We start from the raw sequence: 186,415 nt of genomic DNA, 5'->3' as shown, positions 1-186,415 counted from the left end.
TTTGCAGGCTTTGGCAAGCTGCGCATCCGGTTCGAGCGACGCCTTCAGACTCATGAAGCGCTACTGAAACTAGCTGCAGCGATTATCTGCGCGAGGTTTGTTGATCGGTTGTGTTAGCCGCTCTTAGGCGAGGGTAAATAGCCAATTTCTTGCGCTCACTCACCTCGTTTCCACATGACGAATTTCCTTCGCCATCTGATCATAAGCAAGATCGCGCCCAACCCAACGCCAAACCACCAAATGCCGTAGATCCCATATCTAAGTGCGATTTTGGAAAAAACCTTGAACATTGAGTCGTATGGAAAAAAAGGCAGCGCAACCAGAGAGATGACATTGAGTGCAAGCCATATCCACATAACAAACTGAACCCAGCGCGGGCTTAGATAGAGGAAAAGTCCAACAATGATCAGAGCACCAAGAATAAAACTCACACCCTCCCCCTGCCCCAGTAAAAATTGCGCGAATTATGAACGCGCCCCAACCACCAGCCCGCACCACGCGGGCTTTTTATTTGGAGAGATGAATGAGCACGATCCTTCCTGAAGAAGAAATCGACCGGCTCACGAAGCCGCGCACTCAGCGGGCGGCACAGACCCGGTATCTTGAAAAGCTGCTGGGGTGTAAATTGGCACGGCGCCCAGACGGTTTGCCGCTGGTCACGCCGGAGATGCTGGCACGCCTCAATGGCGGCGCCGAACCTGTGCCAGACGCCAACAATGGTTTGAACTGGGGGGCCTGATGCCAAGACCAAAAGACCGCGCTTCTGCGCACGGCCTGCTGCCCATGATGGAGGCAAGGCCATGGAAGGATGGCAAGACCGTCACTTATCGATACCACGTACTCGGCGGCGCCCCCATCCATCTTGGCTACGACAGGGACAAGGCCATCCGCAAGGTCTTGGATATGAATCTCAAGCCTGACGACAAGGGTACTGTGGCGCAACTCTGGCGTCTCTATTCCGAGTCCAATGACTACCTCGCCCTCGCGGACATCACGCGCACGCAGTACGCTGAATACTGGGGGCGTCTACAGAAGGTCTGGGCAAATGGCATCGTCAAGAAAGTGAAGCCTGCCGACATAAATAGATACTTGCGCGTCTATCGGAAAGGGGCGAGCACGCTGGCGAATCGAGAGGTGGCGCTGCTGTCGAATCTATTCAATCTGGCCGTGGAGCTGGGCGACATCGATCGCAACCCCTGCAAAGAGGTTCGCCGAAACAAGGAGCGGCCACGCACGCGACTGGTCGAGGCGCATGAGTTGGATGCCTTCGCTGGGTGGGCAATTCGACAAGGTCCGTCTGCCCAGGTGCTTTTGGGGATGGCTCAGTTTGCCGCGCTTGCCGGGAGCCGCCGCATTGAGTTCCGCACACTTCACTGGCCGCAGGTTGACGACGAGATCATTCGACTGACTCGAGCGAAGCAGCGCGGCACAGAAAAGCGCGAGCTGGTTTCCGTGGGTGACGCGCTCAGAGAGGTGCTCGAGCGCATGAGAGCCCTGCCGGGGTACAGCCCGTTGGGGGCGGTGTTCCGTGCGCCGAAGACTGGCAACCCATATTCCGAATCTGGCTTCAAAACAATGTGGGGGCGGCTGATGGATGCCGCGCTGGAGAGCCGGGTGATTGAGCAGCGGTTCACCTTCCACGACCTACGCGCGCACTACACGACGTACTACAAGCGCCGGTTCGACGCGCTGCCAGAACTGCATGCCGACCCCGCAACCACCGCCCGCGTCTACGAGCGCAGCCGGGAGGCAAAACGCCGGTCACTTTGACCAAAATAATGGGAAGCGAAATTCTGCGACCCGCATGAAATCAGAATTCAAAAACCATGAGAATTTCCCACGACTCAGGCTGCAGGCCGCGCCGGTATTGGATCGGCTACGGTGATTGTGATTCCTGTTGTCGTGGGTTCGAGCCCCATCAGCCACCCCAAATACCCAAAGCCTCTTGAGAAATCAAGAGGCTTTGTCGTTTCTGGCTCCCCTCGCATCTTCATCGCAGGACGCGCGCGAAAAATCCAAAGAAAATGGCCTCGGGCTTTCGCTCGAGGCCATTTTTTCTTCAGCGCAGCACGGTTGCATGCGCGCGCAAGGCGGGCGATCAGTCCGCTTCGATCTTCGCGCTCTTCACCACGGTGGCCCAGTTCGCATAGTCGGCCTTCACGCGCTCACCGAATTGCTGCGGGTTCTGGTAATCAGCCGTGGCGCCCTGCTCTTCCGCCTTCTTGCGGAATGCGGGGTCTTCGACGACCTTCTTCAGATCGGCAGTGAGTTTGTCGACCACCGCTTTGGGAACTGCGGCCGGGGCGAACAGACCGAACCACGAGGTGGCGTTCACGCCCGCAAAGCCGGCTTCCGCCGTGGTCGGGACATTCGGCAGGCTGGGCAGGCGCTCCTTGCCGGTCACGGCGAGCACGCGCAGCTTGCCGGATTGGATGTGCGGCATGAACGGTGGCGCGGTTCCAAAGGTCAGATCGACCTGTCCGCCGAGCAGATCCTGCAGCGCGGGGCCGGTGCCCTTGTAGGGCACGTGGACCATCTTGATGCCAGCCTGCTGCTCCAGCATCGCGCCAGTCACATGCTGCAGCGAGCCGTTGCCGGACGATGCGTAGTTGAGCTTGCCGGGATTGGCCTTGGCATAGGCGACCAGCTCCTGCAGCGTCTTGGCGGGCACGCTGTCACGCACCACGATGATCTGCGGCGCGGACATGATGTTGCCGACCGGCTGAAAGTCCTTCTGCTCCCACTGCGGTGCCTTGGTGATGTGCGGCGTGATCACGTGGTAGCCGGAGTACTGCATCAGCAGGTTGTAGCCATCGGGCTCCGCGCGCTTGACGAAGGTGGCCGCGATGGCGCCGTTGCCGCCGCCCTTGTTGTCCACCACCACCGATTGGCCGATGACCGGGCCGAGCGCCTGCGCCGCCATGCGGCCCGCGAGGTCTGTCGTGCCGCCTGCGGCGGCGGGAACGACGAAGGTGATCGTGCGATTCGGATAGTTGCCCTGGGCGCTGGCGCTGCCCGCAGCGAACACACTCAGCGAGCCCAGTGCCAGTGCGGCGACGAGTGAACGACGTTGGAAAACCATGGTTTGTCTCCTGTTGATTATCGGAACGGAAAAGGTGAAGTGAAAAGGTAAAAGGTAAAAAGCGCGTGCCCAGTTCAGACGTTGCGCGGCTGCTGATCCCGCGCCAGCGCGCGTTCGCGGATGGCATCGAAATCGGCGGGCACCGGATGCGTATCCAACCGCTTGCCCGCCTTGACGATCTGGCTCGGCACGTCGTGACCGATCAACGCGGGCAGACTCTGCGACGCGGCGATCAGCCGGTCCAGTTCCACACCGGTGTCATAGCCCATGCATTGCAGCGCATGCACGATCTCCTCGCTGCAGACGTTGCCGGACGCACCGGGCGCGTAGGGGCATCCGCCAAGGCCGCCCAGAGACGCATCGAACTGGCGCGCACCGGCATCGATGGCCGCGAGCACGTTGGACAGGCCCATGCCGCGCGTGTTGTGGAAATGCAGGGTGAACACAGTCCTCGGCCAGCACTTGATCGCATGGGATGTGATGCGTGCGACCTGCGAGGGAAAGGCCATGCCCGTGGTGTCGCACAGCGTGATGCCCTGCACGCCCAGATCGGCAAAGCGCTGCACGAAGCCGAACACCTGCTCCTCGAGCACATCGCCCTCCATCGGGCAGCCGAACACGCAGGACAGCGACACGTTGACCGGTACCCCGGCCTGCTGCGCCAGCGAGATCACCTGCGACAGCGCGGCGAAGGACTGCTCGCGCGTCATGCGCAAATTGGCGATGTTGTGCGTTTCACTCACGGACATGACGAGATTGAGCTCGTCGGTGCGCGCGTCGATGGCGCGCTCCGCACCGCGCATGTTGGGCACGAGCGCGGTGTAGATCACGCCCGGCACGCGCTCGATTTCACGCATGACGATCTCGGCATCGCGCAGCGCAGGGATGGCCGTCGGCGAAGTGAACGAAGACACTTCGATCTTCGCCAGCCCCGTGTGCGACAGCGCATTCACCAGCGCGATCTTGTCCTCGGTCGGCACGAACTGAGGCTCCATCTGCAGCCCGTCGCGCGTTCCCACTTCGCACATGCGGATGCGTGTGCCGTTGCCATTCCAGACGGTGCTCATTATTGAATCACTCCCTTGCTGCGCAGCAGCGTGATCTGCTCGTTGGTAAGCCCCGCTTCGGCGAGCACCGCATCGGTATCGTCACCCAGACCCGGAGCCGACGAACGCACGCCGCCCGGCGTGCCCGACATCTTGGGAATGACGCCTGGCACCGTCACCGAATAGCCGTCGCGCGTCTCCTGCGTGAGCAGCATGCCGCGCGCCTTGTAGTGCGGATCTTCCGCGATGTCTTTTGCGGTGTAGACCTTGCCCGCAGGCACGCGTGCCGCGCCCAGCGCGTCCATGACGTCCTGCACGTTGCGCTCGATGGTCCATTGACCGATCGCCGCATCGATTTCAGCGATGCGCGCCACGCGGCCCGCGTTGCTCGCCAGGTCAGGCGCATCGGCCAGATCCTGCCTGCCGATGGTCGCCATCAGGCGCTTGAAGATGCTGTCGCCATTGCCGGCCACCAGCACCCAGCCGTCCTTGCAGGGATAGGCGTTGGACGGAGCAATGCCTGGCAGCGCGCTGCCAGCGGCCTCGCGCACCGCGCCGAAAGCGCTGTACTCGGGGATCAGGCTTTCCATGCAGTTGAACACCGCCTCGTGCAGCGCCACGTCGATCACCTGCCCTTTGCCGCCATGCGCCTTGCGATGGTAGAGCGCCATCAGCACGCCGATGGCGCCATGCAGCGCGGCCAGCGTGTCGCCGATGGACACTCCAACGCGCACCGGCACGCGGCCCGGCTCGGCCGTGAGATGGCGCAGACCGCCCATGGCCTCGCCGATCACGCCAAAGCCCGGCAGGTCGCGATACGGGCCGGTCTGGCCGTAACCCGAGATGCGCAGAATGATCAGCGCGGGGTTGAGGGCATGCAGCTCGTCGGGCGACATGCCCCAGCCCTCCAGCGTGCCGGGGCGGAAGTTCTCGATCAGCACATCTGCCTCGGCGATCAGCTTGCGCGCGATGTCCTGCGCCTCCTGCTGGCGCAAGTCGAGCGCCACCGATTTCTTGTTGCGCGACTGCACTTGCCACCAGACGGAGGTGCCGTTCTTCAGCAGTCGCCAATTGCGCAGCGGATCGCCGGTGCCCGTCGCCTCGATCTTGATGATTTCGGCGCCGAAGTCACCCAGCGTCTTGCCGCAGAACGGGCCCGCGATGAGCTGCCCCATCTCCACCACGCGCACCCCCGCCAGCGCGGAGGGCGTCAGCTGCGGCGCCGCCACTGGTTTGGCTTGTTCGGTCATTGTTTGTCTCCATTCACAACATCACTCGTGCGGATAATGTCGCCATTCACCACGCGTGCAAAACGCTCATGCGCGAGGCTGCCATCGCGTTTCGGCATGGCAGATCGCTTGCGAGGCGATAATCGGCCCTTCATGAACCTCGATCCCGTATCCCTGCGCCTGTTCGTCGCGGTGATGGAAGAAAGCGCCATCGCCCGCGCCGCCGCACGCGAGCACATCGCCGCATCGGCCGCGAGCCGCCGTCTCGCCGAGCTTGAAGACACACTGCAGGTGGAACTCTTCAACCGCAGCAACCGCGGCACAGAGCCCACGCCGGCCGCCTTCGCCCTGCTCAATCTCGCGCGCGGCGTGCTCAATGATCTGGACGGCATCGCCGCGCAGATGCGCGACTACGGCGCGGGCGTGCGTGGCCAGGTGCGCGTGGTGGCCAACATCTCCGCGATCACGCAATTCCTGCCTGGCGAACTGCAAAGCTTCATGGCCGCGCACCCGCAGGTGCAGGTCCAGCTGCAGGAGCAGATCAGCACGAGCGTGGCGCATTCCGTGGCCGAAAACGCGGCCGACGTGGGCATCCTCAACCATGGCAGTTACGGCGAGCAGGTCACGCTTTTGCCGTACCACGAGGACGAACTGGTCGTCGTCGTGCCCGCCAGCCATGCTCTGGCGCGACGGCGCAGCTTGCGCTTCGCGGAAATCCTCGCGTTCGACATCGTCGGCATGCACCCCGGCAGCGCCATCAACAACCTGCTGATGCGCAACGCCGCCGAGCACGAAATCCCCCTCAAGCTGCGCATTCAGGTCACCAGTTACGATGCGCAGTGCCTGATGGTTTCAGCGGGTCTGGGCGTGGGCGTGCTGCCGCTGGGCAGCGCGCAGATCTACCGCGGTGCGCTGGCGCTGCGCACCATTCCCCTTGCCGAGCCCTGGGCCAAACGCAGGCTCTCGCTGTGCGTGCGTTCGCTTGAATCCCTGTCCGGCGTGGCGCGCCTGCTGGTCGATCATCTGCGTGCAGGTGCGGGCAACACGGCCCTTGCCCCTGACGCGTCCCAAACATGAATTCAACACAACCACATCCCAAGCGCTGGGACCTCTTCTGTCAGGTCATCGACAACTTCGGCGACGTCGGCGTGTGCTGGCGCCTCGCTGCCGACCTGGGCGCGCGCGGACATCAGGTGCGCCTGTTCATCGACGACGCGAGCGCGCTCGCCTGGATGGCGCCGCACGGCAGCGCGGGCGTGAGCGTGCACCCGTGGCCACGGAACGAGGCTCCTGCCGACGGCCCCGGCGATGTCGTGATCGAGGCCTTCGGCTGCGAGATACCGACGATCTTTGTCGAAGCCATCGCACGCAAAGCGCAAGGCAAGCCGCGCAGCATGGTTTGGATCAATCTCGAATACCTGTCCGCCGAAAGCTATGTCGAGCGCTGCCATGGCCTGCCTTCGCTGATCATGAGCGGCCCGGCGGCCGGGTTGACGCGCTGGTTCTTCTACCCCGGCTTCACCGGACAGACCGGCGGCCTGCTGCGCGAGCCCCACCTGAGCGCTCGACAGGCCGCGTTCGATCGCCGCGCATGGCGGGCGCGCCACGGCCTCGCGGATGAGGACACCGCCTTCTCGCTGTTCTGCTACGAGCCCCCCGCGTTCAAGCAGGTGTTCATCGAGCACCGCTTCACCGCCCAGTGGCTGGTCACCCCGGGCCGCGCCGCCGCCATGGTGCGCGCCGCGCTGCTGCCCGCGCACCCCGACAACCTGCGATTTCTCGCGCCCGTGACCCAACCCGCATTCGACGAGATGCTGTGGGCCTGCGACCTCAACTTCGTGCGTGGCGAGGACTCGCTCGTGCGCGCGCTCTGGGCCGGTCAGCCCTTCGTGTGGCAGATTTATCCGCAGCATGACAACGCCCATCACGAAAAGCTCGACGCCTTTCTCGACTGGATGCAGGCGCCGCCCTCGCTGCGCGCGATGCATGCGCTCTGGAACGAACTGCCGGAAGCCCGCAGCACGCCCGCCGTCACCAAAACCATGCTGGCCGAATGGCAGGCCTGCGTGCAGGACGCCCGGGCCAGGTTGTGGGCGCAAAACGACCTTCTGACGCAATTGTTGGGGTTCGTCGCAGAAAAAAGCTAAAATAGCGTTCTTTGCGCCATTCGAAGGCTGCACAACATTTGTATGTGCCCAGCCGGCGCGTCCCGCCGCGGACCATGCGTCGGGGTGTCAGGCAGTCAGTCCCCCACGACTTCGCCCTACCGCCCCGCCTGTGGAGCGGCCCAACTCGCAGTCAAGCAAGCTATGAAAATCGCTCAAGAAATCCGCGCCGGCAATGTGATCATGCACGGGAAGGACCCCATGGTCGTTCTGAAGACAGAATACGCACGCGGCGGCCGCGGCGCTGCCACCGTGCGCATGAAGCTCAAGAGCCTGATCGGCAACTTCGGCACGGAAAACGTGTTCAAGGCCGACGACAAGATCGACAACGTGATCCTCGACAAGAAGGATTGCACGTACTCCTACTTCGCTGACCCGATGTACGTGTGGATGGACCCCGAGTTCAACCAGTACGAAGTCGAAGCCGAAAACATGGGCGACGCCATCAACTACCTCGAAGACGGCATGACCGCTGAAGTGGTGTTCTACGACGGCAAGGCCATCTCCGTGGAACTGCCCACCTCCGTGGTGCGCGAAATCACCTGGACCGAGCCAGCCGTCAAGGGCGACACATCGGGCAAGGTGCTCAAGCCTGCCAAGATCGCCACGGGCTTCGAAGTGGCTGTGCCGCTGTTCGTGGCTCAGGAAGACAAGATTGAAATCGATACGCGTACTGGCGAGTACCGCAAGCGCGTGTAATGCTTGCTTTGGAACGGGTTTGATTCCGTTCCTTGCTTGTTGAAGAAAGGCTTCCTTGATGGAGGCCTTTTTTGCTTCTGCGCGGGAGGTTGAGGGTGGAGGCCGGGAGTTCCGCCCGGCGGCGGAGTCACCTTTTGCTTGCGCGCAAAAGGTAACCCAAAACGCGCTTTGAAGTCATGCGGCAAAACTCTCTGCGAGTCCTTCGGACTCTCCGTTCAGACAGCTTGCCGCAAAAGTGACCTGAAGAGGTGTGGTCGGCACTTCGCTTCGCTCGTGCCGGTGCGCCTGCTGGCACACCTTACTTCACGCCGACATGTCCAGCACCACGCGTCCCTCAATGGTGTTGGCGCGCATGCGCTGGAAGATGTCGTTGATGTTTTCGAGCTTGTCGGTGCTGACCGTCGCAGCGACCTTGCCGAGTGCCGCGAAGTCGAGTGACTCCTGGAGGTCGAGGCGCGATCCCACGATGGAGCCTCGCACGGTCACGCCGTTGAGCACCATGTTGAAGATCGACAGCTCGAAGCCGCCCGGTGGCAGGCCCACGAGCGATACCGTGCCGCCCCGGCGCACCATGCCGAGCGACTGCTCGAATGCCTTCGGCGAGACGGCCGTGACCAAAGCGCCGTGCGCACCGCCGATTTCCTTTTTGATGAAGGCGGCTGGGTCCTGCTTGAGGGCATTGACCACCACCGTCGCGCCCAGACGAGTGGCCAGGCTGAGCTTGGCGTCATCCACGTCGACCGCTGCCACGTTCATGCCCATGGCCTTGGCGTATTGCACGGCCATGTGACCGAGGCCGCCGATGCCGGAGATCACCACCCAGTTGCCGGGTTTGGCATCGGTCATCTTGAGGCCCTTGTAGACCGTCACGCCCGCGCAGAGGATGGGCGCGATCTGGATGAAGTCGGCGCTGGCGGGCAGCAGGCCGACATAGTTGGCGTCGGCCAGTGCGTACTCGGCAAAGCCGCCGTTGACCGAGTAGCCCGTGTTCTTCTGCTGCTCGCAAAGCGTCTCCCAACCGCCCAGGCAATGCTCGCAATGACCGCAGGCGCTGTAGAGCCAGGGAACGCCGACGCGGTCGCCCTCCTTCACGTGGGTGACGCCCGCACCCACCGCAGCCACGTAGCCAACGCCTTCGTGGCCGGGGATGAACGGTGGATTGGGCTTGACGGGCCAGTCGCCGTCAGCCGCATGCAGATCGGTGTGGCAGACGCCGCAGGCCGCGATCTTGACGAGCACATGGCCCGGATCGGGGCGCGGGACTTGCACTTCCTCAATCGACAGCGGCTTGCCGAATTCGCGGACGACCGCCGCCTTCATGGTGCTTTGCATGCGTAGACTCCTTCTCTGAAAGAGTCAGGATGGCACTGATCTGGCTATCGGTCGTTGATTCGAGTCAATATCAGATCGTCAGATCGGCACGCCGACCAAGTCGTGGCCTTGAGTGCCCACGATGCGCACCTTGGTGAACTCGCCTACCTTGTAGGTCTTGCTGATCTTCTCGGGCGGCAGCAGGTGCACGACGGCATCGATCTCCGGCGCGTCGGCATAGCTGCGGCCCACGCCGCCCTTTTTGCCGAGAGCGATGGACTTGTCCACCAGCACCTGCATGGTCTGGCCGATGCGGCGCTGCAGGCGCGCAATCGATACCTCTTCGGCCACGGCCATGAAGCGCGAACGGCGCTCCTCGCGCACTTCCAGCGGCAGCATGCCGGGCAACTCGTTGGCGGCCGCGCCTTCCACGTCGCTGTAGGCAAAGCAACCGGCGCGGTCGATCTGCGCTTCACGGATGAAGTCGAGCAGATGCTGGAACTCCTCTTCCGTCTCGCCAGGGAAACCGGCGATGAAGGTGCTGCGGATCACGATTTCCGGGCAGATCTCGCGCCAGCGCTGGATGCGCTCCAGATTGCGCTCGCCGCTGGCGGGACGCTTCATGCGCTTGAGCACGTCGGGGTGGCTGTGCTGCAGCGGCACGTCCAGATACGGCAATACCGCGCCCGTCGCCATCAGCGGGATCACATCGTCCACGCTGGGGTACGGATACACATAGTGCAGGCGCACCCACGCGCCGTAAGGCTTGGCGATCTCGCCGAGCGTCTGCACCAGCTCGAGCATGCGCGTCTTGACGGGCTTGCCATCCCAGAAACCGGTGCGGTATTTCACATCAACGCCAAAGGCCGAAGTGTCCTGGCTGATCACCAGCAACTCCTTCACGCCACCTTCGAACAGCGCCTTGGCTTCCTTGAGCACGTCGCCGATCGGGCGCGACACCAGATCGCCGCGCATCGACGGAATGATGCAGAACGTGCAGCGGTGGTTGCAGCCTTCGCTGATCTTGAGATAGGCGTAGTGCTTGGGCGTGAGCTTGATGCCCGCCTCGCCAAACGCGCCCGGCACCAGATCGAGAAAGGGATCATGCGGCTTGGGCAGGTACTGATGCACCGCGTTCATCACCTCGTCGGTGGCGTGCGGGCCGGTCACGGCCAGCACGCTCGGGTGCACTTCGCGGATCAGGTTGTCGCCACCGGCCTTGCCGGCCTTCGCGCCAAGACAGCCGGTGACGATCACCTTGCCGTTCTCTGCCAGCGCCTCGCCGATGGTGTCGAGACTTTCCTTGACCGCATCATCGATGAAGCCACAGGTGTTGACGATCACAAGGTCCGCGCCCTGGAAAGTCTTGGAGGTTTCATAGCCTTCCGCACTCAGCTGAGTGAGGATCAATTCGCTGTCGGTCAGGGCCTTGGGGCAGCCAAGGCTGACAAAGCCGACTTTGGGGGTTTTCGTGGGGGAAGCTGTTTCGCTCATCCCCCTATTGTCCCAGTTCTCGCGCTCGCGTGCCTTTCGGTGGAATTTTTCCGGCGAATACGGGAGCCGGCCGCCTCAAGCAGGCATCCCGCCTCGAAGGCGTCGCCCGCTCAGCGCTTGATGCCGAAGGCTCCGAACATCTGCTCGGTCTGCTTTTGCATCTGTTCCTGCATCTGCTGGAACATGTTCTGCGACTGTTCCATGTAGTTGCCCATCATGCCCTTGTACATGGGCGACTGGGGGCTCATGAACTGGGTCCACATCTCGGGTGTGAAGCCCTTGGCCTGGTCAGCCATCTTGGTTTGCAGGTCGGTGAAGGCCTGGATGTTCTTTTCCAGATACGAGCCCATGAAGCCCTGCATCGCGTTGCCGTAGAAACGGATGATGTTGGCGAGCACGGCTTCGCTGAACATGGGCGCGCCGCCCGCCTCTTCTTCCAGAATGATCTGCAGCAGAATGCTGCGGGTCAGGTCCTCGCCGCTCTTGGCGTCGCGCACGACGACGGTTTCTCCGCCCATGACCAGCTCCTTCACCTCGATGAGCGTGATGTAGGTGGAGGTGGACGTGTCGTACAGACGGCGGTTGGGATACTTCTTGATCACGCGCTGCGCTGCTGGGGTTTCGGGATTCTGATTCTCTTCTGGCACAGGCGGCTCCTCGAACTGTTCTACGTTTCGTCAATCAATCAACCAAGGCCATCCGGGCGATGGCGCTGTTTGATTCTAGGCAGTGGTCACAAATACGCCTCACTGGGTTTCCCTGATGCGCTTTGCCGATCCATTGTCCCGCAGCAAACGCCCTCCTATCGAGGACTGCCTCCAAAATCCCGCAATCCCCTGCACCGCCACGGCATTTGCAATGAACCGCATCCAGCGCCACCCGAAATCCTGGATTTCGCCAATGCTCGAAATGAAATGTGAACTTAATTGAATTTATCTATTGAATTCACCATTCAAGGCCCATGCGCGGCAAGCAGCATGTCAGACGCTCCCCGCAAGGCCCGCCTGCCGAGGCGGTCTGCGCAGCAGATAGATGTCCATGATCCAGCCGTGTCGAGCACGTGCATCACGCCGCTGCTGCACGATGTGGGCCGCCTGCTCGGTAAGCGGCCCGCTGATCAGCATCTGCTGCGACATGCCGAGGTACGCGCCCCAGTAGATGTGGGCCCCGGGCTCGCTGACCTGCTCGAACGAGCATTGGCCATCAAGCATCACGACCAGCGTGTCCACGCCCTCGGGCCAGCCGTTGTCGCGCAACTGGCGCCCCGTCGTGACGAGAAACGGAGCACCGATGTCGTTGAGCGCAATCCCATGCGCACTGCACAGCACCTGCATCGACGTGATTCCCGGCACCACATGCACCTGATGCTGCGCCAGCCCCAGGCGCGACGAGATGCGCAGCGTGCTGTCATAAAGCGCGGGATCGCCCCACACCAGCAGAGCGACGCGCCCGCCCCCCGACACAAGCCGCTCCTCCAGACTGTCGGACCAGCGCCGAGCAATGGCATCGTGCCATTCATCCACCTGCCGGTCGTAGTCATCGCCCTGCTGCCGGCGCAGCGGCATGTCGAAATGCGCGATGCGCTCGGGCGGCACATCAAGCTGCTCCAGCAGTTGCAGACGGACCTGCGCCAGCTCGGCCTTGTTGTCTTCCTTGTGCGGAAGCAGCACCAGATCGGCCGCGCGGATGGCCCGCTCGGCCTCGCGGGTCAGATGGTCGGGATTGCCGGTGCCGATGCCGATCAGCCAGATCTCCAGCATTTCAGACGCTCTCATCTTCGCGACCTTCCGGAAAACGTGGCTCGTCACCGCGCGGGCGATAACGGCGGTCGTAATCATTCGCGTAGAGACGACTCAATCCAAAATCCTGCTGACTCAGCGTCGCGCCCACGAGAATCAGCGCGCTGCGCTGCAGCGCGTTGGACTGAGCGGCCGCCGCGATCTCGCCGACGCGGGTGCGCACCACGGTCTCATCGGGCCACGATGCGCGCCACACGATGGCTGCGGGACAATCCGGACCGTAGTGCGTGGTGAGTTCCGCCTGCACCTGCTCGGCCACATGGACCGAAAGATGGATCGCCAGCACCGCACCCGTTGCGGCGAATGCGGCCAGCGATTCTCCGCCGGGCATGCTGGACGCGCGGCCGGAGGTGCGGGTGAGCACCACGGACTGGCACGAGCCAGGCAACGTCAGCTCGGCCCCGAGCGCCGCCGCCGCCGCACTGAACGAGGGCACACCGGGCGTCACGGTGTAGGGTACATGGCGCTCGCGCAAGCTGCGCAACTGCTCGCCCATTGCGGACCAGATGCTGAGGTCGCCCGAGTGCAGACGCGCGACGTCCTCGCCGCGCGCATGGGCCGCGCACATCTCGCTCACGATGTCTTCAAGCGACATCGGCGCGGTGTTCACCAGACGCGCGCCCGGCGGGCAATGCGCGAGCAGTTCGGTGGGCACCAGCGATCCCGCATACAGACAGACCGGCGACGCGGCGAGCAGATCACGGCCGCGCAAGGTGATGAGATCGGCGGCTCCGGGGCCCGCTCCGATGAAGTGAACTGTCACGTCAAGAAACTCCTGATCAAATCGAAAATGAAGACAACTGGAACGTCGCGATGGCCAACGTCGCGCGGCGATCCCGCGACACCACGCGCGGCAGCAGCAGCCGAGCGTCTGTGGATGAGCTCATGCGCGCCGCACCGTGCAAGGCCAGCGCCTCGGCCACGCTTCCGGTCCCGAAACGCTGCGCCACGCGCGTGGATTGCAGCGCCGTGTCGATGCCGCGAATGTCGGCCTCCGCACCGTGCAGCTCCGTGGCTTGCGGCAGGTGCGCGAGCTTCCAGGCGCAGAAGGCGCCCCACGCCGGGGTCTGCCGCCGCGCGTCCAGAACCACCATCGTCCAGCGCTCGGACACTACCTCGTCCACCGCGATCAGGCGCGCTGCCTGCGCCCAGCAGTCGGCGAACGACTGCGCATCGGCATTGGCCCTGAACCCCCAGCCCGCAACATGATGGACGGCGGACATCACGCCGCATTCCAATTCCATTGCACGACAGGTCGCGCGGCCTGCCAGGTCTGCATGCCGCCCAGCGGCACCGCCTCGCTCCATTGCAGCTGCAGAAGCTGTCCACCGTGAACGCGATGCAGCTCCATGAGCAGCGCCTGCGTCTCGAGCGCCACGGCGTTGACGACCAAGCGCCATGGCCCTTGCAAACGCTCCCGCAATGCGCCGAACAGTTCGCGGTTGAACCCTCCGCCGACGAACACCGCATGCGGCTCAGGCTGCAACTGCGCCAGCAAGGCCAGTGAATCGCCCTGAACCACCTGCAGCGCCGCTGCATAGCGCAGCGCGTTCTGTTCGATGTTGGCGACGCGCGCCGTGTTGCGTTCCACGCAGACCGCCTGCCCGCCCGCGAGACACCATTCGATGGCGACCGAACCCGAACCCGCGCCCAGATCCCACAGACATTCGCCGCGGCGCGGCGCGAGCGCGGCCAGCGTCATCGCCCGGACAGGGCTCTTGGTGATCTGCCCGTCGTGCGCGAACGCGTCGATGCCGCGCCCCGGCACACGGGTGAACCCATTGCCGCCGCGCGCCTCCCATGCGACGGCCAGCGGCGCCTCCCGCGCAGTCTCGGTCATCGCAATCTCTCGCGCTGTGCCGCTGGAAATGCGCTGCAGATCGCTGCCCGCGTGCGAGACCAGCCACATGGGGCTCTTGCCCCAGCCTTGCGCATTCAACCAATCGGCCAAGCGCTGCCCCGCAGCACCATCGCGCACGAGACAGACAAAGCGCTGCCCTTCCGAGAGCAAGGGAGTCAGCGTCGCGAAGGGTCGTGCGTGCAGGCCAAGGCACTGCGTATCTTCAAGCGACCAGCCCAGCTCGCCCGCGATCCACGAAAACGTCGAAGGCTGCGGGTGATTGCGCCACTCGCCCACGTCGAGACATCTCGCCAGCGACGCACCCCCGCCGAAGTGAAACGGATCGCCAGACACCAGCACCGCCACGCGCGTCTGGCCGCGCAAGGCCAGCACGGGAGCCACATCGAACGGCACGGGCCAGGCCCGTCCACGTTCACCTTCGCCCGACGCCACATCGGCCAATGCGAGATGACGCGGACTTCCAAAGACAATGCTGGCATCATCCAGATCCCGCCGAGCGGCCGCGCTCAAACCGTCCAAGCCGGACGGGTGTATTCCAATGATGAAAAGCCACGGATTGGCCATGACCCAAGTACTCCTGTTAGGCGGCACCTTCGATGCCCATGTTCTGTCGAATCGCTTGCATGCCGCCGGCATCTCCGGCATCTATTCGTTTGCCGGCGCGACGCAGAGCCGCCGCGAGCAGGCCCTGCCCACGCGCGTGGGCGGTTTCGGCGGCATCGACGGGCTGACGAAATATCTGCAGGCCCACCGCATCAGCCACGTGATCGACGCCACCCACCCCTTTGCAGCGCAGATGAGCCGCCACGCCATCGAGGCCTGCAAGGCGCTTGGAATTCCTCTGCTGTCGATGGAGCGTCCCGCATGGCAGGCGATGGCCGACGACCAATGGACGCATGTCCCGGACATGGAGGCCGCAGCGAAGGCCTTGCAAAGTCAGCATCGCCACGTTTTTCTCGCCATCGGCCGCAAGCAGCTGCCGGTGTTTGTGCCGCTCAGCGAACTCCACCATTTCGTGCTGCGCGTGGTCGATGAGCCGCAGGCGCCGCTGCTGCCCGCGCCGCATGAACTCATCGTCGCACGCGGGCCGTTTCAGCTGCAGGACGAACTCGCACTGCTGCGCACGCACGCCATCGACTGCATCGTCAGCAAGAATGCGGGGGGGCAGGACACCTACGCCAAGATCGAGGCCGCACGGCAACTGCGTCTGCCCGTCATCATGGTGAATCGCCCAAGCCTTCCTGAGCGCACTCAATGCGCAACGCCCGAGGAAGCCATGCAATGGTTGCGCGGCCGTCTCTGAACGCGCCCCGCCGCTCGCACCCCCAACGTCAACCACGCGTCTGCATCCCGTAGCTGCGCGGCGTGTAGACATGCCGTCCCACGCGTCGCGTCGTGCTGCTGCCGACGATGACCAGCGTGCGCATGTCAGCCATGGATGCATCCACGGCCTCAAGCGCATGCACCTGCAGACGCTCGTCCGCACGGCTCACGTTGCGCGCGAAGCAGATCAGCCGCCCGGGTTCGCACTCTTCCTTCAACACCCGCAGCACCCGCGCAAACCCTTCGGGCCGCGAAGCCGATGACGGGTTGTAGAACGCCATCGCGAAATCGGCCTGTACGGCCAGACGGACACGTCGCTCGATCACGGCCGCTGGTTTCAAGTTGTCCGAAAGATTGATCGCGCAGAAGTCATGCCCGAGCGGCGCACCAAGGCGTGCCGCGGCCGCCAGCATCGCGGTGATGCCGGGCAGCACCTGAACGTCCACGCCGGCCCATCGCTCACGCTCTTCGGCGCTCGCCAGATCGAGCACCTCAAACACCGCGCTCGCCATCGCGAACACACCCGGATCGCCCGATGACAGCATCAGCACCTGCCGCCCCTCGGATGCGCAATCGAGCGCCGCGCGCGCGCGCTCCAGCTCTTCGCGGTTGTCGCTGGCATGCAGCCGCAGATGCTCGAGCCCCGAAAGGCGCTCGACATACGGAAAATAGCCGAACGCATCGGTCGCGTTCGCCAACGCGTCGCGCACCTGATCGGTCATCAGCGCATCGTCGCCCGGCCCCAGGCCCACGACCGACAGACGCGCCTTCGACAGGGGGTTCAATTGCTCCGTCCTCATGCGCCGCCTCACATGTCGCTGTCGGGGCGCCGGCCCTGACCGTGAACGATGACGATGGCGAAATACGGACAGCGCTCCGGCGCATCGCGCAGCGGCATCACCTGCTGATCGGCCATGGTGCCGTTGATCACCAGCCAGCCCTGTTCGAGCTTTCCGAGCTCCGTGAGCAACGCGCGGATGCGGCCCAGATGCCGTCCCACTTTCATGATGACCAGCGCATCTGAACGCGTCATGTGTGTTCGCAGCTGATCATCGGGCAGCGTCGCGGGCAGCACGCTCATGATGTCGTCGCCCCAGGTCATGGGAATGCCCGTCGCGTGCCAGCAGCCCACCATGCCCGGAATGCCGGGCAGCACATTCACGGGCACTTCACCCGCCTGACGCAGCCGCACATACAGATGCATGAACGAGCCGTAGAAGAACGGATCCCCTTCGCAAAGCACCACCACGTCCTGTTCGCGCGCCAGTTCGGTCAATCGCGTCTGCCAGTCCTTGTAGAACTCCGACAGCTGCGCGACGTAACGCGGATCGCTGGCGGGGATTTCAGTGGTGAGCGGATACTCCATCGGGTACTCCGTCACCTCGGCATGCAGCATGCCGTTGACGAGTTGCCGCGCCTTGCCAGGATGTCCGCGCTTGCGGAAAAACGCGACATGCCGCGCGGTGCGCAGCGTGCGGTCCGCCTTCACGCTCATGAGCTCGGGATCGCCCGGACCGAGTCCCACGCAGATGATCTGTCCTTTGCTGCCGTTGCTGCTGCTCATTTTCGTCACCCTCATTCCACCGCGCTGGCCAGCGCATTCACGGCGGCCACGGCAATTGCCGACCCTCCCAGACGTCCCTGCACGATGGCATGGGGAATCTGGCCCCATGCACGCAGCGCGTCCTTGGACTCCGCCGCCCCGACAAACCCCACCGGGCAGCCGATGATGGCAGCAGGACGTGGACAGTCCGGGGCGTCCAGCATGTTGAGCAGATGAAAGAGCGCCGTCGGCGCATTGCCGATCACCACGATCGCGCCATGCAGATAGGGCCGCCAGAGCTCGAGCGCCGCTGCGCTGCGCGTGTTGCCCATGGTCTTGGCGAGAGCGGGAACGCGCTCGTCCTGCAGCGTGCAGATGACGGGGTTGTCGGTGGGAAGACGCTTGCGCGTGATGCCTTCGCTCACCATGCGCGCATCGCACAGAATCGGCGCGCCGCGTTGAATGGCGGCCTCGGCGGTCGAAGCAAAGTCGGTCGAGAAATGGATATGCGGCGCAAGTTCCACCATGCCGGCGGCATGGATCATCCGGCAGGCCACGCGCTCTTCCAGCGGCGTGAACCGCGCGAGATCGGCCTCGCTGCGGATGATGGCGAAGGACTGGCGGTAAATTTCTTCACCGCGCATTTCATAGGTGTGGGTCATGAATCAGTTTCTGTATTTGCTGCGGCCGTGCCCGCAGTTCGCGATATGGAACAAGTGGGCCCGCGTGCTCCCGTGGGCCGCGACGAACGACGCGAAGCAGCGTCTGCCCCGCGTCATCCACGCCCTCCGCACCAACGACGAACGTCGCGTCGGCAGACAGCGCGCAACGCTTGGCGCACCCGGTCACATGCACATGGATTCCGTGGGGCACATGGGCGGCTATTTCGAGGGACAGTTCCTGTGCTGCAAAGCGCGCCTGTTCGCAGCGCGGAGCACCAATGCAGGATGACGCGCGCAGCCTGACATCGTCGTCGCGCGTGATCCAGTGCACCGCATCCGAAAAAGGATTGCCGCCCGCAAGGGCCGCTTCGCTCACCCACAACGAACGCCACGGCGTTACGCGGATCTCCGCATGCTCCGGCATGGCCGCCGTCGTAGCGAGCATCGCAGCCGCATCAATACGCCCCAGCGGCACGCCGACCATCCACGCGCCCTGATCCAGCGGACCAGGAGGGACAGGTGCACCAACTTCATTGAGTTTGGTACCCGCGGATTTCGCATGAACCAGCGAACGCATGCGCACCAGCGCCGGAGCATGCAGCATGCGCTCGCGCGCAAACCACAGCGCCTTTTCGATGGCAGCATCAACGGCCCGCTCCGCAGATTCCCAAAGCACAGGCTCCGCACAATCCGCAGCGAACAGCGCGACCTGGCCATGAGCGGCCACCCACAGTTCGATGTCCGCGTTCATGCAGCGCAGTCGATGAGCGGCGTCATCCACGACAAAACCAAACTTGCTGGGAAGCGCCTCAAGTCCCTTGCGCGCCAACGCCGCCGGACTGAGCCGCTCGATAACGGCCCGCGACAACAGACTCGCCAGCGCATGCGTGGCGTCTCCGCGCCGATACAGCGGCGTGCAATGCACGGGCGGTGCCAGATCCGCATCGGCATCCGCAGGCACCAGCCGCGCATCGATCAGTACCGATCGCACGCGCTCCAGATTCGCCTCATCGACACCGCGCAACTGCACGTTGCCAAGCCGGGTCAATTCGATCAGAGGCTCCGCATGCGCGAGCGCGAGCTCCGCGAGCACACGCCACTGCCCAACGGCGACGGACGCGCCATGCGGCCGCACGCGCACGATCCAGCCATCCTGCGACCGCATGGGCTGCCATGCGGTGGGACACCAGCCCTGAACCTTGAATGCCTCCGCCGACGGAATGCGAGACTCTCGCGCCATGCAAAACCCACAGTCGATCCAGCCACAACCCGTGGCCGCATCACAATGAAATGTGCAGGGGAATCAAAAGACAAAGACCGACTCGCGCGCGGCGCGCACGAATCCATCAGGCCACATGCATTCCCGCTGCGCCTTGAATCAGTCAGGCCGGTCTCCGGACTTGCAAAGTACGACCGATGAGGTCGAAGAGGAATCGCGCCTTCCCGCTTTCGCAGTGGCCGCCATTGCCGTCAGCAATGGTCTTGCGTTCCAACGTCTTTGCTTACCGTTGCGGGTGCAGTGCAGGAATCGCGGATTGAACGACAGTCGATCAACCCACTCACCTGCTTCCCGTTTCACTTCCGGGCGCAGAACGCGCCATGAAGCACCTGATGTTTGCGCGGATTCTACGCCAAGTTTTCGCATGGACGCGGCATGCGATAGGCCTGCCTGTTCGTCGCCGAGCGCGGAAAGGCGCAGGCCAAGGAGTCCGTCAAACCCCTTCGGAGAAGGTCACAAAATACAAGTGTGGCAGCGCTGGAGAGCAGCTTTCGCGACGTGCGCGCAAATGCCGCATCAGACTCTGATACGGATGGTGCCGCTCAGAGCGATGCGACAAAACCGGTTTTGTCGGCCACCGTAATCGGGCGCACCACCTTGCACGGGACACCCGCCGCAATGACGCCCGCAGGTATGTCTTTGGTCACGACACTGCCAGATCCAATGATGGAGTCGTCTCCAATCGACACGCCCGGATTGATGTGAGCCCCCGCCCCGATCCAGACTCTATTCCCGATTCTGACCGGCCTCGCGTAACAGCCTCCGGCAGCCCGCTCAGCCGCGTCAATGGCGTGGTTGGATGTGTAGATGCCGACACGCGGCCCCAAAAGCACGTTGTTGCCAATGTAGATGCCTCCGCCATCCAGCATCACGCAATCGAAATTGGCATAAAAGTCATTGCCGATATGAATGTGACGACCAAACTCGCATCGAAAAGCGGGCTCAAAGTGAACGCGCTCACCAACAGAGCCGAGCATCCGACGCAGTATCTCCTCGCGCTGCGCCGCCGGTTGCGAGAAAGACGCGTTGTATTCGTTGGTCAGCAGAACGGCTTGGACACGCGTCGCGACAAGCGCTTCCGTCAAGTCGTTATACATTCGGCCACTGAGAACTTCCTCGAGCTGTGCATCTACTGTATTCATCGTCAGATTGGATCATGGAACGACAGCAGTGAGCCGCCAACCGCCAGATCGATCGCTCCATCGGCCCATCGGCCCGCAGAGGAGCCTGTGAAATGCATTCATGGCAGCACTTCCAATCACGCAAATCAATCAGAGTCCAAAGAAAAACGGGCTACATCTTTTGGATGTAACCCGTTGATTTCTTTGAGAATGAATGGTCGGCGTGGCGGGATTCGAACTCGCGACCCCTTGCACCCCATGCAAGTGCGCTACCAGGCTGCGCTACACGCCGAAGCCTGCAAGTATACAGTGGTTTCGAGCGCCTTTTCATGCTGCCCGCAGGAAAGACATGGAGGCCCTCAAGCGCCCGACTCCACAAAAACAAAAAGCTCGACTCTTCTCAGAACCAGGTTTTGGAAAAATGGTCTGCGTGGAGGGAGATTCGAACTCACACCCCTTGCACCCCATGTGCGTGGCGGCATCAACGCAATGCGCGCCGTACGTGCGCGAGGCCGATCGCCGCGAGCAGGCCGCCGAGCAGACCGAGCAACCACGTCGAAGTAGCTGCCATCGCCCGCACAGTACGCGCCGAGGTGGTGCGCGCCTACAGCGGCGAAGCTGTGTGTGCGGACGACCGTCGAATTCGTTGCGCCCGACACGGGCGTCGCCGCGCTGTCGCAGAACGTCACCGTGCCGCCCGGTGGATAGCCATCCAAGATCTACACTGATGCGCTGTGCTACACCAACCTTGAATACTGCTACGACGCCAACTGCAACCGCACGAGCGGCGTGCTCTGCACAGAGATGGGTGTAGACCCCTCTTGCAGCTCACACGTACCTGCACTACTGGAAACAATCGCCTGGCCAGCGTCACCACGACCTGCACTACGGCCCCAATGGCCGGGTCGCAAAGCTGACCAGCACCTCCAGCAGTACCGACCCGCAGGCTGTGAGCTACATCTAAACAGCTCCAGCCAGCGCGTGCTCATGCAAAACCTGCGGCTGTGGCGCAACACAGCGAACCTACAGGTGAAAATCGCCCGTGGCTTCTGGCTGGTAAAGCACTTTCTCAATACAAATACGGCGGGTACGGTCCGAAATGCGCCAGTCGATGGTATCGCCCTCCTTGTAGCCCAGGATTGCCGTGCCGATGTCGGAGCAAACCGACAGCTTCCCGGCACTGTCGCTCGCGTCTTCGGGGTAGACCAAGGCCACTTCCACCTCTTCGTCGTCCAGTTGCAGCAAGGCCCTGGAGTTCATCGTGACTACATCCCCCGCCACTTGCCGCGGATCGACGACGATGGCGCGCTCGATCTCGTGCTCCAACTCGACAACTGCTGGACCGTGTTCGAGGGCGATCAGGTCCAGGAGCCGAGCCTTGTCGAGTTCGGTGATGTAGATTTGGGCGGGTTCAGCCTCAGGGTTTTCGCGCAGGAGCCAGCGATAGCGTTCCGAGGACAGGGCGTATGACGCCAACGTAGGCGTTTCGCTTTCAAGCTGGAAGCCGCAGCGCAGGAAGGCCTTCAGCGACCGCACGTTGTCTGGATGAATCTTGGCGATGAGCTTGTCGGCTCGCATCTCGAAGAAGGCGAGCTTCATGCCTTCGCGGAGGGTGCTGGCGCCGAGTTTGCGTCCCCAGTTGTCACGGTCGCCGATGACCAGGACTATCTCGCAGTCAACGCCCGTCTTGACGAGTCGAACGAAGCCCACAGGCATGTCATGGCGGTCATAGGCCATGAAGAAGCGGCCGCCCTGGTTGAACACATGGGTCAGGATCGGCATCTGGACACGATCAATGACTTGCTCGATGAAGCGGGATACGTGGCGCGAATCGCTCAGGTGGCAGGTGACACTCTCGTCTTCCAACCAGTTCATCAGCGTCAGTGCGTGGGACCGAGTGATCTCCGGACACAGCGAAACAAAAGGCTTGCTCATCTTCACCCCCTTAGGTTGCAAGAATGAAAGCCTTTCACGAGCACGGACATGGCCGTGACGGTTCTTTCTACAGAGCACTCATTTTAATGCAATGCGCAAACGAGGTGGTTCCATACTCTGCTCAAACGTATGTTGAGCGCCGTAGCCAGTCCTAAGTTCTGGCAGGATCCGGCCATCCATTGGCGAGTGCCAACTCACTGCCAAGCGGCCGCATGGGTCATTTGACAGGGCGGCAGCAACTGCTGCCGTGAACTGTCAGATGGCCAGGATTGCAAACGCTACTCGGAAGTCGGCGCAACGCGCCCAAGAGCACACGAATTTGTCAAAAACCAAAGAAAAACGGGCTACATCTTTTGGATGTAACCCGTTGATTTCTTTGAAAATAAATGGTCGGCGTGGCGGGATTCGAACTCGCGACCCCTTGCACCCCATGCAAGTGCGCTACCAGGCTGCGCTACACGCCGACAAGCCTTAGATTATATAACGCTTTTCACACCCAAGAAAGAAGCGCGCGAATTTCTTGAAGTTCTTTGCGCACGGCCTGGATGCTGAGTGGCGCGACAGCTTCCGGAGCGGATGCCGCTGCGGCCTGACCAAGTGCATTGACGGAAGCGTCCGCTGCGGACTGCGCTGTGCTCCCGTCTTCATCATGCAGCGCCTCCAATGCTTCGGCGTCTCCGGCAGCGAACTGCTCGGCCCCGGCCTTGCCCGAATGCGCAAGCTCCTGCAGGCGATTGCGGGCACCGCTGATGGTGAAGCCCTGATCGTAGAGCAGGTCGCGGATGCGGCGCACCATCAGCACTTCATGGTGCTGGTAGTAGCGGCGATTTCCGCGACGCTTCATGGGGCGCAGTTGCGTGAACTCCTGCTCCCAATAGCGGAGCACGTGCGGTTTGACACCGCACAGCTCGGCCACCTCACCAATGGTGAAGTAACGTTTGGCCGGAATGGGTGGCAGCACTGTGCTCATGGAAATTTGTTGAAAACTTGAGAAAAGCTCTCAAGCCTACTCCAGTCGAAACACCCCTAACCCAAATGGGGCGGCATCCGCACCATCTTGGTCAAGCTTTATCAATCGCTTTTGACCTCGCCCTGGATCTGGTCCTTGAGCTTGGAGCTGGCATGGAAGGTCACCACGCGGCGCGCTTCGATCGGGATCGATTCGCCGGTACGCGGATTGCGGCCGGGGCGCGGCGCCTTGGTGCGGATCTGGAAGTTGCCGAAGCTCGAGAGCTTGACGTCTTCCCCATTGACCAGGCTCTGGACGATCAGATCGAAGAAGGCGTCGATCATGTCCTTGGACTCACGCTTGTTCAGTCCGATATGCTCGAACAGCAGATCGGCCAGCTGGGCCTTGGTCAGCGCCGGCGATTCCAGGCTTTCGACCGTGAACTCCCCCATCCCGATGTCGTCATTGAGCGTCATCATCGCAACCTTGCTCCGGTTTTGTCTGCCAACGTTTGAACGATGCCCTGCACGGCGGAATCGATGTCCGCATCGGCCAGCGCCGCGCTGTCGGAACCCAGCGTGAGCCGGATCGCCAAGCTCTTTTCGCCGTCCGCCAGACCACCTGCCGAACCCGCCTTGGGACGGAAGACGTCGAACAGAACGGCGGAGCGCAGCAGGCCCTTCGGTGCGCCGGCATGAATGGCGTTCATGACAGCGGCGTGGGTCACATTCTCGGTGACGACCACTGCAATGTCACGCTCCACGGCCTGCTGCTTTGACACAGACTGGAACACCGGCACCTTGCGGACCAGCACCGCGTCGAGATCCAGCTCGAACAGGATGGGCGCATGCGCCAGGTCGCGGCTCTGGCGCCACTTGGGATGCAGTTCGCCGACGAAGCCGATCTCGCGGCCATCCAGCATCACGCGGGCGCAGCGGCCAGGGTGCATGGCGGGGTGCTCGGCGGGCTCGAAGGTCGCCTGCAGCGGCGCGAGCAGCGCCTCCACGTCGCCCTTCACGTCGAAGAAATCAGCCTTGGCGTCGGTACGACCCCATTGGAGTTGATCTGCAGGACCGAAGACCAGACCCGCCACGCGCATGGGCTGACGGAAGCCCTTCACGGTGGTGTCGCTCTCCACCACGCTGTCATCACGCAGAAACACGCGGCCCAGCTCGAACACGCGCACGCGATGGGCCTTGCGGTCGACGTTGAATTTGAGCACTTGCAACAGCGAGCCGATCAGCGACGAGCGCATGACGCTCAAATGGCTGGCGATGGGGTTGAGCAGCTTGATCGGGTTCGGATTGCCCGCAAGTTCATGCTCCCACTTCTCTTCGACAAAGCTGAAGTTGATGGTTTCCTGATAACCCAGACCAGCGAGCGCATGGCGCACGTCGAACTGACCACGGCGGTTCTCGGCGCGCAGCTTGGGGCTGATCGGCGCAAGCGGCTTGGAGGTCGGCAGATTCTCGTAGCCGATCATGCGCGCAACTTCTTCGATCAGGTCCTCTTCGAGGTTGATGTCGAAGCGGAACGAAGGCGCCGTGACGGTGAGCGTGCCGTCGCCCTGCTCCGTCGGCAGACCGAGGCCGGTCAGCGCTTCGAAGCATTGCTGCTGCGTGAGCGGCATGCCGATCACCTTGGCCGCGCGCGCCACGCGCAGCGTGACCTGCTTCGCCTCGGGCATGTTGGGCTTCTGATCGTCCATCGCGCCGCAGACGGTGTCCGGCGTTCCGCAGATTTCCTGCACCAGCTGCGTAATGCGCTCGATGTGCTCGACGGTGTTTTCCGGATCCACGCCGCGCTCGAAACGATGACCCGCATCGGTCGAAAAGTTGAAGTGGCGCGAACGACCCGCCACTGCCTTGGGCCACCAGAAAGCGGCCTCGATGTAGATGTTCTTCGTGTCGTCGGAAACGGCCGTGGCATCGCCGCCCATGATGCCGGCGAGCGATTCGATTTCCTTGTCGTCGGCGATCACGCCCACCTTCAGGAAGTCGTCGATGGAAATGGTGTTGCCGTTCAGCAGCTTGAGCTGCTCGCCCACCTTGCCCCAACGCACGTTGAGGCCACCGTGGATCTTGTCCAGATCGAAGATGTGCGACGGACGGCCCAGCTCGAACATCACGTAGTTCGAAATGTCGACCAGCGGCGAGACGCTGCGCTGGCCGCAGCGCGCGAGGCGGTCGACCATCCACTGGGGCGTCTTGGCCTGGGTGTTCACGTTGCGCATGATGCGGCCCGAGAAACGGCCACACAGGTCGGTCGCCTCGATCTTCACGGGGAGCTTGTCCTGTGTGCCGACCTTGGCCTCGGGGAACGCCAGGGCTTTCAGCGGCGCGCCGGTCAGCGCCGACACCTCACGCGCGATGCCGTAGACCGACAGGTTGTGCGCGAGGTTGGGCGTGAGTTTGAGCGTGAACAGCGTGTCGTCCAGGTTCAGATACTCGCGGATGTTCTGGCCGAGTGGCGCATCGAGAGGCAGCTCGAGCAGACCGCCATGGTCGTCGGCCAGCTTCAGCTCTTTGGCCGAGCACAGCATGCCGTAACTTTCCACGCCACGCAGCTTGCCGATCTTGATCTTGAAGGGCTTGCCATCGTCACCCGGAGGCAGCTCCGCGCCAACGGTGGCGCAAGGGATCTTGATGCCCACACGGGCGTTCGGGGCGCCGCAGACGATGTTCAGCAACTCAGGGCCGCCCACATCCACCTTGCACACGCGCAGACGATCCGCATCGGGATGCTGCACGGCCTCCTTGATTTCGCCGACGACGATGCCGGTGAAAGGAGGCGCCACGGGCTCGAGCTCTTCCACTTCGAGACCGGCCATGGTCAGCGTGTCGGCGAGCTGTTGCGTGGTGAGGGCTGGGTTGCAGAATTCGCGCAACCAGGATTCAGGAAATTGCATTTTTCAAATCTCTTTGGCGTTGATCGGCCTGCACACTTTGTGTTTGTTGCTTTGAACAGGCCTTGAGGACCTCACGGCAATCGCTTGCCTGCGGGCTCCCGATTACTGGAACTGCGACAGGAAACGGATGTCGCCGTCGAAGAACAGACGCAGATCGTTCACGCCGTAACGCAGCATGGTCAAGCGGTCCGGCCCCATGCCGAAGGCGAAGCCAATGTACTTCTCAGGATCGAGGCCCATGTTGCGCACGACGTTCGGGTGCACCTGGCCTGCGCCCGACACTTCGAGCCAGCGGCCTGCGAGCGGGCCGTGCTGGAACTGGATGTCGATCTCGGCGCTGGGCTCGGTGAACGGGAAGAAGCTGGGTCGGAACCGCAGCACCAGATCATCCTGCTCGAAGAAGGTCTTGCAGAAATCGGTGAACACCACCTTCAGATCCTTGAAGCTCACGTTCTCGCCGATCCACAGGCCTTCGCACTGGTGGAACATGGGCGAGTGGGTGGCATCGGAGTCCACGCGGTAGGTGCGGCCCGGCGCGATCACGCGGATCTCGGGCATGGTCTGACCGGCGTCGATCAGGCCACGGTATTTCTTGACGTGCTGCACGGCATGGCGCACCTGCATCGGGCTGGTGTGCGTACGCAGCAGGTTGGGCGCGTGGGCCGTGCCGCCTTCGACGTAGAAGGTGTCGTGCATGGAACGCGCGGGATGGTCTTCCGGCGTGTTGAGCGCGGTGAAGTTGAACCAGTCGGATTCGATCTCGGGGCCTTCGGCCACATCAAAGCCCATCGAGCCGAAGATGCCTTCGATGCGCTCCATGGTGACCGACACGGGATGCAGCCCGCCCGTGCCACAGCGACGGCCCGGCAGCGTCACGTCCAGCACCTCTGCCTTCAGATGCGCCTCCAGCTCGGCATCGGCCAGCGCCTGACGGCGTGTGGTCAAGGCGGCTTCGATGGCCTGCTTGGCCAGGTTGATGGCCGCGCCACGGGACTTTTTCTCCTCCACGGAAAGCTGCGCCATGCCCTTCATGAGCTCAGTCACCTTGCCCGACTTGCCCAGAAACTGCGCCTTGGCGTTTTCCAGATCATTGGGGGTTTGTGCCTGCGCGAACAGTTGCTGCGCGCTTTCGACCAGAGAATCCAACTCGTTCATATCGACTTCTTTTATCACCTAGTGTTCTGACCCATGAGCACTCCATTCGACGAGGAGCGAGTGACGCAAGGGTCAGCACACTGAGCGCTTTTCGATTTTCAAAATAAACAAGGGCTAGTGCCTTTTCAAGCCCTAGCCCTTGCTGTCTGTGCGGGAGGCAACCGCTGCCCGAAAGCAGCCGTCGCCCATCGCGGAAATCAAGCAGCAGCCAGCTTGGCCTTGACTTGTTCCACGATGCTGCCGAAGGCAGCCTTGTCGTGCACCGCGATATCGGCCAGCATCTTGCGGTCGATTTCGATGGAAGCCTTCTTCAGGCCGTTGGCGAATTGGCTGTATGTCAGACCCAGTTCGCGTGCAGCGGCGTTGATACGGGCGATCCACAGCTGGCGGAACACGCGCTTCTTGGTACGACGGTCACGGTAGGCATATTGCCCAGCCTTCATCACCGCCTGCTTGGCGACGCGGAAGACGTTACCGCGACGGCCGCGGAAGCCCTTGGAGAGGGCGAGAACTTTCTTATGGCGGGCGCGAGCCGTTACACCACGTTTGACGCGAGGCATGTGTTTTCTCCTAGTTCGTCAGTGAATTAAAGGCCCATGCCGGGCAGCATTTGCGCGATCGAGCCCATGTTGGTCTCGTGCACAGCAACCGCACCACGCAGGTGACGCTTGTTCTTGGTGGTCTTCTTGGTCAAGATGTGACGCTTGAAGGCTTGACCGCGCTTGACGGTACCACCTGGACGAACGCGAAAACGCTTCTTCGCGCTGCTCTTGGTCTTCATTTTGGGCATGTGAATGCTCCTGTTCGTTGTGCTCGTGAGGCGTTTGCGCACCATTGCGCAACCTTGTAGGCCCCGAGACACTTCTTGAACGGGCGGACCGTGGTCCACCCGGCGACAGTGCTCGCGCACCATCTATTGCCGACAAGCTCCGGTTGCCCGAAGCTCACCCGCAAATTGCTTGCATCACCGCACTCAGGCAGCCTGCCCCGTCGCCGGAGCGCCGCTTTCGGCCTTGCCGCCCGCAGCTGGTTTCTTGCGGGCCGGAGCGATCATCATGATCATCTGACGGCCTTCCAGCTTGGGGAACTGCTCTACGAGGATGCTGTCCGCCAGCTCGTCGCGCAGACGGTTCAGCAGCGCCAGACCGAGGTCCTGGTGGGTGATTTCACGACCGCGGAATCGCAGCGTGACCTTCACCTTGTCACCATCCGCCAGGAATCGGCGGATGTTGCGCAGCTTGATGTTGTAGTCACCGTCATCGGTACCGGGGCGGAATTTTACTTCCTTGATCTCGATGACCGTCTGCTTGGCCTTCGCTTCAGCAGCCTTCTTCTGTTCCTGGTACTTGAACTTGCCGTAGTCCATCAGGCGGCAGACCGGCGGGTTGGCCGTGGCGGCGATTTCCACCAGGTCAACGTCCATGTCACCAGCCATGGCCAAGGCCTGCTGGATCGACACGATGCCAATGGGTTCATTGTCAGGACCAGACAGACGTACTTCTGGCGCTGTGATTTCACGGTTCAGGCGGTGCTTGCGCTCCTCGCGCTGACGACGATCACGAAATTCGGTAGCGATGGTTCTCACCTTCAAATAAAACGCCACAACAACGTGGCACAGATGCACATAGTGCGCACCAAAGCGTTTTCAAGAGAAAAATCAGACCTTGGAGGCGATGTCCTGTGCAATCAGGTCAACAAACGCGTCAACCGACATCACACCGAGGTCTTTGTTACCTCGGGCGCGGACTGCCACAGCTCCAGCCGCCTTCTCCTTGTCGCCCGCGACAAGGATGTAAGGCAGCTTCTGCATGGCGTGTTCACGTATTTTATACGTAATCTTCTCGTTGCGCAGATCAGTCACCACCCTAAGGTCTTGATTCGGCAATGCTTTTTGGAGCTTTGCGGCAATTTCACGACAATAGTCGCCCTGAGAGTCGGTAATATTGAGCACGGCGACCTGCACCGGGGCCAGCCAGACAGGCAGCGCGCCCGCGTGTTGCTCGATCAAAATGCCGATGAAACGCTCAAGACTGCCCACGATGGCACGGTGCAGCATGATGGGGCGGTGGCGGTTGCCGTCCTCACCCACGAACTCGGCATCCAGACGCTCCGGCAGGTTCGGATCGACCTGGATCGTGCCGCATTGCCACTCACGGCCCAGCGCGTCCTTCAACGTGTACTCGATCTTGGGACCGTAAAAGGCCCCTTCGCCCGGCAGGTATTCGAACTCGCAGCCCGAAGCGCGCAGACCGTCGGCCAGCGCCTTTTCGGCCTTGTCCCAGCTTTCTTCGGTGCCGATGCGCTTTTCCGGGCGTGTCGACAGACGGTACAGGATGTTGGTGAAACCAAAGTCCTTGTAGACCTTTTGCAGCAGTGCGGTGAAGGCCGTCACTTCATTCTGGATCTGGTCGGGCATGCAGAAGATGTGACCATCGTCCTGCGTGAAGCCGCGCACGCGCATGATGCCGTGCAGACTGCCGGTGGGTTCGTTGCGGTGGCAGTTGCCGAACTCGCCGTAGCGCAGCGGCAGATCGCGGTAGCTCTTGATGCCCTGATTGAAGATCAGGATGTGGCCGGGGCAGTTCATCGGCTTGAGCGCGAAGTCCCGCTTTTCCGACTCGGTCGTGAACATGTTTTCGCGGTACTTGTCCCAGTGACCTGTTTTTTCCCAAAGGGACTTGTCCAGCAGCTGCGGCGCCTTGACTTCCTGATAGCCGTTGTCGACATACACCTTGCGCATGTACTGCTCGACCTGCTGCCAGACCGTCCAGCCCTTGGGGTGCCAGAACACCATGCCCGGCGAGTGTTCGTCGATGTGGAACAGGTCGAGCTCGCGACCCAGCTTGCGGTGGTCGCGCTTTTCCGCCTCTTCCAGCATGTGCAGGTAGGAAGCCAGATCGTCCTTGGTCGTCCATGCCGTGCCGTAAATGCGCTGCAGCATCTCGTTGCGATGGTCGCCGCGCCAGTAGGCACCGGCCACCTTCATGAGCTTGAAGAACTTGAGCTTGCCGGTGCTCGGCACGTGCGGGCCGCGGCACAGATCCTCGAAGTTGCCTTCGCGGTACAGGCTCACGTCTTCATTCGTGGGAATGCTGGCGATGATCTCCGCCTTGTAGTCCTCACCCAGGCTCTTGAAGTACGCCACGGCCTCGTCGCGCGGAAGCACGCGGCGGGTGACCTGCTCGTCCTTGTTGGCGAGCTCGGTCATCTTCTTTTCGATGGCGGTCAGGTCTTCTGGCGTGAAAGGACGCTTGTAGCTGAAGTCGTAGTAGAAACCGTTTTCGATCACTGGACCGATGGTGACCTGCGCATCGGGAAACAGCTCCTTGACGGCATAGGCCAGCAAGTGCGCCGTGGAGTGACGGATCAGATCGAGGCCATCGGCATCCTTGGCCGTGATGATCGAGAGCGCCGCATCCTTGTCGATGGTGAAGCTGGTATCCACCGCCTTGCCATCCACCTTGCCGCCGAGCGCGGCCTTGGCCAGACCCGAGCCGATCGACTGCGCCACCTCAGCCACGGTCACCGGACCGGGGTACTGACGCTGGGAACCATCTGGAAGAGTGATTTGAACCATGTTGTTGTGCATTCTCGCGAGTGGGTCGCGACGCTGAAAAACAAATGCGCGGACTGGCCGCGCAAACTTGAAAAACCGGATTGTCGACAAACAGACCTGCACACGAAGGTGCGCGGTCATGCACCTTCAGGCAAGCGGGGTGATCCCCATGGAGCTCTGCGTTCGCGGTGTCATAACCAAAGGTGCCTTTCTGCCCGTCAAAGAGGGCCATCCCATCAGGAAGGCCCCGAAAATTCCACCTCCGAAGAGGCAATGCCCGCCATTTTAGCGCGGAGTGCACAGAGCAGTCCCGCGCAAGCTCCAATCCCGCAACAAAAGCAACGCATTGAACCGCTTCAACATCTGTAACTTCAACGTAAAGCTTCGCAAAGCAAGCCCCGACTGACAACCGTTGCCCGCCCTCCGTCGTTGAATCAACACTGCTCCCTGTCTCGATCGGGAGCTTGAGAGGATCTCGCAATGTTTCCATCCCGCCGCCTCTGGCTTGCCGGTGCCGCACTCTCTGCCGTCACATTGACCGGCTGCATCGTCACGCCCGTCGGCCAGCCCTACTACAGCGACCCGTACAGCAACATTCCGGACACACAGGCCTACGCACCGGTGTATGCGCCCATCGCGCCACCCACACCCTATGTGGAGACGATTCCAGTCGCCCCCTATGCAGGAGCCGTATGGATCGGCGGATTCTGGAACTGGTCCGGCGGACGCCACAACTGGGTGCCCGGTCGCTATGAACGCGGCCGCCCCGGCTATCACTGGCAACCCCAGCGCTGGGACCGAGGTCCGCGCGGCGGCTGGTATTCGCATCGCGGCGGCTGGCGCCGTTGAGATCGCAATCCGACAGAAGGACGGCGCATTTCTGAAGGCCCGGGCGTGACATCCACCCCGGCCATCGGCAAACGCACGAATGCAACCAGATCATCTGTTCCCCCACCCAAGAGCGCCACCAGACAACCCGCCTGCGATGGAGCGACGGCAAGATCACCGTCACGATTACGTGAGTTTCTGGCGCAACAATGGTGAACGCGCCACGCCCCATCCAGCCAAGGCGCCCGGAAGCGATTCCGGGCGCCTTTTTCGTTGAAAGCTCCCGAAAACCAGCTCACCACTCCGTTGGCCCGCAATCCATCCAACAGCGAGCCCCGAAGCACGCGAGCCCCACGATCAACCGCCCCATATCGACGTCCCAAAACGCCCCACCATCGCCGCCGAAGGTGGCGTGAAAAAACAAAAAACAGAAAAGCCCACGGCGGTTGGCCGTGGGCTTTCTTTTCTCCCTGGAACCTCACTGTCCGGCCGATGCCGCTCCGCGCCCTTGCGGGCCACCCTTGCGGTGCGACATCAACCCTTCAGAGATCAGTGGAACTGCTCTTCTTCGGTCGAACCGGTCAGCGCCTTCACGCTGGAGGAGCCGCCCTGGATCACGGTGGTCACGTCGTCGAAGTAACCCGCGCCCACTTCCTGCTGGTGCGACACGAAGGTGTAGCCTTGTTCGCGGGCTGCGAATTCGGGTTCCTGCACCATTTCGACGTAGTGCTTCATGCCTTCGCCGCGAGCATATGCATGTGCGAACTTGAAGGTGTTGTACCAGTTGCTGTGGATACCGGCCAGCGTGATGAACTGGAACTTGTAGCCCAGAGCGGACAGATCTTCCTGAAACGAAGCGATCTGGCTGTCGTTGAGGTTCTTCTTCCAGTTGAACGATGGCGAGCAGTTGTACGACAGCAGCTTGCCTGGGCATGCGGCGTGCACAGCCTGTGCGAATTCACGGGCGAAGCCGATGTCAGGCACGCCGGTCTCGCACCACACCAGATCGGCGTAGGGAGCGTAGGCGACACCGCGGCTGATGGCCTGCTCCAGACCGTTCTTGACGCGGTAGAAGCCTTCTTGCGTGCGCTCACCTGTCAGGAAAGGCTTGTCGTTGGCGTCGTAGTCGCTGGTGATCAGGTTGGCCGCTTCAGCGTCGGTACGAGCCAGAACGATGGTGGGCACGCCCATCACGTCGGCAGCGAAGCGCGCCGCATTCAGCTTTTCGCAGGCTTCCTGGGTAGGAACCAGCACCTTGCCGCCCATGTGGCCGCACTTCTTCACGGCAGCCAGTTGGTCTTCGAAGTGAACGCCAGCAGCGCCTGCAGCGATCATGTTCTTCATCAGTTCGAACGCGTTCAGCACGCCGCCGAAACCGGCTTCAGCGTCAGCCACGATCGGCAGGAAGTAGTCGATGAATTCCTTGTCACCGGGGTTGATGCCACGGCCCCACTGGATTTCGTCAGCGCGCTTGAAGGTGTTGTTGATGCGGCGAACCATGGTGGGCACCGAGTCGTAGGCGTACAGCGACTGGTCGGGGTACATGGTTTCGCTGGTGTTGCCGTCGGCGGCGACTTGCCAGCCCGACAGGTACACGGCTTCCAGACCGGCCTTGGCCTGCTGCATGGCCTGACCAGCGGAGATCGCGCCGAACGCATTCACGTAGCCCTTCTTGGAGCTGCCGTTGATCTTGTCCCACAGCACTTCAGCGCCGCGCTGTGCCAGCGTGTTCTCTGGCTGCAGGCTGCCGCGCAGACGCACCACGTCGGCGGCGGTGTAGTTGCGCTTCACACCCTTCCAACGGGGGTTCTGCGCCCAGTCCTTTTCGAGGGCGGCAATCTGCTGTTCGCGGCTCAATTGATTGTTCAGCTTGGACATGAAAATTCTCCTGAAAGGAAAGAAGGGTTTGCTAAATCGGTGGCATCGCTGCGTGGGAAATTTGCTTTGCCGTTGGAGATAACTTTAAGTCTTGTATAAGAGTTGAATCCAATCTTATGTCTTATATAAGAGATATTTTTTTATGTTTAAAATCAATAGCTTGCAAACACAATTTCTGAATGCAAAATCACATTTCTTGTATTGAGAAAAAATGCGGCAGCGCAGCATTTTTGATTCCCATATTATGAAAACAACACTTCACACTGCGAAAAACATGAGCGATCTGAAGCCCCATTCCGAGGCCAAATCCGCCCCGCGGCTTGAGGCATGATGCGCAGGCCCTTCGCCGCGCACCCATCCCCTTCTTTCTCCCGAGCACCTGAACCACCATGATCAGCCGCCCCGTCGCCTACTCGTGTCTGGCCTTGAGCATGGTGCTCGTCGGCAGTTATGTGGCCCTGTCCAAGCCTCTGGCAGCGACCTTCCCCATCTTTCTGCTGGCCTGGATGCGCTTCGGGATCGGCGTGCTGGCCATGCCGCATTGGCTGCGTCGAGGCGCCGACGAGCCACCGATGACCCGGCAGACACGCGGATTGCTGTTTCTGCAGTCATTCTTCGGCAATTTCCTGTTCACCATCTGCATGATTTCGGGCGTGAGCCTGACCAGCGCCACCTCGGCCGGTGTGATCATGGCCTCCATCCCCGCATGCGTGGCGGTGATGAGCTGGCTGTTTCTGCGCGAGCACATCGCCGCCCGCACCTGGGTCGCTGTGGCGTGCGCGGTGCTCGGCATTGCGCTGTTTTCCTTCGCCAAGCCCGCACATCCCGAGCTGGACGCCGCCGCCTCAGGCAAGCAGAGTCTGGAATGGCTCGGCTACACCCTGCTGGTGGCCGCCTCGATCTGCGAGGCCGCCTATTCAGTGATCGGCAAAAAACTCACGGGCGCGCTCGGCCCCAAGCGCATCACCTCGCTGATCAATTTATGGGGATTCGCACTGGCGACGCCGTTCGGCCTTTATTTCGCGTGGCATTTTGACTTCACCGCCGTGCCGGGCAAGATCTGGCTGCTGCTGCTGTTCTATGCCCTCGCCGCCTGCGTGTGGACGGTATGGCTGTGGATGACCGGGCTCAAGGTAGTGCCCGCCGCACAGGGCGGGGTCTTCACGGTGTTGCTGCCGGTGAGTGCTGCGCTTTTCGGCGTGCTGGTGCTGGGCGAACATTTCACCCAACTGCAACTGATCGCTTTCGGCATCGCGCTGGCCAGCGTGGTGCTGGCCACATTGCCATCCCGAAACGGAACAGTGGCGTCGCACCACTGACTCCTCGGACCAGGTCCACGAATCAGAGTTGCTTTGCGCCAATCACGATTCCGTCCGCATCGGCATAAAGCCATTCGCCCGGGTGCACCCAGACCCCGGAAATCAAAACCGTCACATCGGATTGACCTTCTCCGCGCTTTTCGGTCGGCAGCGGAATGAGCGCGAGCGCGCGGATGCCGATGGGCGTCTCGCGCAGTTCCGCGATGTCGCGCACCGCGCCATAGACCACGATGCCCGCCCAGCCGTTCTTCGCGGCGGCAGCGGCCACATTGCCGCCGACCAGCGCGCGGCGCACCGAGCCGCCGCCGTCCACCACCAGCACGCGGCCGTTGCCCGGTGTCTCGACCGCCGCCTTCACGCCCGAGTTGTCCTCGAAGCACTTGACCGTGGCAATGGGCCCCGCGAAGGATGCCTTGCCACCGAAGTCCTGAAACACGGGAGGCAGCACGCGGAACGCGCCGGTGTCGTCCTTGAGGTGGGCGTCACACAGATCGCAGGTGCTGATCGTCTGGACTGGGGTGGATGTCATAGTCTTGTCTTCCTTGGTGATGGGTTGATTTTTCAGCGCAATCAGCCGCTGTTCCTTCACGCGTCACTTTGCCATGAAACCCTGCCTGTTCGGCTCGCGTGCCGCAGCAAGCATGCCTGTCTGAACTTGCATCAAGCCTTCGGAAATGGGCGCTTGGCATCGCCTTCGCCTCCGCCCTCGCTGCCGACCTCGCACGCATCCATCAAAGGGAAATCCCGAGTCAAATGGCCCCACTGCTCTCTCGTGAGCCCTCACTGTTGTCGCCGTACGCCAAACACGTTTGTAACTAATGGTTAATTAGAGGCATTCATCAGGTCCCGCGCACAGAGTGACGCCCCCGAATTCGCCGCCCCAGCTTCCTCTGTCACAAGGCGGGCACAAAAGAGGAGGCCCACCCAGCCCGCCACTGACGCACTCGATGGCACGGTGCAGCATGAAAACGCATAATTGCCTATAAATCAGCAGCTTGCAACTCGATCTGCCAGTGATACGTTCAGAGAATTGCACACTCCTGCATGGACGCCTCCACGGGCCCCGCAGCGTCATTGCCAGCGTTCCAATGCCCCTCCTTCCTCGTCTCAATGGAGGAGGCAAGCAGAGAAAAGTATCCGACTATCAAAACCGGCGGAAACAAATGAAGGCAAAAAATCGTTTCCCCGCCTTGGAAACCCGTTTTTTTCCCATTAGCATCACCCTCAGCCAGTGGAGCCGCAGGTGTTCGCTGGTGAGTCTTTTCACTATTTCTCGAACAAGGGATATCCAACATGGCAACTGCATCCAAGTCCACCGACAAGGCAGCACCCGCAAAGAAGCGCACACCCAACGCGGCATTCATGAAGCCCCTGACTCCCAGCCCCGCTCTGGCTGCAGTCGTCGGCTCGGCCCCGCTGCCCCGTACGGAGATCATCAGCAAGCTGTGGACATACATCAAGGCCCACAACCTGCAAGATGCTGCCAACAAGCGCATGATCAACGCCGACGCCAAGCTCAAGGAAGTCTTCGGCAAGCCCCAAGTCTCGATGTTCGAGATGGCAGGCCTGATCGGCAAGCACGTCAAGTAAGCACCAAGGAGCGCAGCCACCGCAAGGTTGCCGCTGTCTCGAAAGAAACCGACCGGCATGGGCCCGTCGGTTTTTTTTCACCCGTACGCCACCGCCAGCCCTTGAATCCTGAGGCTTCTGCGCAATAGTTACACGGCATGGAGGTGATAAATATTGCGAATGCGAGAAATTCGCATTTATAATCAGCTTCAACACGTTTCTTCAACAAGCCAGCTAGGCCTCTTTGCATCATGATCGTCTGTGTTTGCCGCCGAGTCTCCGACCGCGAAATCGCACGCCATGCGCACGCAGGCATGAGCTTCGACGAAATTCAATTCGAACTGGGAATCGCCACCCAATGCGGCCGCTGCGAGCAGTGCGCCCGTGATGTGGTGTCCCAGTGTTGCGCGTCCGGCCCCGTGGCTGCCCTGCACAACGAGACTGCGCCGAAGACGATCCAGCTTGCCAACTCCATTACAGAGAGCAAAGCATGGAATTCATCTCGACACTCGCAGGCAGTTTGATTCTGGTCGTAGGCTCGGTTTGGTGGGTTCTGCGCAAATAATCAACATTCTTTCGAATCTCCGGCCGCCGACAGCGCTTGAGGGTTTTCAAAGCGCCGCTCGGTCGCCTTTTCTATGTCCCAGATTGATCAAATAGACGCCACAACGCAGGTTGGTCGCAATACCGTCGTGGCTGGTTCCGTTCTGGCGCTTCATATCGCAGCGCTGTGGGCCATTCAAGCAGGCATGGGCAAGCACACATTGCCGGAGGTCATCACTCCCGTGCAGTTGATCAGCGAGTTCATCACTTCTGCTCCTCCCGCCGCACCGCCCACGCCTCCCGCACCGCCGGTACCCAAGCCACCTCCACCAAAGCCCGCACCGACCCCGCCCAAGCCTGCGCCCACGCCGCCCAAGCCCAAGGCACCGCTGCCCGCCGCGATCAAGGATCCGACACCCTCGCCCAACGCGCCTACAGGTGCGCAGGAAGTGGTTTCACCCACGCCTCCGGCACCGCCAGCCCCACCGGCGCCCCCGGCTCCCGCACCCAGCCCGGCTCCCGCCGCGCCAGTGGCACCGGCCGCGCCCAAGATCGAGTTGCCTTCGAGCAACGCAGCCTATCTGAACAATCCATCGCCCACCTTCCCCGCCGTCAGCCGACGTCTGGGTGAGCAGGGCAAGGTCATGCTGCGCGTGCTGATCAGCGCGCAAGGTCTGCCCGAACGCGTCGAGCTTGCCAAGTCGAGCGGCTTCGAGCGTCTGGACAACGCCGCCATCGACACCGTCAAACGCTGGAAATTCGTGCCGGGCAAACGCAATGGCGTTGCCGAGGCCATGGAATATCTGGTGCCCGTCAATTTCGTTCTTCAACAATAAATTTCGTTTCGCAGGAGCTGTTCCTCATGAATTCCCAATTTGGCATCGCCAATGTCTGGATACAAGGTGACTTCGTTACCCGGTTCGTCGCCGTTCTGCTGCTGGCCATGTCGCTGGCGTCGTGGATCGTCATCATCATCAAGGCGCTCGACATCTGGCGCTTCAAGAAGGACGCCAAGGTGGCGCGCGATTTCTGGCACAGCGAGGACTTCGCCGCCGGCATGACCAAGCTGGGCAGCGATCCGAGCAACCCCTTCCGCATCCTGGCCCTCGAAGGCCGCGAAGCCACCGCCCACCACCGCAACACACAGGCGCATCTGCATGATTCGCTGGACGTGAGCGACTGGGTCACGCGCTGCCTGCGCAACTGCATCGACGAATTCACCGCCCGCCTGCAATCGGGCCTGGCGATTCTGGCCTCGGTCGGCTCGACAGCCCCGTTCATCGGTCTGTTCGGCACGGTCTGGGGCATCTACCACGCGCTCGTGGCGATCGGCACATCGGGTCAATCGACCATCGACAAGGTGGCTGGCCCCATCGGCGAAGCGCTGATCATGACCGCTCTGGGTCTGGCCGTGGCCATTCCCGCCGTGCTGGGCTACAACGCCCTGGTGCGCGGCAACAAGTCCATCCTGAACGGCCTCAACAGCTTCGCGCACGACCTGCACGCCTACTTCGTGACCGGCGCACGCGTGTCCACACACGGCGAAACCGGCAAGGTCCTGCCAATCAAGAAGGGGTAATCCGCCATGGCTTTTGGCACACAGGATGAATCCGATGAGGTGATGAACGAGATCAACATGACGCCACTCGTGGACGTCATGCTGGTGCTGCTCATCATCTTCATCATCACCGTGCCGGTGATCAAGCACGCCGTGCCGGTCGACCTGCCGCGCGCCTCCAATACGGAGGAAGTCCTCAAGCCGGAAACCATCCGGCTGTCGGTCACCGAAGACGGCAAGTACCACTGGAACGAGCTCGACATCACCGACGAGGAACTCGAGCCCCGCCTGGCCGTGGAAGCCGCCAAGGAACCGCAGCCCGATCTGCACATCCGTGGCGACAAGAACGTGCGCTACGAACGCGTGGCGCAGGCCATGTCGGCCGCGCAGCGCGCAGGCGTCAAGAAGATCGGCTTCGTGACCGACCCGGCCAAGTAGGCCGCCATCCGGATCGCCCCCCACCCGGGGCGCCACCGACATCCCCAACGCCCGGCCTGCGCGCCGGGCGTTGCCGTTTCCAGGTACGAGAATTCAGCCCGTCCGCCCGCTGTCAACACCGAAAAACAAACGACACAAAATTTCTCAGATTAATTGTGGATTTTCGCTTGACTCATAAATGAGAACAGTTATCATTCACTCATCGCAAACACAACGGAGAACCACCCGATGTCCGCCACCCTCACCGCCTCCTCTGCCAACGCCATGCTCGGCTCTGTCAATGCAGCTTTCGGCGGACAGCGTGCATCGCGCAACTCCGCCTCGGCGCAAGGGGCAGCCCATGTTGCCGAAGCATCGGTGGACAGCCGAAACCTGCTGCAGGGCCAAAAGGTCGTGACCATTGCCCACAACGGCGTGCTCTACCGCCTGCAGGCCACCAAGCTGGGCAAGCTGATTCTCACCAAGTAAGCGGCCTCCGCAGCGACAAGCCCGTACTCAGCACGTACCGAATTTTCGAAGTTTCATCGTGGGGCGACTCCAGGACCCAACTCCGGTCCGAAGGTCGTATTTGCCAGCCACCGAGTCCGCTCCATTAGCCAGGCGCTTTTTTCCCGCAAAAAAGCAATTGCCCCACGATCAGCAGGCAGTCCCGATGGGCTGCTTTGTTCTCCCCCTCTATCTCTTCCTCATGAAAAAACCGGCCACGAATCGCTTCGTGGCCGGTTTTTTCTTGCCGTGCGCAGGCATGGCACAAGGGCCGAAGCCCGAGCGCCTCGAGACGGATTACAGACCGATGGCGGCGATGCCGGCCTTGGCGATCTGTGCGTCTTCGGTGGACTTCACGCCGCTCACGCCCACGGCGCCGAGGCACTGACCGTCCTTCATGATCGGCACGCCGCCTTCGAGCATGCCTTCGATGGTCGGAGCGCTCAGGAACGAGGCGCGGCCGCCGTTGATCATCTCTTCATACAGGCGGCTTTCGCGGCAGCCCAGAGCGGCGGTGCGGGCCTTGGAAGGAGCGATGTGGGCCGACACGGGCGCCGAGCCGTCCAGACGCTGCAGCCACAGCAGGTGACCGCCGTTGTCCACGATGGCGATGCACACGTTCCAGTTGTTCTTGAGGGCTTCAGCCTCGGCTGCGGCGGCGATCTTCTTGATGTCGGAGAGTTCGAGAACGGAGCTGGTCTTCATGATGGATTGGGGGTTCTGTAGGACTGCATGCCGAAATGGCACTTGGTCAGGAAGAAAAAAGTACCCGGATCGAACGCCAGCGAAGTGGCATTGCTCCCGAGCACGCGGGTGAAAGAAAGACAGACTTACTCGGTGAGCATACCCCGCACCCCGGATTCGGGATACCCACGCAGGGGTAAAAGAATCCAAACCAAAAAGTACGGGATCATGCGTGGGTATTGCATTCGGCTATGGTAGTCGCCACCTAGAATTTACTTGCCTGCGTCTTGCAGGCTCCAATGGAGAAAACCACAAATGAATCCAGAAGTCACCAACTGGGGCTCTGCCTCCCAGGTGCTTTCGCAAGAAGAGCGCAACAAGGTGTTGCGCAACACCTACTGGCTGCTTGCGTTGAGCATGGTTCCCACGGTGTTGGGTGCCTGGATCGGCGTGTCCACCGGAATCACCGCATCGCTGCGTGGCGGCGTGGGCCTGGTCGTGTTCCTCGTGGGCGCGTTCGGCTTCATGTACGCCATTGAAAAGACCAAGAACTCCGCAGCCGGCGTGCCCGTGCTGCTGGCCTTCACGTTCTTCATGGGCCTGATGCTCTCCCGCCTCATCGGCATGGTGCTCGGCTTCAAGAACGGCTCCGAACTCGTCATGACCGCGTTTGCGGGCACCGCAGGCGTGTTCTTCGTGATGGCCTCGCTCGCCACGGTGATCAAGCGCGACCTCTCGGGCATGGGCAAGTTCCTGTTCGTCGGCGTGCTGGTGCTGTTCGTGGGCTCGATCATCAACGTGTTCGTCGGCTCCACCGCAGGCATGATGGCCATCTCGGTCGCGGCCATCGCGATCTTCAGCGCCTACATGCTGTACGACCTCAAGCAGATCATGGACGGCGGCGAGACCAACTACATCAGCGCCACTCTGGCTCTGTACCTCGACATCTACAACGTCTTTCAAAGTCTCCTGTCCTTGCTTGGCATTTTCGGCGGCGAGCGGGACTGATTCTTTTGTTCGATGATGGCTGGGCTCGTCAATCGTGCGGAGGCGGCAATACGGCCCCTCGTGCGTCGTTGTCGAAGCCTTGCCGTACGAGAGTACTGTCTGCGGCTTCACGCCTCGCCTGAGGGGCCGTCTTGCCGTTGGAGTGGGTGATTCGAAGGCCCCTTCGGGCTTCGAAAGCCCGCTGTCTAAAGACAAGGGCAAGACAGGCCAAAACAAAAATGGCATCCGAATGGATGCCATTTTTTTCGCCCGCACGAGCGCAGCGATGTGCCGCAAACACCTCTTATGAAACTCCTGACTCGCGGCGGTTGCCCGAACGAAGCGACGCAGTCGCGCAGTGAGTTCTGCCGCGTGCCCCCGCATTCAAAAGCGCATTTTTGGTGACTTTTTGGGCAAGACCAAAAAGTTACTGCCCCGCCGGGGGCAGTCCCGGCCTCTGTCCCAGGCAAGCCATTGCTGTTGAACCAGCAAGCGCCCCGCCCAAGCCAAAGATCCAATGCCTGATCAACAAAGATCAGGCCAGTTCAAACACCGCCATGCTCTCCACATGCGCAGTGTGCGGAAACATGTTCACCACTCCCGCCGCCACACACCGATACCCCGCCAGATGCACGAGCAAGCCAGCATCGCGCGCCAAGCTCGCCGGATTGCAGCTCACGTAGACGATGCGCTTGGGAGGCTGCCAGTCCTTGCCCGACTCGGGCAGCGCCACCGCGTCCTCCGCACCGATGCGCGCCTGGTGAATGTCCGCCAGCGCCTTGGCCAGCGCGAATGCGCCCTCGCGTGGTGGGTCGACCAGCCACTTGTCGGCGTTGCCGTCGGCGAACAGCATTTCGGGCGTCATCTCGAACAGGTTGCGGGCGACGAAGCTGGTCGGCGCGAGCGCCGATCCTTCAGCGCGCGTGGCCTCGTTCTTGGCCAGATTCTCGCGCGAGCGGGCGACCAGCGCCTCGCTGCCCTCGATGCCCACGACCTCCCTCGCCTGCGTGGCGATCGGCAGCGTGAAGTTGCCGAGGCCGCAGAACCAGTCGATCACGCGCTCGGTCTTTTGGGCATCCAGCAGGCGCAGCGCCCGCGTGACCAGCACGCGGTTGATGTGCGGGTTCACCTGCGTGAAATCGGTGGGCTTGAACGGCATGTGGATGCCGAAGTCCGGCAGCGCGTAGGCGAGCTGGGGACCGCCCTCGTCGAGCAGATGCACGGTGTCCGGGCCCTTGGGCTGCAGCCACCACTGAACGTCATATTGCTTGGCGAACGCGCGCAGCTTGGCGAGGTCTCCATCGGAGAGCGGGTTCAGATGACGCAGCACCAGCGCGGTCACCTCGTCGCCGCAGGCCAGCTCGATCTGCGGATTGGTATCCCGCGAGTCCATCGAGGCGATCAGCGCGCGCATGGGCATCAGCATCGCGTCCACATGCGGCAGCAGGATCTTGCAGGTTTCCATGTCGGCGATGTAGCGGCTCTTGCGCTCGTGGAAGCCGACCAGCACCTTGTCCTTCTTGGGCACGTAGCGCACCGACATGCGCGCACGGAAACGGTATCCCCAAGCCGGACCTTCGATGGGGCGGTAAATGGTCTCGGCCTTGACCTTGCCGAGGTGCCAGAGGTTGTCCTCGAGCACGCGCTGCTTGCTCGCCACCTGCGCGGCCACATGCAGATGCTGCATCTTGCAGCCGCCGCAGGCGCCCGCGTGCAGGCCGAAATTGGGGCAACCCGGACGCACGCGCTGCGAGGATTCGTGGTGAATCTCGGTGAGGCTCGCGGCTTCCCAGTTGTTCTTCTTGCGATGCACGTTCGCAGTGACGATCTCGCCGGTCAGCGCGCCGTCGATGAAGACCACCTTGCCGTCAGGTCGACGCGCAATGCCTTGCGCATCCATGTCCATGGAGGTCACTTCGAGCCAGCCCGGAGGCAGATCGGTGCGACCTGCCGGGATGTCGGCTTCGTTTTCTATCGTTTCTTGATGTTTCTTGGGGGCACTCATAACCCTCGATTGTCTCAGAGCGCGTGATCGACCTCCCACAAGGGCCCATATTGATGGCAATATCGAGGGTTTTGTGGGGCCGCGCAAGGGCAAACCCCAAGTCGTAAAATCCGCAACATGAGCAACCCTCACTCCAACAAAGACAGCAACGCAGCAGAACCGGTCAAGCCGACCAATTTCCTGCGCAACATCATCGAGTCCGACCTGGACAAGGGCACCTACGCCCAGCGCCACTGGGGCGGCAACCCAGGCGATGCGGCCCACCACCAGCAGGGCATCGTCGATCCCGCCAAGATCCGCACCCGCTTCCCGCCCGAGCCCAACGGCTATCTGCACGTGGGCCACGCCAAGTCGATCTGCCTGAACTTCGGTCTGGCCAAGGACTACAGCGGCGTCTGTCACCTGCGCTTTGACGACACCAATCCCGAAAAGGAAGATCAGGAATACGTCGACAGCATCATCGAATCGGTGAAATGGCTGGGCTTTGACTGGAAGGATCCGGACGGCCACGAGAACCTGTATTTCGCGAGCGACTACTTCGATTTCATGTACCGCTGCGCCGAGTACCTGATCGAGCAAGGCGTCGCCTACGTCGATGAACAGTCCGCCGAGGACATGAAGGCCAACCGTGGCGACTTCGGCCGTCCCGGCGTGAACAGCCCGTTCCGCGACCGCAGCGTGGCCGAGAACCTCGCGCGCTTTCGCGACATGCGCGATGACAAGCTGCCCGACGGCGCCGCCGTGCTGCGCGCCAAGATCGACATGGCATCGCCCAACATCAACCTGCGCGATCCGGCCATCTACCGCGTGCGCCATGCCGAGCACCACAACACCGGCAACAAGTGGTGCATCTATCCGATGTACACCTTCGCGCACCCCATCGAGGACGCGCTGGAGCACATCACCCATTCGATCTGCACGCTCGAATTCGAAGACCAGCGCCCCTTCTACGACTGGCTGCTCGATCACCTGCGCGAAGGCGGCCTGATCGCCGCGCCGCAGCCGCGCCAGTACGAGTTCTCGCGCCTGAACCTGACCTACGTGGTCACCAGCAAGCGCAAGCTCAAGCACTTGGTGGACAGCGGTCTGCTCAGCGGCTGGGACGATCCGCGCATGCCCACCATCGTCGGCTTGCGCCGCCGCGGCTACACGCCCGAGTCGATCCGCAATTTCTGCGAACGCATCGGCGTGACCAAGGACTACGCCTGGATCGACTACTCCACGCTCGAAGGCTGCCTGCGTGAGGATCTCGAGAACAAGGCCCACCGCGCGATGGTGGTGCTCGATCCGGTCAAGCTCGAACTCACCAACTGGGCCGAAGTCTTTGGCTCGGCGGAACACCTCGAAAACGGCACCCTGCCCGCCCTGCCCCATGCAGCGGAAGGCGAAGTCGTTCCCGAGCGCCGCTTCACCCTCGGCCGCGAAGTGTGGATCGAGCGTGAGGACTTCGCCGAAGTGCCCCCCAAGGGCTACAAGCGCCTGTTCCCCGGCAACAAGGTTCGCCTCAAGGGTGGCTACGTGATCGAGTGCACCGGCTGTGAGAAGGATGCTTCCGGCAACGTCACCAAGGTGCTCGCCACCGTCGTGCCCGACACCAAGAGCGGCACCCCCGGCGCCGACAGCGTCAAGGTCAAGGCGGCCATCACCTGGGTGGGCGTGCAGGACGGCATCGAGGCCGAAGTGCGCCTCTACGACCGCCTGTTCACCGACGCGCAGCCCGACACGGGCGGCAAGGACTACCTCGCGCTGATGAACCCGGACAGCCTCAAGATCGTCAAGGCCTATGTCGAGCCCTCGCTCGCCACGGCCCAGCCCGATGACAAGTTCCAGTTCGAGCGCTTTGGCTACTTCGTGGCCGACCGCAAGGACCATGCCGCGGGCAAGCCGGTGTTCAACCGGATCACCGGGCTCAAGGACAGCTGGGGCAAGTAAGCCGGCCTGACGCCGCGCTGCACCGCCGCCATGGCAGGCTGACCGAAAGGCAGCCTGCCATTCTCTTTGGTGCCACCACTTCACCAGCCGTTCACTGCGGCAACATCCGGTCGCAACAAGCGCGTGTTGGAAACCGATGAGCCGCACCGCATCGGGTTCCTCCTGCACGCCCCGGTCAACATACCTGAGCCAACCGCGTTATTCTGGTAGGCCCATCACGGATCGCCGCTACCACCGTGATGCCGACAGAACACCACCGTGCTCGACAAGGAGCGCCATTTGATGCAGTCCGCACTTTCCAAGCCGCCCGCCCACCACTGCGGGCCGACCCGCGACCCTTGGGGCCGCAAGGTGCCGCTGAGCGTTCTGGGGATGGCCCTGGCCTTGGCGCTGATCCTCACCGGCTGCAATGACGACGTCCAGGCTCCGCCAGCCGCAGCCCCCGCGTCCACTCCCGTCGCGGTCGACAGCATGCCGGCACAGCCTGCCTCAAGCGCCACGCAAACGGTCACCGAGGCCACGCCGATCACCTACCGATTGCCTGCCGCCGACGTGCTCTACCAGATGGTCGCGCCCATCGCCCTCTATCCCGACAAGCTGGTCGCCCAGGTGCTCGCGGGGGCGACCTATCCCGAACAGATTTCCGCCGCCGAGGCCTGGCTCGCCGAGAATCCGCAGCTCATCAGGAACGACGCGCGCAACAGCGCTGCCAGCGAAAAGCCGTGGGATCCGTCGGTCAAGGGGCTGACCGAGTTTCCCAACGTGCTCGCACAGCTGGCCTCGAACCTGCCCTGGACCACCGCGCTGGGCAAGGCGTACTACCATCGCCCGACCGACGTGCTCAACGCCATCCAGGTGATGCGCGAGCGCGCCAACAAGGCAGGCACGCTCCAGAACTCGGCCCAGCTCAAGGTGACCACGAGCCCGCAGCCGACGCCCGTCGCCAACTACACGCCGTCAGCCGACATGGAGGTCAACGATTATCCAGAGCCGGTGATTCCACAGTCCGGTGAATACATCGAGATCGCCGAGAGCCAGCCCGACCTGGTTTTCGTTCCACGCTACGACCCCGCGCTTGTGTACGGCGAGCCCATGCCGGTCTACTCCGGATATCACCATTCCGCGCCCACTCCAGCAGCCGACGGGCTCATTGGCTTCGGATCGGGCGTCGTGCTCGTGCAGACCGTGGAGCACCGAGCGTGGGGCTGGCACCACTGGAACATGCATTGGGGTCAGCGCGACACCAGCGCACGCGGCTGGCATCCAGGCGAGCCGCCGCCACCGCCCGCCGCGCGCCCGGCGGTGGTCTTCAACAACACGACCTACGTCTCGCGCTCGTCGAGCGTGATGGACCCGAACCGCAGCGCCACCGAGGCCGCCGCGATGTCCATCACCCAAGACCAAACGCAGTCACCACCCGGGGCTTCGGCTCCGCCACCTCCCACGCGCCATGAGGTGAAGGAAGGTGCACGCACATCCCATTCGCATGGAAGCGATCACCAGCGCCGACCTCCTCCCCAAGCCTCGGGCCATCGCAACCACGACAGTGAACGGGAAAGAAGCCGCTGAATCCACCGCTCCGTCGCCCTCCATGGAGAGCACCCGCAAGGCCATGTGCAGCCCACCCCGCATTCAAACCCGGCATACTGAAGCGATCCATTTCTGCTGAACTTCCATTCACCGATGAACGAAACATTCCACCCCGATACCCTTGCGCGCCGCCGATGGATGCAGGCGCTCGGAGGCGCCTGTCTGCTGTCCGCCCTGCCGCCCGCTCTGGCGGCGAGAACCCGTGCCCCGGAGCATGATGGTGCGGCCCTGTCGCTTTGGCCGCGTGACGGCCGCGTGCCCGGCGGTGTAGCGCGCCTCTCGCTCGGCCCCGCGCCCCAGCGCCCCAAGGTGACCACCGGGGACTCGCAGGTGCTCGTGCTGGGAGACATGATCGAATGGACCGCCGTCGTCGGAGTCCCGCTTGCCGCCACTGTGGGCGAGCAGCATGTCAACGTGCAGACGGACAAGGGCACACGCGCGCTCGAGTATCAGGTCCGCGCCAAAAAATACACTGAACAGCGCCTCAAGGTATCGCCCAAGACGGTGGACCTCTCGCCCGAGGACAACGCCCGTTACGAACGCGAACGCGACCACCAGCAGAAGATCATGGCCACGTTCAGCGAACCGTTCGCGCGCGCGGCCGATCTGCACATGCGGGTGCCGGTGCCGGGGCGGCGTTCGAGCTCGTTCGGCCTGCGCCGCATCTTCAATGGCCAGCCGCGCAATCCCCACAGCGGCATGGACATCGCCGCCGCCACCGGCACGCCGGTGACCGCGCCGCTGCCCGGACGGGTAATCGACGTCGGCGACTATTTCTTCAACGGCGGCACGGTGTGGCTGGACCATGGCGGCGGCCTGCTCACCATGTACTGCCATCTGAGCACGACGGACTGCAAGGTCGGCGACGAACTCAAGACCGGCGACGCCTTCTGCAAGGTGGGTGCCACCGGACGCGTGACCGGCCCGCACCTGCACTGGGGCGTGATGCTCAATCGAACGATGGTCGATCCCGCACTGTTCATCGACTGATCCGGCCGCGGACCACATGACATCCCTGCCGTTCCAAGGAACCATTCCAGCGGAGTCCGGTCTTTCATGCCGCAAGCGCTGCCGCCGCATCGCACCCGCGACGCGAGCGGTGGCATCATGCCATCCGACAAGCTTGGCTGACACAGCCGACGACGAAATGCCGTTATGGTTCACCACATCCAACCGAACATCCAATCGAACAGGGAGTCTTCGTTCATGAGCCCAACATTCACCCGCCTGAATACCCCCATGGCCCGCATTGCGCGTCTGGCCGGGATCGCCGCAGCAGCGGCCGTCGTCGCCGCCTGCGCCACTTCGCAGAGCAATTCCACTGCTGCAGCGCCAGCGCCGGCCGCTGCCAACGCACCGGCAACTGCAACCGTCGCTCCCGCCATCATCCCCCTCAAGCCCATGGAACCCAACTCCAACGCCGCGCAACTGCTGCCCCAATACTTCTGGAGCCTCTCGCAGGTCATGGGACCGGACGGCAAGCTGCTCAACGACTGGCTGATCGCCGACAAGGCCGCACCGACGCTGAGCTTCCAGAACAACCAGGTCAGCGTGCAGAACCTCTGCAACCTGGTGAACGCGAGCTACACCACCAGCCTCGACAAGCTGGAACTGCAGCGCCCCATCTCCACCATGCGCGCCTGTGTCGACAACGCGCAGATGCTGCAGGAGCGCAAGGTCGTGCAGCAGTTGCCGCTCGCGCAGAAGTTCCAGATCGTTCCCGCAGGCACCAACCAGCCGATCCGCCTGTACCTGACGTTCGCCGACGGCGTGCGCTGGGAGCTGATCGGCCAGCCCACGCCCGCCACGCGCTACGGCTCGGCCGGCGAGCGCATCTTTCTCGAAGTGGCTCCCGAGAAGGTCGACTGCAACAACCCGCTGATGCCCAAAGCCAAATGCCTGCGCGTGCGCGAACTCAGCTACGACAACAAGGGCATCAAGCGCACGACCGGCGACTGGCGCATCATGCAGGGCAGCATCGAAGGCTACAACTTCGAGCCAGGAATTCGCAATGTCGTGCGCGTGAATCGCTACTCGCTGGCCAAGAACGGCGTGCAGCCCGCCGATGCCCCCACCCACGCCTACGTTCTCGACATGATCGTCGAATCCGAACGCATGCGTTGATCCACACATACTGATTGTCTGAACGAGCCAGTCACCGCATTTGCGGGGCTGGCTTTTTTGTTGCCTGCGCCACCTCTGGCGGCGGTTGTCCGGTCACGCGTGGGTGCGATTGCGAGGCCTCAATGCATAAGACTTTCTTATGAAATATCGGGGAAGTTCTTGTTGGATGCCGCATGGCGTCTCTGTCATCATTGCCTTCATCGCTCGTTGGATTGCATTTTTCTAATGAATCACGTGATCCACAGCGAAATCCGGTCGAAGCGAACCAAGCAACGGGAGACAACCCATGGATGCGAAGGTGGGCGGAATGAACAGCAGCAGGATCAACGGCGCGGAACGCAATCGCGAGCACATGTTGGCGCGCATTGCCGAGGTTCAGGCGCTGGAGGAACGTACCCGTGCGCGTTCGGCGCGTGCGGCGAAGACATTTCATGCGCAGGGCAAGCTGCTGCCGCGCGAGCGGCTGGCGCACCTGCTCGATGCCGATCAGCCGTTCTTTGAGCTGATGGCGCTCGCGGGCTATTGCAGCCTGGAGGATCCAGATCCCGCGACCAGCGTTCCGGGCAGCGCCCTGATCGTCGGCATTGGCCATATCAGCGGCGTGCGCTGCATGATCGCCGTGAACGATTCGGGCATCAGCGCGGGTGCGATGCAGTCGCTCACCGGCCAGAAGCTCATCCGCGCGCAGGAGATCGCACTCGCGCAGAAGCTGCCGCTGGTGCAGCTGGTGGAGAGCGCGGGCGGCAATCTGCGCAAGTACCGCGTCGAGCGCTTCATGGTCGGCGGCGGCATGTTCTACAACCTCGCGCGCCTGTCGGCCGCCGGGCTGCCGGTGGTGTCGCTGATCCATGGCTCGTCCGCCGCCGGCGGTGCCTATCTGCCGGGGCTCTCGGACTATGTGGTGATGGTCCGCGAGCAGGCCCATGCCTATCTCGCCGGGCCGTCGCTGCTCAAGTCCGCGACCGGCGAGGACGCAAGCGACGAAGAGCTCGGCGGCGCGGACATGCACGCCGCCACCTCGGGCCTTGCGGACTATGTGGCGGACAACGATCTCGAGGGCATCCAGCGCGTGCGCGGCATCCTGAAGCAGATCGCCTGGCGCAACGCCGCACCGGCACCGTTCGAGCCTCCGGCCCACGATGCCGACGACCTTCTGCAGATCATGCCCGTTGAAGGCCGCACGCCGGTGGACATGCGCGAGGTGATCGCGCGGCTGGTCGATGGCTCCTTGTTCCACGCGTTCAAGGAAGCGTTCGGCGCGGCCACGGTCTGCGGCTACGCGGACATCGAGGGCCACTCGGTCGGCATCCTCACCAACAACGGCCCGCTCGACAGCGACGGCGCGAACAAGGCCGCGCAGTTCATCCAGCTCTGCGTGCAGCTCGGTCGCCCGCTCGTTTTCCTGCAGAACATCACGGGCTTCATGGTCGGCACCGCGCACGAGCAGGCCGGCATCATCAAGCATGGCGCCAAGCTCATCCAGGCGCTCTCCAACGCCAGCGTGCCGCGCTTCACCGTAATGTGCGGCGCCTCTTACGGCGCGGGCAACTACGGCATGTGCGGGCGCGCGTTCAAGCCCGATCTGCTGCTCTCCTGGCCCAATTCCAAGACGGCCGTCATGGGCGGCGAACAGGCCGCGATGACCATGCGGCTCGTCGCCGAGGCATCGGCCAGACGCAGCGGCAAGGCGCTCGACGAGGCCAAGGCCGACGAGGAAAGCGCGGCCATCGTGCGCACCTTCGAATCACAGTCCGGCGCCATCCACACCAGCAGCCTGCTGCTCGACGACGGCGTGATCGACCCGCGCGAAACCCGCGCCTGGCTGGGCATGGCGCTCGCCACGGCGGCCGATGCGCGCGAGCGCGCACTGCATCCGGTGCAGTTCAGCGTCGCGCGTTTTTGAGCTTCCGAGTTTCTGACTCGCCCGTCCGCCTTCCGAGCATTTCCGAGTCACCGGGCCGCCACGACCCCGTCGGTCCGCACCTGCCCCTTCACCCCATTCAACGGAGACACCATCATGATGACACCCGAACACATTGCCCTGCAGGACAGCGTGCGCAAGCTGATCGAGCGCGAGATCGAACCGCATGTCGACGAGTGGGAGGCTGCGGAAATATTCCCCGCGCACGAGGTCTTCAAGAAACTCGGCTCGGCCGGCTTTCTCGGCGTGAACAAACCGGTGGAGTTTGGCGGCATGGGCCTCGACTACACCTACGAGATCGCCTTCTGCGAGGCCATCGGCGGCATCAGCTCCGGCGGCGTGGGCATGGCGATCGCCGTGCAGACCGATATGGCGACGCCAGCCCTCACGCACTTCGGCTCCGACGCGCTGCGCGAGGAATTTCTCAAGCCCTCGATCGCGGGCGATCTGGTGGTCTGCCTCGGCGTGTCGGAATCGGGCGCGGGCTCAGATGTCGCCTCGCTCAAGACCACCGCACGCCGCGACGGTGACGACTACGTCATCAACGGCTCCAAGATGTGGATCACCAATGCCACGCAGGCCGACTGGATGTGCCTGCTCGCCAACACCAGCGACGGAGACGTCCACCGCAACAAGTCGCTGATCTGCGTGCCGCTGCGCGAGAACGGCAAGCTGCGCAAGGGCATCACGATGAACAAGATCAAGAAGGTCGGCATGTGGGCGTCCGACACCGCGCAGGTGTTCTTCGACGACGTGCGCGTGCCGGTGCGCAACCGCATCGGCGAGGAAGGCAAGGGCTTCACCTACCAGATGCGCCAGTTCCAGGAAGAGCGCCTGAGCGGCGCGACACGGCGCGTGACGGCGCTCAGCAACGTGATCAACGACACCATCGAATACACCCGCGAGCGCAAGGCGTTCGGTCGCTCGATCCTCGACAACCAGGCCGTGCACTTTCGCCTCGCCGAGCTCAAGACCGACGTCGAGATGCTGCGCTCCACCGTCTACCGCGCAGCGCAGGTCCACATGGCGGGCGGCGACATGACCGAGCTCGCATCGATGTGCAAGCTCAAGGCCGGACGCCTGTGCCGCGAAGTCACCGATTCCTGCCTGCAGTACTGGGGAGGCATGGGTTTCACCTGGGAGAACAAGGTCTCCCGCGCCTGGCGCGATCTGCGGCTGATCTCGATCGGCGGCGGCGCCGACGAAATCATGCTGACCATCATCTGCAAGCACATGGGCACCCTGCCCAAGCGCGCCGCCTGAGTCGCCACGGGCACCAGAACACCAAGCACAAGGAAAGGCAGGCACCATGCGCTTCGACACCTTGCTGATCGCCAACCGAGGGGAGATCGCGCTGCGCGTGATCCGCACCGCGCGGCGCATGGGGCTGCGCACCGTCGCGGTCTACTCCGATGCCGACGCGCAAAGCCCGCATGTGCAGGCCGCGCATCTCGCGGTGCACATCGGACCGTCGGCGGCCGACCAGAGCTACCGCAACGTGGCGGCCATCATCGACGCCTGCAGACGCTCGGGAGCGCAGGCCATTCATCCGGGCTACGGCTTTCTGTCGGAGAACGCCGAGTTCGCCCAGGCCGTGGTGGATGCGGGTCTGGTGTTCGTCGGCCCCACGTCCAAGGTCATCACTCTCATGGGCAACAAGGCGCAGGCCAAGCTCACCATGCAGGCGGCTGGCGTGCCCACGGTGCCGGGCGAGCAGGGCTGCACCAGCGTCGCGCAGATCCTTGCGGCGGCCGAGAAGATCGGCTTTCCGGTGATCCTCAAAGCCGCAGCGGGCGGTGGCGGTCGCGGCATGCGCGTGGTGCGCGAGCCCGCCGGGCTGCCCGAGATGTTCCGTCAGGCGCATTCCGAAGCGGCGAGCGCCTTTGGCTCGGACGAGATCATCATCGAGCGCGCCATCGAACAGGGCCGCCACATCGAGGTGCAGGTGCTGTGCGACGAGCACGGCAACTGCCTGCATCTCGGCGAGCGCGATTGCTCCACCCAGCGCCGCTTCCAGAAGCTCATCGAAGAAGCGCCCTCGCCCGCCGTGAACGCGGAGTTGCGCGCGGCCATGGGCGACGTGGCGCGCAACGCCTGCCGCGCGATCGGCTACACCGGAGTGGGCACGCTGGAATTCTTGCTCGACGCCGACAAGCGGCACTTCTACTTCATGGAAATGAACACGCGCCTGCAGGTCGAGCACGGCGTGACCGAACTGGTGACCGGCCTCGATCTCGTCGAGCAGCAGTTGCGCGTGGCGCAGGGAGAGGCGCTCGCCTTCGGTCAGGACGACGTGGCCATGCGCGGTCACGCCATTGAAGTGCGCGTCTGCGCGGAAGATCCGTGGCAAGGCTATCTTCCGCAGGTGGGCACGCTGGGCCTGTGGCAGCCGCCAGAGGGCATACGCATCGACGCCGCGCTGCACAGCGGCAGCGCCATCACGCCGTTCTACGACTCCATGGTCGCCAAGCTGCTGGCCCACGCCGACACGCGCGAAGCCTGCGCGCTCAAGCTGCAACGCGCCTGCGAAGACACGACGGCACTCGGCGTGCGGACCAATCTCGGTTTTCTGCAGCGCTGTCTCGCGCATCCGCGCTTCATCGCGGGCGAGGTCACCACCGACTTTCTCGGCAAACAGGACTTGGCGAGTGCCGAATGGGCGCACGCGCCATCGCCGCATGCACAGGCCGCCGCGGCGCTGCTGCTCGGCGGCGCCGCAGGCTCGCTCAAGACCCCTGCGCTTGCCAGTGATCGCCGCGAGGGGCGCAGCTTCTGGATGCGCGATGTGACCAGTCACACGGCAGCCACTTTGCATGAATGCACCGCCACGCGCGGCGATGCGCCGGATCAGCTGCACCTGCAATGTCGCGAGGGCCACCCACCCTCCAGACAAAAGCCACAGGCACACCAGACGCATCAGGCGCCAGATGCGACCGATGCGACCACCCCATCCTGGCGCGTGGACAACCTGCTGGGCGGAGCGGACATGGGCGCCAACGGCGGCACGCTGAGCTTCGCGCTCGACGGACTGTGGCGCAGACTGCACTGGCATCGCGACCATGATGGGCGCATCTGGATACAGGATCACGCCAACAGCCATGTATTCGAACGCGTGGTCGACTTTTCCTCGGCCGGTGACGCGGATGGCAAGGGCGGCGTGCTCAAGGCGCCGATGAGCGCGCGCGTCATCGCGGTGTTCGTCGAGGCCGGACAGATGGTGGCCAAGGACGATCCACTGGTCGTGCTCGAGTCGATGAAGATGGAAATGCCCATGCTCGCGCCCTGCGCCGGCAAGGTGGAAAAGCTCAGCGTCGCCACCGGCGCGCAGCTCAATGCGGGCCAGTTGATTCTCGAAGTCGCCGAGCATGGCGACGCAAACGACACGAAGGCCACAGCATGAACCCAACCAACGCCTCCCCCTCCTCCCGCAGCGTGCTGATCGGCGGCGCATCGGGCTTCTGGGGCGACTCGCAGATCGCCGTGCCGCAGCTGCTCGAACAGCCCGGCCTGCAATACCTCGTGTTCGACTATCTGGCCGAGACCACCATGTCCATCCTGCAGCGCGCCCGCCTGCGCGCGCCGGAGATGGGCTATGCGGTGGACTTCGTCACCGCCGCCGTCGCGCCGCATCTCAGGGCCATCACCGAGCGCGGCGTGCGCCTGGTGAGCAACGCCGGCGGTCTCAACCCCGCAGGCTGCCGCGACGCGATTATCAAGATCGCGGCCGAACAAGGCATCGCGCTCAAGGTCGCCATCGTCACCGGCGACGATGTGCTTGAACAGCAATCGCAATTCGAGGTCTGGCCCGGCGAAGCCGGCGGGCAGGCTCTGCCCAAGCTGCTCTCGGCCAATGCCTATCTCGGCGCGGCCCCCATCGCCCGTGCGCTGGCCGCTGGTGCGGACATCGTGATCACCGGCCGCTGCGTGGACTGCGCGCCGCTCGTGGGCATTGCGATGCACGAGTTCGGCTGGACCGAAAGCCAGCACGACCAGCTCGCGCAGGCCTGTCTCGCGGGCCATCTGATCGAATGCGGCGCGCAGGGCTCGGGCGGCCTGTTCACCGACTGGGAGCAGGTGCCCGACTGGTCCGACATCGGCTATCCGCTGGTGCAACTGCAGGCTGACGGCACGTTCGATTTGTTCCAGCCCAGCGGCCATGGCGGTCTCGTCACGCGGCAGACCGTCGGCGAACAGCTGCTCTACGAAATCGGCGATCCCGCCCGCTACGAGCTGCCCGACGTGGTCTGCGATTTCACCGAAGTGCGCATCGACAACGTGCCGGGCCACGAGTCCAGTGGCGGCCGGGTGCGCGTGAGCGGTGCGCGCGGCACGGCACCGAGCGACAGCTACAAGGTCACGGCCACCTATCTGCAGGGCTCGCACATCGCGATCATGATGGCGATTCGCGGCCAGCGCGCCATCGCCAAGGCCAAGCGCACGGCCGATGCGCTGCTCACCCGTACCCGCGCGCAGATGTTGAAGGCAGGCTTTGCAGACTACGGCGAGACGCTGGTCGAGCTGCTGGGCGCCGAATCCATGTACGGCCCGCACCGGCGCGTGAGCGACAGCCGCGAGATCGTGCTGCGCATCGCCGCGCGGCATGACGACAAGCGCGCCCTCGCCTTTCTGCAGAAAGAGGCTTCGTCCGCGGGCACCTCCATGGGACCGGGAACACGCAGCCATTTCGGTGGCCGCTCCGACGTGCAGAGCGTGATCCGCACCACCTCATTCCTCATCCCCAAGCAGGCGGTGGCCGTGCAATGGAACATCGACGGCGATGCCGCCACGCACAGCGTGCCCACCGCCGCCCATGCGGCGCGTGCCGCGCCATCGGCACAGCACGCGCAGACCCACGCCACGGAGCCACCGACGACATCGATGACATCGCATGCCACCTCAACATCTCCGACCCGGCGCATCACCGTCGGCGACATCGCCCACGGCCGCAGCGGCGACAAGGGCGACGACGCCAACATCGGGCTGATGGCGCGCGCGCCGCAGTGGCTCGCACTACTGCGCGAGCAAGTGACAGCAACGCGCGTGCAGGACTACTTTGCGCATCTGATCGCGGGTCCGGTCACGCGCTACGACCTGCCGGGCATCGGCGCGGTGAACTTCGTGCTGCGCCTGGCGCTCGGCGGCGGGGGCTCATGCAGCCTGCGCTCCGATCCGCTCGGCAAGTGCTACGCGCAGATGCTGCTCGACATGGAAATCGACTGCCCCGAGGCGCTGCTGCCCGGCGCGAGCCATTGACGCCAACACCGACACCGACGTCCACACAGATTCTCAACCCGCGTTTCACCCAAAGGAGACTGGTCATGAAGCTGCCCCCCTACGCTAGCCAGAGCCCCCACGAGGCCGTCCGCCGATCGCGCCGCGACTGGCTGCAATGCGCGGCCGGCGCTGGCCTCATGTCGCTGCTGCTGCCGCATTCGCTGCATGCATTCGCAAGCGACGCAGCGGCCCCGGTGACGCGGCTCGACAAGACCGTGCGCATCACCGTGGCCTATGGCGCGGGCGGCGCGTCGGACGCGATCGCGCGCTATGTCGGAGACGCCATCGCCCAGCGCGGCGGCAAGGCCGTGGTGGTGGAGAACAAGCCCGGGGCGGACGGCAACATCGCCGCCGAGTTCGTCGCCCGCGCTCCCGCCGATGCCTACAACCTGCTGGTCTCCGGTTCGTCCACGCATGCGGCCAACGCCACCATCTACAAGAAGCTCGGCTACCACCCGATGACCGATTTCACGCCGCTCGCCAACATGGCGTCGACGCCCTACGCGATGATCGTGAATCCCAAGCGCATCACCCAGAACAACGCGGCCGAGTTCCTCGCATGGGCGAAGAAGGAAGACAAGCCGCTGTCCTTCGCGAGCGCCAACGTCGGCGGCCGCATCGCGGGCGAACGCTTCAAGCAGCTCACGAAAATCAATGCGGTCAACGTGCCCTACAAAAGCAGCGCGCAGGCCATGACCGATCTGATCGGCGGGCAGTTCGACTTCTATTTCTGCGACATGGTCACCGCGCTTCCGCAGATCAAGGCGGGCAACGTGCGTGCGCTCGCGCTCTCCGGCGCAGACCGCGTGCCCAGCCTGCCCGACGTGCCCACGGTCGCCGAACTCGGCTTCGCGGGCTTCGACGTGAGTTCGTGGATCGCCATCTGGAGCGCCAAGGCGTCGACGCCGCCCGCCGTGTCCGCCGCACTCTCGCAATGGATCGGCGAGGCGCTTTCAGCCCCGGCGGGCAAGGAGTTCCTGATGTCCAAGGGGCTCGTGCCGACGCCGGTCACGCCCGACTACCTGACCATGCTGCAGGAGCGCGACACCAAGCTCTGGGGCAAGATCATCATCGACGCGGGCATGCAGCAGCCATGACGCCAGGTGCCGCTCCATCAACGCGAGGCCACGAGCTGCAGCACTTTCTTGGCGCTGTCGCTCTGCGCGTCGTCGCGCCAGTAGAGGTGGAACTGCATCGCGGGCAACGCGGGCAGGCGCACCTGCGAATCGAGCACGCGCACATCGGGCGCAAGCATCTCCAGGGTGCGCGCCGTGATGCCGAGCCCCGCCCGCAGCGCGGCGCGAATACCCGCGAGCGTGGAAGTCTGGAACGCGCAATGCCACGGCATGTCGGCATCGGTCAGCGCCTGCACCATGCTGCTGCGGAACGGGCAGCTGTTCTCCATGAGGATCAGCGGCACCGAGCTGCCCGCCTGATGGCGGTAACGCAGCCCCGCGATCCACGCCACGGGCGAGGAGCGCAGCAGCAGATGCTCGAATCCCGCGTGCGGCACGATGTCCAGCATCAGGTCGATGTCGCCCTTGCGCAGCGCCGTAGCCAGCCAGCGGCTCTGCGCGACCTTGATGTCGATGCTCAGCGTCGGAAAGTTCTCGGCGCAGATCTCCAGATAGGTCGGCACCAGCGTGTCCACCGCATCGGCGCACGCGCCGATCTTCACCGACTGGTGGCTTTCCTGACTGCTGATCACGCGGTAGGCCTCATCGTTGAGCGTGACCATGCGCCGGGCGTACTCGAGCAGCCGCACGCCCTCGGCCGTCAGGCGCTTGCTGCGTCCCACGCGTTCGAACAGCGCGCAGCCCACCAGCTCCTCGAGCTTCTGCATCTGCTGCGACACCGCCGCCTGCGTGCGGAACACCTTTTCCGCCGCGTTGGTGAAGCTCTCGCGCTCCGCCACGGCCACGAAGGTACGCAGCTGGCCGATGTCCAGATTGCGGACGCTCATGCCGCCGCTCGCATTGCCGAGAGGTCATCGGCAACGCATCCGCATCGGCACCGGATTCGGTGCTGCTCAGGCTTGCGCACGGTGTCTCCTTTGGTCGGTGATGCGCCCCGCAGACCACGCTCGGGCGCGATGCATTGTAGTGCGCAGCGGCGCAATCCTCCCGCCTTCATCGGCCGTTGACTCCGGAGAAATCACATGTCCACCACCCCATCGAACGACTGCAACGATCTGGTGCTCGCCACGCGCGAAGGCCCCGTCTGCACCCTGCGGCTCAATCGCGGCGAGTCGCGCAATCCGCTGGGCGGCGGCATGGTGCAGGCCCTGTCCGCCGCGCTGCGCGAGGCGGCCCAATCACCCGAGGTGCGGGTGATCCTGTTCACGGCTGCGGGCCCAGCATTCAGCGCGGGCGGCAATCTCGGCAACATCCAGGACCGGCTGAGCGAACCCGTCGGAGCCGATGGCCGCGACCCGCTGGCCGCCGGCAACCGGCAGTACGGCGAATTCCTCACCCAGCTCGCCAACACGCCCAAGATCACGGTGGCGAGCGTGCATGGTGCGGCCATGGGCGGCGGCGCGGGACTGGCCTGTGCGGTCGACATCTGCATCGGATCGCCCGCCGCGAAGTTCGGCTTTCCCGAGGTCGCCATCGGTCTCGTTCCGGGGCAGATTCTGCCCTTCGTCGCGGCGCGTCTCGGCCTGCAGACAGCGCGCCGCCTGATGCTCACCGGCCAGCGCATCGATGCCGCCGAGGCCCACCGCATCGGCCTGCTCGACTATCTGAGCGACACGCCCGAATCACTGGCCGACAAAACGCAGGAAGTGCTGCGCCAACTGCTCTGCGCCGCCCCGCAGGCGAGCGTCACCACCAAGCGCATGCTGTCCTGCTCGCCCACGGCCCCTCTTGCGGGCAACTCCGCGCTGCCCACCTATCTCGACGCCGCATCGCACTGGTTCGCCACGCAGATGCGCACCGAGGCCGTCGAGGGCGTGAGCGCATCGCGCGACAAGCGCGCCGCGCGCTGGGCGCCGCAACAGGCTTGAGGCTGGCAAAAGAATCAAAGGAGACACATCACATGGCATCACTCGATGGACTCAAGGTCGTCGACCTCTCGCGCGTGCTCGGCGGCCCGTTGTGCGCGCAGATTCTCGGTGACCACGGCGCGAACGTGATCAAGATCGAAGGCCCCGAGGGCGACGAAACCCGTACCTGGGGCCCGCCGTTTGACGACGCCGGCATGGCGTCCTACTTCGCGGGCATCAACCGCAACAAGCGCACCGTGTGCGTGGACGTGGCTGACCCTGCCGGGCGCGAGCTGGTGTTCCGGCTGCTCGAGGACGCCGACGTGCTGATCGAGAACTTCAAGGTCGGCACGCTGGAGCGCTGGGGCATGGGCTACGAGGAGGTTCTGCGCGCGCGTTTTCCGCGGCTCATCCATTGCCGCGTCACCGGCTTCGGAGCAAGCGGCCCGCTCGGCGGTCTGCCGGGGTATGACGCTGCGGTTCAGGCGCTCAGCGGGCTCATGAGCATCAACGGCGACCCCGATGGCGTGGCCACGCGCATCGGCGTGCCCATCGTCGACGTGACCACCGGCCTCAACGCGGTGATCGGCATCCTCATGGCGCTGCACGAACGCGAAAAGAGCGGGCTCGGCCAGTCCGTGGAGTCGGCACTGTTTGACAGCGCGCTGTTCTCGCTCTATCCGCATTCGATCAACACGCTGTTCACCGGCAAGCCGCCCAAGCGCTCAGGCAACGGCCACCCCAACATCGCCCCCTACGACACCTACGCCACGGCCACCGAGCCCATTTTTCTGGCGGTGGGCAACAACGGCCAGTTCCAGCGCCTGTGCGAGGCCGTGGGCCATGACGATCTCGCGCGTGACGAGCGCTACGTGACCAACGCCACGCGCGCGGTGAACCGCTTCGCGCTCAAGCAGGATCTGCAGGCCGCGTTCAGCGCGTTCGACGCACAGACGCTGTTCGAAAAGCTCGTGGCGGTCGGCGTGCCCTGTGGCGTGATCCAGAACGTGGTCGAAGCGCTCAATCACCCGCACACCGCGCATCGCGGCATGATCGCGGAGGTCGATGGCTTCCGCTCGGTCGCCTCCCCGATCAGGTTCAGCCGCACTCCGGCAAGCTACCGGCTGAAGCCACAGGAGATCGGGCAGAGCACGCTCGATGTGCTGCGCGAGGCTGGGCTCACCGAGGCACAGATGACGCATCTGCAGGAGCGCGGCGTGATCCGCCAGTCCCCCGCTGCCGACTGAACGCCGCCCGGGCTAAGCTCGGGCGGATTGCCGTATGCGCCAGACGCTGTCCGCCACCAGACAGGCCACGGCCACGAAGATCGGGCCGTAGGTGAACCACTGCTGCGGCTGGATGCTCTCGCCGAGCAGCAGCGCGACCAGCGCGAGCAGGACCGGCTCCACATAGCTGAGCAGCCCGAAGAGGCCGAGCGGCAGCAAGCGGCTCGCCATCATGTAAAGCGCCAATGCCACGGCGCTGAGCACGCCGAGCACGGGGATCAGCAGCCACAGGTGTGCATGGTCGGCGATCAGCGACAGTGACGACGGCGTGCGGGTGACGAACCACAGCGCGGGCGGTGCGAGCAGCGCCATGTCCAGCCAGTGGCCACCGATGTGGGCCGTGCCGATACGCCGGCGGAACGCGAAATACACGGTGTAGCCGATGGCGACGAACCAGGTTTCCCACGCGAGCCCACCCGCAGTCAGCAGCTCATGCAGCACGCCCAGCGTGGCAAGGCCTGCCGCCGCCATCTGCCCGTGCGAGAGACGCTCGCCGAACAGCACGCGCCCCGCAAGCACCATGACGAGCGGCAGCAGAAAGTAGCCGAGCGACACCGCCATCGCACGCCCGTGGATCGGCGCCCAGAGAAACAGCCAGAGCTGCCCGCCGAACAGCGCCGCGCTGAACAGCAGCGCGAGCGCAAACGGCGGATGGCGCAGCACGCGCTGGACCAGCTGCGTCACCTTCATCGTCTCGCCGCGCCACAGCAGCAGCAAGGTGGTGAACGGCAACGTGCTCAGCACCCGCCAGCCGAAGATCTGCTCGCCGTCCAGCGGCACGAGCGCGGGCGCGATGTAGTAGAGAACACCGAACAGGAACGACGCCGACACGGACGCAATCAGACCTTTGAACACGACGGAACCTGAGGAGTGGAATGGGCTTGAATGGAAACGGGGGAGGCAATGTCTTGTTTGCCTGGAATTCCGGCGGCGGCGCAGGGGGCGCGGCGGCGGCATACCGACTGATCGGGCAAGTGGATATGGGAATTTCTGCGCGCATTGTCCCCCAAGCGCGCAGTTTCTGCTTTTGCTCAGGCCATTGCCCTTCCGCCCCACTACAGTGATCCGATCGTCACCCGCAGCAATGTGTGCGCCCACACCATGCCCCAAACCATGCCCTACACCGCCGCCCTCCTCCTCTGTCTGGTCGTCCATGTGAGCGACGGCGACAGCCTGTTCGCGCGCTGCCATGAGCCGGGCGCGTCCGCCTTCTGGCCCGTCAAGGTGCGCATCGCCGACATCGACGCACCCGAGCTCGCCCAGCGCTTCGGGCGCGCGTCGAGAGCGAACCTCGAGGCGCTGTGTCTCGGCAAGGAGGCGGAAATCGCCACCGTCACCCGCGACCCGTACGAACGCCTCGTCGCCCACGTGCGCTGCGGCGGCGTCGATGCGGCCGGCGCACAGGTGCAGTCCGGCCTGGCGTGGCTGTACACATGGCGACGCAGGTCCATCCCCACACTACAGGCTTTGCAGGACCGGGCGCAGGCCCGGCACCTTGGCCTGTGGTCCGAAGCCAGCCCGCAGGCGCCGTGGAACTACCGCAGGCAACACCCACCGTACGGCCACGAATGACCCGCACGGCGCTGGGCGCGCTTGTCCAAGCGCCAGCGCAAACTCTGCCAACTTGGTAGCATTCCCCGTGCAGCGCGCCGTGGCTGCCGCTCACAACAACGTACAACATCGATCGCAAGCCGCCTCCTCCCGTGCAGCAGCCCGCCCCCACTCCTCCGCCGCAGAGCATCTACCGACACTCCGCGTTTCTCTCCTTCATGGCCTCTCGCCTGCTGGCCGTGTTCGCCACGCAGGTGCAGGCCGTGGTCGTCGCCTGGCAGGTCTACGACCTCACCCGCTCGCCGATGGCGCTGGCCTACGTGGGCCTCGCGCAGTTTCTGCCGATGCTGGTGCTGCTGCTGCCCGCCGGTGACCTGATCGACCGCTTTGCGCGCAAGCCGATTCTGGCGACGAGCTGGGCGGTCGGCGCGGTCTGCAGCGCGCTGCTGTGGTGGCTGTCGGGGCATGGCGCGGCGGGCGTGAGCGGCATCTACGCGGTGCTGGTGCTGTTCGGCTGCTCGCGCGCGTTTTCGGGCCCGGCGCTGCAGAGCCTGCTGCCGCAGATCGTCGCGCGCGAACAGCTTGCGCAGGCCATCGCGGCCAACAGCATGATCATGCGCTCGGCCTCCATCGGCGGCCCCTTCCTTGGCGGCGTGCTCTACGCCATCGGTGGCGGCGAGCTGACCTACGCCGTCTGCTGCGCCTGCCTGCTCGTGGGCACCGCGCTGCTCGTGTGGCTCGTGCCCGTGAAATACGCCTCCCCGCCCTCGCCCGTGCAAGGCACCATGCTGGACCGCTTCGGGGCCGGCATCCGCTTCATCCGCACCCGCCCCATCATTCTGGGCACCATTTCGCTCGACCTGTTCGCCGTGCTGCTCGGCGGCGTGATCGCGCTGCTGCCGATCTACGCGCACGAGGTGCTGCACGTCGGCCCGCAAGGCCTCGGCGCGCTGCGCAGCGCCATGGCCATCGGCGAAGTGAGCGCGGGTCTCTACCTGAGTCTGCGCCCCTTCAACCGCAAGGTGGGCCGCACCATGTTCATCGCCGTCGCCATCTTCGGCGTGGCCAACCTGGTGTTCTCGCTGTCCACGGTGTTCGTGGTCTCGTTCATCGCGCTGATGGTCGCGGGGGCCGCCGACATGGTCAGCGTCTACATCCGCGGCGCACTCGTGCAGTTCTCCACGCCCGACCACATGCGCGGGCGCGTCAATGCGGTCAACATGCTGTTCATCGGATCATCCAACGAACTCGGTGAATTCCGCGCGGGCACCAGCGCCGCATGGGTGGGCGCGGTGCCTGCCGCCGTTCTGGGCGGCGTCTGCACGCTGGCGGTGGTGGGCCTGTGGTCGCGCATCTTCCCGACGCTGCGCGACGTGGACAAGTTCGAGGAAGCGGCGCGGCCTGAAGACCAGTGAGTCGACACGACCTTATGCCGCAGGCCCCGGCACCGTGTGCAGCAGCACCGGCATCTCGCCGTCCGCGCTCACGCTCTCCAACTGCACGCCAAAGCCCCACAGCCGCGCCGCGTGGCGCAGCACCTCGGGCGCATCGTCCGACAGCGGGTGCCCCTTGTGCTGTGTGTGGCGCAGCGTGAGGCAGCGGTCGCCGCGCAGGTTCACGTTCCAGACTTGAATGTTGGGCTCGCGCGCGCCCAGGTCATATTGCTGCGACAGCGTCTGGCGCAACGTGCGGTAGCCGTCCTCGTCATGGATCGCGCTCACCAGCAGATCGCTTTCCTCGGCATCGTCATGGATCGCGAACAAGCGCATTTCGCGCATCAGGCGCGGGCTCAGAAACTGGCCGACGAAGCTCTCGTCCTTGAAATTCTGCATCGCGTAGTGCAGCGTCGGCAGCCAGGGCGAGCCCGCGATGTCGGGGAACCAGCGGCGGTCCTCCTCCGTCGGTTCGCGGCAGATGCGCTGGATGTCGCGGTACATCGAAAAGCCCAGCGCATACGGGTTGATGCCGCTGTAGGCGCGGTGCCCTGCCGGTGGCTGGTAGATCACGTTGGTGTGCGAGGACAGCCATTCGATCATCACGCCATCGGTCAACCAGCCCTCGTCATACATGGTGTTGAGCAGGGTGTAGTGCCAGAACGTGGCCCAGCCCTCGTTCATCACCTGGGTCTGGCGCTGCGGGTAGAAATACTGCGCGATCTTGCGCACGATGCGGATGATCTCGCGCTGCCATGGCTCGAGCAGCGGCGCGTTCTTTTCGATGAAGTACAGCAGATTCTCTTCCGGCTCCTTCGGAAAGCGCTCGTTCTGCCGCGCTGCGCTGTCCTTGTCGGGCCGCGCGGGCAAGGTGCGCCAGAGCTCGTTGACCTGCTGCTGCGCGTAGGCCTCGCGCTGTTCGCGCTCGGCAAGTTCGCGCGCGAGGCTCTTCTTGGAAGGCCGCTGGTAACGGTCCACCCCGAGGTTGGACAGCGCATGGCAGGAATCGAGCCACTGCTCGACTACGGCCAGCCCATGGCGCTCCTCGCACTGCGCGATGAAGTCACGCGCGAACACGAGGTAGTCGATGATGCTGCCCGCATCGGTCCACATGCCGAACAGGTAGTTGTTCTTGAAGAAGCTGTTGTGCCCGTAGGCCGCGTGCGCGATCACCAGCGCCTGCATGGCGGTGGTGTTCTCCTCCATCAGATAGCTGATGCAGGGGTTGGAGTTGATGACGATCTCGTAGGCGAGCCCCATGTGGCCGCGCCGGTAGCGCCGCTCGGTCGCGAGGTACTCCTTGCCGTAGCTCCAGTGGCGGTAGCCCACGGGCATGCCGATGCTGGAGTACGCGTCCATCATCTGCTCGGCGGAGATCACCTCGAGCTGGTTGGGATAGGTGTCGAGCCCGAAGCGCTCAGCCGTGGCCGCGATGGCCGCGTGGTAGCGCTCGATGAGCTCGAAGGTCCAGTCCGTGGGATCGGGCAGCGGCCCCTCCGGGCGCTTGCCTGCGGGCAGCAGATCGGACGGCACCGTGCCGCGCTGCGGGCGGTCGGACGCGAACGGAGGCCTGCGCTGACCGGGTGGAAGGCGCCGCGCGAGCGCCGGGTATTGAGAGAGGTTCATACGCTCACCCCCTCTTTCTTGAACAGATCACGGAACACCGGATAGATGTCGCTCGGCTCGGACACCTTGCGCATCGCGAAGTGCGGGAATCGCCCGACGAGCGTGCTGTACTCCTCCCAGAGATTCTGCTCTTCCTGCACCACCTGCACGTAAGCGAAATAACGCACCAGCGGCAGGATCTTCTCGGCCAGCATGTTGTGGCAGGTGACGCCATCGTCACCGTAGTTGTCGCCGTCGCTCGCCTGCGCGACGTAGATGTTCCAGTCCTCCACCGGGTAGCGCGTGCGGATGATCTGGTCGAGCAGCACCAGCGCGCTGCTCACCACCGTGCCGCCGCTCTCCTGCGAATGAAAGAACTCGTCCTCGCCGACTTCGGAGGCCTGCGTGTGATGGCGGATGAAGACGATGTCGATCTTCTCGTAGTGCCGCGTGAGGAACAGGTAGAGCAGGATGAAGAAGCGCTTGGAGAGCTCCTTGCGGTGCTGGTCCATCGAGCCCGACACGTCCATCACGCAGAACATCACGGCCTGGCTGCTCGGCGACGGCACGCGGGTGCGGTTGCGAAAGCGCAGGTCCAGCGGATCAAGAAACGCCACCCGGCCGATGCGCTCGCGCAGCGTGTCGATGCGCCGCTGCAGCTCTGCGATGGCTTCGCTCGTGCCATCGTCCTGCGCGAGCAGCGAATCGAGCTGCTCCTGCAGCTCGGTCAGCTCGCGATGCGGTGCCTTGGTCAGCGCGATGCGCCGCCCGAGCGCGCCGCGCATGGTGCGCACCACCGCCAGATTGTGCGGCGTGCCGTCATGGCTGTAGCCCGCGCGACGCAGCTTGTACTGCGGCGTGTTGCCGATGTGGGTGCGCAGCAGCCGGGGCAGCGCCAGGTCCTCGAAGAACAGTTCCATGAACTCTTCCTTGCTCAGCGTGAAGGTGAAGTCGTCCTCCCCCTCCCCGCTGTCGCTGGCCTGCGATCCGCCACCGCCCGCGCCGCCCTGCGGCTTGGCGATGCGGTCACCGCGCACATGCTCGCTGTTGCCCGGATGCACGGTGTCGCGCACGCCGCCCTGACCATGGTGAAACGACGGCTCGCGGATGTCCTTCTTCGGGATGGTGATGCTCTCCGCCTGTTCGATATGGCGGATGTCGCGCTTTCCCACGGCGCGGCGCACCGCCTCGGCAATCTGCTCCTTGTAGCGGCGCACGAAGCGCTCGCGGTTGCCCACCGACTTGTTCTTGCCAGCGAGCCTGCGGTCGATGATTTGCAATGCCATCCATGCCTCCGAGCGTGGCCCGACGCGGTCTTGCGTCCTTCCGTTCCCCACCACCCACCAGTCAGCTGCTCTTGCGCACCCGCAGATACCATTCGCAGAGCAGGCGCACCTGCTTGGGCGTGTAGCCCTTGGACTCCATGCGCGTGACGAAATCCTCGTGCTTGCGCGCGTCTTCCGCGCTGGCCTTGGCGTTGAAGCTGATCACCGGCAGCAGCTCCTCGGTGTTCGAGAACATCTTCTTCTCGATCACGAGGCGCAGCTTCTCGTAGCTCGTCCAGCTTGGATTCTTGCCTTGATTGTTGGCGCGCGCGCGCAGCACGAAGTTCACGATCTCGTTGCGGAAATCCTTGGAATTCGCGATGCCCGCGGGCTTCTCGACCTTCTCGAGTTCGGCATTCAGCGCGTTGCGATCGAACACCTCGCCGGTGTCGGTGTCGCGGTACTCGCTGTCCTGGATCCAGTAGTCGGCATAAGTGACGTAGCGATCAAAGATGTTCTGGCCATACTCGCTGTAGCTCTCGAGATAGGCAGTCTGGATCTCCTTGCCGATGAATTCCGCGTAGCGCGGCGACAGGTACTCCTTGATGTAGCTGGTGTACTTGCTCTCGAGCTCGGCGGGGAACTGCTCGCGCTCGATCTGCTGCTCCAGCACGTACATGAGGTGCACCGGATTGGCCGCCACCTCGGTGCTGTCGTAGTTGAACACTTTGGACAGGATCTTGAACGCGAAGCGGGTGGAGATGCCCGACATGCCCTCGTCCACGCCCGCGTAGTCGCGGTACTCCTGATAGCTCTTGGCTCGCGGATCGGTGTCCTTGAGGCTCTCGCCGTCGTAGACCTGCATCTTGCTGAAGATGCTCGAATTCTCGGGCTCCTTCAGGCGCGTGAGCACCGAGAACTGCGCCATCATCTTGAGCGTGCCGGGCGCGCAGACCGCATGGGCGAGCGAGGACTCGCGGATCAGCTTTTCGTAGATCCGCACCTCCTCGGACACCCGCAGGCAATAAGGCACCTTGACGATGTAGATGCGGTCGAGAAACGCCTCGTTGTTGCGGTTGTTGCGGAAGGCCTTCCATTCGCTCTCGTTGCTGTGCGCCAGCACCAGCCCCTCGAAGGGAATCGCGCCGAAGCCCTCCGTTCCCTTGTAGTTGCCCTCCTGCGTGGCGGTGAGCAGCGGGTGCAGCACCTTGATGGGCGCTTTGAACATTTCGACGAATTCGAGCAGGCCCTGGTTGGCGAGGCTCAGTCCTCCCGAATAGCTGTAGGCGTCGGTGTCGTCCTGCGCGAAGCTCTCGAGCTTGCGGATGTCCACCTTGCCGACGAGGCTGGAGATGTCCTGATTGTTCTCGTCCCCCGGCTCGGTCTTGGCGATGCCGATCTGCTTGAGGATGCTGGGATAGCGCTTGACCACGCGGAACTGCCGGATGTCGCCGCCGAGTTCGTCGAGCCGCTTCACGGCCCAGGGCGAGAGCACGCGCTTCAGGCAGCGCTGCGGAATGCCGAACTGCTCTTCGAGCAGCGGCCCGTCCTCCACCGGATCGAACAGTCCCAGCGGCGATTCGTTGACCGGAGAGCCCTTGAGCGAATAGAACGGCACCTTCTGCATCAGGTATTTGAGACGCTCGGCGATCGAGCTCTTGCCGCCGCCGACGGGGCCGAGCAGGTAGAGGATCTGCTTGCGCTCTTCCAGGCCCTGCGCGGCGTGGCGGAAGAAGCTCACCACCTGTTCGATGGAGTCCTCCATGCCGTAGAACTCAGCGAACGCGGGGTAGCGCCGGATCACCTTGTTGGCGAACAGCCGCGAGAGCTGCGGGTCGCTTCGCGTGTCCACCATCTCCGGCTCGCCGATGGCTGCAAGCATGCGCCGCGCGGCACTCTCGTAGACCATGGGATCGCGCTGGCACAGAGCGAGGTATTCGTCGATCGACATTTCCTCTTCACGCAGGCGAACGTAGCGGGCTGCAGAGTTGCTGATGACATCCATACGACTTCCTCCATCGCGGCACCCGAGAGCGAAAAGTGCCGCAAAAAAGTTGCGAGACATTCGTTACCGAATGGAGTCGTTGTAGCACCTCGCAAGCAATTTGGATAGGTCGTCTGTCCTACGTGTGCAAAGGCGTCCACAGGTGCAAGATAACCAGTTCCGCCGCATTGGAATTCGCATGGGATTCAAGCCCTGCCGCGCGCCCGGCGCGAGCAAGGGCCAACACCATCGGCATCGCGTCGAGATGATTTCGACGCGATGGCGCGATGGCCTGCAATGCAAAGAATCGTCAAGCCTTGAAAGTGCCGCTCAGAAGCTCGGGCAGACGTTGGGCAGCCATGCGGAATCCACAGGCCTGCGCGTGTCCGCCGCCGCCCATGCTCACGGCCAGCACCGAGCAGTCGTAGCCGCGCTGCGATCGCAGTCCAGCCTTGATCTGGCCTTCCGAGCCGACCTGCCACATCAGCGCGAAGGTGCCGCTTTCAGCCGACAGAAGATCGCCGACGAGACTGTGGAACGCGCCCGGCGCATTCACCATCAGACCCTGCTCGCCGTTGAAGTTGACAGGCTGCGCATCGCGCGCGATGTCGGCCGCGAGGTTGCGGAACTTCTCGTCCATGGCATCGCCGCGCGCGACGAAGGCGGCCAGCTGCTCGGGCGTGAAATCGGCGATCTCCTGCCAGCGCTGCAATTCGAACGGTTCGAGGTCGAGCGCCGAGACGAAACCACGCGTCTGCGGATACTGCCAGCGCCACAGGTCGCGGTCTTCGACGAAGCGGATGAGTTCGGGAACGGGCGCATCGCCGTGAAAGAACTCCCAGGACAGGCGCGCGCCGGACTTGTTCATGTCGAAATGCACCACCCCGCAGCGGCAGCGGTAGTTGCCTATCTCGCGCTGCGCGCTGATGTGGTGGTCGAGCAGCACGAGCTGGGCCGCGCGTTCGTCGATCTGCGCGAGAATTTCCGCGTTGAACGAGAAGTCGAGAATGTAGACCGCGCGACCTTCGAGCGGCGGCAGATCGTCCATGGTCTTCACCTGACCGTGCGTGAGCCCCACGCACTCCACCTCGCCCTCGTAGAACGTCCAGGCGGCCCATGCCGCCGAGAAGCCGTCCGCACATCGACCGTGGTACAGAATGAGCGGCGAAGGATCATCGCGCCTGGCCTGCACGAGCAGGGACAGCGGCAGAATGGAGGGGGTCTTGTGCGTTGCGCTGGCGGTGATGTTCATGCTCATCATTGTGATGCCAATCACCAGCTATGCTTACCGCTTATTGACCAATTTTTCCTATCGCCATCGTGTCACCCGAGAGTCCATCCGCCCCGCTTCCACAGCTTTCACCGCTTCCGCCGCTCGAACTGCTCTGGCACGATGAACATATGGTGGCCGTCTACAAGCCTGCGGGCTGGCTGGTGCATCGAACGGGACTGGACGCGGGCGAAACGCGCTTCGTGATGCAGGCCCTGCGCAACCAGCTCGGCCAGCATGTCTATCCGGTGCATCGGCTGGACAAAGGCACCTGCGGCGTACTGGTCATGGGCCTGCACCCGGATGCCACGCGCGAACTGGCGCAGGCGTTTCAGCGCCACGATGTGACCAAGGAATATCTCGCCCTGGTGCGCGGCTGGGCACCACCGATCAGCGACGTGGACCACGCGCTGCGCCCCGACGATGCACCGCCCGACGCACCGGTGCAGGACGCGCGCACGCTGCTGCGCTGCATCGCGAAGCTGGAACTGCCCATCGCGAGCGATCCGCGGTTCGAGCACACGCGCGCCTCGCTGGTGCACGCAACGCCGTTCACCGGCCGCCGCCATCAGATCCGCAGGCATCTGAAGCACATCGCCCACCCGATTCTGGGCGACGCCACGCACGGCAAAGGCCCGCTCAACCGCTGGTGGGCCGCTCAGCTCGGGCTGCAGCGGCTGTGGTTGCACGCGTGGAAGCTGTCGATTCCACATCCGGTGACGGGCGCGAGACTGCATCTGCACAGCGGGCTGTCGTTGAATCCTCAGGACGTGAAGCCTGCAAATGCCGATTTGCAGGATTGGAATGACCGCGTGCTCAACATGCCATGGGTGCATGCGGAAGGGCCCACGGATCTCCCACTTTCCAGCAAAGCGTAACAAGCCTCCAACCATCCGACGCCAGTTGGAATCCTGTGGTCGGTAACGGTTTGGTTTCGCGCTCTGGTCTGACACGCAATCTCCATCCGGCCAGCCTCTAATGAAGGCTCTCGCACTCGCGTCATTGCCCGGATCGTCCGGTGCCTGATCTTGGCCCCACCACCAGGAGACACACCATGTCAGCAACTGCCACCATTCACGGCCTCGTCACCTACCGAGAGGGTGAAGGCGTCCCGATGACCATTCCGGAAGGCCCGGTCGAACTGGACTACGCGCCCGACAGCGTCACGATCAGCTGGATGGATGATTCCAGAACCGCCGGTCTCGCAGCGATTCCGCGTGACGAATACGACCGCTACGTCCGTGAAGGCAAGCTCAGGCTGCATCCCAAGAAGAGCTGAGATCGTCAACACGCTCTGAGTGCCTTTGCGGCGCTTTCACTCCGGCGTGCGGGGCCGCTCACGACTCGGGGCCTTGCGCTTCTTGCGCTTGTCCATCTCGGCCTTCTTGAGCGCTCTGGCCTCTTCCTTGATCGCCGCTTCGGCCAGCCAGCCTTCGTACTCTGCGGGGGTCTCGAGTGAGATGCGGCCCAGCACGCCGCTGCGGAAATCCGTCAGCACGATCTCGGAAGCCTTCTGCAGGTTGAGCTTGCCGCCCGGCATCACCGCGCCGCGCTTGCGGGCGATCTTCTCGAGCACTTCATCGTCGTGCAGCGCGCCGATCTCGGCCGCCTCGAGCCCGAGCTTGTAGCGCTCGCTCAACTGCGCTCCGTAGTGCAGCTTCAGGTAGGCCAGCAGATCGAGCACCACGCTTTCCTCATCGTAGGCATTGCGGCCCACCGCGCCGGAAGCGGCCAGCCGGTCCCCGCTCTGGTCCACGACGATGCGTGGCCACAGCATGCCGGGGGTGTCCCAGAGATAGAAATCGTCGGCCAGCACGATGCGCTGCTCGACCTTGGTGACCCCTGCCTCGTCGCCGGTCTTGGCCTGGCGCTTGTCCGAGAGCGTGTTGATCAGCGTGGACTTGCCCACGTTGGGAATGCCGCAGATCAGCACCCGCATCGGCTTCGCGAGGCCCGTGCGCGTGGGCGCGAGCTTGCGGCAGCCCTCGATCAGCTTGCGCGCGGGGGCCGCGTCGGAGGCGTCCAGCGCGATCGCGTGCGTCTCGAGCTTGGCGTTGTACCAGTCGAGCCAGAGCGGCGTGCGCGTCGGGTCGGCCAGATCCTGCTTATTGATCACCTTGAGCGCCGGCTTGTGGCCGGTGAGCTCGGCCAGCAGCGGATTGGCGCTGGAGCCCGGCAGGCGCGCGTCCAGCATCTCGATGACCACATCGATGTCCTTGATGCGCTCCTCGATCGCCTTGCGCGTCAGGTGCATGTGACCGGGAAACCATTGAATGGCCATGGAACTGTACTTTCACGAATAGAGACTGAATCGGGAGACAAGGATAATCAGGCTTTTGCCTCAGCAGCGTGGCCGCGTGCCGCGCCCCGCCTTCACATGTCTGCCCCCACTACACCGTCGCGCAAACTCGACAACGATGTGCTTTTCAAAGGCGTCATCTGCGCCCTCATCGGAGCGATCATTCTTCTGGCGCCGTATTTCTCCCGCTCGCCTGACGTGCAGGATCTGATGCGCCAAGCCTATATTGTCGGCTGGTTTGCACTGGCGCTCGGAATTGCCTTTCTCGTGCAGTACGCCGTGCGCCTCAAAAAGCGCCGCGTGCTCGACGCCGAAACCGCCAGCTATCTTGAGCAGAACGCGCCCAAATCCAAGTCGAAGCGCCGCGACAGGTGAGCCCGGATCCCGCTGAATTCACGCTGCAGCAGCTCGCCACCGTGCGCATCACGGGCGAGCTGGAACAGGCGCGCCAGTTGTTTTGCGCGCTGCAAAGGCAAGCACAGGGGCTCGGCGTACAACTGCGCCGCACGCCACCCGAGCCCGACACCTGCTGCGGGCGCGGCTGCAACGGCTGCGTGTGGGAAGGTTTCTACGCCGCCACCGAGTTCTGGCGGCAGGACGCCGTCGAAGCCTGCCAGCACGCGCTTGCATCCTCGGGCATGATCGGCACAGAATCCGGCAGCGGTCCCTGACTGAACGAGCCCAAAGCTCACCGGGGGCCAGCGCCAACCAGCCAACTTTTTGAAAGCACGAAAAGCACGCCATGGAGACAACCCCCAAAGCCCCCACGACATCGAACGCCCCACGCACCGGCGGACAGGTCCTCGTCGATCAGCTCGTGCTGCATGGCGTGAAGCAGCTCTTCTGCGTGCCCGGCGAAAGCTATCTGGCCGCGCTCGACGCGCTGCATGACGCCAAGGTCGAGGTCACCATCTGCCGCCAGGAAGGCGGCGCCACGATGATGGCCGAGGCCCAGGGCAAGCTCACCGGCCAGCCCGGCATCTGCTTCGTCACGCGCGGTCCGGGCGCGACCAATGCCTCGGCCGGCATCCACATCGCACATCAGGATTCGACGCCGCTGATCGTCTTCGTCGGCCAGGTCGCGCGCGGCATGATGGAGCGCGAAGCGTTTCAGGAGCTCGACTACGGCGCGGTCTTCGGCACCATGACCAAATGGACCGTGCAGATCGACGACGCCGCCCGCATCCCCGAACTGGTCTCGCGCGCCTTCCACGTCGCCACCTCCGGCCGTCCGGGCCCGGTCGTCATCGCTCTGCCCGAAGACATGCTGACCGACATGGTCACCGTGCCCGACGCGCGCCCCTACACGGTCAACGAGATCCACCCCGGCGCGGACGCCATCGCCGAACTGAAGCAGCGCCTTGAAAAGGCCGAGCGCCCCGTCGTCATCGTCGGCGGCACGCGCTGGGACGAGGCCGCCGTGCAGAATCTCGTCAGCTTCGCGAGCCACTGGCAGCTTCCGGTCTACTGCTCTTTCCGCCGCCAGATGCTGTTCCCCGCGAACCATGCAAGCTACGGCGGCGACCTCGGTCTGGGCGTCAACCCCAAGCTGCTCGCGCGCATCCGCGCCAGCGATCTGGTGATCGTGCTCGGCGGTCGCCTGTCGGAAATCGCATCGCAGAGCTACGAACTTTTCAGCATCCCCGAGCCGCAGCAGGCCATGGTCCACATCCATGCCGACGCCAACGAACTCGGCCGCCTCTACCACGCGGCCCAGTCCATCAACGCCACGCCCCAGCCCATGGCCGCCGCGCTCGCAGGTCTGGGTCAACCCGCCACTGCGCCCCGCTGGGCGCAGCACACGCAGGACGCCCACGCCGAATACCTCGCCTGGAGCGATCCCGCCAAGATCCAGATCCCCGGCGACCTGCAGATGGGCGCCGTGATGGGCCACCTGCGCGAGGTGCTTCCGGCCGACACCATCTTCTGCAACGGCGCGGGCAACTTCGCCACCTGGGTGCACCGCTTCTGGCCCTTCACCACCTTCGCCAGCCAGCTCGCGCCCACCAGCGGCTCCATGGGCTACGGGCCACCGGCAGGCGTCGGCGCCAAGCGCCTGTGGCCTGAACGCGAGGTCGTGATCTTCGCGGGCGATGGCGACTTTCTCATGCACGGACAGGAGTTCGCGACCGCGATCCAGTACAGCCTGCCCATCATCGTCGTACTGCTGGACAACGCGATGTACGGCACCATCCGCATGCACCAGGAACGCGAATACCCAGGCCGCGTGAGCGGCACCGAACTGAAGAACCCCGACTTCGCCGCCTACGCCAAGGCCTTCGGGGGCCACGGCGAAACCGTGCGCACGACCCAAGAGTTCGCCCCCGCTCTGGCCCGCGCACGCGCCAGCGGACTGCCGAGCATTCTTCACTGCTTCATCGACCCCGAGGCGATCACGCCGACGGGAACACTGAGCGGGATTCGCAAGGCGGCCGAGGACAAGCAGCGCAAGTAAACGCCGCACACGGACACCGCCAAGCGCGGGCCGGATCGATATCCGGCCCGCGCTTTTTCCTGGAGTGCGCGAAAGCACCGCGCCCAGTTCGCAGTAGCAACACCCCCAGCACAGCCAAGCACCACCCGATATACTTTTGGCCGCTTTTCAGCCCTGCCCGTGCCCGGTTTCTTCGCATGCATCCAACCACAGTCCACCCCCTTCGCCCCAAGTCCTCCGTCCCGCTCTGCGCCTGCGCTCTCGCGCTGCTCACGTTGACCGCCTGCGGCAGCAATCCGCCCGAGAAGTCCACCTCCGCCGCTGCGGTGACAAACACGACGGGCGCCGCCCAGCCGCCCATCAAGATCGGCCTCGCGCTCGGCGGTGGGGCCGCCAAGGGGTTTGCGCACATCGGCGTGATCAAGATGCTGGAGGCCAACGGCTTCACGCCCGCCGTGGTGTCAGGCACCAGCGCGGGCAGCGTGGTGGGCGCGATGTATGCGAGCGGCATGTCGTCCTTCGAGCTGCAGGAGAAGGCCGTGGCGCTCGACGAAGCGAAGATCCGCGATCTGCAGCTGTCCACCGGTGGGCTGGTGCAGGGGCAGAAGCTTGAAGACTATGTGAACGAGCAGGTGCGCAACAAGCCGCTGGACAAGCTCGGCAAGCCGTTCGTGGCCGTGGCGACGCGGCTGGAGGATGGCGAGCGCACCGTGTTCGCCGTTGGCAACACCGGTCAGGCGGTGCGCGCCTCGAGCAGCGTGCCGGGAGTGTTCCAGCCGGTCAGCATCGGCAAGTACCACTACGTTGATGGCGGCATCACCAGCCCCGTGCCGGTGGATGCCGCGCGCAAGCTGGGTGCCGACATCGTGATCGCGGTCGACATCTCGAACAAGGCGCGAGGCGCCGCACCGGGCAACATGCTCGGTGCGCTGAACCAGTCGATCGCGATCATGGGGCAGAAGCTGGGCGCGGCCGAGCTGGAGCGCGCGGATGTCACCATCCGCCCCAAGGTGCTGGACATCGGCCCCGCCGATTTCAGCCAGCGTGCGACCGCCATCGTCGAAGGCGAAAAGGCCGCCGTGGCCGCCATGCCCGAGATCCGCAAGCGCGTGGCCGAACTGCAGGCGCAGCGGGCGCAGGCGATGAAGCTCGCCCAGCAGCAGGCCGACGAGGCACGCCTTCAGAAGTGCATGAACGAGCGCTCGCGCATGCAGAAACTCTCCGGCATGGTGGGGCTCGACAGCAGCTGCGAGAAGCCCTGAGAGCGGACGAGCATCGTCGTCCGCAAGCAACTTTGCATTGGTTTTCCACCCTGCAGAATGGCCGTTCGACTTCGCGCGAGATCCATGCACGCCATGGACACGCCATAGGCACGCCGTGGTTTTGCGCCCGGCGAGCACGCCCTTTCTCTCGTGAACTGGTTGGCCCGCACCGTTCCGGCTGCCTCATTCCCGTGTCCTATGAATGACACCCGACCAACTGCCCGAGCAAATCAGTGAGGGTTCGAGTTACGTCCTCAAAAATGCGTACATTTGCGAAAAATGTATTAATTTTTATCACGGATGTGACCTTGAAAAACGCAATCCACAAGCCTTTGAGCCTGAGCCTTCAGACGCTGGGCATCATCGCTCTGTCCGCTGGCCACTTGAGCGCCACCGCAGCCCCCGGGACCCCTGGCACGCCGCAGATTCCGACCGTCCTGTATCAGGAAGACTTCGACAATCCGGCGCAGACCGTTCCCGCCACCGACCGGGCGCTGATGATCGACGAATACAGCAGCGCATCGATGAGTGCGGGCGGCACCGCCATGACATACCGGGCCGCCGGGATGTACCAGACGCAGAACGGCGTCACCGTGACCAATGCGCAGGCCGTGGACGCCAATGTGCCGCTCTGGAGCAATGCCCAGTGGTGCAATGGCATCATCACGAACTACGACAAGGCGACGTATCCGAACGGCAACCTCAACACCTACTACCCGGCGCTGTACCCCGCGTCCGACACGAACGCCTCCGGCGAGACGGGTGGCGTTCCGCTGATCTGCTCGGCCAAGAATGCCGGCTCCTCATCCAGCGCCTGGTCCGCACTGCGCTTGCTTGCCTATGCGCTCGGCAAGGTGTCCAAGCCAGCAGGCACTGAAGCTGACTGGAGGGCCAATCATGTCGTCGCGGCCTATACCCAGCTTCCGTCCAATCGAGCCGCTCCCAGCGGCTTCCCCAAGCTCGCACAGCTGGAGACGGCGAGCCCCATCGAGATGCCCGCGGGTGGCCGGTTCATCACTTTCTCGGTGGCCACGGCCGCGCTCAACTGCCAGATCAGAGGACCCGAGCTGTATTTCGAGCTGCTCACGAGCAACCCGAGCACCACCGTGCCACTCAACACGACCGCCATCAACCCATGTACCGATGCGGACAAGGTCGCGTTCAGCAACAGCTCCTTCCCCGCAGGATCTCCGACGATTCCGAACAATTCCACGATCTACGCCGCGCAGGTTCCCGGCACGGTGGCGTATCAGGTGAACGGTTCGTCGATCAGCATGCGGCTGCTCAACGGCAACTCCAACGGCAACGGCAATGACGCGGCCGTAGACAATCTGCAGGTGCTGGACATCACTCCGCAGTTGGACAAGACCTTCTCGGTGTCATCGATGAATGCGTCCGCCACGGCCACGCTGACCTTCACCGCCACCAACACCGATGATCTGCTCGCCAAGAAGGGCTGGTCGTTCACCGACACCCTGCCCGCAGGCTTCGAATTCGTGCCCGTCCCAGCAGCCGCCGATGCCTGTGCGGGCACCACGGCGGTCACCATCTCCAGCCCCAATACATTGAGCGTCACCGCCGGTGAGCTGCTCGCAGGACAAGGCGCGTGCACCATCCAGGTCGGCGTCAAGGCGACACAGCACGTGCCGCCCGCCGGGCTCACACTGGTCAACGGCCCGACGGTCAATCCCGCGCAAGGTCAGGTGACAACGAACTACATCAACCCGCCCAACGATGCCACGCTGACCATCGTGCCCGACGAGGCCGACGTGGTGGCGACACCGGATCAGCCCGTCTCGGGAGAGCGCGGCAAGCCGCTCACCGTGACCACCCAGTGCACCAACGCCGGCCCCGATGTGGCCACCGCAGCGACCTGCACCGTCACCGGCGTGCCTACGGACGCGCTCAATGCCAACACCATCTGCCACAGCACCTCGGGCTCGAATGATCTGGCGGTCGGGGAAAGCATCGTCTGCGAAACCACGTTCACGCCAACGACGGCGGGCATCTTCACGCTGACCACGACCGGCGCATCGCCGGTGAAGGACCCCAAGCCCGCCAACAACACGGCCACGACGCCCGTGGACATTGGCCCGCCCTTCGCCGACATGAAGGCCAGCGCCCCCACCACGCTGAACGCCAACGTGGGCGAGCAGGTCAGCATCACCAGCACCTGCACCAACGGAGGCCCCGACCCCGCGCTGATCGCCAACTGCGTCGTCACCGGAGCGCCAGCCGGTGCGGTGACCCGTTGCGACCCCGGCACTCCCGCAGGCAGCCTCGCGCTCGGTGCCTCCATCACCTGCACGACGACGTTCACGCCCACCAGCGCGGACCCGACCACGATCACGCTCACGACCACCGCCAGCAGCACCTCGGCCGACCCGGACCGCAGCAACAACACCGCGCCCACCGTCGTCACACTCCAGGCAGCACCGGCTAATGCAGCCGCCGTTCCTGTGGATTCACGCTGGATGCTGGCGCTGCTCTCCGTGCTGCTCGCCATGCCGTTGATTCGTCGCCAGATGGCGAAGACCAAGAAGAATTGATGACCCGAAAGGACCTGCGCCCCACGGCAAACTCTTTGGGCTCAAGCGCGGGCTGAGGTCTCAGGACCCTAAAAGGCGGATCGCAGGATCCGCCTTTTTTCTTGGGGGAAGCGTGCCCGGCTCAGCGGGCCAGCAACTGATCCGCGTCCTTGCGGATCTGCGCGGCGAGCAGGATGGCCTGCTCCAGACGCCGTTCGAACCACGGCATCAGATCGGCGTCCCAGCCCTGCGGCACATGCTCGGGGCCAGGAGCCAGCGTGGGCTCGCGGATTGGCTCGGCGGGCTCATCGGCATCGATGGTGTCGACGATGACCTCCTTGCCGCTCAGGAGATTGGTGATGCGCTCCATCGCCCGGGTCAGCGGCAGCTCGAGTCGCTCGCGGTTCAGGTTGCCACGGCGCATCAGCAGCAGCGTCTTCACGGCCGTGAGCTGCGCGAGCATCTGGTAGGCGTGGGCCTGCAGCAGCTCCAGCGGCTGCAGTGGCGGTCGCACGGCGCGCGGCTCCTTGAGCGAGCGCTCGGCGGCCAGCACCAGCGCGGTCAGGCTGTCGTAGGCATCCTTGCGGGCGAGCCGCCACTTGAGTTCCGGTGCGTTGTCCACTGCATCGAGCTGAATCAGGTCGAGCGCGGTGCGCGCATGGTCGATCTGCGACTTGACGACGCGGCGCACGAGGTTCGGAATCTGCGAGCGCTCCCAGGACGGCAGCACGTACGAGAACAGCCAGGCGATGCCCGCGCCGAGCAGCGTGTCCACCGTGCGCTCGAACAGCGCGAACACAGTGCTCGACGACGCGCTGATCATGTGCGACTGGATCAGGCCGAGCACCGTCGCCGCCACCGCCGTATAGAGATACATGCGCAGCGCGAGCCCGTGCGCGACCGACTGCGCGACAGTGAGGCACAGGATCATCGCGAGATAGCCGGGATGCAGCGACAGAATGGACAGCGCGAGCACGCAGCCGAGCAGCGTGCCGCCCACGCGCAGGTTGCGCCGCTCCAGCGTCTGCGCGAGCGAGCCGCGCAGCACCACGACGATGGTGAGAAAAATCCAGTACTCGTGCGTGCCCCAGGGCAGCAGCAGCGAGATCACGTAGGCCGAACCGATGGCGAGCGCCGCACGCACCGCGTGCCTGAGCGCCGGCGCGCCCCAGCTCCACAGCGTGTAGAACGGCTTGAACGACCACGCGACCGGACTCACGAACAGATGCCAGCTGGTGCGCACCGCGGCGAGATTGGGCTTGCCCTCGCCGCGCGCCAGGGCGAACAGGCGCTGCACCTCGTCGTTGAGATTGGCCATGCGCTCGGCCAGCGAATGCACCAGCGCATCGGGGCTTGGCTCGCGCGAGGTGACGAGACGGTTCGGATCGCTCCGCATCGCGTCCTCGTCAACAGCCCAGCGCAGACTCTCCAACTGCACGCGATGGTCCATCGGGCGCTCGGGCTTGCGGCCGAACAGCATGGCGTCGGCCAGCATGTCGGTCTCCTTGGCCAGCAGGATCAGCATGTCATGCATCTGCGCGAGCACGCCATGGTGGCCCGCATGCTGCTTGAGCGCATCAAGATCGAGCGCACCGGCGATCATGTGGTCGCGCATGTCGAGCACATGCAGCAGCATCGCGGCCAGACGCTGGCGCGGCAGCGAATCGGGCGCCTCGAACACCACGTCGCGCGTGGACTGTATCTGGTCGGCCAGCGCCGCCTGCCGCGCGAGCAGACGGCTGATGAGCCCGCCCGAGGCCTCGCTGCGCGTCTCGGGCGTGTCTTCGCCGAACTGCCGCGCCTGCAGACGCATCAGATCGGCCAGCGACAGCAGCGTGTCCGCCAGCAGCAGCACGCGATAGCGCGGATTGAGCCAGCGGTGGACGACGCAGGAATACAGCACGTACAGGAACGCGCCGAGCGCGAAAAAACCCGTCACATTGAGCGCCGCCGAGAGGCGCTTGACCTCTTCGTTGGGTGGCACCGCCAACGAGAAGATCATCGCGAACATCAGCGCGATCGCGATCGGCGCGCCCTTCTTGCCCCAGGCCATGCCAAGGAACACGACGAAGGTGCAGCTCACGATGAGAACGCCCAGCTCCAGCGGCGAGCTGTGCAGCATCTGAACGGCGAAAAACAGCGGCACGCCGAGAATCGGCGTGGGAATCATCTGGCGGAACTTGCCCTTGCGCGGCCCGGCGACGTCAGGCGGAATGGCGACCACGGCGCCCAGCGCCGCAGCCGCACCGGCCGCAGTGCCGAGCGCGAGGCCCACGCCTGCCGAAATCAGCAGATAGCCCAGCGCCACGGCATAGCCGTTGGTCATGTAGTAGCTCAGCAGCACACGCGCCATCGCGCGTGCGTGCGCTTCAAAGGCAACGCGTGGAATGCGCGCTGCCGGCAGCCTCATCCAAGCTGCTCCACGGACATGTAGCGCTCGCGCCAGGCCTCGAACGGCATGTCGTCAGCGTCTTCGATGGCGCGTTGCGCGGCCACGGACTTGTCGCTCATCGCCACATAGCGTTGCTGTTGCTCCTGCGTCCACGGACGGTTCATGAGCTGGTCGCGCGCGGCCTGTGAATGGGCTGCCGTGAAGGCGATGAAATTGCCGTCGTACTGAGCGGTAAGCTCGCGCAGCACATGGGCGGACGGCGTGCTGTCGGGCGCATCGAAGAGCCCAAGCGCGGCCTGCAGCGCCTTGGCATGCGCATCACCGCCTTCAGCCGCATCGAGCGCTGCGGCAATCGGCAGGCACTCCTGCAGCACTTGGCGGCCCCAGTCGGTCAGCGCGATGTTCTGGCCGTTCTTGACCAGTTGCAGACCGGGCTCGCGGCCGCGCTCGGCGGTCATGTGCTGGTTGTTCTTGAGCTGTGCGATTTCCTCGGGCGTGTCGGGCGGGCTGTCGGAATACAGACAGTGCAGCAGAAACACGTCGAGCACGCGCATGGTGTCGGCGTTGATGCCCACGGATTCGAACGGATCGAGATCCATGAGGCGCACCTCGACATACTCCACGCCCCGCTCGCGCAGCGCATGCAGCGGACGCTCGCCGCTTTGGGTGGTGCGCTTGGGGCGGATGGTGCCGTAGAACTCGTTCTCGATCTGCAGCAGGCTGGTGCCGAGCTGGTTGTATTCGCCACCGGGATTGCGGATGCCGATCTGCTCATACGCCGGGTAGGGACGCGTGAGCGCCTCGTGCAGCGAGTCCGCATAGCCCTCGAGCCCGTTGTAGCTCACGGCCAGCGTGGCCTGCGCGTCGCTCTGATAACCAAGTCGGCCCATGCGCAGCGACGTGGCATGCGGCAGATAGAGCGCGCGCTTGCCATCGCCCAACGGCTTGAGCGCATGTTCGCGACCTTCGACGAAACTCGGACACAGCGCGGGCGATGCGCCGAACAGATACAGCAGCACGAACGCATGGCGGCGGAAATTGCGGATCAGACCGAAGTACTCCTCGCTCGTCACGCCGGGCAGCGACCAGTTGTAGTGGATGCCCGAGATCGTCTGCATGCGGCGGCCATAGCGGTGGCCAAGCCCCATGCGGTAGACGCTCTTGGAGCGACCTGAGTTCGACAGGCCGTAGCGGCCAAGCGGAATCGTCTCGTCCGTGGGCAGCACGCAGGGCATGCTCGACACCCACAGCGTCTCGTCGTTGCAGCGCGACGTCAGTTCGCGATGCACGAACTGGTGCACCTCGACCAGCTCGTCGAGGCAGGCCTGCACCGTCGGCTGAACGCCGGTGATGAGCTCGAGCTGCGACTCGCTGTAGTCGGTGGTGATATGTGGATGTGTCAGGGCAGACCCCAATCCCATGGGATGTGGTGTCAATGCCAGAGCGCCGGTGGGCAGTGCCCTCAACCCCTCTTTTTCAATGCCACGACGCATGCCCGCCAGGCGCTCTTTCGAGAGCGCGGCGATGTGCTGTTGCAAGGTATTTGTCATTCTGTGTGCGCTTCCATCACTGATGTGAGGGGGTGGAACTTAGCACGGAGTGCCACAGGGCTGCCGAAACCCGACTCAAGCGCCTGTCGGAATCGGGGAAACCATTCCGGCTCCGCAATGATTCCTCAAATTGAGGTAAACGGACTGCCGGATGATTTCCCCAAGCACGCTGGACGCCTTCCGGTCAGCGCGCCATCCTCGCGGCAGCCATGGCCTTTTCGAACTCGTGAGCCCCCTGCTCCATGCCGCCCGAGGGCACCTTCTCGCCGCTGCGCTCCGTCACCGCCACCAGTCGCTCGGCCAGTTTCTCAGGAACATCGGCACCGACGCCCAAGTGGATTCCCTCGGTCATGGTGATGTGCGCGGCCTCGAACGAGCCCGCCCCCGCCAGCAGGATGGTGCGCGTGGGCGCGCTCTCGTGGGCCAGCACCAGCATCGCGGGCACCACCGATTCGGGCGTGAGCGCATCCAGCACCTGCTCGGGCATCAGCCCCTCGGTCATGCGCGTGTGGGCCGTGGGCGCCAGCGCATTCACATGGATGCCGTACTTGGCGCCCTCGATGGCCAGCGTCTGCATCAGGCCGACCTGCGCCAGCTTGGCCGCGCCGTAGTTGGCCTGACCGAAGTTGCCATAGAGCCCCGTGGACGAGGTCGTCATCACGATGCGGCCGTATTTCTGCTCGATCATGTGCGGCCACACGGCCTTGCAGCAGTTGGCCGCACCCATCAGGTGCACGTCGACGACCAGACGGAAGTCCGCCATGTCCATCTTGGCGAACGACTTGTCGCGCAGAATGCCCGCATTGTTCACGAGGATGTCCACCCGCCCCCAGACATCGATGGCCTGCTGCACCATGGCCTGCACGGCGGCAAGATCGGTCACCGATGCGCCGTTGGCCATCGCCTCGCCACCGGCCGCGCGGATCTCGGCCACCACGGCCTCGGCGGCGCTCACCGAGCCGCCGCTGCCATCCACCGCCCCGCCCAGATCGTTGACCAGCACCTTGGCGCCACGCGCGGCCAGCGCCAGCGCATGCTGCTTGCCCAGACCGCCACCCGCACCGGTCACGATTGCCACCTTGCCATCAAAGCGAATTGTCATACTTACTGCTCCTGATCAAATAATGCGCGGGTTTCGTCCGACCGCTCGGTTGGGGGTCCAAGGCCTGCCCGCATGGAATCGCATGCATGTTAGTACGCCAATCGCGGCAACTGCCACGATTTGCAGTCGCGTTCGCTACAGGTTTGCGCCACTACGCTGCCTCGTTTGAATCCTAGGGTTATCCCTTGAATCGATGGACAACCATGTGGATAACTGTGGACATATCGGGTATTTGATGCGTAAGTCATTGATTTACAACAAGTCACATTCCGACGCACATTTTTTAGGCATGCCGCGCGAATTCATTTTCCTGTCACGACATCCTGTCACGGCGTCGCTCGCGGGTTGTTCAGACAATCGTTGCACAATCCTGTGGATAACCGTGAACAAGACCTGTATTGGAATCCCAAGCCTTTGATTTCAAAGGACTCCAATCCCGCTGCTCAATGTTTGGGCACTACAAAAATTGTTATCCCTCGTCCCACTGGACAATCATGGGGATAACTCTGGATAAACGCCCAAAAAACGCGCCAAGTTGTTGATTTACAAGGGACGCGCTTGCAACGCTCAAAATTTGGGCAGCGTGGACCCGAGCGCCGATGATCCCTTTAGTTTGTGTTAGTCATTTTCAACGCGCTAAGATGATCGGTTCCGCGCACCGCTTTCAGCCTCTTTCCCGTCCGCTCTCCGTTCGCCATGAGTTCCACACCCAACGCCGTCCCGTTTTTCATCGCCAAAGTGGGGGACGACGGCACGCAGGTGGATGCCTGGCCCGAACAGCCCTTGCTTACCTCACTCGAACAAGGGGGTGTGGACTGGCCCAGTTCCTGCCGCAACGGCACCTGCCGCACCTGCATCGGCTTTCTCGCCAAGGGCGAGGTGCGCTACGAGATCGAATGGCCCGGACTCTCGCCTGAAGAGAAAGCCGAAGGATGGGTGCTGCCCTGCTGCGCCTATCCGCTCTCCGATCTGCAGATCGAAAACAGCTCGATCTGAGAAGAAACACCCCCTGAGTCGCTTCGCGCCTTCCCCCTCTCTCGCTTCGCGGGAGGGGGACGCAGCCAGCGCGGCGGGGCGGCCCTTGCGCGGCTGCCCTCGCTTGGGGCGCGCCAGTTTCTGCGCGGTGGAAATTGCAAAGCACCATGGATGACTGAGAAGCCCCCCTGAGGCGCTTCGCGCCTTCCCCCCTCTCTCGCTGCGCGGGAGGGGAAGCAGCCAGCGCGGCGGGGCAGCCCCAGGCAAGCCTGCTCTTGCATGGTAAGCGCCAGTTTCACGCAACGTGCCATGGGCAACTGACTGCTGACTTCCGGGCAATCCGGGGCGCTCTCTGATTTCATTCGCCGCACTGCCAGCGGGGAGCATCGGCAGTGGACTAAAATCGCGGGCTTCGGGATTTGCAATCCCTCAACCGGGTGGCCTGCTGGCCGCATCGCATGTTCTTTAGGGGCTGCCCGCCACGGGCCTTTTTGCTGCACACGCGCGGACGACGCATCGTTTCGCGGGCAAGAAGCACACAGCCGACCGCTGGGAACCTGCCGTGCCCAGCAGGACGCACGGCCTTCATCGAAAGCCCCGCATGAATTCCCCCATCAAGCCCGTGCCGGTTTCCTCCGTCGAAGAAATCGTCGCCGAAATGCGCGCTGGCCGCATCGTCATCCTGGTGGATGAAGAAGACCGCGAAAACGAAGGCGATCTGGTGCTCGCCTCCGACCATGTGACGCCCGAGGCCATCAACTTCATGGCCAAGTTCGGCCGAGGCCTGATCTGCCTGACCCTCTCGCGCGAACGCTGCGAGCTGCTGAACCTGCCTCCGATGGTCGCCCGCAACGGAACCAAGATGGGCACGGCCTTCACCGTCTCCATCGAAGCCGCCGAAGGCGTGACCACCGGCATCTCCGCCGCCGACCGCGCGCGCACCGTGCAGGCCGCCGTCGCGAAGAACGCAAAGGCCGCCGACCTGGTGCAGCCCGGTCACATCTTCCCGCTGCAGGCCGTCGATGGCGGCGTGCTCATGCGCGCCGGTCACACCGAAGCCGGTTGCGATCTGGCGGCGATGGCAGGCTGCTCGCCATCGGCCGTGATCTGCGAGGTCATGAAGGACGACGGCACCATGGCCCGCCTGCCCGATCTGCAGCTCTTCGCCGCCGAGCACGGTCTCAAGATCGGCACGATTGCCGACCTCATCCAGTACCGCAGCCGCCACGAATCGCTGGTGCAGAAGGTCAGCTCGCGCGAGCTGCAAACCGCCTTCGGCACCTTCACCGCGCACGCCTTCCACGAAGACACCAGCAACGCCGTGCACCTCGCGCTCGTGATGGGCTCGTGGGGCGACGACGACTCCGTGGCCGTGCGCGTGCACGAGCCGCTGTCGGTGCTCGACGCGCTCGAGATCAACCGCTCCATGCACTCGTGGGGTCTGCAGCCCAGTCTCGAATACATCGCCAAACAGGGCAAGGGCGTGGCCGTGCTGCTGAACTGCGGCGAAAGCGGCGAACAGCTGCTGGAGCAGTTCGACGGCAAGGCGCGCTCCGCGCACGCCCCCGAACGCGGTCGCATGGACCTGCGCACCTACGGCGTGGGCGCGCAGATCCTGCGCGAAGTGGGCGTCAAGAAGATGCAGCTGCTCGGCCAACCGCGCCGCATGCCCAGCATGGCGGGCTACGACCTCGAAATCACCGGATACATCCCCAAGGACTGAACACTATGCAAGGCGCAAACAAAGGCTCCGAGATCAACCTGGACGGAGAAGGCCTGACGATCGGCATCGTTCAGGCCCGCTTCAATGAAGACATCACGAACGCGCTGTTCGACGCTTGCCACGCGCAGCTCATCCAGCTCGGCGTGGACGCCGACAGCATCGACCACATCACCGTGCCCGGCGCGCTCGAAGTGCCGCTGGCGCTGCAGACGCTCGCCAATCGCGGCGAGTACGACGCGTTGATCGCGCTCGGCTGCATCATCCGCGGCGAGACCTACCACTTCGAGCTGGTGGCCAACGAATCCGGCGCGGGCGTGACCCGTATCGGCCTCGACTACGACCTGCCGATCGCCAACGCCATTCTCACCACCGAGAACATGGAGCAGGCCATCGCCCGCCAGACCGAAAAGGGTGCCGACGCCGCGCGCGTGGCCGTAGAGATGGCGCTGCTGGTCAACCAGCTGGCCATTCCCGAAGACGAACTCATCGACCTCCTAGACAGCGGAGAGCAAGCACAATGAGCGCCCTGAACGCACCCCGCCCTCCCCGCCAGCCGCGCAAGGGCACCACCAGCACCGGCGCACGCAAGGCCGCCTCCAAGTCGGGCCGCAGCCGCGCGCGTGAATTCGCGCTGCAGGCGCTCTACCAGCACATCGTGAGCGGCAACGACGCCAGCGACATCGACCTGTTCACCCGCGATCTCTCGGGCTTCAACAAGGCCGACGTGGCGCACTACGATGCCGTGCTGCATGGCTGCATCACCACCGCGGAAGACCTGGACAAGCTCATCGAGCCCAAGCTCGACCGCAAGCTCTCGGAAATCTCGCCCATCGAACACGGCGTGATGTGGATCGGCGTCTACGAGTTCCAGCACTGCATGGACGTGCCATGGCGCGTCATCATCAACGAATGCATCGAACTCGCCAAGGAATTCGGCGGCACCGACGGCCACAAGTACGTGAACGGCGTGCTCAACGGTCTGGCACCACAACTGCGCGCAGTTGAAGTAGCAGCAGACAAGCAAAAGGCAACGCCGGAAGCATCCGGCGAATAAAAGCATGCCCCGCTCCCGCCAGCCAGAGCGGGCCTGCGAAGCGCAGCGGGCGCATGAACCACCCGTCCCAACGCCAAGACAGCCCCTCAGGCCAGGCGTCGAAGCCGCAGACAGTACTCTGGTACGGCAAGGCTTCGCAACACCGCATGAGGGGCTGTATTGGCGCCCCCAAACGACCGACCATCAAAAGACAAAGCAAGTCCGAAGTAAAGCAATGAAATTCTCACAGCGCGCGGAACGTATTGAACCCTTTTACGTGATGGAAGTCGCCAAGGCCGCGCAGCAACTCGCGCGCGAGGTCGCCGGAACCAACAACCCGATGATCTTCCTGAACATCGGCGAGCCCGACTTCACCGCCCCGCCTCTGGTTCAGGAAGCCGCCGACCGCGCGGTGCGCGCCGGCATCACCCAGTACACGAACGCCCTGGGCCTCGAGGCGCTGCGCGAGAAGATCAGCCAGTGGTACCTCACCCGCTTCGGCGTGAACGTTCCAGCGCGCCGCATCGTGGTGACCGCAGGCGCGTCCGCCGCGCTGCAGCTGGCCTGCCTTGCGCTCATCGAAAAGGGCGACGAGATCCTCATGCCCGACCCGAGCTATCCCTGCAACCGCCACTTCGTGAGCGCGGCCGATGGCAACGCGGTGCTGATCCCCACCACCGCCGAGGAGCGCTACCAGCTGAGCGCCGCCAAGGTCGAAGCCGCATGGGGCGCCAAGACGCGCGGCGTGCTGCTCGCCTCGCCGTCGAACCCGACCGGCACCTCCATCGCCCCGGACGAACTGCGCAAGATCCACAAGGTGGTGAAGGAGCGCGGCGGCATCACCATCATCGACGAGATCTACCTCGGCCTGTCCTACGACGACGCCTTCGGCCAGACGGCGCTCGCCATCGATGACGACATCATCAGCATCAACAGCTTCAGCAAGTACTTCAACATGACCGGCTGGCGCCTCGGCTGGATGGTCGTGCCCGATGCCATGGTGCCGGTGATCGAGCGCATGGCGCAGAACCTGTTCATCTGCGCGAGCACCATCTCGCAGCATGCCGCGCTGGCCTGCTTCGAGCCCGACAGCATCGCCGAATACGAACAGCGCCGCGCACAGTTCAAGGCCCGCCGCGACTACTTCATCCCTGCGCTCAACGCACTCGGCCTGTCGGTGCCGGTCATGCCGGATGGCGCGTTCTACGCCTGGGCCGACTGCACCGAGGCCGCAAAGAAGATCGGCGTGGACGGCAGCTGGGACTTCGCGCTCGAAGTGATGAAGCGCTCACATCTGGCGATCACGCCGGGCCGCGATTTCGGCACTGCCGACACCCATCGCTTCGTGCGCTTTTCGACCGCCAATTCAATGGCGCAGCTGCAGGAGGCGATTGCCCGGCTCCAACAGCTCATCGGCTGAAAACGACGACTTTCAACGAGCAGCCAAGGCCATTACGAATGAACACGACAAACCGCAGCATGGGTGAAACGAAGGCATTCGAATGGCCCGTCAGAATCTACTGGGAGGACACGGATGCGGGCGGCATCGTGTTCTACGCCAACTACCTCAAGTTCTTCGAGCGCGCCCGCACCGAATGGCTGCGCTCCATCGGTTTCGGCCAGCACGGGATGCGGGAACAAACCGGCGGAATGTTTGTCGTAACGGGAGCCGATCTGCGCTACCACCGCCCCGCGCGGCTCGACGATGAACTGATTGTTACTGCCGCTGTCAGCGAAACGGGCAGAGCTTCGTTAACAATAGAACAGAAGGCGCTTCTCAAGTCAGCGCAGATGAACCAGGCAACCTCTCCCGTACTTTTGTGTGAAGCGTCCATCCGCATCGGCTGGGTGGATGCAGCCACCATGCGTCCTTCGCGAATTCCTGGCCCTCTTTTGGAACAACTCTCATCATGAATCAAGACATGTCCATCGCGAGCCTGGTGCTCAATGCCAGCTGGGTGGTTCAACTCGTCATGCTCCTGCTGCTCGGCGTCTCCGTCGCCAGCTGGGCCGCCATTTTCAGAAAACTCTTCGCCCTCAAGCGCGTGAAGGAACTCAACGAAGAGTTCGAGCGCGAGTTCTGGTCGGGCAACAGCCTCAACGACCTCTACGCCAGCGCCGCGCAGAACGCCAAGCAGGCAGGCCCGATGGAACGCATCTTCGCCAGCGGCATGCGCGAATACCAGAAGCTGCGCGAGCGCCGCATCAGCGACCCCGGCACCCTGCTTGACGGTGCACGCCGCGCCATGCGCGCCAGCTTCCAGCGCGAGATGGACGTGATTGAATCGAGCCTGTCCTTCCTCGGCTCAGTCGCATCGGTCAGCCCCTACGTCGGTCTCTTCGGCACGGTCTGGGGGATCATGCACGCCTTCACCGGCTTTGCGGGCATGGAGCAGGTCACGCTCGCCACCGTGGCGCCCGGCATCGCCGAAGCGCTGGTGGCCACCGCCATCGGCCTGTTCGCCGCCATTCCCGCAGTGATCGCCTACAACCGTTTCGCGCGCGACATCGACCGCGTCGCCACCCACCAGGAAACCTTCATAGAAGAGTTCTCCAACATCCTGCAGCGCAACCTGGGCGGCCAGCCCGGCACGTCCGCAGGTCACTGAACCGAAGGGAGCACGCAATGCCCGCAATGGCCTCCCGCAGCGGCTCGCGCCGCCGCTCTATGAACGAGATCAACATGGTTCCGTTCATCGACGTGATGCTCGTGCTGCTCATCATCTTCATGGTCACCGCGCCGATGATGACGCCCAGCTCGGTCAACGTGCCCTCGGTCGGCAAGGGAGCGACGCCGCCCAAGACCTTCGGCCAGGTCATCGTCCAGAAGGACGGCAGCATCACGCTCAAGACCGACGGCAACGAACGCAACCTCTCGCTGCAGGCGCTTGGCAATGCCGCACGCACCTGGCAGAAAGAGCAGGTTGAAGGCACGCCCGTGCTGATCACGGCCGAGAAGACCGTCAACTATGAATCCGTGATGAAGGCCATGGATGCGCTGCAACGCGCAGGCGTCGAACGCGTCGGCCTCACCGTGAAATCGTCTGGCAACTGACCGATCAAGCAAGGTCCAGCCGCCCAATCCCTGAATGCCATCCATCAAAGAACGCGACCAGTTTTCCCCGCCTCGTCCACCCGGACGCATGCGTGCAGTGGCACTCGCCGTACTCGCCCATGCCGTGCTGATCGGCGCGCTGACATGGGGCATCAACTGGAAAAAGAGCTCGGACGCTCCTGCTGCCGAAGCCGAACTCTGGGCCGCTCTGCCGCAGCAGGCCGCACCGCGCGCCGTGGAGCCCACCCCTCCTCCGCCGCCCGAGCCCCGAGAGGAGCCCCGCAGGCCCACACCGCCACCACCGCCTCCCCCCCCTCCTCCGCCGCCGCCCAAGCAGCAGGTGCAGCCGGACACGCACGATGCCGACATCGCCATCGAGCGCAAGAAAAAGCGCGAGGAAGAGGAAAAGGAAAAGAAGAAACAGCAGCAATTGCAGCTCGAGAAAGAGCGCAAGGAAAAGGCGCGCAAGGAAGAAGCCGAACAGGAGCGCAAGGAGCGCCTTGAGGAGCAAAAGCGCGAAAAGCTCGAGCAGCAGAAAAAGGACAAACTGGAGCAGCAAAAGAAGGACAAGGCCGAAAAGGAAAAGGCCGAGCGCGAGAAAGACCGCAAGGAACAGCTCGAACGCGAAAAGGAAAAGAAGGAACAGGCCGAGAAGGACAAGAAGGAGAAAGCCGAAAAGGCCGCCAAAGCGGAGGCCGACAAGAAGAAGGCCGCCGAGGAAAAACGCAAGTCCGACGCAGCAGCCACCAAAGCCGCCGAAGCCCAGCGCGAAGCCAATCTGCGCCGCATGGCCGGCATGGCCGGAGCGACCGGCGGTGCCAGCGCCACCGGCAATGCCACCCACAGCGCCGGCCCCGGCGGAAGCAGCAGCGGCTCGGGCTCGGGCGGCCCCTCCGCAGGCTACGCGGGCAAGGTCGCGGCCAAGGTGCGTCCGAACATCACGTTCCCCGATTCGATCACCGGCAACCCGCGCGCCGAGGTGGAAGTGCGTGCATCACCGGACGGGACCATCGTCGGTACTCGCCTTGTCAAGTCGAGCGGCAATCCCGCGTGGGATCAGGCTGTGATCCGGGCGTTGGAAAAGACCGATACGTTGCCCAAGGACACGGATGGGCGGGTGCCGTCGTCTTTGAGCATTGGGTTCAGGCCGAACGACTGATCGATCGCACCGCTGATCTGCTGATCTGCTGATCTGCTGATCAAAGTATGAGTTGAAGCAGGCGGGTTCTTTCTGCGGCTGCCGGGGCTTGGCTTTTCGAGGCCGGGACTGCCCCCGGCGGGGCAATCACTTTTTGCTTGCGCGCAAAAAGTAATCAAAAACGCGCTTTTGAATTCGGGGTCACGCGGCAGAACTCACTGCGCGACTGCGTCGCTTCGTTCGGGCAACCGCCGCGAGTCAGATGTTTCATAAGAGGTGTTTGCGGCACGTCGCTGCGCTCATGCCGGTGCGCCTCATGGCGCACCTTCGCTTTGGCCGCTTTCGGTTGAAGTTTGAATTTGGATTTGAATTCAGCCTCAGAACCAAGAAGCGCACTGGGCGCTGGAGTCACCCACTCCAACGGCAAGACAGCCCCTCAGGCGAGGCGTGAAGCCGCAGACAGTACTCTCGTACGGCAAGGCTTCGCAACGACGCATGAGGGGCTGTATTGCCGTCCGCAAACGACCAGCCCATCGAAGCCAGAGGCTTCGCTAAACTAAACCACCAAGTAAAGCGAGAAAACATGAGACAAAGAATCGAACAGAGTTTTGCGCAGCAGGGGCTGATGTCTACTTTGGGGGCTAGAGTGATACGGGTGGAGGACGGCCTGGTCCACATCGAACTCCCCTTCTCCAAGGCCGTGACGCAGCAGTTGGGCTACGTGCATGCGGGCGCAATCACCAGTGTGCTCGACAGTGCCTGCGGCTATGCGGCGCTGACCAAGGCGCCTGCGGACCACGAAGTGGTCACGGCCGAGTTCAAGATCAACCTGATGCGCCCGGCCATCGGTGAGCGTTTCGTCGCGATCGGCAAGGTGCAGAACGCGGGCAAGATGCTGACGGTCTGCACGGGCGAGGTGCGAGCCATCGCGCGGGACGGCACCGAAAAAGTGGTGGCGCTGATGCAAGCCACGGTGGTGAACGTGAAAAAGCCGGGCTGACCACTGCAATGGGTTCGCGCCCATAAAAAAGAGCGCCACGTGGGCGCTCTCCGGGTTCATCGACAGTGAACAATTCAGGCAGGCGTCAGGCCTCGCGCTGCTCCAGCACGCGGTTGATCTTCAGCGCCAGCAGCGTGCAGACCACGGCGGACAGCAGGTACAGCGTCACGGCCATCAGACCGAATTTCGCCGACAGGCCAAGCGCGACCAACGGTGCGAAAGCCGCGCCGATCAGCCATGCCAGATCGTTGGACAGTGCCGCGCCGGTGTAGCGGAAGTGCGAGGTGAAGTTGTTGGTCACCGTGCCCGAGGACTGGCCATACGACAGACCCAGCAGGATGAAGCCCGCCAGAATGAAGATGTTGTTGCCGGTGGGGCCCGCCTTGAGCAGGAACGGTGCGGCCAGACTGAACACGCCGATCAGCACGGCCATGGTGCCCAGCAGGTTGCGGCGGCCCACCTTGTCGGCCAGCGTGCCGGAAATCACGATGGCACCGGCGGCGAACACCGCGCCCACCATCTGCACATTCAGCACATCGACCATGGATTGCTCGGAGTACATCGAGATCCACGACAGCGGGAACACCGTCACCAGATGGAACAGCGCGAGGCTGGCCAGCGCGGCGAAGGCGCCCAGAAACACGCTGGTGCCCTGATTGCTCATCACCTCGGTCACGCTCACGGGCTCGAGTTCGCGGGCCTGCAGGGCGTCGGCATACGATTGGCCGACCACCAGGCGCAGACGGGCAAACAATGCCACCACGTTGATCGCGAAGGCGACGAAGAAGGGGAAGCGCCAGCCCCAGTCAAGGAACTCGCCCACCGGCAGGCTGCTGTACAGATAGGCGAACAGCGCGGCGGCGATGATGAAGCCGAGCGGCGCGCCGAGCTGGCCGATCATGGCATACCAGCCGCGCTTGTCCTTGGGCACGCCCATGGCCAGCAGCGATGGCAGGCCGTCCCACGAACCGCCGAGCGCAAGGCCCTGGCCGATGCGCAGCACGATCAGCACGACGATGGCGGTGGAGCCCACCGATTCATAGGTAGGCAAGAAGGCCATGCCCACCGTGCACACGCCCAGCGCGAGCATGGCCAGCGAGAGCTTGGTGCCCCGCCCCCAGCGCCGCTGGATCGCCATGCCGATGGCGGTGCCCACCGGGCGCGCCACGAACGCGAGCGCGAAGATGGCAAAGGCCATCAGCGTGCCGTCCAGCCGCGACATGAACGGGAACAACGTGAACGGGAAAACCAGAACGCAGGCGATACCGAAAACGAAAAAATCGAAATATTCGGACGAACGCCCGATGATCACGCCGACGGCGATCTCATTGGGAGTGACGTCCTCGTCCGTGTGGGCACGCGACAGAGAGTTGGCGTCTTCAACGCGTGGCACGGAATAGGCTACGGAACCGCTGCTCATCGAAATGCTCCTTGCTCCAGATCTGACATTTTTGTCAGGCCACACTGCGATGCTCGTGCTCACCGCTAATAATGTGCGGCCTGACGCAGTTCTACACCTGCGGTATTGCCGCCACAAGTCCGCAAACACTGACATTTTCGAAGGGAAAACCCTAGATCTTTGTCAGCCTTTCTCTTATTTGTGACGACAAAACGCCTGTAAGTCCTTGTCCCACTTGATATTGGACAAATTGTCCAATCGACATATTTGGTAACGGGTTTACAGTCTCGGATGTCCAGTAATCCGCGTTAACACTCAGGGGACTAACCCTGAGCCGCGCGACTCAGTCCATTACAAACATGTCCAAAACCAAGGAAACCCGCAGTCCCGCATGGCTGGGCGCGGCAGCTTTGACAGCCCTTCTCACGGGTTGCAGCAAGGCCGTCGTGCTCAATCCCGCCGGGGATGTCGCTGCCCAGCAGGGGCAACTGGTGATCACGGCCACGCTGCTGATGCTCATCATCATTGTTCCAGTGATCATCTTGACGCTGTTGTTCGCCTGGAAGTACCGCCAGTCCAACACCGAAGCGCGCTACGAACCCGAATGGCACCACTCCACCAGCCTCGAGCTGGTGATCTGGACCGTTCCGCTGCTGATCATCATTGCGCTCGGCGCTCTGACCTGGATCAGCACGCACAAGCTCGACCCCTATCGTCCGCTGGACCGCGTGTCGGCCACCAAGGCGCTCGATCCCAACGTCAAGCCGCTGGAAATCCAAGTCGTGTCGCTGGACTGGAAGTGGCTGTTCTTCTACCCCGAGCAAGGCATTGCGACGGTCAATGAAGTGGCTGCGCCGGTGGACCGCCCCATTCTCTTCAAGCTGACCTCGGCGAACACGATGAACGCGTTCTACGTGCCCGATCTGGCCGGCATGATCTACACCATGCCCGGCATGCAGACCGAGCTGAACGCCGTGATCAACAAGGCGGGTGAATACAAGGGCATGTCCTCGCACTACAGCGGCGCTGGCTTTGCGGGCATGACCTTCAAGTTCAAGGGCATGGCCGACGAGGACTTCGCCAAGTGGATTGCCGCGGCCAAGACCGAAGGCAAGCCGCTCGACGCGGCCACCTACCTGAACCTGGCCAAGCCCAGCGAGCGCAACCCCGTGGAGCGCTTCAGCACCGTGGACGACGGCCTGTACAACAAGGTTCTGAACCGCTGCGTCGAAGAAGGCAAGATGTGCATGCACCACATGATGGCCATCGACGAAATGGGTGGCGAGGCCTACATCAAGGCCGCGGGTCTGAACCTGCCTCAGGACGTATGCACCGTCCAGAACGCTGACAGCGTTGTCGCCCTGCTGGACTCGCAGCGTGCGCAAGCCGCAGCTGTCGTGCAGTAACGAAGATTGGAAGAGACTCAACAAATGGTGTCTGAACAAACAACCCCGGCAGCTCACTGGCTGCTCGGACGAATCACATGGGATCAGATTCCCATGACGCATGAGCCGATCGTGCTCTTGACCTTCATCGCCGTGGTGCTCGGTGGCCTCGTGGTCGTCGGCGGCATCACCAAGTTCCGCCTGTGGGGTCCGCTGTGGCGCGACTGGATCACCTCGATCGACCACAAGAAGATCGGCATCATGTACATGATCCTCGGTCTCGTCATGTTCCTGCGCGGCTTTGCCGACGCGGTCATGATGCGTCTGCAGCAGTCCATGGCCTTCGGCGAGAACATGGGCTACCTGCCCCCACATCACTACGACCAGATCTTCACGGCCCACGGCGTGATCATGATCTTCTTCGTGGCGATGCCGTTCGTGACCGGTCTGATGAACTATCTGGTTCCTCTGCAGATCGGTGCACGCGACGTGTCGTTCCCGTTCCTCAACAACTTCAGCTTCTGGATGACCACCGGCGGTGCCATTCTGGTGATGATCTCGCTGTTCCTCGGCGAGTTCTCCACCAGCGGCTGGCTGGCGCTCTCCAATCTGGGACACCAGAGCGGAAGCACGGGTCTTGACTACTACATATGGGGCCTGCAGGTGGCCGGGGTGGGGACGACCTTATCGGGCATCAACCTGATCGTCACCATCATCAAGATGCGCGCACCCGGCATGAACCTGATGAAGATGCCCGTCTTCACATGGACCGCCCTGTGCACCAACGCGCTGATCGTCGCCTCCTTCCCGGTCCTGACCGCAGCCCTCGTGCTGATGTCGCTGGACCGTTATGTCGGCACGCACTTCTTCTCGAACGACTTCGGCGGCAACCCGATGCTGTACGTGAACCTGATCTGGATCTGGGGCCACCCTGAGGTCTACATCCTGATCCTGCCTTGCTTCGGCGTGTTCTCGGAAATCGTGTCCACGTTCTCGCGCAAGCGTCTGTTCGGCTACACCTCCATGGTCTACGCCACGGTCTGTATCACGATCCTGTCCTACCTCGTGTGGCTGCACCACTTCTTCACGATGGGCTCCGGCGCTTCGGTGAACACCTTCTTCGGCATCACCACGATGATCATCTCGATCCCGACGGGCGCGAAGATCTTCAACTGGCTGTTCACAATGTACCGTGGCCGCATCCGCTTCACGGTGCCCATGCTGTGGACCATCGGCTTCATGGTCACGTTCGCCATCGGCGGCATGACCGGCGTGCTGCTGGCCGTTCCTCCAGCCGACTTCGTGCTGCACAACTCGCTGTTCCTGATCGCCCACTTCCACAACGTGATCATCGGCGGCGTGGTGTTCGCCGTGTTCGCCGGCATCAACTACTGGTACCCCAAGGCTTTCGGCTACCGCCTGGTGGAATCGTGGGGCAAGGCTTCGTTCTGGTTCTGGCTGGTCGGCTTCTGGGTCGCCTTCACACCGCTGTACATCCTCGGCCTGATGGGCGTGACGCGTCGCGCCAACCACTTCGAAGATCCATCCCTGCAGATCTGGTTCATCATCGCCGCCTGCGGCGCAGCCCTGATCGCCTGCGGCATCGCCTGCTTCTTCATCCAGATCGGCGTGTCCTTCTGGAAGCGCAAGGAGCTGGCCGACGAGACCGGCGACCCATGGGATGGCCGCACGCTGGAATGGGCCACTTCGTCGCCTCCTCCCCAGTACAACTTCGCGTTCACGCCGGTCGTCTATGAAATCGACGCCTGGACCGACATGAAGAAGCACGGCTACAAGCGTCCGCTGACCGGCTTCCAGCCCATCCACATGCCCGCCAACACCGGCGCCGGCGTGGTGATCGGCGGCCTGTCCACGATTCTGGGCTTTGCACTGATCTGGCACATGTGGCCGCTGGTGATCGCATCGTTCGCCGCGACCGTGCTGGCCTCGATCATTCATACGTTCAACTACAAGCGTGACTACTACATCCCCGCAGCCGAAGTGGCTCAGACGGAGGAACTTCGCACGCAACAGCTTGCCCGCGCAAGCCACGCATAAGGCGGAGATGCAAACAATGTCCAATACACATACCGCCGCACTGGGCCAGCGCGAATACCACCTCGCGCACGAGCCCCATCCCGAAAACGGCACCGCTCTGGGCTTCTGGCTCTATCTGATGAGCGACTGCCTGATCTTTGCAGCCCTGTTCGCCACCTTCGGCGTGCTGGGCCGCAGCTATGCCGCCGGACCCACGGGCAAGGAACTGTTCGATCTGTCGCTCGTCGCGATCAACACGGCCTTCCTGCTGCTGTCGTCAATCACCTTCGGCTTCGCCATGCTGCAAAAGCAGCAGAACAAGCTGGGCGGCACGCTGTTCTGGCTGGCCATCACCGGCCTGTTCGGTCTGGCGTTCCTGTGCGTTGAACTCTATGAGTTCCACCACATGATCCACGCTGGCGCAGGCCCGACCCGCAGCGCGTTCACCTCGTCGTTCTTCACGCTGGTGGGCACCCACGGTATCCACGTGACCTTCGGCCTGATCTGGCTGGTGACGCTGATGATCCAGATCTCCAAGCACGGTCTCAACCCCGCCAACAACCGCCGTCTGATGTGCCTGTCGATGTTCTGGCACTTTCTGGACGTGGTCTGGATCGGCGTTTTCACTTTCGTTTATCTGATGGGAGTGCTTTGATGAGTGCAGCACACAACCACGCAGGCCACGATCACCACGACGATCACGGCCATCACGATGAAGGTCCGCACAGCACGTTCTCGGGCTACATGACGGGCTTCATCCTCTCGATCATCCTGACGGCGATCCCGTTCTGGCTGGTCATGGCCGACATCATCACCGACAAGAAGACCGCGGTGCTGGTGCTGGGCGGCTTCGCCGTCGTGCAGATCGTGATCCACATGATCTTCTTCCTGCACATGAACGGCAAGGTCGAAGGCGGCTGGACCATGCTGTCCACCATCTTCACGATCATCTTCGTGGCCATCGGCATCGCCGGTACGCTGTGGGTGATGTTCCACATGAACACCAACATGATGCCTCAGCACGTCATGCCGGACGCACCACCGGCACAGACCGCTCCGGCACACCACACCCCTTGACCCATCCGGTCACCCCGCAGGGCGCCAGCAGGCGCTCTGCCATCAGCAAGGCGATTCTCACGATTGTGGGCATCGCCTTGTTTTTTGGCTTCGTCACGCTCGGCACTTGGCAGGTGCAACGCCGCGCGTGGAAGCTCGATCTGATGGAACGCGTGGAAACCCGGCTGCATCAGCCGCCGGTTTCCGTCGCGCAGTTGCTGGCGGCCGAGCCCGCCGCCGAACTCGGTGAAAAGCACGCCTACCAGCCGGTCTTCGCCGAAGGCCGCTGGCTTGCGGACAAGACCGTCTTCACGCAGGCGCTGACCGAGCTCGGCGCGGGCTTCTGGACCCTCACGCCGCTGGAGACCGCGAGCGGTCAGGTCGTGCTCGTCAATCGCGGCTTCGTGCCCGAAGGCCAGCGCGCGTCAGCGCAGCCGCCCGAGCCCACACAGGGCACCGTCCGCGTGGAAGGCCTGCTGCGCTCGGCCGAGCCCGATGGCGGATTCCTGCGCAAGAACGACGCGGCCAACGGCAAGTGGTATTCGCGCGACGTGGCCGCCATCGGCCAGGCGCAGGGTCTTGCCAACGTGCAGCCCTTCTTCATCGACCAGGGCATTCCACAGGGCGCCCACGTGAACGCGGACACCCCCACTCCGGCCAACGCCATGCAGGGCCCCTGGCCACGCAGCGGCATGACGGTGGTGAAGTTCCACAACAGCCACACCGTCTACATCCTCACCTGGTACGGCCTCGCGCTCATGGTGCTGGGGGCGGCATGGCTGGTGGTGCGCCACGAGCGCAAGCGGGTCTGAGAACAGTCGAAGGCCCCGGCTCGGCAGCCGACGCTTGATTTGGCGACAATCCTGCCTCATGAACACCAGCAGCGGCAGCAACGTGGACACGACCGGCATTCCCGCGCGGGCCTTGCGCTCGCCGGCGACGCACGCCGGTCTCAAGAACCTGCACCTGCTGATCCAGCTGCGCTGGATCGCGGTGGTCGGGCAGATCTTCACCATCGAGGTGGCCCACTACACGATGAACCTGCAGCTGCCGGTGCGGGAAATGCTGATGGTCGTGGGCTGCCTCGCCATCTTCAACGTGGTCACCATGCTGCGCTGGCGCACCGGGCGCGGCGTGCGCAACGTGGAGCTGTTTCTCGCGCTGCTAGTCGACGTGGCGGTGCTCACGGTGCAGCTCTATCTGAGCGGCGGCACCAGCAACCCCTTCGTGTTCCTGTACCTGCTGCAGATCGCCGTGGGCGCGATGCTGCTGCGCGGCGGCTACATCTGGACCATCGTGCTCATCACCGCGCTGTGCTTCTTCGTGCTGAGCATCCATCACATGGAATTGCCCATCGCGCACGACCCGATACGCGGTCTGGCGAGCCCCTATGTCATCGGCCTGCTGGTGTGCTTTGTGCTCAACGCGACGCTGATCGTGGTGTTCATCACCCGCATCGCCCGCACCCTGCGCCAGCGCGATGCGCGCCTGGCCGCCGCCCGCCAGCGCGCGACCGAGGAAGAACACGTCGTGCGCATGGGTCTGCTGGCCTCCGGCGCGGCGCATGAGCTGGGCACGCCGCTCTCGACCATGGCCGTGATTCTGGGCGACTGGAAGCGCGACCCGGCGCTCTCCAAGAACCCCATGCTGCTCGAAGAGATCGCCGAGATGCAGGTGCAGGTGCAGCGCTGCAAGAAAATCGTGAGCGGCATTCTCATGTCCGCGGGCGAGGCACGCGGCGAGGCATCGACCGAGACCACCGTCCGCCGCTTTCTCGACTCGCTCGCCGCCGAGTGGAAGCGCACCCGCTACGTGAACACCTTCGTCTACGACAACCAGTTCGGCGACGACCGCCCGATGGTCGCGGATGCCACATTGGAGCAGATGGTATTCAACGTGCTCGACAATGCCAGAGACGCTTCGCCGCACTGGGTGGCGCTGATCGCCGAGCGCACCGAAACCGCGCTGGTGATCACCGTCTGCGATGATGGTCCGGGCTTTTCCAAGGACATTCTTGCCCAGTACGGCAAGCCCTACGTATCGAGCAAGGGCCGCCCGGGCGGTGGTCTGGGCCTGTTCCTTTCGATGAACGTGGCCCGCACGCTGGGCGGCAGCGTGCACGCACGCAATCGCGCGGACAGCGGCGCGGTGGTGACGATCACATTGCCGCTCGCGTCCATCGTCCTGCCGGAGACGGGCAACGGCAAAGAGACAACGACGACAACAGAGACAAAGACAGAGACGATTTCCGAGATTGGTCAGTCCCATGCAGAACATTGATGATGCCCAGATTCCGGACCCCGCAGACGACGCGCAGGACGAAGAGCAGCGCCTGCTCCTGATCGTCGAGGACGACGAGGCCTTCGGCCGCACCCTCGCCCGCTCGTTCGAACGCCGTGGCTACAAGGTGCTGCACACCGACAGCCTGGAGCACATGGAAAAGCTGCTCGAGACCCACGATCCGGGCTACGCCGTCGTCGACCTGAAGCTCAAAGGCGAGGCCACCGGCCTCACCTGCGTGCGCAAGCTGCACGCACATGACGAAGACATGCTGATCGTCGTGCTCACCGGCTACGCGAGCATCACCACCGCCGTCGAGGCAGTGAAGCTCGGCGCCTGCCACTACCTCGCCAAACCCTCGAACACCGACGACATCGAGGCCGCCTTCGGCCTCACCGAAGGCAACGAAGAGGTCGAGCTGACCAACCGCTCCAGCTCCATCAAGACGCTCGAATGGGAACGCATCCACGAGGTGCTGGCCGAAACCGGCTTCAACATCTCCGAGGCCGCACGCCGCCTGGGCATGCACCGCAGAACGCTTACGCGCAAGCTGGAAAAACGCAGGGTTTAAACCGGAATCCTGCGACTGACCGCCAGCTCCGAATTCCGATAACGCGGATCGTGGCTCACATCATCGCCAAGCCAGGCCAGCTGCGGCACGGGGTGGTCTTCCGATGGCAGTTCCACCTCCGCAATGACGAGGCCGGACAACTCCTGCTCGAACACGTCGATCTCGAACGTCAGCCCGTTCACTGGCAGGTAGTAGCGCACCTTCTCGATGCGCCCGAGGCTCGCAAAATCGGCCAGCAGCGCCTGTGCGTCGGCAAGCGGAATTCCGTATTCGAACTCGGCGCGCGAGAGGCCGACGGTCTTGCCCTTGAGCGTGAGAAACCCCTTGTCGCCCGCGACGCGCACCCGCACGACCATGCCGTTGTCCGCCAGATAGCCTTGGGCCATGCGGACGCCCGCCAGTCCCGTCACGATGGAGCGGTCGCGGACGAGGAATTTGCGTTCGATTTCAGTGGGCATGGTGGTTTCGGCAAAGGACACGATGAAAGACGCCACTGTACCCACGAATCGGCCGCTTTCAGCGGACCACCATCGACACGCCGAGCAGCAGCAGTCCCACCATCAGGCAGCGCTTGAACCACAACGGCGACAGCCGCGCACGCAGCCATGTGCCCAACTGCATGCCGATCAGCGCAGGCGCCAGCAGCAAGGCTGACCGGCCCACGTCACCAGTAGTGAAGCTGCCGTTCCAGGCCAGCCCCGCCGCGAGAGCGAGCGTCGATACCGTGAAGCACAGGCCCATCGCCTGGATCAGCTCGTCGCGCTGCATCGACAGCGCCTGCAGATAGGGCACGGCAGGCACGACGAACACGCCGGTGGCCGAGGTGACCAGCCCCGTCACCGAGCCCACCACGGGTCCCAGCCATCGCTCCTGCGCCACCGCGATGCGCCACTGCGCCCCAAGCAGCGCCCAGCCAGCATAGACGATCAGCGCCACGCCCAAAGCCACCGTGGCCCACGCGCCGGCTGGAGCGCCGATCATCAGGGCTCCAACGACCGTGCCCGCACAGATGCCGATCTGCATCGGCCCCATGCGCCGAAGCAGCGCGGGCAACGATGTCATCGGCAGCATCTGCCAGATATTGGTGACCAGCGACGGCACCACAAGCAGCGCCGCCGCTTCAGCCGGCGGCATGCGCAGCGCAAGCAGCCCCATAGCGACGGTCGGCAGACCCAACCCCACGACACCCTTGACCAACCCGGCCAGCATGAAAACGCCCATGGCCATCCACAGCCACGACGGCAACGCCGCGCTCCATTCCGATACACCCATACCGCATTCTTCCTTTTTCTGGCCAACAAGCCTGTTCAGTGGATGCGATTGTGTCCAGCGGGCGCGCCGTTGCCAATTCGGTATTTTCGGCCCGCCCTACGGATCAACCGAAGGCTCATCACGTTGCAGGTGCATACTGCGCAAAAACACTCCGCAGGAAAGCTGCTTGCGGTATCTGAGAAAATGGCGGCTATGACTCTCAAAGCCCCCGAACTGCTGCTGCCTGCCGGCTCGCTCGACAAGATGCGCGCCGCCTACGACTTTGGCGCCGACGCGATCTATGCCGGCCAACCGCGCTACAGCCTGCGCGCGCGCAACAATGAATTCCGCCTTGAGCAGATCGCCCAGGGCATTCAGGAGGCGCATGCCCGGGGCAAGAAATTCTTCGTCACGAGCAATCTGATTGCGCACAACGACAAGGTGCGCACCTACATCCGCGACATCACCCCCGTGATGGAGCTGAAGCCCGACGCCTTCATCATGGCCGACCCCGGCCTGATGATGATGGTGAAGGAAAAGTGGCCCGAGGCCGAGATTCACCTCTCCGTGCAGGCCAACACCACCAACTACGCCACCGTGAAGTTCTGGCAGAAGGCGGGCGTCTCGCGCATCATCCTGTCGCGCGAATTGAGCCTCGACGAGATCGAGAAGATCCGCCAGGAATGCCCGGACATGGAGCTTGAAGTCTTCGTGCACGGCGCGCTGTGCATCGCCTACTCGGGCCGCTGCCTGCTGTCGGGTTACTTCAACCGCCGCGACCCCAACCAGGGCACTTGCACCAACGCCTGCCGCTGGGAATACAAGACGCACGACGCGGCGGTCGATCCCAACACCGGCGAAGCGCTTGCGCAGACCATGGAAAACGGTTTCAGCTTCGACAAGGCGCGCGAAGAAGCCGATTCGCAATTCAGCACCTGCGGCAACGGCGAGCGCCACCCCAAGGCCGATCAGGTCTATCTGATCGAGGAAATGGGCCGCCCCGGCGAGCACATGCCGATCATGGAAGACGAGCACGGCACCTACATCATGAACTCCAAGGACCTGCGCGCCGTGGAGCACGTGGAGCGCCTTGTGAAGATCGGCGTGGATTCGCTCAAGATCGAAGGCCGCACCAAGAGCCTGTACTACGTGGCTCGCACCGCACAGGTGTACCGCCGCGCGATCGATGATGCGGTGGCCGGTCGCCCGTTCAACCCCGAACTGATCACCGAACTCGAAGGCCTCGCCAACCGCGGCTACACCGGTGGCCTGATGGAGCGCCGCCCTTCGCAGGATTATCAGAACTACGAAACCGGCCACTCGGTGCTGCAGCGCAGCCACTTTGTGGGCGAGGTGCGTGGTTACGCCGATGGTCTGGCCGAAGTGGAAACCAAGAACCGCTTCCAGGTGGGCGACACGCTGGAGATCATCCACCCTCAGGGCAATCGCCAGATCAAGCTCGAGAAGATGTTCAACCTCGAAGGCGAGCCCGTCGAAGTCGCACAGGGCAACCCGGTGCGCGTGCGCATTCCGCTCGAAGGCCCGGTGGAAGGCGCATTGATTTCACGTCTGCTGAACGCCTGACGCGTCCGCTGTTTTTGATTTGACAAAGGCCCTGATGTCAGGGCCTTTGTCCTTTGTTCCGCTTGCTGCAATGACCTACGAACTTCCCGCCAACGCCAACCCCGACAACAAACTCGAGAATCCGACGGCCGACGACATCGTCGTGCTCCCCGAACTCAAGGCCTACATCGACCCGCTCACGCCCGACGAGCACGAATCGCTCGAGCGCTCCATCCTTGATGAAGGCTGCCGCGATTCGCTGGTGCTGTGGGGCAACATCCTCATCGACGGGCACAACCGTTTCGGCATCTGCCAGAAGAACGGACTGCCGTTCAACACGGTGCAGAACACGCGCTTCAAAAGCATGGAGGACGTGCACCTGTGGATGATCGACCAGCATCTGGGCCGCCGCAGCGTCTCTGAATTCCAGCGCGGCGTGCTCGCCCTGCGCAAGCGCGAGATCATCGCCGAGCGCCGCGCAGCCGCAGCTGCTGCCGTCGTTGCTGCGAAGGCCGAGGCCAAGGAAGCCAACGGCGGCGAGCAGGCACCGTGGGAAGGCGACACCGACCCGGTGGTCGCCAAGGCGCTCGCCAGCGTCGCCAAGGTGCCGGACGACGCGCTCGACACGCGCGAATCCCTCGCCCGCGCCGCACGCCTGACCGCCAGCCAGGTGAAGATGATCGAGACGATCCAGGAGCACGCCGCCCCCGAGGTGGTTGCCGCCGTGAAGTCCGGCGAACTCTCGCTGAACGCCGCCGCCGTCGTGTCGTCCCTGCCCCAGTCCGAACAGGCCGCAGCAGCCCAGGGCGGCGCCCAGGAGCTCAAGGCCGCCGCCAAGCGCGTGCGCGACTCCAAGAAGAAGCCCAAGGCCGACGCCATGGAGTCTTCGGCGGATGACGCGGACACCTCCGCCGAAGCCGCTGCACCGTCCGTCGATGAGCTGCGCAAGCGCGTGACCGAGCTGGAGTCGGAAAACGAACGCCTGCGCCAGCAGGTGAAGGCGCTGCAGGATCTGTTGGCCGAGCAGGCTTGATGCCGCTCGACGCCTGCGGCGGGAAGTCCGCCACCGGCTGAACTGTCCGAGAGACCGCCGTCAGGACTTCCCCGCGTCCTTCTGAAACTCCGTCCCCTCCGCCAGCGGCGCGAAGCGATACGTCGCGGGCGTCCTGCTGAGCTTCACCGGCGCGCCCAGTCCCCGGTACTCGCCCATCTGGACGACCATTTCGCTGTGCTTCGTGTGTGGAGCCTCCAGCGCCTGCTCGACGTCGAGCACCGGAGCGGCGGGCACGCCGATGGACATGAGTTCCTCGGCAAGCTGCACGCAGTCGCGGGTGGCGAGCGCTTCTTCGAGCAGCGCCTTCAGCGCCACGCGGTTCACTGATCGCTGGCCCGCGGTGGCAAAGCGTTCGTCGGTGCCGAGTGCGGGTTGACCGAGGTGCTCGCACATCAGCTTGAACTGGCGGTCGTTGCCCACGGCGAGAAAGATCGGCGATGTGCCGGTGGCCACCACGTCATAGGGATAGATGTTGGGGTGCGCGTTGCCGGTGCGCTGCGGGATCTTGCCGTTCATGAACCAGTTGGCCGCATGCGGGTGCAGCAGCGACATGCCGGAATCGTAGAGCGACGCGTTGATGAGCTGGCCCTTGCCGCTGCGCGCGCGCTCATGCAGCGCGAGCAGCACGCCGATGACGGCGTTCATGCCGGTCACCATGTCAACCACCGGAAGGCCCACGCGCATCGGGTCGCCGCTGGCCTCGCCGTTCACGCTCATGATGCCGGACATGGCCTGAATCGCCGCGTCGTAGCCGGGCAGCGCGCCGAGCGGGCCATCCTCGCCAAAGCCCGAGACGCGGCACCAGATGAGCGCAGGAAACGCATGCTGCATCTGCTCCCAGCCTATGCCCCATTTCTCCATGGTGCCAATCTTGAAGTTCTCGACCACCACGTCGGCCTCGGCCATGAGTTCGCGCACGCGGTGCTGGCCTTCCGGCTTGGCGAGATCGAGAAACTGGATGCGCTTGTTGCGGTTGAGACCGTAGTAATAGGAGGCCACGCCGTCGCGAAATGGAGGGCCCCACGTACGGGTGTCGTCGCCTTGCGGCGGCTCCACCTTGAGCACATCGGCACCGTGATCGCCGAGAATCTGGCCGCACAGCGGTCCACCGAGAATGCGCGAGAGATCGAGTACGCGCAGGCCCTGCAACGCTCCCGCGACTGGCAACTGGGTCATTTGGGATCTCCTGTTTTCTTGAGCATCGGCCATTCAGTTTGCCACCGTCCGGCGCCGATCGCACGTGCAGCGTCACGCGCCCTCTCACAGCATGTTTGCGATCTCAGAACCACGCGGCGGGAATGATGCCCTCATCACCGAGCGGGTCGCGCGGCAGCAGTCGATTCACCACCACCAGCTGCGACAGTCGCATGCGCGCCTTGGAGCCGGTCTTCGATGCCTCCCACGCCATGGCGATGGCCGTGGTGCAGCAGTACAGCGCCGTCGCCGTCTGGCGCGCAAGCTGGTCGAGCCCCTGCTCCACCACCTTCTCGGCGAGCGCGCTGGCACGCGAGAGCGACTCGCGCAAAGCCTTCTCATAGGCCGGACTGAGCGAGGCATCGGACAGCAGTCCCGAGAGGTATTTCTGCAGCACCGGCAACGAGCCCTCGCGCCTGATCGCGCGGATCACATCGAGCGCGACGATGTTGCTCGTGCCTTCCCAGATCGAACCCAGATGCGCATCCCTCACGAGACGCGGATCGCTCCACTCCTCGATGTAGCCGCAGCCGCCGCGCACCTCCATCGCATCGCCGGTCACCTTGCGCGCATCGCGGCAGGCGCGGAACTTGATCATCGGCGTGAGGATGCGCAGCAGCGCGTAGGCCTCCTGGTCGCCCGCATCAGCGCGCGCCAGCACTTGCGCGGTCTGGAACACCATGGTGCGCGCCTGCTCCGCCGGAACGCGCAGCTTGTCGAGCTGGCGGCGCATCAGCGGCATGTCTTCAAGGCGCTTGCCGAAGGCGACACGCGCGTGCGCCACATACTCGGCCTCGGCGACCGCGCGGCGCATCATGCCTGCGGAGCGCACGCCGTTGGACAGGCGCGAGTTGTTGACCATGTCCGCCATCTGCACGAAACCGCGACCGCGCTCGCCGACGAGATACGCCTTCGCGCCTTCGAGCGTGATCTCTCCGCTGGCCATCGAGCGCGTGCCGAGTTTTTCCTTGAGGCGAATGATGCGGTAGCGATTCGTGCCGCCATCGTCCAGATAGCGCGGCAGCAGAAACAGCGAGATGCCCTTCATGCCCTCGGGATCGCCGTCGACGCGCGCCAGCACCATCGCGAATTCGGCGTCCGGATTCGAGCAGAACCACTTGTCGCCCACCAGCCGCCACGAACCGTCGGCGTTCGGGTAGGCCATGGTCGCCGTGTTCGAAATGTCGGAGCCCGCAGCCTGTTCGGTCATGAACATGGCGCCCTGCGCCTGCTCATCCCAGTCGAGCGACAACAACTGCGGAAGATACTTCTCGAGCAGCTCCGGCCTGCCGAATTTCTTGAGGGTGCGGGTCAGCGAGTCGGTCATCGACAGCGGGCAACACAGCCCGAACTCGGCCTGCACGAACAGATAGGTCAGCGCGTACTTGACGATGGGCGGCAGCTTGCCCTTCCAGCCCAGCATGTCCTCGCGATGCGACATCGCCTGCAGACCGAACTCTCCATAGGCGACGCGCTCCATCTCTTCGTAGGCCGGGTGCTTGATGATGCGCTGGATGTTCTCGCCCGAACGGGTGCGATGCTCGAGCGCAGGCGGATTCTTGTCGGCAATGCCCGCCAGATCGTCGAGCCGTCCGCCCGCCAGTTCACCCATGCGCGTGAAGTGCGGCAGCAGATGCAGGAACAGATCCTCGGGCAGATAGAGCTTGAGCAGCGACTCCATCTGGCCGTCGGTCACGTAGAGGTTCGCGCCGCGCCGATCCGGCACCGGATGCGCCTTGCTTGTGGCGGGCTTGCTGTCGCGCAGGTTCGCGGCATCCTGCGCGCGCTGAATGGTGGCGGAAGCCACGCGGTGGGCCGATTCGTTCTTGACGCTCGCCTGCATGCTTGTCTCCTTCGGTTTGGCGGGTCCGGGGACTCTTGCGACCAATTCCCCAACACGCTCAACTGCACATACTCCTATTTCAGCGCGCTCAATGATTCGCGTCAAATATTATTAAAATCTTGTTCAATATTTATTAGATATTATCAAGTCTGCGCTCACACCGCATGATCGACGCCCTGATGATCGAAACACGACTGCTTCGCTATTTCGTCGCACTGGCCGAAGAACTGCACTTCGGGCGCGCAGCGATGCGCCTGTCCATCTCGCAACCGCCGCTGAGCGTGGCGATCCGGCAGCTCGAGGATCAGGTGCAGGCCCAGCTGTTCGAGCGCAACAGCAAGGAAGTGCGCCTCACCGCCGCCGGGGATCATCTGCTGCCGCGCGCGCGGCAGATCCTGTCGCTGACCAGCCAGGCCGTGCGGGAAACCACCGACGTCGCGCGCGGCGTGCGCGGACATCTGCATGTGGGATTCGTGGGCTCCAGTCTCTATCGCGGCGTGCCGCAGGCGCTGGAAGCGTTCCAAGCGCAGCACCCGCAAGTGCGGGTCGACATGCTCGAGCTCAACAGCGGCGAGCAACTGCAGGAGCTGCAGCAGGCGCGGCTTCATCTGGGGCTGGTTCATTCGGTGCAGACGCCCGACGAGATCGCCAGCCAGTTGCTGATGGAGGAACCCTTCATGGTCGCGTTGCCGCAGGGCCATCCGCTCGAGTCCTGCGCGCGCATCGATCTGGCGGAACTCAAGAACGAACGACTGATCCTGTTCTCCGCGCAGGTCTCACCGCTCTACCACCAGCGCATCTACCAGATTTGCCAGACGCATGGTTTCGCACCCGAGATCCGGCACGAGGTGCGGCACTGGCTGTCGGTGCTTTCATTGGTGTCATTGGGCCAGGGCGTGGCCATCGTGCCCGCCTCGCTGCAGCGCGTGGGCATGCCGCGCGTGACGTTCAAGCCATTCATCGGCGATCACGTCGTGTCGGAGCTGCTGGCCATCTGGCGCAAGTCACCGGCCAATCCACTGGTCACGGCGCTCGTGGGGCATCTGCAGAGAGCCATTGCGGACCTGAGTGCCTGACGGGTTCGCCCCACTCCGCAGTGCTGGTGGCGTTCCCCAGCCCGAAACGCCAGGCGTATCTGTGGGAATGCGCTCTACGTCAGAGCCACTGGACGAAGTGATCCCAAGCGGAAACCAGCAGCGCCTTGCATTTGTTCAACGAGTTCATGGTGGAAGTCCGCGACAAGCTCGCGGTGTTCATCTGATGACGCAATTGTATCCAAAGGCTTCTTAAAAGTGAACGATTGTTACAAAGTAAACTGATCAGTGATCTTCAGCTTGACGTCACCAGCCAGATGGCAATGAATCCCAGCAGCATGGCAGCAAGAGCGATGGCAGTGAACTTCAAGGAAAGGCCCGAAACCCGCGCAGTTGCGGGAGCCGGAACGTCAGCAGGCGCATCGGCATGTACACCGGCATCCATATGAGTCTGCGCAACCGCCGGCTGCCCCAGCTCCGCCATGAGCAGGCGCACGGCGATCTGGCGGGATTGCTCGCGGGCCTCGGCCATCATGTCGGTGATGGAGTGGCGCCTGCCAAGACGCTCCTGCCCCGCGCTCAGCCAGTCCTCCCTGAATTCAGCCGACCATGCCTGATGCGGCAACAGCTTGGCGTGGCGGCTGACTTCGGGCGCAATCACCAGTGGAACGCCTTTGTACGACAGCATGCCATCCGGCAGATGCTCCTGATCGACCCAGATGCTGCAGATCCGAAGCGGATAACCGAAGAGTGCCAGCGGCAGTTCTTCGGAGAGCATGCGCGAGGTGCCCGAACGCAGATGGGCCCGAACGGCCAGCGCCTCCGGCGGCACCCCCTCCGCGTTCTTCGCTTCGCCCCACTGCCGCAGCACCTTGGCGATGGCCTGCACATCGTCATAGCGCAGCAGGTTCGCCGGGTCATACACGACCTCGGCGACGCGCAAGCCCACATATTCCGGTTTGAACAGGTCGGCGTGCGCCTGGATCACGCCACCGCAGGTGAAATTGCCGCGCTCGAAAAGCTCGCGCTGAGCGGCGAAGTAGTCCGACAGCGGATCGCCAGGCTCCAGCATCGGCAGCCGCGCGCTCCACATGGCGGAGCGCGTGACGGGATCGAGCGCATGTGCACGTTCGTGGAAAGCGGTGTCGCGATCCGCGCGCAGCGGTTTCAGCGGCTGCGCGGAACGGTCAAGCGCCCGCAGGTCGATGGGCGCAATGAGCTGGGTCAGCGACGCAGCAAGATCGGCACCCTCGGTCGTCCAGACATGGGCAACGATGCCCGGCAGCTTGATCATGCCAAGGCCGCTCGCATGGTCCTCGGGAAAGTGGACGACGCAGGTCCGTGATCCAGACTCCAGCGCCAAGAGGGACCATGACGGCGGCGATCCCACGCAGCGGCCCATCCACTCGGCCAGATAGAAGCTCAGCAGCATCAACGTGTCACCGTCCTGCGCGTGCTCGTAGAGCGCCCGCCCGGCCTGCACGCGCAGGGTGCGCTGCCTGTCCAGCCAATGCTGGATGCGCGACACGCTCGCGGCCGAAAAGTCCAGCGTGAGCAGCGCCCTCAGTCTGCGCGAGGCATGCTTGAGGAACACCGGGTCGGCATCATGGTCCAGAGCCCAGATGCTCTGCCGGGCAACGAAATTCAGGGGAAGCTGCATGAACGGGAAACGGCCGCGCGCCGCGAAGCGGACTGGGTCACGGCGAGGCGAAGGCAAAAACGCGAGCGACACGTCAGCGCACAAGCCGCTTCGCGTCCACTTGCGGGCGAAGCAGCATGGGCCTTTTCACGCTCGAAAATCAGCGGGACATGTCGCAACTCGTTGCAAAGTGTACCCAACCTGATGGTCAGGTCGGAATTGAGTCTGCATCAGAATACAGAATTTACTGTACAAAACAACAGTAACCATGGATACTGAATACTGTTTATTCAACCAGTGTTTCAAAACCATGGAAGTAGCCATCGTCATCGAAGTCACCCTGCAGGACTGCACCGGTATCGACCTTTCCCTGAAAGAGCGCGCAGAGGCCCGGTTCCAGCGCGAAATCGAGAAATTCTTTCCAGACGAGCAGAGCATGCTGGATTCATGGCGTGCATATGCCGACGCGGCCGAAGGCGGAGAGATCAATCAGGAGCAGGAACGACTGGCCCGCACCTGGCTCAAGGCCTTCGACAAGGCCAGGCAGGCGGGGTTTCAGGGAATTTCGGTGGAGGAAGCGTATTTCGATGTGCGCATGAGTTGAGTCTGCGGCACCTCTCCGCCCGCCCCTCAGCGCACCGCTTCTTCCGCGAAGCGGGCAACAAAAAACCCGCCTTGGCGGGTTTTTTGCTTTGCGCCTGAGGGCCCACGCAGGGGCCTCAGCAGGCTCAGACCTTGGCGGCCACTTCCGCGTACTCTTCGATCTGGTCGAAGTTCATGTAGCGGTAGACGCTGGCCTTGTCGGCGTCGATCACGCCCATTTCAGCCAGGTATTCTTCCTTGCTTGGCAGCTTGCCCAGACGCGATGCGATCGCGGCCAGTTCGGCGGAGCCAAGGTACACATTGGTGTTCTTGCCCAGACGGTTCGGGAAGTTGCGGGTCGACGTGGAGATGACCGTTGCGCCTTCACGCACTTGCGCCTGGTTGCCCATGCACAGCGAGCAGCCGGGCATTTCGGTACGCGCGCCGGCGGTGCCGAATGCAGCGTAGTGGCCTTCCTTGATCAGCTCGTTCTGGTCCATCTTGGTGGGCGGTGCCACCCACAGCTTGACCGGAATGTCGCGCTTGCCGCCCAGCAGCTTGGCTGCAGCGCGGAAGTGGCCGATGTTGGTCATGCACGAACCGATGAAAGCTTCGTCGATCTTGGTGCCGGCGACTTCGGACAGGTACTTGGCGTCGTCAGGATCGTTCGGGCAGCAGACGATCGGTTCCTTGATGTCGGCCAGATCGATCTCGATGATGTGCGCGTACTCGGCGTCCTTGTCAGCCGACAGCAGGTCGGGCTTGGCCAGCCAGGCTTCGACCTTCTCGATGCGACGCTGCAGCGTCTTGGCGTCTTCGTAGCCGTCGGCGATCATGTTCTTCATCAGAACGATGTTCGAGCGCAGGTACTCGGCGATGGTGTCGGGGTTGAGCTTGATCGTGCAACCGGCGGCGGAACGCTCGGCCGATGCGTCGGAGAGCTCGAACGCCTGTTCGACCTTCAGGTCCGGCAGGCCTTCGATTTCCAGGATGCGACCCGAGAATTCGTTGATCTTGCCAGCCTTGGCAACGGTCAGCAGACCTTGCTTGATGCCGTACAGCGGGATTGCGTGCACCAGATCGCGCAGGGTCACGCCGGGCTGCATTTCGCCCTTGAAGCGCACCAGCACGGATTCAGGCATGTCCAGAGGCATCACGCCGGTCGCGGCACCGAACGCCACGAGGCCGGAGCCAGCGGGGAACGAGATGCCGATCGGGAAACGGGTGTGCGAGTCACCACCGGTGCCGACGGTGTCGGGCAGCAGCAGGCGGTTGAGCCAGCTGTGGATCACGCCGTCGCCCGGACGCAGGGCCACGCCGCCGCGGTTGGAGATGAACTGGGGCAGTTCGCGGTGGGTCTTCACGTCCACCGGCTTGGGGTAGGCAGCGGTGTGGCAGAACGATTGCATCACGAGGTCGGCAGAGAAGCCCAGGCAAGCCAGGTCCTTCAGCTCGTCGCGGGTCATCGGGCCAGTCGTGTCTTGCGAACCGACCGTGGTCATGCGTGGCTCGCAGTACGTGCCGGGGCGAACGCCCTGACCTTCCGGCAGACCGACGGCGCGGCCGACCATCTTCTGTGCCAGCGTGAAGCCAGCCTTGGAAGCGGCGGGCGCCTGTGGCAGGCGGAACGCGTTCGATGCAGGCAGACCCAGCGCTTCGCGGGCCTTGGCGGTCAGCGAGCGGCCAATGATCAGGTTGATGCGGCCACCCGCCTGCACTTCGTCGAGCAGCACGTCGGACTTCAGCGAGAAGTCAGCGACCTTGGCGCCGCTCTTCTCGATCTTGCCTTCGTAGGGGTAGATGTCGATCACGTCGCCCATGTCGAGCTTGGAGACGTCCACTTCGATGGGCAGCGCGCCCGAGTCTTCCTGCGTGTTGAAGAAGATCGGAGCGATCTTGCCGCCGAGCGTCACGCCGCCGAAGCGCTTGTTGGGCACGAACGGAATGTCCATGCCGGTTGCCCAGATGATGGAGTTGGTGGCGGACTTGCGCGAAGAACCGGTGCCGACCACGTCGCCCACGTAGGCCACGAGGTGGCCCTTCTTCTTCAGGTCGTCGATGAACTGCATCGGGCCGCGCTTGCCGTCTTCCTCGGGCTTGAACGCCGCGTCAGGACGCGTGTTCTTGAGCATCGCCAGGTAGTGCAGCGGAATGTCGGGACGGCTCCATGCGTCGGGAGCGGGCGACAGATCGTCGGTGTTGGTTTCGCCGGGCACCTTGAAGACGGTGACGGTGATCGTCTTTTCGACTTCAGGACGCGAAGTGAACCACTCGGCGTCGGCCCAGCTCTGCATCACTTCCTTGGCCTTGGCGTTGCCGCCCTTGGCCTTGGCAGCCACGTCGTTGAAGAAGTCGAACATCAGCAGCGTCTTCTTGAGCGCGTCAGCGGCCACGCCGGCGACTTCTGCGTCGTCCAGCAGCTCGATCAGGGGGTGCACGTTGTAGCCGCCCACCATGGTGCCCAGCAGCTCGGTGGCCTTGGACTTGGAGATCAGCGCAACCTTGACCTCACCATGCGCCACAGCGGCCAGAAACGATGCCTTGACCTTGGCCGCATCATCCACGCCCGGTGGAACGCGGTGGGTCAGCAGGTCCAGCAGGAACGCGTCTTCGCCAGCGGGCGGGTTCTTGATCAGCTCGATCAGTTCGGCGGTCTGCTTGGCGTCCAATGGCAGTGGGGGAATGCCCAATGCGGCGCGCTCGGCCACATGGTCACGGTAGGCTTTCAACATGGTCTACTTCTCCGAAGGTTTTGGTTTTCAATCAATCTGGTGGGGCAACAACGGGCAAGCCTCTGGCTGACCATCCCTCGGATGGCCTCCGGAAACCCGCCCGGGTATTCAGTCCTGAGCTATGGGCTCAGGCTCACTTGGTGTTCAGGCCGTCCAGCAGTCCGGGCTGAGGGTTCTTCTTCATCGACTCGGCCACGGCCACCTGATTGGGGCTCATGCATTCGTCGGCCAGACGCTGGCCCTGCTTCTGGTTCAGCAGCATGGACTTGTTGGCGATCTGCACCCAGACGGCGCCGGCCTTCTGGTCTTCAAGACGCACGGCACCCGTGGATGTCGCCACGGGCTGCATGTGGTACTTGAAGTTCTTGCCGGTCACATGGAAGTGCCCTGGAGACGTCGCATCCTTCTGGATATCGACATAGGCACCCAGTTCGCAAGGCATGTGGCCAGTCACCACGGTGTCGGCCAGCGCCAGCTCGGCGGGCGAGAGTGCGGCACCGGCCGCAGCGAAGCCGGTTGCCACCTGCGTGGCGGCGCTCTTGAGCTGCGTGCGGCTGCTGTTGGCGGCAGTGGTCTTCTTGGGTGCTGCAGTCGTCTTCTTGGCGGTCGTGGTGGTCTTCTTGGCCGCAGGAGCTTTCGCAGCAGTCTTGGGAGCCGCCTTTTGAGCGGGCTTGGTGCCGGTTTGCGCCATGGCGATGGCTGGAGCGATGGCGATCAGTGCGGCAGCGACGAGGGTCTTCATGGGGACTCCTGCAAGGGGAAATTGAGTTGATGGGAGCAAAACATTAAAAATAACCGATTTATGCCTTGTCGGTCCCAACACCCGTAACAAACCATTGGCGCACATCCAACGGAATGGCGCGGCCGGTCTGGTGTGCACGCTCGAGGACCTGCCAGAAATAGCGGTAGCTCGCACGGTCGTGCAGAACGCCGTCTTCGCTGATGGGAGCCCAGTCAGCGGCCACGGCGGCAGAAATGATGCGCCCTGCGCGTTCGATCTCGACCTCGTCAGGCGCCAGCGCCGCGAGAATCGGACGGATCTGCGCGGGGTGGATGCTCCACATGCGCGTATAGCCGAATTCGCGGCTGGCCTTGCGGGCCGCGGCCTGCATGGCGTCGGCATTGCTGAATTCGGTGACCACGCAGTGCGACGGCACCTTGCCGTGCGCGTGGCAGGCGGATGCGATCTCGAGCTTGGCGCGCACCACCAGCGGGTGCTCGAACTGCCCTGCCGAGGTCATTCCGGACGAGGGAATCGCACCGCCATGCGCGGAGACGAAATCCATCAGACCGAAGCTCAGGCTCTGGATGCGCGGGTGCGAGGCGATGTCGAAGGCGCGGTGCACGGCGGCGGGCGATTCGATCAGCGCATGCAGGGGCAGATGCTTCGCACCGGCGGCGTCGAGCGCGCGGGCGGCGATCTCGACGTCTTCGAACGATTCCACCTTGGGAATCATGATGTGGCAGAGCCTGTCGCCCGCCTCGCCCGCAATCGTGGCGATGTCATTGGCGAACGCGGCATGGTCGACGGTGTGCACGCGCGCGGCGACACGGGCGCCGGGCTGGGCTTCACGGGCCAGCTGGGCCACGAGCTTCGCGTGTTCGCGCTCGAGCCCCACGGGCGCACCATCCTCGCAGTCGAGCGTCACGTCGAACACCACATGACCGAACTCGGCGCGCATTTCCTCCTGCAGCTGCAGGCTCTTGCGCATGCGGACTTCGACGCCGCTGTAGTGATCGCAAACGGGAATGTGATGCCGGCCTGCCTGCGCTCCGAGCAGGACAGTGGCGGGGTGGGCTTGGGCGGCGGGCGTCGTCATGCGGGTCGCTGGGCAACAATGAACATGCGCGGGAAAGCAAGCAGTCGCCTGCCGTCGCTGCGCACGGGATATTCGGCATCGACGCGCTTTTCGTAACTCGCAAGAAACTCGGCTCGCAGGTCGTCGGAAAGCGGATCGACAAAAGGCTTGAGTCCGGTGCTGCGCACCCATTCCACGATGGCCGCTGCGGACTCCATCGGATGCTGGTACACGGTGTGCCAGACATCCACCTGCGCGGCATCTTTGGCCAGCAGGTCGTAATACGCTTGAATGCCGAGCAGCTCGGTGCGCAGCTTGCTCACGTCGCCGATCGGCTCCTTGAAAGGCGCTTCGGCGGCCAGCTCGCGCATGTTGCGATGCGTGGGCTCCGCGCGGTTGTCGGGCATCTGGATGGCCAGAACGCCACCGGGTGCAAGCGCGCGGAACAGGCGCGGGATCAGCGTTTCGTGATCGCCCACCCACTGCAGTGACGCGTTGGCATAAATGAGATTGGGTGCAGGACCTGTTACGGCATCCGGCACCCAATCGGTAATGTCTGCGGCCACAAAGTCCACGCCGGGCAGACGCTTTGCGGCGCTCTCCAGCATGGCTTTGGAGTTGTCCACGCCAATCGCACGGGCCTTTGGAAAGCGTGCGATCAGCAGCTCGGTGGAGTTCCCCGGCCCGCAGCCCAGATCCACCACGAGGGAGGGATCTCCGAGCGGCACGCGCGCCAGCAGCTCACGGGCCGGGCGCGTGCGCTCGTCCTCGTAGCGGCTGTAGAGCTGGGGGTTCCAGTCTTGCATGGGTGGACCTTGGTTACCTGCGGATTACAGCAGGTGCTTCACGCCGTCTTGCTCGCCTTGCAGCTCAGCCAGCGTCTTGTTGATGCACTCTTGCGAGAACGCGTCGATTTCCAGACCTTCGACGATCTTGTACTCGCCGTTGGCTGTGGTGACGGGGAAGCCGAACACGATGCCGGCGGGAATGCCGTATTCGCCGTTCGAAGGCACGCCCATGGTGACCCATTCGCCGCCCGAGCCCAGAGCCCAGTCACGCATGTGGTCGATGGCGGCGTTGGCAGCCGAAGCGGCCGACGACAGGCCACGTGCAGCGATGATCGCGGCGCCGCGCTTGCCCACTGTAGGCAGGAACACGTCCTTGTTCCAGACTTGATCGTTGATCATGTCCTTCACCGACTTGCCGTCGACGGTGGCGAAACGGTAGTCGGCGTACATGGTTGGCGAGTGGTTGCCCCACACGGTCAGCTTCTTGATGTCGCCCACGGCGAAGTTGGCCTTGGCGGCCAGTTGCGAAGCGGCGCGGTTGTGGTCCAGACGCAGCATGGCGGTGAAGTTCTTCGCTGGCAGGTCAGGAGCCGACTTCATGGCGATGTAGGCGTTGGTGTTGGCGGGGTTGCCGACGACCAGAACCTTCACGTTGCGCGAAGCCACGGCGTTCAGAGCCTTGCCCTGTGCAGTGAAAATCTGTGCGTTGGCAGCCAGCAGGTCGGCGCGTTCCATGCCTGGGCCGCGAGGACGGGCACCCACGAGCAGCGCGTAGTCGGTGTCCTTGAAGGCTTGCAGCGGGTCGCTGTGGGCTTCGATGCCGGCCAGCAGAGGGAAGGCGCAGTCTTCCAGCTCCATGATCACGCCCTTGAGCGCATTCTGAGCCTTTTCGTCAGGAATTTCGAGCAGCTGGAGGATGACTGGCTGGTCCTTGCCCAGCATTTCGCCGGAAGCGATGCGGAACAACAGGGCGTAACCGATTTGACCTGCGGCGCCGGTGACGGCAACACGAACGGGCTTCTTGCTCATGTGAAAAACTCCAAAAAAATGAGGACAGTGTTGGTACCAGGGTTCACTCGACTCCGCTCGAAACAACAGCAGCCCGTGACCCGCAATCACAGACCAAGAGTGTACCGCTGATTTCTGAACAGGGTCAATTTGTCTTATGTCTTATATAAGATATGATGACAGGTGAAAGTTTCAACCTGATTACCCCATCGATCCCTCGATCCGGCCCTGCGGCAATGTCCTCCAACCCCACCTCCCCCCCTCTTTCCCCCGCAACCCAGGCGGGCGGCGGTGGTGCGACTCCCGCATTCAGCCCGCTGTACCAGCAGATCAAGGGACTGATCCTGCACAGCCTGCAGCACGGCGAATGGAAGCCCGGCGAGGTCATCCCCAGCGAAATGGACCTCGCGGCGCGCTTTCGCGTGAGCCAGGGCACCGTGCGCAAGGCCATTGACGAGCTGGCCGCCGAGAACCTGCTGATGCGCCGCCAGGGCAAGGGCACATTCGTGGCCACGCACGCCGAGCGCCAGGTGCAGTACCGTTTTCTCAAGCTCATGCCCGACGTGGGCGATGCCCGCGAGGAAGGCCCCGCCCAGCGCACGATTCTCGAATGCAAGCGCAGCCGCGCGCCCGTCGAGATCGCGCGGGCGCTGCAACTGCGCACCGGAGACCCCGTGATCCAGGCGCGCCGCATTCTCTCGTTCGCGGGCGTGCCCACCATTCTCGAGGACATCTGGCTGCCGGGACAGGCGTTCAAGGGCCTGACCGCCGAGCAGATGGCCGAGTACCAAGGCCCCACTTACGCGATGTTCGAGCTCGATTACGGCGTGCGCATGGTGCGCGCCGAAGAAAAAATCCGTGCGATTGTCCCTGATGACGAGCAGGCCAATCTGCTGCTGGTGTCGCAGCAGACGCCGCTGCTTTCCGTAGAGCGGCTCGCCTACACCTACAACGATGTTCCAATGGAGTTACGACGCGCGCTCTACCGAACTGACACACATCACTATCACAATTCGTTAAGCTGACAACGGGGTTTACAGCAACGCCCGACTATGGAATAAGCATTCCCCACAACCCGGTGACATTGGGTTGCAATAGAATTTTGGGTTGTCCGCATCCGCGATTACAACGCAGTTACATCCACGAAAGCAAATCCAGACATGACTGAGCAAGCTAAAAAGCGGCCTGAGTTCCGCAATATCAACGTATTCACGGACCTCCCGTCTTACCGCCTGCCGCCTGCCGGCATCCTGTCGATCCTGCACCGCGTGAGCGGCATGATCCTGTTCTTTCTGCTGCCGTTCATCATCTGGATGTTCGACAAGTCCCTGTCGTCCGAAATTTCGTACGGTGATTTCACCTCGGTCTTCCAGGGTTCCTGGGGCTGGCTGGCCAAGCTGGTCTGCCTTGGGCTCATCTGGGGTTACCTGCACCACTTCTGCGCCGGCGTTCGCCACCTGCTGATGGACATGAACCATCACATCGTGAACAAGGAATTCGGCAAGTCTTCCGCTCTGGTCTGCTTCGCCATCAGCCTCGTGCTGACCGTGGCTCTGGGCGCCAAGCTGTTCGGCCTGTACTGATCGGCCATCTCTCTTCACCTCTCCTCACGATAAGGAAAAAGAACCATGTCCGTGAATTACGGCTCCAAGCGCATCGTGGTCGGTGCGCACTACGGCATCCGCGACTGGCTGGTCCAGCGTGGCACCGCTGTGCTGATGGCACTGTTCACCGTCGTGCTGCTCGCACGCGTTCTGATGATCTCCGGCCCCATCGGCTACGAAGCCTGGGCTGGCGTGTTCGCCCCTCAGTGGATGAAGTTCCTGACTTTCGGCGTGATCGTGTCGCTCGTGTGGCACGCATGGGTCGGCGTTCGCGACGTGTGGATGGACTACGTTCCAGCCACCGGCCTGCGTCTGGTCCTGAATGTTTTCACCATTGTCTGGTTGGTGGGCTGCGCAGGCTGGGGTTTCCAGGTCCTGTGGCGTCTGTAATCGAGACACGTCTCCGCGATTGAAAGAAAAGAATGAGCTATTCCAAAGCAAATATCACCAAGCGCAAGTTTGACGTCGTGATCGTCGGCGCTGGCGGTTCCGGCCTGCGCGCGGCGCTGGAGCTGTCTCGTGCGGGTCTGTCCGTGGCTTCGCTGTCCAAGGTCTTCCCGACCCGTTCGCACACCGTGGCGGCCCAGGGCGGCGTGTCCGCATCGCTCGGCAACATGTCCGACGACAACTGGCACTACCACTTCTACGACACCATCAAGGGCTCCGACTGGCTGGGCGACCAAGACGCCATCGAGTTCATGTGCCGCGAAGCGCCGAACGTCGTGATCGAGCTCGAACACTTCGGCATGCCGTTCGACCGCAACCCTGACGGCACGATCTACCAGCGTCCGTTCGGTGGCCACACCGCCAACTACGGCGAAAAGCCCGTGCAGCGCGCCTGCGCTGCCGCTGACCGCACCGGCCACGCCATGCTGCACACGCTGTACCAGCAGAACGTAAAGTCCAAGACCAACTTCTTCGTGGAGTGGATGGCTCTGGACCTGCTGCGCAACACCCAGGGCGACGTGGTCGGCGTGACCGCCATCGAACTCGAAACCGGCGACCTGTATGAGCTGCACGCCAAGGCTGTGCTGCTGGCGACCGGCGGTGCTGGTCGCATCTTCCAGGCATCGACCAACGCGTTCATCAACACCGGCGACGGTCTGGGCATGGCTGCACGCGCAGGCATCCCGCTGCAGGACATGGAGTTCTGGCAGTTCCACCCCACCGGCGTGGCTGGCGCGGGCGTGCTGCTGACCGAAGGCTGCCGCGGCGAAGGCGCCATCTTGCTGAACAGCGAAGGCGAGCGTTTCATGGAGCGTTACGCTCCAACGCTGAAGGATCTGGCACCACGTGACTTCGTGTCGCGCTCGATGGACCAGGAAATCAAGGAAGGTCGCGGCTGCGGTCCCAACAAGGACTACATCCTGATGAAGCTCGACCACTTGGGCGCGGACACCATCCGCAAGCGCCTGCCTTCCGTGGAAGAAATCGGCCACAACTTCGCCAACGTCGACATCACCAAGGAACCGATTCCCGTGGTGCCGACCATTCACTACCAGATGGGCGGCATTCCGACCAACATCAACGGCCAGGTCGTGGTGTGGGACGGACAGCAGAACCAGGTGGTCAACGGTCTGTACGCCGTGGGCGAATGCTCCTGCGTGTCGGTGCACGGCGCCAACCGTCTGGGCACCAACTCGCTGCTCGACCTGCTGGTGTTCGGCAAGTCCGCAGGCAAGCACATCGTACAGTTCGTCAATGGCTTCGGTGACCACCACCAAGTGCCCGGCGACGCCGCCGACCGCACTCTGGCGCGCCTCAACCAGCTCGACGAATCCAAGGAAGGCACCTACGCCCAGGACATCGCCGGCGACATCCGCACCGCGATGCAGACGCACGCCGGCGTGTTCCGCACCCAGGCATCGATGGACGAAGGCGTCCAGAAGATCAACGCCATCCGCGAACGCGTGGGCAACGTGACCCTCAAGGACAAGTCCAAGGTCTGGAACACGGCCCGCATGGAAGCGCTGGAAGTCGACAACCTGATCGAAGTCGCCCAGGCCACCATGACCTCCGCCGCCGCCCGTCACGAATGCCGTGGCGCGCACACCGTGTACGACTACGAGCACCCTGCCGACGATCCGAAGTACCCTCTGGGCCGCAACGACATCGACTGGCTCAAGCACACCCTGTGGAACAGCAGCGACAACAGCCTGTACTACAAGCCAGTGAACCTGAAGCCCCTGACAGTGGAGAGCGTGCCTCCCAAGGTCCGCACGTTCTAATCCAGCAGCCCACGAGAAGAGATTCAAAAAATGAAGCGTACTTTCAAAATCTACCGCTACGATCCCGATAAGGATTCCAAGCCCTACATGCAGACCGTGGAGTTGGAGCTCGACGGCCATGAGCGCATGCTGCTGGACGCGCTGGTCAAGCTCAAGCAGCTCGACCCATCGATCTCGTTCCGCCGTTCGTGCCGCGAAGGCGTGTGCGGTTCCGACGCGATGAACATCAACGGCAAGAACGGCCTCGCCTGCCTGACGAACATGAAGACCCTCAAGGGCGACATCGTTCTGAAGCCGCTGCCGGGCCTGCCCGTGATCCGCGACCTGATCGTGGACATGACGCAGTTCTTCAAGCAGTACCACTCGATCAAGCCGTACCTGCAAAGCGACGTCTACACGTCCGCCAGCAAGGAACGCCTGCAGTCCCCCGAAGAGCGCGAAGAGCTCAACGGCCTGTACGAGTGCATCCTGTGCGCAAGCTGCTCGACGAGCTGCCCATCGTTCTGGTGGAACCCCGACAAGTTCGTGGGCCCCGCTGGTCTGCTGCAGGCTTACCGCTTCATCGCCGACAGCCGCGACACGGCCACCGAATCGCGTCTGGACAATCTGGAGGATCCGTACCGCCTCTTCCGTTGCCACACCATCATGAACTGCGTCGACGTGTGCCCCAAGCACCTGAACCCGACCGTCGCGATCGGCAAGATCAAGGAACTGATGGTTCGCCGAGCCATCTGATGACCATGGCACAAGAAGACTCATTGCTCGACGAGCGCGAAGTTTCCCTGCTGCGCTGGCGCTCGCGCCGCGGACTGGTGGAGAACGATCTGTTCATCGAACGCTTCTTTGCCACCTACGGGTCGCGCCTGACCACAAGTCAGGCGCGTGGAATTTCGGCGCTGATGGATCTCTCCGACAACGATCTTCTGGACCTCTTGCTTCGCCGCAAGGAGCCCGAAGGAGAACTCGCCACGGACGAGATCCGCTCGGTGCTCGAGCAACTACGCCCGCGTGCCTGACGCGGAGTGCAGATCCTGCACACAGATGTAGGTTAATTATTGAAGGAACTGGAAATGAAACTGGCAGACAACAAAGCGACGCTATCGTTCAGCAACGGCAGCCCGAGCGTCGAGCTCCCCGTGTACCAAGGCACCATCGGCCCGGACGTGATCGACATCCGCAAGCTGTACGCCCAGACCGACATGTTCACGTATGACCCGGGCTTCCTGTCCACGGCGTCCTGCCAGTCGGCCATCACCTACATCGACGGCGACAAGGGCGAGCTGCTGTACCGCGGCTACCCCATCGAGCAGCTGGCCACCAACTGCAACTACCTCGAAACCTGCTACCTGCTGCTGAACGGCGAACTGCCCGACGCCGCACAGAAGGCCGACTTCGAGAAGCTCGTGACCAACCACACCATGGTCAACGAGCAGATGCAGTTCTTCCTGCGCGGCTTCCGTCGTGACGCTCACCCCATGGCCGTGCTGACCGGTCTGGTGGGTGGTCTGTCGGCCTTCTATCACGACAGCACCGACATCAACAATCCAGAGCACCGTCAGATCTCGGCCATCCGCCTGATCGCCAAGATGCCGACTCTCGTGTCGATGGCATACAAGTACGGTGTCGGCCAGCCTTACCAGTACCCGCAGAACAACCTGTCCTACGCAGGCAACTTCCTGCGCATGATGTTCGGCAACCCTTGCGAAGAGTACAAGGTGAACCCGGTCATCGAACGCGCCATGGACCGCATCTTCATCCTGCACGCTGACCACGAACAGAACGCGTCGACATCGACCGTGCGTCTGTGCGGCTCGTCGGGCACCAACCCGTTCGCTGCCATCGCAGCCGGTGTGGCCTGCCTGTGGGGCCCCGCTCACGGCGGCGCGAACGAAGCCTGCCTGAACATGCTGGAAGACATCCAACGCATGGGCGGCGTCGCCAAGGTCGGCGAGTTCATGGAAAAGGTCAAGGACAAGACGTCTGGCGTGAAGCTGATGGGCTTCGGTCACCGCGTCTACAAGAACTATGACCCACGCGCCAAGCTGATGCAGGAAACCTGCAACGAAGTTCTGGCCGCCCTGGGCCTGGAAAACGATCCCCTGTTCAAGCTCGCCAAGGAACTGGAAAAGATCGCTCTGGAAGACGAATACTTCGTGTCGCGCAAGCTGTACCCGAACGTCGACTTCTACTCCGGCATCGTGCAGCGCGCCATCGGCATTCCAGTGAACCTGTTCACCGGCATCTTCGCTCTGGCACGCACCGTCGGCTGGATCGCCCAGCTGAACGAAATGATCAGCGACCCAGAGTACAAGATCGGCCGTCCACGCCAGCTGTACACCGGCTCCGTCCGCCGCGACGTTCCAACAAAGCGTTGATCCGCACTCCGGATCTTCAGATCTCCGGACCCACAAAAGCCCAGCGGCCCATGCCGCTGGGCTTTTTTCTTTTCCCGACTGCCTTTCCCGTCTCCACATCCAGCTCTGCACCAGCCTCCGCATCAGCCACTGCAGTGATTCGACTGCATGTTTCACAAGTGACAATTTATTGTATTAATTAACAATTTGGCATAAATGGTGCTTGCCTTGATGGATGCAGCCAGTTTTGGGCTCAGATCAAGGTAACCATTAGATGAACAGTTCGCGTATGCAACGCCTCTCGGTGTTGCTTCTCAGCGTCGCCGCGCTTTGCGCCTGCGGCGGTGGCTCCTCCAGCAACGGCAACAACGCCTGGACCGATCCAACCACCCCTGCCCCCTCCCCCAACCCGGACATCGGCGAAGGCGGCACCGGTGGCGTCTGGCCCGGAACGGGCAATGGCTCAGATTCCGGCAGTGACGGCGGATCCGACAACGGAGGCGGCTCCGGTTCGGACAACGGTAACGGCAACGGCACGGACAATGGAAGCGGCAACGGCTCCAATCCGGGTGACGGCAATGGATCTGGAACAGGCTCCGGTGACGGGACGGACACCGGCACGGGCACGACACCAGCCCCTTCGCCCAGTCCTTCGCCATCGCCCTCCCCGGCACCATCCCCCGCGCCCACGCCGGCACCAGCTCCATCGCCAGAACCCGCTCCCGAGCCGTCTCCATCACCATCCCCCGCGCCTGCGCCCACCCCTGCCCCGGCTCCGTACGCCGAGCCCACGGGCGCGCTGATTCCGCCCCTGTCCGCCAAGGCCTTCTACGACACCGACAGCACGGGCAAGACCCGCACGGTGCGCAATGACCTCGGCGGCTCGCTGCCGGGCATGGTGCAGTTCGCGCAGAGCCACACGGTCGATCCATCGGGCAACGAAGCCAAGGAAATGCCGCGCCTGACGATGTCTCGCGAGGCGATGGTGCTCATCACACCCGATCCTTCGCTGGCCGGCATCACGTCGATGCAGGTGACCGTCTCGCTCAACGGCGCCACCATGGGCACGCTGACGCTGCGCCATCCGGACGCGATCTTCCGCTCCGACTACGCGGGCTCCGACAACCGGCCCGACTATGTGTACTCGCGCCGCGCATGGACCGGCGTGCTGCCATGGCAATGGGTGCAGCCCGGCATGGAGCTGCGCGTGGCGGACAACCAGAGCCGCACCGGCAGCCTGCTCGCGAACGCCATCGACTTCGGTGGCGCGGGCGAACTCGTCGTGCAGAGCGTCCGCCTCGGCATGCTGACGACGCCACCTGTCAGTGATTCTGATCACTGGTTCCGCACGCACCCGCAGGACGCCGCCACCGACTATTTCCAGACCGCCCCGCTGTCCAAGCTGACAGCCGCGTATTACGAAGATGTCACTTTGCCAAAAGTGATGGTGGCCACGGGCGTCATCTACGACAACAAGAGCGCCGGCACCGGCGGCTGGTACGAGGGCGACATGCGCGAGAACACCGCCAAGTCGACCTTCAGCGTGGGCATCAACATGTCCAACTATGGCGTGACCAGCTCCAGCATGGTCTCGCAGAACCAGCCGCAGGCGATCCAGACGGTGACGATCCACCATGCGCGCGGCGTCTACACCAACGGCACCATGCCGCATGGCTACAGCGGCGGCAACAGCATCCTCACGCTGGCGAGCAGTCAGGGCAACGAGTTCAGCCACGAGATCGGTCACCACTACGGCCTCGGTCACTATCCGGGCCAGAGCGGCGACAACTACTTCTGGTCCGCCCACCACCACGACAGCGGCTGGGGCTTCATCGGCCACCGCAAGCGCATGCGCACCGGCATCCAGTGGCGCGAGAGCGTGAGCTGGGGCCTGAGCGGCACACCCAAGCTCGACGCGACCTACCCCTTCGCACCCGACGCGATGGCGGGCGGCTCGTTCTCGAGCTCGCTCTCCAGATACACCCACTACACCGGCTACAGCACCAAGCGCGCAATCCAGCCCGCGCTGTCGACCAAGGCCGTTCCCGACAAGGACGCCGCGAGCGGCTACCGCATGTGGAACGCCTCCACGCGCACGATGGAGGACAAGGCCCCGACGGTTCCAACCAACCAGCCGCAGGTCTGGTACAACGCGGCCAAGACCTTCTCCAAGCCGCGCCTGTATGGCGTGCCGGTGATCACCATCCTCGGCGGCTACGACCCACAGACCAACAACGCGCTGCTCTACGCGCCACTGCGCGGCAACTGGGGCAACGTGTTCCATCTGCCGAGCACGTCGAACATGACCGCCGAGCCGCGCAACTGCTGGCTCGACGTGAGCTTTGCCGCAGGCAACACGCAGCGCATCGCGGTGGCCGGCAAGCGCATGAACACCGAACGCGTCTTCAACGCCAACAAGCTGCACGTGAATCTGGCGCAGGCCGACAAGCCTTCCAAGGCCGTGCTGCAATGCCAGACGCCGGGCTCGGTCATCGACACGCTCTACACGCTCGACATTCCGCAGTACACGACCACCATGCCCGCGCCCGCCATCGTCGGCAAGGAGTACGGCTACTCGGCGCTGCGCGCGATCGAGCTGCCGACGCTGGACGCCGCGCTGCAGGCGCTCTCGGGCAAGAACGTGCTCACGCTGAGCGCAAACGACCGGGTGCTGCTCGACAGCTACCGCGACAACGCGGGTGAGCTCTCCGCCATCGCACGCACGCAACTGCAGCGCTACGACGATCAGCAGACCGTCGGCCAGCGCCTGAACCGCTGGATCAACACCTACTCCAAGGACCTGAACAATGGCGTGCCCGAGGCGCAGACCGCCCTCGTGAGCTTCGTGCGTCAGTTGGGCTTTGCCGAGTCGCCGCTGATCCCCGCCGCGCAAAGCATGAAGATGGCCAAGGGCTACTGCATCCAGAAGTTTGGCGACGGCGTGCGCGTCGCGGGCACGGCGCTGTGCACGGGCAGCACCGATGACCAATGGGTGCTCGACGCGCGAGGCGCCATCCACAGCCGCTCCGATCTGGGTCTGTGTCTGACCGATCAGGGCGGCAACGGCAGCCAGGTCGCGCTCACCGCATGCGATGCCACCAAGGACAGCCAGGCATGGACCGTCAAGGACAACCGCTACTCGCGCGGCGGCCGCTGCCTGGATCTGAACCAGGGCTTCCTCACATCGGACAACACCAACAAGCTGATCACCTACAACTGCTCCGGCGGTGCGAACCAGTTCTGGGGCGGCCTGCTCGCCAGCAACAGCCTGCTGCTGACCCTGCTCAGCAACGAGAACATCGCTTTGCTCGAAGCGGCTGAACTCGCGACCAAGCGCGCCACCGTCAAGCGCTACTGATCCCGCTACGACAAGGGAAAACGAAAGGCCCGGTGATGTTGAATCGCCGGGCCTTTTTCATCGGCTCATCGCTTCATCGTTTCATTGCTTGATCATCTACACGCGGCTGCCAAAGCGCTCACGGTAGGTGTTCGGCGTGATGCCCAGCTGCCTCGAGAACAAATGCCTGAGCGCCTGCTCCGAGCCCAGCCCCGATCGCGCCGCGATGGTCTTGAGCGGCAGGCTCTGGTGCTCTTCCAGCAATTGCTTGGCCCGCTCAAGCCGCGCCGATTCGACGAACGCGACCGGCGTGACTCCGCACTCCTGCACGAACAAGCGGCTCATGTGGCGCTCGCTCATCGCCGCCTGCTCGGCCAGTCGCGACATCGGCAGCGGCTCTTCGAGATGCTGAAGAATCCACTGCTGCAGGCTCTGCACGCTGCGGTGCGTGGTCGACTGGCTTGCCAGCCTCACGCTGAACTGCGACTGCCCGCCCGGGCGCTTGAGGTACATGACCAGATCGCGCGCCACCTCGAGCGCGAGCGCGTGGCCGAAGTCTTCCTCCACCACCGCGAGCGCGAGATCGATGCCGGCGGTCACGCCCGCCGAAGTCCAGAGCGCCCCGTCGCGCACGTAGATCGCGTCGGCATCGACATCAATGCGCGGAAACTTCTGCTGCAGCGCATCGGCCACGCTCCAGTGCGTTGCCGCACGGCGGCCATCCAGCAAACCCGCTTTCGCCAGAAAGAAGCTGCCCGAGCACAGCGATATCAGGCGCTGCACCTGCGGCCCCACGCGCTCGAGCCATTGCACCAGACCTGCGGATTCGTCCAGTACCCGCTCGATATGGCGCGAGCCGACAATGACCACCGTGCAGCCCAGATCGGCGCTGCGCTCCACGTCATCGAGCGAATGCGTGGCCTCGAGCGACATCAGCGTGTCCGAGCGCACCATGCCGCGCTCGGCCGCGACGATGCGCACGGCATAGCCATCGGGCCGCCCCCGCTCGCGCAGGTGCACGTTGGCATAGTCGAAGACCGACATCGGGCCGATGGCCTCGAGCGCCTTGAAACCGGGGTAGACGACCAGATCGACGCGATGCGCGCCTGCGTGACGATGCTCCATGAAACCGCTGCCAGAAATCCAAAGGCGCCAATATAGCGGCGCTTCCACGCCCCGTGTCCTGAAGTGCTTTTGCCATTCAAATCCGGACATATCACACTGGCATACGGACATTGCGAGCCATCGCGCGCGCACGATGTTCTAAAGTAGGCCAATCCATTCCGCTTTCCATTTCGAACATTCATCCGGAGAACCCATCATGAAATCCCGCGCCGCAGTTGCCTTCAAAGCCGGAGAACCCCTGCAGATCGTCGAGATCGACGTCGCCCCGCCAAAGAAGGGCGAAGTGCTCATCAAGATCACCGACACCGGCGTCTGCCACACCGACGCGTTCACGCTGAGCGGTGATGACCCGGAAGGCCTGTTCCCCGTCGTGCTCGGCCACGAGGGTGCGGGCATCGTCGTAGAAGTCGGCGAAGGCGTGACCAGCGTGAAGCCGGGCGATCACGTCATTCCGCTGTACACCGCCGAATGCGGCGAGTGCCTGTTCTGCAAGAGCGGCAAGACCAACCTGTGCGTGTCCGTGCGTGCCACGCAGGGCAAGGGCGTGATGCCCGACGGCACGACGCGCTTCTCGTACAACGGCGAGCCGATCTACCACTACATGGGCTGCTCGACCTTCAGCGAATACACGGTCGTTGCCGAAGTCTCGCTCGCCAAGATCAACCCCGACGCCAACCCCGAGCAGGTCTGCCTGCTGGGCTGCGGCGTGACCACCGGCCTCGGCGCGGTGAAGAACACGGCCAAGGTGCAGGAAGGCGACACGGTCGCCGTGTTCGGTCTGGGCGGCATCGGCCTCGCGGTCATCCAGGGTGCCAAGCTGGCCAAGGCCGGCCGCATCATCGCCATCGACACCAACCCCTCCAAGTTCGACCTGGCCAAGACCTTCGGCGCGACTGACTGCATCAACCCCAAGGACTTCGACAAGCCGATCCAGCAGGTGATCGTCGAGATGACCACCTGGGGCGTGGACCACAGCTTCGAGTGCATCGGCAATGTGAACGTGATGCGCGCCGCACTCGAATGCGCGCACCGCGGCTGGGGCCAGAGCGTGATCATCGGCGTGGCCGGCGCGGGTCAGGAAATCTCGACCCGTCCGTTCCAGTTGGTGACCGGCCGCAAGTGGCTCGGCACGGCCTTCGGCGGTGTCAAGGGACGCAGCCAGTTGCCGGGCATGGTGGAAGACGCGATGGCTGGCAAGATCCAGTTGGCGCCGTTCGTCACTCACACCATGGAACTCGACAAGATCAACGAAGCCTTCGACCTGATGCATGAAGGCAAGTCGATCCGCTCGGTGGTGAAGTTCGAGGCCTGATCACGCCATGACCGCATTGACGCTCGAACTGAAAAACGCGCATGCCTGCTTCGGCGGCGCACAGCGTTTCTACGAACACGCCTCGCGTGAAATCGGCCTGCCGATGAAGTTCTCGGTCTATCTGCCGCCCAAGGCGTTGATGGGCGAGAAGGTGCCCGCGCTGCTGTACCTCGCGGGGCTCACCTGCACTGAAGAGACCTTCATGATCAAGGCGGGCGCGCAGCGTCTGGCTGCGGAGCTGGGCATGGCGCTGATCGCGCCGGACACCAGCCCGCGCGGCGCGAATGTGGCCGGCGAGTCAGATGCCTGGGACTTCGGCGTCGGTGCCGGGTTCTATCTTGACGCGACGCGCGAGCCATGGGCCAAGCACTGGCGCATGGAAAGCTACCTGATGAGCGAGCTGCTGCCGCTGGTCTGCGACAAGCTGCCGATCGATGCCACGCGCATCGGCATCTTCGGACACTCCATGGGCGGGCACGGTGCGCTCACGCTCGCGCTGCGCCATCCCGGCGTGTTCAAGAGCGTGTCGGCGTTTGCGCCGATCAGCAATCCAGTGAACTGCCCCTGGGGCCAGAAGGCCTTCACAGGCTATCTGGGCGACGACACCGCCGCCTGGGCCGCGCATGACGCCAGCGCGCTGATGGGCACGCAAAAGCAGGCGCCCTACCCCGCAGGCATCCTCATCGATCAGGGCATGGCGGACAAATTCCTCATGGAAAAACAGCTCCTGCCCGAGGCCTTCGAGACCGCCTGCGCCAACGTCGGCCAGCCGCTCACACTGCGCCATCAGCCGGGTTACGACCACGGCTACTACTTCATCCAGACCTTCATCGAAGACCATCTCAAGCACCACGCTGAACAGTTGAAGTGAGGTCGCAGGAAGGGGGAAGGCGCGCAGCGACTCAGGGGTGTGCCCCTTCTCAATTCAGAACAGCACACCCTGCCCTCTGGCCAGCGCGGGCCGGTACTGCGAGAGATCGAGTTCCGTGCGCTCGCGGTTCAGGCCCAGCTTTGCGCAGGTCTTGTTGAAACGCTGGCGCAGCAGGTCCGCCCAGATGCCCGAACCCTTCATGCGCGAGACGAAATCACTGTCGTAGCTGCGCCCCGCCATGCGCGCGGCCTCGTCCACGCCATGCAGGTCCTGCACACGGGCCAGCACGCGCGCGGCGCGGTCCGGGTAGTGCTGCTGCAGCCATTCGCGCATGATGTCGTTGAGCTCCCATGGCAGGCGCAGCACGGTGTAGAAGGCAGACTTCGCGCCCGCCTCGCTCGCCGCCGCCAGCACCTGCTCCATGTCCTCGTTGATGAATGGAATCTGCGGTGCCACGCTCACGCCCACCGGCACGCCCGCCTCGGCCAGTGCGCGGATGGTGCGAAGTCGACGATAGGGCGCTGCCGCGCGCGGCTCCAGAATTCGCGCGAGCCGCGCATCGAGCGTGGTGATGGTCACGTAGGCCGCCACCAACTTGCCATGCGCCAGTTCGGCAAGCAGATCGAGATCGCGCTCCACGCCGCTCGACTTGGTGATCAGCGAGAACGGATGGCGCGCCTCGCGCATCACTTCCATCACGCCGCGCGTGAGTTTCAGTTCACGCTCCACGGGCTGATAACAGTCCGTCGCCGAGCCGACGTTCACGATCGTCGGCCGGTGCGTGGGCGATGACAGCTCCTTGCGCAGCACCTCCGCGATATTGCGCTTTGCGATGATCCGGGTCTCGAAGTCCAGCCCCGGTGACAGGTTCAGATAGCTGTGCGTGGGCCTTGCATAGCAGTACACGCAGCCATGCTCGCAACCGCGATAGGGATTGATCGACTGCTCGAAAAAGATGTCGGGCGAATCATTGCCCGAGAGCGCGCTGCGCGCCTCTTCCAGAATCACCTGCGTGGCAGGGGCCGAACCGGCAACCGCCGCATCGCCCTCTTCGCCACCGCCCCACCAGACGTCGTCCTCCAGCTCCCGCGTACTCGTTCTGGCAAAGCGATGAACTACCTGCGTGGCAATGCCTCGGCCCTTGATGGGCGGCTCGGGTTTGCGTGAGGGGATGTTCATGGCGATTGGATGACTGTTTATTTATACAGTAATTTATCCGCCATCGATGGCATATTCAAGCCTTTGAGCCCTTGAACCTGCTTGCAGCAGGGTCAGCCCAAACCGGTCCTGAAATTGCGCAATGGTGCAACGGTCAACCGGTTGACCATCCGCCGCCGTGCGACATTGCACGTTTTGCGCCAATAGCGGATAGAGTGGGAACCTTTTTCGTCTTCAAACTGCTGACTCAAGGAGGTGCAGACATGGTCACCCACAAACCACCCATCACGCTGTCCTCGCTCGACGTGGATCGCATCGAAGCACTGCTGGCCGCCATTCCCGCCAGCGCTCTGCCTGGCAAGGCCGAACTGCAGGCGGAACTGGACCGTGCGGACATTGTCGCGCCCGAAGAAATGCCGCCCAACGTGGTCACGATGAACTCGACCGTTCAATTCGAAATCATGGAAACCGGCAAGGAATTCGTGCTGAGCCTCGTGTATCCACGCGACATGGACGGCAGCGCCGACAAGATCTCGATCTTCGCGCCCGTGGGCTGCGCCCTGCTCGGTCTGTCGATCGGCGATGAGCTCGCCTGGCCCGGCCCCGGCGGCAAACCGATGACGGTGCGCGTCAAGCAGATCATGTTCCAGCCCGAAAGCGCGGGCGAGCTGCATCGCTGATCGCCGCACGGACGACTCCAAAGCAAAAAACCGCAGTTCACGACTGCGGTTTTTTTCATGGTGACGATGAATGTGAACGTGCCAGCGGATCAGCCGATCCAGTGACTGGCCAGGGCCACGCCGCCGCCCGCCCCAATCAAGCCGAGTTGCCAGCGCAACGCTGTGGACCAGGTCGGCACATGCTGCTCCACCTTGAGGTACAGAACGCGTCCCGCGAGCACCGACAGCGCAAACGCCGCCACCATCCCAAGCAGATGCAGGATGGGGTAGTCCGGCACCCACTGCGACACCACTGCGTTGACCAGCAGGCAGATCGAAAAGTGGATCAGAAACACCGAGTACGAAATGCGGCCCAGACTCTGCAGACGCGCAGTGATGGGCTCAAAGGGCTTGGCAAGATCGCCGAGCAGCAGTTGCGCGTGCGTCGTGCCGTCTTCGCGCGCGGGACGCATCACCACCATCAGCACCAATGCGGCGGTCATCGCCACGGCGATGCGGCCACGGAATTCAAGCCACAGCGCCGCGCATCCGACCACGCCGATCAACATGAACCACATCGTCCAGCGCGTGGAGCGCGTGCCCCAGAACGCCATCATGCCGAGCCCATATGCGCCCCAGAAGTAGACACCCCACATGTCCCAGTCGGACACGCGATTCGCATACAGCAGCGATGCGCAGACTCCGGCCACCACAAATGCCTTGGTGACGCGCGCGCGCATCGGCTCGGAGAGCTTGAGCGTACGCATCGCCGCGAACAGCAGCACGGACATCACGAAAAGCTGAAAGTCGATGGCCACATACCAGACGCCCGCCGACAAGGCTTCTTCGCCCACGACGTCCTGCAGCAGGAATGCATTGGCGATGAGCTGAGGAATCGTCGGCTCGCCCGGGACTGAAGGGTGATCCATGATCGAGCGCACCAGATCCGACAGCAGCACCGCCACGATCAACGCAACGGCATAGGGAACCACGAGTCGGATGAAGCGCTTGCTGACCTGTTCGGGCGCATTGTCAAAGCGCGCAAGCCCCTTGGGCGCGAGGCTCGCGGCGGCCAGGTAACCGCCAAGCACCAGAAAGATCTGAACAGCCATGCGAGCGTATTCGCTCAGCCATTCGATGGTGCCAGGCAGCAGAGGCTGGGCCACATCGGACATGGGGCCGTAGAACGCCAGGTGATGCCAGACGATGGCAGCACAAGCCAGCCCCTTGATGCAATCAATGGATGCGTTTCGCTTTGCGGAAGACATTGGTGTGTTTTCTTGTAGTTCCGGCCGGACAGGAGCACTGGGCAACCCGGCAAAGGAGCGATTGTCCGCCTTTTGCAGGAAAGCTGCTGATGGCAACGACACCCAAAGTTTCGCTGCCGCCCCACGCCATCGGCCTTGTCCGGTCTGAAAACACCGAGGCATGGGGTGCCGGCCTGATTGCTGGCCGATACCTTGTACAACGCGAGAAAGCGCAATTTGGTTTACTTGGGGTGCTGCCTGGCACATAGCAGCCGGTTGAATCCCAAAGTGCGTTTTTCGCCCATGCAGAGCTCGACCGCCGGCTGAAATCCGAAAGGGTTTCATCGACAAGCCTTCGTGATATGGTCGAGGTCGAGCCGATTTGCAAGGTGCTTCAGATCGCCCCGTCGGCGAATCGTTGACATCTACATCCCGTCTGGCAAGGCTGGTTGAATCTGGCCTTCGTCACCAACATGTTCCAACGCCGCATCGAGGGATTGCGGATGATCCGTTCAACGATACGGACTTTGTGTTCGATGAGTTAAAACAGGCCTTGCCTGCCCAACAGCCCGAATGCGATGCCGACCAGTCCTGTCAATCATCGTGAGTTAACCACCAATCGAGGCCATCGGGCATATCCCGCCAGCAGAAGCTGAGGCAAACTTCTATCTGCAACTCCCCAATCAGACCACTGCAGTGGTGGCCTGACGTAAACCAAACAGCCTCCTTGAAACTCGGGGCGATTCAATCAGGAGTCTAGCCCCCTTCGTAACGTTGCACGTCTCATGCGCATCTGACGAACTTTTCGCTGCCGGTGGACTCTTCTGGTTCTAAGAACCCTAACCTGTGTCAAGGGGAGCGCTCGAGTGTTACGATGTGTATCGCAAAACGCTATACATGGAATGCCTTGAGCATGGAAGCAGAAAAGACCGTAGGTATTAGTTTCAGGATAACTCCAAGGATGAAGCGCATGCTTCACGCTGCCGCGGAGCATGAACGTCGTAGCCTCACCAATTTTTTCGAAATCTTGGTCGAAGACTACTGTTTACAGCATGGCATTAATGGCCAACAAGGTGGCGGCCCAGATGCGGTCGTGGTCACAAGGGAAAAATTTGAATGAATTGGGTTTCTAAGGCGCTTGGGGATATTCACCCGTCTCTCTCCTCTCTCCAAGGCGTACCGCTGTACATCTTTCTCATTGTTGTTGTCCTGACACTTATTTTTCTTCTGGGGTATCTCATCAAAGGTACCCAGGTTTGGTGGCAGTTGAAGTCTGCAGTGCGAACGGTGCAGTCGCTGCGTACCAGTAAAGCGGGGCCCAAGCCTGAGACAGTAGGCGCGGCTTTTCGAGGAGAGCCACTGAAGCACCTGTGGGAAGAGTACGCAGACACCTTGCATGAGCTTCGCAAGGCTTCCTCCGGAGGGATGGTGTTGACTGAAGTCCGCGCCACCGTTCCTGCCGAGAGCCTGTTCACCCGCGAAGTATTGGTTGATAGCCGGCTGTTCGACGATTTCACGAAGCACTTGCCAGGTGTACTGACAGGCCTCGGCATCATTGGTACTTTTGCCGGCCTGCTCGATGGACTTGGGAAATTTGACCCATCCACTACAGCTAGGGCCGTCGAAGGGCTTGGTCCCTTGATGAGTGGGGTTCAGCATGCCTTTGTCGCCTCAGGGGTAGCGATTGCCTGCGCCATGGGCGTTGTGTTCATTAGCCGGCTGACTTTGGCGTATCTGTACCGACTGGTCGAAAAACTCACCCACGGCATTGACAGCCTGTATTCGACTGGAGCTGGCGAGGAGTATCTCGCTAGGCTTGTCAATTCGTCCGAACAAAATGCAGCCAGCACTGCGCAGCTCAAAGATGCACTTGTTGAGGACCTCAACAAGATGATGACCAACCTGGTTGAGCGCCAAATTGCTGCACAACAGATGGTGACCCAATCGCTCGGTGACCGCATTGGTGAAAGCATTTCTACTGCCCTGGCAGAGCCCATGAAGCGCGTCAGCGATGCGATGGAGCAGACCAGCCGTGCGAATGGTGAGCATGTGAACTCCATGCTGGAGACGGTTCTGGCCGGCTTTATGGCCAAGTTGGAGGATACGTTCGGCGGCCAGATGCGTGGCATTAACGAACAAATGCAGCGCTCGATGAATTCGATGGGCGCGGTGCAGGCCTCTTTGCAGGGCTTGCTATCCGACATCAAATTGACCAATGAGCACGCGGCTAACCAGATGAGCGGAACGCTCGAAGACGCGATGAAGAAGGCGGCTGACAATCAACAGCTGCTCACTGACCAGATGCGTGAATTCGTACAAGACTTCCGTAAGTTGGTGACTGAGGAACAGAACAAGTCCAAGCAGGTTTTGGACGAGACCGTTATGAAGGTTCTTGGAGAAGTTGCGATTGCGATGGGACATTTGGAGGATTCGCGTAAAGCTTCCGCCATTGAGGAGTCGGGCCGTAACAAACACTTGGCTGATCAAACGAACCAGCTGGTGGGGGGCTTGTCTTCTCAAGTCAATACCCTTCTCAGTTCGGTGTCCGACCAGGTGAGTAAGACTCAGGCCAATATTGATGCCTTAGGAAAGGTTTCGTTACACGCTATCGATGGTATGAACCAAGGCGCCTTGACGATGGGAAGTGCTGCTCAAAGGTTTGAAACCGCAGGCGGTACCGTTGCCGCTGTATTCGACCGGTCCAGCAAGGTGACGGACACACTCGCCACAACTGCGGCTTCGCTACAGGCTGCCTCCAATGCGGTGCAGCGTGGGTTTGAGCAATACGACTCTACTCGCCGGACGGTTGACACCCAAGTTGCGGCCCTTATGGGCTTCATCGAAGCGGCCAAGGCCGAGGCTGGAATTTCAGAGAAGCTTGTAGCTAGCATGAAGGAAAGTGCTGAGTTGATGCGCCAATCGAGCGCTGATGGCCGCGAGCACTTGGATAAAGTCAATGATGCATTACTCAAAGCGTTTACCGACTTTGGCTCGTCAATGCTCTCTCAGGTTAAGTCCACCATCGCAGCAACTGACCGCCATCTTTCCCAGGGTACGGGCCATCTTAATGGTGTGGTTCAAGAGTTGGCACAAGCAGTGCAGCGCATGAAGAAGGCTTGAGATGCTCAACCGTCTCACCATTAAACGCGGGGAAAAAACGGAGGGGGAAAGTCCCTTCTGGATTTCTTTTTCCGACCTCATGTCTGCACTTATGGTGCTTTTTCTTGTGGTCATGGCAGTAACGCTTGTCGCGGTCACCAAAAGCGTCTCGGCAGAAGAGGAAGCCAAGATTCAGCGCGAAAAGGATATTCGTGCAGTCATGTCTTTGATTCGCCAAGAATCAGCCGAAAAAAATGTCAACGTAGATGAGTCCACGTATCGAATCGATTTGGGTGAAATCGTGAGATTTGATAGTGGAACTTTCGATATCAAGCAGGATGCTGCCCGTTTCCTGCGGGGATACATTCCTGTCCTGCTTCGAGCCAAGTCCACTCCCCCTGGACAAAAATGGATGCGCCGCGTTGTCGTTGAAGGCTTCACTGACCAAGATGGTTCGTATCTTTACAACTTGGGTCTTAGCCTGAATCGCAGCCGTAGCGTAGTTTGTACTTTGTTTGCCAAGTCGAGTGGAGATGAGGTCGCTCTATCTGAACATGAGCTTCGGCAAATTCAAGACCTATTTCTGGTGGGCGGGTATTCATTCAACTCGATTCGCAAAGACAAGGCAGCGAGTCGACGCGTGGAACTGAAAATTGAGTTTTGGGGCTTGGATGAAAAGAAGCCTGAAGAAAGTGGAGTGCTCAGCAGCAAGGAGTTTGGGCAATGCTAGCAGCCGAAGCGCTTAATCGGTTGAACCGTGGTCTGACTGCTGCGCTGGAAACCATGGGCTTGACTTCTGGCCCATTCGGTTTGCCACACTTGGTCGAAAAACCTGCAAAGGATGCGGAATTGCTGTTCCAAGGCTATGCAAAAGCTCAGGCGAATAAGGAGGATGCTTACGCTGCAGCGCGTGCATTTTTGCGCGGCCAGCCACTTGACTCTTGGCAACGAGACCTTGTTGCTTCGGCCGTAGCAACACCGATTCGTGAGCAATCCAATGCAATTGTTTTAGAGACTAAGCACTTTCCGTCACTACTGGCCTCATATGAGGAGGAAGCCGCTCGAGGTGAGCTATGGCGGCTTACATGGCACGGCCTGCTGTATTCCTATTTCAACTACACCCCAGTTGCAAACGCCCCAGAGGGTGGTGGCCGAAATGGATGGGAGGCGCTTCGGTCATTTCTCGAGCGTACATGGCCGCTTCTCGACAAGGAAACAGGTACCTCGATGGTTCCCGATTGGGTTGCAGTTCTGCGGCGAGAGCCAGAGGTGCTGACGACCAATCCGGTTACGAAGTACGCAAAAGCCTATCTCGCGGGTGATACCGAGCCGGCAGACCGGCTGGCTGCTGACCTAGGTATCTCGCCATCAAGCTGGTTTTGGAGCGCATTGGTTCTGGGCGCTGTTCGGAGCGCAACAGCCGCCAAGGATGTCGAATTCATGCGCTTGGTGCCAAGGCTGCTTTCTCTCATTGACGGACACCCAGGCTTTCGAGATGAGGCACTTGAGCTTGTGCTGGTTCGGTATCACGCCTGCCAGAACCCCGTGCCCGACGAACAGTTACGGGACTATGTTGTGGGCCCACATGTGTGGAAGAACCCAAAGCTGAGAGGCGCGGGTATCGCCACTGCGTGGAATCGCGTACCAGAATCTGTTTGGATGATGGTGTTGGCCTGGGTCAACGAGCGCAATCTAAAAGACTTCTTTGACATCTTGGCGTCGAGAAATCAAGCGGATGAAGGTCGCTTGGCTTTTTGGTCAAAGTACATGAAGCAGATTACGTGGACGCGGCTCTTGTTTAGTGCTGATACCATGTATTTGAAAAACACAAATGAAGCCATTCGTGACCTCATTGCGCGAGAAGCTGGTGCTTATGCGGAATTGACATCCAAGCGTGATGTTGACGCATTCATGATGCAAATCGGGCCGTACATCATTGTCGAGTTCAGTAAGACAGGAAACGCGTGCTACGTCTATAAGAACGATGCACTGCCCTATGACCGATTTGCACGCTACTACGGTGGCGGTACGGAAGACTTGGCGTCCGGATACTACGGAAGAGATAGGCGTGCAGCTCGCATTCTTCACCACTCTGGATGGGAGTACCGGGCGGAAGAGGACCTGCGGGCGCTTGGAATCGTGCCGGACACACAAAAGGGCTCTCGTCGAACAGGGCATATAGTCGTCGGCTATAGCTCCACGCCCAGTTCCCGTGATGCAGTCTCGACATCATCGTCGTCGGTATCTCGTTCAACCTCTGACCGCGGTGGAAAACAAGCACCACGAGGCGCGACGTTCACGATGGGCCGCCTGGAAGACCTAGTCAAGGGGTACCGTGGTGCATTTATCAAGGACAGTCGTGGCCCCAGCGGTGGACGCCTTTGGGTTGAAGACCCAAGTCAGGCCGCATCATTGGCACGTGAGCTTTCAGCACTTGGCTTCAAGTGGGCCGCAGCGCGTGCGGCGTGGTATTTCCCGGAGAGGTAATGGGACTTTTTGACATATTCAGGCGTTCTCCTGCGGGCTCGTCTTCCAAGACTGCGTTGGCCACGAATTGGACAGCGGAAGGTGTTGTCGTTAAGTTAGCCTCGCCACTACCAACTCCTACGGCAGAAGCCCTTCAGGATACCTTGGCGCAAGCGGGTGCAGCAGATACAGTGCTTGGCGTTTATCTGGCACAGCTTGCCATGGAGGGGCTCTGCGAGATACGTCGTGACAGCGTGATGCTGCCTTGGGGGCGGGTCTATGAGATATCGGAGAACCCAGAGCATCAAGGCATGGTGCAGCTTCTGAATCTGCCGCAGCTAGGCGCATTGAGGCCTATCCTGTCGTGCAGTGGGACGTTGTCAGATGCCTCGTTTGAGATTGAGGTGGCTGGCTGGGCGGACGCTGAGCAGTCCGTGAAGATTGAGCAGATTGACGGTGCTGTTGCGATAGTCGGAGGAAATCCTCAGCTGTTGAACCGCGCTGCCTGGACCACAGTCGACGAGATATCAAAGTTCCCACGCCGCGATGCTTCTGCTAGAACGCAGCACGAGAACGAGTTGGCGTGGGGCCGAATTCGTAGCACCGCTGACCAAGCCGGAGCCCTGTATGCGACGTCTTATCTTGAGACAACCTACGTTCTGACGCCGCAGACTTTGCGTTTGCCAGTGTCAAAGGAAGAAACGTCGTTCGGCCGCGTGCTTACGGTGGCGCCAACTTTCCAAGGGGCACCCGACGGCTGGCTCAAAGCTTTCGATGGCTTCAACGCTGTGCAGCCGCACTACGACATGACGCGCGGAGCTGGGCGAGTGCGTGTTGTGATTTCTGAGCCTGTACGTAAGGTGCTCGAGGTCGTGAAGCGCGAGATGCCTGGGCGTCGCGTTGCGGGCAGTCGTGCGGAGAAGTTCATCCACAATCCCTTCGCATTCTTAGGCGACGCTGCACATGATGTCATTGACGAAAAAGAGTTCGAGGCTGGCCGGGCAGAACTTGGAGCTGTAGCTGCAATCTTTAACGTAGTCCCGCGGATTGAAGATGGTCGCTTGAATGCTGTCGACCTGTCAGTGACGGAGCATTTTGGCGATGGCGCTGTACGGCATAACACCAGTGCATTTAAGGACCAGGAACAGTTCGCAGAGTTTGTCTTGGCTTTGGAGCAGGCCTTGGTGGATGACAGGGAATACTTCCCATGGGAAGAGTACGACCTGACCATTGATGCTGAAGCTACGACGCAGTTGGAGCAAGCACAGCAACTTCTGAGTCTGTGGAAGGCGCAGCCAAGTGAGCGGATTTCGTTTGAAGATATTTACGAGCTGGAAGGCTACAGCGGACGCATTGAAGGTATCGGCGTAGCCAAGGCTATTTATATTCCGGTCTTTCAACCGCCAAACAAAGACGGTGAGCAAGAGAATGGCTGGCTTCCCCAAGAGCTGACACCGATGGTGCGTGTGAGTCTGCCACCCCACGAAGGGGCGGTTGTAATTCCCTTGTCCGTGGAATGGGTCGATGAGTTCCGTCGCGATGTATTGAACGCTGAGCAGAGCGGGGCCTCTGATGTCACCAACGTGAATCTGCCGACTCCTGTTGCGACTGCGGATGCAAGGAATTTGCTCGATGGTTTTACATCGATGCTTGCTGCAGCGGATAGGGTAAAGGGAGATGGTTTGGGAGCAGGGCCTACGGAGCCGGCACGCCGTGAAACTTTACTGCTCAAGACCAACTTCAATGCAGTGAACTACCAAGAGTCCGAAGAGTCGCGTCGAGCCTCGCTGACGCTCCCGCTGGGAGCTTCTGCAGTGCTTCCCTGCTGTCTGCGCGCAGGAATTAAGCTAAAGGCACACCAGTTGCATGGCGTGGCATGGTTTCAGAATCTCGTCTCAAAGGGCCCATCGGCGTGCCGTGGTGCATTGCTTGGTGATGACATGGGGCTGGGAAAGACCTTGCAGCTGTTGTCGCTCCTTGCTTGGTACTACGAACACAATCCGAACGCGGCGCCGTCCATCATCTTTGCGCCCAAGAGCTTGCTCGAGAACTGGGCAAATGAGGTTAAGAAGTTTTTCACGCCTTCATTCCCCGACGTTTTGGTTCTTTATGGCGAAGAGCTGAAAGCACTCAAGCAGCCGGCAGGACTCATCGACGAGCAGGTTCGTGCAAACGGCATCATCGAACTCCTGAAGCCCAAGTGGGTCGGGTCTTCCAAGCTCGTTATCACGACGTACGAAACACTGACCTCGTATGAGTTTTCGCTTGCTCGGCAGCCGTTCTCTTTTGTCATCTGCGATGAGGCGCAGCGTATCAAGACTCCCGGTACGTTGGTGACTTTGGCCGCCAAGAAGCTGAAAGCGGACTTTCGCATTGCCTGTACGGGAACGCCTGTAGAGAACTCTCTTGCAGACCTGTGGTGTTTGTTTGATTTCGTTCAGCCTGGCTTGCTTGGAGCTCTTGAGGAGTTCGGTAAAACCTACCGCCGTCCTATCGAGTGCGATACCGATGAGCAAAAGGAATCACTTGTCCGTTTGCAAGGAAAGATTGCGCCTCAGACGCTTCGGAGAACCAAGGCTGACATTGCTGCTGAATTGCCAAAGAAGTATTTCGCGCATAAACGCGTGGATGAGAAAGAGCTTGGCTTCAAGCAGCACCCAGAGGTGCGAGACCGGCTTGAGATTGCTATCACTGACTACCAACGCACCCTCTACATGGGAGGGCTGAAGAAGCTGCAGGACGCAACGAATGAGACGGATGGGCGTAAGCGCGCTCGCCTGTCCTTTGGAGCACTTCACTTGATGAAGGCGGTCTGTGCTGAACCATATTGCTTGCCGGGCACGAAGTTCTTGCTGGATGGTCGTGGCAAGGATGCGCATCTGGCTAACTCTCCCAAGATGCACTGGCTGTTAGAACAGCTGGAGAAGGTGCAAAAGAGTGGACAGAAAGCCATCGTGTTCACGGAGCTGCGAGAAGCGCAGGCCGCTCTGTACTATTTCCTAAGGGAACAATTCGGCATCAAGCCATTCATCATCAACGGTGACTCCCAAGGGCGACAAGGCTACATCGATAAATTTTCAGCAAAAGACGGTTTTGACGTCATTATTCTCTCCACGCTCGCGGCCGGCGCAGGACTCAATGTCACCGCGGCGAATCACGTCTTTCACTTCACTCGCATGTGGAATCCGGCGAAGGAGTCGCAGGCGACGGACCGCGCTTTCCGGATAGGGCAAGAACGTGATGTTTTTGTCTACTGTCCGACTATCGTTGCTGATTTCGAGACGTTTGATGTGCGGCTCGATGAGCTGATGAAAAAGAAAGCAGGTCTCGCCGATAGCACGCTTGATAAGGATGCATTGGTTTCTATGCTCAATGGCGTTGGACAGGATGCATCCCTTACTGACCTAGTTGGCGGGGAACACGGCAAGGGTGCAATGCTTCCGAAGCGGTTTTTGACCATGGACGACGTGGAACGGATGGATGGTTTCGGTTTTGAAGTCTTGTGCTGCTTGCTGTGGAGTAGGCGAGGTTACATAGCCAACATTACGGAAAAACGGGGTGGCGACGGCGGTATCGATGTGGTCGCTATCAACGGTAGTGAAGGCGAACTCATCCAGTGCAAAAGCTCGAAATCAGCTGAAGTGGGCTGGGATGCCGTGAAGGAGGTCGCGGCAGGAGCAGCTAGGTACCAAACTCGTTTCTCCGGAACTCGGTTCAAGAAAGTTGCAGTCACGAACCAGGGCTTCACCAGCGGAGCTTTTGAGCAAGCTGCGGCAAACCAAGTGCATTTGGTGACGCGTGCCCATATAGAGGAATGGCTTGGAGCCAAGCCAATTTCTAACTATGAGTTCGATGAAGCGCTTTTGGCGGAGGCTGATAGATAAAGCAGGGCCTGTCAGTAATTTCGTGTTTGGGGCATAACTTTCACTCAAGGAGTGTCTATGCCTCGCAAACCAAGAACCCAACCCGCAATGCTGCCGGAGATTCCTGCCGAGCTACTGGAGTCGTTCGGTAACGGCCCAATGACGGCCCAAGTCATCAATGCCGCGTCCTTGGCCTTCAAGAAGGCTTTGATCGAACGAGCCCTGGCCGGCGAGATGAACCATCACCTGGGTTACCCAGCCGGCGCAATCAAGCCTGACGCTGTAAGCAATCAGCGCAACGGCAAGGGAGCCAAGACGGTGTTGACCGAGGATGGCCCGATCCGCATTGACGTACCTCGTGACCGCGAGGGCAGCTTCGATCCACTGTTGATCCCCAAGCACGAGCGTCGCTTCACAGGCTTCGACGACAAGATCGTCGCCTTGTATGCCCGGGGCATGACGGTACGGGTGAATCACACCGGGTTTGGTGGAGGCTAGATTGTTGAAGTACAGGCGTCAGCCTGCACAGGTTTTGCAGCTCGCTGCCGCCAGTAGTTTGCCTCAGCTTCTGCCGGCGGTATATGCCCTATGGGCTCCAGTAGTCTGGTGTGGTTAAACCAATGCAGCCACTGCAGCGTTGCCAGCTCCAGTGATTCACGCGTTTTCCACGGCCCACGTTTGTAGATGACCTCCGTTTTGTACAAACCGTTGATAGTCTCCGCCAGGACGTTATCGTAGGAATCACCTGTGCTGCCTACAGATGGCATGAGCCCCGCTTCTGCCAAACGCTCGGTATAGCGCACTGAAACGTATTGACCACCTCTGTCCGAGTGGTGAATCAGTCGGGACTCTTGCTGCGGCTGTCTTGCGTGCAGCGCTTGCTCCAATGCATCCATCACAAAATCGGTCCGCATGTGGTTGCTGACTCGCCAACCCACAATCCGGCGGGCATAGACGTCAATCACAAAAGCCACAAACATCTGGCCTTGCCATGTCGAGACATAGGTGAAGTCAGACACCCAAAGCTGGTCTGGGCGCTGTGCTTTGAACTGGCGATTGACCAAGTCCAGTGGACATGGCCGGGCTGCATCGGGCAGAGTGGTTCGGAACTTCTTGCCTCTGCGCGCTCCTTGCAGCCCAAGCCTTCGCATCAGGCGTTGCACGGTACAGCGGGCAATTGGCAAGCCCTCTCGGTGCATCTGCTTGCAGACTTTGACGACCCCGTAGACCTGCCAATTGGCATGCCAGACACGTTGAATATCGCTACAGTGCTCGGCATCGGATTGGCTGGGCGCAATGGATTCACAGGCCGCCCATAACGATGAATAGCTGGAGCGGCACTCCTGCACCAGGCGGACTGCACGTTCACGCACTTCTGGCGAGAATTTATTGGCTTTACTGTTCATGACTCAATCCTCTCAAAGGGTTGAGCCTCCATTAAACACGGTGTGATTCAGGGTGGTTGAGCGCAGCTTTGCGTGGTTGGAGAAGAACAGAAGGTTGTGGAAGAACTGCGAGCGGTGGCTGAACACCAGCTTGCAGTTTGTCCATCTTGCCTTCTTGGGCCTCTTGCTCAGAAGACTTTGAACACGTTCTTAGGGTCGCCAACTCCAGTTCGCTGGCGAATTGGGTCCACGTTCCTTTGTGCACTAAGAAGTTCTGCAGGATCTCCGATGAATGTCCGCTAACGGCGTCGGCAGTCATTGGAGCCCTAACGCTGGATTGCTGCTCCCAGCCTGTAGCAGATGCTGAGATCACAGCTGCACACAACGAACTCACAGTTTCGGCAGGGTTGTTCAACGGCCCCGAAGACATGGGCAAATGAACCCGCTTGTTCATAGTTTCCGACGCACATGCTCATATCCACGATTCACATGCTTACGCGCCTTGCGTCTGCGCCACCACAGCCAAACCCCGCTGATGCCGAGGCCCGCCAGCGCCAAGCCGTTGAGGGCAGCCACAGTTTCCAGGATCACGCCTCCTAGCTCGCCAGTGTGCAGCGGATAGGCGATGGCCACGGCACCCGCACCGGGATCCATCTCATTCCAGCGCTGCGTCGCCAACACCGCGCCGGTACGCGGGTCCAGCCAGACCGAGCTTACGCCGTTAGGATGCGGCTCGTCATTGGCGCGAAACCGGATACGCATGACCTGCCTGGCATCGGCCGGCACTTGCACAAAGCTGATCTGCGCATCGGGCATGGCGGCGCGGGCGACTTCTACCATTGCATCGAGGCTCGGTGGCTTGGGCAATGGTTTGTCCGCATCCACCTGCAATGCGGGCAGCTTAGGCGCTTTGATCGGAGTCGTTTGGCTGACAAAGTTGAGCACTTCGCCCAGCGGACGCCAGGCCAGATACGCGCCAGTGATGACGGAGACCGCGATCAGCAGTCCCATGACGATGCCGCCGATGCGGTGCAGATCAAACAAGGCGCGCACCAGGCTTTTGTTCAGCTCGATATGCCAGTTGCCGGGCCAGCGCTTGGGCCACCACAGAATCACGCCGGTGACCAGCAGCAGCATGTAGATGAGCGCTACCCAAGCCAGAATGATTTTGCCGGTGTCGTCCAACAGCAAAGTACTGTGCAGTTTGAACAGCGTATTGACGAAACCATCGGTCTCACCACGGCGGCCCTGTTCCTGAGCGGTGACGGGGTTCAGGTAAATCGTGCCGCGCCAGTCACCCGATTGCACTCTCAACCACAGGGATTCACCGTCTTGCTGCGGTAGTTTGAACCGCATTGAGACATTGGCGCCGAATTCCTCGTGTACGGCAGCAACGATCGGTGCGAGGGCTGCGACACGGTTTGAATCGCTTGCAACGCTCGACGTAGACTGTGCTTGAAAGAGCTGTGGATTCAGCCAGCGATCCAGCGGCTGGCCCACCACGAGCATGGCTCCTGTGAGTCCAGCCAATATCAATATCCAGCCCAAGCCGAGAGCAAACCAGCGATGCAGCCGCAGCCACAGAGATCGAAGAACAGTCATTAGGAGTTCAGTCGCGGCTGGATTTAAACATCCAGCCGCTGAGGCAGTCGGTGCGGCTTTGTCAGAACGGCAATGAGGCCTGCAGATACACGCTGCGCGGCATGCCCACGTATTTACCGCCACCGTTGTTGTCGGTGGAGCGGGTGAAGTAGCGGCGGTCGAACAGGTTCTTCACGCCCACGGTCAGGCGCAGATTGCGTAGCTCTGCACCAGCCTGATAGCTGGCACGCAGGCCGACGATTCCGAAGCCGGGGATATTGCCCAGATTGCCGTTGGCATCTTCCTGCGTGATGTAGGGGTTAGGCTTGGCGCTGGTGCCCGGCGTGCCAGGCGAACGCTGTTTGGACTGTGCTGTCAATTCGGCATTGAAGATCCATCGCTCAAGTGCATAACGTGCCGACAAACCGGCTGTGTGGCGCGCATACAGCGGTAGATCGCGTCCCGCAAACGGGCCAGCCTGACTGGTGGCCTGCGTGAAAGTGTAGTTTCCGCCCAGCGACAAGCCCTTGAGCGCAGGATAGTTCTTGCCGAAGTCATAGCGCAGAGCCGACTCCAGACCCCGGTGACGGGTGGCTCCCAGATCGGTCCAGATGCCGTTGCCCGTACCATCGCCGGGACGGTCAAGGAACAGCTCTTTGTCGAAGTCGATGTTGAACAACGTCAATTCGCCGTTCCAAGTATCGCTCTTGTAGTGTGTGCCAACCTCATAGGTCTTGGCCGACTCGGGGTAGAGCTGGTTGTTCGACGATTGGGCCAATTGCGCATATTGCTGCGGGCCGAACGACTTGCCTGCGTTGGCGAATACAGCCCAGTTGCCATTGACGCGGTAGAGCACCGACAGCGTGGGCAGCCACTCGTTGGCGCTGGCCTTTGGGAAGATTGCAGTGGAGGTGGTGCCGCGGTAGTCCACAACGTTGTTGAACGAGCGGATGCGCTCGTAGCGCACGCCGGGAGTCACCGTCCAATCGCCGATGTCGATGCGGTTGTCAATGTAGAACGCATTGGCCGTGGTGCCGCCCTGGCTGGTCTGCGCGGTATTCAGTGGCAGCTCCATGGCATTGACCTGACCGGGAACATAAAAGCCCGAGCTTGCCAGTGATGTCTCGGAGCTCTTCTCCTTCAGATAGCGATAGCCTACGCTGACTTCCTGAACGACGGAGCCGGTTTCGAAGATGCGCGAGAAACGTGGCTCTACACCGTAGTAGCTGTAATCACGCGGAGCGCCGGTCAGGCTGCGTTTGCCAGCGTTGGCACCTGTGGCATCGCGTTCGATGTAGCTGCCACGGAAGGAATCCACGTAGTAACCCAGCACCTCAAAGCTATTGCGACCATCTTTGTAGTTGTACTTGAGCGATCCATCGGTGCGTCGGCCGGTGAACTCGTCGTAGTTGCGGGTGCTCTGGAACGGATCGGCTTTGTATTGCGCCGTCGTCAGGCCACCGGGCATCTGCCCCTGCGCTTCGAAGTGGTGCAACGAGGCCGAGATGCTGCTGTTGTTGTCGATCTTGTACTGGCTCTTGATCAGCACGTCGTCCAAATCGACTTTGTCGTTGCCGCTGCGCCAACCCTCGCCATGCGTGCCGGAGTACAGCACCGCCAAGCCCAGGCCGGATTCGTTGGTGCCGCCCACAAAGAAGCTGGGGGTGGTCTTCACATTGCCGCCGTGGCCGTAGATTTCGGTGCCCACCGAGACTTCGCCGCCAAAGGTCTTGGGGATGGCGCGCGTGGTGAAGTTGATGATGCCGCCCACGTTCTGGGGACCGTAGCGCACGGAACCCGCGCCGCGTACAACGTCCACCGATTCGAGATTGCCCAGTGCCACCGGCGCTAGCGACAGCTGAGGCTGGCCGTAAGGTGCGTACGAAATCGGCACGCCGTCCTGAAGAATGTAAGAGCGCGGAGACAGACGCGCCGTCAGCCCACGCACGCTCAGATTCAGCGAGATGTCGCTGCCGCCCGTGCCGTTGCTATCCTGCACCTGCACACCGGGAACGAGCCGCAGCGCCTCGCGCAGCGTGGTCGCACCGCTCTCCTGAATGCGCTCGCGCTCAACGATGGTGCGCGCGCCGGGGTGTTCAAGAACTTTCTCTGCACTGGGCATATCGCCATCCAGCCAATTGCCGACGACGTTCACCGACTCCAGAGTCGTTGGCGCCGTGATCGTTGTCTGGGAGCTTGCCTGATCTTGTGCCTGAGCCATGGCGGTAGGGTTGATGAGTGTGGCGACTGCTGCTGCAACTGCAGTGGCACAGCGGTTCAAACGAGTGCCGGGAATAGGTCGAAAAGGCATAAGAAAAGAGAGATAGGTGCACCCCATGCATGTCATCAGGCGGGTGGGCGATGCAGACTGACAGTAAAGATTTGCAAAGAATTTTAATGAGAATGAGCCTCATTAGAATTTATGTGCTGCTGTTGATGCCTAAAAACGTCAATCCGCCCTCGGACTAAACTCCAGCTCAGAGGAGGCGCGCTCCAAATGGCCCTACAGTCATATAGAAAATCGATGGTCATTAGAGATGGCAAAGCCTCAAGCCATCCCATCTTGCCCGCGGGACGTAACGGTCTTCCGCAATTCAGGCCGCAGCGACAAACTTCCAACGATATGGCAGCAACTCGCTGATCCGATTGGCCTTGTGCTTAGGCTGCGCGCAGAAATTCAGCGTGATCTCCAATGAGGTCAAGCTATCGGTTTCAGCAGTCGGTGAACTGTCAAAGCTGAACGACTGCAGCCAGCCTGCTTGCCGCAGCCCCTCACGACAAGGCTGTCCTCGGGGCTGCTGAAAGTCCTCGATCTCGGCTCACATATAGGTGCTGTCGACCCATTGCCACTGCCCTGTTGTCAGTTGTCAATGTTCTGCTCTTATCGGTTGGGGCCCTTAGTTGTGCTGCCTGCATGCTTGAAAACCCGATGCATTGCATCTCGCGCACGTCATTCCGTACGGTACAGACTGTCGAAGCCCTCCTCCTGAGCTGGCGTGGCGTCGATGCCACTCGACATTGGCAGACCCTGCCTCCGCCAGCGCGCCTTCGCGATCCAGTCGCCGCCAGGTGAACAGCAAGCTTGCCGCCACGCCCTCCTGGCGGGCCACGAGCGATACGCTCATGCCCGGCTCATACGTCTTGCGTACCATGGCTGCCTTCTCGACAGCCGACCAGCGTCACCTGCGCTGGTCTCGGGCAATGACTTCTATCGTCTCTGTATGCCTAGTCATATGCACAGTCCCCTATGCCTATCTCGAAGATACGCGATAGACCGCGTCCGGAGATTCAGGGGACTATCTCACTCATGGTGATTGCACTTTCGTCCCGACTTGTCAGTTGGTCGACTGTAGTACGTCGAAAACCAAGAGGGAGGTGCAAGCATCTCCATTCTGGCGCTTCGACTTTGGTCGTCAGCTCTGGCGATCAGAAATCCACGCTGGCCGAAACCAACACCGTGCGCGGCGCACCAAGTGCGAGGCTGGAGAGCAACGGCATGCCCCAGTACGATTTGTTGGTGACATTGTTTACCGTTGCGCGAAGAGTGACAGGACGCTCGGCCACCTTGGTTGCGTAGCGTGCACCGATGTCGTAGATCGTGCGGCCGGGTGCCCAGAGCTGGTTGTCGGCGCTGATGTATTGCTTGGAGGCGGCAGTCACGTTGCCTGTCAAGGTCAGGCCCTGCACAACAGGTACATCCCACTCGGCTCCCAGCTTGGCTTGCAACTTGGGCACCCCGGTCGCGTTCTTGCCTTGGTTGACGCCACCAGCGGTCTGCGTAAGCTTGGGCGCGGTGTAGGCAATGCCGCCCATCAAGCGCACGCCGTTGAGCGGCGCACCAAAGAAGCCCCATTCGACGCCGCGATTGCGCTGCTCGCCACCGAAGGAGTAGATGTTGGTGACAGGGTCGGTGTAGCTGCTGGGGCGGGTGATTTCAAAGATGCTGAAGGTGTTGGCGAAGCCACCGAGATCAAGCTTCACGCCCAGCTCTTTTTGCTTGCTTTTGTAGGGAGCGAAGACCTCGCCCGCATTGGCTGCGGTCATTGGTGCGGTTGCGCCTTGGCTCAGTCCTTCAATGTAATTGGCGTATACGGACACATGCTCCGTCGCCTTCACCAGCAATGCAGCTGCAGGCGACGTGGCCCTCTGGTCGTAGCGGGCAGTGCGCGCTCCGCTGGTGACGCTGTAGGTGTCGCTCACCACCTGCTGTTGGCGTACGCCCAGCGTGAGTTGTACGCTATCTTCGGCGAAGGACATCGTGTTTGCGAGGCCGTAACTTGCCAGTCGCACTTCGGTGTGAGCAATATGCGGAGCGACGAACTCAGCAGCGGCACCCCAGACCGGGTTGTAGATGTTGGTAGCCCAGTCCGCGCCGGGCACCGTGCGACGGCCGTAGTCATTTTGCTTGTGCGAGTAGTGCGTGGCGTTGAGCGACCATTGATGCTTGACGCTCCCCGTTTGCATCTTGCCTTTCAGGCCAATTTCTCCTGAATGCTTCTTTTGATCGAATGCCAACTGCCCAATGCTCGTTCGGAAATCACCGTTCGCGTTGAGTACCTGCGCGGTCATGGCACCGTTGTACTTGTAGTCCGTATCGCTCACGCCATAAGCTGCATAGGCCATGAGCTGATCGCTCAGATCGAACTCGCCGCGCACCATTACGGCCTTGTCCTTGTTGTGCACTGTGGACCAGTCCGGGTTGAGCAAGGTATCTGCCGTTGGAGGCTTGGGAACTCCCACACCCGGCGCAAGGTTGATGCCTCGCGTCACACCGTGGACGCGGTCATCGCTGCTATAGATGTCGGCGGAAATTCGTGCGCGATCACTGCGCCAGTCCAGTCCAACGGAAGCGAGGGTCACCCTCTTCTCCTGATCGTTGACCGCGCCATCTCCATTGCGATAAGCACCATTGAAGCGGATGCCGAACTGCTTGTTCTCTCCAAACCGACGGCCCACATCGATGTGTCCACCGAGTTGAGAATCCGACATATAGGTGGCGGTGAAACGTGTCAATGGCTCATCACCCGCACGCTTGGGCACGAGATTCACGGAGCCGCCCACAGAACCACCAGGCGGCATTCCATTGAGCAGCGCCGATGGACCCTTGAGCACCTCGATGCGCCCGTACATTTCGGGTGTAGTGCGGTAGTAAGGTGCCATGCCGTACAAGCCGCCAAAGGTCATGTCATAGGTATTGGAGGTGAAGCCACGAATGGAATACGCCTCGCTCCATGCGCCTGAGGCGCCATTGCTGAACACCGTCGGATCGGTCGCAGAAATGACTTCCGAGATGGTCTGAGCCTGCCGGTCCTCCACGAATTTGTCGGTGTAGCTGATGGTGTTGAAAGGAGTCTCCATGAAGTCCTTGTCACCCAGGAAGCCCACTCGCCCACCCGAAGTCACCTGACCGCCTGCATAGGGAGCAGCGGGTGACGTCATCTTGTCCTGAACCGTCACCTGAGGAAGGCTGGCCGGTGTTTGCGCACTTTGCTCTGAAGTGGACTGCGCGATCGCGCTTGGCGCTGCAACGAGCATGCCGCCCATGGCCATGCCCAGCAGCAGCGCGCGATGCGCAGTGGTGCTGCGCTTGAGCGCAAACGGAGTAGACAGTGGATAGGTGCCAGGGGTTTCGTGTCCAGGCTGGGCATTGCGAGATGGCGTGTGATGTGTAGTCATGCCAAGTTCCTCTTTTGAATGAAACGGGATATCGAATCGTTGAATGGAGTTCTTTTGGCTTGGCTTGGTGAGGCCTGGCTACCGAGTGATGAAGCAAGTGCTGAGGTAATCGAAACCGGAGAAATGGGTTCAGCGCTGATAACCCTTGACGACGTCGTCAATCAACAGGCTCAGCGAAGTGGGACTTGCGCCGGTGATGTACCAGGCATCGGCATCGACAAAGACGACGCGGTTGTTCTTCCACGCCTTGGTCTGAAGCAGCAGAGGGTTGGCGATGTTCTCGGCATTCATGACCGGGCGACGCTCCATGACGGCCGTGCGATCCACCACATACAAGATGTCGGGGTTGGCCTGTTGAATGAACTCGCTGGAGATCGGCTGACCATGCAAGCTCGTTTCAACCGCCGCGCTGGCAGGCTTGACGCCCAGTGCACTGAACACGAAGCCGTAGCGCGAATGCACACCGAACAAACTGAATGCACCGTTGTTGTGAAGCACGATCAGGGCTTTCTCGGGACGGCCTTCCGTCACTCGTCTGGCTTGCTGCACCTTGGCGTCCAGCGCTGCGGCTTTGTCCATGGCGAGACTTTCCTTCTCGAAGATGCGGCCCAGCATCTGCAAGTGGGCTTTGACGACTTCGATATGTCCCTTTTCGCTGTTCTTGAAGTCCACGTCGTAGTGCAGCGTGGGAGCGATTTCGGCGAGTTCCTGATAATGATTGGCCTGAATCGGCGTCATCAGAATCAGGTCGGGCCGCAGCGCATGCACCCGTTCGAGATTGGGCTGCACGATGGCACCAAGATCCTGGACCTTGGCATCCGCCTTGTACTTGGCAAGAAAATGCGGCACATAGTCCTTGACCATGCCCGCCACCGGCACGCCGAGCTGGTCGAGAAAGTCCACCTCGTTCATCTCCAGCGCCGCCGCACGCTGCGGCAGTCGTTTGATGACGGTGGTTCCCATTCTGTGCTGGATGGTGACCGGCTCGTAGGCGCTTGCGGCGCTGGGCAGGCCGCACAGCGCAAGGCCAGCCACGGTGGAGAGCACGAATTGTCTGCGTGCCAGTTTCATGATCTATTTCCCTTTGGTCCTGTGGATGTGAAGTAATTGCAGACGTAGCCGCGCTCGTTTCGGGTGACCTCAAAATCGAGCTCGTACAGATTGGATAGGCGCGCCTCGGTCACGACCTCGTCTGTCGGGCCGCTGAAGTGCAAAGAGCCACCCTTGAGCGCGACGATGTGGTCCGAATAGTTGGCCGCGAAATTGATGTCGTGAATCACCAGAATCACGGTGCGGCCCTGCTCGTCGCACAGACGACGCAACGCCTGCATGATCTGCACCGCATGCTTCATGTCAAGGTTGTTGAGCGGCTCATCAAGCAGCAGCACATCGGTCTGCTGGGCGATGGTCATGGCGAGAAATGCCATCTGGCGCTGACCACCGCTGATCTCATCGATGTAGGCATGGCGCAGAGAGCCGAGCGACAGGAATTCGATGGCCTCATCGCGCGCGTGCAGATCCAGATCTGTCAGTGTGCCCCGGCTGTGCGGAAAACGGCCGAACTCCACCAGCTCCTGCACCGTCAAGCGCATGTTGAATCCGGGCGATTGGCGCAGCGTGGCGACGCGCTTGGCGTAGTCGACCGTCGGGATGTCCGCGACGCTGCGCCCCTGCAGTTCGATCACGCCGCCGCTTGGCTCCAGCAGGCGTGCCATCAACATCAGCAAAGTGGACTTGCCAGCGCCGTTCGGGCCGATCAGCGAGGTGACACGCTGCGCAGGAAACTCCGCGCTCACGGCGGAAAGGACGGTCTTGTCACCGTACGATTTCTGAAGATGGCGGACAGTGATCATGGATTGCCTCGCGCACGCGTGATCAGCGCGAGAAAGTACACACCGCACACCAGATTGACGAGAATGCTGACGGTGGTCTTGTAGTTGAAGACATGCTCGACGAGCAGTTGAGCGACGAGGAAAATTCCGATGGCCACGACACTGCCGAGCGGCAGTGACTGGCGGTGCCGGGCACCAGGTGCCAGCGCGAAGACGAGGTTGGCGACGAAGATGCCCATGAACGCCGTCGGCCCTATGAGGCTGGTGGAGACCGCAACCAGCACGGCAATCAGTGCGAGATGAAGCCGCAGGTACGCGGGCTGGGGCACCCCCAGCGAGATCGCCTGATCGCGGCCCAGCGCGAGCACATCGAGCACTGGCAACGTGCGGCGGATCACCACGCTGACGGCCACCACCGCCAGCGCTGCGTACATCAGTGTTTCTGGTTGGGCGCGGTTGAACGAGGCGTAGCTCAGTCCCTGAAACACCGCAAACTCGCCGGGGCTGATGCGCAGTTGCACAAACTGGGTGAACGTGCCTATCACCATGGTCAGCACCAACCCCAACAACAGCAGGACATAGACATCGCCCTTGCCCCGGCGCAGCAACCACCGGTTCAGCAGCCACGAATAGCCCAGCATCAACACAATGGACACAAAGAAATTGCCTTGCACCCCGAGCATGGCCAGGCCGTGCGTTCCGAGCAGCAAAAGCAGCATCGACTGCCACAGTAAGTAGACCGCTTCGTAGCCCATGATGGCGGGCGTCAGAATGCGGTTGCCCACCAGCGTCTGGAAAATGATGGACGACACGGCTACGCAGATGCCTCCAATGACCATTGCCGCAAGTCGGACCAATCGCTTGGGAATCACATAGTCGAGGTCGAGGCCCGATCCCCGCAACACGAAGGTGGCAGCCAAAGCGATGAGCGAAAGCCATATGGCCACGCTCCAACGGGTTCTGGTGCGCATCACCGGATTCCCCGCAGTATCAGCACGAGGAACAGCACGCCGCCCACAGCACCAGCGGTGAGCCCGATGGGCACTTCGAATGGGTGGATCAGCAAACGACCGATGATGTCGCAAGTCAGGAGCAACGATGCGCCGCCCAGCGCCACCAAAGGCAATGTGTGCTGGAGGTTGTCACCACGTCGCATCGCAACCCACTGAGGAATGACGAGCCCGATGAATGGAATCGCCCCCACCGCGATGACGGTGGCAGAAACCGTTACGGCCACCAGAGTCAGGCCGACCATGGCGGTCGCGGTGTATCCCAGGCCCAGACTTGCGGCCATGTCTTCGCCCATGCCCAAAACCGTGAAACGGTGGGCATAGAGATAGGCGAGAACGACGACCGGCAGGATGATGTAGAGGATTTCGTAGTGCCCCTGCACGATGCGCGAGAAGTCGCCCAGCAACCAGCCCTGCATGCTTTGCAGGATGTTGTGGTGATACGCGTAGAACTCGGCAATTGCGCTGAGCACGCTGCCATACATGAGGCCGACGACAGGAACCAGCACCGTGTTGCGAAACCGGATGCGCCTAATGATGGCAACGTACAGCAGACTTGCCGCCAGACAAAAAGCCAGTGCGAACAGCATCCGGCTGGTGGTGCTCGCGGCTGGCACCACGGTCAACGAAACCAGAATGCCGAGCTTGGCTGCATCCAAACCGCCTGTCGTTCCCGGTTCGACAAACCTGTTGCGCACGATGTGCTGCAGGATTACACCGCATACAGCCAGCCCGACGCCCGTCAAAATCAGCGCGGCCAGTCGGGGCAGACGACTGGCGGTCAGCGTCAACCATGCATCGCCCGAGAACGTCCATAGCTGAGACCACGCCATCTGACGGGCTCCCAGCAGCAGCGATGCAACGCAAAGCACCGCGAAAAGGATCAACCCACGCGCACGCATCAACCGGGTTCCCCATCCTTGAGTACCGACGCAATGCGCCAGCCTTTCGAGGCTTTTCGCTGGTTCAGGAACTGCGCATAGCGGCCGCCTTGCTGCAGCAACTGCGCTGGCGATCCGTACTCCACGACGCGGCCCTCTTCGAGCATCACGATTTGATCGGCCATGGCCACGGTGGAGAGTTGGTGTGCGATCACAATCAGCGTGCGCCGACCGCGCAAGCGTTCGAGGGTCTGCCCAATCGCCGCCTGATTTTCGGCATCGAGCGCCGCCGTGGCTTCGTCCACCAGCAGAATCGGAGCATCCTTGATCAATGCTCGTGCAATGGCGATGCGCTGACGCTCGCCACCGGACAGACGCGCCCCACCCTCGCCCACCTGCGTGTCCAGGCCTTCTGGCAGACGCGCGATGATTTCTGCGACACCTGCTTGCTGCGCGGCCAGCAGTACTTCTTGATCGGTGGCTCCCGGCTTGCCCATGCGGATGTTGTCGGCAATGCTGCCGCCAAGCAGATAACTGTCCTGAAAGATCTGGCTGATCTGTGCGGCCAACGCCTCGTCGGTCATGTGACGCACGTCGACACCACCCAGCCGAACGCTGCCGTGGTCCGCATCGAAGAAGCGCGCAATCAGCCGCATGACCGTGGACTTGCCCGAGCCCGAAGAGCCGATCAGCGCCGTCATGCTGCCAACAGGTACGTGAATGTTCACGCCATGCAGCACCTCCGCCTCGTCGGGCGCATAACGGAAGCGCAAATCCTGCAGATCCACCGATGCATCCCGAGGAATTTGCGGCATGTCGGGCTGAGGCAAGGTCAGTGCATCGAATAGGGCCTGCACATCATCGAGTTGTCCACGCGCACTGCGCAGCACTTCAGCGTACCCAGCCACCTCCAGCAAGGGCTCGATGAAGCGAACGATGAGCAGCAAGGAGACGACGACCGCAACGACCTCGCCTGCTCCCAGTTCTCCGCTCGTCAGCCACCCCACCGCGGCCATCAGCAGCACTGCTAACACTGCTTGCACAGCCCAGGCATTGAGCACGGTGGACAGGGCAGACAGCACAATCAGTCGCAGGCCTGATTGCCGCTGTTGCGCCACCGCCTGTTCCAGAAACCGGATGCTTGCGCCCTCGCCGTTGAACGCGCGCAGTACCGATTGGGCCTGCGCGAACTCCACCATGCGCTGGCTCGATTGGGCAAAGTCTTTCTGAAACGCTGCGTCGGCACGTCGCGCCACATGCGATGTCAGTGCGAACACGCCCGCGAGCAAGGGCAACGCCACCAGTGCGATGATGCCAAGCATGGGCTTGAGCGCCCACAGTGACCCAACCATCACCAGCGGCATTACCACACCGCAGATGACGGGCGTGAACACATGGGCGGGAAGTTGCGCCACGCTCATCATTCCCTGTGTGACCACATGTCCGATGCGCGCGGTGTTCTGGGGCGTGAACCAACCCACCGGCAGCCGCGCTGCATGAGCGCCGAGGCGATGCCGTCCGCTTTGAAGCACGGCCACGCCGACACGCACACCCGCCTGTTCGACATGGCGACGGGCGATCCACGACGCGAGTACACCCGCCATCAACACCCCCAGCCATGGCAACGCTGAATGCACATCGCCCTGCAGCAAACCAGTGAACAGTGGAATCAAGGTGGCGACCGTCAACCCGCAAAGTACGCCATAGGCCAGCGCCAATCCGACATATCGACGCAGAAGTCGCGTCTCCCCTCCGAGCAAACGCACAAAGGTACTCAGCATGGAGTGCTCGCCTTCTGCGAAGACGCGGCGCATCCGCCCATTCGCCAAAGCCGTGCGTAGAGACCGTCTTGCGCCATCAGCTCGGCATGTTGGCCTTGCTCGCTGATCACTCCGCTTTCCAACACCAGAATTTGGTCCGCATGCATGACGGTATCCAGTCGATGGGCAATCACCAGCAAGGTGCGACCCTGCGCAAAGCGCGACAGCGCTTCCTGAATCGCCACTTCATTCTCCGAGTCGGCCGATGCCGTTGCCTCATCGAGCACCAATACAGGGGGATCGAGCAGCACGGCGCGGGCGATGCTCACGCGCTGGCGCTCCCCGCCGGAGAGTTGCGCATCTTCTCCCACTACCGAGTCATAGCCGCGCGGCAATGCCAGAATGCGTTCATGGATGTTGGATGCGCGTGCGGCGGCTTCGATGTCTTGCTGACTGGCATTCAACCGTCCCAGTGCGATGTTCTCGCGCACGCTGGCGTGAATCAGCCGCACCTCTTGAAGGACAAAGCCGATGCGTTGATAGAGCACTGCGCTGTCCATGTTCCGAAGATCGACTCCCCCGAGCGTGATGCGCCCCTGCGTGGGATCGAAGAAGCGCAGTAGCAGGCGCGCCAACGTCGATTTGCCCGCGCCCGATGGACCCACGATGGCAGTGACCGTTCCAGGCTGAAGGTCCATGTTGATGTCGCGAATCACAGCATGCTCTTGCGCGTAGCCGTAGCTCACTTGTTCGAAACGTACCCTGTTGCACTGCGGCACTTGCTGTAGAGCGGGCGCAGGTTGCGGCAATGTGGGGGTGTCCAGCAAGACTATCACCCGCTGAGCGGCACCTGCAGCGCTTTGCAGATCGTGCAGCAAGGTGTGCAGCAACAGCAGCGGAGCACAGATCCCCGGAGCCACCAACGCAAAGGGCAATACCTGCGCGGAAGTCGTCCAGGCCATGCCGACAAACAGCGCGCCGCTCGCCAGCACCACACCCAGCACCGTCACTGGTGTGATCAAGGCATGGGCATGTGCCATCGAGATCACGAGCGGCCGCGTGAAGTCCGTGAAGGCCTGCGCAAAGGCGTCGACAGCATCGCGAAAGCCCGCGTGAGCCCGTCCACCATCACCAAACGCTTTGACCACCGGCATGGACCCCGCGAACTCGACCGTTGCACTGTTGATGCGCCCGAGTCGGGCAACGAACTCATTCATGTTCGCGCCACTGGCTTTCATGGCCCTTTTGAGGAAAAGAAAGAAGCCGGGAAACGGTAAAAGCGTAATCAACGCCATGCGCCAATCGAGCGCCAACAGATAGACGACCGAGATTGCAATGGCTCCCAAGGCACGGCCCACCGCCGTGTAGAAATGCGCCGTCAGGCTGTGCAGTGTGGCGATGTCGTCCTGCATGGCCTGTTTGACCTCGCCTGAGGACCGATTGACGAACCAGCCCAGCGGCACCTGAGACAACCGTTTGGCGACGGCCACACGCAGATCGCTGGTGAGGCTGTTGTCCGCCACATGCGCGAGCAACTCGCCCGCAAAGACCAACGCCATGCCCACAAACATCGCGCCGAGGCTGACGCCCAGAACGCGCCATACGTCACTCTTCACACCCGCAAGCGCATCGCTGGCAATTTGTGCAATGGCCGCCAGCGGCACCAACGTGAGCATGGTGCCCAGCGCTGCCAACACTGCCGCAGCCATCAGACGCCCACGAATGGGTTGCAATATCCGCGCGATAGGACTGGGGGCTTTGGTTGCTCCTGCAACCGTGTTTGGGGTGCTCATGCGAGGCAAAGGAAGATGATCAGCATCGATCCATCACTGCAGATCGAAATGGAAACACGAATTAGTTGCATCATACTAAACTAATTCAGTCGCGCAAATCGTTTTGGCCTCAGCGAGTCCACGTGAATGCACGACAATCAACTTCCCCAACGGAATTCACATGCCACAAAGCAAGCTGCCATCCACACGCGGCCGACCGCGCACCATCACCCGAGAAAAGATCGCGGACGCCGGTATCGAAATCGGTCTGCCACAGATCACCTTTGTGGGTGTGGCTGCCGCTCTGGGTGTAAGCCACATGGCACTCTACAAGCATGTGCCGAGTCTCGAAGCACTCAAGCATCTGGTCGCCGAAGAGATATTCACCCGCTGGAAACTGCCGCAAGCCTCCAACCCAAAGCGGGTGGACTTGCAGGCATACATGCACGTATTCACCACATCAGTAAGGGAGTTTGTCAAAGCCCACCCCGGCGTGACACCTTATGTGATCCGCAGACTGGCCGCCACCCCCGCCATGCTAGAGAAGATCGATGCACATCAGGAGCACATCGCCCAGGCCTACGGCATCAGCAAGGACCAGTCACGCTGGCTACTCGCAACCGTGACTTTCTTCTGCATCTCGGCCGCCGACACCGTCTATTCCGCAGCTCGGTTGGAGCCTGTCATCCAATCCGATCTGACCGCTGAAGAAACCGAGATGGAGGAAGAGTTCCTTCAAGGCGTGGATGCACTCATCATTGGTTCGTTGGCAAAGTTGGACTGCGCGGGGAAAGGTCTCAAATAGGTCCGCGAACACTTGCAGGTGTTTACCACGGCATAGGCAAATGCCAACGGCAAAGTCATCGTCACTAGGTATGAACATCGTGCGCACTCAAGCCAATTGCGGTTGAGATAACAACCCATTGACGAACCGACTGCGTCAATGGCAACCCCGAAGTCACCCATAGCACCGTATCCACCTTCTGAGAATCTTGTTGCGACAGCCACTCCAGCACCTGCGAGATTTGGGGCACTGCAACTGCCGGCTCCGCGCTAAAAATCCAATCAGGTTGAATAATCGAAGCGGATACATCAAAGGTTGCCACCTCGTCGGAATCGGCCACCACAAGAGCAAAGATGCGGTTTGCTTCGGCGATAACATCTGAACCATGCGATCCGCTGCAGGCAATGCAGAAGCATCCGCTACGCGCCAAGATCAAACACCTTGGGCAACACATGCCATGATCAGGTCGATGCAGCCAGTTTCATCTGCAAGTACTAGGTGAGCCCCCGCCCTGGCCGAAAGCAGCAACTGCACTCAATAAATTGCAGGAATTCGTACGGCCCCTGTGAATGTCAGGATTGCAGCGATTGCTGCTTCTCATGGCCGCAGGTCGAACTACCGCTCACCGCGTCATAGCGGTGATTTAGAGCGACAAGGCTCCACTTCTCCAATGGCTGTTTTCAGGTCAGCAACGCCCCCTCGTTAACAGGCTGTCTCGGGGGAGTTCACGCCGGCCGCACATTGCCAGCTAGATTTCACCGAATGTGTCCATTCGCCTAGACACCCTGGCGGAGGCTAAACGAGCGCTGGCGTCCATCGTCTTTGCCACAATGCGTCTTGGCTCATTGCTTCAGAACCCCACATTCACCGATGGAAACCCAAAGCCTCTCCGATATCACGGCATTTGTTTTGACCGTACGTGCTGGTAGCTTCACTGCCGCAGCCGACTTACTCGGATCAACGCGCTCAGCCGTTAGTAAAAGCGTGGCTCGCCTAGAGTCGCGGCACAACGTGCGCCTGCTTAACCGTTCCACACGCACACTCAGCTTGACGGATGAAGGTGCCATCGCGTTTGAACGCTGGCAGCAAATTCTGGATGACCTGGATGAGGTGGACGCCACCATGGCACAGCGCAGGGGACAGCCTACCGGGCTGCTCAAACTGACGGCCCCCTGGTCTTTCGGTCAGCGCTACATCCTGCCGGTTCTGGATGACTATTTGCGTCAGTGGCCCGAGGTTCGCGCCCATGCCTCTTTCACCGACAGATTTGTGGACCTTATTGAAGAGGGTTTCGACGTGGCTGTGCGTGTTGGAGAGCCCGACGAGAATTCACTGCTCATGGGACGCACGATTGCCTGTCAGCAGTTCGTCACCTGTGCAGCCCCTGCCTATCTGGAGCGCAGAGGGACACCTCAGACGCCGAGCGATGTGGCAAAGCACGACACCATTGTGTTTCTTTCATCAGACAAGCCCCGTGCCTGGACCTTTCAAGGCAGCGCAGGCGCGATACAGGTTGTTCCTCACGGACGCTTGAACCTCGATAGCTCCGAGGCCATGCGCTCTGCGGCCCTTGCAGGCTTTGGCCTGGTGAACCTGCCAACCTACATCCTGGGCGAAGACCTGCATCAAGGTCGTCTTGTGGAGGTGCTGCGAGATTGGCGTGCCGAGCCTGACCCCATCCGGCTGGTGTACCCGAGTCGGCGCCACCTTTCACCACGGGTACGCTCCTTCATAGACCTGTTAGCTGAACGCTGGAGTGAGCATGCTCCTTGGGAAGCTGGCGCTCAAAAGGAGAACTCAGTTCAATCTTGATTGGTTCCCTTCAGGAATCAAATAGATTCTTGAGATCTACTTTTTCTCTTGTTTTGAATCAATGAAACTTCCCTCATCGCGGTACAGATGTCCCGCACTGATGGAGGTTTTTTTCATGGAAAAAGTGTTCACCCCTTTCAATCTGAAGGGGCTGGAGCTCAAGAATCGAGTCGTGATGGCGCCTATGTCGCGCGCCCGTATCGTGGACTCAACGCCTGATGCAAGCACAGCCTTGTACTACGGGCAGCGTGCAGGCGCAGGGCTCATCATTGCCGAAGGTGCCAACGTTTCGCACCAAGCCTGCGGAACCATGGGCACGGCAGGTATTTATCTGCCTGAGCACGTGGCTGGATGGCGCTTGACCACGCAAGCCGTGCACGCTGCAGGTGGGCGGATATTTCTCCAACTCGCCCATGCAGGTCGTGTGTCGCATCAGTCACTTCAACCCGCGGGTGCGGCACCCGTCAGTAGCACGTTCAAACATGCGCTGAACACCACCGTTTTCGGCATCAACTCTGCAGGGCAAACAGCTCCGTTGCAGACATCCATGCCGCAATGCTTGAACGCGCAAGACTTGGCAGATATTTACGCGGATTTCGTGCGTGCAGCCAAGCTTGCCATGGAGGCAGGCTTTGACGGGGTGGAGATTCATGCAGGCAATGGTTTCTTGTTTGAGCAATTCATCAACGGAGCACTCAATGATCGAGCGGACCTCTATGGTGGTCCCCCGGCTGCGCATCGCCTGCGCTTTCTCCTCGAAACACTAGACGCCGTTGCCTCGGCCATCGGGTCTGATCACGTAGGGGTCAAAGTCACTCCGTTCAGCCGTCTGGCCGACATGCCGTCCTATGAGGGCGAAGCTGAGACTTGGCTAGCGTTTGCAAGTGCACCTGTGCTGGACAGGCTTGCCTACGTGCATGCGGCTTTTGCAGCCACCGATGCAGCGTTTCCTCTGCAATTCAGACAGGTGTTCCACGGAACGTTGATGAGGCCTTCTAGCCCAGATACGGCTGCCGTCAGCGCCATGTTGGACCAAGGTCTGGCCGACCTCGTCGTGATGGGTCGCCCTTTCATTTCCAACCCTGACTTGGTCGAGCGTATGCGTAACGGCTGGCCCTTGAGCATGGCATCTGACAACACCGTGTATGGCGGTGGATCAGCCGGTTACACCGACTACCCGCGCTACCAGCCCAACCATGAAGCAGACACATCCAGCGCTGACGCACTGGCCTGAGAAAGCAACCCCAATGTCAATCGCATCCATCGCCACACGCGATCAACTGCTGCGCGCGCTTGATTCAATCGTTGCCATCTTTCAAGGTGATGCACAGGACCTGCCCGTTGAATCGTTTGCCAACGACATGCAGCTTTTTACCAGTCATCGCGGCACGCACCAAGGCCGACGCAACGTCCACTTGGCTTTGCGTGGAAGCCAGCTTCCAAGCTTCGATATTGAACTGGCCAATATCGTTACGCTGGGTGACGCCCATAAGGCGACCGCCAGCGCCTACATCTTGGGTAGAACCACGACCAACGGTCAGCCAGTGCAGTTTGTCGGCGTCTTGGTGCTCCATCTGCTCGCTATCGACAACAGCGCACTGGTGACAGAAGTGCGACTTCAACTGAACTCTGTGGAAGGTAGCCCTGAAACTCTGCCCGACTGGACACCGCCCATTGCACACCGCCAGTGGAAGCCGGGCGATGCGCCGGCCGTGGTATCCAGTGAACTCGACGCTCCCTGGCACCGTATTCCACACAACACCTTGATGCTGACGGACGAGGAGCAGATGGCTCACGCATGGTTCCGTTATGCCTGGGGGCTGGACCAGGCCGACCATGCCTTGCTTGGTCAGAGCTTCACGCAGGACGCGAGAGCTGTGCTGCCTCCCATGGGCACGCTGCAGGGCCATCGCATGCTGGTGACTACGCTCAAGGCCTTTCGCATGCCCTGGCCATGGATGCTGCATGCAGGCACACCCATCGAAATCGCGCACACACCAGGAAATAGCCATGCGCGCATGGTGCTTGGCCGACTGATTCCAGGACGCACGCGCTTAGAGGATGGCCGCCGGCTTTATGGAGCGCACTACCAACTGGAGCTTGTGCAATCCGCAGGTGACTGGCTATTGCAGGACATGGACTACCACGAAGGTTGGGTGTCCGAAGCACCTTCTCTTTAAGCCACCGACATTCACCCCAACAACTTGAAAGACAGCAATGACTGAAGGAATCCATCACGCCCTGGCGAACCACCCAGGCTTCAACCGTGTGTTCAGTAAGGGCCACTTAACCATGGGCTTCATCCTGCCTGTTGAGGGCTATCCCAATACGGCTACGCCCACATTGGCCGACCATCTGGAAATGACCCAACTGGCCGAAGAACTAGGCTTCGCAGCATTGTGGGCTCGTGATGTGCCCCTGCTGGACCCCAGCTTTGGAGATGCCGGCCAGATGCTCGACCCCTATGTGTACCTGGGTTACCTGGCTGGACAGACGCGGAAAATTGCCCTGGGCACCGCCAGCACCGTGCTCACCTTGCGCCACCCCATCCACACGGCGAAAGAGGCAGCATCGGTGGACTTCCTGTCCAACGGCCGGGTGGTATTGGGCGTTGCATCCGGTGATCGTCCGGTAGAGTACCCCGCGTTCGGGCTGGAGCATGAATTCGAGTCTCGTGGCGAGCGCTTCCGTGAAGCATTCACCACGATCCGTGCCGTCACGGAGGGCAGCTTCCCTGAGCACACCAGCAGCCGATTTGGCAGCATGAGCGGACATGTGGACATGTTGCCCAAGCCCGTACATGGTCGGCTCCCCATGCTGGTCACTGGCCGCAGTCGGCAGGATCTGTCCTGGATCGCGGAAAACGCAGACGGTTGGCTCTTCTACAACGTGCGTCTCGAACACCTGGGAGACCTGCTCAAAGAGTGGAATGGAGCAGTACAGCAAGCTGCCGGCCCCGATGCGTTCAAGCCTTATGCGCAAGGATTTTTCTTCGATCTGGCTGCTAACCCCAATGAGCCACTGATGAGCATGGGCCCCATGCTCCGTGGTGGACGCAACTCCTATATTGCGTTTCTGCGTCACGCCCAAGCTTTGGGGGTCAATCACGTTGCCATGAACCTCAAGGCAAGCCGCAGGCCCGCACGCGAAGTGTTGGAAGAGCTGGCAGAGCATGTGCTGCCATTGTTTCCCAGCCTAGGTAATTGAGCGCCCGCTCTGGGTCCAAGTACCACGTCAACAGCTACGAAAGCGGCCATTCGGACTGTGCCAATCTCCAATGTCAGCGTTGAGGTGTAGAGCGCACCAGCGAGGGAGGTTCAGTGCAATGACTGCTTTTGATTGCAGCAGTCATTGATCTTGCTGAATTGACCGACTGCAGTCAGCCTAGAGTTGCCTTCCATGGAACGCATTGCTGATCAAAAAAATGTTGTGCAAAAAGTACGTCTACGTCCATGAATGTGCGCTCCAGAGCACTAATTTCCACCCATGTTTTTCATACTTTTTTCATACCGCACAAACAAAAATGCCCGCTTGTTAGCGAGCACTTCTGCTGCAAGCACTGGTTTTGCTTGCGAATTTTGGTAGGCGCGATTGGACTCGAACCAACGACCCCCACCATGTCAAGGTGGTGCTCTAACCAGCTGAGCTACGCGCCTGTTGTTCTGTTCGAGAAGCTGAAATTGTAGCAGTAAAAATTTGCCGTTTTTTCAAATTTCGAAGAAATTTTGAATTTCTTCCCACTTGCAAAACCGGCGACTGCTGAAAAACTCCTGCTTCCCGCCAAGCCTTTGATTATGGCACAGTTTCAGCGCCGTCTTGCAGAAAACACACCAGAAACCGTCGCAACCTGTCCAAGCACCTTGTTCAGGCGCCCGGAGTCGGAGACTTCCACGGTGAAGGTCATCCAGGCCGTGCCCTTCACTGACTGGGTCTGTACGCCGATGACGTTGGTCTTTTCGCGGGCGAAGACTTCGGAGATGTCGCGCAGCAGGCCTTGGCGGTCATGGGCCTCGACGGCGACGTCGACCGGGTAGACGGCGCTTTCCTTTTGCGGCTTGGAGGCGCCCCACTCCACTTCGATGATGCGCTCGGCGTTGCGGGCGGCCATTTCGCGGAAGTTGCTGCAGTCGGCTCGGTGCACGCTCACGCCCTTCCCACGCGTGACGAAGCCTCCAATGTCGTCCGGGGGCGCGGGGCGGCAGCATTTGGCGAGCTGCGTCATGAGCGAGTCAATGCCGACGACGAGCACACCGCCCTTGGAGCCCGCGTCGCTCGCACGGCTCTTGCGTACGAGGTTCATCTCGTCGGCGGTGACCTCCGCCGGTGCGGGCGCGGGACGCAGCAATGTTTCGATGCTGCGCAGAGACAGCTCGTCCTTGCCGACGACTTCAAACAGCGCATCGGCCGATTTGAGGCCGAGCTGCGTCGCCAGATCGTCGAGTTTGATCGAGGTTTTGCCTTCGCGCTGCAGCAGTTTTTCAACGGCTTCGCGGCCCTTGGCAATCGTGATGTGAGTGGTCTGCGCGTTGAACCAGGCGCGTACCTTGGCGCGCGCGCGGTTGCTGGTGAGGTAGCCGAGTTCCGGGTTGAGCCAGTCACGCGACGGGCGGCCTTCCTTCACGGTCGTGATCTCGACCGTCTGGCCGTTTTCAAGCGGGGTGTTGAGCGGCACCATGTTGCCGTCCACCTTGGCACCACGGCAGCGGTGGCCGACGTTGGTGTGCACGGCGTAGGCAAAGTCCACAGGCGTCGCGCCACGCGGCAGTTCGATCACGGCGGCATCGGGCGTCAGCACGTAGATGCGGTCGTCGAACAGGCCGCTGCGGCTGACCGTGCCGGTCATGTCGCGCTCCCATGCAAGCAGCTGGCGCAGCACGGCGATCTTGGCGTCGTAGTCGCTTGTCGCCGACACGCCCGCGTAGCCCTTGGTGCCCGCCTCTTTGTATGCCCAGTGCGCGGCTACGCCGCTTTCGGCATGGTCGTCCATGGCCTGGGTGCGGATCTGGATTTCGATGGCCTTGCCTGCCTCGTCGCGCACCACGGTGTGCAGCGACTGATAGCCGTTGGGCTTGGGGCGCGCGATGTAGTCGTCGAATTCGGCCTCTATGGGCGTGAAGTGCGAGTGCACCCAGGAGAGCGCCGCGTAGCAGTCCTTCACCGACGGCACGATCACGCGCAGCGCGCGGATGTCGAACAGCTGATCGAAGTTGAGCGACTTGCCGCGCATCTTCTTGACGATGCTGTAGATGTGCTTGGGCCGCCCTTTCACCGTGGCGCTGATGCTGCGCGAGCGCAGTTCGGACTCGAGCCGGCTGCGCAGCTGCTCCATGTAGAGCTCGCGTTCGGCGCGCTTCTCATCGAGGAGGCGGGCGATTTCCTTGTAGGTGCCCGGCTCGAGAAAACGGAAGGACAGGTCCTCCAGTTCCCATTTGATCTGCCAGATGCCGAGGCGATTGGCGAGCGGCGCGAACACCTGCAGCGCTTCGCGCGCCATGCCGGGCGAGACCGGGCGCTTGGTTGCCGCGTAAAAGCGCAGCGTCTGCAGCCGCGAGGCCAGACGCAGCAGCACCACGCGCAGATCCTTGGAGAAAGCGAGCAGCATCTTGCGCACGTTTTCGGTCTGCGTGGCGATGTCATCCACCTGAATGCCCGCGACCTGGGCGGCGCGGGCCTGCTCCTGCACGCGCATGAGCTTGGTGGTCTCGCAGGCCAGCTCGGCGAAGTTCTGACCAAAGGCCTTGGTGATGACTTCTTCCGGCTTGTTCAGGTGCGAGGAGGCGTAGACCAGATAGACGGCTGCCTGCAGCGTCTCGGAGCTGCCGATGCCCCGGAGGATGCTGGCCACCGCATCGGCGTGCTCCATTGTGCTTTCGCCGGTTTCAAGAAACTCGCCGGTGAGCAGCGGAATGGAAAACGCACGGACCTTCGCGAGCGAACCCACATGCTCGGGCGCATCATCGGCCGTCGCTGCAATCAGTTGCGGCACGCCTTCCGGCAGCGCGCCGGACTGGGAAGCAGAGACAGAACCCGGTGCCGCCCCAAGTCCAGATCCATTGCCGGTGTTGATGGGGGTGCCGATCGCACTCGTTTTCATGGGTTCTCCGTTCAGGTCCGCTCGCTAGTCACCGCACAGGAACCGCTCGACCGCACTGCCCTGCTCATCAGCCACCAAGGTGGGGGCATGTCCGACAAATTCAAACTCTTTTATTTGCGCGTGAGGACCCACTTCCGCCATGCGCTCTGCCGTTTCTCGCGAAAGCAGATCGGACTCGGCTCCGCGCAGCAGCAAGGTGCGCGCCGTGATCTGCTCGTAGAGCTTCCACAGATAGCGCTCGCCGCCCTCGGCCGCTTCCTTGGTCATCTTGCGCATCGGTGACGCGATGCCCGGATCGTAGTGAAGGCGCAGCTTGTCGTTCGCCGCTCGCACCACCATGGGGCGCGACAGCGCGAGCCAGTCTTCGGTGGAATGCGGACCAAAGCCCATGGAGATCTTGCGCATCTCGTCGGCCGCTGCCTCCACGGAATCAAACCGCAGCGGCCGCCCCAGATACGAGCCGATGCGCTGCAAGGCATCCCACTGCACTGCAGGGCCCACGTCGTTGAGCACCAACGAATGCACAGGCACGGGCAGCGGCAGACTCTTCTGCCCCGCCACCACCATGCCGATGAGCCCACCCATGCTGGTTCCGACCCAGTCGAGTCGCGTGACCGGCGCCTTCGCATGCAGGTGATGGATGAGCGCGAGCATGTCGCCCACGTAGTTGGGAATCTGGTAGCCCGCCGGATCAGCAAGCCAGTCGCTTTTGCCGCGACCGACGACATCAGGACAGATCACCCGGCCATGCTTGGCCATGCGGCGCGCGAATACATCGAAGTCGCGACCCTGTCGTGAAAGACCATGCACACACATCAATACACGCGGGTGCGCCGGATTTCCCGTATCGTTCCATTCCCAGTACGCCATGCGGTGACCGTTGGAATCCATCGGGCTCGTCGCGGCGAGGCCGGGACAGGGTACGTAGTTCAGCGTAGGTTCATTCATGGAAATCAAACTTTGTCTCGCGCCCTAGAATCTGTGCATCCTAATTGATTTGGAGAGACTTTTATGCTCAATGGCAAGACAGCACTCGTCACCGGCTCCACCAGCGGCATCGGCCTCGGCATCGCCAAGGCTCTTGCGAGTCAGGGCGCGAACATCGTGCTCAACGGATTCGGTGATGTGGACGGCTCGCGTGCCGCAGTGCTCGAAGCAGGCAAGGCGCATGGCGTGAAGGTGGCCTACCACGGTGCCGACATGAGCCGCCCGCAGGAAATCGAGGACATGATGAAGTACGCCGCAGGCCAGTTCGGACGCGTCGACATTCTGGTCAACAACGCCGGCATCCAGCACGTCGCGCCGGTCGAGGCCTTCCCGCCCGAGAAGTGGGACGCCATCATCGCGATCAACCTCTCCAGCGCCTTCCACACCACGCGCCATGCCCTGCCCGCCATGCAGGCCGCCAAGTGGGGCCGCATCATCAACATCGCATCGGTGCACGGCCTCGTCGGCTCCGCGCAGAAGTCCGCCTACGTCGCCGCCAAGCACGGCATCGTCGGCCTGACCAAGGTGACCGCGCTCGAGAACGCCGCCGCCGGCATCACGTGCAACGCCATCTGCCCCGGCTGGGTGCTCACGCCTCTGGTCCAGAAGCAGATCGACGCCAAGGCCGCTGAGCATGGCGTGTCGGTCGAAGAAGCGACCAAGGACCTGCTCTCCGAAAAGGAACCCTCGCTCAGGTTCACTACCCCCGAAGAACTGGGCGAACTCGCCGTGTTCTTCTGCGGCCCCGCAGGCAACAACGTCTGCGGCGTAGCCTGGAACATGGACGGCGGCTGGACAGCGCAATAAGCAAACGACCGTCAGATATCAACAAGCAAAAAGACCCGCCTCCTGTTTCGGAGCCGGGTCTTTTTTGTATTCAAAACAGCAAATCTCTCGTACGGCAAGGCTTCGACAACGACGCATGAGGGCTGTATTGCCCCCCAAACGACCAACGAACAAAGCCCAAACAAAACCAGAGAGCACAAATAGAAAGCCCCCGAATTCGCCGCAATGACGAATCGGGGGCTGCGACCAAGAGGAACCTATCTCTGCATAGTTCTTCTCTCGATGTCACCTACATTGAGTCATAAACCCGCGCTCAGCGCAACTGGACAGAACCCGATACCGACACGATGACGCGCGCCTTCCCCGCCTCGACCGGCACAGGGGAATCCTGCATTGACGACTTCATCATCGCGCCATTCGCGCGCGCCTTTGCCGCATAGAACACGACCTCGCTGCCGTTGTCGTTCACCTGCACCTCGCGCAGCGTGTAGCTCGAGAAACCGAAGCCCTTGGCGATCGATGTCGCCTTGTCCTTGAACGCGGCAATCGCCTTGGCCTGCGCCTCGCCTTCCACCTTCTCGCGGCCTTCGCGCGAGAGACTGAACGAGGTGGAGCTCACGGTCATGTTCTGGATCGCACCGGCGGTCGTCGTGATGCGGGTGAAATCCTTGCCTTCCAGAATCAGCTCCACGCTGCCCTGCCAGCCGGCGATCTTGCCGTCCTTGTTGCTGCGCGGATAAAGCGAGAAGTCGCCGCTGCGCACGTCCATCTGCAGCGGTTTGGCATCGCGCTTGGCCTGCACGAGCGCCGCGTCGAGCACCTGCTTGAGCTGCGCCTGCACGCTCGCCGCATCGTTACCTTCCTTGGTCGTGGACAGGTGCATCACCAGCACGTCCTGCGGCACCTCGACCGTGCCCGAGGCCGAGAGTTGCAGCACGTTTTGCGGTGCAGCATTCGCACCCGAGCCGTTTGCATTTTGAGCCAATACAGCGCCAGCACAAGCCAACAATGACATTGCAGCTACCGTTTTTACAGCAATTCGAGCCATATCACCTTTCATTTTCTGATCGTCAGATCCAGCATGGATTTCTCACGCTGGTCAGTCATTCAATCGGCATATTGCACATGAAAGATGAAGTTTGTGTAAAGGATTCCTCAACACTCCGCGTTTTGGGGCAAGATTTGTAACATTAGGTCAACCCAGCGAAAAAAACCAAACATTCCCTGCGCAAGCTGGTCAGAATTGGCTCTGTTACAAATTGGACTGAGGAAAGTTATGGCCACAACAACCAACCGCACAGACAAGGTTCTCGTAGTTGATGACGACGCCCGTATCCGCGATCTGCTGCGGCGCTACCTCACCCAGGAAGGGTTCGAGGTCATGGTTGCCGAAGACGGCAAGGCGCTCAACCGCATTCTTCTGCGCGAGACGGTCGACCTGATCGTGCTCGACCTGATGATGCCGGGCGAAGACGGCCTGTCCATCTGCCGCCGCCTGCGTGCCGCCAATGACCGTACGCCCATCATCATGCTCACCGCCAAGGGTGAAGACGTGGACCGCATCGTGGGTCTGGAAGTGGGGGCGGACGACTACCTCGGAAAACCGTTCAACCCGCGCGAGCTGCTCGCGCGCATCCACGCCGTGCTGCGTCGCCGTCCGCCACAGGAAGCGCCCGGCGCGCCATCGGGCGACAACGAAGTGGTCACCTTCGGTCCTTTCACCTTCGATCTGGGCACCCGTGCGCTGCAGAAGAACGGCGAAGAACTGCCTCTGACCACCGGCGAATTCGCGATGCTGAAGGCTCTGGTGCGTCACCCGCGCCAGCCGCTGTCGCGCGAAAAGCTGGCTCTGCTGGCACGCGGCCGCGAGTTCGAACCGTTCGACCGCAGTCTCGACGTGCAGATCTCGCGCCTGCGCAAGCTGGTGGAGGTCGACGCCGCCGCGCCCCGCTACATCCAGACGGTCTGGGGCGTGGGCTACGTGTTCGTGCCGGACGGCACGAGCTGATCCACTGCGCGTTCGCAGCACTCATGCACCGCCCGCCCGTGGCAGAGGTTCCCTGCAGCGAGCCGTTCGTCACCGCGCACGGACTCGCCGCCTCTCGCGAACCGTCTCATGAAAGGCAGACCGGCCCCCGCCGTCTGCCTTTCCCGTTTCCTTTCCCTACTGAATGCGGCCATCCTCAATGAGCGCCAAACGCCCGGAACCCGTCAATGCCGAAGCCACCAGCCCCGCACCGCTGGAGTCGCCCAAGCAGAACTCCGCACAGCGCGCACGCGTTGGGCTGAATCTTTTCTGGCGCACTTTTTTCTTGTTGGCATTGCTCTTGGTCGGCTCGATCCTGGCGTGGCTGCAGACCCTGCGCGCCCTCGAGTTCGAGCCCCGCACGCTGCAGACCGCGCAGCAGATCGCATCGCTCGTCAACCTGAGCCGCGCCGCGCTGGTGCATGCCGACGCGATCGCCCGCGTCTCGCTCATCAAGACCATGGCCGATCAGGAGGGCGTGCGCATTCTGCCGCGCGAACCGGACGACAAGTTTGAACACCTGCCGCAATCGGCGCTCGGCGCCCGGCTCACCGAAGAGCTCACGCGGCGCCTAGGCCCCGGCACGATTCTGGCCAACAGCGTGAATGGCGAGCAAGGCCTCTGGGTGGGCTTCAACATCAACGGCGACCCCAACTGGCTCTTGATGGACCGCTCTCGCCTGTCCACCGCCAGCGGCAAGACCTGGCTGATCTGGCTGATCACAGCGGGCGCGCTGTCGCTCGCTGGCGCAGCCGTGATCGCGCGACTGATCAACCGCCCGCTCAAGCAGCTCTCCTATGCCGCCAACAAGGTCAAGGATGGCGATTTCGCCGCCAGCCAGCTCGACGAAGAAGCGGTGACCAGCGAAATCCGCGAGGTGAACATCGGCTTCAACCGCATGGCGCAGAAGCTCGCCAAGCTCGAGCAGGACCGCGCCGTCATGCTCGCGGGCATCTCGCACGACCTGCGCACGCCGCTCGCGCGTCTGCGCCTTGAAACCGAGATGAGCGTGAACGACGATGTCGCGCGCGAACACATGGTGGCCGACATCGTGCAGCTCGATGCGACCATCGACAAGTTCCTCGACTACGCCCGCCCCGACGCGGTGACGCTCACGCCCGTGAATCTCTACGGAGTGGTCTCGTCCTGCGTCTACGCCGTGCAGGACCACCGCGAACTGCAGATCAGCATGTCCGTGCCCGAGCACCTGAATGTGCTGGTCGACGAGATCGAACTCGCCCGCGTCATCTCCAACCTGCTCGAGAACGCCCGCCGCTACGGCAAGAACAAGGACACCGGCGTGACCACCGTGGACATCACCGCCAAATCCTGGGACAAGTGGGTGCTGATCAAGCTGCGCGACCACGGCAACGGCGTGCCGCCCGAGCAGCTCGCCAACCTGACCAAGCCCTTCTTTCGCAGCGACTCGGCGCGCACAGCCGCCGCTGGCGCGGGTCTGGGCCTTGCCATCGTCGACAAGACGGTGCAGCGCATGGGCGGCATCTTCGCGCTCGCCAATGCCGCCTCGGGCGGGCTCGTGGCCCATATCCAGCTGCAGCGCGTGGCCGATCTGCCGGAGGGTGCGGATCACAAACAGCGGCTTCAGCGTCCACAGGTCAAGCGCCACCTGCCGCCCCGCGCGGGAGAAACGCTGCCGGGACGCGTCACCCAGCCGATGCCGCTGGACGATGGTCGGTTGAACGACTGACCCATCCGGCGCATCCAGACAGGTCACGCAGGTTTTGGGCGGGAGGCAGATCGATATAACCATCGGTCATGAAACATGCATCACAATATGCACAGTTCATTCAGCTTCCCAGCCAAAACCCACCATGGGCATCAGCCACTATCTCAAGGAAATCGGCCGCGGCGCGCGCGGCGCGAAGGCCATTGACCGCACGCAGGCGGCCGATCTCTTCGGGCAGATCCTCGACGGTCAGGTGACCGACCTGGAAATCGGCGCGTTCTGCATCGCCATGCGCATCAAGGGCGAGACGCTGGAGGAGATGAGCGGCTTTCTCGACGCCACGCATGCGCGCATCGCCCGCTTTCCCGCCACCGACACCCCCACCATCGTGCTGCCCAGCTACAACGGCGCGCGCAAGCTGCCGGTGCTCACGCCCCTGCTTGCCCTGCTGCTCGCGCGTGAAGGTCTGCCGGTGCTGCTGCACGGCATGCGCACCGAGGCGCGGCGCGTGCTTGCCTCCGACGTGCTGATCGCTCTCGACATTGCACCCAGCACCGCCCCGCGCGCGCTGGCGAACGGCGAGGTCGCTCACATCGACACGCAGCACCTGCATCCGCGCCTTGCCCGCCTGCTGGCCGCCCGCGAGATCATCGGCCTGCGCAATCCTGCGCACAGCGTGGTCAAGCTCATCAATCCCGGCGCGGCGAACGCGCTGGTCATCAGCAGCTACACGCATCCCGAGTACTTCGACACGCTGCGCGAGACCTACTCCGCGCTCGGCATGAACGGCGTACTCTCTCGCGGTCTTGAGGGCGAGGTCGCAGCCGACCCACGCCGCTCGCCACGCTACGATGGCTTCGTGCGCGGCACGCACCACCTGCTGCAGGAGCAGAGCCCCGGCACCGCCACCGACGTGCCCGGCCTGCCCACCGAGATCGACGTGGCGACCACCGCCCAATACACAAAGGACGTGCTCGACGGCCGACGCACCGTGCCCGCCGCCATCGCACAGCAAGTCCAATTCATCATTCAGACCGCACGACGCGTTCGTGAGGAGCAAAGCACATGCGCAGTCCAGTGACCTCTTCTTCCGCCCCACAGGGCTCCTGCACGCTGGTGGGCGCCGGCCCCGGCGATCCGGAGCTGCTCACGCTCAAGGCCGTCAAGGCCATTGCCAACGCCACGGTGCTGCTGGTTGATGATCTCGTCAACATCGCCGTGCTCGAACACGCCGCACCCAGTGCGCGCATCGTGCACGTCGGCAAACGCGGTGGCTGCAAGAGCACGCCGCAGGCCTTCATCGAGAAGCTCATGATCAACGAAACGCTGGCGGGCGAGCAGGTGGTGCGCCTCAAGGGCGGCGATCCGTTCATCTTCGGCCGTGGCGGCGAAGAAATCGAGGCTCTGCGCGCGGCCGGAGTCGAGGCGCGCGTCATCAACGGCATCACCTCGGGTCTCGCCGGTCTCACCTCGCTGAACACGCCCCTCACCCACCGCGACCACGCGCATGGGGTGGTGTTCATCACCGGCCACGCCAAACCCGGCGACGCGGGCACCAACTGGCACCAGCTCGCACGCACCGCGCACGACGCCAAGCTCACGCTGGTGATCTACATGGGCATCAGCGGCTCGGAGCACATCCAGCAGGAGCTGCTGCGCGGCCTGCCCGCGACCACTCCCGCCGTCGTGATCCAGAACGCCAGCCTTGCGCACCAGCGCCATGCGGTGACGACGCTGGGCGATCTGCGCACCACCATCGAGGCGCATCAGCTCGCGAGCCCGTCGATCATCGTGGTTGGCGACGTGGTGCGCGGCGTCACGGCGCTGCACTCGCATGGCAGCGGCGAGCAGCCGCACGAACGCACCGCCTGAACCCAGCCGGGCTCGGGCGCCCTCCGCCCGAGCCCAAATTTCCACGTCATCCCTGCCCCACCGGATGACAAGGCAAGCCATTGTCATCACGCCCGCCGCAGCGGTCCGGCGGGGCAAGTTCCTGTGCAACAATCCCCATTGAACTAACAAAACCATTTAATCAATAGATGGAGGCAATGGTGAGAGTGAAAAGAACAACCGCCACGGGGCAGGAGACCCACTGGCGGATAATTCCAGCGGCCATCGTGCTGCTGGGTGGGCTGATGACGGGCCTTGCGGGCCATGCATCGCCACAGATCGAGGCGCTGGCCGCGTCCGCACAGGCGGCAGCCAAGGCCAATTCCGATGGATCCGGCGGCGTGCGCGACAGCATCGTGCAGCTCGTGCAGGCCATGGATCGCGCCCAGACCGATGCCGAGCGGCTGGAGGTCATGGCCGTGCTCGCCAAGCTCGGTGAGATGCGCGATCCCGGGATCAAGCTGGTGCAGATCCATCTTCCGGTCGTGTCTCAGAACCCCTTGCTGACCATGGCGCGCAACACCAGTTTCAGCCCCGCCGTGCGCAAACAGGCGCTGCAGACGCTGCGCGACATCAACGCGCGTGATCCGGTGCTCGACAAGGCGATTGCGCTGGCCGTCGCGGAACCCTCCGTGTTCGGTGCCCAGGCCGACGAACTCAAGGACTTCCAGCGTCGCCGCGACTCGTATGGCAATCTGGCCGCTCCCGCACGGGCCGTCGATCCTGAGCGCGAGCCCGCTGCCCGCCGATGGCTCAACGAGCGCGGCACGCCGATCAACCGCACGTCATTGCAGCAGGCGGCCATGGGTGCGGATATCGACGCGGTGAAAGCGCTGCTCGCGGCAGGCGTCGATCCCACGCCCAAGGACCAAGGCGGCATGGGCATTCTCACCACCGCCATGGCCGCCGGCTGCCTGGACATCGACACACCAGGCCGCAAGCAGGTCGACCCACGGAAACTGGTGACCGTCGCGCAACTGCTCACACAGGCCGGTGCCGACATCAACGAGCTCGACAGCGCGGGCAACACGCCGCTGATCCAGGCCGCGCGAACCTGCCCCGCACCGCTGCTGACCTCGCTGATGCAGCTCGGCGCCAAGCCCAATGCGCGCAATGCCCAGGGCTTCTCGGCGCTCAGCTACGTGCTCATGACCGGACAGCTGGATCGCGCCGACGCCCTCATCACCCAGGGCGCGCGCGTCACCCGCAAGGAGGCCGAAAAGCTGTTCTTCGAATGGCCCACCGACCCGCCCATGAAAAGCACGCTCGAGCGCGCCATCGACAAACAAGCACAACCATCCAACAGCGCGGCCGCGTCCAAGGCCCGAAAGTGAAGTGACATGCGAGCCTCTTTGCCCACCCCGTTCAAGAACACCTGTTTCGCTCTCGCCCTGTCGGCCGCCTTGCTGACCGGCCTCTCGCCCGCCGTCGTCCATGCACAGCCGGGCGCAGCCCCCGCCCCCATGGGCAAGGAAGAAGCCAAGGCCTACATCAAGGAAAACGACATCTACCCGGTGGCGGACAATCTCGCGGGTCAGATCCTCAACGGCCAGATCGACGACGTGCGCGCAATGCTGGGCGCGGGGGTCAATCCCAACGAAAAGACAGCCCTTCCGCACACGCCGATCAAACTGGCCACCATGTCATGCAGCGGCAAACGGGTGCCGGTGGAGGACATCGTGACGATGATCCGCGTGCTCGCAGCGGGCGGTGCCATCGTCAACACGTCCAACGCCGACGCGAGCCCCATGATCACCGCCGCCCAGCAGTGTCCGGCTCCCGTCGTCAAGGCATTGCTCGCGCTCGGCGGCGACCGCAACGCGCGCACCACCCAGGGCTTCACGCCGCTCAGCATGGCGCTCATCGTGCGCAACTACGACGCGGCACAGGCGCTGATCGACAGCGGCGCCACGATCTCCAAGGAGGCCGCCGACAAGCTCAGCAAGGGAGCCCAGGACGACAAGGCCAAGGCGCTGATCAAGAAGGCCACCAAGTAATCTGCAAAAAGTCACCTGGCAGCCTTCAAGCAGCCCGCAGCCCGCGATCCGTCACAATGGCCGCCTGACTCTCCGAGCCGTTGCCATGACCAAGACCGCAACCATGACCCGCGAGGACACGACTCGCTCCAGCTTTGAAGCGGAGTTGCTGCGCCCCGCGCTGTCAGCGGGCGAAGCGCCCTGGGGCTTTGTGCTGCTGCCCCAGTCCGTCAGCGCCAGACTGCCGCGCAGGGGCAGAACGACGGTCATCGGATCGGTCAACGGGCAGCCGTTTCAAGTCACGCTTGAGCCCGACGGACAAAAGAGCCACTGGCTGCGCATCGACCCCGCGCTGCAGGATGCGGCTGGCCTGCGTTTTGGCGAGACGGCGCTCTACCAAATCGCCGCGGTGGAGCAGGAACCCGAACCGGAGGCTCCCGCCGATCTGCAATCCGCATTGGATGCCGCGCCCGAAGCACTCAAGACATGGCTTGGCACGACGACGATCGCGCGGGTGGACTGGATTCACTGGATCGTGACCGCCAAACAGGCCGGCACGCGCGCCAAGCGAATCCGCGACGCATGCGACATGCTTGCATCGGGCAAGCAGCGCGTGTGCTGCTTCGACCCTTCCGGCTTCTACAGCAAGGCGATCACCGCCCCCAGACAGCAGAAGGACTGAGCTCTCAACGCATGTTCATGCGCTCAGAGCGTGTTGGCGACCTCAGCCCTTGCTCGCCTGCTCGAAGCGCGCGGCGAATTCGCCACGCAGTTGCTTGCGGATCTGAGCGGCCGACCAGCGGCGCTTTTCGTCGGCGGTCTCCGGCGTGAGCATCGGCACCTTCGCGGGCTTGCGGTTTTCGTCGACGGCCACCATGGTGAAAAAGCAGCTGTTCACATGGCGCACGACCTGGGTGCGGATCTCTTCGGCGATCACCTTCACGCCGATTTCCATCGACGAATTGCCGGTGAAGTTCACGCTCGCGAGAAAGGTGACCAGCTCGCCCACGTGAATAGGCTGCAGGAACATCACCTGGTCCACGCTCAGCGTCACGACATAGCTGGACGAGTAGCGCGCCGCGCAGGCATACGCCACTTGATCGAGCAGCTTGAGAACGGCGCCGCCGTGCACGTTGCCGGAAAAATTGGCCATGTCGGGCGACATGAGCACGGTCATGCTGAGTTGGTGTGATGGGAGGTCCATAGTGGCATTCTATAAATTTATCGTTACATCAGCCGCGAAGGCGTTTGGATAAACTCACCAACTCTTACATTGAGGCCGCAATCTCTCACTCGCACCATGCTGGAAAAACTCAACGACTTCACCGAAAGCCATGGCGAACTCCGCAAGGGCAAGGGCCTGATCACCGGCGTCATCGCGCTGACGCTGGCCTGCCTGTGCTTTCTGGGCGTGCTGGCCTTTCACTTTCCGCAATACCTCACCACGCCCGAGCTGCGCAAGAGCTACGACGTGGCGATTCTGCGCAACGTGATGTTCGTGGCGATGGTGATCGCGGGCGGAATGTCGCTCGTGAACATCCTGTTCAACCGCTCGCGCTGGCTCTCGAGCTTCGCGTTCGGTCTCGTCGCCATCACGGCCATCCTCGGCGGACACAAGGTCGAGGTCAATCCGAACTTTCCGAGCAACACGCCGTACATCGGTCTTGACTGGTTCATCCTCGACCTGCTCGGCTCGTCGCTGATCTTCATCTTCATCGAAAAGCTGTTCGCGCTGCGCAAGGACCAGCCGATCTTCCGCGCGGAATGGCAGACCGACTTCCACCACTTCATCGTCAACCACATGGTGGTCGGCTTCGTGCTGCTGGCCACCAACCTCATGGTGCACAAGTTCTTCGGCTGGGCCGCCAACGACGGCATCCGCGGCTGGGTCGCCAATCTGAACTTCTGGGTGGCGCTGTTCCTCATCGTGCTCGTCGCCGATCTGGTGCAGTACTGGACGCACCGCGCCTACCACGAGACCTCGCTCGGCTGGCGCCTGCACGCCGTGCACCACAGCGTCAAGAGCATGGACTGGATGGCCGGCTCGCGCCAGCACATCCTCGAGCTGCTGATCACCCGCACGCTGGTGCTCGCGCCCATCTACGTGCTGGGTTTCAGCAAGGAAGTGATCGACGCCTACATCATCATCGTGGGCTTCCAGGCGGTGTTCAATCATGCGAACGTGAGCGTGCGCCTTGGCCCGCTGCGCTACATCATCGTCACGCCCAACTTCCACCACTGGCACCACAGTCAGGACCAGGAAGCGCTCGACAAGAACTACGCCGCGCACTTCGCGTTTCTCGACTACCTCTTCGGCACGGCGGTGAAGAGCGACAAGATCTGGCCGGAAAAATACGGCGTGCTCGGCGACTACGTGCCCAACGGCTTCTTCAAGCAGCTCAAGTTCCCGTTTGTCTGGAAAGGCTGAGCCGTCAAGCGCGCACAACCCAACACTGAGACAATCGCGGGTTCGCCTTCATGGCGAGCCCGTTTCTTTTTTACTGCCCCTGCATCACCGTGTCCTCATCGCCCTTTTTCGACGCCATCATCATCGGAGCCGGTGCCGCCGGATTGTTCTGCGCCGCTCAGGCGGGCCAGCGCGGCCTGAAGGTGCTGCTGATCGATCATGCCGACAAGGTGGCCGAGAAGGTCCGCATCTCGGGCGGCGGACGCGCCAACTTCACGAACCGCGATCTGGACGTGCGCGCGCCGCACAAGCATTTCGTCGGCCAGAACCCGCAGTTCTGCCGCTCGGCCCTGTCGAAATTCACGCCGCAGGACTTCATCGCGCTCGTCGAAAAGCACGGCATCGCCTACCACGAGAAGCACAAGGGACAGCTGTTCGCCGATCGCTCGGCCGAAGACATCATCAACATGCTGCTCGCCGAATGCGCCGACGGCAAGGTCGAGCGCTGGCAGCCCTGCACCGTCTCCCGCATCGATGGACTGGACGGCGGCGCAACCGGCGCGCGCTACGAGCTCGAGACTTCGCGCGGCACCGTGCACGCCCGCAGCCTCGTGATCGCCACGGGCGGCCTGTCGATTCCCAAGATCGGCGCGACCGATTTCGGCTACCGCATCGCCACGCAGTTCCAGTTGCCGCTCGTCGAGCGCCGCCCTGGTCTCGTGCCGATGACCTTCGACGGAGCCGGTTGGGAGCCCTACGCGCAGCTCGCGGGCCTCGCGCTGCCGGTGGAAATCAGCACCGGAGTCAAGAAGGAGCGCATGGCGTTTCTCGAGGACCTGCTGTTCACCCATCGCGGTCTCTCCGGGCCTGCGGTGCTGCAGATCTCAAGCTACTGGCAGCCCGGCACGCCGCTGTCCATCAACCTCGCGCCGACAGAAAACCTGAGTGAGACGCTGCAGGAGGCCAAGGCGCGCTCCAAAAAGCTGATCGCCAACGAACTCGCGGGCAAGGTGCCGTCGCGCCTGGCCGATGCCTGGGTGCAGCAGAGCACCGACTGGCAGCGGCCGGTGAACGAGGCGTCCGACAAGGCGCTCGCCCAGTTGGCCGAACGGTTCGCGCGCTGGGAACTCGTGCCCACCGGCACCGAAGGCTACAAGAAGGCCGAGGTGACGCTCGGCGGCGTGGACACCAAGGCGCTGTCGCAGCAGACCATGGAAGCCAAGGCGCAACCGGGCCTGTTCTTCATCGGCGAGGTGGTGGACATCACCGGCTGGTTGGGCGGCTACAACTTCCAGTGGGCATGGGCCAGCGCCCACGCCTGCGCGCACGCACTTCCGCAGGACTGAACGGCTCCAACACGCCTTGGCGATGATGGCAAGATAGCTTCCACATGCCGCACCACCCGCACCAAGCCACCGCCCCCTTCCACGGCCACGCCGTGGTGCGCGCCGCCTTTGTGTCGGGCATGCTGGGCTGGGGCATCGGCTTCTACGGTCCGCCGATCTTTCTCTATGCGGTCATGTCCGCCACGGGCTGGTCGGTGGCGCTGGTCTCGGCCGCTATCACGCTGCACTACCTGTTCGGAGCCTTCGTGGTGTCGCTCCTGCCCAGACTGCACGCGCGCTTCGGCGTGCCGCGCGTCACGCTGATCGGCTCCTGCCTCGCGTCGGCGGGCGTTCTCGGCTGGGCCTGCGCGCACCAGCACTGGCAGCTCTTTGCAGCCGCGCTGCTGACCGGCGCGGGCTGGGTGACCATGAGCGCCGCCGGCATCAACGCGATGATCACGCCCTGGTTCAACCGCAAACGGCCGATGGCGCTCTCCAAGGCGTACAACGGCGCCAGCGTCGGCGGCATGGTGTTCGCGCCGCTGTGGAGCCTGCTGATCGCGCAGTTCGGCTTTCCGGTCGCCGCGTGCATCGTGGGCGCCAGCACGCTGTTCATCATGTTCTGGTTGACGCGCCGCGTGCTGTCTCTCACGCCCGCGATGCTGGGCCAGTCGCCCGATGGCGCGCCACCGGATGCGACGGACGATCCCGGAGCAAACGGCACCTCCGCCCGCCAAGGCGCTCCGTCGACCACGCCCTCCCTGCCCGGCCCCAGCCTCTGGCGCAGCAGGCGTTTCCAGACGCTGGCCGCCGCCATGTCGCTGTCGCTGTTTGCCCAGAGCGGACTGGTCTCGCACCTGTACTCGCTGCTCGTGCCGATGCTTGGCCCGCAAGGTGCAGGCTGGAGCATGACGCTGATGACCGCCTGCGCGATGCTGGGCCGAATGCTCTACGCAAGAGCGCTTGCCACCACCCGCGAGCGACGGATGCTGAGCTGCGCGAGCTATGCGATGCAGATGTGCGGCGTGGCGCTGCTGATGACCACGAGCGGCCCCGGCGTGCAACTGTGGTGCGGGCTGGTGCTGTTCGGCGCGGGCATCGGCAACACGATTTCGTTGCCGCCGCTGATCGCTCAGGCCGACTTCGCCGCCGTGGACGTCGCCCGCGTCGTGGCCCTCATCGTCGCCATCTCGCAGGCGCTCTACGCGTTCGCGCCGCTGACGTTTTCGCTGCTGCTGCGGATCGAACCCGCCCACCTCTGGCTGTTCGCCGGGGCCCTGTTCCTGCAGGCGCTGGCCATGCTGACACTCTGGAGTGGCCGCGCCCGTCGCTGAATGCGCCCCTCGGGCAGGCCCCGTCACAGGGCATTCAGACTCCCGAATCGATAGCAACTTGCAAAGCGAAAATCCACCGCTATAATATTGGGCTTTGCTGGCAATAGCTCCGCCGGCCAATACTAGTTTCAGGCGGGGCAACACCCGCCGCGCATGGTTTTCAGGCCCGATCTCCCGAAAACCCTCTAGCGGCAAAAAATTTGGAAAACATTAGCTAATGACCACCATCCGTGTAAAAGAAAACGAACCCTTTGACGTTGCTCTGCGTCGCTTCAAGCGCACCATCGAAAAGCTGGGCCTGCTGACCGACCTGCGCGCACGCGAGTTCTACGAAAAGCCAACAGCCGAGCGCAAGCGCAAGAAGGCTGCCGCCGTGAAGCGTCACTACAAGCGCGTTCGCAGCATGCAACTGCCCAAGAAGCTGTACTGATCTCCGATTAGTCAGTTTCGGCGAGTTCATCGACACGCCAAAAGCCGCGCTAGGGACGCCAAGCGCGGCTTTTTTGTTTTTGAAATTGGATCACCCTCCCATCCCCGCATCGAACACCGAACTCAGCAGAGCCAGGAGCGATTGATCCCCCAGCCACAATGCCAAGACAGCCCTTCAGGCGCGACGCGAAGCCGCAGACAGTAGTTTTCTACGGCAAGGCTTCGCAACAAAGCATGAAGGGCTGTGTTGGCACCTCCAAACGATTGACCCATCGAAGCCGCAAGGCTTCGTAGTACACAAGGAGTACCACAATGTCTCTCAAGGAAAAAATTTCGGACGACATGAAGTCGGCTATGCGCGCCAAGGAATCGGCTCGCCTGGGCACCATCCGCCTGCTCTTGGCCGCCATGAAGCAAAAAGAAGTCGACGAGCGCGTTGAGCTCGACGACGTCGCCGTGGTCGCCATCGTCGACAAGCTCATCAAGCAGCGCAAGGACAGCGTCGCCGCCTACGAAAAGGCCGAGCGCAACGACCTGGCCGATGTCGAAAAGGCCGAAATCCTCGTGCTTCAGGCCTACCTGCCCGAACGCATGTCCGCCGAAGAAGTGACGGCCGCCGTGAACGCCATCGTGGCTGAGCTGGGCGCATCCGGCCCCGGCGACATGGGCAAGGTCATGGGCGCGGTGAAGTCCAAGCTGGCCGGCAAGGCCGACATGGGCCAGGTGTCCGCCGCCGTGAAGGCCGCGCTCGCGGGCTGATCCAGCGCCAGCTCCGTTGGCTCCAGCGGACGGGTCTGCTGAGCAGCTACAGCTACAGCGACTGCTACGGCAACGGCAACGGCAACGGCAGCCGCAGACCCTGCTTCAAGGTGGCCAGCGCAATCGACGTGACAAAGCGCCGGATGTTCTGGTCACCCTCGAAAAGCCGCTTCGTCAGCGCCTGATATTCCTGCATGTCGGCCGCCGTGACGATCAGCAGATAGTCCGTCTGCCCGGTCACGCTGTAGCACTGCTGCACCGCCTCTTCCACCGCCACGCGCGCACGAAACCCGGCGGTGAGCGCATCCAGCTCGTTGACCAGCTGCACCTCGATGAAAATCGTCAGTGGCCGCCCCAGCGCCTCGGGCCGCAGCACCGCCACGTTCGCCGCGATCACCCCGCTGTCCTGCAACCGCCGGATGCGCCGCTGCACGGCGGCTGGCGACAGATGCACCCGCTCCGCGATCTCGCGCTGGGGCGTGAGATTGTCGGCCTGAAGAATGGCGAGAATCGCCACGTCAAAGGAATCGAGCTCCTGGTGCATGTCGAACAAAGCGCTCCGGGGAATGATGACGGCGTTGAACACAGAAAGCGGTTGAGCAGATAGAGCGAAAATTGCATTTCAGCGATCAATACTGCGCAATTTCCTCTCACCTGGCGCAATATTATCCCGTCCATGCAACATTCCCTGTGGCAGCGCCTGCTGCCGTCGCTCGCCGTTCTCGGCTCGGTCACCTCGCTGTGCGTGGGCACCAGCTTTGCCAAGCATCTGTTTCCCGTCATCGGCGCGCAAGGCACCACCGCCCTACGCGTGGGCTTCTCCGCCCTCATCCTCATCGCCATCTGGCGCCCCTGGCGCTTCGCCCCCACCAAGGCCAACCTCCAGCAGATCTTCATCTTCGGCACCGTGCTCGGACTCATGAACCTGCTGTTCTACATGGCCATCAAGCGCCTGCCCTTCGGCGTGACCGTCGCCATCGAATTCATTGGCCCGCTCACCGTCGCGGTATGGACCTCGCGGCGCCTGCTCGACCTCGTATGGCTCGCCCTCGCCGCCCTCGGCCTTTTCATGCTGCTGATCCTGCCGCTCTTTGGCGTGCAGGTCGGCACGCTTGACCCCGTGGGCCTGCTCTACGCCATCGTCGCCGCCATCTGCTGGGGTGGCTACATCGTCCTCGGCAAGCGCACCGGCCAGATGCACGGCGGCATGGTCGTGTCGCTCGCGCTGCTGTCAGCCGCCATCATCGTCGTCCCCTTCGGCATCGCCGAGGCCGGAATGAAACTGCTCACGCCATCCCTGCTGCTCTACGGCCTGGCCGTCGCTGCGGTGTCCAGCGCGATTCCGTATTCCCTCGAAATGTTCGCCTTGAAGCGCATGTCGCACAGCGGCTTCTCCACCATGCTCGCCACCGAACCAGCCGTCGCGGCCTTGGCCGGCATGCTGCTGCTCAGCGAACACCTCAGCGTTTTCCAATGGACCGCGATCGGCGTCATCATGGCGGCCGCCATGGGCAGTGCGCTGACATCGCAGCAGCAGCCAAGCCCGGAAATGAAACCATTGAAACCCGACACTCAGGCCAATCCTGCTTGATGTCTTGCGAAGTGCCTCATTCACTTCTGCTTCTTACTTTTGCGGCGAGTTGCTTGAATGAAACATGCACTTGCTGCGTTGCTGGCGACAGAGGCCGGGAGTTCCGCCCGGCGGCGGAGTAACTTTTTGGTCTTGCCCAAAAAGTTACCAAAAATGCGCTTTTCAATACCCGCGGCAGAACTCGCTTTGCGCTGCGCGCGCCGCTCGGGCAACCGCCGCGAGTCAGAGTTTTCATAAGAAGTGCTTTCGGCACGTCGCTGCGCTCGTGTCGAACATCTCGCGATTTCGCGAGATGTTGGTGCGCCAGTGCTGCGTGATTTTTGATTTGCTCTCTGGATCGAATTCGTACAAAAGAGCAGTGGGCATTTACCGCCCAACCCAATTCTGCAAGCACCCCGGCACGAGCGCAGCGACGTGCCGACCCACCTCTTCCAAACTGATTTCCGGCGGTTGTCCGAGCGGAGTGACGAAGGAACGCAGCGAGTTCCGCCGGAGGTATTGAAAGCGCGTTTTGGGTTACTTTTTGCGCGCAAGCAAAAAGTGACTCCGCCGCCAGGCGGAGCTCCCGGCCTCCAGCCTCCGGCCTCCGCCCTCAGCCAAGACAAACCTCCCGCTGGAAATACTCCTGCAAGTACTCCACACACACCCGCACCTTCGCCGACACCTGCAACCGTGTCGGATAAACCGCCCACACATTCGCCTCCTGCCGCCACTCGGGCAACACCCGCACCAGTCGCCCGCTGCGCAGATGCGCCCCCACATCCCACATCGACCGCAACGCGATGCCGCGCCCGTCCAGCGCCCATTGCACCACCACCTCGCCGTGGTTAGAGGACAGCGGCCCCGTGACCTTCACGCTCTGCTCCGCCGTGCCCGACTTGAGCCGCCACACGCCGAACGGGTGGTCGCGCTCCTTGATCACCAGACAGTCGTGCGCCGCCAGTTCGCTCAACTGCTTCGGCGCGGCCCGACGCGCCAGATAGGCGGGCGCGGCGCACAGCACGCGATGATTCGTCGCCAGACGCCGCGCGATCAGATGCGGCGCGATCTCGTCGCCCACGCGCACGTCGAGATCAAAGCCCTCGGCCGCCACGTCGATCAGCCGGTCCACGAGTTCCAGCCGCACCTGCAGCGCCGGATATTTTTCGGCCATTTTTGAGAATGCGGGCGCCACGATCAGCCGCCCAAAGCCAAAGCTGCAGCTCACCCGCAGGGTGCCGCGCGGCTCGCGGCGCGTGATCGCCACCTCCTGCATGAGCTGGTCCATGTCATCAAGCACGCGCTGCGCCCAGTGGAACACGCGCTCGCCTTCCTCCGTCACGGCCACGCGCCGCGTCGTGCGATGCAGCAGCTTGGTCGCGAGCGTTTCCTCAAGAATGCGAATGCGCTTGCTCACATAGGCGGGTGATGCACCCAACTCCTCGGCAGCCGCGGAAAAGCCCGCCTTGCGCACCACGATGGCAAAGACGCGAAGGTCATGGGGGTCAGGGAAATTATTCACGAATCGTAAAAATTGAGACGCCGATTCGCGTATTTTATTCACGGCGTTTTTAGTGGACACTGGCAGTCATTCCCATGTCATTCAAGTCATCACGAGGCACGCCGCTCATGTCCACAACGACCACCGCACAGAAAACCTACCGCATCGCCGTCCTGCCGGGAGACGGCATCGGCAAGGAAGTCATGCCCGAGGGCCTTCGCGCCGTCGAGGCCGCCGCGAAGAAGTTCGATCTCAAGCTCGAATTCGCGCATTTCGACTGGGCGCACTGCGACTACTACGCCCAGCACGGCAAGATGATGCCCGACGACTGGAAGGCCCAACTGCAGGGCTTTGACGCGCTGTTCTTCGGCGCGGTCGGCTGGCCCGCCACCGTGCCCGACCACGTCTCGCTGTGGGGCTCGCTGCTGAAGTTCCGCCGCGAATTCGACCAGTACATCAACCTGCGCCCCGTGCGCCTCTTCGAAGGCGTGC

At 62.5% G+C, this 186,415-nt stretch carries 161 protein-coding genes, 3 tRNA genes, 6 pseudogenes, 1 riboswitch and 1 other annotated feature (1 of these 172 cut by a window edge); of the genes and pseudogenes, 96 read left to right on the top strand and 74 right to left on the bottom strand.

Features of this window, described 5'->3' with window-relative positions:
* The 3 genes and pseudogenes from ISG32_RS18775 to ISG32_RS27615 form a co-directional block, all read left to right on the top strand.
* Positions 1–117 (top strand): annotated as a pseudogene (locus tag ISG32_RS18775) (IS5/IS1182 family transposase); the annotation flags it as partial.
* Positions 118–523: 406 nt separating this feature from the next.
* Positions 524–739, top strand: coding sequence for a hypothetical protein (locus tag ISG32_RS18770; protein WP_194772539.1), 216 nt, complete (start codon positions 524–526; stop codon positions 737–739).
* A complete protein-coding gene (locus tag ISG32_RS27615; protein WP_228529926.1) occupies positions 739–1,770 on the top strand; it encodes a tyrosine-type recombinase/integrase in 1,032 nt (343 codons plus the stop codon). The genes ISG32_RS18770 and ISG32_RS27615 overlap by 1 nt, the downstream gene beginning before the upstream one ends.
* Before the next feature lie 328 nt (positions 1,771–2,098).
* Here the strand turns inward: ISG32_RS27615 and ISG32_RS18760 are convergent, their stop codons facing one another.
* The 3 genes from ISG32_RS18760 to ISG32_RS18750 form a co-directional block, all read right to left on the bottom strand.
* A complete protein-coding gene (locus tag ISG32_RS18760; RefSeq protein WP_194772538.1) occupies positions 2,099–3,082 on the bottom strand; it encodes a Bug family tripartite tricarboxylate transporter substrate binding protein in 984 nt (327 codons plus the stop codon).
* Between the two features lie 74 nt (positions 3,083–3,156).
* Positions 3,157–4,149: a hydroxymethylglutaryl-CoA lyase gene (locus ISG32_RS18755; RefSeq protein WP_194772537.1), complete on the bottom strand. Its 993-nt coding sequence runs from the start codon at positions 4,147–4,149 to the stop codon at positions 3,157–3,159.
* Complete coding sequence (locus ISG32_RS18750) at positions 4,149–5,378, bottom strand: CaiB/BaiF CoA transferase family protein (RefSeq protein ID WP_194772536.1); 1,230 nt, start codon at positions 5,376–5,378, stop codon at positions 4,149–4,151. Before ISG32_RS18750 ends, ISG32_RS18755 begins: the two co-directional genes overlap by 1 nt.
* A 132-nt stretch (positions 5,379–5,510) precedes the next feature.
* Here ISG32_RS18750 and ISG32_RS18745 point away from each other — a divergent pair, with 132 nt between their 5' ends.
* The 3 genes from ISG32_RS18745 to efp all read left to right on the top strand — a co-directional run bounded on the left by ISG32_RS18745 (position 5,511) and on the right by efp (position 8,221).
* Positions 5,511–6,434, top strand: a complete 924-nt coding sequence (locus tag ISG32_RS18745; RefSeq protein ID WP_194772535.1) for a LysR substrate-binding domain-containing protein — start codon at positions 5,511–5,513, stop codon at positions 6,432–6,434.
* On the top strand, positions 6,431–7,504 hold the full coding sequence (gene earP, locus ISG32_RS18740; protein ID WP_194772534.1) for an elongation factor P maturation arginine rhamnosyltransferase EarP: 1,074 nt from the start codon (positions 6,431–6,433) through the stop codon (positions 7,502–7,504). The genes ISG32_RS18745 and earP overlap by 4 nt, the downstream gene beginning before the upstream one ends.
* Before the next feature lie 162 nt (positions 7,505–7,666).
* Positions 7,667–8,221 (top strand): elongation factor P, encoded by a 555-nt coding sequence (gene efp / locus ISG32_RS18735; protein WP_187596292.1) that lies wholly within the window; start codon positions 7,667–7,669, stop codon positions 8,219–8,221.
* Between the two features lie 303 nt (positions 8,222–8,524).
* Here efp and adhP read toward each other — a convergent pair whose 3' ends face one another.
* The 7 genes from adhP to cbiE form a co-directional block, all read right to left on the bottom strand.
* The gene (gene adhP / locus ISG32_RS18730; protein ID WP_194772533.1) at positions 8,525–9,553 is read right to left on the bottom strand and encodes an alcohol dehydrogenase AdhP; all 1,029 of its coding nucleotides are present in this window, start codon (positions 9,551–9,553) and stop codon (positions 8,525–8,527) included.
* 78 nt (positions 9,554–9,631) lie between these two features.
* A complete protein-coding gene (gene rimO / locus ISG32_RS18725; protein ID WP_194772532.1) occupies positions 9,632–11,026 on the bottom strand; it encodes a 30S ribosomal protein S12 methylthiotransferase RimO in 1,395 nt (464 codons plus the stop codon).
* Between the two features lie 110 nt (positions 11,027–11,136).
* Positions 11,137–11,673: a polyhydroxyalkanoate synthesis repressor PhaR gene (gene phaR, locus ISG32_RS18720; protein ID WP_194772531.1), complete on the bottom strand. Its 537-nt coding sequence runs from the start codon at positions 11,671–11,673 to the stop codon at positions 11,137–11,139.
* Between the two features lie 333 nt (positions 11,674–12,006).
* Entirely contained in the window at positions 12,007–12,786 is a 780-nt protein-coding gene (cobF, locus tag ISG32_RS18715; RefSeq protein ID WP_194772568.1) for a precorrin-6A synthase (deacetylating), read from the bottom strand.
* Position 12,787: 1 nt separating this feature from the next.
* Positions 12,788–13,588 (bottom strand): precorrin-4 C(11)-methyltransferase, encoded by an 801-nt coding sequence (cobM, locus tag ISG32_RS18710; RefSeq protein ID WP_194772530.1) that lies wholly within the window; start codon positions 13,586–13,588, stop codon positions 12,788–12,790.
* Positions 13,589–13,604: 16 nt separating this feature from the next.
* On the bottom strand, positions 13,605–14,048 hold the full coding sequence (locus tag ISG32_RS18705) for a cobalamin biosynthesis protein (protein WP_194772529.1): 444 nt from the start codon (positions 14,046–14,048) through the stop codon (positions 13,605–13,607).
* Positions 14,048–15,250 carry a precorrin-6y C5,15-methyltransferase (decarboxylating) subunit CbiE gene (cbiE, locus tag ISG32_RS18700; RefSeq protein ID WP_194772528.1) on the bottom strand — a complete coding sequence of 401 codons (1,203 nt, stop codon included), beginning with the start codon at positions 15,248–15,250 and terminating at the stop codon, positions 14,048–14,050. Before cbiE ends, ISG32_RS18705 begins: the two co-directional genes overlap by 1 nt.
* On the opposite strand from cbiE, the gene ISG32_RS18695 reads away from it, so the two are divergent.
* Positions 15,249–15,989 carry a cobalt-precorrin-6A reductase gene (locus ISG32_RS18695; RefSeq protein WP_194772527.1) on the top strand — a complete coding sequence of 247 codons (741 nt, stop codon included), beginning with the start codon at positions 15,249–15,251 and terminating at the stop codon, positions 15,987–15,989. The genes cbiE and ISG32_RS18695 overlap by 2 nt on opposite strands.
* 28 nt (positions 15,990–16,017) lie before the next feature.
* On the opposite strand, the gene cobJ is transcribed toward ISG32_RS18695, so the two are convergent.
* From cobJ to thrS, 16 genes are all read right to left on the bottom strand, one after another.
* Positions 16,018–16,731, bottom strand: coding sequence for a precorrin-3B C(17)-methyltransferase (gene cobJ / locus ISG32_RS18690; RefSeq protein WP_407645076.1), 714 nt, complete (start codon positions 16,729–16,731; stop codon positions 16,018–16,020).
* 86 nt (positions 16,732–16,817) lie between these two features.
* Positions 16,818–17,573, bottom strand: a complete 756-nt coding sequence (gene cobI, locus ISG32_RS18685; RefSeq protein ID WP_194772525.1) for a precorrin-2 C(20)-methyltransferase — start codon at positions 17,571–17,573, stop codon at positions 16,818–16,820.
* 11 nt (positions 17,574–17,584) lie between these two features.
* Complete coding sequence (locus ISG32_RS18680; protein ID WP_194772524.1) at positions 17,585–18,214, bottom strand: precorrin-8X methylmutase; 630 nt, start codon at positions 18,212–18,214, stop codon at positions 17,585–17,587.
* A complete protein-coding gene (locus ISG32_RS18675; protein WP_194772523.1) occupies positions 18,198–19,454 on the bottom strand; it encodes a nitrite reductase in 1,257 nt (418 codons plus the stop codon). The genes ISG32_RS18680 and ISG32_RS18675 overlap by 17 nt, the downstream gene beginning before the upstream one ends.
* A 128-nt stretch (positions 19,455–19,582) precedes the next feature.
* Positions 19,583–19,839: riboswitch (cobalamin riboswitch) on the bottom strand.
* A 196-nt stretch (positions 19,840–20,035) separates the two neighbouring features.
* Positions 20,036–20,635 carry a sugar O-acetyltransferase gene (locus ISG32_RS18670; protein ID WP_194772522.1) on the bottom strand — a complete coding sequence of 200 codons (600 nt, stop codon included), beginning with the start codon at positions 20,633–20,635 and terminating at the stop codon, positions 20,036–20,038.
* A 194-nt stretch (positions 20,636–20,829) separates the two neighbouring features.
* A tRNA-Pro gene (locus tag ISG32_RS18665) sits at positions 20,830–20,906 on the bottom strand.
* A gap of 731 nt (positions 20,907–21,637) precedes the next feature.
* On the bottom strand, positions 21,638–22,549 hold the full coding sequence (locus ISG32_RS18660; RefSeq protein WP_194772521.1) for a bifunctional GNAT family N-acetyltransferase/nucleoside diphosphate kinase regulator: 912 nt from the start codon (positions 22,547–22,549) through the stop codon (positions 21,638–21,640).
* A 387-nt stretch (positions 22,550–22,936) separates the two neighbouring features.
* Positions 22,937–23,013: transfer RNA gene (locus ISG32_RS18655), tRNA-Pro, on the bottom strand.
* 26 nt (positions 23,014–23,039) lie between these two features.
* Positions 23,040–23,519, bottom strand: coding sequence for a MerR family transcriptional regulator (locus ISG32_RS18650; RefSeq protein ID WP_194772520.1), 480 nt, complete (start codon positions 23,517–23,519; stop codon positions 23,040–23,042).
* Positions 23,520–23,620: 101 nt separating this feature from the next.
* On the bottom strand, positions 23,621–23,950 hold the full coding sequence (locus tag ISG32_RS18645; protein ID WP_194772567.1) for an integration host factor subunit alpha: 330 nt from the start codon (positions 23,948–23,950) through the stop codon (positions 23,621–23,623).
* A gap of 23 nt (positions 23,951–23,973) precedes the next feature.
* Entirely contained in the window at positions 23,974–26,406 is a 2,433-nt protein-coding gene (gene pheT, locus ISG32_RS18640; protein WP_194772519.1) for a phenylalanine--tRNA ligase subunit beta, read from the bottom strand.
* Between the two features lie 102 nt (positions 26,407–26,508).
* Positions 26,509–27,561 (bottom strand): phenylalanine--tRNA ligase subunit alpha, encoded by a 1,053-nt coding sequence (gene pheS, locus ISG32_RS18635; RefSeq protein ID WP_194772518.1) that lies wholly within the window; start codon positions 27,559–27,561, stop codon positions 26,509–26,511.
* Positions 27,562–27,758: 197 nt separating this feature from the next.
* Entirely contained in the window at positions 27,759–28,121 is a 363-nt protein-coding gene (gene rplT, locus ISG32_RS18630; RefSeq protein ID WP_194772517.1) for a 50S ribosomal protein L20, read from the bottom strand.
* Between the two features lie 26 nt (positions 28,122–28,147).
* On the bottom strand, positions 28,148–28,351 hold the full coding sequence (gene rpmI / locus ISG32_RS18625; RefSeq protein WP_194772516.1) for a 50S ribosomal protein L35: 204 nt from the start codon (positions 28,349–28,351) through the stop codon (positions 28,148–28,150).
* A gap of 183 nt (positions 28,352–28,534) precedes the next feature.
* On the bottom strand, positions 28,535–29,146 hold the full coding sequence (infC, locus tag ISG32_RS18620) for a translation initiation factor IF-3 (RefSeq protein WP_194772566.1): 612 nt from the start codon (positions 29,144–29,146) through the stop codon (positions 28,535–28,537).
* A 72-nt stretch (positions 29,147–29,218) separates the two neighbouring features.
* Entirely contained in the window at positions 29,219–31,138 is a 1,920-nt protein-coding gene (gene thrS, locus ISG32_RS18615) for a threonine--tRNA ligase (protein WP_194772515.1), read from the bottom strand.
* A gap of 459 nt (positions 31,139–31,597) precedes the next feature.
* Here thrS and ISG32_RS18610 point away from each other — a divergent pair, with 459 nt between their 5' ends.
* Entirely contained in the window at positions 31,598–31,966 is a 369-nt protein-coding gene (locus ISG32_RS18610; protein WP_194772514.1) for a YXWGXW repeat-containing protein, read from the top strand.
* 528 nt (positions 31,967–32,494) lie between these two features.
* Here the strand turns inward: ISG32_RS18610 and aceA are convergent.
* Entirely contained in the window at positions 32,495–33,823 is a 1,329-nt protein-coding gene (aceA, locus tag ISG32_RS18605; protein WP_194772513.1) for an isocitrate lyase, read from the bottom strand.
* Between the two features lie 389 nt (positions 33,824–34,212).
* On the opposite strand from aceA, the gene ISG32_RS18600 reads away from it, so the two are divergent.
* Complete coding sequence (locus tag ISG32_RS18600; protein ID WP_194772512.1) at positions 34,213–35,142, top strand: DMT family transporter; 930 nt, start codon at positions 34,213–34,215, stop codon at positions 35,140–35,142.
* A gap of 22 nt (positions 35,143–35,164) precedes the next feature.
* On the opposite strand, the gene rraA is transcribed toward ISG32_RS18600, so the two are convergent.
* Complete coding sequence (gene rraA / locus ISG32_RS18595; RefSeq protein WP_194772511.1) at positions 35,165–35,671, bottom strand: ribonuclease E activity regulator RraA; 507 nt, start codon at positions 35,669–35,671, stop codon at positions 35,165–35,167.
* A gap of 764 nt (positions 35,672–36,435) precedes the next feature.
* Here rraA and ISG32_RS18590 point away from each other — a divergent pair.
* From ISG32_RS18590 to hemP, 6 genes are all read left to right on the top strand, one after another.
* Positions 36,436–36,732, top strand: a complete 297-nt coding sequence (locus ISG32_RS18590; protein WP_166066682.1) for an SWIB/MDM2 domain-containing protein — start codon at positions 36,436–36,438, stop codon at positions 36,730–36,732.
* 230 nt (positions 36,733–36,962) lie between these two features.
* The gene (locus ISG32_RS18585; RefSeq protein WP_194772510.1) at positions 36,963–37,235 is read left to right on the top strand and encodes a (2Fe-2S)-binding protein; all 273 of its coding nucleotides are present in this window, start codon (positions 36,963–36,965) and stop codon (positions 37,233–37,235) included.
* 114 nt (positions 37,236–37,349) lie between these two features.
* Positions 37,350–38,090 (top strand): energy transducer TonB, encoded by a 741-nt coding sequence (locus ISG32_RS18580; protein ID WP_194772509.1) that lies wholly within the window; start codon positions 37,350–37,352, stop codon positions 38,088–38,090.
* A 26-nt stretch (positions 38,091–38,116) separates the two neighbouring features.
* On the top strand, positions 38,117–38,833 hold the full coding sequence (locus ISG32_RS18575) for a MotA/TolQ/ExbB proton channel family protein (protein WP_194772508.1): 717 nt from the start codon (positions 38,117–38,119) through the stop codon (positions 38,831–38,833).
* Between the two features lie 6 nt (positions 38,834–38,839).
* Positions 38,840–39,250, top strand: a complete 411-nt coding sequence (locus ISG32_RS18570) for an ExbD/TolR family protein (RefSeq protein ID WP_194772507.1) — start codon at positions 38,840–38,842, stop codon at positions 39,248–39,250.
* Between the two features lie 228 nt (positions 39,251–39,478).
* Positions 39,479–39,718 (top strand): hemin uptake protein HemP, encoded by a 240-nt coding sequence (hemP, locus tag ISG32_RS18565; RefSeq protein ID WP_194772506.1) that lies wholly within the window; start codon positions 39,479–39,481, stop codon positions 39,716–39,718.
* Between the two features lie 315 nt (positions 39,719–40,033).
* On the opposite strand, the gene ISG32_RS18560 is transcribed toward hemP, so the two are convergent.
* The gene (locus ISG32_RS18560) at positions 40,034–40,441 is read right to left on the bottom strand and encodes a GlcG/HbpS family heme-binding protein (protein ID WP_194772505.1); all 408 of its coding nucleotides are present in this window, start codon (positions 40,439–40,441) and stop codon (positions 40,034–40,036) included.
* 294 nt (positions 40,442–40,735) lie between these two features.
* On the opposite strand from ISG32_RS18560, the gene ISG32_RS18555 reads away from it, so the two are divergent.
* Positions 40,736–41,428 (top strand): Bax inhibitor-1/YccA family protein, encoded by a 693-nt coding sequence (locus tag ISG32_RS18555; protein ID WP_194772504.1) that lies wholly within the window; start codon positions 40,736–40,738, stop codon positions 41,426–41,428.
* Between the two features lie 514 nt (positions 41,429–41,942).
* On the opposite strand, the gene rlmD is transcribed toward ISG32_RS18555, so the two are convergent.
* Positions 41,943–43,412: a 23S rRNA (uracil(1939)-C(5))-methyltransferase RlmD gene (rlmD, locus tag ISG32_RS18550; protein WP_194772503.1), complete on the bottom strand. Its 1,470-nt coding sequence runs from the start codon at positions 43,410–43,412 to the stop codon at positions 41,943–41,945.
* A gap of 117 nt (positions 43,413–43,529) precedes the next feature.
* On the opposite strand from rlmD, the gene ISG32_RS18545 reads away from it, so the two are divergent.
* The 9 genes from ISG32_RS18545 to ISG32_RS18505 all read left to right on the top strand — a co-directional run bounded on the left by ISG32_RS18545 (position 43,530) and on the right by ISG32_RS18505 (position 57,350).
* Positions 43,530–45,344, top strand: a complete 1,815-nt coding sequence (locus ISG32_RS18545; protein WP_194772502.1) for a glutamine--tRNA ligase/YqeY domain fusion protein — start codon at positions 43,530–43,532, stop codon at positions 45,342–45,344.
* 282 nt (positions 45,345–45,626) lie between these two features.
* A complete protein-coding gene (locus tag ISG32_RS18540) occupies positions 45,627–46,913 on the top strand; it encodes a DUF3300 domain-containing protein (protein ID WP_194772501.1) in 1,287 nt (428 codons plus the stop codon).
* A 114-nt stretch (positions 46,914–47,027) separates the two neighbouring features.
* Complete coding sequence (locus ISG32_RS18535; protein WP_194772500.1) at positions 47,028–47,924, top strand: M23 family metallopeptidase; 897 nt, start codon at positions 47,028–47,030, stop codon at positions 47,922–47,924.
* Positions 47,925–48,140: 216 nt separating this feature from the next.
* A complete protein-coding gene (locus tag ISG32_RS18530; RefSeq protein ID WP_194772499.1) occupies positions 48,141–49,058 on the top strand; it encodes an META and DUF4377 domain-containing protein in 918 nt (305 codons plus the stop codon).
* 286 nt (positions 49,059–49,344) lie between these two features.
* Positions 49,345–50,961, top strand: a complete 1,617-nt coding sequence (locus ISG32_RS18525; RefSeq protein ID WP_228529923.1) for an acyl-CoA carboxylase subunit beta — start codon at positions 49,345–49,347, stop codon at positions 50,959–50,961.
* Between the two features lie 111 nt (positions 50,962–51,072).
* Positions 51,073–52,242: an acyl-CoA dehydrogenase family protein gene (locus ISG32_RS18520; RefSeq protein ID WP_194772564.1), complete on the top strand. Its 1,170-nt coding sequence runs from the start codon at positions 51,073–51,075 to the stop codon at positions 52,240–52,242.
* A gap of 46 nt (positions 52,243–52,288) precedes the next feature.
* The gene (locus ISG32_RS18515) at positions 52,289–54,379 is read left to right on the top strand and encodes an acetyl/propionyl/methylcrotonyl-CoA carboxylase subunit alpha (RefSeq protein WP_194772498.1); all 2,091 of its coding nucleotides are present in this window, start codon (positions 52,289–52,291) and stop codon (positions 54,377–54,379) included.
* Positions 54,376–56,232, top strand: a complete 1,857-nt coding sequence (locus ISG32_RS18510) for an acyclic terpene utilization AtuA family protein (RefSeq protein WP_194772497.1) — start codon at positions 54,376–54,378, stop codon at positions 56,230–56,232. Before ISG32_RS18515 ends, ISG32_RS18510 begins: the two co-directional genes overlap by 4 nt.
* Positions 56,233–56,297: 65 nt before the next feature.
* Positions 56,298–57,350 carry a Bug family tripartite tricarboxylate transporter substrate binding protein gene (locus ISG32_RS18505; protein WP_228529921.1) on the top strand — a complete coding sequence of 351 codons (1,053 nt, stop codon included), beginning with the start codon at positions 56,298–56,300 and terminating at the stop codon, positions 57,348–57,350.
* A 17-nt stretch (positions 57,351–57,367) separates the two neighbouring features.
* On the opposite strand, the gene ISG32_RS18500 is transcribed toward ISG32_RS18505, so the two are convergent.
* Positions 57,368–58,216 carry a LysR family transcriptional regulator gene (locus ISG32_RS18500; RefSeq protein ID WP_194772496.1) on the bottom strand — a complete coding sequence of 283 codons (849 nt, stop codon included), beginning with the start codon at positions 58,214–58,216 and terminating at the stop codon, positions 57,368–57,370.
* A 195-nt stretch (positions 58,217–58,411) separates the two neighbouring features.
* Here ISG32_RS18500 and ISG32_RS18495 point away from each other — a divergent pair, with 195 nt between their 5' ends.
* Positions 58,412–59,257: an enoyl-CoA hydratase/isomerase family protein gene (locus ISG32_RS18495; protein WP_194772495.1), complete on the top strand. Its 846-nt coding sequence runs from the start codon at positions 58,412–58,414 to the stop codon at positions 59,255–59,257.
* Positions 59,258–59,289: 32 nt separating this feature from the next.
* Positions 59,290–60,483 (top strand): CaiB/BaiF CoA transferase family protein, encoded by a 1,194-nt coding sequence (locus ISG32_RS18490; RefSeq protein WP_194772494.1) that lies wholly within the window; start codon positions 59,290–59,292, stop codon positions 60,481–60,483.
* A gap of 12 nt (positions 60,484–60,495) precedes the next feature.
* Here the strand turns inward: ISG32_RS18490 and rarD are convergent, their stop codons facing one another.
* Positions 60,496–61,377, bottom strand: a complete 882-nt coding sequence (gene rarD / locus ISG32_RS18485) for an EamA family transporter RarD (RefSeq protein WP_194772493.1) — start codon at positions 61,375–61,377, stop codon at positions 60,496–60,498.
* A 258-nt stretch (positions 61,378–61,635) separates the two neighbouring features.
* Here rarD and ISG32_RS18480 point away from each other — a divergent pair, with 258 nt between their 5' ends.
* Positions 61,636–62,094, top strand: a complete 459-nt coding sequence (locus ISG32_RS18480; protein ID WP_194772492.1) for a thermonuclease family protein — start codon at positions 61,636–61,638, stop codon at positions 62,092–62,094.
* 131 nt (positions 62,095–62,225) lie between these two features.
* Positions 62,226–63,488, top strand: a complete 1,263-nt coding sequence (locus ISG32_RS18475; RefSeq protein ID WP_323745955.1) for an MFS transporter — start codon at positions 62,226–62,228, stop codon at positions 63,486–63,488.
* A gap of 12 nt (positions 63,489–63,500) precedes the next feature.
* Here the strand turns inward: ISG32_RS18475 and ISG32_RS18470 are convergent, their stop codons facing one another.
* From ISG32_RS18470 to ISG32_RS18455, 4 genes are all read right to left on the bottom strand, one after another.
* Positions 63,501–65,132, bottom strand: coding sequence for a SpoVR family protein (locus ISG32_RS18470; RefSeq protein WP_194772491.1), 1,632 nt, complete (start codon positions 65,130–65,132; stop codon positions 63,501–63,503).
* A complete protein-coding gene (locus ISG32_RS18465) occupies positions 65,129–66,397 on the bottom strand; it encodes a YeaH/YhbH family protein (protein WP_194772490.1) in 1,269 nt (422 codons plus the stop codon). The genes ISG32_RS18470 and ISG32_RS18465 overlap by 4 nt, the downstream gene beginning before the upstream one ends.
* 61 nt (positions 66,398–66,458) lie before the next feature.
* Positions 66,459–68,381, bottom strand: coding sequence for a PrkA family serine protein kinase (locus tag ISG32_RS18460; RefSeq protein ID WP_194772489.1), 1,923 nt, complete (start codon positions 68,379–68,381; stop codon positions 66,459–66,461).
* Positions 68,382–68,670: 289 nt separating this feature from the next.
* The gene (locus ISG32_RS18455) at positions 68,671–69,612 is read right to left on the bottom strand and encodes a DHH family phosphoesterase (protein ID WP_194772488.1); all 942 of its coding nucleotides are present in this window, start codon (positions 69,610–69,612) and stop codon (positions 68,671–68,673) included.
* 149 nt (positions 69,613–69,761) lie between these two features.
* Here ISG32_RS18455 and ISG32_RS18450 point away from each other — a divergent pair, with 149 nt between their 5' ends.
* Positions 69,762–70,508 (top strand): pseudouridine synthase, encoded by a 747-nt coding sequence (locus tag ISG32_RS18450; RefSeq protein WP_194772487.1) that lies wholly within the window; start codon positions 69,762–69,764, stop codon positions 70,506–70,508.
* Between the two features lie 176 nt (positions 70,509–70,684).
* The gene (locus ISG32_RS18445) at positions 70,685–70,909 is read left to right on the top strand and encodes a hypothetical protein (protein WP_194772486.1); all 225 of its coding nucleotides are present in this window, start codon (positions 70,685–70,687) and stop codon (positions 70,907–70,909) included.
* Between the two features lie 36 nt (positions 70,910–70,945).
* Here the strand turns inward: ISG32_RS18445 and ylqF are convergent, their stop codons facing one another.
* Complete coding sequence (gene ylqF / locus ISG32_RS18440; RefSeq protein ID WP_194772485.1) at positions 70,946–71,911, bottom strand: ribosome biogenesis GTPase YlqF; 966 nt, start codon at positions 71,909–71,911, stop codon at positions 70,946–70,948.
* A 96-nt stretch (positions 71,912–72,007) separates the two neighbouring features.
* Here ylqF and ISG32_RS18435 point away from each other — a divergent pair.
* The 5 genes and pseudogenes from ISG32_RS18435 to ISG32_RS18415 form a co-directional block, all read left to right on the top strand.
* Positions 72,008–72,202 (top strand): annotated as a pseudogene (locus ISG32_RS18435) (hypothetical protein); the annotation flags it as partial.
* Positions 72,203–72,300: 98 nt separating this feature from the next.
* The gene (locus ISG32_RS18430) at positions 72,301–72,600 is read left to right on the top strand and encodes an oxidoreductase-like domain-containing protein (RefSeq protein ID WP_323745954.1); all 300 of its coding nucleotides are present in this window, start codon (positions 72,301–72,303) and stop codon (positions 72,598–72,600) included.
* A gap of 71 nt (positions 72,601–72,671) precedes the next feature.
* Complete coding sequence (locus tag ISG32_RS18425) at positions 72,672–74,384, top strand: thiamine pyrophosphate-binding protein (protein ID WP_194772484.1); 1,713 nt, start codon at positions 72,672–72,674, stop codon at positions 74,382–74,384.
* A gap of 176 nt (positions 74,385–74,560) precedes the next feature.
* Positions 74,561–75,625: a patatin-like phospholipase family protein gene (locus ISG32_RS18420; protein WP_194772483.1), complete on the top strand. Its 1,065-nt coding sequence runs from the start codon at positions 74,561–74,563 to the stop codon at positions 75,623–75,625.
* Positions 75,626–75,933: 308 nt separating this feature from the next.
* Positions 75,934–78,174: a DUF7933 domain-containing protein gene (locus ISG32_RS18415; protein WP_194772482.1), complete on the top strand. Its 2,241-nt coding sequence runs from the start codon at positions 75,934–75,936 to the stop codon at positions 78,172–78,174.
* 121 nt (positions 78,175–78,295) lie between these two features.
* On the opposite strand, the gene ISG32_RS18410 is transcribed toward ISG32_RS18415, so the two are convergent.
* From ISG32_RS18410 to ISG32_RS18400, 3 genes are all read right to left on the bottom strand, one after another.
* Positions 78,296–80,563, bottom strand: a complete 2,268-nt coding sequence (locus ISG32_RS18410) for an FUSC family protein (RefSeq protein ID WP_194772481.1) — start codon at positions 80,561–80,563, stop codon at positions 78,296–78,298.
* Positions 80,560–82,095, bottom strand: a complete 1,536-nt coding sequence (gene gshA / locus ISG32_RS18405; RefSeq protein WP_194772480.1) for a glutamate--cysteine ligase — start codon at positions 82,093–82,095, stop codon at positions 80,560–80,562. Before gshA ends, ISG32_RS18410 begins: the two co-directional genes overlap by 4 nt.
* Positions 82,096–82,279: 184 nt before the next feature.
* The gene (locus ISG32_RS18400) at positions 82,280–83,197 is read right to left on the bottom strand and encodes an SDR family oxidoreductase (protein ID WP_194772479.1); all 918 of its coding nucleotides are present in this window, start codon (positions 83,195–83,197) and stop codon (positions 82,280–82,282) included.
* A gap of 696 nt (positions 83,198–83,893) precedes the next feature.
* Between ISG32_RS18400 and ISG32_RS18395 the strand changes: the two genes are divergently transcribed.
* The 9 genes from ISG32_RS18395 (at position 83,894) to tolA (ending at position 91,142) form a co-directional block, all read left to right on the top strand.
* The gene (locus ISG32_RS18395; RefSeq protein ID WP_194772478.1) at positions 83,894–84,193 is read left to right on the top strand and encodes a 2Fe-2S iron-sulfur cluster-binding protein; all 300 of its coding nucleotides are present in this window, start codon (positions 83,894–83,896) and stop codon (positions 84,191–84,193) included.
* Between the two features lie 580 nt (positions 84,194–84,773).
* On the top strand, positions 84,774–85,895 hold the full coding sequence (gene ribBA, locus ISG32_RS18390; protein WP_194772477.1) for a bifunctional 3,4-dihydroxy-2-butanone-4-phosphate synthase/GTP cyclohydrolase II: 1,122 nt from the start codon (positions 84,774–84,776) through the stop codon (positions 85,893–85,895).
* Positions 85,896–85,900: 5 nt separating this feature from the next.
* Positions 85,901–86,416, top strand: a complete 516-nt coding sequence (gene ribH, locus ISG32_RS18385; RefSeq protein ID WP_194772476.1) for a 6,7-dimethyl-8-ribityllumazine synthase — start codon at positions 85,901–85,903, stop codon at positions 86,414–86,416.
* A complete protein-coding gene (gene nusB, locus ISG32_RS18380; protein ID WP_194772475.1) occupies positions 86,413–86,949 on the top strand; it encodes a transcription antitermination factor NusB in 537 nt (178 codons plus the stop codon). The genes ribH and nusB overlap by 4 nt, the downstream gene beginning before the upstream one ends.
* A 214-nt stretch (positions 86,950–87,163) precedes the next feature.
* Positions 87,164–88,348, top strand: coding sequence for a pyridoxal phosphate-dependent aminotransferase (locus ISG32_RS18375; protein ID WP_194772474.1), 1,185 nt, complete (start codon positions 87,164–87,166; stop codon positions 88,346–88,348).
* A 38-nt stretch (positions 88,349–88,386) separates the two neighbouring features.
* A complete protein-coding gene (gene ybgC, locus ISG32_RS18370) occupies positions 88,387–88,842 on the top strand; it encodes a tol-pal system-associated acyl-CoA thioesterase (protein WP_228529920.1) in 456 nt (151 codons plus the stop codon).
* Complete coding sequence (gene tolQ, locus ISG32_RS18365; RefSeq protein WP_194772560.1) at positions 88,836–89,537, top strand: protein TolQ; 702 nt, start codon at positions 88,836–88,838, stop codon at positions 89,535–89,537. The genes ybgC and tolQ overlap by 7 nt, the downstream gene beginning before the upstream one ends.
* Positions 89,538–89,554: 17 nt before the next feature.
* Positions 89,555–89,983, top strand: a complete 429-nt coding sequence (locus ISG32_RS18360) for an ExbD/TolR family protein (protein ID WP_194772473.1) — start codon at positions 89,555–89,557, stop codon at positions 89,981–89,983.
* Between the two features lie 34 nt (positions 89,984–90,017).
* Positions 90,018–91,142, top strand: a complete 1,125-nt coding sequence (gene tolA, locus ISG32_RS18355; RefSeq protein ID WP_194772472.1) for a cell envelope integrity protein TolA — start codon at positions 90,018–90,020, stop codon at positions 91,140–91,142.
* Positions 91,143–91,296: 154 nt separating this feature from the next.
* Here tolA and ISG32_RS18350 read toward each other — a convergent pair whose 3' ends face one another.
* A complete protein-coding gene (locus ISG32_RS18350) occupies positions 91,297–91,533 on the bottom strand; it encodes a hypothetical protein (protein ID WP_194772471.1) in 237 nt (78 codons plus the stop codon).
* Positions 91,534–91,704: 171 nt separating this feature from the next.
* Here ISG32_RS18350 and ISG32_RS18345 point away from each other — a divergent pair, with 171 nt between their 5' ends.
* Positions 91,705–92,121 carry a PaaI family thioesterase gene (locus tag ISG32_RS18345; protein ID WP_194772470.1) on the top strand — a complete coding sequence of 139 codons (417 nt, stop codon included), beginning with the start codon at positions 91,705–91,707 and terminating at the stop codon, positions 92,119–92,121.
* An 85-nt stretch (positions 92,122–92,206) separates the two neighbouring features.
* On the opposite strand, the gene ISG32_RS18340 is transcribed toward ISG32_RS18345, so the two are convergent.
* The gene (locus ISG32_RS18340) at positions 92,207–93,541 is read right to left on the bottom strand and encodes an MFS transporter (RefSeq protein WP_194772469.1); all 1,335 of its coding nucleotides are present in this window, start codon (positions 93,539–93,541) and stop codon (positions 92,207–92,209) included.
* 338 nt (positions 93,542–93,879) lie between these two features.
* Here ISG32_RS18340 and cyoA point away from each other — a divergent pair, with 338 nt between their 5' ends.
* The 7 genes from cyoA to ISG32_RS18305 are packed head-to-tail and all read left to right on the top strand — an operon-like array spanning position 93,880 to position 100,849.
* Entirely contained in the window at positions 93,880–94,926 is a 1,047-nt protein-coding gene (gene cyoA / locus ISG32_RS18335; protein ID WP_194772468.1) for a ubiquinol oxidase subunit II, read from the top strand.
* Between the two features lie 24 nt (positions 94,927–94,950).
* A complete protein-coding gene (gene cyoB / locus ISG32_RS18330; protein ID WP_194772467.1) occupies positions 94,951–96,963 on the top strand; it encodes a cytochrome o ubiquinol oxidase subunit I in 2,013 nt (670 codons plus the stop codon).
* Between the two features lie 16 nt (positions 96,964–96,979).
* Positions 96,980–97,597, top strand: a complete 618-nt coding sequence (gene cyoC, locus ISG32_RS18325) for a cytochrome o ubiquinol oxidase subunit III (protein ID WP_194772466.1) — start codon at positions 96,980–96,982, stop codon at positions 97,595–97,597.
* A complete protein-coding gene (gene cyoD, locus ISG32_RS18320; protein WP_194772465.1) occupies positions 97,597–98,019 on the top strand; it encodes a cytochrome o ubiquinol oxidase subunit IV in 423 nt (140 codons plus the stop codon). Before cyoC ends, cyoD begins: the two co-directional genes overlap by 1 nt.
* Positions 98,016–98,810, top strand: coding sequence for an SURF1 family protein (locus tag ISG32_RS18315; protein WP_228529918.1), 795 nt, complete (start codon positions 98,016–98,018; stop codon positions 98,808–98,810). The genes cyoD and ISG32_RS18315 overlap by 4 nt, the downstream gene beginning before the upstream one ends.
* 58 nt (positions 98,811–98,868) lie before the next feature.
* Entirely contained in the window at positions 98,869–100,278 is a 1,410-nt protein-coding gene (locus ISG32_RS18310) for an ATP-binding protein (protein ID WP_194772464.1), read from the top strand.
* Positions 100,265–100,849: a response regulator transcription factor gene (locus ISG32_RS18305; RefSeq protein ID WP_194772463.1), complete on the top strand. Its 585-nt coding sequence runs from the start codon at positions 100,265–100,267 to the stop codon at positions 100,847–100,849. Before ISG32_RS18310 ends, ISG32_RS18305 begins: the two co-directional genes overlap by 14 nt.
* Here the strand turns inward: ISG32_RS18305 and ISG32_RS18300 are convergent.
* Both ISG32_RS18300 and ISG32_RS18295 read right to left on the bottom strand, forming a co-directional pair.
* A complete protein-coding gene (locus tag ISG32_RS18300; RefSeq protein ID WP_194772462.1) occupies positions 100,846–101,307 on the bottom strand; it encodes a CYTH domain-containing protein in 462 nt (153 codons plus the stop codon). The two genes, ISG32_RS18305 and ISG32_RS18300, sit on opposite strands and share 4 nt — an antisense overlap.
* A 58-nt stretch (positions 101,308–101,365) precedes the next feature.
* On the bottom strand, positions 101,366–102,121 hold the full coding sequence (locus ISG32_RS18295) for a sulfite exporter TauE/SafE family protein (protein ID WP_228529917.1): 756 nt from the start codon (positions 102,119–102,121) through the stop codon (positions 101,366–101,368).
* A 192-nt stretch (positions 102,122–102,313) separates the two neighbouring features.
* Between ISG32_RS18295 and trhP the strand changes: the two genes are divergently transcribed.
* Both trhP and ISG32_RS18285 read left to right on the top strand, forming a co-directional pair.
* Positions 102,314–103,684 (top strand): prephenate-dependent tRNA uridine(34) hydroxylase TrhP, encoded by a 1,371-nt coding sequence (gene trhP, locus ISG32_RS18290; protein WP_194772461.1) that lies wholly within the window; start codon positions 102,314–102,316, stop codon positions 103,682–103,684.
* A gap of 70 nt (positions 103,685–103,754) precedes the next feature.
* On the top strand, positions 103,755–104,696 hold the full coding sequence (locus ISG32_RS18285) for a plasmid replication/partition related protein (protein ID WP_228529916.1): 942 nt from the start codon (positions 103,755–103,757) through the stop codon (positions 104,694–104,696).
* Between the two features lie 60 nt (positions 104,697–104,756).
* Here the strand turns inward: ISG32_RS18285 and ISG32_RS18280 are convergent, their stop codons facing one another.
* On the bottom strand, positions 104,757–105,893 hold the full coding sequence (locus ISG32_RS18280) for a CaiB/BaiF CoA transferase family protein (RefSeq protein WP_194772460.1): 1,137 nt from the start codon (positions 105,891–105,893) through the stop codon (positions 104,757–104,759).
* Positions 105,894–105,996: 103 nt separating this feature from the next.
* The gene (locus tag ISG32_RS18275; RefSeq protein WP_194772459.1) at positions 105,997–107,754 is read right to left on the bottom strand and encodes an acyl-CoA dehydrogenase family protein; all 1,758 of its coding nucleotides are present in this window, start codon (positions 107,752–107,754) and stop codon (positions 105,997–105,999) included.
* A 182-nt stretch (positions 107,755–107,936) separates the two neighbouring features.
* On the opposite strand from ISG32_RS18275, the gene ISG32_RS18270 reads away from it, so the two are divergent.
* Positions 107,937–108,830, top strand: coding sequence for a LysR family transcriptional regulator (locus ISG32_RS18270; RefSeq protein WP_194772555.1), 894 nt, complete (start codon positions 107,937–107,939; stop codon positions 108,828–108,830).
* Between the two features lie 253 nt (positions 108,831–109,083).
* Here the strand turns inward: ISG32_RS18270 and ISG32_RS18265 are convergent, their stop codons facing one another.
* Complete coding sequence (locus tag ISG32_RS18265) at positions 109,084–110,448, bottom strand: hypothetical protein (RefSeq protein ID WP_194772458.1); 1,365 nt, start codon at positions 110,446–110,448, stop codon at positions 109,084–109,086.
* A 247-nt stretch (positions 110,449–110,695) separates the two neighbouring features.
* Between ISG32_RS18265 and ISG32_RS18260 the strand changes: the two genes are divergently transcribed.
* Positions 110,696–111,031 carry a hypothetical protein gene (locus ISG32_RS18260; protein WP_194772457.1) on the top strand — a complete coding sequence of 112 codons (336 nt, stop codon included), beginning with the start codon at positions 110,696–110,698 and terminating at the stop codon, positions 111,029–111,031.
* A gap of 124 nt (positions 111,032–111,155) precedes the next feature.
* Here the strand turns inward: ISG32_RS18260 and acnB are convergent, their stop codons facing one another.
* From acnB to ISG32_RS18235, 5 genes are all read right to left on the bottom strand, one after another.
* Positions 111,156–113,741 (bottom strand): bifunctional aconitate hydratase 2/2-methylisocitrate dehydratase, encoded by a 2,586-nt coding sequence (acnB, locus tag ISG32_RS18255; protein ID WP_194772456.1) that lies wholly within the window; start codon positions 113,739–113,741, stop codon positions 111,156–111,158.
* Positions 113,742–113,874: 133 nt separating this feature from the next.
* The gene (locus ISG32_RS18250) at positions 113,875–114,483 is read right to left on the bottom strand and encodes a hypothetical protein (protein ID WP_194772455.1); all 609 of its coding nucleotides are present in this window, start codon (positions 114,481–114,483) and stop codon (positions 113,875–113,877) included.
* A gap of 58 nt (positions 114,484–114,541) precedes the next feature.
* Entirely contained in the window at positions 114,542–115,561 is a 1,020-nt protein-coding gene (locus tag ISG32_RS18245; protein ID WP_194772454.1) for an HpcH/HpaI aldolase/citrate lyase family protein, read from the bottom strand.
* Positions 115,558–116,346: a trans-aconitate 2-methyltransferase gene (tam, locus tag ISG32_RS18240; protein ID WP_194772453.1), complete on the bottom strand. Its 789-nt coding sequence runs from the start codon at positions 116,344–116,346 to the stop codon at positions 115,558–115,560. The genes ISG32_RS18245 and tam overlap by 4 nt, the downstream gene beginning before the upstream one ends.
* 24 nt (positions 116,347–116,370) lie before the next feature.
* Positions 116,371–117,357 (bottom strand): malate dehydrogenase, encoded by a 987-nt coding sequence (locus tag ISG32_RS18235; RefSeq protein ID WP_194772452.1) that lies wholly within the window; start codon positions 117,355–117,357, stop codon positions 116,371–116,373.
* 215 nt (positions 117,358–117,572) lie between these two features.
* Here ISG32_RS18235 and ISG32_RS18230 point away from each other — a divergent pair, with 215 nt between their 5' ends.
* The 8 genes from ISG32_RS18230 (at position 117,573) to ISG32_RS18195 (ending at position 126,880) form a co-directional block, all read left to right on the top strand.
* A complete protein-coding gene (locus tag ISG32_RS18230; RefSeq protein WP_194772451.1) occupies positions 117,573–118,361 on the top strand; it encodes a GntR family transcriptional regulator in 789 nt (262 codons plus the stop codon).
* A gap of 135 nt (positions 118,362–118,496) precedes the next feature.
* Complete coding sequence (sdhC, locus tag ISG32_RS18225) at positions 118,497–118,919, top strand: succinate dehydrogenase, cytochrome b556 subunit (RefSeq protein WP_194772450.1); 423 nt, start codon at positions 118,497–118,499, stop codon at positions 118,917–118,919.
* A gap of 45 nt (positions 118,920–118,964) precedes the next feature.
* Positions 118,965–119,330, top strand: a complete 366-nt coding sequence (gene sdhD, locus ISG32_RS18220; RefSeq protein ID WP_166301048.1) for a succinate dehydrogenase, hydrophobic membrane anchor protein — start codon at positions 118,965–118,967, stop codon at positions 119,328–119,330.
* 32 nt (positions 119,331–119,362) lie between these two features.
* Positions 119,363–121,168, top strand: coding sequence for a succinate dehydrogenase flavoprotein subunit (sdhA, locus tag ISG32_RS18215; protein WP_194772449.1), 1,806 nt, complete (start codon positions 119,363–119,365; stop codon positions 121,166–121,168).
* A gap of 30 nt (positions 121,169–121,198) precedes the next feature.
* Entirely contained in the window at positions 121,199–121,903 is a 705-nt protein-coding gene (locus ISG32_RS18210) for a succinate dehydrogenase iron-sulfur subunit (RefSeq protein WP_194772448.1), read from the top strand.
* 5 nt (positions 121,904–121,908) lie between these two features.
* Positions 121,909–122,184: a succinate dehydrogenase assembly factor 2 gene (locus ISG32_RS18205; protein WP_194772554.1), complete on the top strand. Its 276-nt coding sequence runs from the start codon at positions 121,909–121,911 to the stop codon at positions 122,182–122,184.
* A 54-nt stretch (positions 122,185–122,238) separates the two neighbouring features.
* Entirely contained in the window at positions 122,239–123,543 is a 1,305-nt protein-coding gene (locus tag ISG32_RS18200; protein WP_194772447.1) for a citrate synthase, read from the top strand.
* Positions 123,544–123,796: 253 nt separating this feature from the next.
* Entirely contained in the window at positions 123,797–126,880 is a 3,084-nt protein-coding gene (locus ISG32_RS18195; RefSeq protein ID WP_194772446.1) for a M66 family metalloprotease, read from the top strand.
* Between the two features lie 96 nt (positions 126,881–126,976).
* Here the strand turns inward: ISG32_RS18195 and ISG32_RS18190 are convergent, their stop codons facing one another.
* A complete protein-coding gene (locus tag ISG32_RS18190; protein WP_194772445.1) occupies positions 126,977–127,984 on the bottom strand; it encodes a GlxA family transcriptional regulator in 1,008 nt (335 codons plus the stop codon).
* A gap of 196 nt (positions 127,985–128,180) precedes the next feature.
* On the opposite strand from ISG32_RS18190, the gene ISG32_RS18185 reads away from it, so the two are divergent.
* Positions 128,181–129,296, top strand: a complete 1,116-nt coding sequence (locus tag ISG32_RS18185) for an S-(hydroxymethyl)glutathione dehydrogenase/class III alcohol dehydrogenase (protein WP_194772444.1) — start codon at positions 128,181–128,183, stop codon at positions 129,294–129,296.
* A gap of 7 nt (positions 129,297–129,303) precedes the next feature.
* Complete coding sequence (fghA, locus tag ISG32_RS18180; protein ID WP_194772443.1) at positions 129,304–130,167, top strand: S-formylglutathione hydrolase; 864 nt, start codon at positions 129,304–129,306, stop codon at positions 130,165–130,167.
* A 54-nt stretch (positions 130,168–130,221) separates the two neighbouring features.
* Here fghA and ISG32_RS18175 read toward each other — a convergent pair whose 3' ends face one another.
* Positions 130,222–131,346, bottom strand: a complete 1,125-nt coding sequence (locus tag ISG32_RS18175) for a PA0069 family radical SAM protein (protein ID WP_194772442.1) — start codon at positions 131,344–131,346, stop codon at positions 130,222–130,224.
* A gap of 242 nt (positions 131,347–131,588) precedes the next feature.
* Here ISG32_RS18175 and rnk point away from each other — a divergent pair, with 242 nt between their 5' ends.
* The gene (rnk, locus tag ISG32_RS18170) at positions 131,589–132,005 is read left to right on the top strand and encodes a nucleoside diphosphate kinase regulator (RefSeq protein ID WP_194772441.1); all 417 of its coding nucleotides are present in this window, start codon (positions 131,589–131,591) and stop codon (positions 132,003–132,005) included.
* Between the two features lie 89 nt (positions 132,006–132,094).
* Here rnk and ISG32_RS18165 read toward each other — a convergent pair whose 3' ends face one another.
* The gene (locus ISG32_RS18165) at positions 132,095–133,252 is read right to left on the bottom strand and encodes an acyltransferase family protein (protein WP_194772440.1); all 1,158 of its coding nucleotides are present in this window, start codon (positions 133,250–133,252) and stop codon (positions 132,095–132,097) included.
* Positions 133,253–133,520: 268 nt separating this feature from the next.
* Positions 133,521–133,638, top strand: a sequence feature (AL1L pseudoknot).
* Here ISG32_RS18165 and ISG32_RS27910 point away from each other — a divergent pair.
* The 7 genes and pseudogenes from ISG32_RS27910 to ISG32_RS18135 all read left to right on the top strand — a co-directional run.
* Positions 133,527–133,650: pseudogene (locus ISG32_RS27910) on the top strand (IS3 family transposase); the annotation flags it as partial. It overlaps the preceding feature by 112 nt.
* A 494-nt stretch (positions 133,651–134,144) precedes the next feature.
* The gene (locus ISG32_RS18160; protein ID WP_194772439.1) at positions 134,145–134,351 is read left to right on the top strand and encodes a type II toxin-antitoxin system TacA family antitoxin; all 207 of its coding nucleotides are present in this window, start codon (positions 134,145–134,147) and stop codon (positions 134,349–134,351) included.
* Positions 134,348–136,351 carry an anti-phage ZorAB system protein ZorA gene (gene zorA / locus ISG32_RS18155; RefSeq protein ID WP_194772438.1) on the top strand — a complete coding sequence of 668 codons (2,004 nt, stop codon included), beginning with the start codon at positions 134,348–134,350 and terminating at the stop codon, positions 136,349–136,351. The genes ISG32_RS18160 and zorA overlap by 4 nt, the downstream gene beginning before the upstream one ends.
* Before the next feature lies 1 nt (position 136,352).
* Complete coding sequence (locus tag ISG32_RS18150) at positions 136,353–137,060, top strand: flagellar motor protein MotB (RefSeq protein WP_194772437.1); 708 nt, start codon at positions 136,353–136,355, stop codon at positions 137,058–137,060.
* The gene (locus ISG32_RS18145; protein ID WP_194772436.1) at positions 137,054–138,817 is read left to right on the top strand and encodes an EH signature domain-containing protein; all 1,764 of its coding nucleotides are present in this window, start codon (positions 137,054–137,056) and stop codon (positions 138,815–138,817) included. Before ISG32_RS18150 ends, ISG32_RS18145 begins: the two co-directional genes overlap by 7 nt.
* The gene (locus ISG32_RS18140; RefSeq protein ID WP_194772435.1) at positions 138,817–142,680 is read left to right on the top strand and encodes an SNF2-related protein; all 3,864 of its coding nucleotides are present in this window, start codon (positions 138,817–138,819) and stop codon (positions 142,678–142,680) included. Before ISG32_RS18145 ends, ISG32_RS18140 begins: the two co-directional genes overlap by 1 nt.
* Before the next feature lie 57 nt (positions 142,681–142,737).
* Positions 142,738–143,127: pseudogene (locus ISG32_RS18135) on the top strand (transposase); the annotation flags it as partial.
* Positions 143,128–143,153: 26 nt separating this feature from the next.
* On the opposite strand, the gene ISG32_RS18130 reads toward ISG32_RS18135, so the two are convergent.
* Complete coding sequence (locus tag ISG32_RS18130) at positions 143,154–144,065, bottom strand: IS3 family transposase (RefSeq protein WP_194772434.1); 912 nt, start codon at positions 144,063–144,065, stop codon at positions 143,154–143,156.
* Between the two features lie 52 nt (positions 144,066–144,117).
* Here ISG32_RS18130 and ISG32_RS27905 point away from each other — a divergent pair.
* Positions 144,118–144,246, top strand: a pseudogene (locus ISG32_RS27905) (IS5/IS1182 family transposase); the annotation flags it as partial.
* A gap of 248 nt (positions 144,247–144,494) precedes the next feature.
* Here the strand turns inward: ISG32_RS27905 and ISG32_RS18120 are convergent.
* The 10 genes and pseudogenes from ISG32_RS18120 to ISG32_RS18075 all read right to left on the bottom strand — a co-directional run bounded on the left by ISG32_RS18120 (position 144,495) and on the right by ISG32_RS18075 (position 158,577).
* Entirely contained in the window at positions 144,495–145,646 is a 1,152-nt protein-coding gene (locus ISG32_RS18120; RefSeq protein WP_194772433.1) for a PepSY-associated TM helix domain-containing protein, read from the bottom strand.
* A 61-nt stretch (positions 145,647–145,707) separates the two neighbouring features.
* Positions 145,708–147,846: a TonB-dependent receptor family protein gene (locus ISG32_RS18115; RefSeq protein ID WP_228529914.1), complete on the bottom strand. Its 2,139-nt coding sequence runs from the start codon at positions 147,844–147,846 to the stop codon at positions 145,708–145,710.
* Between the two features lie 793 nt (positions 147,847–148,639).
* Positions 148,640–148,858 (bottom strand): annotated as a pseudogene (locus ISG32_RS27785) (transposase); the annotation flags it as partial.
* A gap of 193 nt (positions 148,859–149,051) precedes the next feature.
* The gene (locus ISG32_RS18105) at positions 149,052–151,175 is read right to left on the bottom strand and encodes a TonB-dependent receptor (protein WP_194772431.1); all 2,124 of its coding nucleotides are present in this window, start codon (positions 151,173–151,175) and stop codon (positions 149,052–149,054) included.
* A 255-nt stretch (positions 151,176–151,430) separates the two neighbouring features.
* The gene (locus ISG32_RS18100) at positions 151,431–152,372 is read right to left on the bottom strand and encodes a siderophore ABC transporter substrate-binding protein (protein ID WP_194772430.1); all 942 of its coding nucleotides are present in this window, start codon (positions 152,370–152,372) and stop codon (positions 151,431–151,433) included.
* Positions 152,369–153,154, bottom strand: coding sequence for an iron ABC transporter ATP-binding protein (locus ISG32_RS18095; RefSeq protein WP_194772429.1), 786 nt, complete (start codon positions 153,152–153,154; stop codon positions 152,369–152,371). The genes ISG32_RS18100 and ISG32_RS18095 overlap by 4 nt, the downstream gene beginning before the upstream one ends.
* Positions 153,151–154,104 (bottom strand): iron chelate uptake ABC transporter family permease subunit, encoded by a 954-nt coding sequence (locus ISG32_RS18090; protein ID WP_194772428.1) that lies wholly within the window; start codon positions 154,102–154,104, stop codon positions 153,151–153,153. The genes ISG32_RS18095 and ISG32_RS18090 overlap by 4 nt, the downstream gene beginning before the upstream one ends.
* A complete protein-coding gene (locus ISG32_RS18085; RefSeq protein WP_194772427.1) occupies positions 154,104–155,045 on the bottom strand; it encodes an ABC transporter permease in 942 nt (313 codons plus the stop codon). Before ISG32_RS18085 ends, ISG32_RS18090 begins: the two co-directional genes overlap by 1 nt.
* Complete coding sequence (locus tag ISG32_RS18080; RefSeq protein WP_194772426.1) at positions 155,045–156,805, bottom strand: ABC transporter ATP-binding protein; 1,761 nt, start codon at positions 156,803–156,805, stop codon at positions 155,045–155,047. The genes ISG32_RS18085 and ISG32_RS18080 overlap by 1 nt, the downstream gene beginning before the upstream one ends.
* The gene (locus ISG32_RS18075; protein WP_194772425.1) at positions 156,799–158,577 is read right to left on the bottom strand and encodes an ABC transporter ATP-binding protein; all 1,779 of its coding nucleotides are present in this window, start codon (positions 158,575–158,577) and stop codon (positions 156,799–156,801) included. Before ISG32_RS18075 ends, ISG32_RS18080 begins: the two co-directional genes overlap by 7 nt.
* Positions 158,578–158,737: 160 nt before the next feature.
* On the opposite strand from ISG32_RS18075, the gene ISG32_RS18070 reads away from it, so the two are divergent.
* Positions 158,738–159,361, top strand: a complete 624-nt coding sequence (locus ISG32_RS18070) for a TetR/AcrR family transcriptional regulator (protein ID WP_194772424.1) — start codon at positions 158,738–158,740, stop codon at positions 159,359–159,361.
* A 64-nt stretch (positions 159,362–159,425) separates the two neighbouring features.
* Here the strand turns inward: ISG32_RS18070 and ISG32_RS18065 are convergent, their stop codons facing one another.
* On the bottom strand, positions 159,426–159,770 hold the full coding sequence (locus ISG32_RS18065; protein WP_194772423.1) for a hypothetical protein: 345 nt from the start codon (positions 159,768–159,770) through the stop codon (positions 159,426–159,428).
* Between the two features lie 440 nt (positions 159,771–160,210).
* Between ISG32_RS18065 and ISG32_RS18060 the strand changes: the two genes are divergently transcribed.
* The 4 genes from ISG32_RS18060 (at position 160,211) to ISG32_RS18045 (ending at position 164,359) form a co-directional block, all read left to right on the top strand.
* Complete coding sequence (locus ISG32_RS18060; RefSeq protein WP_194772422.1) at positions 160,211–161,152, top strand: LysR family transcriptional regulator; 942 nt, start codon at positions 160,211–160,213, stop codon at positions 161,150–161,152.
* Between the two features lie 115 nt (positions 161,153–161,267).
* Positions 161,268–162,386, top strand: a complete 1,119-nt coding sequence (locus ISG32_RS18055; RefSeq protein ID WP_194772421.1) for an alkene reductase — start codon at positions 161,268–161,270, stop codon at positions 162,384–162,386.
* Entirely contained in the window at positions 162,349–163,332 is a 984-nt protein-coding gene (locus ISG32_RS18050; protein WP_194772420.1) for a nuclear transport factor 2 family protein, read from the top strand. Before ISG32_RS18055 ends, ISG32_RS18050 begins: the two co-directional genes overlap by 38 nt.
* A 37-nt stretch (positions 163,333–163,369) precedes the next feature.
* Complete coding sequence (locus ISG32_RS18045) at positions 163,370–164,359, top strand: LLM class oxidoreductase (RefSeq protein WP_194772419.1); 990 nt, start codon at positions 163,370–163,372, stop codon at positions 164,357–164,359.
* Positions 164,360–164,731: 372 nt separating this feature from the next.
* Here the strand turns inward: ISG32_RS18045 and ISG32_RS18040 are convergent.
* From ISG32_RS18040 to ISG32_RS18030, 3 genes are all read right to left on the bottom strand, one after another.
* Positions 164,732–164,808 (bottom strand) — tRNA-Val (locus ISG32_RS18040).
* Positions 164,809–164,957: 149 nt separating this feature from the next.
* The gene (locus tag ISG32_RS18035; protein ID WP_194772418.1) at positions 164,958–167,246 is read right to left on the bottom strand and encodes a RelA/SpoT family protein; all 2,289 of its coding nucleotides are present in this window, start codon (positions 167,244–167,246) and stop codon (positions 164,958–164,960) included.
* A 24-nt stretch (positions 167,247–167,270) separates the two neighbouring features.
* On the bottom strand, positions 167,271–168,194 hold the full coding sequence (locus tag ISG32_RS18030) for an alpha/beta fold hydrolase (RefSeq protein WP_194772417.1): 924 nt from the start codon (positions 168,192–168,194) through the stop codon (positions 167,271–167,273).
* Positions 168,195–168,257: 63 nt separating this feature from the next.
* Here ISG32_RS18030 and ISG32_RS18025 point away from each other — a divergent pair, with 63 nt between their 5' ends.
* Positions 168,258–169,040, top strand: a complete 783-nt coding sequence (locus tag ISG32_RS18025; protein ID WP_194772416.1) for a 3-hydroxybutyrate dehydrogenase — start codon at positions 168,258–168,260, stop codon at positions 169,038–169,040.
* Positions 169,041–169,332: 292 nt separating this feature from the next.
* On the opposite strand, the gene ISG32_RS18020 is transcribed toward ISG32_RS18025, so the two are convergent.
* Entirely contained in the window at positions 169,333–170,079 is a 747-nt protein-coding gene (locus tag ISG32_RS18020; RefSeq protein ID WP_407645074.1) for an SIMPL domain-containing protein, read from the bottom strand.
* A 216-nt stretch (positions 170,080–170,295) separates the two neighbouring features.
* Here ISG32_RS18020 and ompR point away from each other — a divergent pair, with 216 nt between their 5' ends.
* From ompR to ISG32_RS17985, 7 genes are all read left to right on the top strand, one after another.
* Positions 170,296–171,027: an osmolarity response regulator transcription factor OmpR gene (ompR, locus tag ISG32_RS18015; RefSeq protein WP_166066900.1), complete on the top strand. Its 732-nt coding sequence runs from the start codon at positions 170,296–170,298 to the stop codon at positions 171,025–171,027.
* 178 nt (positions 171,028–171,205) lie between these two features.
* Positions 171,206–172,753, top strand: a complete 1,548-nt coding sequence (locus ISG32_RS18010) for a sensor histidine kinase (RefSeq protein WP_194772414.1) — start codon at positions 171,206–171,208, stop codon at positions 172,751–172,753.
* A gap of 124 nt (positions 172,754–172,877) precedes the next feature.
* Positions 172,878–173,813 (top strand): DNA-binding protein YbiB, encoded by a 936-nt coding sequence (ybiB, locus tag ISG32_RS18005; RefSeq protein ID WP_194772413.1) that lies wholly within the window; start codon positions 172,878–172,880, stop codon positions 173,811–173,813.
* A complete protein-coding gene (gene cobA, locus ISG32_RS18000) occupies positions 173,798–174,604 on the top strand; it encodes a uroporphyrinogen-III C-methyltransferase (RefSeq protein WP_194772412.1) in 807 nt (268 codons plus the stop codon). Before ybiB ends, cobA begins: the two co-directional genes overlap by 16 nt.
* A 185-nt stretch (positions 174,605–174,789) precedes the next feature.
* Positions 174,790–175,956 (top strand): ankyrin repeat domain-containing protein, encoded by a 1,167-nt coding sequence (locus tag ISG32_RS17995; protein ID WP_194772411.1) that lies wholly within the window; start codon positions 174,790–174,792, stop codon positions 175,954–175,956.
* Between the two features lie 6 nt (positions 175,957–175,962).
* Positions 175,963–176,619 (top strand): ankyrin repeat domain-containing protein, encoded by a 657-nt coding sequence (locus ISG32_RS17990; protein ID WP_194772410.1) that lies wholly within the window; start codon positions 175,963–175,965, stop codon positions 176,617–176,619.
* 85 nt (positions 176,620–176,704) lie between these two features.
* Complete coding sequence (locus ISG32_RS17985) at positions 176,705–177,280, top strand: YdeI/OmpD-associated family protein (protein WP_228529913.1); 576 nt, start codon at positions 176,705–176,707, stop codon at positions 177,278–177,280.
* 42 nt (positions 177,281–177,322) lie between these two features.
* Here ISG32_RS17985 and ISG32_RS17980 read toward each other — a convergent pair whose 3' ends face one another.
* The gene (locus tag ISG32_RS17980; protein ID WP_194772409.1) at positions 177,323–177,802 is read right to left on the bottom strand and encodes an acyl-CoA thioesterase; all 480 of its coding nucleotides are present in this window, start codon (positions 177,800–177,802) and stop codon (positions 177,323–177,325) included.
* A gap of 96 nt (positions 177,803–177,898) precedes the next feature.
* On the opposite strand from ISG32_RS17980, the gene ISG32_RS17975 reads away from it, so the two are divergent.
* The 5 genes from ISG32_RS17975 to ISG32_RS17955 all read left to right on the top strand — a co-directional run bounded on the left by ISG32_RS17975 (position 177,899) and on the right by ISG32_RS17955 (position 182,852).
* Positions 177,899–179,026, top strand: a complete 1,128-nt coding sequence (locus ISG32_RS17975; RefSeq protein WP_194772408.1) for a sterol desaturase family protein — start codon at positions 177,899–177,901, stop codon at positions 179,024–179,026.
* Positions 179,027–179,115: 89 nt separating this feature from the next.
* A complete protein-coding gene (locus ISG32_RS17970) occupies positions 179,116–180,351 on the top strand; it encodes a BaiN/RdsA family NAD(P)/FAD-dependent oxidoreductase (protein ID WP_194772407.1) in 1,236 nt (411 codons plus the stop codon).
* 44 nt (positions 180,352–180,395) lie between these two features.
* Positions 180,396–181,664: an MFS transporter gene (locus tag ISG32_RS17965; protein ID WP_194772406.1), complete on the top strand. Its 1,269-nt coding sequence runs from the start codon at positions 180,396–180,398 to the stop codon at positions 181,662–181,664.
* 217 nt (positions 181,665–181,881) lie between these two features.
* On the top strand, positions 181,882–182,094 hold the full coding sequence (rpsU, locus tag ISG32_RS17960; RefSeq protein WP_007833691.1) for a 30S ribosomal protein S21: 213 nt from the start codon (positions 181,882–181,884) through the stop codon (positions 182,092–182,094).
* Between the two features lie 311 nt (positions 182,095–182,405).
* Positions 182,406–182,852 carry a GatB/YqeY domain-containing protein gene (locus ISG32_RS17955; RefSeq protein WP_194772405.1) on the top strand — a complete coding sequence of 149 codons (447 nt, stop codon included), beginning with the start codon at positions 182,406–182,408 and terminating at the stop codon, positions 182,850–182,852.
* A 64-nt stretch (positions 182,853–182,916) separates the two neighbouring features.
* Here the strand turns inward: ISG32_RS17955 and ISG32_RS17950 are convergent, their stop codons facing one another.
* Entirely contained in the window at positions 182,917–183,396 is a 480-nt protein-coding gene (locus ISG32_RS17950; protein WP_194772404.1) for an Lrp/AsnC family transcriptional regulator, read from the bottom strand.
* Between the two features lie 132 nt (positions 183,397–183,528).
* Here ISG32_RS17950 and ISG32_RS17945 point away from each other — a divergent pair, with 132 nt between their 5' ends.
* Positions 183,529–184,443 carry an EamA family transporter gene (locus ISG32_RS17945; RefSeq protein ID WP_194772403.1) on the top strand — a complete coding sequence of 305 codons (915 nt, stop codon included), beginning with the start codon at positions 183,529–183,531 and terminating at the stop codon, positions 184,441–184,443.
* Positions 184,444–185,035: 592 nt separating this feature from the next.
* Here the strand turns inward: ISG32_RS17945 and ISG32_RS17940 are convergent.
* Positions 185,036–185,944, bottom strand: a complete 909-nt coding sequence (locus ISG32_RS17940) for a LysR substrate-binding domain-containing protein (RefSeq protein WP_194772402.1) — start codon at positions 185,942–185,944, stop codon at positions 185,036–185,038.
* 107 nt (positions 185,945–186,051) lie between these two features.
* Between ISG32_RS17940 and ISG32_RS17935 the strand changes: the two genes are divergently transcribed.
* A protein-coding gene (locus ISG32_RS17935) for a tartrate dehydrogenase (RefSeq protein ID WP_194772401.1) crosses the window boundary here: on the top strand, positions 186,052–186,415 show its 5' end (the start). It continues 743 nt past the right edge of the window; only the first 364 of its 1,107 coding nucleotides appear in the window; its start codon is at positions 186,052–186,054; its stop codon lies beyond the right edge, outside the window.

It is taken from the genome of Diaphorobacter caeni (genome assembly GCF_015354245.1).
Classification (GTDB): domain Bacteria; phylum Pseudomonadota; class Gammaproteobacteria; order Burkholderiales; family Burkholderiaceae_C; genus Diaphorobacter_A; species Diaphorobacter_A caeni.
This window is presented reverse-complemented; position numbering and strand designations above follow the sequence as displayed.

Coding starts and splice junctions, on each gene's coding strand:
- ISG32_RS18280 (WP_194772460.1), bottom strand. CDS start 105,893: ATGACCCAGTTGCCAGTCGCGGGAGCGTTGCAGGGCCTGCGCGTACTC.
- tam (WP_194772453.1), bottom strand. CDS start 116,346: ATGCAAGACTGGAACCCCCAGCTCTACAGCCGCTACGAGGACGAGCGC.
- ISG32_RS18345 (WP_194772470.1), top strand. CDS start 91,705: ATGAGACAAAGAATCGAACAGAGTTTTGCGCAGCAGGGGCTGATGTCT.
- cobI (WP_194772525.1), bottom strand. CDS start 17,573: ATGAGCAGCAGCAACGGCAGCAAAGGACAGATCATCTGCGTGGGACTC.
- ISG32_RS18245 (WP_194772454.1), bottom strand. CDS start 115,561: ATGACGACGCCCGCCGCCCAAGCCCACCCCGCCACTGTCCTGCTCGGA.
- ISG32_RS18420 (WP_194772483.1), top strand. CDS start 74,561: ATGCATCCAACCACAGTCCACCCCCTTCGCCCCAAGTCCTCCGTCCCG.
- rraA (WP_194772511.1), bottom strand. CDS start 35,671: ATGACATCCACCCCAGTCCAGACGATCAGCACCTGCGATCTGTGTGAC.
- ISG32_RS18105 (WP_194772431.1), bottom strand. CDS start 151,175: ATGGCCATGGGCGGCATGCTCGTTGCAGCGCCAAGCGCGATCGCGCAG.
- ISG32_RS18490 (WP_194772494.1), top strand. CDS start 59,290: ATGGCATCACTCGATGGACTCAAGGTCGTCGACCTCTCGCGCGTGCTC.
- sdhA (WP_194772449.1), top strand. CDS start 119,363: ATGAGCTATTCCAAAGCAAATATCACCAAGCGCAAGTTTGACGTCGTG.
- ISG32_RS18145 (WP_194772436.1), top strand. CDS start 137,054: ATGCTAGCAGCCGAAGCGCTTAATCGGTTGAACCGTGGTCTGACTGCT.
- ISG32_RS17985 (WP_228529913.1), top strand. CDS start 176,705: ATGACCAAGACCGCAACCATGACCCGCGAGGACACGACTCGCTCCAGC.
- ISG32_RS18510 (WP_194772497.1), top strand. CDS start 54,376: ATGAACCCAACCAACGCCTCCCCCTCCTCCCGCAGCGTGCTGATCGGC.
- ISG32_RS18165 (WP_194772440.1), bottom strand. CDS start 133,252: ATGTCTTCCGCAAAGCGAAACGCATCCATTGATTGCATCAAGGGGCTG.
- cyoB (WP_194772467.1), top strand. CDS start 94,951: ATGGTGTCTGAACAAACAACCCCGGCAGCTCACTGGCTGCTCGGACGA.
- ISG32_RS17950 (WP_194772404.1), bottom strand. CDS start 183,396: ATGCACCAGGAGCTCGATTCCTTTGACGTGGCGATTCTCGCCATTCTT.
- ISG32_RS18660 (WP_194772521.1), bottom strand. CDS start 22,549: ATGAGCAAGCCTTTTGTTTCGCTGTGTCCGGAGATCACTCGGTCCCAC.
- ybgC (WP_228529920.1), top strand. CDS start 88,387: ATGAACACGACAAACCGCAGCATGGGTGAAACGAAGGCATTCGAATGG.
- ISG32_RS18250 (WP_194772455.1), bottom strand. CDS start 114,483: ATGAAGACCCTCGTCGCTGCCGCACTGATCGCCATCGCTCCAGCCATC.
- ISG32_RS17955 (WP_194772405.1), top strand. CDS start 182,406: ATGTCTCTCAAGGAAAAAATTTCGGACGACATGAAGTCGGCTATGCGC.
- ISG32_RS18360 (WP_194772473.1), top strand. CDS start 89,555: ATGCCCGCAATGGCCTCCCGCAGCGGCTCGCGCCGCCGCTCTATGAAC.
- ISG32_RS18580 (WP_194772509.1), top strand. CDS start 37,350: ATGTCCCAGATTGATCAAATAGACGCCACAACGCAGGTTGGTCGCAAT.
- ISG32_RS18515 (WP_194772498.1), top strand. CDS start 52,289: ATGCGCTTCGACACCTTGCTGATCGCCAACCGAGGGGAGATCGCGCTG.
- cbiE (WP_194772528.1), bottom strand. CDS start 15,250: ATGGCCAATCCGTGGCTTTTCATCATTGGAATACACCCGTCCGGCTTG.
- ISG32_RS18410 (WP_194772481.1), bottom strand. CDS start 80,563: ATGAGGCTGCCGGCAGCGCGCATTCCACGCGTTGCCTTTGAAGCGCAC.
- rlmD (WP_194772503.1), bottom strand. CDS start 43,412: ATGAGTGCCCCCAAGAAACATCAAGAAACGATAGAAAACGAAGCCGAC.
- ISG32_RS17965 (WP_194772406.1), top strand. CDS start 180,396: ATGCCGCACCACCCGCACCAAGCCACCGCCCCCTTCCACGGCCACGCC.
- sdhC (WP_194772450.1), top strand. CDS start 118,497: ATGACTGAGCAAGCTAAAAAGCGGCCTGAGTTCCGCAATATCAACGTA.
- ISG32_RS18235 (WP_194772452.1), bottom strand. CDS start 117,357: ATGAGCAAGAAGCCCGTTCGTGTTGCCGTCACCGGCGCCGCAGGTCAA.
- rnk (WP_194772441.1), top strand. CDS start 131,589: ATGGTCACCCACAAACCACCCATCACGCTGTCCTCGCTCGACGTGGAT.
- ISG32_RS18545 (WP_194772502.1), top strand. CDS start 43,530: ATGAGCAACCCTCACTCCAACAAAGACAGCAACGCAGCAGAACCGGTC.
- ISG32_RS18525 (WP_228529923.1), top strand. CDS start 49,345: ATGGATGCGAAGGTGGGCGGAATGAACAGCAGCAGGATCAACGGCGCG.
- pheS (WP_194772518.1), bottom strand. CDS start 27,561: ATGAACGAGTTGGATTCTCTGGTCGAAAGCGCGCAGCAACTGTTCGCG.
- zorA (WP_194772438.1), top strand. CDS start 134,348: ATGAATTGGGTTTCTAAGGCGCTTGGGGATATTCACCCGTCTCTCTCC.
- ISG32_RS18310 (WP_194772464.1), top strand. CDS start 98,869: ATGAACACCAGCAGCGGCAGCAACGTGGACACGACCGGCATTCCCGCG.
- sdhD (WP_166301048.1), top strand. CDS start 118,965: ATGTCCGTGAATTACGGCTCCAAGCGCATCGTGGTCGGTGCGCACTAC.
- rplT (WP_194772517.1), bottom strand. CDS start 28,121: ATGCCTCGCGTCAAACGTGGTGTAACGGCTCGCGCCCGCCATAAGAAA.
- ISG32_RS18555 (WP_194772504.1), top strand. CDS start 40,736: ATGAATCCAGAAGTCACCAACTGGGGCTCTGCCTCCCAGGTGCTTTCG.
- ISG32_RS18560 (WP_194772505.1), bottom strand. CDS start 40,441: ATGAAGACCAGCTCCGTTCTCGAACTCTCCGACATCAAGAAGATCGCC.
- ISG32_RS18090 (WP_194772428.1), bottom strand. CDS start 154,104: ATGCGCACCAGAACCCGTTGGAGCGTGGCCATATGGCTTTCGCTCATC.
- ISG32_RS18460 (WP_194772489.1), bottom strand. CDS start 68,381: ATGGATGTCATCAGCAACTCTGCAGCCCGCTACGTTCGCCTGCGTGAA.
- ISG32_RS18770 (WP_194772539.1), top strand. CDS start 524: ATGAGCACGATCCTTCCTGAAGAAGAAATCGACCGGCTCACGAAGCCG.
- ISG32_RS18340 (WP_194772469.1), bottom strand. CDS start 93,541: ATGAGCAGCGGTTCCGTAGCCTATTCCGTGCCACGCGTTGAAGACGCC.
- ISG32_RS18095 (WP_194772429.1), bottom strand. CDS start 153,154: ATGATCACTGTCCGCCATCTTCAGAAATCGTACGGTGACAAGACCGTC.
- ISG32_RS18275 (WP_194772459.1), bottom strand. CDS start 107,754: ATGCAGGCGAGCGTCAAGAACGAATCGGCCCACCGCGTGGCTTCCGCC.
- ISG32_RS17990 (WP_194772410.1), top strand. CDS start 175,963: ATGCGAGCCTCTTTGCCCACCCCGTTCAAGAACACCTGTTTCGCTCTC.
- ISG32_RS18130 (WP_194772434.1), bottom strand. CDS start 144,065: ATGAACAGTAAAGCCAATAAATTCTCGCCAGAAGTGCGTGAACGTGCA.
- ISG32_RS18470 (WP_194772491.1), bottom strand. CDS start 65,132: ATGAACCTCTCTCAATACCCGGCGCTCGCGCGGCGCCTTCCACCCGGT.
- ISG32_RS18210 (WP_194772448.1), top strand. CDS start 121,199: ATGAAGCGTACTTTCAAAATCTACCGCTACGATCCCGATAAGGATTCC.
- ISG32_RS18590 (WP_166066682.1), top strand. CDS start 36,436: ATGGCAACTGCATCCAAGTCCACCGACAAGGCAGCACCCGCAAAGAAG.
- ISG32_RS18205 (WP_194772554.1), top strand. CDS start 121,909: ATGGCACAAGAAGACTCATTGCTCGACGAGCGCGAAGTTTCCCTGCTG.
- ISG32_RS18705 (WP_194772529.1), bottom strand. CDS start 14,048: ATGTCCGCCGTCCATCATGTTGCGGGCTGGGGGTTCAGGGCCAATGCC.
- ISG32_RS18055 (WP_194772421.1), top strand. CDS start 161,268: ATGGAAAAAGTGTTCACCCCTTTCAATCTGAAGGGGCTGGAGCTCAAG.
- fghA (WP_194772443.1), top strand. CDS start 129,304: ATGACCGCATTGACGCTCGAACTGAAAAACGCGCATGCCTGCTTCGGC.
- ISG32_RS18060 (WP_194772422.1), top strand. CDS start 160,211: ATGGAAACCCAAAGCCTCTCCGATATCACGGCATTTGTTTTGACCGTA.
- ribBA (WP_194772477.1), top strand. CDS start 84,774: ATGAATTCCCCCATCAAGCCCGTGCCGGTTTCCTCCGTCGAAGAAATC.
- ISG32_RS18035 (WP_194772418.1), bottom strand. CDS start 167,246: ATGAAAACGAGTGCGATCGGCACCCCCATCAACACCGGCAATGGATCT.
- efp (WP_187596292.1), top strand. CDS start 7,667: ATGAAAATCGCTCAAGAAATCCGCGCCGGCAATGTGATCATGCACGGG.
- ompR (WP_166066900.1), top strand. CDS start 170,296: ATGGCCACAACAACCAACCGCACAGACAAGGTTCTCGTAGTTGATGAC.
- ISG32_RS18535 (WP_194772500.1), top strand. CDS start 47,028: ATGAACGAAACATTCCACCCCGATACCCTTGCGCGCCGCCGATGGATG.
- cobF (WP_194772568.1), bottom strand. CDS start 12,786: ATGCTGGAGATCTGGCTGATCGGCATCGGCACCGGCAATCCCGACCAT.
- ISG32_RS18070 (WP_194772424.1), top strand. CDS start 158,738: ATGCCACAAAGCAAGCTGCCATCCACACGCGGCCGACCGCGCACCATC.
- ISG32_RS18450 (WP_194772487.1), top strand. CDS start 69,762: ATGGTGGCCGTCTACAAGCCTGCGGGCTGGCTGGTGCATCGAACGGGA.
- ISG32_RS18030 (WP_194772417.1), bottom strand. CDS start 168,194: ATGAATGAACCTACGCTGAACTACGTACCCTGTCCCGGCCTCGCCGCG.
- rpsU (WP_007833691.1), top strand. CDS start 181,882: ATGACCACCATCCGTGTAAAAGAAAACGAACCCTTTGACGTTGCTCTG.
- ISG32_RS18140 (WP_194772435.1), top strand. CDS start 138,817: ATGGGACTTTTTGACATATTCAGGCGTTCTCCTGCGGGCTCGTCTTCC.
- cyoD (WP_194772465.1), top strand. CDS start 97,597: ATGAGTGCAGCACACAACCACGCAGGCCACGATCACCACGACGATCAC.
- ISG32_RS18085 (WP_194772427.1), bottom strand. CDS start 155,045: ATGCGTGCGCGTGGGTTGATCCTTTTCGCGGTGCTTTGCGTTGCATCG.
- ISG32_RS18100 (WP_194772430.1), bottom strand. CDS start 152,372: ATGAAACTGGCACGCAGACAATTCGTGCTCTCCACCGTGGCTGGCCTT.
- ISG32_RS18760 (WP_194772538.1), bottom strand. CDS start 3,082: ATGGTTTTCCAACGTCGTTCACTCGTCGCCGCACTGGCACTGGGCTCG.
- ISG32_RS18675 (WP_194772523.1), bottom strand. CDS start 19,454: ATGGCGCGAGAGTCTCGCATTCCGTCGGCGGAGGCATTCAAGGTTCAG.
- ISG32_RS18480 (WP_194772492.1), top strand. CDS start 61,636: ATGCCCTACACCGCCGCCCTCCTCCTCTGTCTGGTCGTCCATGTGAGC.
- ISG32_RS18190 (WP_194772445.1), bottom strand. CDS start 127,984: ATGGAGCATCGTCACGCAGGCGCGCATCGCGTCGATCTGGTCGTCTAC.
- ISG32_RS18230 (WP_194772451.1), top strand. CDS start 117,573: ATGTCCTCCAACCCCACCTCCCCCCCTCTTTCCCCCGCAACCCAGGCG.
- ISG32_RS18305 (WP_194772463.1), top strand. CDS start 100,265: ATGCAGAACATTGATGATGCCCAGATTCCGGACCCCGCAGACGACGCG.
- ISG32_RS18285 (WP_228529916.1), top strand. CDS start 103,755: ATGACCTACGAACTTCCCGCCAACGCCAACCCCGACAACAAACTCGAG.
- ISG32_RS18150 (WP_194772437.1), top strand. CDS start 136,353: ATGCTCAACCGTCTCACCATTAAACGCGGGGAAAAAACGGAGGGGGAA.
- ISG32_RS18045 (WP_194772419.1), top strand. CDS start 163,370: ATGACTGAAGGAATCCATCACGCCCTGGCGAACCACCCAGGCTTCAAC.
- ISG32_RS18495 (WP_194772495.1), top strand. CDS start 58,412: ATGTCCACCACCCCATCGAACGACTGCAACGATCTGGTGCTCGCCACG.
- ISG32_RS27615 (WP_228529926.1), top strand. CDS start 739: ATGCCAAGACCAAAAGACCGCGCTTCTGCGCACGGCCTGCTGCCCATG.
- ISG32_RS18500 (WP_194772496.1), bottom strand. CDS start 58,216: ATGAGCGTCCGCAATCTGGACATCGGCCAGCTGCGTACCTTCGTGGCC.
- cyoC (WP_194772466.1), top strand. CDS start 96,980: ATGTCCAATACACATACCGCCGCACTGGGCCAGCGCGAATACCACCTC.
- rimO (WP_194772532.1), bottom strand. CDS start 11,026: ATGAGCGAAACAGCTTCCCCCACGAAAACCCCCAAAGTCGGCTTTGTC.
- ISG32_RS18010 (WP_194772414.1), top strand. CDS start 171,206: ATGAGCGCCAAACGCCCGGAACCCGTCAATGCCGAAGCCACCAGCCCC.
- ISG32_RS18200 (WP_194772447.1), top strand. CDS start 122,239: ATGAAACTGGCAGACAACAAAGCGACGCTATCGTTCAGCAACGGCAGC.
- ISG32_RS18160 (WP_194772439.1), top strand. CDS start 134,145: ATGGAAGCAGAAAAGACCGTAGGTATTAGTTTCAGGATAACTCCAAGG.
- cyoA (WP_194772468.1), top strand. CDS start 93,880: ATGTCCAAAACCAAGGAAACCCGCAGTCCCGCATGGCTGGGCGCGGCA.
- thrS (WP_194772515.1), bottom strand. CDS start 31,138: ATGGTTCAAATCACTCTTCCAGATGGTTCCCAGCGTCAGTACCCCGGT.
- ISG32_RS18020 (WP_407645074.1), bottom strand. CDS start 170,079: ATGAAAGGTGATATGGCTCGAATTGCTGTAAAAACGGTAGCTGCAATG.
- earP (WP_194772534.1), top strand. CDS start 6,431: ATGAATTCAACACAACCACATCCCAAGCGCTGGGACCTCTTCTGTCAG.
- ISG32_RS17975 (WP_194772408.1), top strand. CDS start 177,899: ATGCTGGAAAAACTCAACGACTTCACCGAAAGCCATGGCGAACTCCGC.
- ISG32_RS18265 (WP_194772458.1), bottom strand. CDS start 110,448: ATGCAGCTTCCCCTGAATTTCGTTGCCCGGCAGAGCATCTGGGCTCTG.
- ISG32_RS18445 (WP_194772486.1), top strand. CDS start 70,685: ATGTCAGCAACTGCCACCATTCACGGCCTCGTCACCTACCGAGAGGGT.
- ISG32_RS18645 (WP_194772567.1), bottom strand. CDS start 23,950: ATGGGGGAGTTCACGGTCGAAAGCCTGGAATCGCCGGCGCTGACCAAG.
- ISG32_RS18455 (WP_194772488.1), bottom strand. CDS start 69,612: ATGAACATCACCGCCAGCGCAACGCACAAGACCCCCTCCATTCTGCCG.
- ISG32_RS18745 (WP_194772535.1), top strand. CDS start 5,511: ATGAACCTCGATCCCGTATCCCTGCGCCTGTTCGTCGCGGTGATGGAA.
- ISG32_RS18505 (WP_228529921.1), top strand. CDS start 56,298: ATGAAGCTGCCCCCCTACGCTAGCCAGAGCCCCCACGAGGCCGTCCGC.
- ybiB (WP_194772413.1), top strand. CDS start 172,878: ATGGGCATCAGCCACTATCTCAAGGAAATCGGCCGCGGCGCGCGCGGC.
- ISG32_RS18575 (WP_194772508.1), top strand. CDS start 38,117: ATGAATTCCCAATTTGGCATCGCCAATGTCTGGATACAAGGTGACTTC.
- aceA (WP_194772513.1), bottom strand. CDS start 33,823: ATGTCCAAGCTGAACAATCAATTGAGCCGCGAACAGCAGATTGCCGCC.
- gshA (WP_194772480.1), bottom strand. CDS start 82,095: ATGACAAATACCTTGCAACAGCACATCGCCGCGCTCTCGAAAGAGCGC.
- ISG32_RS18400 (WP_194772479.1), bottom strand. CDS start 83,197: ATGACAATTCGCTTTGATGGCAAGGTGGCAATCGTGACCGGTGCGGGT.
- ISG32_RS18300 (WP_194772462.1), bottom strand. CDS start 101,307: ATGCCCACTGAAATCGAACGCAAATTCCTCGTCCGCGACCGCTCCATC.
- ISG32_RS18695 (WP_194772527.1), top strand. CDS start 15,249: ATGACCCAAGTACTCCTGTTAGGCGGCACCTTCGATGCCCATGTTCTG.
- trhP (WP_194772461.1), top strand. CDS start 102,314: ATGACTCTCAAAGCCCCCGAACTGCTGCTGCCTGCCGGCTCGCTCGAC.
- ISG32_RS18375 (WP_194772474.1), top strand. CDS start 87,164: ATGAAATTCTCACAGCGCGCGGAACGTATTGAACCCTTTTACGTGATG.
- ISG32_RS18195 (WP_194772446.1), top strand. CDS start 123,797: ATGAACAGTTCGCGTATGCAACGCCTCTCGGTGTTGCTTCTCAGCGTC.
- ISG32_RS18600 (WP_194772512.1), top strand. CDS start 34,213: ATGATCAGCCGCCCCGTCGCCTACTCGTGTCTGGCCTTGAGCATGGTG.
- ISG32_RS18540 (WP_194772501.1), top strand. CDS start 45,627: ATGCAGTCCGCACTTTCCAAGCCGCCCGCCCACCACTGCGGGCCGACC.
- tolA (WP_194772472.1), top strand. CDS start 90,018: ATGCCATCCATCAAAGAACGCGACCAGTTTTCCCCGCCTCGTCCACCC.
- ISG32_RS18120 (WP_194772433.1), bottom strand. CDS start 145,646: ATGACTGTTCTTCGATCTCTGTGGCTGCGGCTGCATCGCTGGTTTGCT.
- ISG32_RS18750 (WP_194772536.1), bottom strand. CDS start 5,378: ATGACCGAACAAGCCAAACCAGTGGCGGCGCCGCAGCTGACGCCCTCC.
- ISG32_RS18755 (WP_194772537.1), bottom strand. CDS start 4,149: ATGAGCACCGTCTGGAATGGCAACGGCACACGCATCCGCATGTGCGAA.
- ISG32_RS18670 (WP_194772522.1), bottom strand. CDS start 20,635: ATGAATACAGTAGATGCACAGCTCGAGGAAGTTCTCAGTGGCCGAATG.
- ISG32_RS18425 (WP_194772484.1), top strand. CDS start 72,672: ATGGAGACAACCCCCAAAGCCCCCACGACATCGAACGCCCCACGCACC.
- ISG32_RS18395 (WP_194772478.1), top strand. CDS start 83,894: ATGAGTTCCACACCCAACGCCGTCCCGTTTTTCATCGCCAAAGTGGGG.
- ISG32_RS17980 (WP_194772409.1), bottom strand. CDS start 177,802: ATGGACCTCCCATCACACCAACTCAGCATGACCGTGCTCATGTCGCCC.
- nusB (WP_194772475.1), top strand. CDS start 86,413: ATGAGCGCCCTGAACGCACCCCGCCCTCCCCGCCAGCCGCGCAAGGGC.
- pheT (WP_194772519.1), bottom strand. CDS start 26,406: ATGCAATTTCCTGAATCCTGGTTGCGCGAATTCTGCAACCCAGCCCTC.
- ISG32_RS18260 (WP_194772457.1), top strand. CDS start 110,696: ATGGATACTGAATACTGTTTATTCAACCAGTGTTTCAAAACCATGGAA.
- ISG32_RS18610 (WP_194772514.1), top strand. CDS start 31,598: ATGTTTCCATCCCGCCGCCTCTGGCTTGCCGGTGCCGCACTCTCTGCC.
- ISG32_RS18465 (WP_194772490.1), bottom strand. CDS start 66,397: ATGGCATTGCAAATCATCGACCGCAGGCTCGCTGGCAAGAACAAGTCG.
- ribH (WP_194772476.1), top strand. CDS start 85,901: ATGCAAGGCGCAAACAAAGGCTCCGAGATCAACCTGGACGGAGAAGGC.
- rpmI (WP_194772516.1), bottom strand. CDS start 28,351: ATGCCCAAAATGAAGACCAAGAGCAGCGCGAAGAAGCGTTTTCGCGTT.
- ISG32_RS18295 (WP_228529917.1), bottom strand. CDS start 102,121: ATGGGTGTATCGGAATGGAGCGCGGCGTTGCCGTCGTGGCTGTGGATG.
- ylqF (WP_194772485.1), bottom strand. CDS start 71,911: ATGGCCATTCAATGGTTTCCCGGTCACATGCACCTGACGCGCAAGGCG.
- ISG32_RS18650 (WP_194772520.1), bottom strand. CDS start 23,519: ATGAGCACAGTGCTGCCACCCATTCCGGCCAAACGTTACTTCACCATT.
- acnB (WP_194772456.1), bottom strand. CDS start 113,741: ATGTTGAAAGCCTACCGTGACCATGTGGCCGAGCGCGCCGCATTGGGC.
- cobA (WP_194772412.1), top strand. CDS start 173,798: ATGCGCAGTCCAGTGACCTCTTCTTCCGCCCCACAGGGCTCCTGCACG.
- ISG32_RS17945 (WP_194772403.1), top strand. CDS start 183,529: ATGCAACATTCCCTGTGGCAGCGCCTGCTGCCGTCGCTCGCCGTTCTC.
- adhP (WP_194772533.1), bottom strand. CDS start 9,553: ATGCAAAGCACCATGAAGGCGGCGGTCGTCCGCGAATTCGGCAAGCCG.
- hemP (WP_194772506.1), top strand. CDS start 39,479: ATGTCCGCCACCCTCACCGCCTCCTCTGCCAACGCCATGCTCGGCTCT.
- ISG32_RS18570 (WP_194772507.1), top strand. CDS start 38,840: ATGGCTTTTGGCACACAGGATGAATCCGATGAGGTGATGAACGAGATC.
- ISG32_RS18680 (WP_194772524.1), bottom strand. CDS start 18,214: ATGACCCACACCTATGAAATGCGCGGTGAAGAAATTTACCGCCAGTCC.
- ISG32_RS18025 (WP_194772416.1), top strand. CDS start 168,258: ATGCTCAATGGCAAGACAGCACTCGTCACCGGCTCCACCAGCGGCATC.
- ISG32_RS18175 (WP_194772442.1), bottom strand. CDS start 131,346: ATGAACATCCCCTCACGCAAACCCGAGCCGCCCATCAAGGGCCGAGGC.
- ISG32_RS18115 (WP_228529914.1), bottom strand. CDS start 147,846: ATGGCTCAGGCACAAGATCAGGCAAGCTCCCAGACAACGATCACGGCG.
- ISG32_RS18080 (WP_194772426.1), bottom strand. CDS start 156,805: ATGCTGAGTACCTTTGTGCGTTTGCTCGGAGGGGAGACGCGACTTCTG.
- ISG32_RS18530 (WP_194772499.1), top strand. CDS start 48,141: ATGAGCCCAACATTCACCCGCCTGAATACCCCCATGGCCCGCATTGCG.
- ISG32_RS18185 (WP_194772444.1), top strand. CDS start 128,181: ATGAAATCCCGCGCCGCAGTTGCCTTCAAAGCCGGAGAACCCCTGCAG.
- cobJ (WP_407645076.1), bottom strand. CDS start 16,731: ATGACCGATCAGGTGCGCGACGCGTTGGCGAACGCGACCGATGCGTTC.
- ISG32_RS18050 (WP_194772420.1), top strand. CDS start 162,349: ATGAAGCAGACACATCCAGCGCTGACGCACTGGCCTGAGAAAGCAACC.
- ISG32_RS18585 (WP_194772510.1), top strand. CDS start 36,963: ATGATCGTCTGTGTTTGCCGCCGAGTCTCCGACCGCGAAATCGCACGC.
- ISG32_RS18075 (WP_194772425.1), bottom strand. CDS start 158,577: ATGAGCACCCCAAACACGGTTGCAGGAGCAACCAAAGCCCCCAGTCCT.